A 227,585-nucleotide genomic window follows, 5' to 3' on the forward strand; every position below is an offset into this window, starting at 1 on the left:
CAGCCCCGGCGCGTCGTCATCGCTGAACTGGCGGTAGTAGTAACCGCCCAGGCCCAGGGTCCACGGCCCTACATGCTGGCCCACGGCAAATTCGTGGCGGTACTCGACGCCGTTTTTGTAGTCGGTTGCAGGGTTGCGGGTGTTGACGTCGACTTCAAAGCTGGAGGACACCTCGAAGCCACTGTCGGTGATGTAAGTGGCGTTGACGATCGGCGAGAATGTCCAGTGATTGAGCCCCGGCGACACCAGGCGATTTTTGTCGTAGTCGCCGGTGGGTGCCTGGATTTGCAACTGGGTGTTGATGAACAGGTTCGGCGACAGATTCCATTGCAGGATCAGCGGCAAAAATTGCACGTCGGCCAGTCGAAATGGATCGGCTTCCAAGTGCAAGGGCCCGACCGGGGTCTGGACCTTGATGGAAGCGTCCATCTTGAAAAACGGCACCACCACCCCGTAGCCGTAGTTGGCACCCAGTACGGTGTGATCCGTCATGTGCATATAGGCGGCAGCGATGGACAACACATCCAGTGAAAAATGGTTGTCGACCGAGCGCCCGCTGCGGTCCTTCTGCACATTGGCTGAGTAGAACCCGGTTCGCAGCCCCAGAGTGCCGAAAGGCGTGGCCGGTGGCATCATCCCGGCGCCGAAGTCATACACCCCGACCGCCGTGGTCGGCGAGCCATTCTCGGTGGCCTGGGCGCCGGCGCAGCAACCGAGCAGCCCCAGGGTGAACAGCGTCATGCGTGCGGCGTTTGCATTATTGTTGTTGATCATCGAATGCCCTCCCATCAAGTGGTGTGGGCCATCCTAGTAATCAGCGCCGCGAGCGGGTTATCCGTTTTCAGCAGAGTTGCGCACGTCGCAGGGTCTGCGAAGGGCTTTCGCCAAACATGGTGCGGTAATCGCCCGAGAACCGGCTCAGATGCCAGAACCCCCAGCGTGCCGCCACTTCCTGTACGCCCTGGGACTGCGTGCTCGTACGCAGTTCGCGGCGCACCGCATTGAGGCGCAATGCGCGCAAATACGCCACTGGGTTGATGCCCAGGGTTTCCTGGAAACAGTACTGGAGTTTGCGCCGGCTGGCGCCGATGTGGTTGCACAGGTCGAGGATCGACAACGGTTCGTCGAGGTGGCTCAGCGCATATTCGCGCGCGCGGTCGACCATCCTTTTACGCGCGGTGGGGTTGAGGGGCGGCGCTTGATCCGGCGCAATCAGTTCCAGCACGTGCACCATCACCGTGTCGCGTATGCCGCGGCGGATCGAGTCGTGCCCGAGCAGCGCATCACGCCCCTGGTCGCAGCCCGCCAGCGCCTCGAACAATGCCGCGAGTGCATGTTGCACAGGCGAGTCGCCCAAGCGGTAACACTTGGGAAGATCGGTAATTCGAAAAGCGCTGCCCTGGCGCTCCAGCACATGTTCCAGCACGTGCTCGTCGATTGCCACACTGAGCAGATCCAGGTGCTGGGGCGTGTGCAGCTCGGGCAGGTTGTGCCCGTGGGCAACCAACAGGCTGGGCTCGTGAATCGGATGCCCGGCGCAGTACACCGGGCCGTGCGCACTCAACGGCAAACTGAAGGTGATTGCGCCGTCCCAGGCCGTTCCGCTTTTGATCATGGCTTGATTAGAGCGGTCGCGAGCCAGTTGCATCCAGTCCGAACGGAACGCGATCAGCTCGCCTTCAAAGGCGCCCGGCGAGAGCTGATCGTAGCGAACCTGCCAGCCCTGCATGTTCCGGGCGTGCTCATCGATATCGCTCGTGAAAAAATGCTGCAGGGATGACGTCGACCGAACCTGCTTGGAAACCGCAGTCACCCGCTCATTATTGTTGTTCATGGACCCGACCTTTTTGAGTTGCAAGGCTTACGGGTCATCTACAAGGCAAGTTCCATTCCGGACTCAGGACCGGTCATGCAGTTGTGCCGAAAACGGATAGCGCAAGGAGCGCCTGCATGCCGCCAGCGGGCAAATACGTTCACCTGTTAATGAGTTTTACGCATCAAGGCTTTATATTCTTCAGCTCGTTGAGCAGGCTCAGCAGCTGCTCCATTTTTTCCGCGCCAAACTGCTCTTCGATCTTGCGGTAGTTGCTTTCCATGCCTTCACTCATCGACACGAAGCACTGCTGGCCGCGCTCGGTGAGGCCGACGAACACGCGTCGCTGGTCCTGGCTGGACTTCTGCCGACGCACCAGGCCATCGCGCTCCAGACGACTGAGCACACCGGTCATGCTCGGCTTGAGGATGCACGCCTGCTGGGCAAGTTGATGGCTTTCCAGCTCGCCCTGCTGGCGCAGGATGCGAATCACCCGCCATTGCTGTTCGGTCAGTTCATGTTTGTTCAGGGCCGGCCGAAAAAACGCCATCGCGGCTTCACGGGCTTGCAGCAGGATCAGGGTCAGCGAAGGTCTGGGGTTGGCCATATCGGCACCACGTGGATGAACGAGTCGGCAGCTTAGTGTCGCCGCCCGGCGCACGCAAGCCTGTGAAAAGTGCAATCGGTTCCGCGTAAAAGCCATTCTGTCCAAGCGCCGCGCTGGTCATGCTGATCGCTATAAGATCAACAACACCAAGGCGCAACGGCCCATGCCTGGCTCAACGCAAACCCAATTGCCGCTGGCGATACTCCCCCGGAGTGAGCTGTGCGTAGCGCTGGAAAAACCGACTGAAATAGGCCGGATCCTTGAACCCGAGCTGATAGCAGATTTCGTTGGCGGAGCTTCCGGTGAACAGCAGCAGGCGTTTGGCCTCCTGCATCAGGCGTTCCAGGATCAGGCGCTTGGACGGCAGGTCGGCGATGCGTCGGCACACATCGTTGAGTCGCGCCTCGGTCACGCCGATGCCTTGCGCATACCGCGACAACGGCCAGTGCTGCAGGTAGTGCGCTTCGATCAGCTCGTTGAAACGGTGGAAGATCTTCAGGTCTTCGTGCCGCGCCGGGGTGGCTTTCAACGAATGGGAGCACAGTCGCAACAGGCTGACCATGATCAAGCGCGTCAAGCTGTCCAGGGCAGCGCCATGCCCTGGGCGCTGGGCGTCCACCTCTTCGCTCAATTCGTCGAACAGAAAATCCAGCCGGCGTATTTCACCCGCGTTGTGCGGCCCCAAATGCGCCAGCGCGACACACGCCGCCGGCAGCTGCGCCCCGGCCGGTGCCAGGCTGGGGTCGGTCTCGATCAATTGCCAGACCAGTTGCTGGCGTACCGTCAACACGTGCCCGTCACTGTCGGCCTCGGTCACAAAAGCGTGCGGCACGGTGGGCGGCGTGAGGAAAAACATCGGCCCGGACTCGACGTACTGCTGGTCGTCCAGGTACACGCGCACCGTGCCGCTCTTGACGTAGTGCACCTGGAAGAACCGGTCGTGCCGGTGCACCGGCATGTTGCGCCCGAAGAAACCCGCCAGGTTGGCCAGCCGGTCGTAATGCACCTGCGCGTCGCTGTAGCGCTGGTCGTACACCTGGCCGATGTTGATGTTCGGGATCGGTTGACGGTCGGTCATCGCACGCTGCTCGTTTTTATTGTGATTGCCGTGGTGCTCATCCTGCACCGAATCGCGCAGCGCAACCACCGGGAAGAAAGTCTGCCACGCTTGACGATAGTTAACATCTTAATTATAACTGTTAACACATTAACAAAAATCGGAGCCCCATGGCTCTGCCAGGAGAAAGCATGAGCCGTGCCTTGCATGACGTCGCCACCGGCACCCTGTTCGCAGTCGCACTGAACTACCAGGGGCTGCTCAAACAGCGCCTCGCCGAATTCGAACAGCCGCCGTATCAAAAGCCGCCGGTCAAACCGGTGCTGTTTATCAAGACGCCCAACACGCGCAATCAGCACGGCGCCGCAGTGGTGCATCCAGGCCAGGGCGAACGCTTGCAACCCGGCCCGGCGCTGGGTGTGGTGATGGGCAAGAGCGCCAGCCGCGTGAGCGCGGCCGACGCCCTCGATTACGTGGCCGGCTACACCATCGTCAATGAATTCAGCCTGCCGGAAGACAGCTACTACCGCCCTGCCGTCAAAGCCAAATGCCGTGACGGTTTTTGTGCGGTCGGGCCCGAGTTGATCCCCGCCGCGCAGATCAAAGACCCGCACGGCCTGGCGATCACGCTGTACGTCAACGGTGAGATTCGCCAGCAGAACACCACCGCCAACCTGGTGCGCAACATTCCTTTGCTGATCGCCGAAATCAGCGAGTTCATGACCCTGCACGCCGGTGACGTGCTGATCACCGGCACCCCGGAAGGTCGCGTCGACGTGCAGCCGGGCGACACCCTTGAAGTTGAAATCAGCGGTTTGGGCCGCCTCGCCAACCACGTCGTGGCCGAGTAACAGGAGCTTGTATGAAACACGCCCGCATCCAGTTTGAAGGCGAAGTCCACCTCGCCCATGTCGAAGACAACAACGCCGTGCGCCTGGCCGATGGTCGGCTGCTGGCCGAAGACCAGGTGCAGTGGCTGCCACCGGCCACCGGCAGCATGTTCGCCCTGGGCCTGAACTACGCCGACCACGCCGCCGAACTGGCGTTCAAGCCGCCCACCGAGCCGCTGGCCTTCATCAAATCCCCCGGCACCTATACCGGCCACAACCAGGTGACCTGGCGCCCGGATAACGTCGCCTACATGCACTACGAGTGCGAACTGGTGGCCGTCATCGGCAAGCCGGCGCGCAACGTCAAGCGCGAACACGCCCTGGACTATGTGGCCGGCTACACGGTGTGCAACGACTACGCCATTCGTGACTACCTGGAAAACTACTACCGCCCCAACCTGCGCGTGAAAAACCGCGACGCCACCACACCGGTCGGCCCGTGGATCGTCGATGTGGCCGATGTGCCCGACCCGAGCAACCTGAAGCTGCGCACCTGGATCAACGGTGAACTGCGCCAGGAAGGCAGCACAAAGGACATGATTTTCGACATCCCCTACCTGATCGAATACCTGTCCGGCTTCATGACCCTGCAACCCGGCGACATGATCGCCACCGGCACACCCGAAGGTCTCGCGGATGTGGTGCCGGGCGATGAAGTGGTGGTGGAAGTCGAAGGCGTGGGTCGCCTGGTCAATCGAATTGTCAGCGAAGCGGCGTTCTTCAACGCCCGTACAGAGGCTTGAGCAGCATGATCAAACATTGGATCAACGGCCGTGAGGTCGAAAGCAAAGACGTGTTCGTCAACTACAACCCGGCCACCGGCGAAGCCATCGGTGAAGTCGCCAGCGGCGGCGCAGAAGAGGTGGCGCAGGCCGTGGCGGCGGCCAAGGAAGCCTTTCCGAAGTGGGCCGGCACACCCGCCAAGGAACGTGCGCGCCTGATGCGCAAACTCGGCGAGCTGATCGAACAGAACGTGCCGCGCCTGGCCGAACTGGAAACCCTCGACACCGGCCTGCCGATTCACCAGACCAAAAACGTGTTGATCCCACGCGCCTCGCACAACTTCGATTTTTTTGCCGAAGTCTGCACGCGCATGGACGGGCACAGTTACCCGGTCGATGACCAGATGCTCAACTACACCCTGTACCAACCCGTAGGCGTGTGCGCGCTGGTCTCGCCGTGGAACGTGCCGTTCATGACGGCCACCTGGAAGACCGCGCCGTGCCTGGCGCTGGGCAATACCGCCGTGCTGAAGATGTCCGAGCTGTCACCGCTGACCGCCAACGAACTGGGGCGCCTGGCCGTCGAAGCCGGCATCCCCAACGGCGTGTTGAACGTGATCCAGGGTTACGGCGCCACCGCCGGCGATGCGCTGGTGCGCCATCCGGACGTGCGCGCGATTTCCTTCACCGGCGGCACCGCCACCGGCAAGAAGATCATGCAGACCGCGGGCCTGAAAAAGTATTCCATGGAACTGGGCGGCAAGTCGCCGGTGCTGATCTTCGAAGACGCCGACCTGGAACGCGCCCTCGACGCGGCACTGTTCACGATTTTCTCGCTCAACGGCGAACGTTGCACCGCCGGCAGCCGGATCTTTATCCAGGAAAGCGTTTACCCGCAGTTCGTGGCTGAGTTCGCCGCGCGCGCCAAACGCCTGATCGTCGGCGACCCGCAAGACCCGAAGACCCAGGTCGGCTCGATGATCACCCAGGCGCACTACGACAAGGTCACCGGCTACATCAAGATCGGCCTCGAAGAAGGCGCCACCCTCCTCGCCGGTGGCCTGGAGCGCCCGGCCAACCTGGCGGCGCACTTGAGCAAAGGGCAGTTCATCCAGCCGACGGTATTTGCCGATGTGAACAACAACATGCGCATCGCCCAGGAAGAAATCTTCGGCCCGGTGGTGTGCCTGATTCCATTCAAGGACGAAGCCTGCGCCCTGCAATTAGCCAACGATACCGAATACGGTCTGGCGTCCTACATCTGGACCCAGGACATCGGCAAGGCGCATCGTCTGGCCTATGGCATCGAAGCCGGCATGGTGTTCATCAACAGCCAGAACGTGCGCGACCTGCGCCAGCCATTCGGCGGGGTGAAAGGTTCCGGCACCGGCCGTGAAGGCGGCCAATACAGCTTCGAGGTGTTCGCCGAGATCAAGAACGTGTGCATCTCGATGGGCAGCCATCACATTCCACGCTGGGGCGTCTGAGCAACACCAAAATCCCCTAAGACAACAACAATTTCAGGAGAATCATCATGGGCGAAGTCGTCCTGGCCGCGAAAATCTGCCACGTCCCCTCGATGTATTTGTCGGAGCTGCCCGGCAAACACCATGGCTGCCGTGAGGCGGCGATTGCCGGCCACAAGGAAATCGGCCGGCGTGCCCGCGAACTGGGCGCCGATACCGCCGTGGTGTTCGATGTGCACTGGCTGGTCAACAGCGCCTATCACGTCAACAGCGGCGAGCACTTCAAGGGTATCTACACCAGCAACGAACTGCCGCACTTCATCAAGAACATGGAGTACGAGTACCCGGGCTGCCCGGAGCTGGGCGAGCTGATCGCGCTGGAGGCCAACGCGGCCGACGTGCGCACCCTGGCCCACAACATTCCGAGCCTGGAGCTGGAATACGGCACCCTGGTGCCGATGCGCTACATGCACATGGGCGTGCCGGACGATCAAAAATTCAACGTGGTGTCGATTGCCGCCTGGTGCGCCTGGCATCGTCTGCAAGACAGCTTCACCTTCGGCGCCGCCGTGCGCCGCGCCATCGAAAAGAGCGACCGCAAAGTCGTGGTGCTGGCCTCCGGCTCGCTGTCGCACCGCTTCTCCGATGACCGCAATGCCGAAGCCAATATCCATAACTGGACGCGCGAGTTCGACAAACAGGTCGACCTGCACGTGGTGGAGCTGTGGCGCCAGGGTCGCTGGAAAGAGTTCTGCGCCATGCTCCCCGACTACGCCGAGCACTGCTTTGGCGAAGGCAAGATGCACGACACCGCCATGCTGTTGGGGTTGCTCGGCGGGCAGGAGTACGCCAAGCCCGCCGAGATCATCACCGAACCCTTCGGCAGCTCGGGCACCGGGCAGATCAACGCCATTTTCCCGGTATGAACAAGAACAGCTACACGCTTCAAGCCGCAAGCTACAAGCCGATCACGCTCACTTGCCGCTTGAACCTGCCGCTAAAAGCTACCGACGCAGGAGGCTCCATGCCCCACTTCATCGCTGAGTACACCGACAACCTTGAACAGCAGGCGGACCTGCCGGGCCTGTTCGAAAAAGTCCACGCCACCCTGGGCGAGAGCGGCGTGTTCCCGCTGGGCGGCATCCGCAGCCGCGGCGTGCGCCTGGACACCTGGCGCATGGCCGACGGCAAGCATGACTATGCCTTCGTGCACATGACCCTCAAGGTCGGTCATGGCCGTGACCTGGCAACCCGGCAGAAGGTCGCCGAAAAACTCTTCGAGGTGATCACCGCGCACTTCGCCGAGCTGCAAGCCCAACGCCTGCTGGCCTTGTCGTTTGAAATGGTCGAACTGCACGAGCAGCTCAATTTCAAGCAGAACAATGTGCACGCCTTCCTTAAGGCGCAGGTGAGTTAACCCGCCCTGCCCGTTCGTTCCATCGGCCTCTCAGACAAAAAGTATAAAACCATGAGCACAGCCAATACCGCCGACACCCTTGCGAGCGTCGTCCGCGACCGCACCCACAGCGCCATCACCTGGCGGCTGATGCCGCTGTTGCTGATCTGCTACCTGTTCGCCCACCTCGACCGCATCAACATCGGCTTCGCCAAGATGCAGATGAGCGCCGACCTCAATTTCAGCGACACCGTCTATGGCTTCGGTGCCGGTCTGTTCTTCATCGCCTACGCGCTGTTCGGCGTACCGAGCAACATGGCCCTGGACCATGTTGGCCCGCGACGCTGGATCGCCACGCTGATGGTGGTGTGGGGCGCGCTGTCGACCTGCATGTTCCTGGTCGACAGCGCGACGGGCTTCTATGTGCTGCGCTTTTTGCTCGGGGTGGCCGAAGCGGGTTTCTTTCCGGGCATCCTGGTGTTCCTGAACCGCTGGTACCCGGCCGGTCGGCGTGCACAAATCACTGCCTTGTTTGCGATAGCGGTGCCCATGGCCGGGGTGATCGGCGGACCGCTCTCGGGCGGCATCCTTGAGCACTTTCATGACCTGGGCGGCCTGCGCGGCTGGCAGTGGATGTTTGTGATCGAGGGTGCGCCGGTCATCCTGCTCGGGCTGGTGGTGCTCAAATGCCTGCCGGACAGTTTCGAGCGTGTCACCTGGCTGACACCTGCACAAAAGCAACAATTGCGCGAGCAACTGCACAGCGAAGAACAGCGCAAATCCATCACCTCGTTCTCCGCCATTCTGCACAACCGGCAAGTGTGGCTGTTGGTGGCGATGTATTTCGCGGTGATGCTGGCGGTCAATACCCTGGCGTTCTGGATGCCGACGCTGATCCACGGCGCCGGGGTCGGCAGCGACGGCAAGGTCGGCCTGCTCAGTGCGGTGCCGTACCTGGCCGGGTGCTTTTTCATGATCGGCTGCGGGCGCTCGTCCGATCGCCACCGCGAACGCCGCTGGCACCTGTGCGTGCCGTTATTGATGTCGGCGGGCGGCATTGCCATCGCCGGGCTCGCCCCCACCAACCCGACCCTGGTGCTGGGCGGCCTGATCATCGCCGGCATGGGCGCCAGCGCGGCGCTGCCGATGTTCTGGCAACTGCCCCCGGCGTTCCTGTCCAACCACACCCAGGCCGCCGGCATTGCCTTGATCAGTTCCTTCGGCAGCATCGCTTCGTTCTTCGCGCCCTACCTGATCGGCTGGATGCGCGATACCACCCACAGCGCCAGCCTGGCCCTCTACGCCCTGGCATTGCTCATTGCACTCGGTGGCGCGCTGGTGCTGCGCACCCAGGCGGCCATCGTCAACCCTCACTGAGAGACCCTTGTCATGCTCGATCAACAGCTTATCCAGCAAGCCGCCGCCCGCCTCGACCAGGCGGAACGTTCACGGGAACAGGTGCGCCAGTTCTCCCTGGAACACCCGGCAATCACCCTTGACGACGCCTACGCCATCCAGCGCGCGTGGGTCGCCCAGAAAATCAAGGACGGGCGCAAGCTGGTCGGTCACAAGATCGGCCTGACTTCACGCGCCATGCAGGTGTCTTCCAACATCACCGAGCCGGATTACGGTGCGCTGCTCGATGACATGTTCTTCGACGAAGGCACCGACATCCCCTTCGAGCGTTTTATCGTGCCGCGGGTGGAGGTCGAGTTGGCGTTCATCCTGGGCAAGCCGTTGAAAGGCCCGAATGTGACCGTGTTCGACGTGCTCGATGCCACCGAATGGGTGATCCCGGCGCTGGAAATCATCGATGCGCGCATCCAGCAGGTCGACCCGCATACCCAGGCGACCCGCAAGGTGTTCGACACCATTTCCGATAATGCGGCCAACGCCGGCGTGGTGATGGGCGGGCGCGCCGTGCGCCCCACCGAGATCGACCTGCGCAAGGTGCCCGCCGTGCTCTACCGCAATGGCGTGATCGAAGAATCCGGCGTGTCGGCCGCCGTGCTCAACCACCCGGCCAAGGGCGTGGCCTGGCTCGCCAATAAGCTGGCCGCCTATGACGTGACCCTGCAACCGGGGCAGATCATTCTCGGCGGTTCCTTCACCCGCCCGGTGGCGGCCAACCCCGGCGATACCTTCCATGTCGACTACGACATGCTCGGCTCGATTGCCTGTCGTTTTGTGTAAACGGAGGACGGCTCGATGGATATGCCTGTGAACACCTTCAAACAACGCCTGCGCAGCGGCGAAGCCCAGATCGGCCTGTGGCTGGGACTGGCCGATGCCTACTGCGCGGAACTGGCCGCCAACGCCGGCTTCGATTGGCTACTGATCGACGGCGAACATGCGCCCAACGACCTGCGCGGCATGCTCGGCCAACTCCAGGCCGTGGCGCCCTACCCCAGCCATCCGGTGATTCGCCCGGTCATCGGCGATACGGCCTTGATCAAGCAAGTGCTCGACATCGGCGCACAGACGTTGCTGGTGCCCATGGTCGAGAGCGCCGCGCAGGCGCAGGCACTGGTGAGCGCCATCCACTACCCGCCCAAGGGGGTGCGCGGCGTCGGCAGTGCGCTGGCACGCGCATCGCGCTGGAACAGCATCGCCGGGTACCTCGACAAGGCCGATGAGCAGATGTGCCTGCTGGTGCAGATCGAAAACCGCGAAGGCCTGGCCAATCTGGATGCAATCGCGGCCGTGGAAGGCGTCGACGGCGTGTTCATCGGGCCGGCCGACCTGAGCGCCTCGATGGGCCATCGCGGCAACCCAGGGCATCCCGAGGTGCAGGCGGCGATCGAAGACGCCATCGCACGCATCCGCCAAGCCGGCAAGGCCGCCGGCATTCTGAGCGCCGACCCGGCGTTGGCGCGGCGTTACATTGAGTTGGGCGCGGCGTTCGTCGCCGTGGGCGTGGACACCACGGTGCTGATGCGTGGGCTGCAAAGCCTGGCGGCGGCGTTCAAGGGTTCAGCGGCGCCGGCCAGCGCGGCGGGGGCTATCTACTAGAGAGTGCAAATGAAAAGCGACCCGTGGCGAGGGAGCTCCCTCTCCACAGCAAGTCCCCTCAACAGGTGCAGCGTCGACTCAGCGCCTCAGGGTTTTCAGCTCATTGAGCAAACCCAGAAGCGTCTGCAACTTCTCCTCGCCGAACCCCGCCTGCAAACGCTGATAATTGGCCTCCATGCACTGGCTCATCGAAGCGAAACTGGCCTGCCCCTTCTCCGCCAGCCGCACCAGTACGCGCCGCTGATCCTGGTGCGCCTTGCGCCGCTCCACCATCCCCGCCGCCTCCATGCGCACCAGCACCCCGGTCATGCTCGGCTTGAGGATGCAGGCCAATTCAGCCAGGCGATTGATCTCCAGCTCTTGATGCTGGCTCAGGATCCGAATGACCCGCCATTGCTGTTCGGTCAATCCATGCTGGTTAAGCGAGGGACGAAAAAACCCCATGGCGGCTTCCCGCGCATGGAGCAAGCTGAGGGTCAAGGATTGGCGCAATTGAGGCATATAAAGTCGGCGTCGTATTTAGTTAACAGATTAACAACATTCTAGCATCGGCACCTGTTCTCCGTGTGCAGCTTTACCCCTACGCAGGTTTCAGTGGCAGCCACGGTCAAGCGCGGCGGCACACAGAATCAAGACACCTACCGCTCGGAAGGCACTTAATAGCACCCAACAGGCACAGAGCTTCAACCCGGCTCTGCAGTGAGTTCTCCTTCACTTTTCCAGGCTGCGCCATGATCACTCTCGAAACGCCGACCTACTACTCGGCAACCAAGAAATACAACCTCAGCTTCCCGACCCTCGAACAGGACGTGGACGCCGACGTGGTGGTGATTGGTGGCGGTTTCTCCGGCATCAACACCGCGCTGGAACTGGCGGAAAAAGGCATCACCAACATCGTGGTGCTTGAAGCGCGTTACCTGGGTTTCGGCGGTACGGGCCGCAACGGTGGGCAGATCATGGCGGGCATCGGCCATGACCTGGAGAAGATCAAACAGCAAGTCGGCGACGAAGGCCTGCGCCAGATCTTTGAAATCAGCGAGCTGGGCGCCGGCATCATCAAGGACCGCATCGCCAAATACTCCATCGACGCCGACTTCCGCCACGGCTACGGCTACATGGGCTTCAACGCCCGCCAGGAAAAGACCCTGCGCGCCTGGGAGAAAGACTTCAAGTCGATCAACACCAAGGATGAAATCCGCTTCATGGCGGGCTCCGAGGTCAAGCAGATCATCGGCTCCGATGCCTACAGCAGCGCGTTGCTGCACATGGGCGGCGGGCATGTGCACTCACTCAACCTGCTGCTGGGCGAAGCCAAGGCGCTGGCCGGGCATGGGGTGCGCATCTTCGAGCACAGCCCTGCCCTGGAAGTCAGCTATGGCGAGCGCATCACCGTGCGCACCGGCCGTGGCTCGGTCAAGGCCGCCAAGTTGCTGTGGGCCTGTGACAGTTTCCTCAACAAGCTTGAACCGGAGTTGCACAAGACCACCGTCAACACCTATGCCTTCCAGTTGATGACCGAACCGCTGTCGGACGAGGTGATCAACCGCATCAGCCCGATACGCGGCGCCTACAGCGACATTCGCCCGGTGATCGACTACTACCGCGTCACCAACGAAAACCGCCTGTTGTTCGGCGCCGCCACGCCTTTCGTCGAACACATCCCGCTGGACCTCAAGGCCTGGAACCGCAACCTGATGCTGAAAATCTTCCCGTACCTCAAGGACGTGAAGATCGACCTGGCCTGGGGCGGGCCGATGGCGACCGGAGCCAACCTGTTCCCGCAAATCGGCACGCTCAGCGGTCGCCCCAACGCCTTTTACGTGCAGGGTTACGCCGGCTTCGGCGTCACGCCCAGCCATATCATCTGCAAGGTTCTGGCCGAGGGCATGAGCGAAGGCTCTTCGCGCTATGACCTGATCAGTTCGGTCAAGCACGCGCAAATCCTCGGCAAGGACCATATCCGCCCACTGCTGCTCACCGCCGGCAAAAGCCTTCATCAACTGTCGGGCTACTTCAACGGTCGCCGTTGAGCCCCCGCTGTTTCATTCACAGGAGAACCGCCATGCCCGTTACCCCCCTGAAAAAAGATATTCAATTATCGGACCTCGACGCCTGGGGCACCGTTGCCGACCTTGGCTCCGAGATCCTTGAAGGCGAGGTCAAGGCCTTCGGCAAGATGACCTTCGGCGCCCCGACCGACCCGGTCAGCAGCGCCTATTTCGGCACCACCCAGGGCAAGTTCCGCATGATCTACCCATTCGCCGAACAGGCCACCGTGGTCACCGGCGAAGTGGTGCTGACCGACGAAAGCACCGGCCAGAGCACCCGCTACAAGGCCGGCGACAGCTGGTTCGTGACCAAGGGCACGCCGGTGCTGTGGGACGTGGTCAGCGAAAGCTTCGTGAAGCATTATTTTGCGGTAGTCTGATCGCTCCTGGCTGCCGGCGTGTGCCGGCAGCGTTTTTTCTGGCGCAGGTAACCGACCATGCACGCCATCCCCGCCCAGGAAGTCGCCGGCCATTGCCTGCAGGCTTTCACCCAACTCGTACCCGCCAGCCAGGCGGCGTTCTATTGCGTCGACCGCCACCTGCAAGCCCGCGACTTCAGGCTGCTGGGCATGAGCGGTGAGATGCACCGCGATTACCTGGACAACTACCGCCAATTCGACCCCTTGCAACCGCGCAACTGCCTGTCCACCGGGCTGGCCGTGGTGCCGCTGGGGTTGGCCATGGCCAGGCAGCCGCTGCGTGACAGCCGCCGCTACCGCGACTTCCTCGCGCGCTACGGGGTCGTCGATGTGGTGGAGATCGTCGCCCATCGCGCCGACCAGCCCAAGGCCGCCATCTCGCTGCTGCGCACGGCTGAACAAGGGGTGTTCACCCTCGACCAACTGGCCCAGTTGAATGCCTTGCAGGTGATGCTGCAAATGGCCGTGGCCAACATGCAACCGGCTGACGACGGGTTGGCCGGGCTCACGCCCAAGGAGCGCCAGATCGCCTGGCTGCTTCGCCAGGGCGCGAGCAACAAACAACTGGCCCAGGCGCTGGATGTTGGCCTGCCCACCATCAAGACCCACCTGATTCATCTGTTTCGCAAAACAGGCGTCAGCAGCCGCACCGAGCTGGTGGCCGCGCTGTTTCTTTAAGCGGGGTCAACCATTCGGTTGATAGGCGCACGCCCCTTCCCGCCGCATGCTCCGGGTTGTCAATTCAACCCACTGGAGCCATGCAATGACCACCCCATCCGACTGGATCACCGTAGGCGCCCTTGCCGACGGTTTTGCCCCTGAAGCCTTTATCCTACCCAACCTGGCCGACCTCAACGGCAAGACCTTCACGCTGCACTTCGCCAATGGCTGGCAGATCGAGCACCGCTTTGAAACCGATACGCTGCACTGGAACGCCACCGATGGACACTCCAGCGGTTCGGCCGCCTACCGCGCCACCTCGGTGCGTCCGGGCCTGTACCTGGTCGACTTTATCAAGCACGAGGCCGGGCAAGCCTGGTCGATCAGCCTGGTGCTGGATACCGCCACGTCGTCGTTCACCGCCGTGATCGGCAGCATGCCGAACCGCGAACAAACCGAGCAAGGCCTCTACAGCCGCGCCCTGGCCGGCAAGGCCCTGACCTCGGTGGACGTGGAATTTCTGCATGGCAGCCTGAATCAACCCTGGCAGGCCGGCCAGTGCCCGCACGCGCCGACCCAGGAGCTGACCGGGTTGCGCAACCTGTATCGCTACAGCCCCAGCGAAGTCTACGAGCACATCTACCTCAACGATCAGTTCTATTCCTGGCAGTGCCTCAAGGGTGTCGAACAGGGCCTGTGCGATACCGACCGCTGCCACTACTACAAGATTGCCGACCAGCTGTACCTGTTCGTCTGGCGCGAAAAGATCATCCCCACCCTCGGGCTGGTACTGATCGACCTGCAACAGCACCGCAGCGACGGCAAGATCTTCGGCTATGCCGGTGCGTCCTTCGATGAGCTGTCGAACTTTCCGGTCAGCTCCTACTGCCAGGTCCTCAACCATACGGAGTATCCCGATGCCTGATCCCCGTACCGTGGTCATCACCGGTGCCGGCACGGGCATCGGTGCCGCCTGTGCACGGCTGTACGCCGCCGAGGGCGCCAACCTGGTGCTGATCGGCCGGCGTCGCGAGCCATTGGAGCAGGTCGCCGCGCAAACCGGTGGCCTGGTGCTGGTTGGCGACGCGGCCTGCGCGGACTCCTGGGACCGCTTCGTTGCACAGATTCATGCGCGCTACGGCCGGCTCGATGTGCTGCTGGCCTGTGCCGGCGGGCATGGCGTGGGCAGCGCCAGCCAAACCAGCCCGTCCACCTGGGAAGCGGCGTTGCGCAGCAACCTGGACAGCGCGTTCTACAGCGCCCGCGCCTGCCTGCCGCTGCTGATCGAGAGCGCCGGCTGCATTGTGCTGCTGGGCTCCATCGCCTCGTTGGCCGCCGGGCCCGAAGTGTGTGGCTACACCACAGCCAAACACGCGCTGCTCGGGCTTAACCGCTCCCTGGCGCGGGACTATGGGCCACGCGGTGTGCGAGTGAATGCCGTGTGTCCGGGCTGGGTCACCACGCCGATGGCCGACGCGGAGATGCAGCCGCTGATGAGCTTCCACGGCGATACGCTGCAGCAGGCGTATGCCCGCGTCTGCGCCGACGTACCGTTGCGGCGTCCCGCCAGCGCCGAAGAAATCGCCAAGGTCTGCCGCTTCCTGGCAGGCCCCGACGCCTCGATCATCACCGGCGCCAGCCTGGTCGCCGACGGTGGTTCGAGCATCGTCGACGTGCCGACCCTGGCCTATGCCCATATGGAGCAGTCCCATGTCTGAAGACCTCGATTTCAGCGGCAAAAGCGTGCTGGTCACCGGTGGCGCGCAAGGTATCGGCCGAGCCATCGTCGAAGCGTTTGCGCTGCGTGGCGCGCGCGTGATGATCGTTGACCTGCGTCGGGCGCAAGCCCAGGCGTTGGCCGACGAATTGGGCGGGCGCGGGTGCCGGGTCGAGGCCATCGAACTCGACCTGGCCGATGCGACGGCGGTGTTCGACGGGGTCAAGGGCATCGAGCGCGACTGGGGGCGCCTGGATATCCTGGTGCACAACGCCGGCTATTTTCCGTTGACGGCGTTCGAGCAGATCACCCCGGCCCTGCTGGAGCGTACGCTGGCGGTCAACCTTTGCGCGCTGTTCTGGCTGACCCAGGCCGCCTTGCCGATGTTTCAGCGTCAAGGCGGCGGTTGTGTACTGGCCACCTCGTCGGTCACCGGGCCACGGGTCGCCTATCCGGGGCTCAGCCACTACGCCGCGTCCAAGGCCGGGGTCAACGGTTTTATCCGCAATGCCGCGCTGGAACTGGCCGGCGATCGGGTAAGGGTCAACGGTGTGGAGCCAGGAATGATTGCCACGCCGGCCATGGGCAACCTGGGCGATGATCAGGTCAACGCCGACATCGCCAACCGCGTGCCACTGGGCCGCCTCGGCGCGCCGGAGGACATTGCCGGGGCCATGCTGTTTCTGGCCTCGGACCTGGCGGGCTACATCACCGGGCAGACCATCATTGTGGATGGCGGGTCGACGTTGCCCGAGGTGAAGTAAGGTCTGTCAGGCATGACTGGAATCAACTGTGTGAGGGAGCAAGCCCCCTCCCACCGTTTGATCTCCATCGGTCGGGAGCATCGACAACGAATCCCCCAGCACCCGCGTCAACGCCGCAAGCCGTTTGACGTAGCCCTGCGGCGTCGAATAGATCAGCTCCACATGCAGGCTGTCGACGATGCCCAGGTAGGCGTCGCAATACACTTCCAGCGCCTGCGGTCGCGTCCTCGCATAGCGAGCTTGCGCGGCGCTTTGAAAGTCATGGCGAATGCGCGCCAGGTACCCCTCGAAACCGGTGGTGATCACGCTGCGAATATGCGCTGGTGGAAAGTACGCCGTGCGCAGCAGAAAGCGCAGATGCGGCGACGCTTCGTAGCGTGCGCTCAGCCGCTCGAGGTGCAACTGCCCCGGTACGCCCACATGCCCGGCCTCGTCCTTGAAGCAGCGCTCGATGCAGCGGTGCTCATGCGCCAGGGCAATCTCGAACACCCTCAGAAACAACGCCTCCTTGCTGACAAAGTGCGCGTACAACGACGCCTTGCGCATGCCCGCTCCGACCGCAATGTCGTTGAGCGATGAAGCGCTATAACCGTGATCGGCGAAGTGCTCGACCGCAACGGAACAAATATGGCTGGCCGACAGGCTGAGCGGTTTCATGGAGCGATGGATAACCTAGGCCGCGCCCACCGCCTGTTGCAGATGGGTCGAACGAAAATCCTTGGGCGATAGCTCGAATTGCTTCTTGAACGAGCGGCTGAAGTGCGCCGAATCGGTGAAGCCCCACTTGTAGGCAATCGAGGTGATCGACTCGCTCTTGAGGAACGGGTTGGTCAAGTCATCCGCGCTGCGCTTGAGCCGCGCGCGCTGGATGTAGCGGCAAACGCTGTCGTCCTGCTCTTCGAACAACCGGTACAGGTGCCGCACCGAGATGTTCAAGCGGCTGGCCAGGCCCACGGGGCTCAGGCCAGGCTGGGTCAGCGACTCGTCGATGACTTTCTGCACGTAGCTGCGCAGGTTGCCGCCTTGCAGGCAGGCGATGCCCTCACCGGGTGCGTCATGCACTTCAAAGGCTGAGCCCAGCAAGGACACAAAGGCTGCTTGCAGGGCCTGCGCCTCCTCATTCGAATCCTGGTCGCCCAGCCCTTCCCGGCACAGTTGGTCCATCAGCACGTGGAGCATGCGGCCACAGGCCTTGCTTGAAGAGATCTTGCCGAAGGTTTTCGGGGCGCCGCCCAGTTGCTTGCACACTTCATTGCGCGAGAGCGACAGCGAGGCATGTTCGATCAGGCCAAACGGGCTGATCTCGATCGAGCCTGTGGAGTCCATCAGCAGCATGTCGCCGGGGGCCAGTTGCACAACCTGGCCGTTCTGGGTGATCTGGCAATAGCCGCTGCGTTGGCTGACAAGAAAACAATGCTGGTCCATGTCGTGATCGGCGTTGGGCCGTTCACGCTTGATCATCCCGGCATTGGTGCGCAGGTTGGCCAGTGACAGGCCACCGCGCTCACGCTTGGACACCTCACCGATAAACAGTGAGCGGTTGAACGCCAGTTCCGTGTCGAAATGGCCGCAGGCGGCGCGTAGATCCCGCGTCCAGTTTTCCAGTCCACAGTCCGCAGATTGATAAGTGCTCATGGCAACTCCACAGTGGCTTCTTGTTTTTGTTGGCCAATAGTTAACATGTTATCTATATAGGCGCAACAAGCACGTCATGCCACCTGTAAAAGCACTAATGATGCCAACTCATCACAACCCGCTCAGCACCCGTTGCAAACCTGCCAGGACCATCAGCAAACCTGCGCGCTGGGTCGGGCTCAGGGCGATATAACGCCGAAACGCCGGCATGCGATTGACCACCTCGCTGCCGCCCATGTGCTCCAGCCGGACGCGCCATTGCTGGTCGTCCAACTCGATGCGCAGGTGCTTGAAATCCAGCGTCATCAAGGCCTGATGCAAAGCTTCATCGCCGCTTAACACCGCCTCCAGCCTGGCCCGCAGGGCGGGGTCGCCGGCTCGTTGCCGACACGCCAGCCCGGTGCGCCGAATCGATCCACGGTGGTGCAGCTCAAGGCGCGCACTGCCCTGCTCTGAAGCGGGCAAGCGGATCCTGAATTCAGTCATGACCAAGTGCATCAGCAATTGCGCTTCGGTGCGCTCGACAACCGTCACCTCAAGGCCGCTGGCGTCCAGGCCGAACACCGCACTGGCTGGCCCGGTCGAGGTAAAGCTCGACAGGCCCAGGTTGCGCCGCAAGTACTCCAGCGTGACCCCGGGCCGGTAACCGGCCGGAGCGCGTCTGGCACTGAACAGCTCAGACAGCTTTTGCAGCATGCTCAAAAGGCTCGTTGTGAAGGTTGCCAGGCTCATGGGAAAACTCCTTGGCCAGCACGTCTTCGACCGACGCCGGCTTGAATGGATTGACCTTTTGCACCACCAATGTCCAGAACAGCGCGTAGGCAGCGGTAATCGCCAGCATCACGCCGAACGGCACGTAAATGTCGGCGGGGTTCATGCCCGGCGGGGTGATGAACCACATCCCGAGCAAAATGCCGATGCTGGACAGGATTTGTGGCAACGGGAAGAACGGCGAGCGATAGGCCCGTGGCAGATCAGGACGGCGAATGCGCAGGATCACCACCGACAGCGTCACCAGCAGGTACGAGAAACTCCAGGCACACACCGCCGCCAGCACCAGGTGCATGATGTTGTCAGCGTTGCCGCCCAACCACAGGGCGTGCAGGCACGGAATCAGCATCGCCACCAGGATGCACAGCAACGGCGTCTTGAAGCGTGGGTGCAGGTAGGTGAACACCTTGGGCAGCGCGCCGTCCACGGCCATGCCATAGAGGATGCGCGGCACGCCCGCCATCAGCGTGTTGATGGTCGCGGCGCCGGCAAACAGAAAACCGATGCCCAGCCACAGCGGGCCGACCTGCCCCATGACCTGCTCGGCAAAACGCGGAATCGCCATCGGCGTGTCCAGCAGGTGTACGCCGGTGGCGGCATCCAGCAACACGTTTTCGACCTGGCGCTTCATCGCCGCGCCGTAGAGAAACATGCAAGTGGCCACGCTGAGCAGGCCCAGGAGCATGGCCTTGGGCATGACCTTGGCCGAATTGCGCAAGTCCGGCGCCAACGGCGTGACGAACTCGCACCCGACGAACATGAACATGGCCATGCCCACCAGGGACAGAATGGTGATCAGGTCGGTGCCCACCAGTGACACGCCGAACCACCCCTCCAGTTGCACCGCCGGCGCCGCGATCAGCCCGAGTACGGCGAACACCATCAGCGTGGTCCACATGCCGAAGGTCAGGATGATCTCGGCCCTGCCGAAGGCGCTGACGCCGAACGCATTGAGGATGCCGAACACCACCACGAACCCGACGCCCAGCAACCAGGAGCCCCCGGCGGATTCGGCCAGGGTATTGAGGTGTTCGAAGTTCACCAGCGCCATGACCCCGGACAGAATGGTCTCGGCGGTACCGGCAAACACGTGCACGATCAGGTACGCCGACAAGGTGCCGGTGATCGCAAAAAAACGGCCCATGCCGCAATTGATGTAGTCGTAGACCGAGCCAGTGGTCGGCAGGATCGCGGCGGCCTCGGCGAAGGTGGTCGCCTGCGCCAGCATCATCACCACCGCGATCAGCATGGCCACCGCAAAAGCGCTGCCGCCGATGCCGAAGCCCATGGTCGCGGTGAGAATCACCGGGCTGGCCATGATCAGGCCGATGGTGCTGGCCAGCGCGGTCGGAAAGCCGACGCTGCCTCGTTTCAGGTGCTGCGTGAGCCGGTCATTGATCGACATGGTGCGGATCCTCGAAAGCGGATTTCTGAGTGGATGCATCGAGCCGTACAAGGCGCTGGCGTTTAAGCCCTCCCCGGCCAGTCCCTGATCGAAACGGCCTCGAGCGAAAATCACTGTGCACCGCCAACGCGCCGAGCGTCTTGCCCATGTCTGCCGTCACTTTTGTTGCTGCCTGCCAGGGCGTGGGCCTTGGCGGGCAGGATCAATTAGCTGGCACGCAGGGAAAAGACTTCCCCTGCGCCCAGCCATCTTAATGCGCCCTCGACCTAATCATGCTGGGGACTATCACTATGGAGCACACTCTGAAAACCTGCACGCTGTCCAAGGCTGTCGGCCTGGGCATCGCACTCTTGATCACCCACTCGACGGCCCAGGCCTATGAGCTGTACGCCGACGAAGACACCCACCTCAATGCCGACTTCCTGGCGGTCTACGGGATGTTCAACAGCCGTCATAACTACGATGGCACGCCGGGAGGTTCATCCTGGCGCGAGGGTTTCATCAAATATGGGGTCAGCGGCGATCAGGGCCTGGCCGGTTACGGCACCGGTTATGGCGCGCTCAATTGGGTCAGTTCCGGCACCTGGGGCGACGGCGACGCCGCCGGCAACACCGACGGTTCGGAGCGCACCACGAAAATCGAAGACGCGTACCTGGGCTGGCGCTCGGCCGAACTGTTCCCGGCACTGGGCAAGGACGGGGTGGATTTCTCCGTCGGCCGCCAGGTGGTCAAGCTGGGCCGCGGTTTCCTGATCAACGACGACGGCCCCAACCTGGGCAAGGGCCCGGCTGACGGCGCATTGAATCGCGGGGGTGCCTACTACCTCGCCGCGCGTCACGCCTTCGACCGTACCGCCGTGCTGCGCCTGGGTGGCCAGAACGGCCTGCATGGGTCGGTACTGTGGCTCAAATCCGACAACCGCGCCCAGGCCGAAACCGAGTTGGCGGCGGGCACCCTCGACTACACGGCCGCCGCCGGCACGCTGGGGTTGACCTGGATACACGGCATCGGGGTCACCGACCAATGGGCCAGCGACTTTCAGAAACAGCGCGACGGCATGAACACCTACAGCCTGCGCGGCGAAGGCAGCGCGGGTATCGAGAACGCCAGCTTTGCCTTCGAATACGCCTGGCAGGACAAGGATGCCGGTCCGGAAAAAGCCTGGTACGGCGAAGCCGGCTACACCTTCGCCGATGTCAGCTGGGCGCCGAAACTGACCTATCGCTACACCCGCTACTCGCAAAAATGGGACCCGTTGTTCACCGGGCTCAGCACCGGCTACGGCACCTGGTTCCAGGGAGAAGTGGCCTCCAACTATGCCGGCCCGTTCAACAGCAACACCGGCATCCAGCATGTAGGACTCAAGGCCACTCCCCTGGAAAACCTGACGGTCGGCGCGCTGTACTTCGACTTCAATACCTTGCGCAAACGCGACGCCTTGAACCTGGATGCCCGCGAGCTGGACCTGTACGCCGAATGGGCGGTCAACAGCCACCTGATCATCAGCCCATTGGTGGGCATCTACCAACCGAAAAAGGACGCCGACACCGGTGGCAACCAAGTGGGTGGCAACGGCACCAACCTCTACAGCCAGTTGACCGTGGCCGTACCCTTTTGACCCCTTTCAGGCGCTGCCCGGCGCGGCGCCTGAAGCAGGTTATTGTTTGTGCGGGTGCAACATCGTCTGAATCCGATGAGTCGCCTGGCGGGTGTTTTCCGCCAGTTTGCGCACCTCATCGGCCACCACCGAAAACCCACGGCCGACCTCGCCGGCCCGCGCGGCTTCAATGGCCGCGTTCAAGGCCAGCAGGTTGGTCTGGTCGGCAATGCCTTTGATCACACTGACCACCGTGGCGATCTGGCCATAGGTGGCCTGGTTGTGCTCAAGCAATTGTTGGTGGGTGGCGCGGGCCGACTGCTCATCACTGATATCCCGGACCGCGCCAAGCACCCGCGTCAATCGCCCCTGGGCGTCCCGCACGGCCCGGCCGCGCTCGCGGCACCAGATGTAGCCGCGGGTCTTGTGGCGCATGCGGTATTCAACTACGTACTCACCGCTGCCGTGGGCGGCGAGGATTTCGCGGTCGAAAATCGCCATGATCTTGGGCAAATCCTCGGGATGGGTGACGCCGACCTGCGCGTCCCAGCCGTCGGGCAGCTCATGGGGGGCATACCCCAGCAGCAGGCGAAACTGATTGAAAATACGCATCTGGCTGCCGGGGTCCTGAACGTCACCATTGACCACCGTGATATCCCAGCAGCCCTCCGTCATGGTGCACAGCAGCAGCTCCCAGATCTGCTTCTCCTGTTGATGCTGGTCGCCCAGCAGCCGCTGCCGACGCAGCTCCGCATCCAGTGTCGCCTCACGCTGTCGGGCCAGCTCCAGTTGTTGACGCAGGGCCTCAAGAGCCTGCTCGTCGTGTGCCTGCCGGGCGGCCTGAGCCTTGGCCGATACCTCGGCCTGCTGCCATTGGCGGTCGGCATTCGCCCGCTCTCGCGCCAGCTGTTCCAGGCAGGCCTGCACCGACGGGTAAGCGTGCAACGCCTGGGTATCAGGCGCCTCCCCCGCCAGCACCTGCTTGAGGTGGGCAGCAAGGTCCTGCATCGGCTGGTTTTTCTTGAAGAACATCGGACGGCCCTCTGCGCATCGCGTCGAAACGCTGGATCTGACCGCAAACCATCAGTGATTGCTTGTACGAGCCTGCACGCCCGCTTGCGCCTGGCTGCCAGGGGCTATCGTGCATTTGCAGGGTACGATCAATAAAAAACCGAGGCCTTTACCGGCCTCGGCTTTTTTACGATCAGCAATGGCGGATCAATTGCTTCAATACCGTCTTGAACGTTTCGATCTGCGCGTCCGTGAACGCGGCGAATACCTTGTCCTGCTGTTCGCGCGCAATTGCCCACAGGTCTTCGGTCTGCTCCACACCGGCAGCGGTCAGGCGTACGCCGTTGTCATCGTCGCTCACCAGCCCCTTGCGTTTGAGGTTGGCCACGGCTTCGTCGATTTCGCGCACCGGCATGGCCACCTCGCGCAACAGGTCCTGGGTGCTCAGCCGGGCGTCGTTCTCCAGCACCATCAGCATGCGCGCCTCGTTGGTGCGCAGGCCGGTGGACAGTTGCCGGGGTTGGTAGCTGGATTGGTAGGCGCGCACCGCCTGGGTCATCAGGTAGTACAGGTTGTGGCTCAGGCGTCCCTGGAAATGGCTGCTCGGCGGCTGGCTGTCGTCGCGCTTGGTCATGCGCGTGTGGGGCAGGACCATCGAGTAGGCGCCCTGATGATAAAGCAGCGGCGCACGGCCGAAATCATCGAAGGCCACCACCTTGCCGATCATGATCCAGTGATCGCCGCCATCCACCTGCTGGTAGTTTTCGCAGTGAAACCGCGCCGAACAATCGGCGAACACCGGCGCCCCACCCTCGCCGGGCTGGTATTCGATCTCGGCGAAGCGATCGTCCTTGGGTCGGGCAAAATTGTTCGACAGGTCGATCTGGTCCGCCGCCAGCACGTTGACCGCGAAATGGCTGGCCTGCTCGAACACCTCATGGCTGTTGGAACGTTTGTCCAGGCTCCACAGCACCAGCGGCGGGTCGAGCGACACCGAGTTGAAACTGTTGGCGGTGACGCCCACCTTGCGCCCGGCGGCGTCGGCGGCGGTGACCACGGTCACGCCGGTGGCAAAGTTACCCAGGGCGCGGCGAAAGGCGCGTGGGTCGAAGGTCGATTCAGACATGCAAGACTCCCGGGCCGCGTCAGGCGCGGCCCTGATTGTTGTTATCAAACGCAGGTTCAGATCATGCTTGGATCGGGCTCCAGGCCCATCAGCTCGCGGCCGAGGATCTGCGCGCAGACGTCGTAGTCGGTGTAGGCATGGGCGCCGGTCATGTGCGAGTCACGGAACAGGCGCTGCATTTCGTTATGTTCGAACCAGGCATTGCCGCCGGCGGCTTCGAACAGGCGATCCACCGCCTGGATGCACATCTTGGTGGCATACGCCTGGTTGGTGCGCCAGAACGCCAGGGTTTCGCGGCTGGGGTAGCGCTGCTGCTCACTGTGCTCGGCATGCTCGGCCCAGGTCTTTTCAAGAAACGCGCGCGCGGCGCCGACCTGATGCGTCGACTCGGCCAGGCGCATCAACGCCGGCGTGGCCGCACCGACCGCCGCGCCAGTGTAGGCGCGCACGCGGGTCTTGGTCTTTTCGCGGAACACCTCGAGCATGCGCTCGGCGACGCCCAGGCTCACGGTAGAAAAGCCGCTGGCAAAATACGGACGGTACGGCGAGTAGAACACCTTGCTGTCGGGGTACAAGCCGAAGCCTGCGGACTTGCCCTCCATCATGTCCTTGGCTTTCTGGATGCGATGCTCCGGTACCCAGGCCTTGTCGATGATCAACGTCTTGGTGCCGCTGCCTTTCATGCCGGCGGCAAACCAGTCGTCGCGGATCTGATAGTCACTGCGCGGCAGCACCGCGAAGCAGTAGTCCTGCGTGCCTTCGGCATTCGGCCGGCGAAAGCCGACAATCGCCCACTCGGCATGGTCGCAGCCGCTGCTCCAGCCCATCTCACCGCTGAACAGCACGCCGCCCTCGACCTCTTCGGTACGCCCGAAGGGGGCAATGCTGCTGCTGGCCGTGGCATGCGGGTCGGTGCCCCAGACTTCCTGCTGCAGGGTGGCCGAGAACAGTGCCAGTTGATGACTGTGAGTACACAACAGGCTCATGGCCCAGGCCGTGCTGGCGCAGGCCCCGGCGAGCGCCGCGATGCAGTCGGCAAACTGTGGCAGCGACAACTCCATGCCACCGAACGCCTTGGGCTGAAACGCACGGTGCAGGCCGATGCCTTTGAGCAACGCAATATTTTCGGCGGGCACCTGGCGGTCCTGCTCGGCCTGGAACGCATTGGCCGCGATGGCGGGCAGGAGGGACTTGAGGTCTTCGAGAAGCGGGTTTGGCTTTTTCATGGATGGCCCTGCTTATTATTGGATGTCCGGACGACCACGGGAATCGAGGCGCGGCGCCGGATGCAGGGCCAGTATGGTGTGTGCCTGGCGGGCATAAAATGCACGTTCCAGAGTCAAGATTGCACTTTTCACAGGCCTGGCAGCCACAGACATAGCGCGCGGCAGGCACAGTCAAGCCGGGCATGCAGCGGTGGATTACCCTCGGGCTTTTCTTTGTTCACGATCAGGAAACCCCCATGAGCGATATTCCACTGCTGCCTCACGTCGAAGCCTTTCTGCGTCGACAACACGCGCTGTTTATCGACGGTGGCTACGTGCAGAGTCACTCCGGCCAGACCCTGGAGGTGATCAACCCGGCCACCGGCCAAGTCATCGCCCGGGTCGCCGACGCCGACCCGGCCGATATCGACGCGGCCGTGGCCTCCGCGCGCCGTGGTTTCAAACAATGGTCCCAGGTCGCCCCGGCGATACGCGGCAATGTGCTGTTCAAACTGGCCGACCTGCTGGAGCAGCACCGCGAAGAACTGGCGCAGATCGAGACTTGCCAGTCGGGCAAGATCATCCAGATTTCCCGGGCCTTCGAAGTCGACCAGGCGGCGCATTTTTTGCGTTACTACGCCGGTTGGGCCAGCAAGATCACCGGGCAGACCATCACGCCGTCACTGCCCTCGTTCGCCGGTGAACGCTACACCGCCTTCACCCTGCGCGAACCGGTCGGGGTGGTGGTGGGGATCGTGCCGTGGAATTTCTCCACCATGATCGCACTGTGGAAACTCGCCTCGGCGCTGGTGACCGGTTGCAGCATCATCATCAAACCCAGTGAGTTCACGCCGCTGACCATCCTGCGTATCGCCGAACTGGCGATGGAGGCCGGCCTGCCGCCAGGTGCGCTCAACGTACTGACCGGCGGCGGCCTGGTGGGCAAAGGGCTGATCGAACACCCCGGCACCAATAAGGTGTCGTTTACCGGCTCGGTGCCGACCGGCATTGCCGTGGGCCAGAGCGCCATGGGCGCCGGGCTGACCCGCGCCACCCTGGAACTGGGCGGGAAAAACTCGGCGGGTTTTCTGCCCGATGTGGACCTGGACAACGCGGTCAACGGCATCGTCGAAGCGGGCTTTTTGCACTCCGGGCAAATCTGCGCGGCGGCCGAACGCTTCTTTGTGCATCGCTCGCAGATCGACGCGGTCATGGACAAACTCGCGCAGCGCTTGAGCGCGCTGAACATCGGTTCACCGTTGGATGAGCGCACCGAGTTCGGCCCGGTCGCCAACCGTCAGCATCAACTCAAACTGGGCGCGTTCTTTGACAAGGCGCGGGCGGAAAACAACCGCATCGTGCACGGCGGCAAGCTGATTGACCGGCCGGGTTGCTACGTTGAGCCGACAATCATCCTGGCCAACGGAGTCAACGATACCTTGCTCAACGAAGAGACCTTCGGGCCGATCGCTACGTTTTTGCCGTACGACACCGAAGACGAATTGGTGGCGTTGATGAACAACACGCCCTATGGGTTGAGCGCCAGCCTTTGGACCAATGACCTGGGCAAGGCGCTGCGGATGGTGCCGGCCATTGAGGCGGGTACGGTGTGGGTGAATATGCACACGTTACTGGATCCAGCGGTGCCGTTTGGGGGCAGTAAGTCCTCGGGGGTGGGCCGGGAGTTTGGTGGCGCGTTTATTGAGGATTACACCGAGTTGAAGTCGGTGATGATTCGTTACTGACGACTCTCTGGCTCACAGCCACTTACTCACATCGGCCTAACAATGGATCCATTAATTGGCAGGCCGTTCGATAATCGCCCATTAAAACCTCCAATCCAGCTTGACTACCCATTACCCCTCCAATCTAATGGATCCAACAAACAAAAATAATCCATTGCCTGGAGAGTCGCCATGTACCCCAAGAACACGTGGTATGTCGCCTGCACCCCCGATGAGATCGCGCACAAGCCGCTGGGCCGGCAGATCTGCGGTGAAAAAATGGTGTTTTACCGTGGCCTGGAAGGCGCGGTGGTGGCCGTCGAGGATTTTTGTCCGCATCGTGGCGCACCGTTGTCGCTGGGGTATGTCGAGAATGGCAACCTGGTGTGCGGCTACCATGGCCTGGTCATGGGCTGCGATGGCAAGACGGTCGAGATGCCTGGCCAGCGGGTACGCGGTTTTCCCTGCAACAAGACCTTCGCGGCGGTTGAGCGCTACGGTTTTATCTGGGTGTGGCCGGGTGATCAGGCCCAGGCTGACCCTGCGCTGATTCATCATTTGGAATGGGCGGTGAGTGATGAGTGGGCCTACGGCGGCGGGCTGTTCGATATCCAGTGCGATTACCGCCTGATGATCGACAACCTGATGGACCTGACCCACGAGACCTACGTGCATGCGTCCAGTATCGGCCAGAAGGAGATCGACGAGGCGCCGCCGGTGACCACGGTGGACGGCGATGAAGTGGTCACCGCCCGGCACATGGAGAACATCATGGCGCCGCCGTTCTGGCGCATGGCCCTGCGCGGCAACAACCTGGCCGATGACGTGCCGGTGGATCGCTGGCAGATCTGTCGCTTTACCCCACCCAGCCACGTGTTGATCGAAGTCGGCGTGGCCCATGCCGGCAAGGGCGGCTACCACGCCGCGCCGGAGTACAAGGCGGCGAGCATCGTGGTCGACTTCATCACGCCGCAGACCGACACGTCGATCTGGTACTTCTGGGGCATGGCGCGCAACTTCAACCCACACGATGAGGCGCTGACCGCCAGCATTCGCGAAGGCCAGGGCAAGATTTTCAGCGAAGACCTGGAGATGCTCGAACGCCAGCAGCAGAACCTGCTTGCCCACCCGACGCGCAACCTGCTCAAGCTCAATATCGATGCCGGTGGCGTGCAGTCGCGCAAGGTCCTGGAGCGATTGATCGCTCGGGAACGCGCCGGAGAGCCGACATGATCGAGGTGGTGGTGACGTCGCGGCGCGTCGAGGCGCTGGACATTTGCAGCTATGAACTGGCCCGTGTCGATGGCGCGCCACTGCCGCCGTTCAGCGCTGGGGCGCATATCGATGTGCACCTGCCGGACGGGCTGATCCGACAATATTCGCTGTGCAATCACCCTGAGGAACGTCATCGCTACCTGATTGGCGTACTCAACGACCCCGCCTCGCGAGGCGGCTCGCGCAGCCTGCACGAACAGGTGCACGAAGGCGCCCGCCTGACCATCAGCGAACCGCGCAACCTCTTCCCGCTGGTCCATGAAGCCCGACGCAGCCTGTTGTTTGCCGGTGGCATCGGCATCACGCCGATCCTGTGCATGGCCGAGCGTCTGGCCCAGGGCGGGTCCGACTTCGAACTGCACTACTGCGCCCGTGCCAGCGAGCGCGCGGCGTTTGTGCAGCGTCTCAAGGATTCCCCGTTTGCCGACCGGGTGTTCCTGCATTTCGACGAGCAGCCCGACACCGCGCTCAACGCCGCCCAGGTGCTGGCGGCACCGGCAGACGACGTGCACCTGTATGTGTGCGGCCCCGGCGGCTTCATGCAGCATGTGCTCGACAGCGCCCGCGCCCAGGGCTGGCAGGAAAACTGCCTGCACCGTGAGTACTTCTCGGCGGCGCCGGTGGACAGCAGTCTGGATGGGCGATTTTCGGTGAAGATCGCCAGCAGCGGCCAGGTCTTCGAGATACCGACCGACAAAAGCGTGGTCCAGGTATTGGAAAGCCACGGCATCGAGATTGCCGTGTCATGCGAGCAAGGGATCTGCGGCACCTGCCTGACCCGCGTGCTGGAAGGCATCCCGGAGCACCGCGACCTGTTCCTTACCGAACAGGAGCAAGCCCTGAATGACCAGTTCACGCCGTGCTGCTCACGCGCGAAAACCCCGCTGTTGGTGCTCGATATCTGAACCGCGTCACGATGCGGGCAGGATCACCTTCATGCGTGCGTCGGCGGTGGCGGAGCTGAAGATCTCGGCATAGCGCAAGGTCGCATTGGCGTGTTCGCGCATGATGGCTTCGGCGCGCGCGCCCTGGCGATTGACCAGGGCGTCGAACACCGAATGGTGTTGCATGTGGGCGTAGTTGAAGCGACGGTATTCGCGGGCCATATCCTCGCGATCCACCGCCAGCGCCGTCACCGAAGCGAACGGCAGGTGATCATTGCGCGCCAGGGCATCGGCAATCGCCGGGTTGTGGCTGCCTTCGACGATGACCTGGTGAAAACGCATGTTCAGGTCGTGGTAAATCTCCAGGTCGTCCTCGGTCACATAGCCCTTGTCGAACAGTTGATCGCCCTCGACCAGGCAACGCTCGAGCACCCTGCGCGCCTCCTCGGACAAGCCACGCTCAGCGGTCTGGCGCGCCGCCAGGCCTTCGAGCACGCCACGCACCTCCACTGCGCCGGCGATATCGCTGGGGCTGACCGAACGCACCTGATACCCGCGCCCGCCAAACGGCACCAGCAACCCTTCCTGTTCCAGGGTACGAAACGCCATGCGCACAGGCATGCGCGACACGCCAAAGCGTTGCGCCGTGGGGATCTCCATCAAGCGCTCGCCTGCCGCCAACTCGCCGCTGGCAATCATCTTGCGCAGTGCAACCAGCACCAATTGACCGGGCTTACTCATCCAGGCAACTTCCAGAAAACGTGGCCCGCCATAGTACCGCAAGCCTGTGGTTTCGTCAGACGAACGCCAGAGCCAGAGCAACAACCCATGCTCATCGCGGGCAAGCCCCTCCCACATTTAGATTGCGGGGGTGTCAGTTAGATAGTCGCCAGCTCCCGAGCCGTCACGGCAGCCAGGCCGGGTTCTCGATCAACAACGCCATCCCCTGCCCCCCACCCACACACGCAGCCGCAATCCCATAACGCAAATTGTGCCGACGCAGCTGCCGAGCCAGGCTCATGACCAGACGCAGACCGGTGGCCGCCAGCGGATGCCCCAACGCAAGAGAGCCGCCCTCGACGTTAAGACGGCTACTGTCCAACTCCAGCTCCTGAGCCACCGCCAGCACCTGCGCCGCCTGGGCTTCGTTGATCTCGAAACGACCAATATCGCCCAGGTTCAGCCCACTGCGCTGCAACAGCAGACGAATCGCCGGCGCCGGGCCAATGCCCATGTACTCCGGGGCCACCCCTACCACCGCACTGGCCACCAGCCGAGCCAGCGCCGGGCGCAAGCAGTCAGAGGCACGCCCGACCAGCGCCGCCGCCGCACCGTCGACCACCGCACAACTGTTGCCGGCGGTTTGCACCCCACCGGCATGGATTGCACGCAAACGCGCCAAGGCCTCCAGACTGGTGGCCCGTGGATGGCTGTCCGCACTGACTGCACCCACCTGACGCGCCAGAGTAATACTCCTCGGCTGGTACCCTTCCAGTTCAAACACCTGGTTATCCACCGCCACGATCTCTTCAGCCCAGGCCCCCTCACCCTGCGCCTGCAACGCGCGCTGATGGCTGTCGCAGGCATACCGATCCACCGCCTCGCGGCTCAATCCATAACGGCGCGCCAGGTTGTCGGCGGTGGCGATCATGTCCACCGCAGGGGCCGGGTCGTACAGCGCCTCCCAGAGAAAGTCCTTGAATTGCACCTCGCCCCCCAGACGGAACCCGCCCCGGTGGGTGTAGGCGGCAATCGGGTTGCGCGACATTGATTCAGCCGCCACGCACAACGCCAGTTGCGTCCCGTCGCGCAGTTGCCCGGCGGCCTGGCGCAACAGCTCGAAACCGGTGGCGCAGATGCGCTGCACTCCCAGCGCCGGAACCGATTGCGCCACACCGCTGTACAACCCGATATGCCGTGGCAGCAAGTAGGCATCGAAACTGGCCTGGGCCATGGAGCCGGCCAGCACGCTGTCTACCGTCTGCGGTTCGATGCCGGCGCGGGCCAGCACTTCACGGCCGACCTTGATCCCCAGGTCGATGGGCGACACCAGCGACAGTGCCCCGCCGAGGTCGACCCAGGGCGTGCGCACCGCGTCGAAAATCGCCACATCGGTAAACGCCGCATACTGCCCGGCGCCGCTCACGGCTTGGGCCCGGCGCGCAGGATCGTCGGGTCTTCACCGCGATACAGCGCCTCGACCTTGGCCGCGCGCCATTGCAACACCGCGCGTTGATTGATCGAGCCTTTGTCGGTGATTTCGCCACGGTCGATGGACGCCGGTTCGTCGAGTACGGCAATCCACTCCAGCCGACTGGCATTGCCGGTGGCCTCGCCATTGAGGCGCTGCAACCAGTCGCCGAACCACTGGCGCACCGGTGCGCTGGCGAGGACCTCGGCGTCGCTGGCATCAACGCTCAAGCCCGCCAGCCGGCGGCACTCGTAGAGCCTCGGGAATACCAGGGCGCCCAGGCATTCGCGGTCCGGCGCGGCGATCACCAGATCCTGCACATACGGCGAGCCTTCGAGCACCGCGCGATTACGCATCGGGCCGACGCTGACAAACACCCCGGAAGACAGCTTGAAGTCCTCGGCAATGCGCCCGTCGAACATCAGCCCCAGTTGCGGCTGCTGAGGATCGGCGAGCTTGATCGCATCACCGGAACAGTAAAACCCCTGCTCATCGAACACCTCGGCGGTTTGCTCGGGCGCGCGCCAGTAACCCGGCATGATATGCGGCCCGCGAAAGCGCCCTTCGAACTTGCCGTCCAGCGGCACCAGACGCACCTCGCACCCCGGTGCGGGCAAACCGATGTAACCGGCCATCGACAACGGTCCGGTGGTGAAGGTGCAGGACGGCGCGGCTTCGGTCATGCCCAGCCCGGCCATCATGCGGATGCGCTCGCCGCAGTGCAGCTCGGCCACGCGGTCGAGACGATCCCAGACACTTTGCGAGAGGCCGGCGGCGGCAAAGAAGAACAGTTTCATTCGCGCAAAAAACCGCTCGCGCAGCTCGGCGTCCTGTTCCAGGGCATTGACCAACTCTTCCCAGCCCTTGGGCACGGTCAGGTAGGCCGTGGGCGAAATTTCCTTGAGATTGCGCAGGGTCTCGGCAATGCCCTGGGCGGTGGGTTTGCCATCGTCCAGGTAAAAGGTGCCGCCGTTGTAGAGCACGATGCCGACGTTGTGGCTGCCGCCAAAGGTGTGGTTCCACGGCAGCCAGTCCACCAGCACCGGTGGCTCCTCGCCGAACACCGGGAACGTCTGCAGCAGCATCTGCTGGTTGGCGCAGAGCATGCGTTGGGTGGTAACCACGGCCTTGGGCAATTTGGTCGAGCCGGAGGTGAAGAGAAATTTGGCGATGCTGTCCGGGCCGGTGGCGTTGAACGCTGCCTCGGCCTCGGCACCACCCAGCGTTTGCAACAGGCTCGCAAAGCTGGCTTGAGTGCGTCCAGGCACCTCACCGCGCACGCAGATCAGCGGCGTGTCGGCCGGCAATACGGCCTCGATGGCGCGCTGGTAAGCCGCCGCATCGTTGACGAACACCAGCCCCGGTTGCAGCAGCTCGCACACATGGCGCAGCTTGGCGAAATCCTGGGACAACAACGCGTACGCAGGCGATACCGGGCAGTAGGGAATACCGGCGTACATGGCGCCGAGCGCTACTTGCAGATGCTCGATATCGTTGCCCGACAGCAACGCCAGCGGCTTGTGCGCCGACAGCCCGTAACTCAGCAAACCCTGGGCAATCGCGCGCACGCTGTCGAGCATTTCCCGGTAGCTGACGCGACGCCACTCGCCGCCGGCCTGGCGTGCGGCGATAAACGTCTGTTCGGGACGCACCTGGGCCCAATGCACCAGCCGGTCGAGCAAGCGCGGCGGCAACTCGGCCAGTGGCTCAAGGGAACGCATATGCAGCACGCCCTGTTCTTCAGTGACCTCGACCGGCGCATGGCCGATGGACACCGCGCGGTATCGCGGCGGGTGCTGCTCGGGCTGGGGTTGCGCTCTGAATTCGGAACTCACAAGGATGTCCTCCATCAAGGCGGGTCAACGCCGCCTTGTTATTGTTAGGTCGCAATGCCTGCTCAGATCGGGTAATGCCTGGGCCCGTTCTGCAAGGTCACCCAACGCAATTGCGTGAAGTGCTCGATCGCAGCCTTGCCGCCGAAACTGCCATAGCCGCTGGACTTGACCCCGCCGAAGGGCATCTGCGCTTCGTCATGCACGGTCGGGCCGTTGATATGGCAGATGCCCGATTCCACACGCTGCGCCAATGCCAGCGCACGCCCGGTGTCGCGGCTGAAGATCGCCGCCGACAGGCCGAATTCGGAGTCATTGGCCAAGCGCAGCAGCGCTTCATCACCGTCACCGCGCAGCAGCACCGCCACCGGGCCGAAGGACTCTTCGCGGTACAGGCGCATGTGTTCGGTGACGCCATCGATGAGCGTCGGCTGCAGGATGCTGCCGTCCAATTGCCCGCCCACCACCAGGCGTGCGCCCTTGGCCAGGGCATCGTCGATCAGGGCCTTGATGCGCGTACCGGCGTTGGCGTCCACCAGCGAGCCCAGCACCGAATCCGGCGCGGCGGGATCGCCTGCGCGTAGGGTCGCGACCTTGGCCGCCAGTTTTGCCGTAAACGCATCGGCGACCTTGGCATCGACAATCAGGCGCTCGGTGGACATGCAAATCTGCCCCTGGTTGAAGTAGGCGCCGAACGCCGCCGCCGCGACGGCCGCGTCCAGGTCGGCGTCGTCGAGCACCAGCAACGGCGCCTTGCCGCCCAGCTCCAGCAGGGCCGGCTTGAGATGACGCGCCGAGAGTTCGCCGACAATCCGCCCGACATGGGTCGAACCCGTGAAGTTGACCCGTCGCACCGCCGGGTTGGCGATCAGCCGCTCGACGATGGCGGCGGCATCCGCCGGGGCATTGCTGATCACGTTGACCACGCCATCACCGAGGCCGGCATCCTGCAACACCTGGCCGATCAGACGGTGCACCGCCGGGCTCAATTCCGAAGCCTTGAGCACCACGGTGTTGCCGCAGGCCAGCGGCATGGCGATGGCGCGGGTGGCGAGGATGACCGGGGCATTCCATGGCGCGATGCCCAGCACCACGCCGCATGGCTGACGCAGGGCCATGGCGAAACTGCCGGGCACATCGGAAGGGATGACGTTGCCGGTGATCTGGGTAGTCATCGACGCAGCTTCGCGCAGGATGTTGGCCGCCAGGCGCACGTTAAAGCCATACCAGTTAGCCATGGCGCCGGTCTCGCCGGCAGCGGCAATAAATTCGGCGCTGCGCGCCTGCAATTGCTCGGCCGCCACGAGCAAGCGCGTGCGACGCTCGTTGGGCGCCAGCGCGGCCCAAGTGGGGAACGCGGCCTGGGCCGCGGCCACGGCGGCGTCGGCATCTTCAAGGGTCGCGGCGGCCACGCGCGAGACCACTTCACCGGTCACCGGGTTGCGACGCTCAAAGGTTCGACCGTCGCGGGCGGGGCACGACTGGCCGCCAATCAATAGGGGCACGTCCAGCATGGTGATTCCTCTTTATTATCTTTATCGGGAATACGTTCAGCGTCGTCACAACAGTGCGGCCCGCAGGCCGCGTCTTTCAGCGTTTATACGCCTGCAGGCCGGGCTTGATGCTCTTGTCGTCGAGGAACTGCTTCATACCCTGCTCGCGACCGCCTTCGGTGTCGAGCAAGCGCGACTGATCGAGCTTGGCGTAGAGGTAATCCTCGTTCTGCTCCCAGGTCAGTTCGCGGCAACGCTTGAAGCCATGTTTGGCCGCACGCAGCACCACCGGGTTTTTCTCCAGCAGGTTACGCGCCAGTTCGATGGTCACTTCGCGCAGTTGCGCCAACGGCACGCTCTCATTGACCAGGCCCATTTCGGCGGCCTTGCGCCCGTCAAAGGTCTTGCCGGTCATGATGTAGTACAGCGACTGACGATGGCCCACGGTGTCGGCCATGGCCTTGCTCACCAGGTTGCCCGGCGGGATGCCCCAGTTGATTTCCGAGAGGCCGAAAGTCGCTTCATCGGCGCAGATCGCCAGGTCGCACGCCACCAGCGGGCTGAAACCGCCACCGAAGCACCAGCCATTGACCATCGCGATGGTCGGCTTGGCGTACATGCGCAGCAGCTTCCATTGCCATTGCGAGGCTTCGCGGCGGATTTTTTCCTGGAGGATTTCCGGGCCGGCATCCACTTCGCGGAAGTATTCCTTGAGGTCCATGCCCGCGGTCCAGGCTTCACCGGCGCCGGTCAGCACCAGCACACCGGCGGCCGGATCCTGCTCGAGGGTTTCCAGCACATCGATCATTTCCCGGTTGAGGGTCGGGCTCATGGCGTTGCGTTTTTCCGGGCGATTGAGAATGACCCAGGCAATACCTTCCTCGATCTCGACTTTGACGGTGGTCCAGCGGCCTTCGTAATTGCTCATGGCGGTGCACTCTTGTTCTGGGGTGTGAAGATGATTCGAAATTAAACCGCAAATATAGTTATGTCAATTAACTATTAATCCAGATAACCAATATTTTACCGGGTAAGACCGCTGCTTTTTTCGGGCCGGGTAAAAAACCGGCATAGCCACGGCGCGTCAACCCCGGCAAACTAGATAGCCTTCTTAACCTCCACTTTCTGAGGATTGCACTGTCCATGGCCAAGCCTTCCAAAATCGCCGCCAGCCAGGCCCTGCCCGAACATGACGAGGGTCGGCCGCCGCTGGATTCAGCCCTGGACGATCTGATCGGTTATGCCATGCGCCGCGCCCAGCTCAAGCTGTTCCAGAACCTGATCGGCCGGCTGTCGGACCACGACCTGCGCCCGGCACAGTTCTCGGCCCTGGCAATCATCGAGCAGAACCCCGGGCTGATGCAGGCCGACCTGGCCCGTGCCCTGGCCATCGAACCGCCCCAGGTGGTGCCCTTGCTGAACAAGCTGGAAAGCCGCGCCCTCGCCGTGCGCGTGCGGTGCAAACCGGACAAGCGCTCCTACGGGATTTTCCTGAGCAAGACCGGCGAAGCGCTGCTCAAGGAGCTCAAGGACATCGCCGTGCAAAGCGACCTGAACGCCACCGCAGCCCTGGACGTCGAGGAACGTGCAGAGCTGCTGCGCCTGCTCAAGAAGGTGTATCAGGACTGATGTCTACCAGAGCGCCACGGTGTAGAGCACCAGGAAGCGCGTCTGGTTTTCATCGCGAAACGCCGCGCCGCCCGGGAAGTCGTTGCGGTAGATCGACTTGCGCGCCATCAGCCCGACGTTCTTCAGCGGGCCGCTCTGGATCACGTAGCCCAGCTCCATCTGGAACTCGCGCTCCTTGCGATCCTCGGCATTGAAGGCTGCCAGCTCGATGTTGTCGCCGCGCACATAGCGCAGCCGGGTCTTCAGGCCCGGCACGCCTGAGGCGGCAAAATCATAGTCATAGATGGCCTGCCAGGTGCGCTCCTTGGCGTTGAGAAAATCCGAACTCATGGTCAGTTCGCTCATGCCCATCAACTCGGTGCCGGAGATATACGGCGTGGCGGTTTCCCCACTGGAATGCATGTAGCCCAGGCTGATCCGGTGGCCGCCCAGGCGGTAGCCGAACAGCGCCGAGAGGTTGCGGTTATCCACGTTGCCGGCCTTGGCGCTGCCGTCCTCACGACTGAAGAAACTGCGCAGATCGCTGGTCAGCACGCCATCGCCCACCGGCAGGTTGTGCAGCAGTGCCAGGGTGTCCTGCTGGTAAAGGTCCGCGACCTCGGCGTGGTACACGCGCAGGCTGAGGTCTTTGTTGACCTGGTAATCGCCGCCCACATACGCCAGGTGCGAGGTGGTGGCCGTGGCGTTGAACCGCCGGTTGGGCGAGGCAATCGTCATGGCCTGGTAGTCGGTGGAGTCGCGCTTGTTGATGCGGTCGATGTAACCGGTATTGAGGGTCAGGCCATCGATATCCTTGGAGCTCAGGGTGGTACCGCGAAAGGTCTGCGGCAGCAGGCGCGACGGGCTGGCGAAAGCGAACGGCAGGAAGATCGACACGTCGCCGGCCTTCACCGTGGTTTGGGCAAACCGCAGCTTGGCGGTCGGCGCCAGGCGCGAGTATTCATCGGCGGCACGCTTGTCGCTGGCCGACACCGGCAATAACTCGGTGCCGCTGCGGTCCGGCGACGAGTCGAGCTTGACTCCCATCAATCCACGCACATCCAGGCCAAAGCCGAGGGTGCCGGGGGTGTACCCCGATTCCAGGTTGAGCATGAACGCCTGGGCCCACTCACGCGCGGCGGTCTTGGCGCCGTCGTCCTTGTAGTCACGGTCCAGGTAGTAATTGCGCAGCGTCAGGGTGCCGTGGCTGTCGTCGATAAACCCCGCCGCCCAGGACGCAGTGGGCAGCACACTCAACATCAACAGCGCGCTGATCAGGCAGGGAGTGCTGTTCGACACACGGCAGGTCGCCGCAACGGCGTCCGTGGAGAGTTTTGGCATGTTCGATGTCCATTTTTGTTGTTGTTTTGGGGGTGACACGCGCTTGGCCCAAGCGGCTTCGCGGACAGAGAATGGAAACAGCAGAGCGCAGTCGTCAACTGCCACTGACCGATAATCGAACATTAATAAACGTATCTATTTTTGTTTTTTCCGCTACCGCGAATCTCAAACCGGCGACTTAGAGGGCCTGGGTGCTGATTGTTGGAGCGGCGCCGTCGCCCTTCTTTTTATAGTTATATTTGTTATCTTGATTTCCAGCCGCCTTACGGCTCACCACGACAACAAAAACAACAATGAGGTTTGCCCATGAACAGTCCATCGCGTCGTTCGACGCTGACCATCGCTTTGTGCTTTATCGTTGCGCTGATCGAAGGTTTCGACCTGCAGGCCGCCGGCACCACCGCCGCAGGGTTGCGCCACAGCTTTGCCCTCGACCCGAAAATGCTGGGCTGGGTGTTCAGCGTCGGCATCATCGGCCTGTTGCCTGGGGCGTTCTTCGGCGGCTGGATCGCCGACCGTATCGGGCGCAAAAAAATCCTGGTGCTGGCGGTGCTGCTGTTCGGGTTGTTCTCCCTGAGCACCGCGTTTGTCGACAGCTATGCGAGCCTGTTGCTGGTGCGCTTCCTCACCGGCCTGGGCCTGGGCGCCGCGCTGCCAAACCTGATCGCGCTGTGCGCCGAGGCGGTCAGCGAGCGCAATCGCGGCACCGCCATCAGCGTCATGTACTGCGGCGTGCCGCTGGGGGGCGCATTGGCCGCCGTGGTGGCGATGTTTTCCAGTGAACACTGGCAGACCACCTTTATCATCGGTGGCCTGGCACCCTTGCTGGCCGTGCCGTTGATGATCGTGCTGCTGCCGGAATCCAGCGCCTTTCGCCAACAGTCGCAAACCACGTCCGGCGCCCGTGCCTCTACCCGCCAGGCCTTGTTCGGCGACGGTCGCGCACGCACCACACTGGCGTTGTGGCTCAGTTATTTCTTCACCCTGACCGTGATGTACATGCTGCTCAATTGGCTGCCGTCGCTGTTGCTGGAACAAGGCTTCAGCAAACCCCAGGCGGGCCTGGTGCAGATGCTGTTCAATATCGGCGGGGCCCTGGGTTCGCTGCTCGGTGGCGTACTGCTGGACCGTTGCAACGCGCTCAAAGTGGTGCTGTTCGTGTACGCCGGGTTGCTGGCCGCACTGGCCGGTGTCGGGCTGTCGGAGGGCATCGTGCCCATGGCCATCTTTGGTTTCGCCGCGGGATTGTTCATTTTGGCCGCGCAATTGGTGCTGTATGCCAGCGCCCCACCCGCTTATCCCGTCGCGGTGCGTGCCACCGGCGTGGGTGCGGCCGTCGCCATCGGCCGACTGGGCTCGGTGGCCGGGCCGCTGGCCGCCGGGCAACTGCTGGCAGCAGGCGCCGGCACCACGGGCGTGCTGCTGGCGACCTCACCCGGTCTGGTGATCGCCGCACTCACCATCATCAGCGTGATGGTGCGTACGGCGCCACTGGACCTGCCCGGTACGCCGGCGTCTAGAACTGGTGCAGCCAGTTGAGCACCAGTTTGTCGCCCTGGGTGCGGTTTTGCGCCTGCTGCTCAAAGTAGGCGTTCACCGACAGCACGTTTTCCTTGTTGAACGCGTAGACCAGGCCTGGGCCGATGGCCCAGACCTTTTCGCGACGCCCGCTTACCGCGCTGCCATCGACCTTGGTGTCGGTGATCTGCTTCAGCCAGTAGCCATTCAACCCCACGCTCAGTTGCTGGCTCACGGCATATTGCAGCGTCAGGTTGGCGTGCAAGGCCTGGCCGGCCTGGGTGCTGGAAACATCACCGAAGCCGGCCGCCGGGTCATCGTTCTTGCCATTCCACAGGTACATGAAACGTCCGCTCGCCGACCACGTGGGGTTGAACCAGTAGGTGGCCGCGTAATACGGGTTGAATGACCAGAAGTTGCTGCCGGGGTTGATCGAGCGATTGCGGTCATAGGCACCCACCGGCACCGTTATATCGGCCTCGACGCGCTGGGTCAGCAACGGGCTGCCGTCAGCGCGGCTCAGGGTCGGCAGTTGCAGGAAAGGCCCGACGGTCAGGTCGCCGAACCCCGCGCGGGAACTCAGCGCCGCGTTGCCCAGACCGTCATCGACATCCACATGGGCCAGCGACGTATTGATCAGGGTAATGCCTGGCATCGCGCCGTTGGCCAGGGGTTGGCCGACATAGATGATCTGCGTGGTCGGCGCCACCACCTCCACGTCCTGCCTGGGCAGCGCCAGCTTGTTGCCGTGGGCATCGTTGAAGCGACTGGCGCGGGAGTACGTCAGGTATTCCTCCAGGTACCAACCGGGCCCGGCAGGCGCTGGCGAGCCATCATAGAAACTGGTGCTGCCCAGGTTGAGGCCGGGCAAGTCGTAGGCGTAGGCGGTCGATGACAGTGCGACAAACGTCGTGGCCGCGACCGTGCGCAAGATAGGCTTGAGCATCTTGTGTGTCCTGTATTTTTGTTGTTGTTCAAGACCCCCGGCGCGGTGCATCCGCGCCGGGGCTTAAGGCGGTTGCAGCGCCTACACGTAGGTGGCCGCCAACCCGCCATCCACCGGCAGGTTGACGCCATTGACCCAGCGCGACGCGTCCGAACACAGGAAGGCAATCACCGCCGCCACCTCGTCGGCCATGGCCGGACGGGTCATGCGCTGGCCGTCCTGGGCCACGCGCTCAGGGCCGAGCATGCTGATGAAATCGCCCAGAATCGGCGTGAACACCGGCCCCGGCGCGACGCAGTTGATGCGCACACCATGGTCGCGAAACCAGGCCTGGGATTGCGCAAAGCTCCAGACAATCAGCGCCTCCTTGAAGTACTGGTAGCAGGTAGCCTGTTCGACCGGATGATCCTTGAGCCATTGCTGCCCGGCGCTATAGCTTTCAGTGGTCGCCAACGCCTTGTGCTGCGCCAGCCGTTGCGGCCACTGCGCGCCGAGAATCGAGGCGACATTGACGATGCTGCCGCCCACCGGCATGCGTGGCAGCAGCGCCTGAGTGAAATGGCGCAGCCCCAGGTAGTTGACCTCGGCGACCGTCTGCACCGGTGCGGTACCGGGCACGCCGGCAATGTTGCAGAGCACATCGACCCGCGCCGGCAAGCGAGCCACCAGGGCATCGATGCTGGCAGGGTCGCCCAGGTCGGCGTGGAAAAAACCGTCCAGGGTCAGTTGCGGTTCATGGCGATCGACACCGATCACCCTGGCGCCCTGAAAACGCGCCAACTGCGCAACTTCGGCACCAATGCCCGAAGCGACACCCGTCACCACCAGGGTTTTGTTGTACAGATTCATGTTCAAGCCCTCTTATTGTTGTATAGGCACACGCCGTTCATTGCGATGAGCCGAGGCTCAGAAGGGATAGGTCGGCGGGGTGTCCTTGACCGTGACCCATTGCCATTGGGTGTATTCGTCCCAGTCCGCCGGGCCGCCCACGCTGCCGCCATTGCCCGAGGCGCCGCGCCCGCCGAAGGGGTTGCTGCATTCATCGGCCACGGTCTGGTCGTTGATGTGCAACATGCCGCAGTCAAGCCGCTCACCGATGGCCATGGCGCGGCCGATGGAAGGCGAGATGATCGCGGCCGACAAGCCGTATTCGGTGAGGTTGGCCAGCTCGATGGCCTCCTCGTCGGTGGCAAAACTGACCACCGTCGCCACCGGCCCGAACATTTCCTCATCGAAGGCGCGCATGCCTGGGCGCACCCCGCTGAGGACGGTCGGCCGATAGAACAGGCGGTCGTACTCGCCGCCGACTTCAATGCGCGCGCCGGCCTGCACGCTGTCATGGACGATGGCGTGTACGCGCTCCAGCTGGCGCTTGTTGATCAGCGGGCCGAGCGCCGCCTCACCCCGCGCCGCATTGCCGACGGTCAGCGCGCGGGCCTTGTCGACCAGCTTGCGCGTGAGCGCGGCGGCGATGGTGTGATGGGCAAAGATCAAGCCGGTGGCCATGCAGATTTGCCCCTGGTGCAACCAGGCGCCCCAGGCCGCATTGCTGGCCGCCAGGTCCAGGTCAGCGTCCTCCAGGACAATCAGTGGGTTCTTGCCGCCCAGCTCCAGCGCGACTTTTTTCAGGTTGCGCCCGGCCACTTCGGCGACCTTGCGCCCGGCGGCCGTGGAGCCGGTGAACGCGATCATGCGCACATTGGGATCGCGGCACAGCGCTTCACCCGCCGGCGCCGCCCCCGGCAACACGTGCAGCAGGCCCTTGGGCAAGCCCGCCTCTTCGAACAACCGCGCAATCAGAAAGCCGCCGCTGACCGGGGTTTGCGGGTCGGGCTTGAGCACCACCGCATTGCCCGCGGCCAAGGCCGGCGCCACCGAGCGCATCGACAATACCAGCGGGAAATTGAACGGTGAGATCACGCCGACCACACCGTGGGGCTGGCGCCGCGCATACGACAGGCGCCCGGCCGCACTGGGCAGCACCACGCCGTGGGGCTCGGATAACATGCCGGCCGCCTGGTGCAGCAATACAATCGCCTCGCGTACTTCATGGGCGCCCTTGAACAGCGCCCCGCCGGTTTCCCTGGCGACATACAGCGCCAACTCATCGAACGCCCGCTCGGCACATTCAGCCGCCTTGCGAAACACCTGCGCACGTTCCCGTGGCCCCATTGCGGCCCAGGCCGGCTGGGCCAGCGCCGCGCTGCGACAGGCCATGGCGACATCCGCCGCATCGGCCATGGCACAGCGCATCATCGGCTCGCCGGTGGCCGGTTCGATCACGCCGATGACCTGGCCTGAAGCCGGTACCCAATCGCCGTTGAACACGCATTCGGCCTCAAGGGAGGGTTGGAGCAGGTGGGTTGTTTCAGACACTGACATGGCAACTCCCGGTTCTTGTAATTGTCATCCGCTCGCGCAGTGCGCAAACGCCGCACAACACCTAGAGCAAAGGCTGTGCCGCTTGCCGCGAACACACCGCACGCGTAGCGCCGAGGCGTCTGTTTCGCGGCTTGCGTACAGCCAGGCGCAAACCGCAAGGCAGCACGCCGACGAAAACCCGGGCCGGGCACTTGTTCAATTGAGAAGGTTATGTTTAATAACTATCTGAGCAGTTACTCATATCGTTCATCAGCTCTGCAGGGGCATAACAATGACTAATCCCCACAGCGCGTTGCCCGACGACCGGGCGAGCACCGCGCACTATCATCCGCGTGGCGACAGCCGCCACCTCAACGACAGCAGCTCGCCTACGCCCGCTGAGCTGACTGACTGCCTGTTCTTCTCTCCCGAAGACGGGCGCATCTGGCTCAACGACCAACGCATGCTGCTGCTGCACAGTTCCTCCTTCGGCGCCCTGCGCAGGGAAGTCATCGAGCGCCTGGGGCTTGAGCAGGCACGCGGCCTGTTCACACGCACCGGTTACGCTTCCGGCGCGCGCGACGCCCGGCTGATCCGTGAACGCTGGCCGCAGGCGGACGCCGCCGCTGTGTTTCGCGCCGGCACGCACCTGCACACGCTGGAGGGCATGACCAAGGTCGAACCGCTGCACTTCAAGTTCGATGCCGACTCGGGGTTCTATGAAGGCGAGTTTCTCTGGCACCACTCGTGCGAAGCCGATGAGCATGTGGGCGCCTACGGCATTGGCCAGGACCCGGTGTGCTGGACCGAAACCGGTTATGCCATCGGTTTCGTCAGTGGCCTGTTCGGGCAACTGGTGATTTTCCGTGAGGTGCAATGCCGGGGCATGGGCCACGGCAGTTGCCGGGTGATCGGCAAGACCGTCGAGCAATGGGGCGATGTCGAACAGGACCTGCGTTACCTGAACGTGTCCCAAGCCGTCAGCCATACCGTCGCGGCGCCCACGCCTGACAGCCCGGCCGCCAGCCGTGCCGGCATCAGCGAGCCACACCCGTTGGTGGGCGCCAGTGCGGCGTTCAACGCGGCGATGCAGGCCCTGCAACGCGTTGCACGCACACCCGCCACCGTATTGATCAGTGGTGAGTCCGGCGTGGGCAAGGAAATGTTCGCCCGCCAGTTGCATCAGCTCAGCGCCCGTCGTGACGGCCCGTTTGTAGCGCTCAATTGCGCGGCCATCCCCGACAACCTGATCGAGGCCGAACTGTTCGGTGTCGAGCGTGGCGCCTACACCGGCGCGACGCACTCACGCCCCGGGCGTTTCGAGCGAGCCCAGGGCGGCACGCTGTTTCTGGATGAAATCACCAGCCTCAGCCTGGCGGGGCAAAGCAAACTGCTGCGGGCGTTGCAGGAGCGCGAAATCGAGCGCGTGGGGGGCGTGCGCGGCATCCAGGTGGATGTGCGGGTGGCGGCGGCGACCAATATCGATCTGCGCAAAGCGGTGGCGGATGGCACGTTTCGCGAGGACCTGTTCTACCGGCTGAATGTCTACCCCATCGCCCTGCCCCCCCTGCGCGAGCGCCGGGATGACATTCCGCTGTTGATCAACGCGTTCCTCACGCGCTTCTGCCAGGACTATGCGCGCACGCCCGCCGGGCTGACCATGCGGGCCTTGAAAGTCCTGCTGCGCTACGACTTCGCAGGCAATGTGCGCGAACTGCAGAACCTGATCGAGCGCGGCTTGATCGCCAGTGACGAAGGCCAGGCCATCGACCTGGTGCACCTGTTTCGTAATGAGCCGCTGCCGACGGACGCGTACAGCCTGGACGACCAGGGCAGCTTGTCAAACACCGCAGCGGTGGTGCGCCCTGCCCTGCTGGACACCCTTGGCCAGTTGGACCAGGGGTTTTCCATCGAGGGCCTTGAATCACGCCTGATCAACGAAGCGCTGCAACGCAACGCCGGCAACCTGGCCGCCGCCGCCCGGCTGGTGGGGCTCAGCCGGGCTCAATTTGCCTATCGATTGAAGAAACACCAGCGGCAAACCCCTTAAATGTTCGGGCGCAAATGCCGTGCCTGGAAATCAGCGCTTTAAAAGCTTTATCCAATTAAGTATTTTGCAGGGATAACGGGGCGACGAACGCCCCCCACCTTGTGACAAGGACCTCCCCGTGAGCGGACTGCGTGAACGTCAGAAAGCCGAGCGACGGCAAGCCATCAGCCAGGCAGCCATCGAACTGTTCGAGCGCCAGGGCTTCCAGAACACCACCATCGAACAGATCGCCAGCCAGGCCGGCGTGTCACCGCCCACGGTGTTCAAGTACTTCGGCAACAAGCAGGAAATCATTCTGGAAATTCTGCACCACGCCGATCAGCGCGCCATCACCGACACCCGCAGCCTGATCAAGAACATTGAAGATCCGGTCGAGGCAATGTGCCATTTGGAGCGGCTGTTGACCGGTTACGCTCTGGAGGTCATGCACCCCAACTTATGGCGCGAGCTGCTGCCGTTGATCCTGTTCGGCGGCAGCAACGAACTGCCCGCAGGCTACCGGGCCATGAACGATGCGCTCAGGGCCGAAATCAGCCAACTGCTCAGGGAGCTGCAAGAGGCCGGCAAACTGCGCCCGCAACTGGATGTGGAATTGGCCGCGTTCCTGTTGAACGACTACTCACACTTGCAACTGTTCAGGCTGGTGAATCAGGAGCAGCCGGATATCGAGGCGCACTCGTTGCAGGTTCGGCGTATCACTGAGTTGCTGTTTTATGGGATGCAGGCCTGATAGACCACCGACGCAGCCTCGCCAGGGTGCGGCGCCTGCTATGCGCAACCAACTCTCCCCTGAAGCGCGCGACCTATGTAGCCCAATGGCTATGTACTCGCGCCCATGCCTCAACACTCAGTAAAACCGATAACACCGAATCACCACCTGATCGGCGCTGGGGTACTGCACCAGCCCGATGAAACTGGCACGACTCAGCCAATCCAACCGCCCCTTGGGCACCTGAAACACCGGCGTGCACGTGCAGCGATACTCCGCCTCGGGAATCGGCCATTGCCCCTCGCGCTCCAGCTGGCGACCATACTCCGTCATGTTCAGCAGCCCCCGGTTACGCAGGTTGATCAGTTCGTCCTGATCCGTTCTGAGGCTGTAACGCGCGTCCAACTGACCCACGCCGTCAGGGCGCAAAAGAAACAGATCCTCACCGCCCGCCAGCACCTGGCCGCTGACACCGACCCCTTCGAATGTCCCACCCACAATCGGGTAATTGCAGCGCACTCCGTCGACGCTGTCTCCCAGCATCACGCCCGGCCCTATCGCAACGCGCAAGGTCAGCACGCGCTGCAAGTTGGGCGCCACGGCCATCAAGTCCAAAGGTTCAGTCATGGTGCAACTCCAGGCCCGGCGCGCATGCACCGGGCCATACTGCTCAACGGTTAGTCTTGATCGCCGTCCAGGTGCGGTTGCGGATACGCTCCACGGCGGCTGGCACCGGCTCCAGCGCGAACAGCGTCTTGCGCGCCGCATCCGGCACATACATGTTCGGATTGTTGCGGATACTGGCGTCCACCAACGCGGTGGCGTCCTTGTTCGGGTTGGGGTAGCCGATCTGGTTGCTGATGCGGGCAATCACGTCCGGACGCAGGATGTAATTGATGAACACGTGGGCTTCGGCCAGGTCCGGCGCATTGGCCGGGATCATCATCACATCCGACCACATCGGCGCGCCTTCCCTGGGCAGGGCCATTTCGACCTTGACGCCCTTGCCGGCGGCATCGGCCAGGCGTGTGGCCAGGGCAACACCGCCGGACCAGCCCACGCCGACACAGATATCACCGTTGGCCAGGTCCATGCCGTAGCGCGACGAGTTGAAGTAGGTGATGTAGGGGCGGATCTTCATCATCAAGGCTTGGGCCTGGGGGTAGTCCTCGCGTTTCTGGCTGTTGGGGTCCAGGCCCTTGTAGTGCAGGGCAATCGGCAGGATTTCGTTGCCGGCATCGAGAAAGCCCACGCCGCAGCTGGCGAGCTTGGCGAGGTTTTCTTCCTTGAAAATGATGTCCCAGCTGTCTATCTGCACGTCGGGGCCCAGGGCCTTGCGCACCTTGTCGACGTTGTAGCCGATCAGCGTGGTGCCCCACAGGTAAGGCGCGGCATAACGGTTGCCGGTGTCGCCCACCGCCTCCAGCGATTGCATGAATGGCGGGTCCAGGTGCTGCCAGTTCGGCAATTGCTTGCGGTCCAGCGGCTGCACGGCGCCGGCCGTGATCAGGTGCCCCAGGTTGGCGGTGCCGGGGAACACCACGTCATACCCGGAGTTGCCGGTCAGCAGCTTGGACTCCATGGTCTCGGCACTGTCGAACACATCGTAAATCGGGCGAATGCCGGTTTCTTCCTGGAAGCTCTTGAGCACGTCAGGGGGCAGGTACTCGATCCAGTTGTAGATGCGTACGGTGCGTTCTTCGGCCAGGCAAAAACCGCTGATCAACAATGAAGCAAGCGTGCCCAGCAAGGTGTTGCGCAAAAAACCATTCATGATCAAACACTCCAGCGCGGCCGCGATGGCTCGCAGCACTTAATAGCGATAGGTGAAATACAGCTCCAGCGCACTGAACTTCTGGTCGTTGCCGAACACCTGCCTGGCAGCCGCCAGTGGCTTGACCCAGTTATAGGAAAGCGAGCTATAGAACGACGGCGTTGGCGTCCAGTCGAGGAATATCACGCTCTCATCGGCAAACCGCCGATCATTGACCGCCGCGCCCATGTAGTTCTTCTCATCCAGCCAGAACTGGTAGTGAATCGCGCCGAGAGTCAGGGTTTCGTTGAGGTGGGTCTTGAGTGAGAACTGCTGGACGTTTTCGTTGCTGTTGAACAGCAGGTAATTGCCGACCACATCACCGACCAGCCACGTGCTCCAATCGACGAAGCCTTTGCTCAGTGGGTCCCAGGCTTTCTGACGGTTATCCGCCAGGTTGTCGTCACCGGAAAAACTCGCGTAGCGATAACCGATGACAGGCGTCAGCGGCAATGCGCTGAAGGCATAGTCGGCCTGGCCGTACCAGGCGTTGGCATCATAGTCGACCCCCTCGCCGCTGCCGCGCTCCAGTGCGTACTCGGCATTCAACGTCAGGGCCTGGACACCGGGCACCTTGGCATTGAGCGCCCGCAGGTTGTACACCTGCATGCCGTCGCGACGCCGCGGCAGCGTGCTGCCCTTGGGCCCCAGGGCGTTGACCTTCAGAGCCATGGCGCCCAGCGTTACCTGGTCATCAAGGGTGTAATCGAGGTTGACGCCGGTCATGCGGAAATCGCCCAGGTCATCATCGGTGCGCAAGGTGAAGACCTGCGATTTCAGCGCGCCGTGGTTCCAGGCCAGGATCGCCGAGTCCTCGAAGGCTGTGCGCGGACCCAGCCAGTAAGCGGCGTCTTTGAACTGGTCGAGGTTACCGTCCATGACAATGAAGCCCGTACCGATCATGTAGTTCTGGCGCCCGGCGGTGAACGTCCATTCGCCGGCGCGAAAACCGCCATAGAGTTCCTCGGCCGCGACCTTGCCATCGGAGCTGCGGGTAAAGCCGCCCGCATCGCCGTCGCCGAACGTGGTGGCAGCCACCAGCGACCCGCCGGCCAGCAGACTGAAATCGGGTTGCACCGCATACTCGAGCTTGACGCCCGGTTTTACGTAGAACTCTTGCCAGTCGATCCGGGTTCCGCCATTTTTTCCGTTGCGCGCATCGACCCGGCCGCGACCGAAGTTGACGCCGCGCGTGGATAAGGTTGCACCGCCTGCCGTGAGATTGACTTCACCCTTGAGGTTACCGTCCTCAAAGGTATAGCCCGCCCACGCGACATGGGTGGTCAAGGGTAAGCCGAGCGCTAAGAGCGCTCGAGAGAAACGCTTGGTGAAAACCATAAGAAGCTCCTGTGGAATTATTGTTGTTACAGGGCAGTCAATGGCGACGCAGCGCGCCGCCAACACCTGGCCAGGCCAGGTGAATAGAACGCAAGACGCTTATTGTTTTAGGTGTGTCAGTGGCTCAGGTGGTCGGCGATGGCGCGCAGCATGCGCACGCTGTCGCCATCGAACGGGCTGACCGCGTCGGTCAGCGAGGATTGCTTGACGATCACTACGCCCGACGGCTTGTCGATGAACAGGTACTGGCCATGAATGCCGCCGGCCATCAACGCCTGGCTGTGGTCGTTGAACACGTACCACTGGCTTCGATAGGACGCACCCGGCGTCCAGCTGGAGAACTCGGTATTTTGCGCGTAGACCGCGGGGTCGGCACCGGCGGCGATACGTGCCACGGTCTCGCGAGACAGCAGCTCGACCCCATCGTGACAGCCATCGCTGGCCAGCAGCCGGCCAAAACGCGCCATGTCTCGCAAGGTCGCGCTGAAGCCGGCCCCGGCCACATTGCGCCCCCAGGGATCGGCCATGAAATGGCCGTCGCGCTCGCAGCCCAGGCGCGCCCAGATCTCCTCCAGCATCGCGCTGCAGGCCTTGCCCGAAGCACGCTCCATCACCCACGCCAGGGCTTCGGTGGTGGCCGTCACGTAATGGAAAAAACCACCGTGGTCGCCGCGCTTCTTGAGCGACGGCAAATACGCGTACAACGATTCGAACTGGGCGTATTGCGCCGGTGCCGGTTGAAAGCCGCAGGCGTAACCGTACTGGGAACTCTCCGAGTTGGGGTCGTCATACACCTCGCTGTACTCGATGCCCACCGCCATGTCGAACAGTTGGCGCACCGTGGCATCGCCAAACGCGCTGCCCACCAGTTCGGGCACGTAGTACGCGGCCGGCAACTCGGGCCTGAGCACGCCTTGGGTGACCAGTTGTTCGCCCAGGGTGCCGATCAACGACTTGGTCACCGAGAACATGATGTGGCGGTCACAGGCGCGCTGCCCGTTGAAGTAGCGCTCGAACAGCACCGTGTCACCCCGCATCACCAAAAAAGCGTCGGTCTGGCTGGCCACCAGATGATCGATGACGCTGATGCTCAACCCGCACTCGCTGTCGAAATACAGTGCGTCCAGTGCTGTCGGGACGTGCTTGAGCGCAGCCACAGGCATCGCGCCCGCCTGCACGTCGATGGTGGGACGCAGACGCGCCAGGTTACGAAAGCCCCATTGGCTGAAGGGCGAACGCATCCAGTTGCTCCATGTGACGCGGTGTTGCGGCGCTGCCGGAAAGCCCTGCATGAGTGACGGTGCCAAGCGCGGCGCGGATAACGACTCGGCGGTCTGGACGTACAGACTGGCCAGTGACGGCGTGATTTTCTGACCCATGGCATAACCCTGGAAATGACTCTGCATGCGAGCAGATGCGCAGCAATAATTAACCGGGCAATATTCTTTAGTCAATAAAAGTTTTTATTAAAATTAATAAACCGCCTCTACGCCGCTATCAGGTTGCCAGTATTTACGACACGCAGTGGTGAGCTAGCCTTGATGGGGGATGGCTCGTTACCCAGGAGCCCTGCGTAAGCCGCATGGAGATAACGATCATGAACCTGCGCCTGCTGATATTTTTGATGACCGCCTCTGCCTCTTCGACCGCCTTGGCGGCGGCGTGTGATGTCTACACCCGCACCCAGAGTGACCAGGTGCCGATGGTTGAACAACACACCTGTTATGCCTACGAAGGCATGCCCTCCGAAGCCATCGACTGGTCGTGCAGCAACGAACAAAAAGACATGCTGATCACGCAAAAAAGCCGGGTTGCCCAATGCCCCGGCGACTACGCGGCCAGTTGCAAGGCCACATTGACCCAGGAAGCACTTGCCAACCCGCATGCCACCGCCAAGGCCCCGGGGCACACAGGCGCCGTGCTTCCCGGCAACGCTCGTATGGTGACCTACCACTATGCGGCGCAGGACCTCAAACAGGCCAAAATCGATTGCGAGAAAGACGGTGGGCAGTGGACATGGCAGTCCGCTCAGTAGACAGCGCCGCGGCCATCGGCGCCGCCCCGCTCGTCCAGCGCTAAGCCTGCTCGCCCGCCAGCGCACGCTGGTGAAAATGCGGCAGCCATTTCAAGGCATGCACCGACGCGGCCAGTTGAACGTCCTCACGCGCGCCCATGAAACGCTCCTTTCGACTGAACACACTGAGCCCTCGGTCGGTGCGATAGGCCCAGGCAAAACAGATCGTCCCCGCCGGTATGCCATCGACATCCTCGGGGCCGAGGATGCCGCTGGTGGCCACCGCCACATCGGCGGGGCTGTCGCGTAACGCGCCCCTGGCCATCTCGCACACCACCTCGCAACTGGTGAGGTTGAACGTCTCGATCGTACCGGCGCGCACGCCCAGCAAGCGTTGCTTGGCCTCTGGCGAGTACACGACGTAGCCACTTTCAATCATTGACCCACTGCCCTCGACTTGCGAAAGCAGCGTGACGATCTTACCGGCCGTACAGGACTCGGCAGTCGTCAGCACCAACTGGTTGCGTTTCAGATAGTCGACGGTGGAAGCCGCTACGGACATGGTTTACCTCCTGCATCTTTGACATCCGATTGAACGCCCGTTTGGCCGGGCCTTCTAAGTACTTGCATGCCTGAACCCGGCAAGCGCCGCCCCGAAAACGACCATGGAAGGACCCCAGCAATGAAACAAGCCAACCGGGAAACCACCCTCCAATCGCTCTGCCTGACGGTGGCCGTTACTTTTCTGACAGCCTGCGCCGGCAATAACTCCGTTTCGAATGTCGTGGCGCCCGGCACCCCCACTTCGCCGACCACGCGCGCGCTCGACGCTGGCGCCGGGCTGCTCCAATCGCGTCCGCCCATCGAGGCGTTGAACGCTTATCTGGACGGCTTTCACTTCTACAACGGCCATCCCGATGTGCAAATGGAGGCGCATCACTATTGCGCCATCCTCAACGAAGAGGTGATCCAGTGCGTGATCTACGACGGCAACCGCAAGGACGCCAAGTTGATGGGCGTGGAGTACATCATCAGCGAGCAGCTGTTCAACACTTTGCCCGCCCCTGAAAAGGCGTTGTGGCACAGCCACGTGCATGAGGTGAAATCCGGGCAACTGGTCGCGCCGGACATTCCCGAGGTGGCCGAACATGCCCTGATGGAAAAGCTGGTGCACACCTATGGCAAGACCTGGCACACCTGGCATACCGACCTGCACAAACGCCTGCCGCTGGGTGTGCCCCAGTTGATGATGGGGTTTACCGCCGATGGTCAGGCTGACGCGCGCATGGTCGCCGAACGCGATCAGCGACTGGGCATCGACAGCCGCGAGAAGAAGCGCGCCCGTGTCGATATCCGCGCGCCAGCTATCGCGCCCGGTGCGGATGCATGGCGCCAAGGCAATGTCATCCAGATCGCTGATCCGACCGAAACGCCCCATCAGCACTGATGACGCCACCGGGTCATCGAGCGTAGGAGCCCGTAACAAGCAAACGAACCACACGCTGGGGCAACCGCCCCCTTTTACTGAGAGGTAAACCAGCATGTCTTACGACTATCAAGGTAACGCCACTGTCATCACCGCATCACGCCATCTGGGCACGCCATCGGATGAACGCCTGAATGAATCAGTCGATATCCAACTGACCAGCAGCGGCAAACCCACCATTGCCCGCCTGGATTTCCACGCGCCACTCGACTGGCCCGGCAACCCAAACTTCGTCACGGTCAACCTGCCGGATGGCACGTCCGTCAGCGGCATCATCGCCGAGATTCAACGCCCTCAGGACGGGCCGGGCTGGGTGACATTCACCGTGGACGACTGAGGCGCTCGATACCCGTTATCGCGTTGTCGGACAATTTTTTGAATCTTTTCTGACGCCCTAAATCTTTAGTTCATGAGCACAAGGAGGCCTCATGAAACACAACGGTTTATTTACAATTCGGTACCAACTCCACGGCGAACAAAAGTCGTTCGTCGTGCGTGCGGCGCAGATGAACAATGCCGAGGCATGGCATTGGGCCGGCTGCGATGCCGGCGTAGCGGTCATCCCCAGGTTTGGGCAACACACCTTCAAGCGTGTGTCCAAACCCATGGCGGAAAAATACGGCATTACGGACGTGCGCTGGAGCAGCGCCGCAGAGATCGAGTGGGCGGAGGCCTGACACCATGAACAGCCACATCCTGGGTTACACAACAAGACAGACATGGGATGAAGAGATCGCGCAAAACACCGAAATGTTCTTTGAGGCCGATCGACTGGACGCACAAGCCTACAAGATCATCGAGTCCTACAGCGGCGATCCGGTGACCTGGGCGCGCTTCCTCGAAGCCAAGAAACTCGCGGACGCGCAACGCACTGCCGCTTATCGAGACTGGATGCGCATTCGACGCGCCATGCGCAAGTAACTATCCGCTCACCACAAGGAGGATTTTCAATTCTTAAAAGTTATGTAGATCACATTTAGGTAGCGGGGGTGTCAGGCAGATAGTCGTCTGCCCCCAAGCCGTCGCGGGAGCAAGCTCCCTCGCCACAGGTTCGAAGTTGCATTCGATATGTGTATATCCGTGCGGCTATGACCGCACCACTCGTCCGATTGAATAAACCTTCGCGCTCAACTTCGCCTCAACCGAAAGGTAAAGGTCCACGCGAGGGCCTTCGAGTGGACTGAAGGGATTCTGTCATTCGCAGGTTTTCAGCTATATTTCGCTTTTCGTTCAGCCCTCACCCCTCGCTGGAATTCGTCCCCTCTACACGCTCTCTCGTGCGCAGTTAACCAAGGTTGGTATTTATGAAGTCTGCCCCCCTGCGGTCCCCCAACGTTCCGCAACGCAAGGAACTGCCCCCCAGTCACCTGAGCTTTCCGGTGGTAGGTATTGGCGCGTCGGCAGGCGGGCTGCAAGCGGTGAAAGCCTTTTTTGAGCACATGCCCAAAGACTGTGGCATGGCGTTCGTGGTGATCCTGCACCTGTCCCCCGATCATCAGAGCGTGGCGGACAAGATCATCCAGGAGTCGACCGGCATGCCGGTCGTGCAGGTCAATAGCACCCTGCCGATTGAAAAGAATCAGGTGTATGTCATTTCGCCTGCACAGCTGTTGAAGATGAATGATGGCTATCTGTCTGTATCGCCCTCGGTGCGCGAGGGCGGTTCGCATGTGGCCATCGACCTGTTTTTTCGCGACCTGGCAGACACCCACAAAGAGCGGGCGTTTTGCCTGGTCCTCTCCGGTACCGGCTCCGACGGCGCGGTGGGCCTTTCACGCATCAAGGAGCAAGGCGGCATCACCCTGGTGCAAACACCGGAAGACGCCGAGTACGACGGCATGCCCCTGGCAGCGCTGGAAACCCAGATGGTCGACCTGGTCCTGCCCGTGGTGGAGATGCCACAGAAATTGCTGGAGCTGTGGCGCAACGCCCAGTCGATCATCCTGCCCACGGCCAATGACCCCGAGATCCGTACCACCCCGCCCGCCACCGAACGCGATGCGGCGGTGGCCGAGCAATTGTTGCTCGACATCCTGGTCCAACTGCGCGCCAGCACCGGGCACGACTTCAAGCACTACAAACGCGCCACCGTGCTGCGCCGGATCGAGCGGCGCTTGCAGGTCACCGCCCAACCGGACCTGGCCACCTACTACACCTACCTGCAAGGGCATCCGGAAGAAACCAAGGCATTGCTCGGCGATATGCTGATCGGGGTGACCAATTTCTTCCGCGACCGCGAGGCCTTCGAAGCGCTTGAGCGGGATGTGATTCCCAACCTGGTCAAGTCCCTGGAAGACAGCGTGCCGCACCGCGAGGAAGTGCGCGTGTGGTCGGCCGGCTGTTCCACCGGCGAGGAGGCCTACAGCCTCGCGATGCTGGTCGCCGAGCAGTTGGCGCTGGAGGCCAGCAGCGCGAAGATGCAGATATTTGCCACCGATATCGATGAGCGCGCCATTACCCATGGGCGCAACGGTGTGTATCCCGAAGCGATCATCACGGACGTGCCGCCGTCACGCCTGCGCCAGTACTTCGCCAAGGAGAAAAACCAGCACTACCGGGTGCGCAAGGAGATTCGCGAAAAGGTGCTGTTCGCCAAGCACAGCCTGCTGGCGGACCCGCCGTTCTCGCAGATCGATTTGATCGTGTGCCGCAACCTGTTGATCTACCTGGACCGTGAAGTGCAGCGCGACATCCTGCAACTGTTCCACTTTGCGCTGCGCCCCGGTGGCTACCTGTTCCTGGGTTCGTCGGAGTCGGCCGATGGCTGCCTGGACCTGTTTGTGCCGGTGGACAAGCGCAACCGCATCTTTCGTGTGCGCGCCGGCTCCTCCGCGGTGCGCCGCGCGCCCACCATGCCGCGCGGTGGCTATCTGCGCCCGAACGCCCCGACCACCGCCGCCGTCGCGCCGCCCCCCAACAAGGTCTCGTTCAACGATATCCACCTGCGCGCCCTGGCCAAGGCCGCGCCGCCCAGCGTGATTGTCGACATCCACGCCGATATCCTGCATATGAGCGAAGGCGCGGGACGGTTCCTGCGCTATGTGGCCGGGGAAATCACCCACAATCTCCTGGCGCTGGTGCATCCCGATCTGCGCCTGGATATCCGCACCACACTGTTCCAGGCCCAGCAATCGAATATCGCCGTGACCTCGCGCAAGGTCCGCATCCAACGCGAACAGGGCACTTACCTGGTGGACATCAGCGCCCGCCCCTACCGCGATGACGCCACCGAAAACGACTATGTGCTGGTGATGTTCCAGGAAACCGAAGTCGACCCGCAGCAGTCCGAGGCCGACACCATCAGCCATGCTGAAAACCAGCTCATGAGCACCCTGGAGCGCGAACTGCAACGCACCAAGCTGCACTTGCAGGACACCATCGAGCAGGCCGAAGTCTCCAGCGAGGAACTCAAGGCCTCCAACGAGGAGATGCAGGCGATCAACGAAGAACTGCGCTCGGCCACCGAGGAGCTGGAAACCAGCAAGGAAGAGCTGCAATCGATCAATGAAGAGTTGTTGACGGTCAATTATGAGCTCAAGACCAAGGTCGAAGAGACGGACAAGGTCAACGACTACCTGACCAACCTGATTGCCTCCACCGACATCGCCACGGTGTTCGTCGACCGCAACATGCGCATCCGCTGGTTCACGCCGCGGGCCACTGATCTTTTCAGCATGTTGCCGGTGGACACCGGGCGCTCGCTGATGGACATCACGCACCGCCTCGATTACCCGCAGATGACCGAGGATGCGACGACCGTCTTTGAATCGCTGAGCATCATCGAGCGGGAAATCAGCAGCAAGGACGGGCGCTGGTACATTGCGCGCTTGCTGCCCTACCGCTCCAGCGAAGACCATATCGACGGCACCGTACTGACGTTTATCGATATCACCAAGCGGCGCCAGGCCGAAGAGGAACTGCGCCTGGGTGAAGAGCGCATGCGCCTGGTCGCCGAGAGCACCCATGATTTTGCCATTATCATTTTGAATGACCATGGCGCCATCACCGATTGGAACACCGGTGCCGAACTGATCTTCGGCTACACCAAGGACGAAGTGCTGGGTGCTTATTACGACCTGGTTTTCTCACCGGAAGACCGCTCCGCCGGCATACCCGAGAGCGAACTGCGCGCCGCCCGCGAACATGGGCGCGGCGAAGATGAACGCTGGCACGTGCGCAAGGATGGCAGCCGGTTCTATTGCAGCGGTGAAGTCACCCTGCTCAAGAGCGCCAGCCTGCAGGGCTACGTCAAGATCGCCCGCGACCTCACCGGCCACAAACGCACCCAGGATGAACAGAGTCAGCGGTTGAGGGAAACCCAGACCAACAGTCATCTCAAGGATGAATTTTTCGCGGTGATGTCCCACGAACTCAAACACCCGTTGAACCTGATCCAGTTGAACGCCGAGTTGCTGCGACGCTTGCCCGCCACCAAGACTGCGGCCCCGGCGGTCAGGGCTGTGGAAACCATTTGCGAAGCGGTGTCGAGCCAGGCGCGGATCATCGATGATCTGCTGGATATGGCGCGGGTTCGTACCGGCAAGCTCAAGCTGAAAAAACAACCGGTCGACCTGATTCGCACACTGCAGGACATCCACAGCGTGGTGCTTGCCGACGGGCATCATCGCCAGGTCACCCTGCAGACGCCGTCGGAACCTGGTGCGTTGATCATCGACGCCGATCCGACGCGCATCGAGCAAGTGATCTGGAACCTGGTCAACAATGCGCTGAAGTTCACCCCACAGGATGGCCAGGTGCAACTGGTGCTCAGCCGCTCGAACGGGCACGCGCAACTGGACGTCATCGACAGCGGCGCCGGGCTCGCCGACGACAGCCTGGAAAAAATCTTCGACCTGTTCGGGCAGGCGGAAAACCAGCATCAGACCCATCAACGCGAGGGCCTGGGGATTGGCCTGTCGCTGGTGCGCCAGCTGGTGGAAGCACACGACGGTTTGGTGAGTGTTCACTCCAAAGGCTTGGGCTTTGGCTGCACCTTCTCGATCCGGTTGCCGCTGAGCGCACGCCAGGATCACTTGCCGAACACCGGCGACACCCAGGCCGAGGATGAACGCCTGAACGGCATCAAGGTATTGCTGGTAGACGACTCCGCGGAGGTGCTTGAAGTGCTGAATATGCTGCTGGAAATGGAAGGTGCCCAGGTCAGCGCATTCAGCGATCCGCAAAATGCCCTCGCGACCGCCCGTGACGCCCGCTATGACGTGATTATCTCGGACATCGGCATGCCGAAAATGAACGGCCATGAGCTGATGCAGAAGCTGCGCAAGATCGGCCATCTGCGCGAGGTTCCGGCCATTGCCCTGACCGGCTACGGTGCCGGCAATGACCAGAAAAAGTCCGCTGATTCAGGCTTTGACACCCATGTCAGCAAGCCCGTGGCCCATGATGCGTTGATCAACCTGATCGAACAACTCTGCCGTTCACGCCGTTAGGCAGGGCTCACTCAAAGGGGATCACCGAGATTTTTCCGTTGCGCTCAAGAATGGCGAATTTGATCTGCTCGATCTCGACGATGCCCTGGGCGGAGCGGGCCGCTTCGAGAATATCGCTTTCGTCCAGTCGCGCCTGCTTGAGACGTTCCACGAGCACTCTGCCGTGTTCAACCACGATGGTCGGCCCGCCATCGAGCAAGCGGGCAAACCAGCGTGAGCGCTGCTTGACCAGCGAGAAGCCAATGTCGATGGCGATCAATGTGACGATCACCAGAATAGCGTTGGTCAACGAAAAATCTTCGCCCAGCAGCGCCTGTTGCGTGGCCTCGCCAATCACCATCAGTAGCACCAGGTCAAAGGTGGTCAGTTCCGCCAGGGAGCGCCTGCCGGCGATCTTGAATAGAACCAGCAACAGCAGGTAAATCGCGGCTGCGCGCAAGACCGAGTCCATGGTGCCCCCTACGGGTAAATGAATTGTGAGAAACGCACGGACGCGCCCGTTGCCAGCGTCACCTGGGTGTCGAAGCTACCCACGCCGTCGCTGCGTAAGGTCAGGTACAGCACCGCCTGACCATCATTGTCGCTCAGCACCCACAGCCTGACGCCTTCACCCGCGGTACTGGCCTTGAGGGGTTGCGGCTGCAGCATCTCAATATTGAAACCCTGCAGCAGCTCGCCACTGATCGCGACTTCCAAGGGCTCGCGCGCCTTGCCCCGCAGATGAATCACCAGCACGTCCGAAGCGCCGTTGCGCAGGAAGCGTTGGTGTTCAACGCGCAACTGCCCATCGGCGCTGCGTGTTTGTGTGGTGCTCAGCGGCCCCTTGGAAAACAGGCCGGCCAAGCTCAGGCCGATCAACATGACCATCGCATACCAACCCAAGCGCTCGAAGCGCCAGACCTTGCGCTGCAAGGCCATGTCTTCATTGACCGGGTAACTGCGGCTGCGCAGGTCGTCGTGAACCGGGGGCTTCATACGGCGCACCGGCTTAGCCCTTGCTGTGTTCCGGCGAGGACGGACCTTTGGTCACGCCGCGCGGCCCCGCAATGCTCCAGATCGCCAGCCCGACATACGGCAACAGCACTACCAGGGCCGTCCAACCGGCCTTGTTGCCGGACGAGTTATCGCTTCGCCAAACACTGTTGATGACCCACAGGTCGAGCAACAACAGAATGACGCCCAGGGAAATCCAGAAATAGGTGAATTGCATGATGCACCTCCAGTCAGTCATGTTCGTTAGGTGTTGAGCACGCAGTAAGGGTTCATTATTTTTCGCCACTTAAAGCCTGTAAGCACCCACTCAGCGAAGCGGCTTGCACAGCTATCAATTTAATATCAACGAACACAAAAAAGTTATACGAAGCGGCAGTCAGGGCGCGCACCTGTACAAGTTTTTTTCAGTTCACTACCGTTCATCGCCATTTTTGAAAATCCACAAAGCATTTTCGCGACGGTCCCAATCGGAGTAAGTGCACGTTGCGTAAATGCGCAACTAGCGAAACGATCCCTTATTTTGGAGAGTTATCATGACGACCAGTAATAAAAACCCTGGAAACTTTGCCAACGACCCTCAAAAAGCTTCCGAGGCCGGTAAAAAGGGCGGCCAGGCATCTGGCGGCAACTTCGCCAATGATCGCGAAAAAGCTTCGGAAGCCGGCCGTAAAGGCGGGCAAAACAGCCACGGCGGCGGTCGCAAGTCTTGACTCGGGAGACTGAACGCCTCCTCCTACATCACTAACCAGGTAACTAACCATGCGCGCGCCAATTGATTATCAGCGACGTGACTTATATCGCGGGCCTGTAGTGGAAGTTCGACCGCAAGCCACAACAAGCGCACGCTCTAACACCTCAGGGTGTTACGAGCGCCAGCAAGTTATTGAACACGCCGAAGCTACTGTTGGCGCCGCACAAACGCCACCCTTGTGCGAAAAGCACTTATAGCGACACGCGCAAGTTGGTAGCGACACCCATGCAACATCGAAGTTAACGTTTATTGACCGACATAACGACGAGGTAGCTAAAGATGAGTACTCAAGACAAGCAAGGCAAAATGAGCGTCAGCGAAGCCGGTAAAAAAGGCGGCGAAGCCACTTCTGCCACGCATGACAAGGAGTTCTACCAGGAGATCGGCAGCAAAGGTGGCCAAAACAGCGGTGGGAACTTCAAGAACGATCCCGAGCGTGCGGCGGAAGCTGGCAGCAAAGGCGGCCAGAACAGCGGCGGGAACTTCAAGAACGACCCTGAGCGTGCCGCTGAAGCCGGCAGTAAAGGCGGTCAGAACAGTGGCGGCAATTTCGCCAACGACCGTGAAAAAGCCTCGGAAGCCGGACGTAAAGGCGGTGAGCACAGCCACGGCGGCGGCCGCAACAGTTGAGGCGCTTGACGCAGGGGAGCATGGCTCCCCTGCTTTCTTTGACGAGGGATCCCATGCCTTTACACGTCATTAACTTTACCGGACCGGTTAACGCGTCTACCTGTAGCCAACTCATCGAAAAAGCCTCGTTGGCCGTGCAGCGCGACGCCTCTGGCCTGGTGCTGAACATCGCGACCATGGGCGGTGAATGCAGCTACGGCTTTACGATGTACAACTTTTTGCTGTCCTTGCCGATTCCAGTCCACACCCATAATTTGGGCACCGTGGAATCGATGGGTAACATCATTTTCCTGGCCGGCGAGCGGCGCACCGCGTGCCGGCACAGCAAGTTTTTGTTCCATCCGTTTCATTGGCACCTGCAAGGCGCTGTCGACCATTCGCGTATGTCCGAATATGCAATGAGCCTCGATTATGACTTGCAGCTCTACGCCCGCATCGTGGCCGAACGCACGCCCGATGCCGCCGAAAAACTGGAAACCGAAAAGTACCTGATCGCGGCCCCGCGTATTCTTGACCCTCAACAAGCCCTGGCGGCCGGTCTGATCCATGGAATCGAACTGCCGGTGATCAAGGCGGAGTTTGTGAGCAGCTTTATTCACTCTTGAAGTTGGACACCCAACTAATGTGGGCGCGGGCTTGCTCGCTCCCACATTGATCTTCATACGGATTCAAGTGGGTGAACTTCATGCAACGCAAAGCGGTAAACACCCAGCAGCCAGGCAAATGAAAAAATTCTGAACCTTCGCCTGCAACAACTAACAAAAAGATGCAGACGGAGCCTTTATGAAAAACTCTCTATATATCATCGAATACGAACTTCATCATGAACCCAGATCCTTCATTATTAGGGCCGATGTCATGAACAACGCAGAGGCATGGCACTGGGCCTGTTGCGACGCCGGCATCGGTATCATTCCGCGGTCGCGCAATGAAAAGATCAAACGCATCAGTAAACCGCTTGCCGAGCGCTACGGTCTTGAAAATGTGAAGTGGCGCCCCTCCGGCAGTGTTCCATTCATTGCGAAGCCATATATACCACCCCCTCCCGAATGAATGTAACTTCAAACAGCACCCAACCCATCAAGACTATTGCCATTCGTCGCCATCTGATTAAAAAAACGAAACTGCGTTCGCTGTTTTCGTTTCTCAATACTGAGTGTATTCACTCATCAATTCCCTGGTAATACTCCTGTTTTGCCCGTACGTAGTGCGGGCTTTTTTTATGGCAGTGCTATGGCTACAAAAAATTGCGCTCAGCCCGGTCGCGACCCAGTGGCAGGCAGGTGCAATCACCCGTATATACGCAAGGGCTACTATCTGGGCCTGGATCCGGATGTTTATGTGTGCATGGGTTGTGGCGAACAGCGAAAACCGCAGCAATGGGAAGATTTCGAGCGGCGTCGCAAGCAGCCTGCCGGGTTGCTCAACGGACGGGACTGAAAGCCAATACCGGCGCTGCGCCGACCGCAGGCACAGCCTTGAACACCTTTCATCCCCCCAATCGCGAAATGCACTGAACCTCAAACGGCGCGAGTTTTTCTATCGCAAACACACCCGTTGGAGGACTGGAACATGACTGACCAACCACTGATTGCAACCCACACCCATCAGGACACACCTCGGCGCGGCACGATGACCCAAGCCGAGCGCACGCTTTCGCTCACGACCGGTGCCGTGCTGCTGCTCACTGGCTGGCGCAGGGGCGGTTTGAGCGGCGCATTGCAGATCGCGGCCGGCGCCTATGGGGTCTATCGCGGTACCGCCGGGCATTGCGCGCTGAAGCAGGCACTGACGCCAACGCCCTTCGAACAGCAAGTGAGTGCGGAACGTGACTGGCCGATCAGCGAGGCGATCACGCGCAGTATCACCATCGGGCGTCCCCTGGATGAGGTGGCGGCATTCATCGCCCGGCCACAGAACATCGGCCCGCTGCTGCGCTGGGTCGACAGCGTGGAACAACTGACACCGGACACTACGCGCTGGACGATCCGTGTACCGGCCGGGCGACGCTTGCACTGCACACTGGTGCGCACCGACACGCAGGATCCCCATGTGCTTGGCTGGAAAACCCCAAGCGGCGCACGCTGGGCACACGACATCCGCGTCTCGCTGACACCCGCCCCCGCGGGTCGTGGTACGCAGGTCAAGGCAGTCGTGGCGTGCAAACCGGCCCTGGGCAAGCTGGGTTATGGCCTGGCGCGCGCCATCAGCCTGTTCAGCGATAAAGCCTTGCTCAACGCTTTGCAGGCCGTGAAACAACAACTGGAGACCGGCGAGGTCAGCAACAACCGCCTCCATCCGGAACACGACGACAATTTCTTCTACGTCCACGACGCCGAGCCTGAAACCAGCGATCACTCGGCCGTCAAAACCGGCGTAGCCGTTGAAGGAGGGCCCAACTGATGCGCGCACTCACTTGGCAAGCACCGAACATGCTGCAAGTCGACAACGTTGCCGACCCAGCGATTCTCAATCCGCGTGACGCAATCGTTCGTGTCACGCTCTCCTCCGTCTGCGGTTCCGACCTGCACCTGTTGGGCGGCTACGTCCCGGCCATGAAGCCCGGCGATATCATCGGCCACGAATTCATGGGTGAAGTGGTGGATGTCGGCAAAGGCATCACCGACCTGCGCCAGGGCGACAAAGTGGTCGCTATCTCGATCATCGGCTGCGGCAACTGCGAGCCGTGCCAGCGCAGCGACTTCTCCTGCTGCGACAATTCCAACCCCAACCCGTCGGCAACGGACCTGCTGTACGGCCAGCCGTGCTGCGGCATCATCGGTTACAGCCACGCCTTCGGCGGTTATCCCGGCAGCCACGCAACCTATGTGCGGGTGCCGTTTGCCGACGTCAACCTGTTCAAGGTGCCCGAAGGCGTCACCGACGAGCAGGCACTGTTTGTCTCGGATGCGGCGCCTACCGGCTATTTCGCGGCGGACAATGCCAATATCCAACCCGGCGACACAGTAGCGGTATGGGGGTGCGGCGGCGTCGGTCAGATGGCGATTTGCAGCGCCTACCTGTTAGGCGCAGAACGGGTGATCGCAATCGACCGTTACCCCGACCGGCTGCGCCTGGCCGAGGAGCGCGGCAAGGCAATCGCGCTCAACTACGAAAAAACCAACGTGCACGAAGCCTTGCTGGAACTGACCGGCGGGCGCGGACCGGACCGCTGCATCGACTGCGTAGGCATGGAGGCGCATGGGATCGGGATCGACTACGCCTATAACAAGGCCAAGCAACTGCTCAGGCTGCACACCGAACGCGGCACCGTTCTCAGACAAGCCATTCGCGCCTGTCGCAAAGGCGGTACGGTGTCAGTGGCTGGCGTGTATGGCGGGCTGCTGGACAAGTTCCCCATGGGCGCGATCGTCAACAAGGCGTTGACCCTGAAATCCGGGCAACAGCCGGGGCAGCGTTATGCATCCATCTTGTTCGAACACATTCAGAAAGGTGAACTGGACCCCGCCTACCTGCTGACCCATCCCATGAGCCTGGAAGACGGCGCGCAAGGCTACGCATTGTTCAAGGAAAAATCCGACCAGTGTCTGCGTGCGGTGTTCAAACCCTGAGGCTGCTTGAGCGCGCGGTTTCACGCCGGTGTCGACGTGAAACCGCGGCTTGCGCTCAGGTCAGCTCACCTGTTCAAGCAGGTCGTCGCGAATGAACTGGCGAACCGTGGCCAGGTGCGTTTCTTCCTGCTGCAACGCCGTTTTAAAGCGCTTGGCGATCAGCGGATGCCCGCCTTTCTCGGCCAGTTCGATCAACAGCTCCCAGGCCGCGTTATCTTCCAGTTCGATGGTCAGGATTGCACCCATCGACTGCGACACGGTGGTACGAGGGTCGGTCAACACCTGCAGCACGCCCATGGCCTTGACCCCGGCCACGTCCGCACAAGGCGTCATGGCGGTGGGGTCGGCGCCCAGGGTTTCAATGGCTTCGCGCACGATGTTCATGTGCTCCAGTTCTTCTGCCTGGATGTGCCGCAAGGTGTCCGCCAGCGCGGGATCGGCGCCCGGTGCCGAGGCGGCCTTGGCGATCATCGCTTCATACAGGCGCACACCGGTGCGCTCGAAGGCCAGGCGTTCGCCGAGCTTGTCGAGCAGTACTTCAGGCGCCTTGCCGAGGGTTTTGTCGAGCACGGTCTTGACCACGCCTTTGGCCGTGCCAGGCGCCGGTACCGAGCCGATCAGGTCGGCTTCGCGAATAGCCCGCTCGCGCTCGGCGGTGTAGGCGCTCATGTCGCCGGGGACATCGGCGGGAAACATGCGCGTAGCTTCCAATTGGCGGGTGGTGCCTTCAGGCGACATCTGCGCGCCGGTGCGGTTGGTGCCGATGATCACTTGACGTTCGCTCATTGCTGTTCTCCCGCTGGGTTGAGTTCGGTGCACGGTTTGAAGGTGTAGCCAGCCGACACCACGTTGGCCGGGACGCCCTCACTGTTAAGGCGTGCGCGCTGATCCAGAGACGCCTGCCCTTCCCTTTCCTTCGGCACGTAATCGATGCCGTGTGCACGCAGGTCGACCTCGCGGGACAAGGTCTCGCGCACAAAATCGCGCTGGCTCTTGAATTCGATCATGCGCGGCAGCGGGCCGGCCAATACCTCGGCGGGATCGCGGCGTTCGTATTGCTTGAATAACTCGCAGGCCAGGTTGAGATGGCCCAGTTCATAGTCGACAAAGCGCTCCCAGAGCGCCTTGATGCGCGGGTTGTCTTCCTGCTCGGCGCAACTGGCATAGGTGTAGACCTCCATCGCCTCGTGCACCAGCCACTTTTCCATGAAGGTTTCGCTGGGGTCCTGCAACGAACCGTACTGGGTCACATGCTGCTCCTCGACCGAGGCAATTTCGGCGTACAGCGCGCGGGCGACCGGGTCGGCGAACAACGGACCGATGTTCATGTAGTAATCGTGGGTCTGGTATTCGGCACCGGTGATCAACGCCGCGTGGATCTTGGTGATCAGGGCGGCATTGTCCTTCTCATAGTTGTCACGCAGGTCATCGCTGGGCGCGCGATGATGCTCGCTGGTCGGCCGGCCGGGAACGAGATCGGTGTAGCCCTGCAGGATGTTGTTGGCATCCTTGCCTTCCAACCGATCAAGCATGGCGGCATAACGATAAAGGTGATCGAAGTCTTCCAGCAGACCGAAACGGTACGTTTGCGCCTGATACGCGTCGGGCTCGTTCTGGGCAACGGCGGCGGTCACCTCGATCGCCACCTGCTCATAGGCCACGGTGGTTTCCAGGGGCGAATGGTCGGCCGACAGCAGCCAGTTGATCGCGGTCATCTGGTGTTGCTCGACACGGCGTATCTGCGCCAGCGGCAGCTGCAGCGCCTTGTGAAACCGCGCGCCGAAGTGCTTGAGTCGCAAGGCGTCGGATTCAACGCCGTTCATCAAAATCACCCGCACCCGGGTGAATGCATCGTCGTCCAGCTTGCTGATCGGCTTGCCGGCCAGATCACGCCAGGTAAAGCTCTGCTTGTCCAAGGGGGTGCCCTTGTTGTCCAGCAGATTATCGATTTTCGACATGGATCGATCTCCTTTCATCAGTCATCACGAAGGGCCGCCGCGACAATCGCCACAGGTTTCATGGCCCTTCCTTGATGACCAGAAGATCGAATGAGGGCATCGAAATTTTATGTTCACCCTCCGATGAGCGGTCAGTCGTCTGCGTGATGCTGCGCATCAGCGCAGGGCAATCGGCCGGACTCGCCACCCGCAATCCTTTCGGCCTGGTCAATCCCGCGCTTGAGCGCGTCCCGCACCGTCCATTCCGAGCCCGGCAACTGCCGGGTTCGTTCGACGACACACTCCCCTGTGGCGGTGTAGACGCTGATCAGGATTTCAATGTCAGCGTCCTCGCGTTCCCGTGCCCTGACTTCGATATGGCAACCGTTTTCCACTTCCTGGGTAAAGCACTCTTCGTCCAGCGCCTTGGCGGCCCACGCCTTATAGGTATTGCCACGAATAAACATAGTGTTCTCCACCAACGTTAGTTGAGCGCCCTCAACTTACCTGACAACTTGGATACCTCACGCATCTATTAAAACGCCGTCACCGTTTCGCTTGTTAAACCGTTCGTCAGGCGACGTAACAAATTGTTAAACCAACCCGGAAGACCCCATTCAAACCTTTCGGGAGCTGGCTGCAACACGCCCCGCCGCCCAACCTTGAACCCAACAAAACCGGGGATTTATCCGTGGCGGGCGGCTTATTGCCAGGCGTTAGCCGACTGACGACAACAGGGCCTGTAACAAGCGCAGCGTCAGTGCGTCGACAAACCAACTTGCGAATGCAATTGCGCAGTTTCAACAGGGAAACAGTGAAACTTTCAACACAGGAGCAGGGCATGAATAGAATGCTTGGGTATTGCCTGGTCTCACTCACCGGCATGTTCTTGTTAACCGGTTGCAATCTGGTGGTATTCAACCCCAAGGGGCAGATTGCAACCGATGAACGCGACCTGATTATCCTCGCCACGGGCCTGATGTTGCTGGTGGTGGTGCCGGTGATCGTGCTGACATTCGTCTTTGCCTACCGCTACCGCGCGACCAACAAAACAGCGCGCTACTCCCCCCGCTGGGCCAGTTCACACACAATCGAAGCGGTGGTCTGGGGCGTTCCGTTGCTTATCATCATTGCCCTGGGGTGGGTCACCTGGGTAACCACTCACGCCCTGGACCCCTATCGACCGCTCGACTCGGACACACCGCCGATCAACGTGCAAGTGGTCGCCACCGACTGGAAATGGCTGTTCATCTACCCCGACCTGGGCATCGCCAGCGTCAATGAGCTGGCCCTGCCGGTACACACGCCGGTGAGCTTTACCATCACCTCCGACGCCGCCATGACTTCCTTTTTTATCCCGGCCCTGGGCGGACAGATCTACGCCATGGCCGGCATGCAGACCAAGCTGCACCTGATCGCCGACGAAACCGGCGTGTTCAGGGGGATAGCCGCCAACTACAACGGCCCCGGTTTTTCCGACATGCACTTCGCCACGCTGTCACTGCGCCCTGCCGACTTCCAGGCCTGGGTCAACAAGGTCAAGGGCGCGGCAAGGCCGCTCGACCAAAACAGCTATGCGCAATTGGCCAAGCCCAGTACACGCCACCCGGTGACCTATTACTCGGCGGTACAGGAGCGATTGTTCCTGGACATCGTCGACAAGTACGAAGGCATGAACAAGGCCGATAAAAGGCGCGGCCAGACGCAGTTGAACGACGCCGGCAAGCGTTCCGACCACTACCTGGCCAAGGAGCAATAAGCATGTTCGGAAAACTATCGTGGGACGCGATTCCGACGACTGAACCCATTGTGATGTACACCCTGGCCGTCGTCGGGCTGATCGGTGTGGCGCTGGTGGGGTCGATCACCTGGAAACGCCAATGGGGCTATTTGTGGCGCGAATGGTTCACCTCGGTGGACCACAAGAAAATCGGCTGCATGTACATCATCGTCGCACTGGTGATGCTGCTGCGTGGCTTCTCCGACGCGATCATGATGCGCACCCAGCAAGCCATGGCCGCCGGCGGCGGGCCGGGTTACCTGCCGCCGGAACACTACGACCAGATCTTCACCGCCCACGGGGTGATCATGATCTTCTTCATGGCCATGCCTTTCGTGGTCGGGTTGATGAATATCGTTGTGCCGTTGCAGATCGGCGCGCGCGATGTGGCCTACCCGTTTCTCAATGCGTTGAGTTTCTGGCTGTTCGTGGTCGGCGCGGCACTGGTCAACATTTCACTCGGGGTGGGCGAGTTTGCGCGCACCGGATGGGTTGCCTATCCGCCGTTGTCCGAGCTGGGTTACAGCCCCGGGGTCGGCGTGGACTATTACATCTGGTCACTGCAGATATCGGGCATCGGCACCTTGCTCACGGGGGTGAATTTCTTCGTGACGATCCTGAAGATGCGCACCGAAGGCATGACCCTGTTCAAGATGCCGGTGTTCACCTGGAATGCGCTGTGCACGTCGGTGCTGATCCTGGCGTCGTTCCCGATCCTGACCGCCACCCTGCTGATGCTGAGCCTGGACCGTTACCTGGGCATGCATTTTTTCACCAACGAAGCCGGCGGCAACCCGATGATGTACGTCAACCTGATCTGGGCCTGGGGGCACCCGGAGGTGTACATCCTGATCCTGCCGGCGTTCGGGGTATTTTCCGAAATAGCGGCCACCTTCAGCAGTAAACGGCTGTTCGGCTACGTGTCGCTGGTGTGGGCGACGATCTCGATTACCGTGCTGTCGTTCATCGTGTGGCTGCATCACTTTTTCACCATGGGCTCGGGCGGCAACGTCAACGCGTTCTTCGGCATCATGACGATGATCATCGCCGTGCCGACCGGGGTGAAAATCTTTACCTGGCTGTTCACCATGTACCGGGGTCGAGTGCGCTTCGAAACCCCCATGCTGTGGACCCTGGGCTTTATCGTGACGTTCAGCATCGGCGGCATGACCGGCGTCCTGCTGGCCGTGCCCGGCGCCGACTTCATGCTGCACAACAGCCTGTTCCTGATCGCTCACTTTCACAACGTGATCATCGGCGGCGCGGTGTTCGGCTACATGGCCGGCCTGACCTACTGGTTCCCCAAGGCTTTTGGTTTTCGCTTGTACGACAGGCTGGGGCGCATTGCCTTCTGGTGCTGGCTGACCGGCTTCTATTTCGCCTTCATGCCGTCGTACGTGCTGGGTTTCATGGGCATGACGCGCCGCCTCAACCACTTCAACAACCCGGAGTGGCGGCCCTGGTTGCTGCTCGAACTGGCGGGCGTGGCGATTATCCTCTGCGGTGTCGCCGCCCAGGCCCTGCAACTGTTTGTCAGCATCCGCTACCGTCATCGCTATCGCGACCTCACCGGTGACCCGTGGGACGGCCGCACCCTGGAATGGGCCACCGCCTCTCCGCCACCGCTGTACAACTTTGCCGAGCAACCCAAGGTCAGCGACCTGGACGCTTACTGGGGCATGAAGGAGCGCGGCGTCAGCACCCTCAGCCACACCGATTACCGAAGCATCCACATGCCGCGCAACACCGCCTCGGGCCTGGTGATCAGCCTGTTCGCGCTGGTCTGCAGCTTCGCCCTGGTATGGCATATCTGGTGGATGGCGGCGTTCGGCCTGGTGGCGTCGGTGGTTGCATTCGTGGTGCGCAGCTACGACGAAGACACCGATTACTTCGTGCCCGCGCAGGAAGTCGCGCGCATCGAAACGGCACGTTTGAAAGACCTGGCAGAGGCTTGACCCATGTCCCATATCGTTATCGAAAAAGACATCGCGCGCACCCACGAACAAGGGCACGAAGACGCCGGTTCCCTGAGCCTGTTCGGGTTCTGGATCTACCTGATGACCGACTGCATCCTGTTCGCCACCTTGTTTGCCGGCTATGCCGTGCTGCGCGACAGCGTGGCCGGCGGCCCCTCAAGCGTGGATATTTTCGAACTGCCCTATGTGCTGGGTGAAACCATGCTGTTGCTGCTGAGCAGCATCACCTACGGCTACGCAATGCTCGCCATGAACCGTGGCCAGCAAGGGCACGTCTTGCGCTGGCTGGGGCTCACATTCGTGTTGGGCGCAGGCTTTATCGCCATGGAAATCAACGAATTCCACCACCTGATCGAAGCGGGCCACGGGCCGGACCGCAGTGCGTTCCTGACCGCGTTCTTCACCCTCGTGGGCACCCACGGCGCGCACGTGCTGACGGGGCTGGTGTGGATGGCGGTGCTGATGGCCCAGGTTCATCAACGCGGCCTGACCACTACCAATGCCACGCGTCTCAGTTGCCTGAGCCTGTTCTGGCACTTCTTGGACGTGGTGTGGATCTGCGTGTTTACCGTGGTCTATCTGCTGGGGGTGGTGTGACATGTACAAGCAAAGTTCGATTCACAGCAGCGCCGGTACAAGCCATGGCAGCAGCCGCTCTTACCTGGTGGGCTTTGTGGTGTCGGTGCTGCTGACCCTGATCCCCTTCGGCCTGGCGATGTTCCCGTCACTGCCGCGCACCGTCACCGCGTGGTTGGTGGTGGCACTGGGCGCGATCCAAATCGTGGTCCACCTCAAATTCTTCCTGCACCTGGACACGGCGCAGGAACAACGCTGGAACCTGATTGCGCTGATTTTCTCGGCGGTCATCATTGTGCTGCTGGTGGGCCTGTCGCTATGGATCATGAACAGCATTCATCACAACATGCTCGCGCACTGAGCACTGGCGAGGCTGCGTTCGCGGCGTATCTGACGCACCGCCGACGCTGCCTCGCCAAGGCTCGGCAGCGGCTACGCGAGGCGTTCGCGAGTTACGCATCGAGCACCGCGCGGATTTTCCGAGGCAGGTCAACCGGCCGATAGGGCTTGGGAATCAGCTCGAACTCCTGCACCTGCACATCGGCGCGCTCCAACGAGTCTTTGGCGTAGCCGGTCGTCAGCAGGATCCTGGTGCAGGGGTACAGGCGCGAGACCTCACGTGCGAGCGCTGCGCCATTCATCTCGCCCGGCATGATCAGGTCACTGAACACCAAGTCATACGTCGTGTGCTTGAGCTTGGCCAATGCTTCGGCGGCATTGAGCGCGGTGTCTGTGCGGTAACCGTAATCCGCCAGGACCACCTGCGCCAGTTCGGCCACCTCGGGCCGGTCCTCCACGATCAGGATGCGCTCGCGGCCTTGCAGCGAGGTCGTCTCTGCCGACGTGTGTTCGACCCAAGGCTGGCTGTCGTCCGCCGGAAAATACAGGCGTATCGTCGTACCGATGCCGGGGGATGAATGGACCCGCGCCGCCCCGCCCGATTGCTTGACGAACCCATACACCATCGACAACCCCAGCCCCGAGCCCTTGCCCTCCTCCTTGGTCGTGAAGAACGGCTGCATGACTTTTTCCTGGATGCCGCTGGTCATGCCGTTGCCGTTATCACTGACCGAGATGCTCACATAGTCGCCCGCGGCCAGGCCATCGTCTTGCGCGAGCACATCGCCCGGCACTTGGACATTGCAGGTTTTGACCGTCACCGTCGGCGCGTCACGCCCCTCTAATGCATCCCTGGCGTTCGACAGCAGGTGCTGCACCGCCAGCTCGGCCTGGGCAGGGTCGACGCAACAGTTGCGAAGGTCAGGCGCGAGTTCCAGTTGCAGATCGACACCCGGCAGTGACTGCGCCATGAAGTCCGGGCGGCTGAGCAAGCGGTTCAAATTGATCACGCGGCTGTCGAGCCGTTGCTTGCGCGAAAACGCCAGCAATTGCTGGGTCAGGGTCTGCGCCTTTTCAGCGGCCGCCCTGGCTCGACCGGCGCTGTTGACGATGCGCTGCGGGTCGCTGCCGGGGCGCTTGGCGCTCTGCTGGATCAGTTCGAGATAGCCGACCATCACCTGCAGCAGGTTATTGAAGTCATGGGCGATACCGCCGGTCAGTTGCCCCAGGGCTTCCAGGTCCTGTAGGCGACGCACGCGCCGTTCGGCGTCGTGACGCCGGCTCACGTCCAGCTGGGAAGCAAAAAAATACACCAGTTGCCCGCGCTCGTTGAACAAGGGCGCAAGGAACAATTCATTCCAGAACGTCGAGCCATCCTTTCGATAATTGATGACCTCCACGCACACCTCGTGGTGTCGCTCCAACGCGCGCTGCACGTGGCGCAAGGCGTCCTTGTCGGTGTGTGGCCCTTGCAGAAAGCGGCAATTGCGCCCGATCACTTCATCCTGTTCATACCCCGTGAGGGCCAGGAACGCTTGGTTGGCGAAGATGATCGGATTGTCGGGCTGCGCAGGATCGGTCACGATCATCGCGCTGTGGCTGGTTTGCATGGCGGCGAAGAACAGGTCTTTGCGGTGGGCGGATAACGCCGCCAGATCGCTGTCGTGGACCACAGGCTTTGTCTTTTTTGCCAAGGTTCACCTCCGGGTCAGTGGTGCGTGTTCCATTGACCATAAAAATCTCTCGGAGTGCGACGCTCCGCTGTGGCTGTCGCTCTGGCTGCTGATCTTGATCTCGAGCACCCTTGCCACAGATACCTATGCTTCGTTGGTCCGGCCCTGCTCGACAGGCCGGTCAATCCGCACCTTCATTGTCAGCATCAGGCACAACGTCGATACCGGGCGTGCCATTGGGCGGCTTTACATCGATCTCCTGCTCGGTATCGATGTCATCGGGGTGATCCCAGTCGGTGGTCGCGTTGGGGTCTTCCTCACGCCCGGCCGTGCCGACCAGGCAACCGTCGTCATTCGGTTCACCCAGGTCTTCACGGGAGCCCTGCTGGGGATGGGAGGGGTCATGTTTCATGGGAAATCTCCAGTTCACCGGTGATAACCCCTTGGAATCGCATTTGGCTCTGGAGTGCGCGAAAAAGGACGAATGGCGTACTCAGTGGATGCGGATGCACACCTTGCCTTTGGACCGGCCCTGCTCGACATACGTCAACGCCTCTGCCGTCGACTCAAAAGGGAAGCAACGGTCAATCACCGGTTTGATCGATCCCGCTTCGATCAGCGCGGTGATCGCCTGCAGCTGCGCGCCGTTGGCGCGCATGAACAAAAATGTGTAGCCGACGCCCCGCTTGCGTGCCTTGCGTCGAATCCCGCTGCTGAGCAGGCGCATGACCTGTCGCAGCAGCCAGGACAAGCCTTGCGCCTGGGCGAATTGCGCGGTCGGCGGGCCCGAAATGGAAATGAGCTGCCCGCCAGGCTTGAGCACGTTGAGCGACTGTTCGAGTACATCGCCACCGAGGCTGTTCAACACCACGTCATAACCCTGCAACTCGTCGGCAAAATTTTGCTGTGTGTAGTCGATGACCACGTCCGCGCCCAGCGCTTTGACCCACTCGACGTTCGACGAACTGGTGGTGGTCGCGACAAATGCGCCGAGGTGTTTGGCGAGCTGGATGGCCAGCGTGCCGACACCGCCGGAACCGGCGTGAATCAATACCTTCTGGCCGGGTTTCACCTGGGCGGTCTCCACCAGTGCCTGCCAGGCGGTGAGTGCGATCAAGGGAATGGACGCGGCCTGAAGCATGTCCAGGTTCGTGGGCTTGAGCGCCAAGGCGTGCTCGTTCACGGCAATCCGTTCGGCGAAGGTACCGATGCGCCCGTCGGGAGGACGTGCGTAGACTTCATCGCCGGCCTTGAAGCGCGAAACCGCCGAGCCGATGCCGACCACCACACCGGCCAGGTCATTGCCCAACACCAGGGGCAATGCGTAGGGCAGGATCAGCTTGAACTCCCCCGCCCTGATCTTTGAGTCCAACGGGTTCACGCTGGCGGCGTGAATTCGGACCAGCACATCGTGCTCCCCCACCACCGGCTCGGGTACTTCACCCATCGCGCCGTTGCGCTTGCCGTAACGGTCTATGAAAAATGCCTTCATGCTGCGGATGCTCTTGTCAGTGGGAGGAAAACGGCGTCAAAGCGCTCAAGCGTCAAGGAAGGCCCGCGCCTGGGCGACAAACTCAGCGTAGTACTGGAAAATCCCGCCGTGCCCGGCGTCCTTGTAAAGAATCAATTGGGCACCGGGAATGCGCCTGGCCAGCTCGATCGAATTGGCCGTGGGCACCATGATGTCGTGATCGCCATTGGCGACCAGCGTCGGCATTTGCAGGCCAGAGAGGTCTTGCGGTGCCTGTCTGCCCCATACCGTGATGGCTTTCAACTGCCTTGCAAACGCACGCGGGGTCGGGCCTTTGACGCGGCCTTTGCGGCGCTCCTTCAAGCGCTTCAAAAACGCGGACGCCGCTCGGCGCCCGTTGGCCGTCGAGGTAAAGAACAGGTAGAACTTGGGGTCACGCAGGGTCAGCAGGCCTTTGATCATCAAGGGCCATGACACTTTGCCGACGTTGGCGATGCCTGTACCGCCGGCAGGGCCGGTTCCGGTGAGGATCAGTCGGCGCACGCGTCCGGGCGCCTGCATGGCGATGTCTTGAGCGACAAAACCACCCAGGGAAAAACCCAGCAGATCGACCTGTTCCACCCCCAACGCCCGCATCAGGCCGATGACATCGTCGGCCATTTCAGCGACGGTCAACGGCGCGGTGCCGCCTGAGCCGCCGATACCGCGATAGTCGAGGGCGATGACGCGCCTGGTGTCCGCCAGGCCGTCGATGATCCTGGGGTCGAAGTTGTCCAGTACCGCGCCCCAGTGATTGAGCACCATCAACGGCACCCCGACCCGGGGCCCCAGATCGCGATAGGCGAAGGCAACGCCACCTACCGTGATCGACTGGTTCTCAGCCAGGGCAAACGAGGCCGGCGATCCCGAGCGGCTGTGTGTGTCCAATGCGCGCATGCTGTCTACTCCATGCAATCGGGAAGACCGGTCTGTTTCAAGCGTCACGCCTGGGCTTGATAACGTTGCGCAACCGCCGACTGGCGGATCTGCGACAGCAGGCCCTGGCGCGCGCCCTGCAAGGCATCCCAGCGCTCGGCTTCGTGCAACGGTGGAATGGTCACCGCCTCGCGACGATCGAAGCCGACCAGGGCGGCATCCACCAGATCACCGACTTCCATCACTTCGCTCAAGGTGTTGATGTCGATACCGGCGCGGTCCCAGATCTCGGTGCGGGTGGCGGCAGGCAGTACGGCTTGTACATAGACGCCCTGTGGCGACAGCTCCAGGCTCAGGCCCTGGGACAGGAACAGCACGAACGCCTTGGTCGCGCCGTACACCGTCATGCCGAACTCCGGCGCCAGGCCGACCACCGAACCGATGTTGATGATCGCGCCGTTGCCCGCCTTGGCCAGGCGCGGGGCGATGGCACTGGCCAGGCGCACCAGCGCGGTGGTGTTGAGGGCGACCAGGTGGGCGACGCTGTCGGTGCTTTGCTCGATAAAGGTGCCCGACTGCGCGGCGCCGGCGTTGTTGATGAGGATGCCGATGCTGGCGTCATCACGCAGGCGCGCTTCGACGTGGTTCAAATCGCTGAGTTGGGTCAGGTCCGCTTGCAGCACATCGACGGCAACCGCGTATTCGCTGCGCAACTGGCTGGCGAGGGTCTGCAGACGGGCCTGATCGCGTGCGACCAGCACCAGGTCGTGTCCGCGTTGGGCGAAGCGCTGGGCATAAACGGCACCGATGCCGGTGGAGGCGCCGGTGATGAGAACGGCAGGGCGAGTAGTCATGAGCGTGTCTCTTTTTTAGCTAACGGTGGGGGAAATGGTTGCGCCTAGTTCGACTCGGCCAGCGCCGGGTAGTCGATGTAGCCTTCGGCAGCGCCGCCATAGAGCGTGGCCGGATTGAAGGCAGCCAGAGGCGCGCCGGTCTTCAGGCGTGCCACCAGGTCCGGGTTGGCGATGAACGGGCGACCGAAGGCGATCAGGTCGGCCTTGCCTTCAACCAGGCGTGATGTAGCCAGGTCCAGGTCATAGCCGTTGTTGGCGATATAGGTGTGCTTGAAGCGTCGGCGCAAACCGGCGAAATCGAAAGGCGCCACATCGCGCGGGCCGCCGGTGGCGCCTTCGACCACGTGCAGGTAAACGATACCCAGCGCGTTGAGCCGGTCGACGATGTAGTCGAACTGCGCTTGCGGGTCGCTGCTCGAAACGCCGTTGGCCGGCGACACAGGTGACAGGCGAATGCCGGTGCGCTCGGCACCGATCTCGGCCACCACCGCGGCCGTGACTTCCAGCAACAGGCGTGCGCGGTTTTCAATCGAGCCACCGTAGGCATCGGTGCGCTGGTTAGCGCCATCCTTGATGAACTGGTCCAGCAAGTAGCCATTGGCGCCATGGATCTCCACGCCATCGAAGCCCGCCGCCATCGCATTGGCCGCCGCCTGGCGAAAATCGTTGACGATGCCCGGCAGCTCAGCGGTTTCCAGTGCGCGCGGCTCGGACGCGTCTTCAAAGCGGTTGTCGACGAACACTTTGGTCGCCGCACGCAAGGCAGAAGGCGCGACCGGTGCGACGCCCTGCGCTTGCAGGTCGACGTGGGACACACGGCCCACATGCCACAGTTGCAGGAACATTTTGCCGCCCTTGGCGTGCACGGCCTCGGTCACCGCGCGCCAGCCTTCGATCTGCGCCGAGGTGTAGATGCCAGGCGTGTCCTGATAGCCCTGCCCCTGCCGGGAAATCTGCGAGGCTTCGGAGATCAGCAGGCCGGCGGACGCGCGCTGGCTGTAATACGCAGCGGCGAATTCGCTGGGCACCAGGCCTTTGCCGGCACGGTTGCGGGTCAGAGGGGCAAGCACCGCACGATTTGCCAGCGTCAGGGCACCCATCGTATAGGGGGTAAACAAATTCAGGTCGCTCATGTCATGCGTATTCCATGTCGGTTGATGAGGCAATCGTGCCGCTTGCCATTAGGATGATGATCGAAATCTAAACTGTCAACAGCTTTGATTACGATCAACATCTATGTATCATCGAACCTTGTTTTTGAGCGCACACGAGAGGTGTTGCACGTGAGAGTGAGCAAGGCTCAGGCCCAGGCAAATCGGGAACACATCGTCGAAACAGCCTCGACGGTGTTTCGCGAACGCGGTTTTGACGGGGTGGGCGTGGCTGACCTGATGGCGGCTGCGGGGTTCACCCATGGCGGGTTCTACAAGCATTTCGGCTCCAAGGCCGACTTGATGGCCGAAGCGTCCGCCAGCAGCCTTGCGCGCTCGCTGGTCGGCGTGCAGGCGCTGGATATTCAGCGTTTCATCGACATTTACGTGTCGAGGGAGCACCGCGACGGACGCGGCGACGGCTGCACACTGGCCGCCTTGAGTGCCGATGCGGCGCGTCAGCCCGATGACCTCAAGGTCGCGTTTGCCCAAGGCATAGAAGGCATGCTGCAGACGTTGGGCGGCAAGTGTGCCTCGCCCGCCGATGCGCCGCCTGGAGCGTCGCGCGCGAAAATGATCGGCCTGCTGGCACAGGCGGTCGGGGCGATCCTGTTGTCGCGTGCCTGCCCGGATGACGCTGCGCTGGCCGATGAAATCCTTGAGGTCTGCCATGCGCAGATGACGGCATCCTTGGAGACCGCGCAGAAACCAACAGCCTGAGGCTCGGCAGCCCAGGCTGAACGCGGGTAACGCCTTACGGTGACGAGGGTTCAGGAGGCCCCGGGGCCGATCAATGAACTCTCGATCTGCACACCCGGCATCATCCTCTGCAAGCCTTCGATCAGCTTGTCGCCGGCTTCGGTCAAGGCCTCAAGCGGCATGGCCGGCAGACTTTCGAGGATGAACCACATGTGCCTGGCATCGGCGTCCAGCCGAGTCCTGGCGCCTTGCCGCCAGTTCCAGCGACGGCACGTCACGCCTTTTTCATCACGCCATACCACCTCGCCGGGGTCCGGATACTCGTAGGCGGGGGTACCTTCTTTCATCGTGTCAAAAGGCTCTGTGCCCTCTGCGACCACCAGCCGTGGGGGCCCCATATAGGCTTGCGCGTTTTCCCCGCCAACGGGAATGGCGTACTCAAGGCTGATGGCGTTGTAGAGGTCGACAATCGGGTCCAGGCTCGGCAAGTGGCCGTCCTTGAGCACGCGCTTGCGCAATGCCTGCGCCGAACACGGTGTGCGTTGCGGTTTGGCGCCGAAGGCACGGAAGGTATCCGCCCAGGCGGCCAGATGCGCATCGCCCCAGCTTGGGCCGCCCGCCAGCACTGATCGGCAAGCACGCTCCAAGGCTTCTTGCGCAACGCCTGGATGCGTGAGCGGCGCCGCCTGCACCACAATGCTCAGCGCGCGGAACTGCGGGGCCAGTGTCACCACGGCTTGGTCAATTAACGGCAATACGGACAGCATCTAGAGTCTCCAGCGTTCCACAGGTGATTTCATGCTAGTTAGTGCCGACCAAAAAAGTCAATATATCGACCAATACCCACCAGCCGGCGCACGGATTGACGCCAGCGCCGACAAGCACCCAGAATCCCCCCAACTTCAGCGCATGCCCCCTCCCCCATGACCAAAAAGACCGGTAAAACGACCACCCCCGGCGCCGATGCTCAAGCCGTGAGCCTGGCCGTCGCACGCACCCTCAAGCAGGCCCGACAGGCGCAGAGCATCACCTTGGACGAGCTGTCCCGGCGTGCCGGCGTAAGCAAAGGCATGGTGGTTGAAATTGAAAAATGCACGGCCAACCCAAGCATCGGCATCCTGTGCAAAATCGCCGCGGCGCTGGGGTTGTCCGTTGCCGATATCGTCAACGTGACGGACGTGCCGGCCGCCCATATGATCGCCAGTCAGGACATCCCGACGCTCTGGACCGGCGAGCTGGGTGGGACAGCGCGGCTGCTGGCGGGTACCTCGGGGCCGAACATGATCGAACTGTGGCGCTGGGAAATGTTTCCAGGCGAGTCCTTTTCGTCGCAAGGGCACCCGCAAGGCACCCTTGAGTTGTTCCATGTGGAGAAAGGCACGCTCAAATGCGTGGTCGGGGAAACCGAGCTGATCATCCCCGCAGGCAGTTCGGCGGTGGCGAGAACCGACGTTGCGCACCGCTATGCGAATGCGGGCAGGTCCCGATTGGTTTTCACCATGTCGGTGACCGAAATCCATCAGTGAGGGCGCGCGCAAGCAGGCAGCAAAAATGTGCGGGATAGCTCAACGCCGCCCCTGATGATCGGGCTATCATCAGCCGATACGAACCGGATGGCCGGATGTCCCATGCCCGTAGACCTGCAAGCGCTGTACCCCAAACTGATCCACCTGATGCTGGATACGGTGTTTGTCGTTGACGGTGAAAACCAGATTGCGTTTGTCAGCGATGCCTGTGAGGCACTGCTCGGTTACTCGGCCGATGAGCTGAGAGGCACCCTGATTACCCGTTATATGCACCCTGAAGACCTGGCACGCACCCGGGCCTCCATTGTCCGTGTCATGAATGGCCAGGCCCATGTCGACTTTCGCAACCGCTATATCCGCAAGGATGGCAGTATCGTGCATATCCTGTGGGCCGCCTTCTGGTCCCAGGAGGTGGGCGCGCGGATCGGTGTGGCACGGGACGTGACAGCACTCACCCAGGCCGAGGAAGAGTTACGGTTCCTCGCCCATCATGATCCGCTGACGGCCCTCACCAATCGGTTGCTGTTCAACGATCGACTGGAACACGCCCTGCACAGCGCACAGACGCATAACCAGCCCCTGGCGTTATTGTTTGTGGACATCAACGACTTCAAGGCTATCAACGATGTGCATGGGCATGCCGTGGGCGATCGTGTGCTGTGTGTGATCGCGCGACGGCTGGAGCGCTGCCTGCGCAAGAACGAGCTGGTGGCGCGGATGGGCGGCGATGAATTCACCGTGCTGCTGGCCGATAGCCCGACGCCGGATGCCGTTGCCATCAAGGTGGCGCAGATACTCGCGGTGATGGCCGAACCGTTGGACGCCGAGTTTGGTGCGCTCAAAATGCCGTCCTGCAGTATCGGCGTGGCTGTTTACCCGGTCGACGGAACGGATGCCGATACGCTGCTCAGCCATGCCGATGGCGATATGTACCGTATCAAAAGGCAGCGGTTTGCAACGGAGTGACAAGGAGAATGCCCTGACCGGTTGAAAGCCAGGCCGTGACGCCGCCCGGCACGCGCTTGAGGAACTGGTGCAAAAGCACGGACCTGCTATCTTGGATGAAGGCCTGAGCAGTTGCGACCCCGTACGCATCCAGGTCTGTACAGGGAGTAATAAAGTTGGAAGCAGAGGACCTGCTCACTCTTGAGGATTCGGTTACATCGTCTCGACATGGCGAATGCGATGTGATCATTGTCAATTACAACGCCGGTGACCTGTTGCTGGCGTGCGTAGCGTCGGCGTTTGCCGCCGGTGCTTGCACAGTGATCGTGGTCGACAACGACTCTCACGATGACAGTTTGATGCGACTGGAGCGAGCCCACGCTGGCCGTGATTCCCTTCGAGTCCTGCGCAATACCGCCAATCTGGGCTTCGCCGTGGCGTGCAATCAAGGTGCCCGTCTGTCAACGGCCCCCAATTTGTTTTTCTTGAACCCGGACACCGTAGTGGCCGCAGACGCGATAGACCGTTTGCTGTTGGCATTGCACAGCGCACCGCGGATCGGCATGGTCGGGGGGTTCCTGTCCAATCAGGACGGGAGCGAGCAACCTGGCGGGCGCCGAGTATTCCCGACGCCCAGGCGCGCGTTCATGCGGGCTTTCGGGCTTTCGCGGCTGTCGAAACTTTCCCATTCGGTGTGGTCCGATTTTTTATTGCATAAGGAGCCACTACCCACCGCGCCCATTGTCGTCGAAGCCATTTCCGGGGCCTGTATGCTGGTCAAGCGCGAAGCGATCGAGAGCGTCGGATTTTGGGACGAAGAGTATTTCCTTCATTGCGAAGACCTGGACTGGTGCATGCGCTTCCATCAGGCCGGCTGGCGTGTACTGTTCGTGCCGGATGCCCAGGTGATGCATGTATTCGGTGGCTGCAGTCAGCATCGTCCGTACTTCGTCGAATGGCACAAGCACCGGGGGTTCCTGCGTTTCTATCGCAAGTTTTTCCGCAGCAAATATCCGGCTGTCCTCTGGTTCAGTGTGGTGGTTGGGGTCTGGTTTCGATTCTGCCTGGTGGTCCTTCGCCACGCGACGAGCCGCCTGAAAAATGCATGGTCCCCAAAATGAGAGACCTGGATTGCGCATAGGAATTTTCGGCGCTTCCAGCTTCCTGGGCGAGCGCACCCTGCCATTGCTGGCCTCCATCGGGCACTCGACGAGCGCCTTCAGCCGAGCGCTGCCCAAGGTGCCCTGCCCCGGCGTCAACTGGCGTCAATCCGACGATTGGCACGGACTGGCGCTGGACACTTTTGTGTCATTTGCGCCTATCTGGGTGTTGCCCGCCTATCTGGAGCGCTTGGCCGGCACCTCTGTCAAACGCGTTGTGGTGCTGTCTTCCACAAGCCGTTTCGCCAAGCAAGCATCACCCGACGCGCGAGAACGGGCCCTGGCGCAACGATTGATAGACGCAGAAGAGGCGATCGAACAGTGGGCGGCGCAACGCCAGATCGAATGGGTGATCCTGCGACCAACATTGATCTATGGCTTTGGCCGCGACCAGAACATCTCGCAGATAGCACGCTTCATTCAACGCTTCGGATTTTTCCCGCTGATCGGTGGCGCAACCGGATTGCGCCAACCGGTGCATGGGCATGACGTGATCCAGGCGTGCCTGCGCGCGATGAGCGCACCTGACCTGCCCAGTGGCGGTTACACCCTCTCGGGAGGAGAGGTGTTGCCTTATCACACGATGGTGAAACGAATATTCCAGGCCATGGGGCGTCCACAGAGAATACTGCCGGTGCCCGCCAAGACCTTGAGCGTCGGCGTTTCGATCTTGCGGAGCCTGCCGCGCTACCGGCATCTTTCAAGCGCGCTGGTGGCGCGGATGAATCAGGACCTGGTGTTCGATCATTCGGATGCTGGCGACCGGCTGGGCTTTGCGCCGAGAACGTTTCAGCTGGCGCATGAAGACTTGCCTGGGCGCTGAAACGCCAGCGCCTGCGCGACCTAACCCTCTCCCTTCTTTACCGCGCCCGCCTCATTCCGATGGACATGGGCTTGCCACGCCCCCCATTTGCTTTCGAAGTACGCCTGGTTTTTGTCCCAGAGGGCCTGATATTCGCCGCTGGCGATCAATTTTCTGAACGAGGCCTGCCCGTAGTGATGGATAAACGCGTCTTCGGCGCACACCGTCCGGTAGCCGGCCGTTTGCACGCGACGGCTGTAGTCGTCGTCTTCGAACATGCCGATGCCGAACGTTTCATCCAGGTACCCCACCTCGTCGAGGATGTTTCGGCGAAAGGCGACACAAAACATCGCGAGCATCGGGATATCGAACGAGTGTCCCCGGCGTGCCGCTGTGTAGTGATCGGCAAACGCTTGCATCTGTTGAATGTCGGTGTAGGAAACCTCGACTTTCGCTTCGTTGCCTACCGCATTCGTGACCGGCCCGACCAGACCAATGCTCGGATCGCGCAAATGCCCGACCAGCGGGTCCAGCCAGCCGCCAGGGACGACCGTGTCGTTATTGAGCAACAGCAGGACGTCGCCATCGGCTTCCCGCAGGCCCTGGTTGTTGGCCGCAGCGAAACCTCGGTTGTCCGAGTTGAGGATGACGCGGGTCGTCGGCACTGCCTGACGCAATCGTTCAAGGTACTCAGCCGTACCGTCATCCGAAGCATTGTCGACAACAATGAGCTGGTAATGGGGCCAGGTGGTATTGCGCAGAATGCTGTTGACGCATTGAATGGTCAGATTGAGATTGTTATAGGTCACGAGCACGATGGAGACCTTTTCGTACAGCCCGACGATAGCCTGTTGCAGGCTATTGAACCGATCTTTCCAATCATTGGCCCTGGCAAGCTCCACGCGTCGCTTGTGCAGGGCCAGGTCGCGCTCGGCCAGAGCCCGCTCGATCTGCTCGATGAACTCATCGACCCCGGTTGCAAAGTACAGCAGGTCTTTATAGAGGCTCATCTCTGCCAGCGGCGTGGAGATCACCGGCTTGCCTGCGCTGATGTATTCGTAGAATTTCACCGGGTCGACCGCATGCGTCACGTTGTAGAGCCTGAAGGGAATCAGGCACGCATCGAAATGATCCAGGTAAAGCGGCATCTGCGCGTAAGGCTTGCGGCCCGGCAACTGCACATTGGGCTTGTGCTCAAGGCCCGCGAGGTCATCGACGAAAACGTCCCCCACCAGGATGAAATTCCATTCCGGCCGCCGGTCCGCCAACGCCGCCAGCAGGGGATAATCCAGCCATTGCGCCAGCGCACCGTAATAGCCGATCACCGGGCCGACCAGCCCGCTCAACACATCGTTGGCAAAACAGTGCTGCCGGAAAAAAGCGAAATCCACCGCGTTTCGCACCAGCAGGCAACGCGGGTTATGTGCGCACCACTTCTGGTAAAGCAGTGCGGCGGAAACGGTCACCAGGTCGGCCTGGGCAATCAGGGTCTTCTCCTCACTCAGCAGTTGTTCGCCGATGTTCGGAAAACCATCCCAGTCATCCATGCAATCGTACTGAATGCGCCAGCCATGCGTGGCTCGAAGGCTGAGTGCAACGGGGCTCCAGTAAGCGATATGCACCACCGAGAGGGCGGTTTTTATCTGCATATCGGCGACCAAGGCAGCCATCGCACGCAACAAGGCCTGATGATTCTCGGGCGTCACTATTTTTTCGTAATACGCTTCTTGAACATCGCGCTGCAGCGCCACTTCAAAGACATTGGGTGCCACCGCGGTCATGTGATAGAGCTGCCCCGGTTCCGGCACGCTGGAGGGGACGATATAAAACACCCGATAACCCTGGTTCGCAAACTGACTCATCAACTGTTGCGGGCGCTGGAAACGCGCGGCCCAATCGATGTTGGCGAAGCAGAGAATATCCAGGCGCCCTATCGTGGTGAAATCAGCATCCACCTCAACGTTCGGCAACAGCTGCGGCGCTGCCGGGTAGACCATTGCAACCGCACGCTCGGGAAATTCCGGCGCTGCGGAAAAACCATAGCGCCACCATCGGAACAGCGTGCGCAGTGGCCGAGTGAAACGCCACGAACGGGTGTTTTGCAGGAAGTCGACTTTTGCCTGCGCGCTGTCGCGCTCATGAATGGCCGCATCTCTCTGGGCCAAGGCGGCGTCGCGGTCGATCAAGCTGTTGTCGAGCTTAAGCAAGGGGGTACCCATGCAGCTCAGTGCTGTCACCCGGCGGCCACAGGGAGCTGACGGACCCCGGTCGGTAGAACGTTGCAGTGAGGCTGCGGCGTGAACAATGACAGCCATTCACCACCGGTGTGACGGCGTGCCAGGAATTATCCGAGCGCACCAGGATCGCTGAATTACCCACCAGGGGCTCGATCTCGGCCACCACGGCACTGGGGTCGTTGCGCTGCAGAATGTTCAGGCAGCCGCCGTCGTTGCGGTCCCAGGACTCGTTGAAATACAGGATATGCGTGACCAGCTTGTCGGGCAGGTCCGGATGGGCGCCCAGGCTCGCGCCGGGGCCGTAATGAAACACGTTGACCTCCATCGGCACATCGCGCAGATCGATCCCGCTCAGCTGCGACATGGCCTCTCGATAGTCGGCCGAGCTCAGATCCTGCGCCAGCCTCTGCCACGCCTCGCTGAGCGCTTCGGGGAAAACGATGGTACCGGCGCCCATGCCCACCAGGCCACGCGCCTCGTAGTCATAGTTTTTCTCGCCGCCATAACCGCTCACTGTCTTGAAGTGATCGTGAGGAAAAGACGCCGCCAACGCAGCGCCATCCTCGACCGAATACAGCTTGTCGATTTGAGCCCAGGAGAAGGGATGAGTCTTGAGCGCCGCAGGCGTGAGTCGAGAGAGATCTAGCATGGTCGGTTCTTGTTCGCTGTCAGGTTTCTGATACCACGGGCGATGGAACGCAGTGGTGCGGTCATTCGGAATGAATGGGAGTTCTGCATCGCCAGCATCCTGGCGTCGCTGAGGGCCAGTTGTTGATCGAGCTGGATAATCCGTTGCTGCTGGGCAAGCGCCTCCAATGCCGCCAGGTTCTGCGCGGGCTCCACAACCTCGGGCGGTAGCGCAACGGCGCTTGCCGGACACTCGGTGGTCGCTGAGTCACGGCCCTCGGCGGCGGCTTCGAGCAGAGTGGGCAAATGTTGTAGAAACGCCCCTAACGCCGGCGCAGACGAGGTTTTACCCTGGCGGATGATCGCCGCGACCCGATCCCAATGCTCGACCAACTGATCCGCCGCCGCACAGGCCGCAGGCGATGGACGGGTCTTGCCCACCCGCGAGAGAAACCAGTGAGGATCGACCGTCGCCACGTCCGGCAGCGCGTGCAGCGAGTCGAACCCGGCCAGTGCCGTGTACTTGCCGGTGGTCAGGTCCGCCGAGCAAAACACCGGGACGCCAAAGGCCAGGGCGGTGATCGCCAGGTGGTAGCTATGCCCGATCACTGCCTGTGCCTGGCTGAGTATTTCAGCCATGAGCAAAGGTTCCGGCCAGAACGACAAGGTGATGGCCCCCGGCAGGCGTGCGGCGATGACCGAAGGATCGTCGCCCAGCACCGGGCCGATCGGCACCACCAGGAACCGATAGTCCTGGAACGCCTCAGGATGCTCTTCGAACAGTCTTACAAAGGGTTCGACCACGTGAATGGCGTGAATCACGATATAGGGCCCGGTCAGCCCGGCGTGCTCGCGCAGGCGAATGAATTCTGCGGAGGGCTGCTGTTCATCGATCAGGCGGGGCAAACCGAATGCGGTATCGGGCAGCACCTCGATCTCGGCCTGCCGGGTAAGCGCGCCGAGGGTATCGCGCGACAATGCATCACGTACCCGCACATACGGGCTTTGCTCGAGGGCCATGGTCAATAACGGCCGAGCCCAGTCGGGAATACCGTTGCAATGCATTCCGGGAGCGTTCCACATGACGGGTACCCCGTGTTGCAGCGCAATCAGCGCAGGGGTCAGCCAATAGCCGGTGGGATGATGGATATCCGCGGTTGGCGGACCATAGCCATGGGCAACGACTTTATCGAATCGGACCAGAAAACCACCGCCGATCAAAACCCCATCGAGGCTGGCCGCTACCTGCGGCAATTGCGTCAGCGACGTGACCGCATAGGGCCACTCGGGCCGGGTTTTCCCATGATAGGAAAACCGCTGCAGGTTGACTGAACCCAAGCGTCGGGAAAGCTCCGCCTCGGCGATGATTGGAAACAGCAGATCGCCGTAGTTTTCGACGTCAAACGTGCCAAATATAGCGACCTGCCAAGTGCGCTCGCCCAGCTGCTCAGGCAACGCCTTCTCGCCTTGAGGCCCGCACGTCGCGGCAAGCGACTCAACCCGCTGCAACCCCAGGTCAACCATGCCCAGAAAATTCTGGTTGTTCGGCAACATGTCGAACGCCAGGAGCGCGACCTGTTTCTCGATCAACTGCGAAGTGTCTTCCGTGGCTCCGTGCAACAGTTTGAGCGTGACGTGATAGCGCCCCTGCGCGAGTTTGGCCGGGAAGCGCACGGTGATCGCCGTACGCCGCCAGCCGTCTTCGACGGAGCCTGGTTGCAGCGCAAAGTTACCGCCGCCGATCACCAGCAGTCTGGCCTCCTGAACGGTAAAGCTGATGTTGGGCTGGGTGATCGATTCATGCAGCAACGCCTCGACGCGAATCTCGATGTCGTCGCCATACAGGTAACTGGAGCTCAGTTGCCCGGTGTTGGTGAAGCAGGCGCTGCTGATGTGTCCCTCTTCGGTCCCAAAGGCAATCCCCTCCTGAGCGCCCATGAACGACTTGCGCGTAACCGGTACGGCCCCGCCACTGGCCCAGCGACGTTGCTCGTCACGCATGTCGAGCAAGTGCAGCTCGGCCATTTCATCGGGCGCGCCACTGGCAACGACCCGCCCCGCGCGCAGATAGATGACCCGGTGGCAGAAACGCTTGACCATGCTCATGTCATGGGACACGAACAGCAGGGTCGTGCCTTTGGCGGCCAGCTCTTCCAGCCGGTTCAGGCATTTGAATTGAAAGGAGGCATCGCCGACAGAAAGCGCCTCATCGACGATCAGGATCTCGGGCTCGACACACACCGAAACGGCGAACGCCAACCGTACCAGCATGCCGCTGGAATAGATCTTGGTGGGCTGGTCGATAAAGTCGCCGATGTTGGCGAAGGCGATGATGTCATCGAAACGCGCGTCGATTTCAGCGCGGCTCAAGCCCAGCACCGCCGCATTCACGTAGACGTTTTCCCGTCCGGTGAACTCCGGGTTGAAGCCCGATCCCAACTCAAGCAACGCGGCAATCCGGCCATGCCCCTGGACACTGCCCCGGGTCGGCATCAAGGTGCCGCAGATCAGTTGCAACAAGGTGGATTTACCACAGCCATTACGGCCAATGATACCGACGGTTTCCCCCTTTGCGATGGTCAGGGAAACATCGTCCAGGGCCCAGAACTCACGGTAGAACTGCTTCCTGCCGCATGCCAGCATCTGCAACAGGCGGTCTTTGGGCGCTTCGTAAATCTGATAACACTTGCTCAGGTTTTTGGCGCTGATGGCCACTTCAAACGACATCGGCAAAGCCCTTCCATGAATCTCGACCATTATTGCGACACTGTTGAATCAGTCCTTCGCTGGCTGCTGCGGATGAGTTAAGCACAGATTGGATAAAAAACTTCGAGCGAATCCAAACTTGGCCTAGTCTCCAATGCGATGCGATTCAAGTAGCCTCCGATATCGTCTTAAGGATCAAGACCCATGCAGCCGTTCCGCCTGTCCCCTGCCGCCATGATCAACAGTGTCCTGATCAATCGAGTATTGATCCACGTGTTGATCCACAGGGAAATCATCAGTCGCTACAAAGGTTCGGTGCTCGGCATCCTGTGGTCGTTCTTCACGCCGGTGTTCATGCTGGTGGTCTACACCTTCGTGTTCAGTGTGGTGTTCAAGGCCCGCTGGGCTGGCGGTGGTGAATCCAGAAGCGAGTTTGCCCTGGTGCTGTTCGCCGGCCTGCTGGTATTCAACCTGTTTTCCGAATGCATCAACCGTGCACCGGGCCTGGTGCTGGCCAATGCCAACTACGTCAAAAAAATTGTGTTTCCGCTGGAAACCCTGTCCCTGGTGTCCCTCGGCGCGGCGCTGTTTCACATGGCTGTCAGCGTCCTGGCCTGGCTGGTTTTCTATATCGTGCTGTTCGGAACCCCGCCGTTGACCGCGCTGCTCCTGCCAGTGGTGCTTTTTCCATTGGTGCTGATGACGCTGGGGATCTCCTGGTTTCTCGCCGCGATCAGCGTTTACCTGCGTGATATTGGCCAGTTCGTCGGCATTATCGTCACAGCAATGTTGTTTCTCTCGCCGATTTTCTATCCGCTCTCGACCCTGCCACCCGGCTATCAGGTGGCCTTGCAGGCCAATCCCCTGACGCTGCCGGTGGAAATGGTCCGCGAGGTTCTGTACTGGGGCCGGCCACCGCACTGGGAACACCTGGCGGCTTATTCGGCCGTGTCCGTGCTGATTGCCTGCGCCGGTTTCGCCTGGTTCCAGAAGACACGCAAAGGCTTTGCCGATGTCATATGAGTGCGTTGGTGGCGCGCCGTCCATAAGCGTCTATGCTGGTACCTGGCGCTGCTGAAAGCCGCGCACGGTTTGTAGTTTTAAGCCCACAGCGATCCTGAAAAATCGAGCGTGGGTTGACCGTATTGAATCAAGGACGAAAAAAACCGCATGGACCAGATCAACCGTCTTGTTGATTGCATTGACCGACTGACGCGCTCCACCCACTCCAGATCCATTGAAGCGATGCAACTGGTCAAGGAAATCGAGAAGCGGGACCGGCTTATCGAACAGTTGAACCGTGAGTCCAAGCCGCTTCACACCCGCGTGGCCGTCCAGGAGACGGAGAACGCGCGGCTGCTCGAACAACTGCGCGAGACCCGGCAACGCCTCAAGGACGCAGAAGCCTTGCTCCAGACCAAAGAAAGCGAAGCGGTCGCGCTTTCCGATTGGGCGGTGGACCTGCGCGCTCAACTGGCGACGAAGCAGGCCGAGCTGGTCAAGCTTTCTGATTGGGGCAGCGCCATCGAACGCGCACCGCTGCGTTATTCGATACGCAAGCAGCTGTATAAATGGTCGCGCCGGGTCTACGGCTGGCTGCCCTTCCCCGCACAGCAGAAACGCACGTTGGCGCGTCGCCTTCGAGGCTGGTTCAAACCCGCCAAGGTAACGCCGGGCGAGCCTTCGGCGCCGGCCGCCCTCACTGCGCAGCATTACGTGCCACCCCACGCACACCTTGAAGTGCCGCCTTGCCCAGGGCAGTCCATGATCCTGATGTTCGGTGTGATTGACTGGCATTTCCGCATCCAGCGCCCGCAGAACCTGGCCAAGGAATTGGCCCGGGCGGGGCAGACCACGCTCTATATTTCGAACCATTTTATCGACGATGATGCCCCCGGCTTCGAAGTCGAGGCGCTGGAAGGTTCCAACCGGCTGTTCCAGATCCGTTTCAAGGTGAGCGGCGCACCGGCCATCTATCACGCACCTCCTTCAGCGACCGCGATTCGTCAATTGTGCGAAGGCCTGGCCATGCTGCTGCAATGGGCGAACGTTGGTCCCGTGGACTGCATTGTGCAGCACGCCTACTGGTTTCCGCTGGCCAGGCGTGTCCCCAACTCGACACTGGTCTATGACTGCATGGATCACCACGAAGGCTTCGGCAACGTTGCCCAGGAATTACTCGACCTTGAAATCGCCCTGATGCGCAGGGCCGATCTGCTGGTGGCGACATCCGACTGGATCGAACAACACGGCAAGCGGGAAAATCGCAATGTGGAAGTGATCCGCAACGCCTGTGAGTTCAGCTTCTTCAGTCAGCGCCCCGACAAGCTCTACCGAGATCCCGCCAACAGAAAGATCATCGGTTACTACGGTGTCATTGCCGAATGGTTCGACCTGGACCTGGTCAAGCGAGTCGCCCAAGCCTTCCCGCAGCACCTGATCCTGTTGATCGGCAGCGATATCGTACAGGCCAAAAAACACTTCAAGGCCTGCCCGAATGTGGTCCTGGAGGGTGAGGTCCCGTATGCCTCCCTGCCCTACTACCTGCACGCCATGGACGTTTGCCTGCTGCCGTTCAAGGTCATGCCGCTGACCCTCGCCACCAACCCGGTCAAGGTCTATGAATACCTGAGCGCGGGAAAACCGGTGGTGTCGGTGAAGCTGCCGGAGTTGAGCCAGTTCGGCAAACGGGTCTGGGCGGTTGAACAGCCGACTGAGTTCATCTCGACCCTACGCGATGTCCTGAAAGCACTCCCGGAGGCCCGCTCCACGGTGCAGGCGCGTCAATCGTTTGCCCGGGGCCAGACCTGGCGGCACCGGGCCACTAGCCTGCGCAAGGCCATCGCGACATTGCCCGAACCTAAAGTCAGCGTTGTGGTGTTGACCTATAACAATCTCGAACTGACCAAAGCCTGCCTCGACAGCCTGTTGACTCAGAGCCACTACCCGAACCTGGAAATCATTGTCGTCGACAACCATTCCAGCGACCAGACCCCCGCCTTTCTGACTGCCTGGGCCGATGGGCATCCAGACCGGATCGTCATCCTCAACGCGGACAACAAGGGGTTTGCCGCCGGCAACAACCTGGGCCTCGCAGCGGCCAGTGGCGAGTATCTGGTGGTCCTGAACAACGACACGGTCGTTACTGCCGGCTGGATCAAAGGCCTGCTTCGCCACCTGCGCGATAACAAGGAAATCGGCATCATCGGCCCGATCACCAACAACATCGGCAATGAAGCCAAAGTCAGCACCCGGTATGAGCGGATAGACGACATGCCCGCCGAAGCCGCGCAGATGACCCGCGCCCGCATGGGCGAATGGTTCGAAATCAATACCCTGGCGTTTTTCTGCGTGATGTTTCCGCGCTCGACCTACGAAAAAGTCGGTGGCCTGTGCGAAGACTATGGCCTGGGGTTCTTTGAGGATGACGATTACTGCCGTCGCGTACAACGTCGTGGCATGCGCGCGGCCTGCGCCGAAGACGTCTTCGTTCACCACCACATGTCTGCCTCGTTCAACACCCTGGGAGCCGCGAAAAAACAAGCGCTTTTCGAGAAAAACCGCGCGATCTACGAGAGCAAATGGGGCTCCTGGGTCCCACACACATACCGAGACGTGTAAGCCCGCCTTTGCATCGCACTGAGGTGCTGAACAACAGAGACAATATTTTGCCCAGATACAGCCTGAAATATGCAGTAGTGCTGTCCGTTTTACTGGCGAGTGTGATGGTTGGCACGTACGGGTTTGCGACGCTTGAACTGGCGTCCATGAACAGCAGCACCCGCACGATAGTGCTGGCGTTGGCGGCACTGACCGCCCTGACCGTTTTCACCCGCAAACCACCGTTCGTGCTCTGCCTGGGTTTGCTCGCCTGCGTGTCCATTGCCTGTGCGCAGACATGGCCGGTGATTGTCGTGGCGACCTTCGCACTGTCGGCGACCGTGCTCGGCAAGTGCATGCTCCGGCAAACCGTATCGGCCGATCGGAGCGTCCACCTGCTGGTGGGGGCAGGTACGTTCGGCACCCTGACGGGTCTGGCGGCCTACGTGCCGATCAACTACCCGTGGCTGTATGGCGCGTTGTTGTCATTACCACTTTTGCTGGGGCGCAAACACGTCGTATCGATAGGGCGTGAACTGCTGGGGCACCTGCAGGCCGACCGTGGCACGCAAACACCTTTGCAGACCGGGCTTGACGTACTGATCTGCAGTTTCGCCTGCCTGTATGTGCTGGTCGCCTTCATGCCGGAGGTCGGGCATGACGCGTTGGCCATGCACCTCTTCGTCCCGTCACACTTGGCACAGCGGCATCAATGGTCGTTCGATGCGAACACCTACGTGTGGGCGGTCATGCCCATGCTGGCCGACTGGATCTACAGCAATGTCTATATGCTGGACGGCGAAACAGCCGCGCGCCTGATCAACAGCGCGTTCACCTTGCTGGTGGCGTGGCAGATCCGCAGTCTGACGCTCTGGGCCGCAGGCTCTGCCACCAGTGCTCGCCTGGCCAGCCTGATCTTTCTGTCGACGCCCCTTGCCTTCGCTGAAAGCAGCAGCTTGCACATAGAGTCGGCATGGACCGCGTTCATGATGGCCGGGACACTGGCGATCCTGAAGGTCTCACGCTTCACGCCGGACCCAGGGGAGCGCCTCTCGCAATGGGTTCTGGCCGGCATCCTGCTGGGCTTCGCCATGGCGACCAAGGCTGTGACGCTGAGCGTCCTGCCGGTGCTGCTGGTGGTGCTCTTGCTGCACTACAAAGCCTGGGCCATCCAGGGGCTGGCCAAGACGCTCCTGCTGGGCAGTGCCGGCCTGATACTGGCCGGCGCTACCCCTTACGTCTCGGCCTGGTATTTGACCGGTAATCCCGTGTTCCCGTTTTTCAATGCGATTTTCCATTCGCCGCTCTGGCCAAGCCTGGATTTCAAACCGCCGGCCACGTTCGGTACAGGCATGAGCTGGGACACGCTCTACCGCATGGTCTTCAATTCGCCTCAGTTCATTGAAGGCCGCATCGGTGCGGCAGGCTTTCAATGGCTGTTACTGCCCACGGCGGCCGTCGCCGTGCTGTTGAGCGGCAATAAAAAAGCCCTGTGCATACTGCTGGTCGGCGCCGGCGCATTGTTCCTGACGTTCCACTCCACGGCCTATCTGCGTTATGTGTTCCCTTCCTTCGCGCTCTTCTCAGTGATCCTGGCCCTACCCTTTTCCGACACCCGGATCTTTCCGCGCAGCCTCGCCATCGTGGCCGCCAGCGTGTTGATCCTGGCCAATACCCGCTTCATTCAGGCGGCGACTTACTATGGCGACATCAAACCCTCGGCACTGTTTAGCCAGGTCGGTCGGGATGCCTATCTGGCGCAGCGATTGCCTATCCGAAACATGGTCGACACCGTCAACGCCTTGAATAACGGCGATCAGCCCGTGGCGGTTTTTGCGCCGCCCTTGATGGCCGGTTTGCGCGGCGATGCCCTTTACGCCTCCTGGTACAACCTGAAGTGGAAAGGCGAATTCGACACAGCGACCTCTCCCGCGCAGCTTGCCCAGCGCCTGCGCCAGCGCCGGGTGAGCTGGCTGGTGATCGACCTCAAGGCCCTGCCCCAGGCGCCACTCGAGCGGCTGCTTGCGGTGTCCACTTCGTACGCCAGGCTGGGTGACCTGGACCTGCGAAAACTCGACGTTACGCACCACGAACACCTGCTCAACCCGGATTTATCCAGCCTCGAGGGCTGGAGCCTGACGTCACCGACAACCTATGACGCGTCACGCAACATCCTCACCGTCAACGTCAACACGCCGGCAACACAGCGCGTCGCCGTGACGCCGGGAATGACCTACATCAACAGCGTGTCCGCGCGCTGCGCGACAACCGCCACCACCGGAAGAATCCAGGCCAATTGGATGGACGACCGCGGTGACTTCATTTCCACCCGCATCGAAACGTTTGACTGCACCACGCAATGGGAGACCCATGAGATGAACGTCGTTGCCCCTGCCAATGCCACGTCCGCAATCATTTATGCATCGGGGCATACCGACACGCCGGTGGCGTTCAAGTCACTTTCCTTCAGGCAATAACGGGCGATATCGATGAACTCGAAAACAGCGCTTTTCACGGATGAACAACGCGTCGCCGTGGTCATTCCCAGCTATCGGGTCACCGCGCACATCATGGATGTCATAGAAGCCATAGGGCCGCGGGTCTGGCGCATCTATGTCATTGACGATGCCTGCCCGGACGGCTCAGGCAAACATGTCCTGGCGTCCTGCAACGACCCTCGGGTCCGAGTGCTGCCCCATGACGTCAACAAAGGCGTGGGCGGCGCGGTCATGACCGGCTATCGCGCCGCCCTCGCCGAAGGCGCGAGCATCATCGTCAAAGTCGACGGCGACGGCCAGATGGACCCGACCCTGATCCCGTTGTTCATCGACCCGATCCTGGCGGGCGAAGCCGACTACACCAAGGGCAATCGTTTTTTTGACCTGGAAGAGGTCCAGTCGATGCCGCGGCTGCGTCTGTTCGGCAACGCGGTATTGTCGCTGATGGCCAAACTGTCGACGGGTTACTGGGACCTGTTCGATCCCACCAACGGCTACACGGCGATTCACCGTGACGTCGCCAGGCTCTTGCCCCTGGACAAACTCAGCCAGCGCTACTTCTTCGAAACCGACATCCTGTTCCGCCTGAATACACTGCGCGCGGTGGTGGTGGATATTCCGATGGAGGCCCGCTACGGCGACGAAGTCAGTCATCTCAACGTTTCGAAAATCGTCGGCGAGTTCCTGTTCAAGCATGTGCGCAATTTCACCAAGCGCGTGCTCTACAACTACTACCTGCGCGACATGTCCCTGGCTTCGATCGAATTGCCGCTCGGAATGGTGATGTTCGTGTTCGGCATCCTCTTTGGCAGTTATCACTGGTACGAATCAGCACAGCACGGTATCGCGACGCCGGCCGGAACCGTGATGCTCAGCGCGTTGCCCATGCTCATGGGCTTGCAGTTGATCATGGCGTTCCTCGGCTATGACATCGCCTCGGTGCCCAGCAGGCCACGCCATTACAAGCGGGGCAAAGCCCCCTCATTGCGGGAAGAACACTCATTAAAGCGCTGAGAGATTTTTTATCGGACCCATCGCTCAAGACCTTGGATGTCGATGGTTACGCGCGCCTCGAACTTCACGGCAAGGTGCTTGAGCGCAAACGGATGCTGCGGGACGTGTTCGTCGAATTCCACCATGGGTTTCATCGCTTGGCCGACCGCTATTTCAAGGTCCAGGGTCTTGAAGTGGAGCTCGGGGCGGGCATCGCGCCCATGCGCAATTCGTACCCTGAGGTCTTGGCTACGGACATCGTCGCGACCGAGACCCTGGACATGGCGCTCGACGCCGAGGCGATGCGCCTGGACGATCAGTCGGTGAGGGCTTTTTATGGCCAGAACTGTTTTCACCATTTCCCTCACCCCGAGCGGTTTTTCACGGAACTGGAAAGAACACTGAAGATCGGCGGCGGCGCCATTTTGATCGAGCCTTTTCACGGCCCCTTTGCCGCCTTTCTGTATAAGCGCCTGTTCAGGTCCGAAGGGTTCGACAAGCACTTCCCCTCTTGGGAAACCCCTTCGACCGGCCCCATGAACGGTGCCAACCAGGCGCTGAGCTACATCGTGTTCGTTCGCGACAGGCAGGCGTTCGAGCGCAAGCATCCGGGCCTGGAAATCGTCCACCAGGAAATCTGCGGCAATTACCTGCGCTACTTGATTTCGGGCGGCCTGAACTTTCGCCAGTTGCTGCCTGACGCACTGATCCCGGTGCTCAAAGTCGTTGAAAAACTCCTGTATCCGGTGAGACGGCTAATGGCGCTGCATCACATCGTGGTGATCAGGAGGCGGTCTTGACCTTTGTCCGGTATGGCACCATCCAACTCATGGCCTATGCGTTGGACATGGGGACCTTTTTGCTATTGATGACGCTCTCTCAGGATCACCCCGTCCTGGCCAACATCACGGGCAAAATGGTCGCCGGTGTGTTCGCGTTCTTTTTGCATCGCCACTTCACGTTCCAGTCGACCCACGCCAGCGGCAAGGCGCAAGCCGTGCGCTATTTCTCATTGCTCGCCCTCAATATTCCGGTGGCTTCGGCGCTGTTCAGCCTGGGGCTGTATTTCATCAATAGCCCTGCTCCGGTGAAACTTATCAGCGATGTGATCTGCGTGGCCCTGACCTACTGGATCAGCAAACTGTTCGTGTTTCATTCCGATACGCCCCGGCCTGTTCCCGCTGACCGCGCCAAAGGCACATGACGATGAAGCTATTGATTACCGGCGCGACAGGCTACATCGGACAACGCTTGTCAGCCCTCGCTGCGGCAAACGGCCACGAGGTCATATGCGCCACGCGCCAACCGTGTCCCGCGGCCTATGCCTGGCTGCCTTATGATCTGGGGGGGCCGGCCCCCGAGTGGCCAGCCGACACTCAGGCGTTTATCCATCTGGCGGCCGACACATCAACGGGCGCTCACACCGGCGCGGAAAACGAAATACAGGCGGCCCAGGCGCTGATCCGTGCTGCCCGACAAGGCGGCGCCAGGTTCGTTTTCATCTCCAGTCAAACCGCCCAAGCCACGGCCCCTGGCGTGTATGGCCGGACCAAATGGCGCATCGAACAGCACGTACTGGCCGCCGGGGGCATCGTCATCCGTCCCGGCCAAGTCTACGGTGGCCCCGAACGCGGGCTCTTTGGCCTGTTGTCAGGGCTGGTTCGGCGAAGCCCGTTCATACCAGTCCTCATGCCGGCGCCTGGTGTGCAACCTATCCATGTCGACGACCTCGCGGCCTCGATACTGGCCGTTGTCGAGCACGACGACCTGGGTGGCGAAGTCCTCTGCCTGGGCGCCATCGAGCCGATTGCCGTTGACCGCTTCCTGGGGGCGATTGCCGTGCACCGGGTGCGTGCCATGCGCCTGCCCGTCCCGCTGCCGGTGCCATTGCTGCGGCTATTGCGGGTGTCATTGGGTTCTTCCTTGAGCACGAAATCGGGCCTGGAGCGAATTTTCTCCCTGCTTCAACTGCCGCCTATGGACAGCGAAGGTTCGCTGCAAAAACTCGGTATCCGCTTGCGCCCCCTTGCCCACGGCATGCATCGATCCGGTCGCGGACAACGTCGAGCACTGCTCCAGGAAGCCACGATACTTTTGAGCTACCTGCTCAAACGCCCGCCGCAACGAAGCCTGGTCAGCCGCTACGCCCGCGCACTGGAACAGGCCGGCAGCAGCGGCGCCATCCTTCACTCACGCTGGCTAAAGGACTGGCCGATACTGCTGGCGCTACTGGACAACCCCGGCGTGCTGCATACGCCCGACGGCCAGGCGCTGGCCTGGCGCCTGCAGGTTGCACTCGCGATCGCCGAAGCCAGCCCCCAGGGCGCCAAGGTGTTCTTGGGCAACCCGCCACCGCGCAGCGTGGTCACCGCACTGATCGCGCTGGGGCTCACCTCGCTCAAAGCGCTGGTGTGGACGCTAGCGGCGCTGGCCTGCCGCCCCTTGGCCCGGCGGCTGTTGTCTGGGAGTGAGGCCCGCCATGAAGCCTGAATTCGATGTGATCATTATCGGCAGTGGCCCGGCCGGCACGTCGGCCGCCTATCCGCTGGTCAAGGCGGGCCTCAACGTCCTGATGGTCGATGCCCAGACCGAAACAGCGTGCGCGACGTTACCGCCGGGGCCCTTTCTCAGCGCCAGGGCCAACGACGAACATCAGTGGAAATGGATGATCGGCGAACAGTTCCATGCGCTGAACCGATTGGACGCCGTCTCGCCCAAGCTCAAGACGCCGGCCCACGCGCATGTCTTCGAGGGCTTCAGCGCCGGCAATCGCATCGACACCGACAATTTTATCGGCATCGGTTCACTGGCCACCGGCGGTCTGTCCAATGCCTGGGGCTGCGGTGTGGCAACGCTGGAAGCCAGCGACTTCGCCGGGCTGCCCATCGATTATTCGCATATGCAGAGGTCCTACGAAACGGTCGCTCGCCGGATCGGTATCAGCGGCCGACTCGACGACGATCTCTCAAACTACTTCGGACTAGATGCGTGGTCTCAACCGCCCCTGCCACTGGACTCGCTGCATCAGCACCTGCTTGATCGCTACGCCCGGCGCCGCTCGGCGTTTCCCGACCTGGGGTTTCGCCTGGGTCGCTCCAGGGTAGCCGTGTTGAGCCAGCCCATGAACGAGCGCAAGGCCTGCGACCTGTCTGGAAACTGCTTGTGGGGGTGTCACAATCAGGCCCTGTACAGCGCATCGCAAGAGCTGCAGAAGCTCAAGCAATACCCCGGCTTCCGGCATGTCCAGGATTTTCTGGTGGAGGACCTGCAGCAACAGGACGGCTCATGGACAATCAGCCACCCTCGCTCCGCACAGCGCTTCTGCGGTACCCGCCTGCTGTTGGCGGCGGGCACCCTCGCCTCGACCCGGCTCGCCCTCAAGCAACTGAAGCACTCGGCCCCGGTACCGCTGCTGTCATCGCCGACGGCAGCCTTCCTGCTGTGGCTGCCGAAAATGCTCGGAACGCCCAGGGTACCGGCATTCGGCCTGGGCCAGCTGTCATTCGCCTTGGCATTGACGCCCAGCGCCACCGCCTTCGGTTCAACATTCAGTACCACGGGTTTGCCGATGACCGAATTCGTCAGCCGAATTCCGCTGAGCAAACGCTACAGCATCGAACTGCTGAAGAACCTGCTCAACGCGTGCGTCGTCGGGAACATCTTCCTTCCCGGCCACCTGTCCAACAACACGGCGATCTTGCGCCACGACGGTTCGTTGAAGATCAACGGCCACACGCATCCCGAGTTACCTGAGCTGATGAAAACCGCCGAGACAAAGCTGCGCCGGATCTACTGGAAGATGGGCGCGCTGCTGATGCCCATGAGCTTCACCGTCGGCAGGCCGGGCGCGGATATCCACTATGCGGGCACTTTGCCCATGCATGCTGCGCCCAGGATCGGGCAGACCGACAGCCTTGGCGAAGTCGCAGGCCTTCGCGGCGTGCATATTGTCGACGGCGCCTGCCTGCCCCGCCTCACCGAGAAATCCCACACGCTGACCCTCATGGCCAACGCGGACCGGATAGCCCGCTCACTTGCGACACTGATAGGACATCAAAAGGCATGACCCACACGGTACTTTGCGTCATCAACGTTTTACGCCGGTACTTGCAGCCATGCGCATGATTTACCTGTCCGCGGTGCCTTGGGCCAGCTTCAGCCAGCGCCCCCATCACTTCGTCAATTGGTATCACCACCAGACCGGCGAGCCGGTGCTGTGGATCGATCCGTATCCGACACGCTTACCCACACTGAGCGATTTCACGCGCACGCCGCCCGTCGCCCATGAACAAAGTGCTGCCCCTCCACCCTGGTTGCACGTGCGCAAGCCGCGCAGCTTACCCATCGAGCCCCTTCCAGGCTCGGCACTGCTGCTCACGCAACTGTGGCGCAACCTGTTCAAAGAAGCCGCGGCATTTTGTGCGCAAGGGCCCTGCATGCTGTGTGTCGGAAAACCTTCCGAACTGGCCCTGCAACTGTTGGCGCGGCTCCCTAGAAGCCACGCCGTCTACGATGCGATGGATGATTTTCCGGCGTTCTATCAGGGCCTGTCACGCCGGGCCATGGAGCGCCGGCAGGCTCAACTCATTCGACGGATCTCCAACGTCATGGCCTCCTCCACCCCACTTCGCGACAAACTCCTGAGCATGACCGACCCAGTACAACTGGCCCTCAATGCCTGTGACATGCAAGCACTGGCGCCGATCGAAAGCCTGGACCTGGGCGCCAAACAACAGGTACTCGGCTACGTCGGCACGCTGGGTCGTTGGTTCGACTGGGACCTGGTCATCGCGCTGGCGCGCGCCAATCCCGCCAATCGGATCCGGCTGATCGGCCCTCTCTTCACGCCGACCTCATGCGTATTGCCTGACAACATCGAGCTGCTTCCCGATTGCTCCCATGCCGACGCAATCGCGGCCATGGCGACGTTTTCGGTAGGCTTGATCCCTTTCAAGCTCAACCGCCTGACCGCCTCGGTGGATCCGATCAAATTCTATGAGTATCGCGCCCTCGGCTTGCCCGTCATCTCCACCCGTTTCGGTGAAATGGCCCTGCGCGACCGTGAACCGGGTGTCTGGATCGTGGATAAAGGCAGCGACTTGCGTAAAACCGCCGTTGAAGCACTCGCCAGTCGAAGCGATTATTCGACGGTCCATCAATTTCGTGAAGCGCATCGTTGGGCCCAGCGCTTTTGTGCGATGCCTCTCAACAACGGCGAATGACGAACGAGACAACAGAGACCAGCAAGGCGGTGGATGCCTTTTTAAGCTTGCTGAAACGTTTCATCAGGTTTATAAAAATGGCACAACTCCAAGAAAGGCTGCTGCCATGACCCCGCTCAAACTCTTTGTTGCCCTCAGCGCACTGTCCGCTGCCTCCCACGCCATGGCCTGGGATTACGTTCTGCTCGACACCGACAAAGCCGCGCAGAACTGGCAGATCACCAGCCAGCAACTCGGCATAAAAACCGACAAACCCTTCAGCGTCAGCCTGCGCACCTTGCACGGCGGTCGGCAGGAGGGCGTCAGCATCGTCGACATCGATAACGGTACGATGAAACTCTCGGTAGTGCCGACTCGCGGAATGAACGTCTTGCAGGCCTCGGTTGGCGACGTGCGCATGGGCTGGGATTCGCCGGTCAAGGAAGTGGTCAACCCGTCCTTCATCGAACTCAATGGCCGCGGTGGTCTGGGCTGGTTGGAAGGTTTCAACGAGCTGGTCACTCGCTGCGGATACGAATGGGTCGGCCATCCCGGCATCGACAACGGCGAACTGCTGACCCTGCACGGTCGGGCCGCCAACATTCCCGCGAACAAAGTCACCCTGCATATCGATGAAAAACCACCGTACGCCATCACCCTGCGCGGTGAACTGAAAGAGCAGGCGTTCAAGAAGGTCGACTTCTCCGTCGCTACCGAACTGGTTACCGAACCTGGCAGCGTCGTGTTCGCCCTCAACGACACCCTGACCAACAACGGCGACTATCCGAAGGAATATCAGGCGCTGTATCACAGTAACTTCAGCACCCCGTTCCTGGAGCAGGGCGCTCGTTTCGTCGCGCCGGTGAAACAGGTGTCGCCGTTCAACGAGAAGGCCAAGGAAGATCTGCCCGACTGGCAAACCTATCGCGCTCCGACCAAGGACTACGACGAAACGGTGTACAACGTGGTGCCCTATGCCGATACCCAGGGCGATACGTTGACCGTGTTGCATAACAAGGCCGGCAGCCTGGGCGTTTCAGTCGGCTTCAATACTCAGACACTGCCCGTGTTTTCCCTGTGGAAAAACACCGATACCCAAGGCCAGGGCTATGTGACGGGGCTGGAGCCGGGGACAAGTTTTTCCTACAACCGCCGTTATCAGCGGCCACTGAACCTGGTACCAACAATCGGACCGAAGGAACACAAGCAGTTCCGCATCAGCTACAGCTTGCTGGCGGATAAGGCGGCTGTGGACAAGGCCTTGAAGCAGGTGAGCGAGATTCAGGCTGGGCGGGAGACTGAGGTGCGGCAGACGCCGTTGGTTGATCTGACCAAGGGATGACACCGGCTAGAGCATTGTCAGCCGACGCGCTATTAGCATCTGCTAAGTTTCAGGGCCGTCGGCTGTTTGCGTGTTGGCAGTTTGTCGTCGGCCGAAATCAGACCGACGTGGTTTCATATCACACTGGGCACCAAATTCTCCCCACCCGATACTTCAATCACGGCGCCGGTCATATAAGGATTGGTCATTAAGAACAACGCCGCATGCGCAATATCGGCCGCCGTACCTGCGTGTCTCGCTGGAAAATTCTGGCGAACTTTCGCACGCAAGCTTTCACGTTGATCCGCGGGCAACACGCTCCACATATCTGTGTCCACAAAACCCGGACGAATCGTATTCACCCGAATTGGCGCGAGCTCCAGCGCAAGTGAACCTGCCAGTGCTTCCACTGCGATAAAAGCAGACGTCGGTGCGGTGAAGCCGAGTTTTGGCCGAACCGCCGAGCCCCCGGTAAGGAAGGTGATCGTGCCGCCAGCCCTTAGGTGTGGCACGGCATACCGAGCGCAGGCCCAACTGCCGAGGAACTTGCCTTCGAAGTAACTGCGTACCCCTTGCATATCGGAATCCATAAAAGCTCCCCAGGTCCCGAAATCAGGAGCGGCCGTGATCGCAAGATGGTCGAAGGCGCCAATCCGATTGAAAGCCTCGCGCACATCGGCTTCGTTTCGTATGTCCAGGCTAATCTGTTCGAAATTGGCGAGATCCGGACGTTCCTGCCGGGATGTAATACGGCGACTGGCGACCGTTACCGATGCGCCGGCCGCATAGGCCGCCTGAGCAATGCCGAGGCCCATCCCGGTTTTGCCCCCTACGACTACGACCTTTTTGCCTCGAAGGCTCAAGGAGGGTGCGGAGTTTGGGTTCTGATCGATCACTTCGTTGCTCATGATTCTGTTCCTCAGTAGTGAAAGGCACCCGGTATAACAGGCAGTCATGGTTGCTCAAGTCGCTGGCGTCCACCGGCGTACCCTGGGCCTGGAAATAGGCCGGGGCGCCCACCAGCAGGAAACGAAAAGCACCCAATCGCCGCGCCACCAGGCGAGAGTCATTCAATTCACCGGTCCTGACCACCGCATCGAAGCCCTCCTCCACGACATCTACCAAGCGATCGCTAAAATCCAATTCCAGATGAATGTCCGGGTATCGCTTGGCAAAGCTGGACAACAATGTGAACAGGAACTGCCCGGCCAAGGGCAGGCTCACGCGCAGCTTACCGCGCGGTTCGCTGCTGGTGCTCGACAGCTCCAGCTCTGCCGCTTCCAGTTCATTGAGCACGCGCTGGCAGCGGTTCAGGAAAAGCATGCCCTCCGCCGTCAGGTTGATGCTGCGGGTGCTGCGATGAAACAGCCTGACGCCCAGGCGCTGCTCCAGGCGCGCGACGCTTTTGCCGATCGCCGATGACGACACGCCCAATAGCCGTCCGGCCGCGACAAAACTGCGCGTTTCGGCGACCTGGACGAAAACCGAGATTCAGCTGAGGTTGTCCACGCTCTCTCCTTGAGTTCCTTACGCCTTGGATTGCGGAACGAAACGTCCGATGTGTCCGGAATTCTAGCCTCTGTTTCCCTTGCCGTCTGCGACCTAGGGTTTGTCTGAAAAGTCAGCCCGCAAGCATTTCTCGATACAGGCCAGTGTAACCATGGCTTTGAAGCTGCTCGCCAGTTTTTCGTATCGCGTACAGAGCCGACGTTTTTCTTTGAACCAACTGAACAGCCGTTCGATCACGTTGCGCTTTTTATATTGTGGCCTGTCGAACAGTCGAGGCAGGCCTGGTCGAGGCTTGCGATGCATCTTGCGCAAGGGAATGATCGGCTGCATGCCGTAGCGGTCACAGTACTGACGCAGTATCTGGCTGTCATAGCCCTTGTCCGCCAGTACACATCGGCAACGCTTACGCGGACGACCCTTGCTGCCTGGCAGGCTGATCTGTTCCAGTAGCGGCATGAAATAGCGCGAGTCGGCTTCTTGACCGGGCGACAACATGACAGCCAGGGGGAAGCCATGGCTGTCGCAGGCGAGATGTATTTTGGTGGTCAATCCGCCTCGGCTACGGCCTAGGCAGTGGTGTTGCGGTTCTTGCGGGCCCCTTTTTTTCCAGCACCGCTGGCCGCTCGGGTAGCTCGAATCGATGTCGAATCGACCATCCAGGTATTCAGATCGATAAAGCCATCTTCGCACAAACGAAGGTGTAAATGGCGCAGAACCTGCTCAAAAGTGCCGTTGTCACGCCATTGTCGGAAACGCTGGTAAACGGTCTTCCAAGGCCCAAAGCGCTCTGGAAGATCTCGCCATTTGGCACCAGAGCACAAAATCCAGAAGATTCCGTTAAGCATCTGGCGGTCATCGCGCCTTGGCCGCCCCATGTGTTGAGGAGGAGAAACGATGGCTTCGATCATCGCCCAACGCTCAGATGAAATTTCATAGCGGCCTGTCATGACGGCCCTCTTGGCAATCAGAGGGCATCATTTTAGTCAAAGAGACTTTTCAGACAAATCCTAATAGATTTCCTAATATATTTTTTCTTCAGACGTTCTTCATTCACTTTTGATAACGTAACTATTGTGAAAATTCTCCTAATCGAAGACGACCTGGATCTCGGCAATGGCGTTCGTATCGCACTTGCAGATCAAGGGTTAGATGTCATATGGGTTCGCCGAAAAGTAGATGCGTTGCATCAGCTCGATGTCTGCGTACCAGAACTTGTGCTACTCGACCTCGGACTGCCCGACGGTGACGGCATGAGCCTGGTAGCATGCTTACGTCAGCAGTTCAGGGGGATCCCCGTCATCATCCTGACTGCAAGAGGCACTCTGCAAGATCGCCTGTGTGGGCTCGATGCGGGTGCAGACGACTATCTGGTAAAACCATTTGTTCTCGCCGAGTTGTTGGCTAGGGTGAGAGCACTGGCCCGACGCAGTTACGGTTTTCAAAATGAGGTGATAGAAATTCGAGGATTATTTCTTCATATGCCGACTCGTCGCGTGACAGTTAGTGGACGTAATGTTGATTTAACGGCAAGTGAATACGCCCTGCTTGAAATTTTAATGATGCGCGCTGACCGCGTGCTTACACGACGTTTTCTGGAGGAAAGGCTATTCGGCGCGAAAGAAAATATGAGTAATCCGCTGGATGTGCATATGGGAAATTTGCGTCGCAAAATCGGCGAAGGCTATGTGCGAACGGTGCGGGGTGTGGGGTATGTCATTGATACCGCTACAATTCAGAAAGGGATTGGTTGATGCGAAATTTTTGGCTCAACTTGAAAACTCCAACGCTTGTAAGACGAATTATACTCGCCCAGATGCTACTACTTACACTGCTTTGGTGTCTTTTTCTGACCTACATTTTGTGGGAGAACTTGCGAAGCCCCTCTATGCTCACGGGTAGCAATACTTACGAAACCATTCTTACATTAGTTAAGCGCATGGATGATCGCCCGCAGGACCTCACTACTGTGCTGGAAAAGTTCAGCGAAGCATTGCAGGAAGGTTATGGCGGAGGTGAAGATCCCAAACTGTCAATCAGCCTCATTGTTCGTAAGAATAGAAAGATAATTTATTCATCTGATGGTGCTCCGACAGGAGTAACAAATAGCAGGTATGGAGAAATTCAGAGCATTCAGAGTGAGGGGCGCAGCTGGAATAGCCGTACTCTCAAATCAGGGAACTCCGACGCGGAGGTAACACTTATTACCCCTGCCGGAGGCTGGAACTTCTTCATATACCTGAACTCTCGTGGATACTACATATTGCCGCTGCTGGTGTGCATTCCTTTTCTTTTTTTTCCCGCATGGCTATCAGTCCGTATTGCAATGCGCCCTTGGAGCAAGGTGATAAATGGTATTTCTTTGCGAACTTTAGAAGATCTCTCCCCCTTAAAAGAAGGACCAAAGCAGATAGAGCTTCGCCAAATGGTGGACGCGACTAATCTATTTCTTGCCAGAGTGCGAGCAAGTTCTGAGAGGGAACGGGTTTTCATTGCAGATGCCGCTCATGAGCTGCGTACTCCCCTGGCTGCAATGCGAATCAATGTTGAGGCTTTGCAGTCCTATGTAAGCAGCACTAATCAACAGGAGCTGCTTGCAGGGATTATTCGCAGCAATAGCCGTGCTGCGCGTCTCGTCAATCAGTTATTGCTGCTGATGCATAGCGAAGCAAGCATCGACACTGTTATGGAGGCTGTGCCGCTGACGACCCTCATACAAGAGCAAATGGCTGCGCTGGCCCCCCTAGCGGCTGAGCGTAGGATTGAACTTGAATTCTACTCTGATGGTGAAAGCTGGATCAATGGCATCAGGGAACGCCTTATGTCGCTGATTGATAACTTAATTGAAAATGCCGTGAAGTACAGCCCTGAGGGCGGACGCGTTGAGGTAGATGTGCGATCACTTGATAAATCTACTCAGCTACGTGTCTCAGATGCAGGCCCTGGCATTCCATTTGAATTAAGGGCGCGAGTCTTCGATAGGTTTTTTCGCGAACCCAATCAAATGCAAAGCGGCAGCGGACTGGGGCTCGCAATAGTCAAAGCGGTTGCACTGCAACACAACAGCAACGTATGGCTAAGTACATCTGCAGAGGGTGGACTCCTGGCGACTGTTGATTTTCCAAAACACAATTCCGACTGAAAAAGCATGATTTGATGCCTGCCCGGCGGAGGGCCCATACCAGAACAATGGAGTTGAAATTGAAATATTTATCCTTGCCTATACTATTCTTTTCTATCTCAATCAGCGGGTGCGCTATAACCGTCAGCGAATTAAAAAGTAGTCATTCATCTTATGACGGCAGCTTCACTAGCGAGAAGACGCCCTCCGATACTTATCGAAACTTAAGACTAATGGCAAGACAATGCCTGGAACATGAGACATATACAGGAAAGCCGGTCATCGTATTAAGCGAGTTTAGTGATGAGCGCAGTGAAGGTGAGATCAATCAAAAGCTCCTTTCGGAAGGACTGTTGATTAACAACGCCCTAATTGAAATAGAAAGACATGATGCGAACAAAGCACAGGTCAGGTTGTACACAACAAAGAGCATCTTGAGTGTCGGTGCTAGATCGCCGAAGATAAGTGATATCAAGCGCTGGGCTGACGGCGATATAAATTGCGCTAACGAACTCTAGTTCATGCCGTGAGTACTCCAAGTACTATTGGAAAAATCCCGCATAATCGTTCAATCTGCTTTTATAGGTCAACGGCGACATATGCAATGAGCCGTTTGCCAGTCGCCTGCATAGAGTCGATGCAGCGAGGAGCCGACTTGTCGCTTAGGAGTAGTGAGCCTAAATGTAGGTAGCATTCTATGGTTGGGTGTTTGAATGCTTCAGGGTATCGGACGGAGCCGTAAAGCTTGATCGCAATATGCTCTGAATAATGGTGACCGATTGGCCTAGTGTCGGTAGGCGTGGCCATGCTGAAAGACCATTGTTGGCGCTGGAGCGAGATTGATCCAGTTGCTGATATTTAGCTGACCCGGGCTGTTGTGACGTAAACGATCATTGGCTCTGGGTAATTCGCGAGCTGACCGGGTAAGCGTCCCGTCCGCAACAGCGGCAATCCGTCATCAGCGGTCACAAACAGTCTTCCAAGGCCCAAAGCGCTCTGGAAGATCCCGCCATTTGGCGCCCGAGCACAATATCCAGAAGATACCGTTAAGCATCTGACGGTCATCGCGCCTTGGGCGTCCCATGCGTTGAGGAGGGGAACGATGGATTCGATCATCGCCCAACGTGCAGATGAGATTTCATATCGGCCTGCCATAACGGCCCTCCCAGCAACCAGAGCACGTCATCTTAGCCAAAGCGACTTTTCAGACAAACCCTAGCGTCTGTTTTTAAAGCTGAGTCAGAACAACGGCGGAACGAGGTTGAACTCACCCTCGGATGGGCGAATCAGCAGCCGCGCCCTCACCTCGCTGGGGATTTCAGGGGAATCAATCGGGAAGCAGCTGCAACTGGAGAGTGCGTTACGCAGATCAATCGACTCGCCCAGATGTTCAAACACAATCTGAGCACCAAAAGGACGGCGAAAATTGTCGCCCGATACGCCGAGCACCAAGCCATTGAGAAAGCGGAAACGACTGCGATAGGAGGGGTAAAGCGCCGACCAGATATAGCCTCGAGACGATAGGTACTCACGCTCGACGATGTAAATCAGATCGGATGAAGCAAAGCAGAACCCCCGATATTTATTGATGCCAAAACTCTTCAGTTGGTCATCACCTAACCTCATTCGTTCGTAGGTTTTGCTGAGGATCTTGTTGCCGGAACGGGACAAGCGGGTAATCGACTTAATGACTTCGCCAGACCCGGAGGGCGACATCAAATAGACAAAGTAGTAACCCTGATACTTCGACAGCGCCTGTGCGGAGCTTGGAAAAAAATCGGCCGGTACCGCGCTGTCCGGCTCGCGCGCCGCGCGCTGCCTGCTGAGCAAAGCCCGGAAGGACTCATGTTCGGAGAAGATCTCGTCCTCATCTACCCCAAAAAAGGCGCATATCTTACGAAGGGTGAAGAGCGAGGGAGCCGCCTGCGCGCCCAAGTATTTGTTGAACTGCTGGCGGTTGATATCGAGGGAGCGGCACACCATCGCCACCGACTTATAGTACCCGCAGAGAAGGCGCAGGTTTTGACTGAAATCCTGCATCGACCGGGGTGAATTGGAACTCACCATTAAAATATTCCTAACGCCACCATTGACAACACACTGGACTGATCGTCGCTTGGATCAGGGCCTCAGAGCTTGGCCTTGCCAACCCGTGATTCGTCCGAGCATCAGCCCGACCATAGCGCCTGGCCGGAGGAGTATCCAACAAATACACGCCACGGTGTTTGTTTGATCACGTTGAGAATGCTCCAACTGACAACAAAGCAGTAAACCGTCGTCAGTAACACGCCTTTGCTTTACGTCACGCCCCCTGGTCTGCATCGTCCCGCCTTTGACCATGTTTTTGCGCGATACCTACCAGCACGAATACCGATTGGTTTGCGGGATATCCACGGCCTTATATTTGGGTGTTGAAAAACAATCAGATGAATAACGACGCACTAAAGTGCATTTAAGTCAAAGATCCGTTAACCCTGCCAATAGCGAGAACGCCTCATGATCAAAATCCTAGCCGCTGTACGCAGAAAACCTGGAATGACGCATGCCGAGTTTTTAAACTATGTAGAGCACACCCACGGAGAAATCGCTAAAGCCAAACCGTTAGGCGTCAAACGGTACGTGCAGAACCATGTCATCGACGCGGCTTTCGGGGTTGACGCCGACAGTGCCTACGCACAGTCCTTCCACAAAGACTCCATTACGGAGCTGTTTTTTGAAGACGTGCCAGGTTTGATTCGCACCTTCAGCGATCCCTATACCCAGCAAACCGTGGGCCCTGATGCAAAGAACTTCGCTGACCTTTCCGAGCAGCTCGCTCAATTGATGGATGAAGCGGAGACGGCTAGCACCGCTACAGCGCCTCCCCCATGGAAAGTGATGATCCTGCTGAAGAAAAATCCATCCATGGCGCTCGATCGTTTTTTCGACGCTTGGGACGCAGCTCACGAGAGCATTACCCGCGAACAGCCCGACTTCCAGAACGCCCTACGCCGGTATGTTCGCTCCCGGTATCTGCCCGAGGGTGACAAGGTGACGGCCTATTTCGGGCCAAACATCGCCGTATACGAAGGCGCCTCTAGCCTGTGGTTTGAAAATGAAGCGGATTTTTCGACCTTTCGGCAGTATCAGCGAGCGCTGTTTCAAAAACTTGCCGAGGACGGCGTGGCGCTGACGTCGGCGTCTTTTTTCGCTTACGTCAAAGAGGTCGTTATTTTCGATCACTGCTCCTAACGACCAGAAGCGCGACCCTTCTCATCCAGCAGGGTCGCAATCAATCAGATAGGCTCAGCCAGCGTCGCAGTGGACTCACGCATGATCTGCGCATGCTCTTCCTTGTCCCCGCCACTTTTCTCTATCTCGCACAGACGCGCGGAGTTCTCGACCACGAGTTGGCAACGCTCCCAGCGCCGCGTTTCGAACCGGCTCAGGGCCGTCTGTAGATTGCTATTGCCGAGCAACTCTTCGGCAAGCACGATGGCGCTCTCAATACCGATGCCAGCCCCGGAAGCCAGGTGCGGTGTGGTGGCATGCACCGTGTCTCCGATCAGCACGATTCGGCCCTTGTGCCAGGGCAACGGCACCAACAGATTGGACAGCGGACGATAGTCGATATTGGCGTCCGCCTCGTACAGTTGCGGCACCAGCGTTTGCAGGATCGGAGCTGGGAACTCACTCAACAGGCGCGCCATTTCACCCGGCCAACTGGCCGGGTCGATCCACTCGGAAAACTCGCGGCTTTCCATGAGGAACATGTACATGTGCGTTTCGGAGATTGGATTGACGCCAACCTTGGTGCTACCCAGCCAATGAGTGGGGCGCACGATTTCCGGCGGACGCTTCAGCACCGCGCGCCAGACGCTCTGATGAATGGGTTTTGGCGAGGGTGCTTGCGGGAAAAAGTCCTTTCGCGTGCGCGAATGCACACCATCAGCGGCAACGACCAGGTCATAGCGTCCAGTGGTCCCGTCGGTGAAAGACACGTCAATGCCATCGTCATGCTCGATGATGCTGTCGTAGGTGATGCCCAGGCGCACACGGGTACCCACTTCCCGCGTCCTGTCGGCAAATATTCGAGCCAGTACCGGGCGCAGGATGCCGCCGCCACAGGGTATCGGTTTATCGCTGACCGGCGGTCGAAGCGCCAATTGCACGATCAGGTCGCCCACCGGTGAAAACACATCGAAATTGGTCGACAAGTACCCTTCCCCAGCGACCCTTTCCAAAATCCCAACCGTATCAAGTGCTCGCAGCGTGGGCCCACTGAGCGTAATTCCCGCTCCCAAAGGACACCACAAAGGATCGATTTCGACGAGGTCCACTTCGATGCCCTGGCGGGCGAGCTGGATAGCTGCGGTCATACCGGAGAACCCTCCTCCGATCACCAGGACCTTGTTGACTGCTGCAATCATCACGCTCTCCTAATTATTCTTATTAACTCGGGCAGACATTGCACGGCGCACCGACGAGCTCTGCGGCGCTATTGCGTCAATGCCGCAGGAACATGGAATGCCGACGTAAAATGCCGGATCAGCCACGAGACTATCGAATCGGCTATCAGCGCTGAAATCGCTTTGCACAATCCGAGGTATCGCTGGCGGCGATGGGTCTCGCAGGTAAGCCGGGGGCATTGCTCGGAGTGCCTGCCTTTGCGGCAGAACAAATACAAAAGCCGATGAACGACGGCTCACACGAACCGCCGTCCACCGGCCTTTAACGACGGTTGTTTACACGCTTTCCAAGCCATCCCAGCAGAGGTATTTAACCTCTAGGAACTCGTCTATTCCCAGGTGAGATCCCTCTCGCCCAAGACCGCTCTGCTTCACGCCACCGAAAGGTGCGACCTCATTTGAAATCAAGCCACAGTTGATGCCCACCATGCCCGACTCGATGCGCGCGGCGTTGCGCCAGATACGCGCCGCGTCACGGCTGAACAGATACGCGGCCAGGCCAAACTCGCTGTCGTTGGCCATGGCAATGGCTTGGTCATCCGTGTCGAAACGCACCAGCGGCATGACCGGGCCGAAGATCTCCTCACGAGCAACCCGCATCCCATGGGTCACATCAGCCAACAAGGTGGGCTCGAAAAAACACCCGCCCAGCGCATGGGGCTTACCGCCAGACAGCAGTCGAGCGCCTTGGGCCAGCGCATCATCAACCAGCGCCTGGGATTTTCGTACCGCCGCGTCATCGATCAACGGCCCGACTTGTACACCCGGCTCCAGGCCATTGCCCAGCTTCAGGCGTGCCATGCGCTCGACGATGCGTTCGGCCAGTGCGTCATAAACCCCGGACTGCACCAGCACCCGATTCGCGCCGATACAAGACTGCCCACCATTGCGAAACTTGGCCAGCATCACACCGTCAGCCGCCGCATCAAGATCAGCATCGTCGAAGACAATGAACGGGGCGTTGCCGCCCAACTCCATGGAGCATTTCTTGACCGTCTGCGCCGCTTGCGCCAGCAGCAGCCGGCCCACTTCCGTGGACCCCGTGAAGGTGAGCTTGCGCACCAGTGGGTTGGCCATAAGCTCACCGGCAATGTCGCGGGTGTCGTTGCCAGTGATCACACTGAAAACGCCGGCGGGCACGCCAGCGCGCTGCGCCAGTTCGGCGAGTGCCAGCGCGGTCAGCGGTGTCTGGCTTGCCGGTTTCACCACCATCGTGCAACCGGCCGCGAGGGCCGGAGCGGCCTTGCGTGTAATCATCGCAGCGGGGAAATTCCAGGGCGTGATCGCCGCGCAGACGCCGATGGGTTCGCGCAGGACCACGATGCGCTGAGTGTCCTTTACGCCCGGAATCAGATCACCGCGCACCCGTGTGGCTTCCTCGCCAAACCAGCGCACAAAAGACGCCGCGTAATCGACTTCACCCCGCGCCTCCTCCAGTGGCTTGCCCTCCTCCAGGGTAATCAGCGTGGCAAGGTCCTCCCGATGTTCAACCATCAACTCATACCAGCGGCGCAACACCTCGCCACGGCGTTTGGCCGTCAGGCGACGCCATGGGCCAAAGGCCTCATTCGCCGCGTCGATGGCGTGCCGAACTTCAGTTTCACGACAACGCGGCAACTCGGCCAGCACCGTTTGGTCCACCGGATTACGCAGCGTGTAGTGACCGTGCGGCGTCTCGGTCAGCCACTCACCGGCGATATAGGCACCGTCACGCCACAGCGTGGGATCTTTAAGTAAATGCGTCACTGTGCAACCCTCCTGATCAGCACGGATGACGCCCGATCATGAAGGCGCTGTCAGGATCCGAAGTCACCGGCAACCCCGACGCAACCAACCCTTGACGCAGCGACTTCATGAAGCGATCCGGCACGCGCATCGCCGGGGCACGCAGTGGGCCGCCGTTGAAGCCGGCGAGCCAGTCCTGGTATTTCCACATCGTGCGATTGAGCACACCAGTGCCGCCGGCATAGCTTTGCGCGGCGGCGCCGTTGGCGCTGCGTGCCGGATTGACCTTCCAGTACAGTTCCATCGCCTCTTCAAAGCGGCCCGTGCGTGCCAGTTCGAACGCTTTCGGGTAGTAGTCGCTCATCCAGGCGGTGTTGCTGGTGCCGGAAAACTGCAACTTCATCAGGCTCATCAAGGGGATTGCGTCGCCTTCGATCGGGCAACTGATCACCACCTGATCACGGAAGTGGTAGTACATCTCGCAAATGCCCGCCGGCAGCGGGAACCCTTGCTCGGACTTGATGGCCGCGATATTCGGACAATCGGCCAACAGCCGACGGACCAACTCCAGCGACATCCCCGCCGGATGCACGCGCTCAAAGCCCCAGAGCGGAATCGGGAAGAGCATGACGGCAAGGTCCGTCGCGTCGCAGAACGACTTGGTGTAGTCGTAGATTTCCTGCTCGCTGGTCGGCCAGAACTGCGGCGGGTAGGAGAGCAGGACGATGTCGGCACCGGCATTCTCCGCGAGCTTCACCGCCTCGATATTCTCGGCAAGCGTGCCGAAGGCTGCGTGGAAGAACAGGATCAGATCTTTGCCCGATTCACGGGCCCACGCGGTGAACTGGGCGTTCTCCTGGGCAGAGATTGCCAGCTCGCTGCACAGCAACGTGGCGCTGTAGCCCAGCCCCACCGTATGTTCGATGTCGTGGCGAATGCCACGTTCGTTGAGTCGCTTCAGATCGGCGCTGAAACTTGGGATGGTGACCGCCGAGCAGCCCACCAGGTTTTCCCGCGCCCAGGCACGGGCATCCGCTTTCTTGTATGTGGCCATGATGATTTTCCTTCGAACAGTGGAGGGGTTATTTCGAGACAGGGACGATGCTGGCGGGCAGCTCGATGCCGAGGCCTTGTTGCCTGGCGCGCTCGTATAGCGCTTGCGCGATGACGACGTCCTGCAGCGCCGAGCCCACCGATTTGTAGAGGACGATGTCGCTTGCGTTCTGGCGCGGGTTGACACGACCCGCGACGAGATCTGACAGCGCGACCAATTTGTCGGCGACATAAACGCCGGCACTGATCGCCGCAATGGCGTCACCCGTATCGTGGAGAACCTCTTGCGGCATATCGGCGACGATGCAGACGGCTCGTTCCATCGTGACCGGGTCAACTTCCCTTTGCTCAGGCAAGGTGGAACCCAACGACACGACCGTAGCGCCCGGGCAAAGCCAGGCGCCTTGCAGCACCGGAGATTCGTCACGGCTGCGTGCGGCACAAATCACCACATCACAGTCCTGCACAGCTTCTTGCGCGCTGTTCACCGCTTGGATATCCAGCCCAGGCCTGAAGCTCTCGGCAAAGCTCTCGCGGCTCGCGGGCGTTGGGCTGAACACCCGGACACGGGCGACATCGCGCACGGCCTTGAGGCAGTCAAGTGCACCACGCGCCTCAAATCCGGCACCAATCACGCCCACCCGCAGCGCTCGTTGAGGCGCCAGTAGATCGACCGCCAGCGCAGCGGTTGCAGCGGTGCGCAACCCCGTCACCCGATTGCCATCGATCAGGGCACTGAGCGCCATGGTTTGCTGATCGAACAATGCGATTAGGTAGCTGGCGCAGCGCGCCCGCATGGAGGCCGCGATCAACTTGCAGCCCATATGGCCGCCGGAGGGGGAAACAGCGGTCAGACTCCGCAGCCAGATACCATCACCCCGGGCCATGGAACGAGGCGGCACCATGGCATCCGATGCAGGGCGTGCATACGCCTCTGCGAGCGCGGCGACGGCGGTGCTCCAGTCGGCGAGCGAAGCCACATCTGCGTCGCTGAGAAAAAGCGTCGGGGCAATGACTTGGGATTCTTGGGCGTGATGCATAGCGCTAACCTCGCAATCGGGGATCAGTCGTTGGTTGACTGACACCCTACGAGGCGCGCCCCCCACCGAATACTGCTGGGGATGGAAAGCAGCTATCGCTTAAATCGATGGCATGGCCAGGCTGCAGATCAACCGTCGCACTTCACGGGTGGCACGGGTCAAGGGCCGACGAGGCGACTCGGCCAGCACAACGAAGCGTTCAAGCACCGGCTCGACGATGCGCGCTGACATCAGCCGTTGATCCAGTGAGCCCGGCAGCACAGAAGCAATCACATAGCCGCCGCCGGCCGCCACGACTTCGTACTGAAGTTGCACGGAGTCGGCTTCCACGGCAACGCACAGCTCCACGCCTTGCTCGGCGGCCAAGTGATCGAGCCTGGCCCTCAATAGATGCGGCCGCCCAGGCACGACCAATGGCAGCCCCGATAGATTTTCCAGCGCAATGTCTCGATTTCCGAACAGAGGATCCGCGGCGGGTCCTACCAGATGCAGCGGTAGCCTGGCCAACAGATGGGCTTGGCCGATGCTTGCCTCGCTCTCGCGCAGCACTAGCGCCATATCCAGACGACCATCGTGCAACTGCTCTTCAAGTTGAGCGCTCGCGCCCTCGATCAGGTGCAATCTCACCCCGGGCATCTGCGCACGTACCGCAGAATAAAGCGTCCCCGCAAACCGACGCACCGCGGAAGGCAACATCCCCACGACCACCTCCCCCACCGGCTTTCCTCGCAGGTTGCGAATGTCGTCGGCAAGGCTTTCAGCGTTCGCCAGAAGATCCGATATACAAGGCAGCAACTGCTCGCCAAATTCGGTCAGGACCACCCCGCGCCCGGTGCGATGAAACAGGCGTTCGCCACATTGCGACTCGAGCAGGGCAATATTGCGACTCACCATGGACTGCGGCATGTCCAGCAGTACGGCCGCTTTGCTGAGACTCCCAGCCGCCACGACACGGACGAACAAAGTCCAGCGAGGATCGATGATGGTGAGCGCCGTGGCAGTAGGCTGCGTGGCCGTGTCCGGCACGGGGTAGCTCTGGTTATCCGTCATGTCAGCAGCTCTTGGCGGGCCTGATGCAAGTATTCGCGACTGTCCTGGAGATGCAGGCGCATCGCAGCACGCGCACACTCAGCGTCCTGATGGAAGATCGCCTGGTAAATCTGTTCGTGCTCGCTTTGCATGCGCTGTTCGTAATGCAAAGGCTCATCGTGAAACAGACGCGCGGAATCCAGTCGGCTGCGCGGGATGATGACCTCGCCCAGGTTGAGCAGTGTGCTGGCGATGTAGGGGTTGCCGGTCGCCTGGGCAATGCCCAAATGGAATTGAAAATCCAACGCCGCCCGATCATTGACGCTGACATCCGGCTGCCCGAGCTGATCGAGAAGTGTCCGCAACCCCGTCAACTGATCCGGGTTGCGTCGCTGGGCCGCGAGCCCGGCGGCTTCTACCTCAAGACCGATCCGAAACTCCATGATCGCCAGCGAATCGGTGATGAGACCGATCGTCTCCGGGTCGATGAAGGCCCCCAACGACAGGGCGCTACCGCATACAAAGGTCCCTATGCCGTGGCGTGTCTCGACCATTCCCCCGGCCTGTAGACGCGACATGGCCTCGCGCACCACGGTCCTGCTGACGCCATGCTCCAGCATCAGGGCCGACTCGGTGGGCAACTGTTCACCGCCACGCAGCCGTCCCTCGATAATGTGCTCCGACAGCAGCGCCTCAAGCCCCTGGGACAGGCTGGCGCGCTTTTTTTCACCGGCCGCCGGCGCGTTCATTCCTCGAAAATCGCGACGGCGCGGACGAAGCCGGCCGAGGCGTGCCTGATCTTGTAGGGGAAACACGACACCTGGAAGCCGTGGGCCGGCAGGGATTCCAGGTTGGCCAATTTTTCCATCTGGCCGTAACCGATGTCGCGTCCGGCCTTGTGCCCTTCCCAGATGATCGAGGCGTCGCCCGTGGCGGCGAAGCGTTCGCGGGTGTACTTGAACGGCGCGTCCCAGCTCCAGGCATCGGTGCCGACCACGCGCACGCCGCGTTCCAGCAAGTACAACGTGGCCTCGCGGCCGATGCCTACCCCGGCGTCCAGATACCCTGGCTGACCGAACAGCGCGCCGGCACGGGTGTTGACCAGGACAATGTCCAACGGCTGTAGAACATGGCCAATACGCTCCAGCTCGGCTTGCACTTGGGCGGCGTTGACCACATGACCATCCGGTAAATGACGAAAGTCCAGTTTCACGCCCGGCTGCAGGCACCAGTCCAACGGCAACTCGTCGATGCCAAACGCCGGCTTGCCGCCGTCCGTGGTCGAGGCGTAGTGCCAGGGGGCGTCCATATGCGTCCCGCTGTGGGTGGTGATCTGCAGGCGCTCTGCCGCCCAGGATTCGTCGCCGGGCAGTTGCGCCTTGGACAGGCCGGGGAACATCGCAGCCATCTCGGGCCAGCCTTGCTGATGGTCCATGTAGTCGATTTTCGGCAGCAACGGCGGTGGATCGGTGTAGGGGTTGTTGTCCAGGGTGACGGACAGGTCCACCAGGCGGCGTTTAGTTGATTGCATGATCAGTCACTCCAAGCGCCACCCGCCCACGCACACGACGCGCCGGGGCAGCAGCTTTCAAACTGTTACGTATCAAGGCGGCAGCCGAGCCGTCATGGCGAAAGCCAAGGGCACGGGCCAGAGGGGTTTTCATTGCGGGAAAGCTGCCGAATAACGCTTGCAGCCCCGCGTCCGGTGCGAAGCTGACCAGCGCGCGACGCTCCTGGCCGTAGGCCGCGGCCAGGGCATCGATGACCTGGGCAATGGACAGGCGCAACAGCGGCAGTTGCCAGACGCGTGACGCGCCGAGCTGGGCAGACGGCAGTTCGGCGGCCCGTAGCAGGTTATCCACGCAACACCGCACCGACATCCACCATGCCTGCGCCTGCGGCGACACCGGGCAGCAATAGGGCTGGCCTTCGGCGAAGGCGTGCAGCACGTCGCTCATAAACGCCGAGCGCAGCCCATTGGGTTCACGTGGACGGGCAACGATGCCGGGCAGACGCACGGCGCGACCGTCCACCTCGCCTCGTCGGGCAAGGTCATTGATCGCCATTTCCACCATCGCCTTGTGCGCACCGTAACTCAACTGCGGGCTCGGCACCGCACGCTCGTCGATGCGGGCCGGCAGGTCGCCGCCGTACACCGCCACGCTGCTGGCATACACCAGCACCGGCTGTCCCGGCTGCTCGCGCAGCTGGTCGAGCAACTCAAGGCTTGCCAGCAGGTTGACCTGATAGCCCAGTGAATAATGCTGCTCGGCCGCGCCCCCCGGAATACTGACCAAGTGAAAGACCACATCGATGCCATCGGCCAACGCGCGGCGCAATAACGCGGCGTCGGTGACACTGCCGCAATGCCGGCGCAGGCGCTTGTCCTCGGCAAACCCCACCAACTCTTTATCCAGCAGGATCAACGCGCTGATCGAGCGGCCTTGTAACGCATTGGTTTCGAGCAACCGTTTCACCAGCGTCCGGCCAACAAAACCATTGGCCCCGGTAATCATCACGCGCATGGGAGGCCTCCGCGCACGATGCACTGGTCTATCGCCCCGAACACCGACTGACCTTGCAGATCGAGGACCTCCATGCGCACGCGGTCGCCAAAGCGCATGAAGGACGTCCGTGGCGCGCCGTGCTCAATCATCTCAACGGCACGACGTTCGGCGATGCAGGCCGCGCCCACCGTGGGATCGGCATTGGAAACGGTGCCGGAGCCGATCACGCAGCCGGCCCTGAGTCGTCGGGTCAGCGCCGCATGGGCGATCAACTGATGAAAGCCGAAATGCATGGCGCCACCGTGGGCATGACCGAACCACTGGCCGTTCCATTCGACCCTCAGCGGCAAGTGCACACGTCCGTCGCGCCAGGCCTCGCCCAACTCGTCGGGGGTGATCGCCACCGGGGCGAAACTTGACGAGGATTTGGCCTGGATAAAACCGAAGCCAGTCTTCATTTCACGGGGGGCGAGCGCCCGCAAGCTGACATCGTTGATTTGCACGATGAGCCGAATATGGTTAACGGCGTCCAGCGCCGAGCAGCCCATGGGGACCTCATCGACCAACACCGCGAATTCACCTTCAAAATCGATACCGTGGCTTTCACTGGGCAGCACGATGTCGTCGTGAGCGCCCAGAAAGTCATCGCCACAGCCCTGGTACATCAGCGGCGTGTGTTCAACACCTTCGATCGGATCCAGCGCGAACGCCTTCTGCATGCGCTCGCCATGACTGAGGAAAGACGAAGCGTCCAGCCACTGCCAGGCACGTGGCAAGGGCGCGGCGGCTCGCTGCGGATCAAAGGCGAAGGCCCCGGTCAGCGTGCCTTCGTTCAAGGCGTCATACCGCATGCGCAAAGCCGTTTCGACGCTCGGCCAATGCTCGATAGCCTCCTGCAGCGTCGCGGCGATATCGCTGGCCTCCACCGCCCAGGCCAGGTCGCGCGACACCACCAGCAGACGACCGTCGCGGCTGTGATCTTTCAGGGTGCTGAGCTTCATGCCGGTTCTCCTTGCAGCTCGGGGGCGAAGCGGCCATCGAGCAGGACGAAGAGCATGCGTGCCATCTGCTCGGTGCGATTGCTCCAGGCGTGGTTGGTGCCTCGCTGCACGACGATGTCACCGCGTTTGAGATGCACCTCCTCGCCATCGAGCACCAGCCAGACCTCGCCCTCCGTGACCACGCCGTAATCGAGGGTTTCGGTGCGGTGCATCAGCTTGTGCTTTGAATCCGCCTGCCCCGTGCCGGCATGGGCCTGGCCAATTTCGGCAAAGGCCGCCGCGGCCTCCTCGGCGCTGACCTGGTTCTGCACACTGTCCGGGGGAATATCCACCACGCGGATGACACTGCCCAATGGCGCGGGGCTCAGTTGAAGCGGCTGGTGGGTGGGGTCGTCGCCGTTATCCAGCACGGCCGGGCTGGCGCCGCTGTTCCAGATCTCATGGAAGACCGTGCCGGGCACGGCCTTGAGCGGGAAACTGTTCGGCGTTGGCCCGCTGAGCGCGACCACCGCCTGGCCCTGGGCATCGTGCCCGGTTACCACGCGTTTGAAACCAGGAAGCTGTTGCATATTCGAGTCCTCAATCTGTTGGCGAAACGCGCCAGCGGGTAACGATGAATTCATGAAAAAACCTTAAAGATCGAGCACCAGCCGCGCGCTCTTCGCACGGGAGCAGCAAGGCGTGAACTGGTCGTTGCGAGCTCGCTCGGCATCGGTCAGGAACATGTCACGATGCTCCGGCTCGCCGTCCAGCACGCGCGTGATGCAGGTGCCACAGATGCCCTGTTCGCAAGACAGCGGGATGTCGATGCCAGCCTCCAGCAATACCTGGGCAACGCTGAGCGTGGCCGGCACTTGGAAGCACTGCCCGGTGCTAGCCAGTTGCACCTCGAACCCGCCCGCTTCACCCACCGGGGCAGCGGCGGCGGTAAAGTACTCATGGTGCAGTTGCGCCTCGGCCCAGCCTTGCGCGCGCGCCGTGCCAAGCACGTGGTCCATGAAACCGTTGGGGCCACAGACGTACAGATGGCGGTCACTGGCCGGCGTGGACAGGACCCGAGCACTGTCCAGGCGCTGGGCATCCTCGCCATCGTCCATATGAACGTGCACGCAATCGGCGAACGCCGAATGACGCAGGTACTCAATAAAGGCCATGCGCCCGGCCGAGCGGCCGCAATAGTGCAGCTCGAAAGGCGCGCCGATCCGCGCCAGGCGCTCGGCCATGCAAAGGATCGGCGTGATGCCGATACCGCCGGCGAACAGCACGCTGTACCCGGCCCCATGCTCAAGCGGGAACAGGTTGCGAGGTTCGCTGATGCGAAGTGGGCTGCCTTCGTGCACCTGCTCGTGCATGGCCTGCGAACCGCCGCGAGACGCCGGGTCGAGTAACACCCCCAGCAGGTAGCGGTGGCGTTCTTGCGGGTGATTGCACAGCGAGTACTGGCGCACCAGGCCATTGGGCAGATGCACGTCGATATGCGAGCCGGCACTGAAAGCCGGCAACATGGAGCCCTCGGCGGGGGCCAGTTCGAAGCTGTAGATGCCTTCGGCTTCGAGGCGCTTGCGAGTGACGATGACTTCAATCATCACTTGGCACCCGCAGGCTGCTCGGCAGCAATCATGCGGTCGAGTACACGCCGCGCCCGGACCGCTCCTGCATCACCGATCAGCAGCACCGGTTTCAAGTCCCAGAACGATGCAGCGCCCATCATGAGCTGCTGCGCCTCGAGCATTGGCAAGTCTTCATCGGCAAAGGGCCGGCTGATCGCGGCCGCCTGCTCATCAGCGAATCGCTCGGCAAATTTGCCCATTGCCTTGGGGAAACAGACTGAGAACCAGTAGTGAGTCGTGGTCTCGGTCTCTGGAGTGAACAGATGCGGAATCGGTGTGGAAACGCCCTTATCTCTTGGGAGACCGGTCGCCACTGCACCGGAAAACAGCAACATGTTCGCAGGCGCATCCCAACGTACATCGATCCAACGATCCACCGGCGTACCTTGGGGGATGTTCCAGGCGGTGTAGAGGAACTCTGGCATGATTTCCGCAACCGTCTGGCGGTTGGACCAAACGGTGTTGCCCTCCTCTTGCACGCTAGTCAATGCACCCTTGACGCCATCGCCACCCAACGTAGACGGATGCAAAAATTCGATATGACTCAGGTCCATGATGTTGTCGGTTTCCAGCACGTAGTTGGCTTTTGCGTGCAGGTAGCGTTTGCCGACATACCAATGGTCTTCATCCATGCAATTGAAATCCGGAATCAGCGCCGCATCGGCCAAGTGAGGATCCCCCATCCAGATCCACAGCAAGCTGTAGCGTTCAACCAGCGGGTAGGCCTTGACCTTAGCCGCCTTGGGAATGGCACCATCGCCGTGGGGGTTATGCACACAGGCGCCACTGCCATCGAATTCCAGGCCGTGGTACGGACAACGCACCGCATCGCCTTTGAGGATGCCCATGCCCAGGGGCGCGAAACGGTGGGGACATCGATCGGCAATGGCTTGGGCATTACCTTGGGTGTCGCGAAAAAACACCACGGGTTCATTGAGCAAGGTTCGTTGGAACAACTCGCCAGCCTTGATCTCGTTTCCCCAGGCGGCCGCGTACCAGACGTTGCGTAGAAAGCTCATCGCAGTTCCTCTTTTTCATAGTTTGATGACCGACTGGCTTGCGTCTCCGCTCGCTCGGCTTCCATCAATCGACGCAGAACACGTCGACAGCGCACGGCCCCTGCATCGACTGGCAGCAACACAGGGTTGAGGCCAAGCAGTTCAACCTCACCAATCTGGCGCTGTTGAGCCTCGACCATGGGTTTGTCTTCACCGGCGAAAATACCGATCAACATCTCCTGGACGAAGGCATTCAACTGCGCATTGTCCTGCTCGAAACTGCGCGTGTTGGCAAAGAAATAATGGGTGTTGGCCGCGTCCTGCGGCGTCATCAGATGCAGGTTCCATGTCACTGGTCCCTCCGCCCTGGGGCGCCCTGGCGCCGTGGCGCCACTGCCGAGCAGCATCAGTCCGGGGGCGTGCCAGATGACTTCGGCCCAGACGTCTGCCCGGCTCGGATCTTCAAGGTGAGCGCCGAAAGCCGGCGGGGGCACATCGTCCGGCGCCCACCAACTGATGCGTACGCGATCGTTGGGCAATTCCTCGATGGTGGCTCGGGTGTGTGACAACGCCCCGCCACCGAGCGTATCCGGGTGCAGGAAATCAACATGGCTCAGGTCCATGATGTTGTCGGACAGCAACTCGTAGTGCGCACGGGTCGGCAAATACCCATGCCCTTTGGCATGGGTGGGCGCCTGCTCGAAAAAGGAAAAATCAGGAATCAAGGCATCGCTGGCCAGGTGACGATCGCCCGGCCAGACCCAGATCGCCCCGTGGCGCTCAACGGCCGCGAAACCGCGAACACAGGCGGCCTTGGGGATGTTTCCTTCGCCATGGGGATTGTGCGTGCATTGGCCACTGCCATCGAAACGCAGGCCGTGGTACGGGCACTGGACGCTGTCGCCGACAACCTTGCCCATGTGCAGCGGGGCAAAACGGTGCGGGCAACGATCGGCGAGCGCCTGGATCACACCGTGGCTATCGCGAAAGAACACAAGGGGTTGCTCGACGATGGTTCTGCCCAGCATGCCACCTTGCGCCAGCTCGTCTGCCCATCCAGCGATGTACCAGGTATTGAGCAAATAACTCATGCGGTTCTCCTCGTTGTTCTTATTGTGTTGAAGCGTCGAATGGGCTGGTCAGTGCTCAGGGTCTGCGGCCACCGCCGTGGCAAAAACAGACCCGCTGCCACGCAACCGGAGACAGGCCAGGGCTACCATCAGTTGAGCGCCCGCGACGATGCCCAAGGCCGCTGGCAAGGCGCCGATTACGCCGCCGGTGATCGCCAGCACCACCAGCGGGCTGGCGAACTCCCCGGCGAAGAACATCGCCGTGAAGCAGCCGGCGGCGCGGCCGCGCTGTTGGAAGTCGACCTGGCTCATGATCCAGGTGAGCAGGGTCGGCATCATCAGGCCGATGCCCAGACCGTTGATCAGGACGGCGATCACCACCAGCCCGTGACTGTCGGCTACCGCCAGCAGCCCGCCACCGATCCCGGCCGCGACGAAGGCCAGGAGCATCTGCCGCTGCGCCGGCACACCGCTCAACAGACGAAAACTCAGGGCGCCGACCAGTACGCCGAACTGACTGGCGCCCATGGTCAGGCCGATCTGCTGCGAACCTTCGACATGCAGCAGGTTAAGCAGGTAACCGACTTGTACCGGCACGATGAACAGGCTCAGGCCCGCCAGGAATGCCAGGGCATACAACGGTGCCAGCGGGCGCCAGGGGAATGCCCTGCCCGCCGTTGTGAGGGTGGCCGCCTGCGCACGCGGCTCCCACAGCAACCATGCCATCAGCGGCAGGAACACCAGCCCCAGCCCATACAGGGCAAACGGGGTACGCCAGCCGTGCTCGCCGAGCACTCCACCGATGGCAATGAAGATCGCCGCCGACAATGAGGTCGCGACCATTTGCAGGGCGAACATGCGTTCACGTCGCGCGCCGCTGTAGTAGTCGCCCATCATCGTGGTGCAGCAGGTCATGATCGCCGCTTCGGCCACACCGATGCCGGCGCGGCTGATCACGATGACCTGCAGCGACTCCAGCCATAGCGGCAGCACGCCGCAGACGGTGTAGAGCACCATCGCACCGATCAACAACGGTTTGCGCCCCAGTCGGTCAGCGATGATTCCGGCCACGGGAGCCAACAACGCAATCATCAACGCCGGCAGCGTCAGGGCAATGGGCACCAGCACGGCCACACCCGGTGTGTCGGCGAAGTGTTGCTGCATAAGCGGCAGGACGGGGGCCAGCAGCACCGCACCGAGCACTGGCAGGCAACTGCCGAGCAACAGCAACAATGATTGTGGCAAACCTGCCTGGCGCTCAACGCTCATCGTGCACCTCCGCAGGGTGCGCCGCGCAAAACGCCATGCCAAAGGCGCTCAGACCGGCGAAGAGGTCAAGCCATAGGGACCGCTGGAACAAATGCACACGAGGCATGGGAACGTCCTTTCTTGTTGTTATGACGCGACGGGATTGGCGTCTTTTATCGTTTGATCGTGCTCTGAAGTCAGGCGTAGCGAGTGCTTCACGCAAGCCCCCTCCTCGGCTACGGCAGGCATCAGCGGCAAGCTCGTCGAATGGCTGGGGTTGGCCTCGGCCGGCCCTGTACTCATCCGCTTGCTCGGCAACAGAAAGTGAGCCAGGGCCGGCAACAGGACCAGCGCGCCCACCATGTTCCAGACGAACATAAAGGCCAGCAGCACGCCCATATCAGCTTGGAACTTGATCGGCGAAAACATCCAGGTCGCTACGCCGATCGCCAGGGTCACACCGGTCAGCATCACCACCTTGCCGGTGGACAGCAGTGCCCGGTAATACGCCTGCGACAGGCTTGTGCCCTGGCGCATATGACCGAGCAGGATGCTCATCACATACAGCGCGTAGTCGACGCCGATGCCCACGCCGAGGGCGATTACCGGCAAGGTCGCGACCTTGACGCCGATGTTCAGCCAGACCATCAACGCCTCACAGAGGATCGACGTAAGCATCAGCGGAATCACCGCGCAAATCGTGGCGCGCCAGGATCGGAAAGTGATCAGGCAGAGCAGGATCACCGCGCCGTAGACCCAGAACAGCATTTCGCGATTGGCCTGCTTGACGACGATGTTGGTCGCGGCCTCGATCCCGGCATTGCCCGCGGCCAGCAGGAACTGGACCTCGTCGGTATTGTTCGCCGCGGCGAATTGTTCGACGTGATCCACCAGACGGTTCAGGGTTTGCGCCTTGTGGTCGGAGAGGTAGACGTACAGCGTCAGCAGGCTGCAATCTTCGTTGTACAGCCCGCGCGGCGCCCCGGCGGTGACCATGTTGAGCATTGCCTGGTTGTTCTGCAGCTCATACCACTTCGGGCTGCCTTCGCTCAGGCCAACCAGCATGCGGCGGTTGAGCAGTGCCAGGGAATTGGTCGAATCCACCCCTGGCAAGGTGCGCAACTGCCAATCGAGGGCATCGACCTTGTTCAGGATGTCATAGCGCGAACAGGCGCTGGCGGGGGTCTTGATCATGACCGCGAACAGATCGCTGCTGGCGCCGTAATGCCGGGTCAGGAATGCATCATCCTGGTTGTAGCGCGAGTCGGCCCGCAGCTCGGGCGCGCCGGCGTCCAGATCACCCACTTTCAGTTGCAGGCTGACGATGAAGCCGAGCGTCGCCAGCGCCAGGCTCAGCGCGATGCACAGCGCCGCCCACCGGCGCTGGGTGAACAGGTCGAGGAAGCGCCAGAACCCGTGGCGATTGTGGCCAGCCAGCTCGGCGTGCTCGCTTTTCAGGCTCAGTTGCGCCGCGCGGCCGCTGACCCCGACATAAGAAAGCAATATCGGCAGCAGGATCAAATTGGTGAAGATCAACACCGCCACGCCGATACTCGCGATCATCGCCAGGTCCTGGATCACCTGGATCTTGATGATCATCAGCACCGCGAAACCGACCGCATCACACAGCAGCGCGGTGAGCCCGGCAAGGAACAGGCGGCGGAAAGTAAAGCGTGCGGCGACCACCCGGTGCATGCCGCGCCCGATGTCCTGCATGATGCCGTTCATCTTCTGTGCGCCGTGGCTCATGCCAATGGCAAACACCAGGAACGGCACCAGCACCGAATAGGGGTCCAGTTGATAATTGAGCAGCGGCAGCAAGCCGAGCTGCCAAACCACCGCCACCAATGAGCAGAACACCACCAACAGAGTGCTGCGAATGCAGCGGGTGTACCAATAAAGCACCACCGTGGTGATCAGGATCGCCACGGCGAAGAACATCAGGATTTGCCGCAGGCCGGCAATCAGGTCACCGACTTTCTTGGCGAAACCGGTGATGCGGATGTCGATGCTGTCGCTCTGGTATTGGCTGCGCAGCGATTCCAACTGTTGCGACAGTTGGCTGTAGTCCAAGGGTTTGCCGTCGGGGGTGCGCTGCAACAGCGGTACCTGGATGATGCTCGAGGCCTGGTCGAACGCCACCAACTGGCCGATTTCGTTGGACAGCTGCACGTTGCGCCGCAATGCCGCAAGGCTCGCTGCGCCGCCATCGTAGTTATCCGGAATGACCGGCCCACCCTCCAGGCCCGCCTCGGTCACCGCCACCCAGCGGGTGGCCGGCGTCCATAGCGACTTCATGTACGCCCGGTCGACACCGGGCAGCAGGTAGATCTTGTCGCTCAACGCCTGCAGGGTCTTGAGGTAGGCGCTGTCGTAGATGTCGCCCTGCTTGTTGACCACCGCGATACGCACCGCATTCCCCAGCCCGCTCAGCTCCTTCTGGTGCTCCAGGTAGTTGGCGATATAGGGCTGATGGGTGGGGATCATTTTTTCGAAACTGGCATTGAGCTCGACACGGCCGGATTGCCAACCCAGCACCAACGTGGTCGCCAGGCACAGCAGCAACACCCACAGGCGATGGTTGAACAATGCGCGTTCGAGCAGCGAGCCGGAGCGCGGATCAAAGTCATCGACCGCATTTGCAGGGGACTGGGGAAAACTTCCAGGGGACTTCATAACCTCACTCCGAAGCGGCAGTGGCTGGCTGCGCAAGACGCTGCAGCCCGGTGAAACCGGCAACGATCAGGCTGCCATCGGCGGCCTCGATCACACTTGAAACAGGTTTGCCCAAGGGCGCTCCCAACGGCAGCAGCGCCGCGCCGGTCTGCTCGCTGTTGCGAAACAGCATGCCGCCCTGATTGACCAGCAACAGCTGGCCGTCGGCCAAACGGGTGGCATCGTTGAAGGAGATCGGTACGGGCACCGACAGACGCTGGAAACTGACGCCGGCGTCGCGGGAGACAAAGGCATTGCCCTTCAGACCGGCGACCACCAGCACGCCATCCGCGCGGTTCTGCAGGGTGAAGAAACTACCTTCGTAGGGGCTGTCCAGCTGACTGAACGACAGCGCATCGTCGTCCGAGCGTGCCAGGTAGCCCTGCTCGCCAGCCAGGAACCAACGTGTGCCCTGGCGACTGATGGCGTACAGGTGCAAGCCGTTGGGGTTGGCAATTTGCCCCATCAGCGATTGCCAGGTGGCGCCGCCATCGTTGGTCAGCAGCGCCAAACCGTAGGCACCGACGATCAGCCCGCGATGTGCGTCCACGAACTCCAGTGCCAGAAAGGGTTTGTCTGGACCATCGGCGACAAGACGCTCGGCATTTTGTACCCGTATCAAGGCGGCATCCGGGTCGGTAGCCGTGGCCTGGCCCGCCTTGGCGGCGTTCAGTTCCAGTTGTGCCGCCCGCAGGCCATCGAGCTGCAGTGTCCAGTGCTCACCGCCATCCACAGTCGCCAACACCACGCCCGCGTGACCGACCGCCCAGCCCTTTTGCGCATCCACGAAGCGCACAGCTGTCAGGCTGACCGAGACCGGTACAGTTGCCTGGCGCCAGCTTTGTCCATTGTCGTCGGAGAGCAGCACCAGGCCGCGCTCGCCCACCGCTACCAGACGTTTGCCGGCCCGCGCCAGATCGATCAATACGCCTTGCTGCGCACCCGCTACCCGCATGGCTGGTGTATCGAGCGGCACGCCCACTGCCGCCGGCCCGGCCAGGCACTCGCGCGTGGCGAAGGGCAAACACAGGGCCAAGAGCAACGCGCGCGCCTGATTGATTCTGTTCATAACCTACCTCGGACAAACACTCGTATTCCAAGGGCAGACCGACAGGCCTGCCCTTCACTCGGCTCAGGTCTACCGCACGCCGCGCCCCGCCATCGCTGCTGGCGAGAACTCCGAGGGTTTGTAGCGATCGACCGCGTGATACTGCTCCGGCAACCCGGCATAGAGGTTCTGGATAAACCACGCACCGGAGGTCAGGTCATAAAAACCTGAAGAGAGTTGCACCAGCCCTGGCAGATCGGGCAATACGGAAGGCAGCGACCACAGGGTCTTGGCCAGTTGGCCGCTGGCATCCCAACGATCTCCGAGCAAGGCTTGCCAAGTGTCCTCGTCGAGGTAGTAACGCCCCTTGGGCAACTGATGGCGCTTGCCGGCGGCTACCGTCGACTCGAGCACCCAGACGCGGTGCAGTTCCCAGCGCACGTAATCCGGATTCAGATGGTGTTTGCCCAACAGGTCCTGCGGCTGGGCAGCGTTTTGCACCTTGTTGGTGTTGTAAGGGACATACATCTCCTGCTTGCCGACCAGTTTCCAGTCGAACCTGTCCGTACGCCCGCCCCATACACTCAATTCATCGAAGGACATGACCCCGGCGGTGGACGGCGTCGGTGTGTCGCAGCAAGCGTTGGGCAACGTGCGTACCCGGCGCTGACCGCTCAGATAGACATGCGCCTGAGATTTGTCGCCGTTGATGTTTTCACGTCCGAGGATCTGCTCGCCGGCACGAATCGCCGGGCCGAGATTGACGAAGTGCACCAGCCAGTAGTCGCCCGAGTAGTTTTCAGGGCCGCCCTCCTGGAAGTAGTAGGGCATCTCCTGGGTCAACAGGCCGTCGCTGGTCATCACCTGGTTGCCGTCAGCGGTCATCAGATAATGGCGAAAATGCCCCGCCACCGAGGTGCCGCGCCAGTTCAGCACATGGTTCCAAATGGCTTCGGTCCCATTTTGTGGAATCGGAAAAGGAATTCCGCCATAGGAACCTTCAGGGATCAGGCCGGCGCTGCTGTCGACAAGTTTGGCGCGGGTCGCATTCTTGAACGTGTTGTCATAGACCCACTGCGGCGCGGCCGCCGTGCGCCGGGTCGGGTAGACATCGATGCGATAGGTGTCCGGGAAACGCTTGAACAGCTCCTTGGTGCCGTCGCTGAGCTTGTCGGCGTACTTGGCCAGGTTCTGGGCGGTGATGCTGTACAACGGCTTGTCGGCGGCAAACGGATCGCCACGCTTGCCGCCCGGAACATAGGCCGGATCGACCTTGGTGTAGCCGCCATCCCAGGCCGGAATACTGCCGTCGGCATTGCCGGCTTTCTCGGCGCCGAAGGGTGTCAGGGTCTTGCCCAGCGCAGCCGCTTGTTCGGCGCTGGCGGCCAGGACCATCGGTGCGGCAGCGGCCAGCAGGGTCAAGCACAAGGCCTTTAGAGTGAACTGAATGGTCATGCGCAAATCCTCTTAGAACGTGGTCTTGACGGAGAAAGCCAGGTAATCCCGGTCTTTCAGCGACTGCTTGTAGTTGAACTGGTTAGCGGCGTTGAGGCTGGTGTCCTCGGGACCATAGAAGTGGGTGTAGGTCAGCCCCACGGTCACTTGGTCCAGGTAGGTGGCGGAGACGCCGATGTTCATATCCCCGCCTCTGTCTGGGCCGAACCCACTGATTACCGCCGACTTGCCCATGGGGAAATAGCTGATGCCCAGCGGTACGCTGATATCAATGCCTGGGAAGAACTGGCGATAGGTCGGCGTGTACACCAGCTTCAAACCCAGGCCGTCATCGGTGGCGTTGGGGTCGAGGGCTGCGCGGTTCCTGGTCACGGCCAACAGGCGGTTCCAGGCCACCTCCGCTGTCAGGCTGGCTTCATTGGCGACGAAGGAAGGGCCCAGCGATGCCAGGACGTTAAGGTTGACGTGAGCCGTCCGGCCAACGGCGTAAAGGGCGTTATCGTTGTTGTCCGCATCGACACCCGGCAGGACAGTCTGGGCGTTGGACACCAACGGCATGTTCCAGCGCATCGACGCCTCGCCAGCAAAGCTGTACTCGTTCACGGAGGTGGCGAAACTGGCGCCCAGGACCCGGATATCTTCCGGGTAGACCCAGGAATACTCGCCGACTTGCCCGGTGCTGAAGTTCGGCCCAGTGGCATTGGGCTTCAAGTACAGCGTTGGGGTTTTCTCGTGGTACTGCAGCGCATACAAACCGTAATCTGTCGTCCCGGTGTTGTACTTGAGCTGCAGGCCGCCCTGGCCGGAGTTCCTGGCCTTTTTGTCCTTGCCATGGAAGAACGCCGCCGGGCTGTTGGCGTTGCCGCCGAGAAAGTCAGGGAACGGCGCGCCGGTGATCAGCCTTTCATTACCTTCTCCGATGGTATCGCTGGTGGAGAAATAGCTGCCGGCGCCCGGCAAACGGGTGGCTTCCCACTCCAACTGGTAGAAGGCGCCCAATGACACATCGTCAGTCAGTTGGTAGGCGGTCGACAGCTGGTTGACCGGTCGAGTGATTTCCTTGAATTGGGTATTGGGCACCGATTGCGCCTTGACCACATCCACTGGCGCCATGGCACCGGCAATGCCGTTGCCGCCGAAGAACAGGCTCTCGCCCCAGATCAGGCCGTGGCGCCCCGCACGTACTGACAAGGAACGGTCCGCCAGCTCACCGTTCCAGTAGACAAAGGCATCCAGCAGTTCGCCGTCACCACCGTGCAATTGACGGGTATCGCTGGTGAATTCATCGAAGCCTACCGAACGCTGGTTGGCACTAGCCGCGTCGTGATTGTCGTTGCGTTCCTGATAGACGGTGTCATACCAGGCGGCACCGCTCACACGGGCGCCGAAGTTGTGAAAGCCGATGTCCAGTTCGGAAAGTACATCCAGGCGATTGGAGATCAGCCCCTTGCCGAAGTTGTGATCGCCGTCATTCTGGTTCAGGGCCGTCGACCCTTCGCTGAGTTTGCTGCTGGGTTCCTTGAGGCGCCAGGCCGCGCTGTACTTCAGCGTGTTGTCCCAGCGCAGGCTCAGATCAGGATTGCCGGTGTCAATCTGAAACGCCTGGGCCGCCGAAGCGCCAAGCCCCAGGCTGGCCGCAAGGCTCAGGGTGAAGGGGACGCGCCGCGACGCGGCGAACTTGCCAATAGCCATCGAAGTAACCCTCTTTATTGTTGTTGTATGTCAGCTCTTCTGGTGAAACCGCGCCCGCAGTCGAACCGGGCCAAGCCTGCACAGGCATGAAGCATTCATGGGAGAGTGAGTTTCAGTTTTGCCGGCGCCTCAGATGGGAGCAGCCGTGACGTCGAGAATCCGTCTGCGTTCATGCTCGTCTCATTCTTATTCTTGTTATTCACGCCAGCGTTCTGCGGGAGCGATCCCAGGCTTCACCACTGGCAGTGTTTGCACGCATTCAGTACCGCGCTGTGTTTACTTTCTCGGCAAAGCAGACCTTTGACTAATCGCATGTAGGGATACGATGTATCAGCAACCGCGATACGTTAATCAGGATGCATACGCCTCCAGCTGGCCCGCTTCGAGCACCAGCCAATCGGCCTCGGCATGCCATTTCAGTGCACTCAGGCGCTCCCCCAGGCATGGCCCGTAGACGCACAGGCCCGTGTCAGGGAGAAACCGCGCACCGTGGGCGTAACAGACGATCTGGCGACCATCGACGCTGAGGAAACGATCCTTGCGGTACTCCAGGCGCACCGCCAGGTGCGGGCAGCTGTTGCGATAGACACACACCTCGCCTTCATGGCGCAGGGCAAACACGCTGTCCTTACCGGTATCCAGGGGATCGAACCCGCGGGACTGCCCTTCGAGCACTTCATCCAGGCGACAGAGAACAATCGCGTCGTGGCTCATAGACGAAATCCGCATTCAGGCCTGCTTGGGCGGCGGGCCGCTCGGGAACCATTTTTCCCGGGACGTGAACAGGAACAATTGTGAGTTATCCGCCGACAACGGCGCCTGGCGCGCTTGCCAGGCGTCATCGTGCTTGTCCATGTCGGCGTCGTATTCGATGTGGCAGCCCAACGGACTGTTGAAGTACCAGAACCAGTTGGAACCGAAGAGGTGACGACCCGGCCCCCAGAAACTGGTCCAGCCTTGCTGCTCGAAGCGGCGCCCGGCCAACAGCACTTCCGTGCCGCTGCCCATGTGAAAGGTGAAGTGCTCGCAGCCTTTCATGTGCGGCGGCGTCTGGATCATGAACAGGCAGTGATGGTCATCGGAACCGGCCGGACGCATGAACGGCCCGGCACCGACAAAAGTGTCGGTGGTCACGAAGCCCAAGCGCTTGTAAAAAGCCTCGGCCCTGACTGCATCCGGCACGAAATACACCACATGGGACAGGGTCCGTGGCAAGGCCTGCATGTCAGGATTGATGCCGGGTTGGTTGACCGGGCGTTGGGGGGCGTGGCCCGGTGCATTGGTCAGATCGGCTGGCGCGCTGTAGGCGCGCCGCACGCTGATCTGGAAACCCATGGCAAAGCCCATATCGTCCACGCTGTGCACGGAGCCATCGGCGCCGCGGGTCACCGGGCGGTCGCGCCCCAGTTCATCGGCGATGGCCTCAAGATCAGCCGCGCTGGCCACGCCATAAATGGTTTCACGAATCGAAGGCGCCGGCCCGATGGCGGCAGGCAAACTGGCATCGTCTGCCCGGCGGATAATCACGGCGGTGCCGTCAAGGGCTTCAAAACGACCACCCTCGCTGTCGACATCGACAGGCAGCAGGCCGTAGTCACGCAGGCAATGGGTACAGGCTTGAATGTCGTCGACGCCAAAAATAAGGGCGTCAAGGCCAATGATGTTCATTGAGTTACCACTCCATTGTCATTATTCAGCGCAGGCCTGGCGTCCCGCTATGGGAGCAGTGCCCGGCGGTACGCTGCCGAGGCGGGTCTTGGAGTCGATACAGCGTGACGGCCAACCGACTGTGGGTTGATAGTGAAGGGGTAAAAACTCACTGACTAATCGCTTGTCCGGATGCGACCTATCGGCAGATGCGATACCTGGTCGCGAAGCGCAAATGGCTTGAAAATCGAACGCAGGCCGCTTGATTAGCCCACTCACGGCACTTGACGCCGCGATAGGAAGGTCGGAAGGTATTTACAAAATAAATACAAAAATCGAGACCGCCATGCGTTTTAACCACTTGGATCTCAACCTCCTGGTGGCGCTGGATGTGTTACTGGAAGAGCAGAACATCACCCGCGCCGCCGAACGCCTGCACATGACCCAATCCGCTACCAGCGGTGTACTGGGCAGGCTGCGCCTCTACTTCGAAGATGAACTGCTGGCGCAGGTCGGACGCAAAATGCAGCCCACGCCTTATGCCCGCGAACTGGCGGCGCCGGTGCGCCAGGTGCTGCTGACGATCCAGTCCTCGATCACCGCCAAACCGGTGTTCGACCCCGCCACCAGCAAGCGCCATTTTCGCCTGATCACGTCGGACTATCTGATCAGCGTCCTGTTTGCCCGGGTGATCCAGAAAATCTCCCTGGAAGCGCCGCACATCACCTTCGAACTGCTGGGCCCCGGCGACACGTCCACCGAGATGCTGATGCGCGGTGAGGCCGACATGATGATCGTGCCTGAGCACTACCTCATTGAAGGTCACCCCTCGCAACTACTGTTTGAGGAAGAGCACGTTTGCGTGGTGTGGGATGGCAACACGTTGGTGGGCGATAGCATCAGCCTCGATCAATACATCGAGATGGGCCATGTCTCGGTGATTTTTGGGCGCAACCGGCAACTGAGCGTCGAAGAATGGCTGATGGGCCAGTATGGTTTTACGCGCCGCATGGAAGTGGTGACCCACGACTTTAACACCCTGCCGCAGTTGATCGTCGGCACCCAACGCGTCGCCACCATGCTCCAGCGCATGGCCAGGCTATACGCCAATTACCTGCCGCTGCGCATCGTGCAACCCCCGGTGAAAATCCCGGTGATGCGTGAGTTCATGCTCTGGCACCGGACCATGGAGGGGGATCCGATGCACCGTTGGCTGCGGGCGAAAATCAGTCAGATCATCAACGAGCTGGAGCAGTAGTCGCTCCCGCTGCTCGGCGGCGAGCCAGGATTCATGCGCGCGCCGAGACTCAAGCCAATGGCGCATATGCGCCCTATCGCCGTTCGCAATACCTCCCATCCTGACTCGCGATTGGCCAAACAATGGGCCTCCCCTTAGCCTGCTTCGAACCGTCAGGTCTGGCGTTCCCCGCTCCTGATTTGGCCGCCTGCCTTTGCTTGCACAAGGACACTAACAATCATGTTTCGCTACTTCCCGACCAACTACGTGTGGAATCTTTCCGTCGACCTGGCCATTGAAATGGGCGCCCGCATCGGCGAAATCGAAGAAATGTGCGCGCCGCTGCAAGAAGCCGCCAAACAGCCGGATGCCGCCGGCAGCAAAGCCTTCCGTGAAACCTGGGCGAACATGGCCGACAAGCTGTGCGGCCTGGCGGAAGAAGACGAAGGCAAGGGTCGACTGTTGTCTGCCGGTGAAAAATACAACCGCGCCGCGACCTATTACCTGAGCTGCGAACGCCTGCAGGCCCACGGTGCACCGGGCCGCACGGAGCTGTACCAGCGCTTTCTGCACACCTTCCAACGGAGTATCGAACTGGCACGGGAAAATTGCGAGCGCGTTGAAATCCCTTACGAAGGCAAACACCTTTTCGGTCTGCTGGTCCGTGCCGAAGGCGTCAGCGGCCCAGCGCCGATCCTGGTGCAGGTCAATGGACTGGATTCCACCAAAGAAATGAAATACCGCGTCGGCCTGCCCGCCTGGCTGGCCAAACGTGGCGTGTCGTCGCTGATCATCGACCAGCCCGGGACAGGCGAAGCGCTCCGGCTACATAACCTGACTGCGCGTTTTGACAGCGAACATTGGGCCAGTCGCGTGGTGGATTGGTTGGAAACCCGCGACGACGTCGACGTCAAACGCATTGGTCTGGAAGGTGTGTCGCTTGGGGGCTACTACTGCCCGCGCGCGGTAGCCTTCGAGCCGCGTTTCGCGTGCGGTGTCGTGTGGGGAGCCAACCATGACTGGCGCGACGTGCAGAAACGCCGCTTGGAAAAGGAAGGCAGCTTCCCGGTGCCGCACTACTGGTCGCATGTGGCTTGGGTCTGGGGGGCCAAGGACACGGACGAGTTCATGACCATCGCCGAGAACGTTCATCTGGACGGCATCCTGGACCGCATCAAGGTGCCCTTCCTGGTCACCCACGGAGAAAAGGATTCGCAGATTCCATTGAAGTGGGCCCACCGCACTTACGAACAGTTGGTCAACAGCCCCAAACGCGAACTGAAAATCTTCACCGAACGTGAGGGCGGCGTGCAGCATTCGAGCTTCGACAACAGTATCAATGCCGGCCAGTACATCGCCGACTGGGTGGCTGAGGTACTCGGTGGTCGTACTGCATGACTATTCGTTTCAAACTTGAGCAAACGCTCGTTGCGGAAAAGAAACGTATGGAGCTGCTCATCGTTGCGGAAATGCTTCTGTGCCGGGCAGCGCCTATCGCTCTGGAATCGATGACCCGCCACTACCGTTAAAAAAGCTTCCCCGTCTGGCCTGCCGCAAAATTTTCGCAACGGCCAGCTGGGGAGGCACACAGCATGATGGGACAGCTATCGAGTGGATAGATACGACTATCTCGGTTGCTCAGTCACAAAGATCACATCCAAGCACTCCCTTCAGCGCAGCCTGATCAGTGTTTTGATCTGAGCGATCTCCCGCTCAAAGATCATGCTTTTGTTGGCTTGATCACCACGAGACCGCGCCGGCTCATTAATCCGTAGTAAGCGCATGCTGGAAACAGCAGACCAACAATCCACGCCAAATCGATCCCTTGCAGGGCGGAGGCGATGGGGCCGACGTAAAGGGAAGTATTCATGAATGGAATTTCTAGCACGATGGTCGCGAGGAACACCCCGATAGCGATCCAGTTCACCCACCTTCGCAGTGACCTTGAGCGCAGCGAAGGGCTCGATAACGGTAACCGTCGACATAAAGGCTCCATAGAGGTTGAACACGTTGATAGCGATCTGACCATAGAGCACGAATGCCACGGCCAGCAAACTCCCACCCCCTAGAACGCTAAGCAAATGAAGGCCAACATTATCTGAAAAACCTGTGACGCCCTTGGTCAATATCGCCCCCAGCAGCATCATCCAACTTCCACCAATGACCGTCCCCGTATAGCTGTACCAGAAGACCTGGCGCGCGGAAGTATGGGTAGGCAAATAGCGAGAGTAGTCGGCCACATAAGGTGCATAGGACAATTGCCAGGTCACCGCAATGCTCACTGAGGCGAGGAAGCTCGCCAAGTTGAAGCCCTGCGTCGTCCATTGTTGCGCATCTATTGGCAGCGCAAGGGCGAACAGAGTCGCGATCCCGAAAAAAACAACCGAAACCAACGACAGCATTTTTTGCAGGCGGTGGATGAGCTTGTAGCCAAACAGGGCTACCAGAAAGCAGAGCAAACCAAGCAGCACAATGTTTGCCTCACTGCTGAGGGGGCTTGAGGCGGCGACTGCTTGGGTGGCCAACAACGTATTACTGACAAAAAACCCTAAGTAAATGAGCATTACGAACAGCAGCGGAACAATGGCTCCAAATACCCCAAACTGCGCACGGCTCTGGATCATCTGCGGGATGCCCAACCTCGGCCCCTGTGCAGAATGCGAAGCCATGAATACCGCGCCGATCAGGGAGCCGAGCAGGATCGACAAAGCGCTCCAGAACAGGTTCAGCCCCAGGCTGACCGGCAGCACCCCGGCCGCAACCGTGGTGATGTTGGCGTTGGCCCCAAACCACACGAAGAACAGAGAACGGGGTTCGCCGTGACGTTCGGTTTCTGGAATGAAATCGATGCTTCTTTTTTCTACGTTCATCATGCTCTCCGCTCTGTCTTGGCAACGAGGCAATTTTCCAGGCGCGCGATAGCTTGCATAAACTCTTCTGGCTGGAAGGCAAGGTGGTCTGGCTCCATCGTGCGAAGTGAAGGTGCTGGCTCGCCCGCCCAGCGCCGCAACAGCTGTTCGGTAGAGAGCATGTCCAGTCCGTAAAGCCAGTTAGAGAGAATAAACAAGGCCGAGTAATGGGCTGCGGAAGTCGTAGCCGTACAAGCGTCGGCCACGAGGCTCAGGTGAAAGTCGTGCTGATAGGCATCGAACAGGCTAGTCATGACACAGACGTCAGTCAGTCCCCCAATCACCACGAGATGTTTGATACCGCGCGCTCTCAGCATCGAAGTCAGCCGAGTGCCGTGGAAGGCACTGTAGCGTTGCTTATCAATGACAACGTCACAGGTTTGTGGAGCTAACGCGTCGATGATTTCTATGGCAGATGTGCCTGCGCGATAGCTGGTCGGTTTGCCCTCGGCATCTACGGGCTCACCCAGCGCCAAGCCGAGACCTTGGGCATCGTTGACATGACGGGTGTAGAACAGCGGGATGTTGTTTTTTCGAGCGCAATCAACCAGCGCTGTTGCGTTTTCAATGACGTGACCGAACCGCTCCAGAGGGAAGCCGTCTTCTTTCTGAAGGTCGATCACGAGCAAAGCCGTGTCTTGGGTCATCAGGTTTCTTCCAGTTGCAAAGCACCAGGCGATAGCTGTGAGGCTCGCTGGCAACTAACGAATTCTCAGGCGCAGGCACCGCAATCGCGGGCTACGGAAAGTGCGAGAAAGATTCTCGAGGAAGGGCTACCCGACTATTTGCCAAAAACCGTTTTGCTTGGCGGCCACGCAGGAAGGAAGACGCTGCAGGGTCACGTGCGAAGGCGCAACCGATCGGCGTAGAAAGTTCTTCATGGCTCCGCACGGGAATAACGTTGTCCAGCCAAGCAGGCTGATGCGCGGGCCGCGGTCTTGGTGAGACCGTTGGACATGCCAATAGAAAAGCGAGCTGCCAAGCATCGGATTGACGTACTGGAAAGTCTGCCCATTGGGGCTGGACCTGAGTGTTTTCACGGGACGGCGCGGCAAAAGTCAAAGAAAGACTTTTCTTTGGACGAAAAAAAATGGACCTCTTTTCAGAGATCCATTTTTTAATACTTGCAGCGGGAAACGAGACTCAACTCGCCGACGGCCGCAGCATAGTGCGCGCTGAGGATCATCGCCCCTATCATGGCACGCTCAGTCAACTCTGGCCGTTGCGCTCAAGCATCGCCCACCACCGGGACTTAAAGTCGAAGTGCCAGGGGACATTCCCCCGCTCACAATTCCAAGAATAGAGCCACTTCGATGAGTCTGACCAAATCCCTGCCAGCGTGCCTGGCACTCAGCTTCGCTTCATTTGCCGCCCATGCAGCCGATGGCCCTCCTCCACCTTCCGTAAGCCAACCCAGCGGTATCAACCTGGGCGGCACCAGCTTCTACGACGGGTTTGCCGGGCCACCCGGGCTGACTCACCAGACCTATCTGAAATTCAGCACCGCCAGCAGCATCAGGAGCAACGGTGGCAAGAACAACGCCGCCTTCGATGATCCGAAGATCAACGTCATCACGATGATCAATCAGTTGAGCTACTACTCACCCGACACGTTCGCGGGAGGCGCACACCTGGGTTGGAGCCTGTTGGTGCCCGTGGTTTCCCTGGACGGTGACTTCGGTGACAACGGCGCCAAGCTCAAGGACAACGCCACCGGCCTTGGCGATGTCACAGTGGGGCCCCAGGTCCAGTTCGATCCGATCATCGACGCCAGCGGCCGGCCGGTTTTCGTGCAGCGCATGGCCTTCGACACCATCCTGCCAACGGGGAAGTACGACAAAGACAAAGACATGAACCCTGGCTCCAACCACTTCTCCCTGAACCCCTACTGGGCCGCGACCTGGATGCCTGCGCCCCGCTGGGAAGTGAGCTGGCGGCTGAACTACCTGTACAACTTCAAGAATGACGACCCGGCGAGCAGTTCGCAGCAGTTCTTTGAAGGGCAAGCGGTGCGCGATACCCAGTCAGGACAATCGGCATGGGCCAACTTCACCGCCTCGTACGAAGTGTTCCCGAAGGTCTCGGTCGGCATCAACGGCTACTACTTCCGGCAGATTTCGGATGACAAGGTCAACGGCAACACCCTGACCGACTCCCGGGAAAAGGTGCTGGGCTTTGGCCCGGGCCTGTTCTGGAAAATTACCGAAGACAAAGCCTTCTGGCTCAATACCTATAAAGAAACCGGCGTCGAGAATCGCTCCCGAGCGGATTACCAGATGCAGGTTCGCTACGTTCACAAGTTCTGATTGACGTGTAGGCCGGCTCACGCATGAGCGGGCTCTTTACCTGAGGTGATGCTTCATGAACGCACTCGACTCCATCGACAGCAAAAAATCACTGGGCGCCATCTGCCTGATGATGGTCATTTCCCTGGGGACGCTACAGATCCAGCCGATCCTGGGCGGTGCCTTGATCGACCAGCTCGGCCTGCCACTCAATGCAATCGGCGCTATCTTCGCCGCGGAACTCATGGCGATGGCCATCGCTTGCGGGGTCTGCGCCCTGTTCATGGCGAGCGTCGACCGGCGCCGCTTCGCCCTGGTGGCCTTGTTGATCCTGGCATTGGGTAACCTGGTCAGCACACAACTGCACAGCCAGGCCGGACTGGTCATTTCCAGGATGATCTGCGGCGCCAGCGGCGGCGCGGTCATGGCGGTGGTCTATGCCACCGCAGCGCTGCGCACGTCCAAGGATGCGACCTTCGCCGTCATCAACATCGGCAACCTGTTGTGGGGCATGCTGCTGGTGACCTCCATGCCGCTGGTCCTTCAAACATTTGGCGTGAATGGGGCGTTTTCCCTGTTGGCGATCACCAGCGTGCTCGCGGCGCTGGGTTGCTGGAGAGTGCCCAAGCGCTACCCGGACGCCCATCGCGCGGCCAATGGCTCGATCCAGCCATTCGGTCTGACCGCCATGCTGTTGATCCTGCTGTTTGCCCTGCTGTTCTTCGGTCACTCGGCCCTGTGGGTCTACCAGGAACGCATCGGCAAGAGCATCGGCCTGGAGCCCCAGCAGATTGGCGGCATCCTCGGCGGCAGCATCCTTGCCGGTGCCCTTGGCGCCGGGCTAGCCGGGCTGATCGGACGACGCCTGGGCCTGCTGTTTCCGCAACTGTTGAGCTTCGGCACGGCATTGCTGGCGACCTTGATCATGGTCTATGGCACCAGCCCCGTTGCCTTTATCACTACGGCCTGCTTGATTCATATGGTCTGGTTTTTCAGCCTGCCCTACCTGCTTTCCATGGCGGCGGAATTGGACCCTTCCGGTCGATTGGCGGGCCTGGGTAACGCCGCCATTTTCGTCGGCCAGGGGCTGGGGCCATTCGGGGCCGCGCTGGTCGTCGGCGAGGGACACTTCCGGGCGGTGGGGTGGCTGGCCGCCTCAGCCTATCTGCTAGCCTTGGTGATCTCGTGTCTGGTAGTTGCACGCTTTCGCCGCGGCGTGAAGCCTTCCGGGCCGGCGATGTCCCCGCAATCGGTCTGAACATGAACGAACCCGCACATTGACGAGATTGCCTGATGAGTATTCTATTCCCTCAAACCCCTGAATTTTCCGGTGTTCTCTACACGCCCAGCCGCGTGGAAGCAGAGGTGTTCGATCTTGAGATCGAAGGCACCCTGCCCGCTTCGATCTGTGGGAATTTTTATCAGGTGGCGCCAGACCCGCAGTACCCCCCCATGCTGGGTAACGACATTTTTTTCAACGGCGACGGCGTGGTCAGCCGCTTCAACTTTGCCAATGGCAAAGTCTCGATGCGACGCCGCTACGTGAAGACCGATCGCCTGCTGGCCCAGCGCCGTGAAGGGCGTTCGCTCAACGGAGTCTATCGAAACGTCTACACTAATGACCCCCTCGCGGCGAAAAACAACACCACCGCCAACACCACCGTTATCCCTCACAACGGCGTCCTGTTGGCGCTCAAGGAAGATGCCCTGCCTTGGGCGCTGGATCTCGAAACCCTGGAGACCCTCGGCGAATGGACCTTTGATGGGCAGATCAAAGCCGCGACGTTCACCGCCCACCCCAAGCTCGATCCGGTGACAGGCAACCTGCTGGCCTGCAGTTATGAAGCCAAAGGCGACGGCACGCCAGACCTGGCCTACTTCGAACTCTCTCCGGACGGAAAGCTGCTGCACGAGATCTGGTTCCAGGCGCCTTATGCGGCGATGGTGCACGATTTCGCGGTGACCGAACGGTACGTGGTGTTCCCGTTGATTCCATTGACGGTAGACGTCGAGCGCATGAAAAACGGCGGTCCGCATTTCCAGTGGCAACCCGATCTGCCTCAACTGTTCGCCATCGTGCCGCGCTACGGTAGCGCGCAAGACGTGCGTTGGTTCAAGGGGCCCAAGGACGGCTTCCAGGGGCACACGCTCAATGCGTTCGACGAGGACGGCAAGGTGTATGTCGACATGCCGGTCACCGGCGGCAACATCTTCTACTTTTTTCCCCAGGCCGACGGCTACGTCCCACCGCCTGAAACCCTGGCCGCCAGCCTGATGCGCTGGACCTTCGACCTGAATGGCGCGCAGGAGGACGTCCAACCGCAGCCACTGACGAAATATCCCTGCGAGTTTCCACGGTGCGATGATCGCTACATCGGTCGAAAGTACCAGCATGGTTTCCTGCTCGCCTTTGATCCTGAGCGTCCTTACAACCCGGCGAATGGGCCGATACCCTTCCAGTTTTTCAACCTGCTGGCGCACCTGGACCTGCAGACAGGCCTCACCGACGCCTGGTTTCCCGGGGACAGCGGATGCTTCCAGGAACCGATCTTCATTCCGCGTTCGGCGGATGCAGAGGAAGCCGATGGCTACGTGGTTGCCCTGCTCAACCTAATTGCCGAAGGGCGCAATGAACTGGTCGTGCTGGACACCCGTGACATGGCCAGCGGTCCCATTGCCCGGATCAGAATCCCCTTCCGGATGCGCATGTCGCTGCATGGCTGCTGGGCACCGAGCGATTGATTGGCATCGGGCCCTGATGCCCGTCAATTAAGCACAATCCCTGTGGGAGCGAGCTTGCTCGCGATGGCGGCGGCTCAGTTACATGAGTATTTAACTGGCTGACCTCATCGCGAGCAAGCTCGCTCCCACAGGTTTAGAGCCTTTTGCGCACCTCTCGCGGCCCCTGCCATCTGCGGTGGCTGCCTGCCTCCCCTCCCTTTGCTCCCAAGTCCGCCAAAGGGACAGTCGCGCCAAAAAAATACGTAAATTCCATATTTTAGGATTTTTGTATAAATCCTACTTTACAGGATTTTATAGCAAGACTAGATTAACCCTCATTGCACCCTCCCTCTTCCTAGGAGCCTCCATGAAACTCACAAGCTTTATTGTCCAGGGCCGTAGCAGCTACGGCGTGGTCGAAGGTGATCAAATCATCGACCTGGAATCGCTCAAGCCAACCCTTGGCAGCGATCTCAAACAGGCTATCGGCCAGAACCGTCTGAACGAACTGAGCGCTGCGCGCCTGGCAAGCCTGCCGCGTATCCCCCTGGGTGAAGTGACGTTCCTGCCGGTGATCCCGAACCCGGGCAAGGTCCTGTGCATTGGCATCAACTACGCCACTCACGTGCGCGAAACCGGTCGGGAAATGCCGACCTATCCGATGATCTTTACCCGCTTCGCCGACAGCCAGACCGCCCACCTGCAACCCATCGTTCGCCCGACCGCGTCCCACAAGCTTGATTTCGAGGGCGAACTGGCGGTGGTGATCGGTAAAGCGGCCCGCCACGTCAAACACGCCGACGCGCTGGACTACGTCGCCGGTTATGCCTGCTACAACGACGGAAGTGTCCGCGACTGGCAGAAGCACACCATTCAGTTCGTCCCCGGCAAGAACTTCCCGAACACCGGCGGTTTCGGCCCCTGGTTGGTGACCGGCGACGAGATCGGCGATCCACAGGACCTGGAATTGACCACCCGCCTCAATGGCGAGGTGATGCAGCACACCCGCACCAGCGACATGATTTTCGATGTGCGCCAACTGATCGAGTATTGCTCCACCTTCACTGAACTGGCCCCGGGTGACGTGATTGTCACCGGCACCACCGGCGGCGTCGGTGCGTTCCGCGAGCCGCCGGTATGGATGAAGCCGGGCGATCAGGTCGAGGTCGAAATCGCTCGAATCGGCACCCTGCGCAACAGCATCGTGGACGAGCAATAAGCATGGAAAACCTGCACACCCCTGAACACCTGCCCGAGCAGGATGGCGACAACAAAGGCTCGAGCCTGGAGCGCATGCTGCGGGTACTCGACCTGTTCACCGAACAGAGCCCGATCTGGGCGGTGGACGACATGGGCGGCGCCTTGGGTTTTACCCGTTCGACGATCTACCGCTACGTGCGCGAATTGGCCGAGGCCAACCTGTTGTTCCAGGTCGAAGCCGGGCGTTACGCCCTGGGCGCACGGATCATTACCTGGGACCGCCAGTTGCGCCTGAGCGACCCCCTCGTGCGCGCCGCACAAGCGCTTGAGCCCAACTTCCCACAGTGGAGCGAACAACAGGTCTGGCTGATCTGCCGGTTGTTCAAGGACCAGGTCGTATGCATTCACCAGCACGGGGACTTGTTCAGCGAGGTCAGCTACTCCCGTGGTTCGCCCAGGCCGTTGTTCCTGGGTGCGACGTCCAAGGCGATCCTCGCCAACATGACCCCGCGTCAACACAGCCAGCTGTTTCTCGACCACCCCGAAGAGGCACGGGCCAGTCAACTGGGCCAGACCTGGGAACAGTTCCGTCGTTCGCTGCAGCAACTGCGTCGCCAAGGCTATGTGGCCAGCGCAGGTGAAGTCGACGAGGGCGTCTATGGCCTGGCCGCGCCGATCTTCGACGGCGATGGCAAGGTCGTTGGCAGCATCAGTTGCGTGCGCCCGGTGCGAGAGCGCGACGGTGCCCAGGAAGCAGCACAAGGACAGCAGATCCTTGCCCTGGCCCAGGATCTGTCGCAACGCATGGCTGCGCTCGCCAACCGCCCCAAATCACTGGGCTGAGCCATCCGGAAGGGAATAACAATGACAACCCTCAAACGCATCAACACCCAGGTCCTGATCATCGGCGCCGGTCCCACCGGGCTGACCCTGGCCAACCTGCTCGGCCAAGCCGATGTGGACACCCTGATCATCGATCGCAAGCCGGGCACCGTGACCGAGCCACGGGCGGTTTCAATCGATGACGAATCCTTGCGCACCATGCAGGCCATCGGGCTCGATGCCGCCGTGCTGCGTGATGTCGTGCCCGGCTACGGCGTGCATTACTTCACCCGGCCCGGCGGTCGCTGCTTCGGCAAGGTCGAGCCGACCGGCAAGCAGTATGGCTTCCCCAAGCGCAACGCCTTTCGCCAACCGCTGTTTGAAAACACCCTCAGGCTAGGCCTCGAACGTTTTGCCAGCCTGACGGCTCGGTTCAGCCACGAGTTGGTGGAATTCATCCAGGACCCACACGGCGTGTGCGCGCTGGTGCGTGACGCCGAAGGACAACTGATGGAAGTCCACGCGGCTTACCTGGTGGCCTGCGACGGCGGCCGTAGCCCGGTGCGCAAGCAACTCGGGATCGAGATGATCGGCTCGAGCTTCTCCTCGCGCTGGCTGGTGGTCGATACCGACCAGGACGACGACCCCTTCTGGCAGACCCGCGTGTATTGCGACGCCAGGCGCCCGGTGGTGGAAGTGCCCGGCCCTCACCGTACGCGCCGATTCGAGTTCCTGCTCAAGCCCGATGAAACGGACGAACAGGTGCTCGACGAAACCTGCCTGCAAGCATTGCTGCGCCCGTTCAAGGGAGACACGCCGGTTTCCATCGTCCGCAAGACGGTCTACACCTTCCACGCCCGGGTCGCCGAGCGGTGGCAGGTGCAGCGAGTGTTTCTCGCCGGCGACGCCGCACACCTGACCCCGCCCTATGCCGGGCAAGGCATGAACAGCGGCGTTCGCGATGCCCACAACCTGGGCTGGAAGCTGGTCGGCGTACTGAAGGGAAAAATGGCGGAAAGCGCACTGCTGTCCTACGAAAGCGAGCGTCGTGATCATGCGTGGGCATTGATCAAGTTGGCCTTGAACCTCGGCGTGGTCATGGCACCGGCCACCGTCCTGCGCGCTCGCCTGATCAGTGGGGCATTCGCCTTGATCGGCCTGTTGCCGCCGTTGCGCGATTATTTCCTGCAAATGCGCTTCAAGCCCAAACCCCGCTTCACTCGGGGCCTGGTGCTGACCGAGGGGCAAGCAGGCACCTTGTCCTGCGGACAGATGTTCCCGCAACCGAAGCTCACCGATGCGCACGGCCAGGAACGCCTGCTCGATGACGCCATCGGCGCCGGCTTCGCCTTGATTCAATACGGCGACCCGACCCGCCAGCGTATCGATGAACTCAAGCATGGCCTCTGGAGCCACCTTGAAGCCAGACGCATCCTGATCCTGCCCGCGTCCGTCCATGCCATACCGTCGATCCCGGGCTGCACGGTGCTTCAAGACCGTGAAGGCCAGCTCAAAACCCTGCTGGGCGATTCCCACCCGTTTCTGCTGCTGCGCCCGGATCGCTACATCGCGGCGATTTTCGACAAGGCGACCGAGACCCAGGCCGCAGAATCGCTGCAGTCGCTGTTCGGCATCGCCATGGCCCACAACAGCGAAATCGAACCGAGCAGCGCGCCCGTCTTTCACTAAAACCTTCAAGCACAGAGGTGGTTATGCAAACACTCCAGACTTCCACACCTGCACGCCTGTGCTACCTGCACCTGGCGAGCAAGGACGCGCAACGGCAAATCGATTTCTATCAGCGGATGCTGGACATGGACAGCCAGGCGCAAGCCGATGGCAGCTGGATGCTCAGCGGCCCGCAACGCGCCATGCTCGTGTCTCCCGCCGACCACAGCGGCCTGCTCGCGGCAGCGTTCGACCTGGGCAGTCAGCCTCGACTGCAAGCACTGCGGGTTCGCCTGCTCGGCAACGGCTGCGTCATCGAAGAGGTCGACTCGCCGCTGCTCGAAACGGGGGCGTTCCTGATTCGTGATCCCCAGGGTCGGCAAACGATATTTGGCGTCGCTCACCCCGCTCTCCAAGCCTCAGGCCAAGGCATGCCCGGCCGCTTGCAGCACGTGGTTTTCCAGACCACGGAGCTGGAAGCCATGATCGATTTCTACGTCAACACGGTGGGCTTCACTGTTTCGGACAACGTCGTGGATGAGCAGACCGGCCAACTGATGACGTGTTTCCTGCGCTCGGACGACGAGCACCACACCTTGGCGTTTTTCCGCGGTTCGAAAAACGAGTGGGACCACCACTGTTACGAAACCAACGAATGGAATGACATCCGTGACTGGGGGGATCGCTTCGCCAAGGAGCGCATCACCATTTTCTTCGGGCCCGGCCGACATGGGCCGGGCAACAACCTGTTCTTCATGGTGGTCGATGCCGATCGCAACCGCCTGGAGTTCTCGGCTGAGCTGGAAGTCACCGACGCCAGCCGCCAGCCCGGCGTCTGGGCACAGGAGGAGTACACACTCAATTCGTGGGGCCGCGCGTGGATCAGGAGCTGAGCAGTTTTCCCCATCGGCGTTTGCACCCTTGATTTCTAAACGAGGCGACCACCTGCCTCCAAAGGTAAAAGACCATGACGACTCAACCGCTCGTGCCCTACGCCATCAACGGCGACCAATACATCAACGGCACTTGGCGTGCAGGGCGCTCCGCACGCCGCCTGGACGACCGCAATCCCTTCAATGGCGAACAATTGCTGGAGATGCCCCTGGCCTCGATTGCCGATCTCGACGACGCCTACCAAGCGGCGCAGCAGGCGCAGGCCGCATGGGCACAACTGCACCCCACCCAGCGCAGCGCTCAACTTGAAAAGCTCGCCCAAGTCATCCAGAACCGCCGTGAAGAGATCATCGACTGGCTAATCGACGAGTCCGGCAGCACCCGGATCAAGGCGAGCATGGAATGGCAATTCACGCTGAACCTGGTGCGTGAATGCACGACGATGCCGATGCAGGTTGAAGGTCGAATCCTGACCAGCTACAAGCCCGGCGAACAGAGCTTTGTCTTCCGCGAGCCCTTGGGTGTGGTGGGCGTGATCAGCCCATGGAATTTCCCGCTGTACCTGAGCATGCGCTCGGTGGTGCCGGCACTCGCCCTGGGCAACACGATCGTGCTCAAGCCTGCCAGCGACACAGCGGTGACCGGCGGCCTGCTCATTGCCCACCTGTTCGAAGAAGCCGGCTTCCCCGATGGCTCGATCAACGTCGTGGTCGGCGCCGGCTCGGAAATCGGCGATGCCTTTGTCGAGCACCCGGTGCCGAGCCTGATTTCCTTCACCGGTTCGACGGATGTGGGACGCAATGTCGGCCGTATTGCCACCGGTGGCAAACACATCAAGCGCGTGGCCCTGGAACTGGGCGGCAACGCGCCGCTGGTGGTGCTGGATGACGCCGACATTGAAGTTGCGGCGCACGCTGCGGTGGTCGGGCGTTTCCTGCACCAGGGCCAGATCTGCATGAGCGTCAACCGGGTGATCGTCGACCGCTCGCTGTATGCCGATTTCGCGTCGCTGGTGGTGGAGCGCGTGCGCAACCTCAAGACGGGTGATCCGACCAAGGCCGACACGGTGATCGGGCCAGTGGTCAATCAGAGCCAGCTCGATGGCCTGCTGCGTAAGCTCGACGGTGCCCGGAGTGCCGGCCTCAAGCAGCTTTGCGGCGGCCCGGCATCCGGGCTGGTGCTGCCTGCCCATGTGTTCGGCGAAGTAGCAGCCGATCAGGAACTGGCCCGCGATGAAACGTTCGGCCCCCTGCTGCCGCTGCTGGTCGCAGAAAACGAAACCCATGCATTGGCGTTGGCGAACGCCAGCGAGTATGGCCTGTCCAGCGCCGTGTTCACCCGGGACATGGCCCGTGGTTTGAACTTCGCCCGTGGCATTGTGGCGGGCATGACCCATATCAACGACATCACCGTCGATGACCAACCCAATGCCCCGTTCGGTGGTGAAAAGAATTCCGGCCTCGGTCGCTTCAACGGTCACTATGCCCTGGATGAGTTTACCCGTGCCCATTGGGTGACCTGGCAGCCCGGAGGCCATCACTACCCGTTCTGAGTCTTTGGCACCCTTGATCACACCCGGATCGGGCAAATCGACCCCTTTGCCCGATCCGTCAGAAAACAATAAAAACAGAGGCGAAAAATGAACCATTTAGCCTGCGTTTCCACCGATCAGGTTGTTCGCTCCGACCGCCTGATGAAATGGAAAGAGTTCATGAGCGATCACCTGGGGCGTACGCCAGACTATATAAAACGGCTGGAATCGACGTTCATCGACCCGTTGCATGACAGCAACTTCCAGGGTCGGCTGGAGTACGGGGACCTGGGCCAGTTGCGTTTCTGTCGAATGACCGCCAGCGCCCATCGATATTCGCGCCACCTGAGCAAAGCGATCGATGCCCTCGACACGCCGCGTATGTTGATCATGCAGGTGGCTGGTGTCAGTCACTTCGAGCAGGGCCAGCAAAGCAGCGTGCTGGCCCCTGACGAAATGCTCTTGGTCGACTGCGGCAAACCTTTCAACGTGACCAGCATGCAAGGTTGCGAACACTTCATCCTGCTGTTCCAGGGGGCATCCGTGCAGCTCGCGCAAACCGCCGACATGCACCTTAACGGTCGCAATGGACTGGGGCGAATGCTCATGCACCTGATCAGCGATGCCTACAACCAATACCCCTTGCTGAACAACCATTCGGCCGGGCTGATCGGTGACAGCATCACCGGGCTGCTGGATAACGCGCTGAAGAACAAACAGGAAGAAAAGCAACTCGAACACGACTTCCGCTTCTTCAAGCAGAACCGCCTCAAGGCATATATCGAGCGCCACCTGGCCGACCGCGACCTGACCATCGAACGCATCGCCAACGCCGAACAGTGCTCGGTGCGCAGCCTGCACCGCGCCTTCCAGGATGAACTGGGGTGCAGCGTCAGCGAATACATCTGGCAGCGGCGCCTGTCACGTTGTGCCGAAGACCTGCGCAACCGGGAACATGCCCACCGCTCGCTCACCGAGATCGCCTACGCCTGGGGCTATGGCAGCAGTTCCCACTTCAGCCGGCATTTCAAATCGACGTTCGGCATGTCGCCTCGGCTGTTCCGTGACACCGCGAGTGACAGCCGGGAGAAATCGACGGCGGCTTGAGCCAGTTTCCAATTCCTATGGGTTCACAATATCCCCTTTGGGAGCGAGCCTGCTCGCGATGGCGGTAGATCAGCTGGCAGGGATGTTGAATGTGCTGACGCTATCGCGAGCAAGCGCGCTCCCACAGAGGGACTCCTTAATTCCACCCGCCGGCCATTACCTTGTACAACGTCACCCGGTTGCTCTGCTCGCTCAGGCGCAGGGTGATCAGGTCCTGTTGCGCGCTGTACAGGGAGCGCTGGGCGTCGAGGGCTTCGAAATAGCTCTGGGAACCGCCACGGTATAAAGCGTCGGAGAGTTCGAAGCTCTTGCGGCTGGCGTCGGTCAACGCCTGTTGGGCCTCGATACGGCGATCCAGCGTGCTGCGCTCCGCCAGGTCATCGGCCACTTCCTTGAAGTGGTGGGTAATACCGTCTTCACTACGCAAGAATTGGCCGATCAATTGACCCTCAAGACCAGCAACTGGCTGTCGTTCTTCAAGAACGATGACAAGTACGCCCGTGAGAAGCTCTCCGGTGACCTGGAACGCCTGCGTTCCTACTACCTGGATCGGGGCGATATCCATATGGATATCACATCGACCCAAGTGTCCATTTCCCCGGACGAGAAACCTGTTCCCAATGCCCTTCATCAAAGACAATAACGCCAATACGCAGGTGTTTCAGTTTTCCTTGGGGCAGACGTTCTGAGCTGAGCAATGCAAGCGCGAGACGCCAGGCGACAAGGCAAGAAAGAAGCAGACCCGAAGAGGCACTGGCCGTTGCACTCAAGCATCAACCACTACCTGGAATGGAACATCGTGCCTTGAGCAGGCTACGAAGCCGGACTGCCGCTCAGTCTTGAAGATCGAAATGGGATCTAGCGTTTTTACACACTCTGGGCCGAAAGCAGCCTGTCGACACAAGTGCAGGCATTTCTCAGGCACAGAAAAAAGCCACTCATCTGAGTGGCTTTTTTCTGAATCTTGGAGCGGGAAACGAGACTCGAACTCGCGACCCCGACCTTGGCAAGGTCGTGCTCTACCAACTGAGCTATTCCCGCTTGGTGATGCGCATTCTATAGAATCCTGAGCACCCGTCAACCCCTTGATTCAAAAAAGTTTTATTTCTTTTCGACGGTGGTGCGCAGATGGGGCCAGGCGGCGCGCAGGTACTGGAGCATGGACCAAAGGGTCAGGCCGGCGGCGACGAGCAGCAAAGCGTAGCCCAGCACTACCCAGAAAGTGAAGGCCGGCGGGTTGGCCAACAGGATGACCAGCGCGAGCATTTGTGCGGCGGTTTTCCATTTGCCCATGTTGGAGACGGCAACATGGGCACGGGCGCCGATTTCGGCCATCCATTCGCGCAGGGCCGAGACGACGATTTCGCGGCCGATGATCACCGCAGCCGGCAGGGTCAGCCACAGGTTGCCGTGTGCCTGCACCAGCAGGACCAGGGCCACGGCCACCATGAGTTTGTCGGCCACGGGGTCGAGGAACGCGCCGAAGGGCGTGCTCTGTTCCAGGCGTCGCGCCAGGTAGCCGTCGAGCCAGTCGGTGGCGGCCGCGAAGGCAAACACCGAACTTGAGGCCAGGTAGCTCCATTCGTAAGGCAAATAGAACAGCAAAATAAAAATCGGGATGAGCAGGACGCGTAGAACGGTGATCAGATTAGGGATATTCATCGGCACAACTGGCTACGAGGTGGAAAGGCATTCTATTCGCTGTGCAGATTCGCATAAATCAATTCAGCGAGCTTTTTACTGATACCGGGTGCTTTGGCTATCTCGTCAATGCTGGCACGGGACAGCTCCTGCAAGCCACCAAAATGTTTGAGCAAGTCGCGACGTCGTGTTGGCCCGACCCCCGCCACCCCTTCCAGGGTGGAGGTTCGCCGGGTTTTGCCACGGCGGGCACGGTGGCCGGTAATCGCGAAACGGTGGGCTTCGTCGCGAATCTGTTGGATCAAATGCAGTGCGGGTGAGTCGCCCTTCAACGTGAACTCATGGGCGGCGTCATTCAAGTACAACGTCTCGAAACCGGCCTTGCGCGTAGCGCCCTTGGCCACACCGAGCAGGATCAGGTCGGGCACGGCCAGCTCATTGAGCACATCACGGGCCATGGACAACTGGCCCTTGCCGCCGTCCACCAGCAGGATATCGGGCAGCTTGCCCTCGCCGTCCTTCAACTTGCTGAAGCGTCGCGTGAGGGCCTGGTGCATGGCGGCGTAGTCATCGCCGGCGGTGACGCCTTCGATATTGTAGCGCCGGTAGTCGGATTTGATCGGTCCTTCCGGCCCGAACACCACGCAGGAAGCAACCGTGGCTTCGCCGCTGGAGTGACTGATGTCGTAGCACTCCAGGCGCTGGGGCGGCTCATCCAGCTTAAGCACCTCGGCCAGGGCATCGAAGCGCGCCGCGACGTGCTGTCGATTCGCCAGACGTGCGCTCAAGGCCTGTTCGGCGTTGGTGACGGCCAGTTGCTGCCAACGGGCGCGGGTGCCGCGTACGCGATGGCTGATGTCCAGCTCGCGGCCACGCAGTTCGTGGATAGCCTCGATCAAGGTGGGAAAGTCTTCATGCACCACGTTGACGATCAGCTCCGACGGCAGGTCGCGCTCGGGACTGCTCACGTAGTACTGGCCGAGGAACGCGGCCATGACTTCGGCCACATCCTCGTCGATACCGGTCTGCGGGAAGAAATTCTTGCTGCCCAGCACCCGCCCGCCCCGTACGCTGATCAAGTGCACGCAGGCACCACCGGGGTTGACGAAGGCGGCGATCACATCGACATCCCCCGTGCCGCCTTCCATGCTCTGCTGATCCTGAACCCGACGCAGCAGGGAAATCTGGTCGCGTAGCTCCGCGGCGCGCTCGAAATCCAGGGTACCGGCGGCTTGTTCCATGGCAGAGGAGAGCTCGTCGGTGAGCGCATTGCTGCGTCCTTCGAGGAACATCACCGAATGGCGTACATCCTCTGCATACTCCACCGAATCCACCAGACCCACGCAAGGCGCTTTGCAGCGTTTGATCTGGTATTGCAGGCACGGCCGCGTGCGGTTCTTGTAGAAGCTGTCTTCGCATTGGCGCACAAAAAAGGTTTTTTGCAGCAGGCTCAAGCTTTCACGGATAGCGCCGGCGCTGGGATAGGGCCCGAAGTATTTGCCCTTGGCCTTCTTCGCGCCACGGTGAATGCTCAACCGCGGGAAGTCGCCGTCGGATAAAAACACGTAGGGGTAGGATTTATCGTCACGCAGCAGGATGTTATAGGGCGGCCGCCACTCCTTGATCAGCGTCTGCTCAAGCAGCAGCGCTTCGGTTTCGTTGGCGGTGATGGTGGTTTCGACCTGGGCGATACGCGCCACCAGAGCGGCGGTTTTCGGCGCGAGTCCCGACTTGCGGAAATAGCTCGCCAGGCGGTTCTTCAGGTTCTTGGCTTTGCCGACATAAAGCAGGCGCGCCTCACTGTCGAACATGCGGTACACGCCAGGGCGGCCACTGCAGGTTGAGAGAAAGGCACTTGGATCAAACGGTGTGGTCATGTCAGGCGCTGGCGTCCACCATGCCGTGGCGCACCGCGAGCAGGGTCAATTCCACATCACTGCTGATGGCGAGCTTCTCGAAAATGCGATAGCGGTAGGTGTTGACGGTCTTGGGCGACAGGCACAGCTTGTCGGAGATGGATTGGACCTTTTGGCAACCGACGATCATCAGGGCAATCTGGATTTCCCGTTCCGACAGCGCATCGAACGGCGAGTCGCTGGTGGGCTGGAAGGACTTGATCGCCAGCTGCTGCGCGATCTGCGGGCTGATATAGCGCTGGCCGGCAAACACCAGGCGAATGGCTTGCACCATTTCGGCCAAGCCTGCGCCCTTGGTCAGGTAACCCGCGGCACCTGCCTGTAAAAGCCGAGTCGGGAACGGGTCTTCTTCGCACACCGTCACTACCACGACCTTGATGTCCGGATGACTGCGCAGCAATTTGGTCGTGGCGCCAAGACCGCCAATCCCAGGCATCTTGACGTCCATTAACACCACATCGGGTTTCAACTCCCGGGCCTTGATCAGGGATTCCTCGCCCGACTCGGCCTGGCCGACTACTTGCAGGCCATCGATGTCAGCCAGCATTCGTGTAATGCCTGTACGAACGAGATCATGGTCATCGACTACTAGCACCCTAATCAAGCAGACACCTCGCGAAATGGTCTTATAGGTTGCTGAACACCTTAGCAAAAAACCGAGGCTCAGACCTAGGTGCAAGTGTCATATATATAGAGTTTGGCCAGGCAGCCGCCATCCGCCGGGAAGCGGACGGTTCAATTTCCCGGACGAAGTGTCAGGACTCCTGGGCCACCGGCTTGGCTTTTCCATTCAGTGCAATGGAATGTTTGGCCAAGGTCGACGCCAAGCGACGGATCGCGTCCTGATCTTCCTTGATCATCACACGGTAGTCCCCCAGCACTTCCTCTTCGATCTGACTGAGGGTTTCGAGTTGGATCGGCGTGGCCGTGCCGGTCAACACATACAGCACGTCCACCCCTTTTTCGGCGACACGAGACAAATAATCGGCTTTGGGCGTACGCCCCCCACTTTCATATTTACCTTGCGCATTGGCTTCAACGCCGCCTATCTCGCCAAACACTTTTTGCGACAGGCCGAGTCGCTCTCTTTCTTGCCTCAAACGCGAACCGATTCCACTCATTTGGATGTATGATCCTATTTGGCACACCCCAAGAGGTGATCCACTCATCTCTTAGTTAAACAAACTTGAACGGTTTTGAACTATGCCCGGAATCCGTACTGCCGCACAAGCCAAGGCCTGGCTGGAACATCAAGGAAAGTCTGTTCAAGCGTTCGCGCGCGAACATGGCGTGGATCCGGCAACCACCTATCAAGTGCTCGCCGGGCGCAAAAAGGGACGGCGTGGAGAGGCCCACAAGGTAGCGGTCCTTCTGGGTATGAAAGAAGGGGTCATCCTGTCCGAGGCGGATGGCCAGGCCCACGATCAGGAAGCCGATGTTTGACGTCAGTATGCGCTTATTGCGCGCGAGTACATGGTTAGCTTGAACGGCAGACACGCTCCATGCGCCAGAAGCAGTCCTCTTCACCGACGATGCTGAGTCCGTTGCGCTGATAGAGCTCGCGGGCCGGATTGGACTTGAACACCGTCAAACGCAGCAGGCCCTGCGCCTGCGCCTTGACTGCCATCTGCTCCAACACCCAACTGCCCGCGCCGAGTCCGCGATACGCTTGGAGCATATGCAGTTCGCGAATATAGAGCGCCCGGCTGTCGCGACTCAGGCTGATAAAACCCAGCACGGTGGCGTCCTGACAAATCAGCCAGTTTTCCCGGCCAGCCCAGGCGGTGTCAAAGCCGTCGCCGGACCACCACAATCCGTATTGCACGTAATAGCGGCTCATGGCTTCGTGGGTCAGCTTGCGTGCAAATGGCAAGTCCTGGTCTGTTGCCGCGCGCAGATAAAAGCTCATTCAGAGCGTAACCACTTGGCCAGCCCACACGCCGCTATCGCGACGGGCGATCACCAGCACATCCCCCGTGCCAGGCGCAGCGGCAAGCAAGCTGCCATCAGCGGCCCAGATCGCACTGCGACCGGCGCAGGCCCACCCCCCTGACGGGCCACCGTGATTGGCCATCAACACCAGCATGCGATGCTCAGCGGCATAGCCCTCAAGCAACGCACTGTCGGCTGCATAGCCACCTTCGCTGATCAATACACCGGCGGCGTACACATTTGCGTCTGCCTGCGCCGCGGCACGCGGGTGGCTGGCATGGGCAAAATCTGCGCACACCGCCAAGGCAATCCGGTCATTGCCCCACTCAAGGGCTGCACCGCCCTGCCCTGCGACAAACGCAAGCTCTTCGCCATCATGCAAATGCTGCTTGGTGTAGAGCGCCAGAGCTCCGTGCGCCCCCAGCACCAGTGCACCTATCAACACTGCCGAATCAGGCGCCAGTCGAATCGGCATACCCACCACTGCCGTCAATCGCAGTTCCCGTGCCATCTCGCGTAACGGCGCCAACAGTGCATCTTCCGGGGCAATCGCCAATTCGGCCGCCAGGGACGGCTCATACCCCGTCAACGACAACTCCGGAAATACCAGTAATTGCACGCCGTGCTCCGCTGCCACACGCATGAAGGCCAGGTGTCGCTGGATATTGGCCGGCACATCGCCCGCGATGGAAATGGATTGAGCAGCAGCAAGGGTCAAGGCAGTCATGGTCGCGTCCAGGCAATCATCGTCAAAGTGTTATCAGCATATCGGCACGTACCCCATAGCCGTAAGTCCCCTGCCGCAATAGAAATTACTGATTGAAACTGCCAGTGCGCCTCTAGTAAGCTCCCCCCATCATTTGGAGAACGACCATGTTGCCTCTCGCCCACTCTCAGGTTTGCCCTGCTGCCAGCGCCCCGCGCTCGGTGCCGGCTACCCGTGTGAACGGTTCGAGCGCAGCTGTAAGCTTTTATTTTGGGTATTGGTTTAGCCACTGGCGCGCCTGATACCTGAAATCGGCGCCCACTGTTCAAGGGGTCGCCTACCAGAGAAATCTAACCCCCGGTCGGCTCCCCGACCGGGGGTTTTGTTTTTTCAGCCTCTAATAAATTTTGTTTGATCACGAACACTTAAAGGACTCACGACATGAACTACGCCACCTATTACCGCTACGACACCTCTACCGCATGGCGATTTAGCCAGCTCCGTTCGGGACAGCCTGCCGCCTCCGACCGGTCACCTATCGGTGGCAAGCCAACACACGTAGCCAGTACGGCCAATTGTCGAACACCCCAGTAGGCCAAGCGCGCGGGAACAACCCGCCGCTTGCCCAGGAAGCCTTGAATATGAACTCCTCCGTCGCCGCTCTGCCCGTTTCGAACCTGATCAGCGCCAATGAAGCCCTGACCCAGCGCCTGCCCAGCGCCCTTGAGCTCAAGCACCAGTTAGCCCTCAGCCCGTTCCTCAATGAACAGGTCCACGCTCATCGCCAAGCCGTGCGCGCCATCCTTGATGGCGAAGATTCACGCTTGCTGGTGATTGTCGGCCCATGCTCGATCCACGACCCGGAATCGGCCATGGAATACGCCCGCAATCTGAAGAAGCTGGCACTCGAAGTCAGCGACCAGATGCTGCTGGTGATCCGCGCCTACGTCGAAAAACCGCGCACCACCATCGGTTGGAAAGGCCTGGCCTACGACCCGCGCCTGGATGGCAGCGATGATATGGCCGCCGGCCTGCGCCTGTCCCGCGAGCTGATGCGCGAAATGCTGCGCCTGGGCCTGCCGGTTGCCACCGAGCTGTTGCAACCCATGGCCGCTGGCTACTTCGATGACCTGCTCAGTTGGGTGGCGATTGGCGCGCGCACTACCGAATCGCAGATCCATCGCGAAATGGCCAGCGGCCTGGGCATGCCCGTAGGCTTCAAAAACGGCACCGACGGCGGCGTGACGATTGCCTGTGATGCGATGCGCTCGGCCTCCCACCCGCACCGCCACTTCGGCGTCGACAGCCAGGGCCACCCGGCGATCATCCAGACTTCGGGCAACCCCGACACCCATCTGGTACTGCGCGGCGGTCACCGTGGGCCGAACTACGATGCGCACAGCGTCGCCCAGATCAAACATGACCTGGCCACGTCCAAGGTCACGCCGCGCATCATGGTCGATTGCAGCCATGCCAACAGTGGCAAAGACCCATTGCGTCAACCGGCAGTGTTCAACGACGTGCTGGAGCAGCGCTTGCAGGGCGACACTTCGCTGATCGGCATGATGCTGGAAAGCCACTTGTTCGAAGGTTGCCAGCCGTTGAGCGCGTCGATGAAATACGGCGTATCGGTAACCGATGGCTGCCTCGGCTGGAACGGCACCGAGCAGTTGTTGCGCAGTGCCGCCGAACAGTTACGCGCCCGAGGCTGACCGAACAAGGCGCTGCTGCAACGGCTACAGCGCCTTCACGTCACGAGGGTCATTCGTGATGTGTCGTCAATAGTCCTTTTCGGATTCGATGGTGTTTCCAAAGGAACGACAAGCGGATACTCGACTCCACTGCCTACAGCCTTATTGGAGTCACTGATGTCTATCCCTACGCAAAAAGTCCCCGCCTTCGGTCTCGGCACCTTTCGCCTTAAAGGCCAGGTGGTGATCGACTCGGTCAGTACCGCCCTGGAACTGGGTTACCGCGTCATCGATACCGCGCAGATCTACGAGAACGAAGCCGAGGTTGGCCAAGCCATCGCCGACAGCGGTATTGCGCGTGACGAACTGTTTATCACCAGCAAGATCTGGATCGACAACTTTGCCGAAGGCCGCTTGATCCCAAGCCTTGAGGAAAGCCTGCGCAAACTGAAGACCGATTATCTGGACCTGACCCTGATCCACTGGCCATCGCCGGAAGACCAGGTGCCCGTCGCCGAATTCATGGGCCAGTTGCTGCAAGCCAAGCGTCTGGGGTTGACCCGCCAGATCGGCATTTCCAACTTCACCGTCGACCTCATGAAGCAGGCTATCGCGGCGGTCGGCGTCGAGCACATCGCCACCAACCAGATCGAACTGCACCCCTACCTGCAGAACCGGAAGGTGGTGGATTTCGCCACCGCCCACGGTATCCAGATCACCTCGTACATGACCCTGGCCTACGGTGAAGTGCTCAAGGACCCGGTCATCCAGCAGATCGCCCAACGCCACCAGGCCACCTCGGCGCAGGTCGCCCTCGCCTGGGCCATGCAACTGGGTTATGCCGTGATCCCATCATCGACCAAGCGGAGCAACCTCGAAAGCAACCTCAAGGCCCTGCACCTGGCCTTGAGCGCCGACGACATGGCCCGCATTGCCAGCCTGGAACGCGGCCAGCGCTTGACCAGCCCCAAGGGCATTGCGCCGAAGTGGGACTAAACCCCAGTCACCGGCAAACGGGATAACTCCCGCAGCCAGGGCAACACCCGCAGGCCACGCGTGGCCTCGGGTGGATCTATGATGTCCATGAAGTGTTCGAGGCTGACGTTGTCCGGCACCCCGGGCAAGCGCACCAGTACAGTCGGCGTTGCGCCGACAGACGTGCCCAGGTCCAGGTGGTCGTAGACCAGCACATGCCGCGCCTGAGGTTGCGGTTCGCAGGCATTGACCGCAAGCCCGGCATTGATGATGAGTACATCGAACGGTTCGGCCGGGATGGCCGTCAGTATCTGGACCTCTTCGAAGGTGTCTACCGGCACGATCCGGTGGTACCCCAGTTGGTTGAGCATTTTCTCGATATACAGCCGTTGCAGGTGCTGTTCATCGGCAATCAGGATAGACAGTGCTTTGTTCGGCATGGCAAACCCCTGGGCTGGCAGCGCGCGTCAGTAAGAGCGGCCCATTCTCCAGACATATCCCGAAGACAAAATCAGGCATGTTCCCCTTTATCGTAGGAGTTATCCCAAATACACCGAATGACCGTTCACTGCGGTAAAGCCTGATTGCAATATCGGGCCAGGCTGTGATGCAGCCCATCAATCGCAACACCTACCGCCTCAACCGCAGTGCCCACCGCATCGCTGTCCTGCCGTTCACAGACCCCTTCCAACGCCTCGCAACAGCCGATCAACCTCTGGGCCTTGATCATCCGCGCGCCGCCTTTGACGCGATGAGCGAGGTCATGCAGCGTGAAGAAATTCACGGGGCCCGACGGTTCAGGCAACAAGGCCCGATCCTCCTCAAGGCTGGTAAGCAATGGGGTCAGCAACTCGCCCAGAGCGCCCTTGTCGCCTGCGGTCAGCGTGATCAGCGGGCTTAAATCGAACACCGGCTCGGTCTCGACCGACAGGGCACCCGCCGTGCGCGAGACCAGGGCCGTGCGCAAGTCCTCAAGCCCCGTGGGTTTGAACAGGCAACCGTCCATGCCCGCTTGCCGACAGCGCTCGGCCTCCTCCGGCCGGGCATTGGCGGTGAACCCCAGCAACAGGCACGGCGGCGCCCCGCGCTGACGTTCCAGCGCCCGGATTTCACGGGCCAGCGCGTAGCCATCCTTGAGGGGCATATTGCAATCGGTGATCACGCCGTCGAAGTGCCCGGCCTGCCACAGCACTAGCCCTTGGCCGCCGTCCTCGGCCGTGGTGATGCGATGCCCCAGGAAGCTCAGTTGTCGCGCCAGCAAAAGACGGTTGGCCGGGTAGTCGTCCACCACCAGGATATTCAATGCGCGAGCCGTCGGAACAGGCGGCACGGGCAAGCCAGCCGGTGCGGCAGCGGTCAATGTCAGCGCCAACGTCACGTCCACCCGCGTGCCCTTGCCCAGCATACTGCTCAGGTGCAGTTGGCCGCCCATCATTTCGCACAGGCTGCGGCTGATCACCAACCCGAGGCCCGAGCCGCTGCGCGCGGACTGTTCATGGTTGCTGCCCTGGATAAACGGGTTGAACAAGCGCTGTTGATCCTCGGCACTGATACCGATGCCCGAATCCTCTACCCATAAACGCAGATGCAACTGGCCGTCCGCCAATGCCCCGCTAGCGCCCAGGCGAACCTGGCCGGCGTGGGTGAACTTGATGGCATTGCCCAATACATTGGAGACCACTTGCTTGAAACGCAGCGGATCGATCAACACGGCACAGTCGATCGCAGGGCTCAGCTCCACATGCAGCACCAGTCCCTTGTCCCGTGCCAACCCCTCGAATACACGTGCCACCGACGCCAGCAATTCGTGCGGATTGGCCGGTGCCAGGGTCAGCGACAAATGGCCGGACTCGATCCGTGCGATATCCAGAATATCGCCGATCAACTCCAGCATGCTGCGGGACGCCACCGACGCCACCTCCAGCGCATCAAGGTCCGCCCGGCCTTGCTCGGCATTTTTCAGGGCCAGTTCGATCATGCCGATCACCGCGTTCATGGGGGTGCGGATTTCATGGCTCATGGTCGCCAGAAACGTCGTCTTGGCGCGGTTGGCGGCGTCGGCCTCCTCTTTGGCCTCTTGCACCTGGCGCAGCAGACGCTGGCGTTCACTCACGTCGACCCAGCCGGCAATCATGCCGACCACTTTTTCGTCGCCATCACGGTAAGGCAGCATCCACTGGTAGATGGTCAGCACATCGCCGTTGGGCACCTTGAGCACGCGGTCATGGATCTGCGGTTCGCCCTGCTCCATCAAGCGCAAGTAGTCGGCATGGAACGACTGCGCCTGGGGCAGATTGCCGGTGTCGGTTTCCACCACGGTCTTGCCAATCACGTCTTCCAGCTTGAAGCCGAATACGTCCAGGTAAGCGTTATTGCAGGCCATCAGGCGGCCCTGGCGATCACGCACGTAAATCGGGTGAGGCGTACCGTCGATCAACACCCCCATGAAACGCATCTGGTCGCTCAAGGCGCGCTCGGCCTGGGCGCGCTTGCGTATCAGATTACGCAAATAGAACACCCACCCCAGGGTCACCAGCAGCAACAGCGCGGCCAGGCCAAATCCCTGGATGATCACATTGCGATGGCGCAGCCAGTAACTGTCTTCGATGATGATTTCGCCGCGCCAATGGTTGGTCAATTCGTCCATCTCTTCGGGGCTGATGCTCAACAACGCCTTGTCGAGAATCGAATACAACTCCAGTTGGCTGCGGTTGACGCCAAAGGTGATGCGCGCAGGCTCCGCGCCGACCGTGCTGGTGATGCGCAGGCGATCACGGTAATGCCGCGCGATCATGTAGCGCGCGCTGATCAATGAAACGATGGTCGCGTCCACCGTGCCCTTGGCCACCATCTCCAGGGCTGTTTCCGGGTTTTCGACATCGACAAACTCGATACCGGGGTAATCCCGGGCAATCTGCGCGGCGAGGCTGTTGCCGCCAATAAAAGCCAGGCGCTTGCCAGGCATGTTATCCAGTGTCACCAGGCGGTCATTGCCCACAGGCACCACTATCACATAGGGGTTGGACAGGTACGGCCGCGTAAATCGAATTTTCTCGGAGCGCTCCACGCTCGGTGTGATGACGGCCAGCATGTCCACGCGCCCGGTGCTGGTTTCGTCGACTTGCCGCGGCAGCGAACTGCCCTGTTCCACGTCGAATTTGAGGCCGGTGCGCAGACTGATGCGTGACAGCACCTCGGCGCTCAAACCCTCGAATTGGCCCTGCTCGTTGAAAAAGGACAGCGGTACGAATTTGTCGAGCACCGCGACTCTCACCCGTGGGTGCTTTTGCAACCAGCGCTGTTCACTGTCACTCAAACGCAGCCGATCAGCCTCAAGAAACCCACTGCCGCCGGCACTCCAGCGGCGCAGGATCTCCATCTGCTGGCTGGCCGGAACGGCGACCAACGCGGCGTTGATGATGTTCAGCAGGCGCGTATTGTCTTTGACGAAGGCAAACCCGAACGGGTTGACCTCCAACGCGGAAAAGTCGGCCATGCGTACATTGTTGAGGTGGTTTTTGTTGATCAGGTAGCGAGTGCTGATGGCATCGCCCAGATACACGTCCGCCTGGCCGAACGCCACGGCCCCGATGGCTTCGAAGGTCGAGGCAAACAACACCAGGTGCGCATCCGGGTAGAAGGCCTGGACGGTCTCGGGCTGCATATAGTGATAAAGCATCGCCACGCGCTTGCCGGCGAGATCGGCACTCAGCGTGTGGCTCTCGCCGGCGCGCGTCACCAGCGCGGGTTGGTCGTTGGCGTAAGAACGTGACAACACCAATTGCGGGTCGGCCGCTTCGTAACCATTGGCCGAGCCCAAAAAGTCCACCGCACCGGTCTTGAGTGCCTCGATTACTTCATCACGGGTGTCGTAACGCCGTACCTCAATCGCAACATTCAGCGCCTGGGCAACCAGCGCCGCATAATCGGCGGTGATGCCTTCCAGTTCGTCCTTATTGTTGCTCAGGTCGAACGGTGCGTAATCGGGCGCCGACACCCCCATCACCAGCGTGCGTCGCTCACGCAACCACTGCCAGTCGGTTTCGCCCAGCGCCACCTGGGGGTATTCAAGGCTTGAGTGTCCCTGCAGGCTCAGCGTGCGGGGTTCATCCAGGGCCATCACTGGCCAGGACAACAGCCCCAGCAGCAGGATGGCCGCGAGTTTCAGCCGCCGGGAGGTGATCATTTCAGATCAGATGATTGCGCTGGGCGAATTTGGACAGATGCACCACCGACGACATGCGCAGCTTTTCCTTGAGGCGCGTCTTGTAGGTGCTGATGGTTTTGTGGCTCAGCAGCATTTGCGCGGCGATCTCGTTATTGCCCAAGCCCAGAGCCAGCATCTGCAGGACCGTCAACTCACGGTCCGACAAGCCTTCGATCATCTGCAGTTCGGTTTCTTGCAAGTCGTCGCGTCGCACCGAACTGGTGGGCAGGCTGGGGAAGCAACTGTAGCCGGACCGGATGGCCCGGATGGCCTTTTGCAGCTCATCGAGTTCACCGGTCTTGGCAACAAATCCCATGGCGCCGGCACGCATGCAGCGGGTAGAGAAGAACACCGCCAGGTAGGAGGTCAGCACCAGGATCCTGCACGGCAGGTCCAGCGCCTTGATCCGGTTGATCACCTCCAGGCCGCCGAGCTTGGGCATTGCCAGGTCAAGGATGACCAGGTCCGGGCGCTCCTCGCGGGCAATCTGCATGGCATCGGCACCGTTGCCCGCCTCAAAGATGGTCTCGAAACCTTCCTGCTTCAACAGGTACTTCACGGTGGCGCGTATAAAAGGGTGATCATCCACAATTAAAGCTTTGTTGTTGCTCATAAAATTCCCCTGCGAGGGTCAGTACGCTTACACATCACGCGGGACTCATCTACCTGTGAGAAATGACAGTTCCGACAAACGGCGCTGACGACTTCGCACACTACTTCAGGCAGAACAGGCCCCTCCTCTTGAAACCACACGGTAAACATGTAAAGCCGCGCCTGGATTCCTGAACGGGCACAAGCGCGCAACCTTAACAACGGCAAGTGGATTCAAATGAAGGGATAATCTCGAATTAATGTAGGACTATTCCTCGCTACAGCATGACCAGCCTTGCGCAAGGTGTTGCCTCGCGCCAGCCGCCTATTCGGTGGTGCTGGGGCTCCAGAACGCCTGAACCACCAGGGTCGACAGGGAAATCCGCGCCACCAGGGCGTCCAGTTCGTCACCGTCCACCGACGTCACCGCCAGGGTGGCTTCGATTTCCACTTCCTCAGTGCCGAACGGGCGCACATCGACGTCGCTGGCCGGGTAGTTGCAGCGCGCAAGTTCAGCCTCCAGTAGCGCCAGCACGGCCTTTTGCTGGGTGCGTCGGGCGATCACATACAAGATGTTGGTGACCTCCGCCGACACCACATCCAGCGGCTGGCGGTTGATGTTATTGACGATCGGCCGCAGCAGGGTGTTGGCCGCCAGCACAAACAACGTGCCCAGCAACGCTTCAAGGATCAGGTCGGCACCGGCGCATGCCCCCACCGCCGCCGACGCCCACAGCGTGGCGGCTGTGTTGAGCCCGCGCACATTGCCTTCTTCACGCATGATCACGCCGGCACCGAGAAAACCGATGCCCGACACCACATACGCCACCACCCGCACCGCACCGTCCGCCCCACCCAGGCGGTTGGCCATGTCGACAAAAATTGCCGCGCCCACCGCCACCAGCACGTTGGTCCGCAGACCCGCCGTACGCTGCCGGTACTGGCGCTCGAAGCCGATCAGGCCGCCGAGGATGAAGGCGGCGGTGAGACTGACCAGAGTGTCGATCAGGGAGTTGAGGTTGATGTTGTTGATTGCTTGCATAAAAAGTCTCTCTGTATGCAACTGCCGAACCGTATGGGAGCTGGCTGGCCTACGATGGCCATAGGTATCTACACAACCTCCGTTGAACGAAAAATCCACGGCCAACCGGCTGTTGTGGTGAGCGGGTTTGCCCCGCTCACCACAAGAAGGTTTTTCAATTTTTAAAAATTGTGCAGGTACCTATGCCCTGCTCCCACAAGGTCCAGGGCATTTGAATTAACGGGTTACTGCCAGCCGAACTTACGGATGTAGTAGCCCTTCACTGCCTGGGTCAGTGCCATGTATGCCAGCAGAATCACCGGCAGGAACACAAAGTACAGCGACGGCAACGCCTGCAGCTTGAAGTAGTGCGCCAACGGCCCCATCGGCAGGAAAACCCCCACGGCCATGATCACCCCGGTCATCACCATCAACGGCATCGCCGCACGGCTTTGCAGGAACGGGATTTTCGGGGTGCGGATCATGTGCACGATCAGGGTCTGGGTCAGCAGCCCCACCACGAACCAGCCGGACTGGAACAGCGTCTGATGGTCCGGCGTATTGGCATCGAACACATACCACATGAGCGCGAACGTGGTGATGTCAAAGATCGAACTGATCGGCCCGAAAAACAGCATGAAACGGCCCACATCCCCCGGCTGCCAGCGTTGTGGTTTAGCCAGCATTTCGTCGTCGACGTTGTCGAACGGAATCGCGATCTGCGAAATGTCGTACAACAGGTTCTGCACCAGCAGGTGCATCGGCAACATTGGCAAAAACGGAATGAACGCACTGGCCACCAGCACCGAGAACACGTTGCCGAAGTTGGAGCTGGCGGTCATTTTGATGTACTTGAGCATGTTGGCGAAGGTACGCCGGCCCTCCAGCACACCCTCCTCCAGGATCATCAGGCTCTTTTCCAGCAAGATGATGTCGGCCGCTTCCTTGGCGATATCCACCGCGCTGTCCACCGAAATGCCGATATCCGCCGTGCGCAGCGCCGGCGCATCGTTGATGCCATCGCCCATGAAGCCCACCACATGCCCATTGGCCTTGAGCAGGCGCACGATGCGTTCCTTGTGGCTGGGCGTCAATTTGGCGAACACATTGGTGACTTCAACGGCCTCTGCCAGTTCGGCGTCGGTCATGTCTTCGATGTCGTTGCCCATCAGCAGGCCCTGTTGCTCCAGGCCCACTTCGCGGCAGATCTTGGCGGTGACCAGCTCGTTGTCGCCGGTCAAGACCTTGACCGACACACCGTGGGCCTTGAGCGCCTTGAGTGCCGGCGCAGTGCTCTCCTTGGGTGGGTCGAGAAACGCCACGTAGCCAATCAATGTCAGGTTGTTTTCATCTGCCAGGCTGTAGGTGTCACGCCCCGGTGCCATCGGTTGCGCGGCCACGGCCACCACGCGCAGGCCTTCTTCGTTGAACGCCGCAGTCACTTGGCGAATGCGCGCCAGCAGTTCATCGGTGAGCGCCTCGCTGGTGTCGCCATGGCGCACGGTGTTGCACACCGACAGGATCTCTTCCACTGCGCCCTTGCAGATCAACAGGTGCGGCAAGCCTTGCTCGGCCACCACCACCGACATGCGCCGACGGTTGAAATCAAACGGGATCTCATCGACCTTGTGGAACGCCGTGCCCACCTTCAGCTCGCGATGCACCTCCACATGCTCCAGCACCGCCACGTCCAGCAGGTTCTTCAGGCCGGTCTGGTAGTAGCTGTTGAGGTAGGCCATTTCCAATACGTCGTCGGACTCTTCGCCCCACACATCCACATGGCGCGCCAGGAAAATTTTGTCCTGGGTCAGGGTGCCGGTCTTGTCGGTGCACAGTACATCCATCGCACCGAAGTTCTGGATCGCGTCCAGGCGCTTGACGATGACCTTCTTGCGCGACAGAAACACCGCGCCCTTGGCCAGCGTCGACGTGACGATCATCGGCAGCATTTCCGGAGTCAGGCCCACCGCAATCGACAGCGCGAACAGCAGCGCTTCGGTCCAGTCACCCTTGGTGAACCCATTGATGAACAACACCAGCGGCGCCATCACGAACATAAAGCGGATCAGCAACCAGCTGACCTTGTTCACGCCATGCTGGAACGACGTGGTCGCACGGTCGGTGGCCGTCACGCGTTGGGCCAGCGCGCCGAAATAAGTGCTGTTGCCAGTGGTGAGGATCACCGCCGTGGCCGCGCCGGACACCACGTTGGTTCCCATGAACAGAATGTTCTCCAGGTCCAGCGGATTACGCGTGTGGGCGTCCTGTTGCTGGGCGAACTTCTCCACCGGCATCGATTCGCCGGTCATCGCCGCCTGGCTCACAAACAGATCCTTGGCACTGAGCACGCGGCAGTCGGCGGGAATCATGTCGCCGGCCGACAGCACGATGAGGTCGCCTGGCACCAATTGTTTGATCGGCAATTCGATGCGCTTGGCTTCATCGCGGCGCAGCACCGTAGCCGTGTTGCTGACCATGGCTTTGAGCGCATCGGCGGCCTTGTTCGACTTGGCCTCCTGCCAGAAACGCAACAGCGTCGACAGCACCACCATGGAGAAAATCACCGTAGCGGCCTTCATATCTTCGGTCAGCCAGGAAATCACCGCCAGCAACGTCAGCAGCAGGTTGAACGGGTTTTTGTAGCAGTGCCACAGGTGCACCCACCATGGCAGCGGCTGCTCGTGCTCGACCTCATTGAGGCCATGTTGCGCGCGCAGGGTCTCGGCTTCCTGAGTGTTCAGGCCCTCGATATGGCTGCCCAAGGTACCGAGCAATTGCACGGTGCTGCTGTTGGCCGCGACCACCAGGGTTTGCGCCAGGGTCGGCGGCACTTCGCGGCTGACGCTGGCATCGGTGACGGTCTCGAGCATGGCCAGGCGACGGAAATGCCGGGCGATGTGCCGGGTCCGCAGGAAACCGGCAAAGAACTCTTTCAACAGGGTGAGGTTCATGGTGTAACTCCTGCGCGAGGAAAAACCGTCGTGCAGGTACCGCCCCTCCGCACCGCGCCTGTTACACAGGCACAGCCGGCTTGGCCCGCCCACCCTGAAGGCAGGCGCGTCCGTCGCATCCCGAGGTTACCCAGGTGCTGGTCAGCGTCGATGAGAGGGAATCAAACAGCTGCCAGGACAGGCCGCTGCCGAGATGCCGCTTCTCGCTTTTTTGGCGAGACAACGGCATCGGATGAATGCGCGTTACCTTGCCAAGCCTGTGCCGGTTACCGAAACCGGCCGACTACTGTCACTCGAACAAGTACCCACTGAGGGTCTCCGCTATTGATGAAAACGCGCGAAGCTTACGCCCCGGCCTCAGGAGAGTAAACCGTAGGAAAGTGTCCGAGTGGTGAATAAGAGGATTCTTCAGGATGGGTTCAGGAACCCCAATATTGAAGATGCCGATGCTTGAATGCGGGAGGGGACTGCGCACATCCGCGGCTACGGTGCCACGGGGCGATCGCGTGCCACCCGTATCAGGTAATCGTCCACATGGCCCTCCACCAACGCCTTGACCTGAATCGACACCCTGTTCACCTGACGACCCATCGCAATCCCATCCCGTGTACGCACCTGCACATACCCAAGTTTGGGCCAGAAGCGCTCGGCCCTGGTGTTACCCACCACCACCGTCAAGCGCAGCCACCGGGCGCCATTTTCTAATGCCCAACGCTCAAGGTCCGCATGCAGCCGTTGCGCAAAGCCAGTGCCATGCCTGCGCGAGTCCACCAGCAACAACCCGATATGCCATACGCCCTGCGCGAGCAAATCCGCCGCAATATTCACCACGGCGACCAAGCGATCGTCAGCGTCTCGATAGCCCAGCCAGTACATCCGGCTGCACGTCCACCCGGCCGGCAACGCCCCCTGCAACTCGTCGCGCGCTTCGGTCGGCGTGGCAGGCTCACCGTTGACCGCGATGAAGTAATCCGGCGCCTGCTCGAAAAACCGCTGCAGCTCGGCTGCGTCGCCGGCATTCAGCTCATCCACCCGAAGCCCCTCAAGAGAGCAAGTGATATCCATATCTCGCGCCTCTCTCAATCATCCCGCGTCAGCACTTCCAACAGCTCAATCTCAAAATGCAGGTTACTGTGGGGCGTAATATGCGCGCCCATCGACCGCTCGCCATAGGCCAGACGCGCCGGCACGAACAACCTGCGCACCCCGCCCACCCGCATGCCCATCAAACCCTGGTCCCAGCCTTTAATGACGCGCCCGGTGCCGATCACACACTGGAACGGCTTACCCCTTTTCCAGGACGAATCGAACACCGTGCCATCTTCCAGCGTGCCGGTGTATTGAGTGGTGATCAGCGCGCCCTTGACCACGGCTTTGCCGGTGCCCATGCGGGTGTCAGTGATCTGCAGTTCGTCGTGGCTCATGGGGTTCTCGTTGAAGGCGTAAAGGCTGGGGTTTTCCCAGAATCGGTGGGGTTTGGCAAGTGTAGGAACAATCTCAGTAGCGACATTTCCCTTTAACTTGCAGGACGTTTCCGAGAGAATCCCAACCGCTTGCGCCGCTTGCATCCGCTGGCTAGTCTTCGTCGGTCACTGCCAATTCAGTGACCGGGTTTAGCAGCCCGCCGATATGACTAGGCGCAAAGCGCCACCTTTTGCAGGGCGCTTTTTTTCGGCCCACGCTTCATGGTGGCCGTGCGCAGGGCACCTTCGGGTGCACCGGGTTCCTAGTCACCGGTCTGCTAACCTGCGCGTGGCCGCCACCCTTCAATCGTTTAGCAGCGATGTGGCGGCTCCTTACCGACTAGAGGAGCTTCAAAATGGACGAACTTGTCCCCGCACCACCCGCTTCAGAACTGCAATTTTTCACCACCACCCCAGACCTCAGCTTCGAAGACGCCCTGGCCCACGCCAGCAGCGTACTGCGTTGCGCAGCCGTGGCCGCGCAAACGGCAGGGGATCAACTGGACGGTACTTCACGCACGCTGGTGCTGTCGGTCATGCACCTGGTGGACATGGCAAGCGTGATGGTGGATCGCTCGCTGGAATGCGTGCAGCCGCGCTAGCCTTCCATCCCCCTGTGACGAGCAAGCTTGTTGTGGCGAGCGAGCTTGCTCGCGCTGGGCTGCGAAGCAGCCCCGAAACCTGCCGCCGAGATTTAACTGAAAACACACCTTAACTTACATCTGGATCGCTTCGCGCCCAGCGGGAGCAAGCTCCCTCGCCACAAGCCAATGGCGCCCGCCGCGTGGCATAGGTACGGCCCGAACGCCCCCTGCGCCCTAGTGCATTCGCACTGTGCGCCAAGCAATTGCTCTGCACTATCGGCCACCCCGGGTGTCGTAGTTTGCATGCGCTTTTTCCAGGGAGACACCATGAGCCAGGACGTCCTTGCCAAAGAAACCAACCGTCGCCAACTGCAGCAGATCATCTCCGGGCTGTCCGATGGGGTGATTCTGGCCGAGGTCGACCAGACCATTCTCTGGGCCAACGAAGCTGCGCTGGCCATGCATGGGGTGGGCGACGTGATGGGGCTGGGCGCCAGCGGGCAGCAGTATGTCGAACGCTTCACCCTGCGCTACCGCAATAACCATCCCGTGCAACCGGACAATTACCCGTTGGCCCGCGCAGCGGCGGGTGACGAATTCAGCGACGTGGTGGTGGAAGTCACCCCCACCGCCGACCCGGACAAAACCTGGGTACACCGTCTGCGCAGCCTGGTGATCAATGATTCTCGCGGTGAGCCGGAGTTGCTGGTGCTGATTCTCAGCGATGCCACCGAATGGGCCAGTGCCGAGCAGCGCTTCGAAAAAACCTTCAACGCCAACCCGGCGCCCGCGGTGATCTGCCGTTTGAGCGACCTGCGCTACATCAAGGTGAACCAGGGCTTTTTGGAGATGACCGGCTACAACCGCGACCAGGTCATCGGTAAATCGGTGTATGAACTGGATGTACTCGAACAGGCCGAGCGCAAGGACCTGGCCATCCAGCGCCTGGGCGAAGGCTCGACCATCCCGCAGATGCAGGCCGAACTGCGCCTGCCCGAAGGTGGCAGCAAACTGGTGGTGGTCGCGGGCCAGCCGCTGGACATGAACGAAGAGGACTGCATGCTGTTTTCGTTCATGGACCTGGAGCCGCGACGCAAGGCGGAGATTGCCCTGCGCCAGAGCGAGGAGCGTTTCGCCAAGTCGTTCCGCCTCACGCCGGTGCCGACCCTGGTATGCAATGCCGCCAACCGCCAGGTGGTGGACGTCAACGAAGCGTTCATGAGCATTACCGGCTATATCAGCGAAGAACTGATCGGCAAATCCATCGAGGACATCGACTTTATCGACAACGCCGATTGCGCGGCGCAGTTGTTCACCACCCTCGAAAAAGCCGGCAACCTCGACGGCCAGGACCTCAAGGTGCGCAAGAAAGGCAACGAGGTGATCGATTGCGTGGTGTCCGCCGACACCGTGATCATCCAGGACGCACCGTGCTACCTGCTGGTGCTGATGAATATTACCGAGCGCAAGCGTTCGGAACTGGAGCTGGTCGCGGCCATCGAGGAAGTGATGCAGGACGCCTCGTGGTTCAGCCAGACCCTGATCGAAAAACTGGCCAATGCCAAGAGCGTGAACAGCCCCAACCTGCCCAATATCAGCTACACCGACCTTACCGCCCGCGAGCGTGACGTATTGGGCCTGATCTGCGAAGGACTGGCCGACAAGGAGATCGCCTCACGCCTGAAGCTGGCCCCCAACACGGTGCGTAACCATGTGGCCACGGTGTACTCCAAGCTGGGGGTGCACAGCCGCAGCGCGGCAATCGTCTGGGCCCGTGAACGCGGGCTGTTTGCCGGGGAGTTACGGGTAAAAAAACAGCGCTGACAGTGCAAATGCACTAGTAGACCTAGTGCTAATTGGCCTTATGGTGCACGCGGCCAATCAATAACCTTTAACGCATAAACCTATGCCTTGAAGGAAGCCGCATGTTTACCCTCGCTCAACTGCGAAATAGCATCGAAGAAGGCTTGTCGCCCCTGACCTGCGAATTCACCCTGTGCCGGGATGCGTCCTTGACCCTCAAGGTCTACGACGCCGAAACCGGCCGGGTGGACCTGGTGGTCACCGGGATCAGCACCAACCGGCTGCAGACCCCGCAGGAAGTGGAAAAGATGGTCGAAGAGCTGCGCTACGAACTGGACAGCAACAACGTGGGCAAACTCACGCTTGAGGATTGGCCTTCAACGACGCCCCGATGAAATAGAACACCCCACCGCCGATGATGAATGCGCCCAGCATATAGAACATGGTGTGCGCCGGCAGGCTGGCCAGCACCAGCCCACACAACACCGGCCCCAGCGCGGCGCCAAGATTGGACAGGTTCTGCGCCCCGTAGTACATGCCCCGCAGGTGATCCGGGGCGATCCGGTCGATAAACATGTATTCGGCCGGGAAGACGATAATTTCCCCCACGGTAAACACCGCCATTGCCACCACCCACCACAGCACGCTGGTGGACAGCGCAAACCCGATCAACCCCAACATGAACATACTCAAACCGGCGATCAGCCACTGGCTCAGGTAGCGATGCGAGATGCGCCGACCAATCAGGTATTGCAACGCGATCACCAGCACGGCGTTGGTGGTGAGCACGGCGCTGATCACGGTGTAGGTGTATTCGGCGGTGGTGGTCGTCACCAGGTACTGCGACAGGTAAGCGGTGAACTGACCGAATACCACTGCGCTGAGCAGGCCGCCGAGGGTGAAGCACACCAGACGATGGTCCTTGAGCAGCACGCGACCCACCGCCAGGAATGACACAGGTTTTTGTGCAACATCCACGCGGGTCAATGTGCGGTCGCCCCAACGCCAGTACAGCAGGAAAAACCCCGCGCCCAACAGGGCCGACAGCATAAATGGCAGGCTGATATCCAGCTTGGCCACCATCGCCCCGAAAAACGGCCCGACCGCATAGCCGATATTGGTCAGGGTGTACTTGATAGAGAAGACTTCGCTGCGTGCTTCTTCAGGCAACAGACTGGCAAAACCGGCCTTTATCGCGATATCGATGAACGCATAGGCCAGGTTGATCAGGATCAGGCAGCTGTAGAACGCCCAGATATTCTGCGCCAGCAACGTGCCGATAAACCCCAGCACGAACAGCACGCTCATCCCCAGGAGAAGGCGGTAACTGTTGATACGGTCGACGAGAAAACCGCCATAGACACTCAGCAACGAGCCGACGATCAACGAGCTGCCGATCACCAGGCCGACCTGGCTGATGTCGAGGGCAAAGTGACGGGTGAGGTAGATCACCAGGTACGGAAACGTGATCGCCTTGGCCAACGTCAGCAGCAACGTGGCGCTCAGCAACAGGTTTACGGTGCGAGGGTAATTTCTGAGGGTGGCAAGCATCCTGCTCTCATTCTTCCAAAGGTAACGCGACCATTACGGCCGGTTACCTTAACGCAGGAACAGGAAAAAAGGAGATCACTTTTTGACAGGCGTGATCTGCAAAATGGTGCCGTTGGTGGTTTTGAGCAGCACGTATTTATCGCCCACGCGCGCCCATTGGCTTTCGTCTTCTGGCTGCTTAAGGCCGCGTTTTTTCCAGTCGCCGATGGCCGACTCCTTGCGCATCAGGATATCCGGGGCGCGGTCGCCTTCTTTAAGATCACGGGCATTGATGTTCGAAGGCTGCACGGTTTCCTGGGGGCTATCACCGGCCTGAACGACAAAGCTGGCGGTGCTCAGGCTGGCAGCGACTAAAACGCAGGCAAGCAGGGATTTGGACGTCATTGGGTACTCCTTCAATGAATGGCGCATACCCAGGTTCCGACCGCAACCGCGCGCAATCATTCACTGCGTGAGATCCGCCTGGTATCGCGCACGCCGCTTGTAAAACAAACTGCGTACAACCAGACCGCCCGCCACCGTTCACCTGCTAACCTTGCGCCAGCCCTATTCTCGAGTCTGACAATAATGAAAACCGCCCTGACCCGAACCAAACTCCTTGCCAGCGCCCTGGTGGTTATCGCCATACTCGGCGGCGCAACCTATTACCTGGTTGACCGTCACGTCGTCACAGGCTTGGTCAGCGGCACCGAATACAGCGAAGACCAGCTCAATGAAGGCGCGGTGGACGACCTCCACAGCCTGACACTGGCGCAAGCAAAAAAGCGCCTGAACTACCTGGAAATGGACGCGCGCGACAGCATCAACCAGATCGCAATGATCGAAAGCATGCGTCTGGAAATTTCACCGGTAGCCAACCCCGACCAGCCGACCGGCGAGACAAAACAGCTGCGCTATGACGAACCCTTTGTGCCGTTCCCCGCCGCCGAGCTGAAAACGGCGCTGGAAGAGCTCGCGCGGAAAACCCCGGCATTCGAGCAGTTTTTTTTCGACAACCAGTCGGGACTGAAACTGGACGTGGAACCGATCCGCGAGGTCCTCAAGCGTGGCGCCCTGCACGACCAGCGCGAGGAGGAACGTTACGCCGTACAAACCGTGTATTTTCGCGACGGGACGCAACAGGCGTTTGCCGACGTTGGGCTCGAAAATGTCGGAGAACAGGACACCTCCAAGGCCGAGCTCAAGGTCAACAAGCCGGTGGAGCGCGTCAGCGTCACCCTCACCTACCCGAGCTACCCCGACTTCAAGAAGATCGTGCTGGACCCCAAGCATCCGAAGGTCACCGGCGACAACGGTGAGGTCTACCAATTGACCGCCCTGGCGGACGATCGCGCCTCGCTGCTGTTGGTCACGCCAAAGGACAAAACCTACGTGGTCGAGGGCCTGAACGCCGACGGCAAGACACTCTACAGCGGCGGCAACAGCAGCAATTCCCCGCCGACCGCCGAGCAAAAGGCCAACCTGCGCGCGTACTACGACGAACTGCTGCGCATGCAGGACAATTTCTCCCGCTACACCACCAGCGCCGCGCTGCAGGAACACCTGGAGCAGTTCATCAACGGCCTGCCGGACAGCGCCAGCGCCAGCGCCCTGACCAACGTGCAAGCCACCTACCAGTTCGAAGACACCCCGGCGAGCATCGTCATCTATCAGCTGGACCCCACCCAACCGCAAACCCTGACGCTGGAGATGCACAACAGCGTGCCGCCCCAGGCGCGCTATATCGCTTACGACAACGCCACGAAAAAAAGCGGCTTTATCGACAGCAACGGCCAATGGGTGGTCAAACCGCGTTTTGAACGCATCGAGTACAGCCCGATGCCCGGCGTATTCAACATGCAGGTGGGCAAGACACCGCAGAAAGATGGCTGGAGCCAGTTGCTGTTCAAGTACTTTGCGTTCGTGCCTGGGGGGCATACGTTGAAGGAGTTGCCGTTCGAGATCATCGAAAAGCCGATCAACGATGACCTGATGATCGTCGAACGCGAAACCAACGGACCGTACGGCGTATACGACGTGAAGAAGCAGCAAGTGGTGGTGCCGATGAAGTACGTCAATGTCCAGGTGGTCGGCGACCTGTTCATTGCCCGGCCTGGGCTGAAGACCTACGGCGGCGACTCGTCCTACGGTGTGTGGAACCTGGCCGGCAAGGAACTGCTGGCACCGCGTTTCTCCAACATCGACGTCGCCAGTGACTACCTCTACACCACCTCGGCTGACGGGGGACAAACAGACGTCTATACGCTGAAACTGCAAAAGCTCAACCCACCCGGCAGCACGGCCATCGGCGCTTTTATCCAGGGCCAGCCGCAACTGGTGCAAGACCGCAAAAGCCGGAAATACAGCTTTATCAACCCCGAAGGCAAACCCCTGCCCATCAGCTTGCCCTATGACGAAGTCGAGCCGTTCTCCAACGGCATGGCCGTGGTCAAAAAAGGGGAACGCTACGGCGCGCTCGACCTGACCGGCAAACTGCGCGTGCCCCTGAAGTACACCCGTCTCAACCCCTTCCAGAAAAACCTCGCCTCGGCGGAAATGGACGGTTTCAGAGGCCTGGTGCTGATCGACAAAAACAACACCCTGGTGAAAAAACTCGGCTCGTACACCACCTACAGCCTGCCCACCAACAGCAACGACGCGACGTACAGCATCTGGGACGCGAAAGACGAAAACCGGGTGAATGTGTTCAATGCCGACGGAGTTCAGGTGGACAGCTACCAACGCGAGTAAACGCCGTCGTGGCGAGGGAGCTTGCTCCCGCTGGGCTGCGCAGCAGCCCCAAAAAGCCCCACCGTAATCCACCTGAACGAACGCGGTGATCGGGTTGGGGCCGCTTCGCTGCCCAGCGGGAGCAAGCTCCCTCGCCACAAAGGGAATGACCTTAAAGCCAGGCGGCATCCCAAAGCGGGTAATCGCCGATATGCTCGACCAAGCCAGCACGCAACGGGTTGGCGATAATGTAGCGTGCGATCCGGATCAAGTCTTCTTCGGCACGTGCCGCATGGTCGTGATAACCGCTCTGCCAAAAGGCGCCCTGTGTACGGCGGGCTCGATTGATGGTCAACGTACTGCGCGATTTCACTTGCCTCATCACCTGAGGCAACGTCGCGTTTTGCAATTCAAACAGCCAATGGAAATGGTCCGGCATGATGACCCAAGCCAGTGAAGTCACCAGACCCAGATCGTGAGCTTGCTTGAGTTCTGCGACCAATAACCGTCCCAGCTGAAAATGGGTGAATACAGGCCGACGTTGGTAGACCACGGCGGTTACCAGATAAGCACGACCAGATTCCGAGTAACGACCACGACGTAGCAAATGAGAGTTGGGCTTTTGAAGCAATCCTTGGCTCCCTTGAATTGATAAGTGATCAATTCAAGCTAGCAGGCGCCCAGGATGAACCTATCAAACTCAATTTCTCAATGTGTCGTCCGTCCCCTTGTGGCGAGGGAGCTTGCTCCCGCTGGGCTGCGCAGCAGCCCCAAAAAGCCACACCGTAATCAACCTGAACGAATGCGGTGATCGGGTTGGGGCCGCTTCGCTGCCCAGCGGGAGCAAGCTCCCACGGGGCATTCACGTATCAATGCTGCCCTCATTGCCTTCATGAAATTAATCCTGTAATTTTTCATGAAATTTCAAGATATAAATTTCATGACGCAACAAGAAGAACTCGCCACCCTCGCCGCCCTGATCCACGACCTGCGTAAGCACAAGAAGCTCACCCTGGCCCAACTCGCGCAAAAGATCGAGCGCTCGGTGGGCTTTGTGTCCCAGGTCGAACGCGGGCTGTCGCGACCCACCGTGGCGGATCTCACCGCCATCAGCCACGCGCTGGACGTGCCCACCACGTATTTCTACAGCCAACCCAAACCCAAGGCCGTGGACTGGATCACCCGCCCCAACGAGCGGCGCACGGTGTATTACGCCAACGGCATCACCGACATCCTGGTGTCCCCCAGCATGAACGGTGCGTTTTCCATGCTCGACAGCCTGCTGGCCCCCGGCGCCAACAGCGGCGAACAAACCATGAGCGACCGCGCCGAGCAAGCCGGTTTCGTGCTGGAAGGCGAGCTGACCTTGTGGGTAGACGGCGAGCCCGATTCGGTCACCCTCGGCCCTGGCGACAGTTTCCACCTGGCCAGTTTCGCCCATTGCCGCTACGCCAACCTGACCGACCTGCCCGCCCGCGTGCTGTGGGTTTACAACTAGGAGCAACCCCGTGAAAAGTCACTCCCCCGCGCTGCTGGCCGAAGTACGGACCTTTCGTCAGCACCATCCCGAGGTGCGTTACGTCGACCTGATCGCCCTGGACATTCCCGGGCATTTCTACGGCAAGCGCTACCCCATCGAGATACTGGAAAAGGTCGCTGCCGGCAGCCCGCTGAAGCTGCCGCAGAATGCCATCCTGCTGGGCGCGCAAGGCGGGTTGTTCAAGATCGGCGATTACTGCTTCAACGATGGCGACCCGGACGCCAACCGCCGCCTGGTGCCGGGAACGCTCAAGCCGGTGAGTTGGGAATCGCAACCCCTGGGCCAGATGCTGATCACCTCCGACGGCACCGAAGCGCCCATCGAATTCGAACCTCGGGAAGTGCTGGCCAAGGTGATCGAACGCCTGCACCGCAAAGGCATTCATCCGGTGGTGGCGTTTGAACTGGAGTTCTACCTGTTCGACAAAAAACTCGACAACGGCCTGGCGCAATTCGCCCGCGACCCGCTGAGCGATGATGCCGATGACCAGCCCAACCTGCATATCGAGCGGCTGTCGCGTTTCAGCGAGGTGCTGGACGATATGGCGCAAACGGCCAAGGACCAGGGCATCGACATCACGGTGATCACCGCCGAACTCGGCCCCGGCCAGTTCGAGATCAACTTCGGCCACCTCGATGACGGCCTGCGCGCCGCCGACTGGGCCGCCCTGTTCTGCCGCAGCACCCGTGGCGTGGCGCTCAAGCAGGGTTATCGCGCCAGCTTCATGGCCAAGCCGTACCTGCAATTTCCGGGCAGTGGCATGCACGTGCACGTGAGTCTCTATGACGGCGCGGGCAACAACCTGCTGGCGGCGCACCAGCAACAACCGCTGCGCCACGCCGTGGCCGGGTGCCTGGAACTGCTGCCGCACTGCATGCCGATTTTCTCGCCCAACCACAACGCCTTCCGCCGCCTGGGCGGCACCGTAAATGCCGCGACCCGCGCCTGCTGGGGGTTTGAGGACCGTGACGCGTGCGTGCGCATCCCCGAGTCCGACCCGCGCAACCTGCGCATCGAACACCGCCTGGCCAGCGCCGACGCCAACCCGTACCTGGTGCTGGCGGCCATACTCGCCGGCCTGGAGCATGGCCTTGAAATCCGACAGGAACCCATCGCGCCCCTGAACGAGGACCGCTCAAGCGGCACCGACTTCCCCGTGGAAATGCTCGACGCCGTGCGTGCCATGCAACATCACGCGGTCGTGCGCGATAAGCTGGGCGCCGAATTTGTCGATGTGTACTGCGAGAACAAGCGCCAGGATCACCTGGCCTTTCAGCAAGAGATCAATGCGCGGGAATACCGCTGGTTTCTCTAACGAAGGCACACCCCATGACCGAGCAAAGCGCCCCAGCCCTCAAGGAAATCTTCAACGTCGAACGCCTGCAACACATCGCCAGCGAGATGAAAGCGGTGTACCCGGCGTTCGATGACAAGGGTTTCCTCAAACACGCCACCGCCGGGCTGGCCGAGTTATCGGTAATGCAACGCATGGCGCGGGTCAGCGAAAGCCTGCACGCGGTGATCCCGCTGGATTATCCGCAAACCCTCAAACGGCTGCACGCCCTGGCGCCGCGGCTGAACAGTTCATTTGTCAGCCTGTTCCTGCCGCACTACGTGGCGAGTTACGGCCTGGCGGATTTCAAACGCTCCATGGCCGCGCTCAAATACTTCACTACCTTCGGTTCCGCCGAGTTCGCCATCCGTGCCTTCTTGCTGCAAGACTTGCCGCGCACCTTGGCGGTGATGCAGCAATGGTCGCTGGATGCCAACGAACACGTGCGCCGCCTGGCCAGCGAAGGCTCGCGGCCGCGCCTGCCATGGTCGTTTCGCCTGGCCGAGGTGCAGGCCAACCCCACGCTGTGCGCCTCGATCCTCGACAACCTCAAGGCCGACCCGAGCCTCTATGTGCGCAAGTCAGTGGCCAACCACCTCAACGACATCACCAAGGACCACCCCGAGTGGGTGCTCAGCCTGATCGAAGGCTGGAACCTGGATAACCCAAACACCGCCTGGATCGCCCGCCATGCGCTGCGTAGCCTGATCAAGCAGGGCAACCCCCGCGCGTTGACGATCATGGGCGCAGGGGCCAGGGCCGAGGTGAAGCTCCACCACCTGACAGTGACGCCAGCGGTGATCAAGCTCGGTGAGCGGATCAATCTCTCGTTCAGCCTGGAATCCACCGCCGCCATTCCACAGAAACTGGTGGTGGATTACGCCATCGATTATGTAAAAAGCGCCGGGCACAGTGCGGCCAAAGTGTTCAAGCTCAAGGCGTTTACCCTGGGCACGGGTGAGCAACAGCCCATCAGCCGTGAGCAACATATCCGCGAACTGACCACACGCAAGCACTATCCCGGTCGGCATGTGGTGCATGTGATGGTGAATGGGGAGCGGTTGGGCAGTACTGAATTTGAATTGCGCGATTGACGACAATTGCCGCGACGACACAGATCAATGTGGGAGCAAGCCCGCTCCCACAGTTTTGATTCGGTTTCTTCAGTTGGATTCGCCCAACAGCAGCCCCTGCTCGCGCGCGCACAACTCCACCACGTAATCCCACAGCACCCGCAGCCGCACCGATTTGTGCAGCTCCCGGCGCGAGCTGATCCAGTAGCTGCGCTGGATACCCTCCTGCGGCAGCAATGCCACCAGGTCCGGGTCGCTGGCGGCCATGAAACACGGCAACACCGCAATCCCCAAACCCGAGCGCGCCGCCTGGTGCTGGGCGATGACGCTGGTGCTGTGGAACACCACTTTGGGGTTGCGACAAAAACTGCTGAGGAACTTCAGCTCCTGGCTGAACAGCAGATCGTCGACATAATCGATCCAGGAATGGGCCGCCAGATCCTCGCGTTTTTCAATCGGCGGATTGCGATCCAGGTAGGCGCGGCTGGCGTAAAGGGAGAGACGATAATCCGTGAGTTTGCGCGTCACCAGTTGATCGACGCTGGGACGTTCGAGGTGGATGCTGATTTCCGCTTCACGGTTGAGGATGCTGACAAAGCGCGGCACGGCGACCAGCTCCACCTCCAGCCCGGGGTAGCGTTCGAACAGTCCGCCCATGCGCCCGGCGAGGAACATCACGCCCAGGCCTTCGGCCACGCCGAGGCGTATCTTGCCCAGGGGCGCGGCGCAGTGCGTGAGTTCGTCTTCGGCCAGCAGCGCGACGTTTTCCATGGCTTCGGCGTGTTTGAGCAGCGCCTCGCCGGAGGGTGTCAGTTCGTAGCCCTGGGCATGCTGCACAAACAACGCGGTGCCGAGGCTTTTCTCGATCGCTTCGATATGCCGCGCCACGGTGGCGTGGGTGGTTTTCAGGCGCTGCGCGGCAGTGAGCAGGCGGCCGCTGCGCTGCAACTCAAGAAAAAACCGCAGGTCATTCCAGTCGAACATGTCGCCTCCATTCCATCAGCCTGGGCAGCACTGTTTAAAAACGCACAGCAGCTGGGTAAAAACTAACATTTTTAAGACGAAAACTAACAACTAGGATGGGCCCAATAAGAAAAACAAGCGAGACCTCAGATGTCCATTGCAGCTGCGCAATACGATTACGTGGTAGTAGGCGCCGGCCCCGCAGGCTGCCTGCTGGCCAATCGACTGTCCGCCAACCCTGCACACCGCGTGCTGCTGCTCGAAGCCGGCGGCCGCGACAATTACCCCTGGATCCATATCCCCGTCGGTTACCTGTTCTGCATCGGCAACCCGCGCACCGACTGGTGCTTCAAGACCGAAGCCCAGGAAGGCCTGCAAGGCCGTGCGCTGAGTTATCCGCGAGGCAAAGTGCTGGGGGGCTGTTCGTCCATCAACGGCATGATCTACATGCGCGGCCAGGCCCAGGATTACGATGGCTGGGCGGCTGAAGGCAACCCCGGCTGGGCCTGGAAAGACGTGTTGCCGCTGTTCAAGCAAAGCGAAAACCACTTTGCCGGCAGCTCGGAGTTTCACAGCGATGGCGGTGAATGGCGCGTCGAACAACAGCGCCTGCACTGGCCGATCCTGGACGCCTTTCGCGACGCGGCGGCGCAAAGCGGCATCGCCACGATCAGCGACTTCAATCAGGGCGATAACGAAGGCTGTGGCTACTTCCAGGTCAATCAAAAAGCCGGGGTACGCTGGAACGCGGCCAAGGCGTTTCTCAAGCCGATCCGCCAGCGGCCCAATCTCACGGTGCTGACCGGTGTGGAAGTGGACCGCGTGCTGCTGGAAAACGGCCGTGCCTCAGCCGTGATCGGGCGTCAGGACGACCAGCCAATGCGCTGGAAGGCAAACAAGGAAATCATACTCTGCGCCGGTGCCGTGGGTTCTCCAGGTATTCTGCAACGCTCGGGGATCGGCCCTTCCAGCGTGCTCAAACCGCTGGGCATCGAGGTGCTGCATGAACTGCCCGGCGTCGGCGGCAACCTGCAGGACCACCTGCAACTGCGGCTGATCTACAAGCTGGAAAACGCCCGCACCCTGAACCAGATCGCCGGCACCTTGTGGGGCAAGATGGGCATGGGCTTGCGCTACCTGTATGACCGCAGCGGCCCGCTGTCGATGGCGCCCAGCCAGCTCGGCGCGTTTGCGCGCTCCGGCCCGGAACAGACCTCGGCCAACCTTGAATACCATGTGCAACCACTGTCCCTGGAGCGGTTCGGCGAGCCATTGCACGGGTTCCCGGCGTTCACCGCCTCGGTGTGCGACCTGCGTCCGCAAAGCCGTGGCCGTATCGATATCCGCTCGGCCAACCCATCGGATGCGCCGCTGATCCAGCCCAATTACCTCAGCCACCCGCAAGACCTGCGCGTGGCCGCCGACGCGATTCGCCTGACCCGTCGCATCGTCGCCGCACCGGCCCTGAGCCAGTTCAACCCGGTCGAATATTTACCGGGCGACTCGCTGCAAACCGAAGCACAACTGCACGAAGCCGCCGCGCGCATCGGCACGACGATCTTCCATCCAGTAGGCACCTGCCGCATGGGCAGCGATAAAGACGCGGTGGTCGATGCGCAACTGCGGGTGCATGGCGTACCCGGCCTGCGCATTGCCGATGCCTCGATCATGCCGCGCATCACCTCCGGCAACACCTGTTCACCGACGCTGATGATCGCGGAGAAAGCCGCGCAGATGATCCTTTCGCCGCCTACAAGGAGCCTCGCCCAGGAGAAAGAACTGATTCATGCAATCTGAATAGCGGCGCCGTACCCGGCGCCGACAGTGGAACAACAATAAATAATCACTGTGAGGGCTACCCGATGTCAGAACACGCTCAACCCCTGGGCTCGACGCGCGACGCGAGCACCAGCAACGACTCCAAGAAAGTCATCTTCGCCTCGTCCCTGGGGACGGTGTTCGAGTGGTATGACTTTTTCCTCTACGGCGCGTTGGCCGCCGTCATCAGCAAGCAGTTCTTTGCCGGAGTCAACGACACCACTGCGTTCATCTTTGCCTTGATGGCCTTTGCGGCCGGCTTTGTGGTGCGGCCGTTCGGCGCGCTGGTTTTCGGCCGCCTGGGCGACATGATCGGGCGCAAATACACCTTCCTCGTCACCATCATCCTGATGGGCGTGGCGACCTTCTGCGTCGGACTGCTGCCGACCTATGCCAGCATCGGCATTGCGGCGCCGATCATCCTGATCGTGCTGCGCATGCTGCAAGGCCTGGCGCTGGGCGGTGAATACGGCGGCGCGGCCACCTATGTGGCGGAACACGCGCCGGCCGGCAAGCGCGGCTTTCATACCAGCTGGATTCAATCCACCGCGACCATCGGCCTGCTGCTGTCGCTGCTGGTGGTGCTGGCCTGCCGGTACTTCACCGGCGACCAGTTCGAAGTGTGGGGCTGGCGTATTCCGTTCCTGTTCTCCATCGTGCTGCTGGGCATTTCCACTTGGATCCGCATGAGCCTGCACGAGTCGCCAGCCTTCCTGAAGATGAAAGAGGAAGGCAAGGCCAGCAAGGCGCCGATCCGTGAGTCGTTCGGCAAATGGGAAAACCTCAAGGTGGTGCTGATCGCCCTGTTCAGCATCAACGGCGGCCAGGCGGTGACCTTCTACGCCGCGCAGTTCTATGTGCTGTTCTTCCTCACCCAGTTCCTGAAGATGGACCCGGCGTTGGCCAATATGCTGCTGATCATCAGCGTGGTCATAGGCGCGCCGTTCTTTATCTTCTTTGGCTGGCTGTCGGACAAAATCGGGCGCAAGCCGGTACTGATGCTCGGCCTGCTGCTGGCGACCGTGCTGTACTTCCCGATCTTCAAGAGCCTGGCGCACTACACCAACCCGGCCATGGACCAGGCCAGCCGCCAGGCGCCGATCACTGTGCTGGCCGACCCAGCCACCTGCACCTTCCAGTTCGACCCGGTGGGCAAGGCACGTTTTGACAGCCCGTGCGACAAGGTCAAAACCTTCCTGGTCAAGCAAGGCCTGCCGTACAGCAGCGCCGCCGCACCCGCCGGCAGCCCGGTGCAGGTGAGCGTCGGTGACGTGCGCATCGATGGATTTGACGAACAAGCCCTGCGCGGCGCGGTGACCCTGGCCGGCTACCCGTCCTCGGCGGATATGGCGCAGGTCAACAAAGTGATGGTGGTGGTACTGATCGTCGCGCTGATCCTGATCGCAGCCATGTGCTACGGCCCACTCGCAGCGCTGATGGTGGAATTGTTCCCGACGCGCATCCGCTACACCTCGATGTCGCTGCCCTACCACATCGGTAACGGCTGGTTTGGCGGGTTCCTGCCGACCGTGTCGTTTGCACTGGTGGTGTACACCGGGGATATTTTCTACGGCCTGTGGTACCCGGTGGTGATTACCGGCGTGAGCCTGATTGTGGGGTTGTTCTGCCTCAAAGAAACGCGGCATGTGGATATCGATAACAACTGATCTTCCAGACACCGACAACCCCCTGTGGGAGGGGGCTTGCTCCCGATAGCGATAGCTCAGTCACAGTTGCATTGGCTGAACCACCGCTATCGGGAGCAAGCCCCGTCCCACATTGGAATTCAGCCACTCACACAAATTGCTGTACATCCATACAGATAATGGTTGCCGAATCGGCGCTGACTAAGCATCCTGCACAGCATCAACCCGATCTGATGTGGCGACCATGCGGCTGTACCTCTGTGAAAAACCCTCCCAGGCCAAGGACATCGCGGCCGTGCTCGGCGCCAGTCGCCGTGGCGACGGGTGCTGGCTGGGCAATGGGGTCACGGTCACCTGGTGTATCGGCCACCTGCTGGAAACCGCCCCGCCCGACGCCTACGACGCCAAGTACAAACGCTGGGTGCTGGCCGACCTGCCCATCGTCCCGGAAAAATGGAAGATGCTCGTCAAGCCCAAGACCGCCAGCCAGTTCAAGGCGGTCAAGCGCTTGTTGGGGGAAGCCCAGGAACTGGTAATCGCCACCGACGCCGACCGCGAGGGCGAGATGATCGCCCGTGAGCTGGTGGAGCATTGCCGCTATCGCGGGCCGATTCAGCGCCTGTGGCTGTCGGCGCTGGACGATGCCTCCATTCGCAAGGCCCTGGCGGCGCTCAAGCCCGGCGCAGAGACATTCAGCCTGTATCACTCGGCCCTGGGCCGCTCTCGCGCCGACTGGCTGATCGGCATGAACATGAGCCGCCTGTTTACCCTGCTTGGACGTCAATCCGGCTATCAAGGTGTGTTGCCGGTGGGCCGCGTGCAAACGCCAACCTTGCGCCTGGTGGTGGACCGCGATCGCAGCATCGCCGATTTCGTACCGGTGGCTTACTGGGCCATCGATGTGGAGTTGCGTCACGAGCGCATGACCTTTACCGCTCAATGGCGTGCTGGCGAAGATGTCTGCGACGACCAGGGCCGTTGCCTAAACCCGCAATTTGCCAACGAAGCCGCCGAGGCGATGCGCAGCGCCGCCAGCGCCCACCTGGTAAAGCTGCGCACCGAACGCATGCGTGAAGTGGCACCCCTGCCCTTCGATCTCGGCACGCTGCAGGAAATCTGCTCCAAAAAACTCGGCCTCGGTGCCCAGGAAACCCTGGACATCGCCCAGTCCCTCTACGAAACCCACAAGGTCATCACCTACCCGCGCAGTGACTGCGGCTACCTGCCCGTGAGCCAGCACAGCGAAGCGCCGAAGATCCTCGCCGCGCTGGGCCGCGCCGATACGGCGGTGGCCGATCTGATGCCGCATATCGATCCCCAGCGTCGCTCGCGGGCCTGGAACGACGCCAAGGTCAGCGCCCACCACGGCATCATCCCCACCGGGGCGGGCAAAGACGTGGGGCAACTCACCGGCAAGCACCGTGCGGTGTACACGCTGATACGCGCGCGCTACCTGGCGCAGTTCCTGCCCAACCATGAATACGACCGTACCCAGGCGGATTTCGACTGCGCGGGCCAGGCACTGCGCGCGGTGGGCAAAGTGGTGATTGAACCGGGCTGGAAGCGCGCCTTGCCCGAAGCCCTCGCGCCGGCCAAGGGCCGTGAAGCGCCGGCACCTCAGCCCCTGCCGACACTGGTGCAGGGCCAGGATTATGCAGTGGCCAAGGTCAACCTCAAGGACCTATGGACTCAACCCCCCAAACCCTTTACCGAAGGTGACCTGATCAAGGCGATGAAAAGCGTCGCCAAGCTGGTGGAAGACCCACTGCTCAAACAGAAGCTCAAGGACACCACCGGCATCGGCACCGAAGCGACCCGCGCGGGGATCATCCAGGGCCTGCTCGACCGCGGTTACCTTGTGAAAAACGGCAAGGCACTGTCGGCCACCGCGGCGGCGTTCAGCCTGATCGACGCGGTGCCCCGCGCCATCGCAGACCCTGGCACCACCGCCATTTGGGAACAGGCGTTGGACATGGTGCAAAGCGGTGAGATGAGCCTGGAGGAGTTCGTCGCCAAGCAGGCGGCCTGGATGAGCAAGCAGGTGGCGCGCTGCAATGGCATGCGCATGACCATCACCGGCCCGGCCAGCCCTGCGGGCCGAGGAGCCACGCCGTGGAAAAACAAGCGCAAGGCTGCCCCACGCAAGGCCGCCGCCAACCCCAAGCGCGGCAAAAAACCGGGAAATGTGGGATAAACAGCGAAAAAACCGGCAAATGACGTTTTTCGACAGGTTTAACGCCGCATTGGACCTTGCTACGGCGGGTTCGGTCTAGGATTCTGTAGGGGATCTGGACTACCTACAACAACACCGGAGTGGCCGCCATGAAGACCGTCGCACAATTGCTCAAAGCCAAGGACCATAAAAACCAGGACGTCCACACCATCAAATGGGACCACACCGTGTTTGAGGCGCTGGTGCGGATGTCGGAAAAAAACGTCGGGGCCTTGCCGGTGGTCAAGGGTGACGTGGTGGTGGGCATCATCAGCGAACGTGATTACGCGCGCAAAATCATGCTCAAGGGCCTGTCGTCAGTCACCACCAAGGTGCATGAAGTGATGAGTTCGCCGGTGATCACCGTCGATACCCATAAAAGCGTCGAAGAATGCATGAACATCATGACCGACAGTCACCTGCGCCACCTGCCCGTGGTCGAAGACGGCAAACTGCTGGGGCTGCTGTCCATTGGTGACCTGGTCAAGGAAGCCATCGCCGAACAGGCCGCGTTGATCAAGCAGTTGGAGCAATACATTCGCGGCGAATAGGAGAACCCATGCTCGATACCCTGGCCTATCAGGAAGACGATCTCGACACCCTGCACAGGACCATGGCCGAACGGCGCTTTCTGGTGTTGACCGGTGCGGGGATCAGCACGCCATCGGGAATCCCCGATTACCGTGACAGCGAAGGCGTGCGCCGTGGCAAGGCGCCGATGATGTACCAGGAATTCCTGGCCACCCCGCAAGCACGGCGCCGTTACTGGGCGCGAGCGATGCTGGGGTGGCCGCGAGTACGTATCGCCCAGCCGAACGACGCCCACCGGGCACTGGCAACCCTGCAACAGCGCCAAAGCATCACCGGCCTGATTACCCAGAACGTCGACACCCTGCATGATCAGGCCGGCAGCCATGATGTGATTGAGTTGCACGGCAGCCTGCACCGTGTGCTGTGCCTGGATTGCGGGCAGCGCAGCGAGCGCGATGTGATCCAGCGGATGATGGAGATGGATAACCCCTACCTGGCCGGCGTCGATGCCGTGCAAGCGCCCGATGGCGATACCTTGCTCGACCCCGCGTTCGAAGAGCGCTTCCAGGTGCCGCGTTGCCCCCATTGCGAGGGTCAACGTCTGAAACCGGATGTGGTGTTTTTCGGCGAGAACGTTGCACAGCCGACGGCGGCCAAGGCCATGGCGGCGGTGGAACATGCCGAAGGGCTGCTGGTGGTGGGCTCGTCGCTGATGGCCTATTCGGCGTTTCGGCTGTGCAAGGCAATGGTCGAACAAGGCAAACCGGTCATTGCCATCAACCTGGGCAAGACCCGTGGGGATGAGCTGTTACAGGTGAAGATCGAGGCGTCGTGCGAGGCGCTGTTGCCGCTGCTTGCCAAGCGACTCGGATAGTCCGCCTCGACATGGGTTTGTGCTGAATCCAGCCCCTCACTCAAGCGACCCACCACGCCAGAAAATGACGCTCAAGTCACATTTCCATGCATGCCCCCGCCCCGCCTGAAATTTATGTAGTGAACAAAAATAATCACTACATAACCGTTGACGTAACCTTTTTGTCCTTGCATGATCTAGACGTCTCCCGCATCGGGAGCGTTGGTAACAGGTGTTTTGAAAGCGCTCGTCTGACCGCCGAGCTGTTTTTTCCGGATGTGCACTGCCCACAAGGCAGATTGATGAAGCTGACCTGCTCCGAAAGGGATGGGTACAAGGAGCTCAAAGGCTGCTTGTCTTCGTTATGAATGCATTGCGTAGCAGTTCATCAGCAAAACTACATGCATCAGGTTCAAGACCCTGCCCGTATTCGGCAGACCGTCACTGACGCCCGGCGTTTAACGCCGGAGACAACTAAGCAGTTTTAACGGAATCAACTGATAGATCGCCAACTGGTCAAGGGGCTTACACATGAATCTGAACAATCAACCTACTATCGATGAATTGGCTGAGATGTTCGCAGCGCAGAAAGACACACTCGACGATCATATTCTGTGGGTAGGAAAATCGGGCGAAGTGCAAATTGACTGCCTGGCGCCCCATACCGAAGAAGCCGAGTTTGACCGCAATCACCGTGAGCTGGCGGCGCGCCTGAAGATGTACCGCCGTGGCCAGGGTTATGTCGGCAAGAAGGCCGCAGCCGATCGAAACTTTATCGAGCAAGTATTCGACACACTTAACAATGCCTGGGAATCTTTCAAGGATAACTCGCAAGTTAAGGTGATCGACCGCTATTACTAAGTAACAACTCGACTGACAACAACGAGGGGAGCTGATAGCTCCCCTCGTTGTTTTAAGCCTCAAAAAGTTGGAAACCGGCCTTTCCTCGCTTCATCCCGAAAAATATCAAACAACACCTGCGCCGCCGCCGACAGTTCGTGCCCTGGTTTGGTCAATACACCAATCGGTCGTTCGATCACCGGGCTGTTCAAGGTGATGCAATGGGCCCCTGCCTCCTCCATTTGCTGCGCACACAACGCCGGTACGGCACTGACGCCAAGGCCGCTGGCAACCATCTTGCCCACCGTCGCCAGTTGGTGGCTTTCCAAGGCCACGGGCAGCTTCATCTGCAAGGCACCCAAGTGCTCTTCCAGCATGACCCGCACGGTGGACGGCCGCTGCAAGGTGATGAACGGTTGTTCCAGCAAGGTTTTCCAGGTGATCTCGTCACACTGCGCCAATGGCGAATCACTGGGCACCACCGCGATGAAGCGGTCCAGATACAGCGGTGTGAAGGCCAATGAGGAGCCCTGCGCAGGCTCGAACGCCACGCCCAACTCCACCTGGCGGTCGCGGACCATCTCCAGCACCTGCTCATTGATCAAGTCATGCACCGTCACATTCACCTGGGGGTAACGTGCGCGGAATATCTTCAGGATCGGCGGCAGCAAATTGCCCGCAAACGAGGGCATCGCCGCCACCGTGACCCGCCCACGCTGCAGGGTGAAACGTTGGCGCAGTTCATCTTCGGCATTGTCCCAATCGGCAATCAAGCGGCGGGCCAACGGCAACAGGGATTCACCTTCCGGGGTCAGGGCCACGTTGCGGGTGTTACGGCTGAACAGGCGCCCGCCCAGGCCTTCTTCCAGCCCCTTGATGGTCAGGCTCAGCGCCGACTGGGACAGGTGCAGGCGCTCGCACGCGGCGGCAAAACTCAGGCTCTGGGCCACGGCCAGAAAGGCACGCATTTGTTTGACCGTCATGGCGCTGCTCCGGAAAGGGATGAACTATGCTGTTTTCTAAATCAATCAACCTAAAAAAACAACTTAACAAATCAATCTGTCGGCGCAACACTCGGTTCATTGGCTGGCCCACATACAATAAATAGAGGTGCATGCACATGGCAGGTTTCGATAAACGCGTGGCGTCCTACGAGGAAGCGCTGGCAGGCCTGGAGGACGGCATGACTGTGCTTGCCGGCGGTTTTGGCCTATGCGGCATTCCGGAAAACCTCATCAATGAGATCAAGCGCAAAGGCACCCGCGACCTGACAGTGGTTTCCAACAACTGCGGCGTCGACGGTTTCGGCCTGGGCGTGCTGCTGGAGCAAAAGCAGATCAGCAAAGTGATTGCCTCCTACGTGGGTGAAAACGCCCTGTTCGAGAAGCAATTGCTCAGCGGCGAAATCGAAGTAGTCCTCACCCCCCAAGGTACCCTGGCGGAAAAAATGCGCGCAGGCGGTGCCGGCATCCCGGCCTTCTTCACCGCCACCGGTGTCGGCACCCCCGTCGCCGAAGGTAAGGAAACCCGCGAATTCAACGGCCGCCCGTATCTGATGGAAGAGTCCATCACCGGTGACTTTGCCATCGTCAAAGGCTGGAAAGCCGACCACTTCGGTAACGTCATCTACCGCCACACCGCCCAAAACTTCAACCCACTGGCCGCCACCGCCGGCAAGATCACCGTGGTCGAAGTCGAGGAAATCGTCGAACCGGGCGAGCTGGACCCGGCGCAGATCCACACCCCTGGCATCTACGTCGACCGGATCATCTGCGGCACGTTCGAGAAGCGCATCGAACAGCGCACCGTGCGCAAATAATCTGCCCCCAGCCCGAACAATAAGGACGCATAACATGGCTCTTACCCGCGAACAAATGGCTCAACGCGTCGCCCGCGAAATGCAGGACGGCTTCTACGTCAACCTCGGCATCGGCATTCCGACCCTGGTGGCCAACTACATCCCCGAAGGCATGGAAGTGATGCTGCAATCGGAAAATGGCCTGCTCGGCATGGGTCCGTTTCCGACCGAAGAAACCATTGATGCCGACATGATCAACGCCGGCAAACAAACCGTGACGGCGCGTATCGGCGCATCGATCTTTTCCTCCGCCGAGTCCTTCGCGATGATTCGCGGCGGCCACGTCGACCTCACCGTGCTCGGCGCGTTTGAAGTGGACGTGCACGGCAACATCGCCTCGTGGATGATCCCCGGCAAGCTGGTGAAGGGCATGGGCGGCGCCATGGACCTGGTGGCCGGCGCGGAAAACATCATCGTGATCATGACCCACGCCTCCAAGGACGGTGAGTCCAAGTTGCTCAGCCAATGCAGCCTGCCGCTGACCGGTGCCAACTGCATCAAGCGTGTACTGACGGACCTTGCGTACCTGGAGATCGAGAATGGCGCTTTTGTCCTCAAGGAACGCGCACCTGGCGTCAGCATTGAAGAGATTGTGAGCAAGACCGCCGGTAAACTGATCGTCCCGGACCACGTTCCGGAAATGCACTTCCAGTGAGGACAGACTCCATGCAAGACGTCGTGATTGTTGCTGCCACCCGCACCGCCGTGGGCAGCTTCCAGGGTTCGCTGGCGAATATTCCGGCACCGGAACTGGGCGCCGCCGTGATCCGTCGCCTGCTGGAGCAGACGGGCCTGGACCCGGCCCAGGTCGATGAAGTGATCCTCGGACAGGTACTCACCGCAGGTTCAGGGCAGAACCCGGCGCGCCAGGCCTCGATCCTCGCCGGCCTGCCCCACGCCGTACCGAGCCTGACCCTGAACAAGGTCTGCGGCTCGGGCCTCAAGGCCCTGCACCTCGGTGCCCAGGCAATCCGTTGCGGCGACGCTGACGTGATCATCGCCGGCGGCATGGAAAACATGAGCCTGGCCCCGTACGTATTGCCCGCTGCGCGCACCGGTTTGCGCATGGGTCACGCCAAGATGATCGACAGCATGATCACCGATGGCCTGTGGGATGCGTTCAACGACTATCACATGGGCATCACCGCCGAGAACCTGGTGGACAAGTACGGCATCAGCCGCGAAGCCCAGGATGCCTTTGCCGCCGCGTCCCAGCAAAAAGCCAGCGCGGCGATTGAAGCCGGGCGTTTTGCCGACGAAATCACGCCGATCCTGATCCCCCAGCGCAAAGGCGACCCGGTAACCTTCGCCGTGGACGAGCAACCGCGTGCCGGCACCACCGCCGAATCCCTGGCCAAACTCAAGCCGGCGTTCAAGAAAGACGGCAGCGTCACCGCCGGCAACGCCTCCAGCCTCAATGACGGCGCCGCAGCCGTGCTGCTGATGAGCGCCGACAAGGCCAAAGCCCTGGGGCTGCCGGTTTTGGCGCGCATCGCCAGCTACGCCAACGCGGGTGTCGACCCCGCCATCATGGGCATCGGCCCGGTTTCGGCTACCCGTCGATGCCTGGACAAGGCCGGCTGGAAGCTCAGCGAGCTGGACCTGATCGAAGCCAACGAAGCCTTCGCCGCGCAATCCCTGGCGGTGGGCAAAGAGTTGGAGTGGGATGCCGACAAGGTCAACGTCAACGGCGGCGCCATCGCCATCGGCCACCCGATCGGCGCCTCAGGTTGCCGCGTGCTGGTGACTCTGTTGCACGAGATGATCAAGCGCGACGCCAAGAAAGGCCTGGCAACGCTGTGCATCGGTGGCGGCCAAGGCGTAGCCCTGGCCCTTGAGCGCGGCTGATAAAAGAGCAACACAGTAAAGGCCCGTTGTGGCGAGGGAGCTTGCTCCCATTGGGCTGCGCAGCGGCCCCCTTCGACAAGAGCAACACTGGAAAGGCCCGGTTCCACGAAAACCGGGCCTTTTCTTTATCCGGTAGACCTGAAAAAACCCCCTCCCGCACCAGATCCTCGTTACCTGTCAGATTGAGGCACCGCAAACACCGCACTCGCCCGCGCCACCACCTTCTCCCCCACCTGCAGGCTCACCGTGGCAAACGCCATCTGCCGCCCCCGCTTGTGATGCTCCAAGCGCACCACGATCCACTCCCCGACCTGTACCGCCCCCAGGTAATCCACGGTCATGCTCGCGGTAATCAACGGCAACGGCGGCTCGCTGGAAAACGCCATGGCGTAGCCCATGCCGATATCCGCCAACGTCGCCAGCACCCCGCCATGCACGGTGCCGCGCCCGTTGGCATGGCGATTGTCGGCGCGCAGGCCGATCTCCAGGTGCAGGCCGTCACCCCGGCAGTACACCGGGCCCAGCAGATCCAGCAACGGACTGCTGCGGGGCAACGAGACAAAACCTTCGGGCACAGTGTGAGTAATCATAATGAGCTGTTCCTTGGCGTCAGGCTTGAGGTGTACGCCCGCTCCCGAATCCCGGCCACCACCATCAGCCGTGCAAATCTTGCGCGATACTTTGCGTTAATCCGCCAGACCCGCTTTAATCGCCGCCAATTGCTCTCGCACACCTCAAGGAACCGCAATGCGCCACCTGGACGGCACCCCTCGCCCGTTTCGCATACCTCTGTTGTTCTTACTGACCGGCCTGATGCTGGCCGGCTGTTCGCCCAAGGACCACTCCCGCGCCGCCGCCGTCAACGGCGAGCAAGGCCGGGCCGGCGCGCAACTGGCCTACGAACATGAACTGACCCTGGCCCTGCCTGGCGCCCTGCTCGCACCGCGCATGCAGGCCACGCGCGAGGCCTGCGAAACGGCGCGGTTCGGCGCCTGCAATATCCTCGGCATCAGCGAAGACAGCAGCGGCGGCGAGATCATCCTGCGCATCGCGCCCACCGGTGTGGAACCGATGGTTGCCCTGGCCGCTGAAGGCGGCACGCTCGGCCAGCGCATCACTACCGCCGAAGACCTGGCCGACGTTGTCGCCGACGTGCGCCGCCGTCAGGAGCGCCTGCAAGCCCAGCAGCAACGCCTCGACGAACTGGCCAAGCGCAAGGACATCACCGTCAGCGACCTGATCGCCTTGAGCAAGGAACAGGCCGCCATCGAAAACGACCTGCAAGCGCTGGCCCAGGTCGCGGCCGGCCAGCAACGTCGCCTCGACACTAACCGTGTCACCCTGAATTTCCGCTCCTCGGACGGGGCGAACCAACCGTCACGCTTGAGCCGGATGTTCAGTAACCTTGGCACGAATATGCTGGAAGGCACCGCTGACGCCCTGGAACGTGCCAGTTACGTGCTGCCCTTTGTGATCCTGGCGTTCCCGGTGGTCTGGTTGTGGGTGTGGCTGTGGCGCAAGTTTGTGCGCCGCCGCCCCTGATCAGCGCTTCATACAGCGCTGATAGCGCTCATCCACGCGCTTGGCGAACCAGGCGGTGGTGAGATTGCGGGTGATCTTCGGGCTCTTGAGCACAATGCCCGGCAGGATCGCCCGTGGCATCGGCGTGCCGTTGGCCTTGTCGGCCAGGGCAAACACGCGTTTGTAGAGGGTGGTGTCTTCAAAATCCAACCGCTCGCCCTGCTTCAGTTGGCTGCGGATGCTGGGGTTACGCATGTCCAGCCTGGCGCCCAGAGAACGTACCGCCAGTTCGGTGGTGCCGGGCAGCAACGAGCCATAACGGATCAAGTCCCCATCCAGCGCCAGCTCAGTGCCCGAAGCCCGGCTGACCGCCGCCTGGAACGCGGCATTGCGACTCGCGTACCAGCCGGCATTGAAGTCGGCGAAGCGGTACAGCGGCTGGTCGTAGTTCACCGGATAACCCAGCAAGTGGGCGATGCCGAAGTACATGCCGCCACGCCGGGTGAAAACCTCCCGACGAATCGTGCCGTCCACCGTGTAGGGATAATCCCGCGCCTGTTGCTGCGCAAAGTCGATGCTGACCTGCATCGGGCCGGCGGTATGCACCGGATTGAAGCCGCCAAACAGGGTGTTGCCCAAGGGCACCATGCTGATGAAGTCATCGAAGATGCCGCTGAGGTCTTTCTCGGTGCGCGCCGTGCTCAACCGCTCGGCGTAAGACTTGCCGGTGGGCGATTTCAATTGCAGCGCGCTGTTCACCACGAACGCAGGCACATGCACCTTGCCGGCCCGGCGCAGGATTTCGTCCTGGGCGATCTTGCCCATGTTCGGCACGGGTGGGTCGACCTGAAACGTCGACTCCTGCTCGGTTACCGCCAGCACGGCGCAGATGTTCTCGGTACTGGGGTAGATCTTCTGGGTATCGAAGGCGGTGTAGATGTCCTGGGCCCAGCCGTTACGGTCCGCTACCTTGGCCGGCAGCAAGCGCACGATCTGCGCCTTCACCTCGGCCTCGCTGCGCTCCGGCTGCTGCGGGCCGCGTGAAGTGGAGCAACCGGCCAGCACCAGCCAGGGGGTGAGGCACAGAATCAGGCGGCGTAGGGACATTGGGCTTCCTTGAAGGCGATGGGCCGGGCGTTGCCGATATGGACCGGTAAGTCTAACGCGGGTTCGCCAACTTGCCCTCTCGCCAGCACCGACTGAACGTGACAGGATCTTTCATCACCCATTCGTACAAGGAGTTTGAATGCCATGCTTAGCCTGAACTTCCTCGTCACCTGCCTGATCGTCGTGCTCATTCCCGGCACCGGCGTGATCTACACCATTTCTATTGGCCTCACCGCCGGCAAGCGCGCAAGCGTGTGCGCCGCGCTGGGCTGCACCGCCGGGATCATCCCGCACCTGCTGGCCTCGACCCTCGGCCTTTCGGCCCTGCTGCACACCAGCGCCCTGGCGTTCGAAGCGCTGAAATTTGCTGGGGCCGCGTACCTGCTGTTCCTGGCGTATGCCACCTGGCGCGACCGTTCGGCCTTCGCCATGAATGACACGCCGGTGGTTTCCACAGCACGCAGCCTGATAGTCCGTGGCATCTTGTTGAATATTCTCAACCCCAAACTGACGCTTTTCTTCCTGGCCTTCCTGCCGCAGTTCGTGACGCAAGGTAGCACCGCCCCTGCCGCACAAATGCTGGTGCTGAGCAGTGTATTTATGGCGATGACGTTTGCGGTATTTGTGCTGTACGGCTTGCTGGCCAACGTGTTTCGCCGTGCGGTGATCGAGTCACCGCGCGTGCAGAACTGGCTGCGCCGCAGTTTTGCGGCGGCGTTTGCGGGGCTGGGGTTGAATTTGGCGTTTGCACAGCGCTAAAGGCTTTTTGTAGCTGACGATAACCGCTGAAACATCCCACGTAAGCGCCGGATAAGCTCTACTCCCCCGCCCTGAGAACCGCTGCAAAGTCCCTCGCCTGAATACACAGTGCGAGGGAGTGCAGATGGTTTTTGTCGTAATGGCCCTGGTTGATGGGGCGGTGTCTTGAACCCGGCCATTGGCCGGCTGGCCCTGACCCCAATGGACGTCAAGACAGTCGATATCGACGGCGTCTTGCGTGATTTTCGTGACTGCCTGAATACGTTTGACGACTGGGCCGAGCGCTTTTGGAGCTTCTCGGCACTGGATATCGAGCAGGTATTCAAGGTGGGCGATGAGGTGGCCTTGGCCGCCCCCATCAACCGCTCGCTCTTTCCCAGCACCACCGTCGCCACATGCCCGGCCAACGGCACCTTGACCCTGGTGCACCTGTTTCAAAGCACGCAGTTTGTGCCCATCGGTAATACACCGGTGGTACTGCAACGCATCGACCCAAACGGTGGCCCGCTGGGCGAGCCGATCCACAAGACCATTGGCCCGAGCGGCGTTCTCGAAGTCAGCGAGTGTGACCGCAACCAGCAGTACCGAATCAACTTCTATCCCAACGTTTCCAGGGATCACGTCAAGGCGCTGTATGCGTCTTATCGGTCGGTGATCGCGGGGCTGGACACCCGCCTGCGTGAAGCGTGGACCACGACCTTCCAGGACCAGTGGAAAGACTATGCCGACGCCAAGCCACTTGATCGGCGCCGAATGCTGGAAGCGGCGTTTATCAGCGGTCTTGGAAAAGCCCTCTTCAACCTGTGGGACAACGTCACGCAGGTGTATGAGCTGCTATTGGACCTAAAGGTCAACAGCGAAAAGTTGCTGCAGTACATCTCCCAGCCCGAACTCGATGAGCTGCTGGCGCTCGGCAGCGACACGATTGCCAACGGTTTGCTGGTGCTCAGCGATGAACCGCTGCTGTTTATCTACCTGTCGGCGATGGTCAGTTGGATGCGCATGTTGCCGCCGCCGCAGATGAATGAACTGTGGGGAGAGATCACCGGCGAGGTGCTGATCAATCTGCTGTTGATGCGTGCATTGGGTGCGATGGGGATCGCAGTACGGTTGGGGGCTCAGGTGCTGGGCTCGATCAAGTCCGCCCGGGCGCGTGAGTTATTGGAACTGCTGGCCAAGCAGATTGTGGGGCCGGGCCTTGAACCGCATATCGCAGCGGCCAGGCCATTGCTGCTGGGCAGTGTGGCGACGCCGGTCAAGACGGTTCCGGTTGCGCCGTTGAAAGTTGGGGAGCAGGTGGTTTCGAACCCTGTTCCGTTGGTTCGTAGCAAGTCTCAGCGGACGGTGTTGGTCAGGCAGGAGCATGTCGACGATGTGCCTGTTTCGGGGAAAAACCCGAACGGGGATGCGGCGGCTGCTTCGGATAAGACCGTGACCAATGGGTGCCCGGTGTCGATGGTGACCGGGGAGGAACTGCTCACGCTCACTGACGGCACGTTGGACGGGATTTTGCCGTTTGAGTGGACGCGGCTGTATCGCACCAGTGCGGTGGAAGTGGATGTTGGGTTGGGGTTTGGTTGGAGTCATTCGCTGGCGCAGCGGTTGGTGGTTTCAGGCGATTCGGTGGTGTGGACGGACCATGAAAACCGTTCGACTGAGTTTCCGCTGCCTACTGAGGCGCGACCGGCGATCACCAATAGCCTGGCTGAAGCGGCGATTTATTTGGGGTCTTCGCCGGATGAGTTAGTGCTGGCCCAAGCGTTGCGGTTTTATCACTTTCGCGACGGTGTGCTGTTCTCGATCAGCGATGCGTATGACAACCGGCTGCGGATTGCCCGGGATTTTATGGGCCGTATTGAGCGGTTGGATAACGGCGTCGGCCGCTCGTTGTGTTTGCGCTATGAGCTGGGCCGCATTGTGGCGGTGGATTATCAGGTTCAGCGGGCCAAGGGATATGAGCCTTACGAATGGGTGACGGAGCAGAGCGTTGTTTCCTACGCCTATGACGACTTGGGACGACTGGTTTCGGCGACCAATGCGGTAGGTGAAAGCGAGGTTTATCGGTACGACGATCAGCACGTCATTCTTGAGAGGGGCTTGGCCGGTGGGGCGAGTTTCTTTTGGGAGTGGGAAAAAACTGGCAAGGCGGCGCGGTGTGTACGGCACTGGGCCAGTTTTTCGCAGATGGACACGCGGTATGTGTGGGGTGACGACGGGCGCGTCACGGTGCATAACGTCGACGGCAGCCAGGAAGTGTATGTCCACGATGACCGTGCACGGTTGGTGCAGCGTGTTGATCCGGATGGCGCCGAGCACTTCAAATCCTACGACAACAAGGGCCGGCTGACGGTCGAGCAGGATCCGCTGGGGGCGGTGACGGCGTATCAGTACGACGACGCTGGACGTTTGGTGGCGGTGTTTCCGGGGGAAGACGAGCCAACATCCTACGAGCATGACAATGGCTTCGTATGGGTTGTAAGGCGTGGTGAGGCGCTTTGGAAATATGAGCGCAATGACCAAGGCGATGTCATTCGCAAGACCGACCCTGACGGTACTTCCACGGACTACAGCTACAACAAATATGGGCAACTGACGGAGGTTTGGTATCCGGATCACAGCTGTCATCGCTTGCTCTGGAACGAACGCGGCCAGTTGCTTGAAGAGCAACTGCCGAACGGCGGCATCAAGCGCTATCGCTACGACGATCTGGGCCGCCAGATCGCCCGCGAGGATGAACAGGGCGCGCTGACCCAATACCAATGGGACAGCGTCGGCCGGCTGATTCGCATCGTGTTGCCAGGCGGTGCCACGCGCGAATACAGCTACAACCCCTACGGCAAAATCACCGCCGAACGCGACGAACTCGGCCACGTCACCCGTTACGAATACGCCGATGGCCTGCACCTGATCAGCCGTCGCATCAACGCCGATGGCACTCAGGTCAAATACCGCTACGACAACGCTCGATTGCTGCTCACCGAAATCGAAAACGAAATCGGCGAAACCTATCGATTCAACTATCACGCCAACGGCCTGATCCAGCAGGAAATCGGCTTCGACGGTCAACGTACCGCCTACGTCTACGACCTCAACGGCAACCTCCAGGAAAAAACCGAACACGGCGACGACGGTCGTCAGCTAGTTACCGTTTACCAGCGCGATCACGCCGGCCGCCTCGTACGAAAAACCCTGCCCGATGGCAGCAAGGTTGATTACGCCTACGATCGCCAGGGCAACCTCCTCAGCGTCGACGACGGCCACTGGGCGCTGGCCTACGAATACGATCCACAAAACCGCCTGACCGCCGAACATCAGGGCTGGGGCACCTTGCGCTATGGCTACGACGCCTGCGGCCAACTGCAACACCTGCGCCTGCCAGACAACAATCGCCTGGTGTTCAACCACGCCAAAGGCGGCCACCTCGCCACCGTCGAGTTAAACGGCACACTGCTCACCTCGCACCTCTTCAAAGCCGGCCAGGAACACCAACGCCAACAAGGCCAACTCCTCAGCCACTACCACTACGACGACCAGCACCGCCTGCACGCCCACACCATCACTCAACAAGAAAACTACGTTTACCAACGCCACTACGACTACGACCCATCCGGCAACCTCACCCGCCTCAACGACACCCGCAAAGGCGAACACCACTACCGCTACGACCCGCTCAACCGCCTCACCCACGCGGACCACTCGCAAGACCAGCAAGAACACTTCGCCCACACCCCGGCCGGCAACCTGCTGATGCAAGACCGCCCCGGCCCCGACATCGTCGCCGGCAACCGCCTGATGATCCAGGGCGACCGGCACTACGACTACGACGCTTTCGGCAACCTGATCCGCGAACGGCGTGGCAAAGGGCATCAACTCGTTACCGAGTACCGCTACGACTGCCAACACCGCCTGATCGGTATTACGCAACCCAACGGCCAAACGGCGAGTTACCGCTATGACCCGTTTGGGCGGCGCATCAGCAAAACCGTCGAAGGCATCACCACGGAGTTTTTCTGGCAAGGCGACAAGCTGATCGCCGAACACCATGCGGATCGACATCGCAGCTATCTCTACGAACCGGACAGTTTCCGGCCTCTGGCTCTACTGGAAGGCTTCGGACCAAGCGAAACAAAATCCTACCACTACCAACTGGACCACCTCGGTACGCCGCAGGAACTCACCGCTCCAGACGGCGAAATCGTCTGGTCCGCCCACTACCGCGCCTACGGTGAAATCAGCCGCCTCGCCGTCGGAAAAGTCGACAACCCGCTGCGCTTCCAGGGCCAGTACTTCGATCCGGAAAGCGGGCTGCACTACAACCGCCATCGCTACTACAATCCAGATATTGGTCGCTACCTGACGCCTGATCCAGTGAAGCTGGCGGGCGGGATCAACGCCTATCAGTACGTGCCCAATCCTACGGGGTGGGTTGATCCGCTAGGGTTGAGCAGGTGTCCGGGAGAGGATGGATGTAAACCCAAAAAACGCCCAGAAAATCCGGCGGAAAACGTTAAAGTCAATGAGGGTGACGTTGAGATACCCAAAGGCTTTGATACCAAGCTTTCTAGAAATGGAGCTCTTAAAAGGGCAAAAAAAATTGGAGGTGTACCTAAGACTCAACATCCCGAACGTGTTTACCGAGAGACCATCACTGACCAAGATCGCTACATTCAAGGAAGGGTTTACGAGTTCAAATTACTTTATAGAGATGTAGAAATTCGTGAACATTCGTTAGGTCATGAAAAAGGCAATCATGCTCCACACTTCAATACCGAGGTAACCGTAGAGGGTGTAAAAGTTCCGTTAGACATCGGCACTGACTCCCATACGTATTTTAAAAGGTGATCAATGGACACAGTCTTCATACACAAAACCGGTATACACCCCTGGGCCTACCCACATCCAACAGAAGACCAAGGGTATGTCACGATCACACTCCTTAATCAAGACTTTGAAAGCGTATGGAAAACTTGGCTCGCCCTCGCATTAGTGTTGAAACATGAGTGGCCAGTGATACTCACTTGGTACACCACGAGGGCTCCCAAATACAGCAAGACACAGGAGTACCTAGCGTTAAAGCGCTTTGCGAAAAGCGCAGCGCCCAAAGACATATTCAGAAAAAATGAAGAAACCTCAATTTATTCAGGAGTAGAGCATCTAAACACCAATCCAGAACATATAGATCCAAACAAGTTAAAGACATATCGTAGCCATGTAACTTTAATGACAAAACAAGACTACCAAGCAGAGCTATTGTGGCAGCGGCTAAGTCATTTAAAATACATTTCCACAACTGACGACTTGAAATTAATATTGGCAGATGAAGAAATTTTGGCATTCAGATTTTATGACAGTGAAACACATGGCGTCGCTCAAATCATATGTCACTCTATACATGCACCCAGACTAGAACATGCGATCAGCACCTTAAACATCAAGGAAATCCCCCACACAGGGGTGTACGAATACATTCACAGCTAACCTCGCCCAAACATCCAGCGTCAACATCGGATAAAGATATCCTTGCAGATTCAAGGTGATTTTGACTCTTGGAGGTTGTATATGTACGCATGCGAAGTACCGCACAAGTACCAAAAGCACACTAATAAAGAGCATCTAGAACTTGAGTTCAGCGAGTACCTGAAAAAGGGTAAAGCCAAAAAATCCAATGGATTCATGTCCAACTTATACTTCATGCAACCTTGACTGCTCGGTCTGTTCCAGGGACAGGCCGTCAATCACTTATCCTCATGTCCCTCCAACGGCAAATATAACCACGGCGCAAGTCAGGGCAAAGTAGCTTTTTAGATAGATCGGCGATGTTGGGTTTGGGGCTGCTGCGCAGCCCAACGGGAGCAAGCTCCCTCACCACAGGGGATAGACGTCGGTTTTAGATCCCAGCCAACGCCAAATCCATCGCAAAGTACGTAAAAATCAAATCCGCCCCCGCGCGCTTGATAGAGCCCAGGGTCTCGCGCACCACACGAGCCTCATCAATCGCCCCCGCCTGGGCACCGAACTTGATCATCGCGTATTCACCGCTTACCTGATACGCCGCCACCGGCAGGCGTGAGGCCTCGCGGATGTCGCGGATGATGTCGAGGTAGGCACCGGCTGGTTTGACCATCAGGGCGTCCGCGCCTTCCTGTTCGTCGAGCAGCGATTCGCGTACGGCTTCGCGGCGGTTCATCGGGTTCATCTGGTAGCTTTTGCGGTCGCCCTTGAGCGCGCTACCGCCGGCTTCGCGGAAGGGGCCGTAGAGGGCCGAGGCGAATTTGGTCGAGTAGGCCATGATCGGAATATGGATGAAACCGGCGTCATCCAGGGCGCGGCGGATCGCCTGGACCTGGCCGTCCATGGCGGCCGAGGGGGCGATCACGTCGGCACCGGCGCGGGCGGCGGCCACGGCTTGTTTGCCGAGGTTGACCAGGGTCGCGTCGTTGTCGACATGGGCGCCGTGCATCACGCCGCAGTGGCCGTGGTCGGTGTATTCGCAGAAGCAGGTGTCGGACATCACGACCATTTCCGGCACCGCGTCCTTGATGATCGAGGACATGCGCGAGACCAGGCCGCGTTCTTTCCAGGTGTCGCTGCCGCTGGCGTCCAGGTGGTGGGACACGCCAAAGGTCATTACCGATTTGATGCCGGCGCGGGCATACCGCTCGATCTCGCCGGCCAGTTTTTTCTCGGGGATGCGCTGCACACCCGGCATGCTGGTGATCGGGACGAAGTCGTCGATTTCTTCTTCAACAAAAATCGGCAGTACCAGGTCGTTGAGGGTGAACTCGGATTCCTGGAACAGACCACGCAGCTCCGGGGAGCGGCGCAGGCGGCGTGGGCGGGCTTGAGGGAACTGGCTGGTCATGGTTTTCCTGACTTAAAGACAAAAACTTTGGGGCGAAAGCTTATGCCCCCAAACCCTGGCAACACAAATGCCCAAGGACCAACAGTGTATTGCGCGGTCGGTAATAATTCATTGATCTAGAGCCGTAGACGGCCTTCGATGCACACCGCGACGGCGCCGCCGACCCAGATTTCCTCGCCCTGGCGTTCAATGTGGATACGCCCGGCACGCCCCATGGCCGTGCCCTGGCTGACGATATAACACGCCGGCGCCAGGCCCTCACCGAGCAACCATTGGGCAACCCCGGCATTCAGGCTGCCGGTGGCCGGGTCTTCCGGGGCACCGTCGCCGGCGATAAAACCGCGCACTTCAAAGTGTGCGTCCACGTCGTCGTGCGCCGGGTCGCACGGGGCGACTACGCCTACCGCGAGGCCAAGCAGTTGCGCATAGTCCGGCTGCAGATCAAGCACCGCCTGGCGATCAGCCAACATCACCGCCAGCCAACCGGCGCCGTTGTCCACCCACTGGCTGCGCACGATTGCCCCCGGCGCAAGGTTCAATGCCTGGCGCACGCGTTCGAGCACATCATCTTCCACCGGTCCCGCGCGCAACAACGGCGGTGCGATAAATGCCAGCCCGTCGCCTTGACGACGGATACGCACCAGGCCAATTTCGCACTCCTGGATGATCTCCTCGCCTTGGGGCACCCCGCCCGCTTGCAGCCAGGCGTGGCAACTGCCCAGTGTCGGGTGCCCGGCGAACGGCAGCTCCTGGACGGTGGTAAAAATTCTTACCCGGTAGTCAGCCCTTGGATCGCGTGGCGTCAGCAAAAACGTGGTTTCGCTGAGGTTGGTCCAATTGGCGAAGTCGGCCATCTGCCGGTCGCTGAGGCTGTCGGCCCCCAATACCACCGCCAATGGGTTGCCTTTGAGCGGCACACGGCTGAAGACATCCAGTTGTTTGAAATCAAAAGTCGGCATGCTCAGCTCGGAATATTCAGGCCACGGATCACCGCAGGCCGGGCGATAAACCCATCCAGCGCGCGCAGTACGTTGGGGAAGTCGGCGATGCCCACCAGGTCACCCGACTCGTAGAAGCCGATCAGGTTCCGGATCCACGGGAAGGTCGCAATATCGGCGATGCTGTAGTCATCGCCCATGATCCAGGTGCGGCCGAGCAGACGTTTTTCCAGCACTTGCAGCAAGCGGCGGGACTCGGCGGCGTAACGGTCGCGGGGGCGTTTGTCTTCGTAGTCCTTGCCGGCGAATTTATTGAAAAAACCCAACTGGCCGAACATCGGGCCGATGCCGCCCATCTGGAACATCAGCCATTGAATCGTTTCATAACGTGTCGCGGGATCTTCGGAGAGCAACCGGCTGGTTTTTTCCGCCAGGTAGATCAGGATCGCGCCGGACTCAAACAGCGCCAGCGGCTGGCCGGCCGGGCCATCGGGGTCGATGATCGCGGGAATTTTGTTGTTGGGGTTCAGGGACAGGAACTCGGGGGACAATTGGTCCTGGGTCTCGAAACTGACCTTGTGCGCCTCATAAGGCAGGCCCAGCTCTTCAAGCATGATCGAGACTTTTACCCCGTTGGGCGTGGGCAGCGAGTACAGTTGCAGGCGCTCAGGGTGCTGGGCAGGCCATTTGCTGTTGATCGGGAAAGCGGCAAGTGCGTTCATCGGGACGACCCCAGGGGCAGAAAGCCTCCATGATAGTCACCTGGACGCTGTCCTGCATGGGTCATCAATGCGCAACATCAGCCGGCTATTATCCCGCACGGGCGAACCAATACGTCCTCGTGCACTCTTATGTGCGCTTATCGGGTGAACGGAGGCACCTCAGCTGTATCGACAGGGAATACCACAAGACGCCCAGGCGTCATTGGGGCCAGGCTTGTCAGCCTTAACGTGACGCATGAAGACTCGAACCTACAATGACGATCAAGCCTCTGCGCCTTGTGCAACGCCTGAGACACTATGCCTACATCATGCTGCCGCTGTTGCTGGTCAGCGGCGCCATGGTCGCTGCCCTCGACGCCCGTGAAAGCCGCGCCCAACCCGTAGACGGCGTACAAACCCTGGTGTTCCTGCGCCACGGCGAAAAACCCGCCGGCGGCCTGGGCCAACTCAATTGCCAGGGCCTGAACCGTGCGATGAACCTGGCCACGGTATTGCCAGAGAAATTCGGCAAGGCCGACTTCGTGTTCGCCGCCAACCCGACGCGCAATGTAGAGGAAGGCGAGCGGGATAACTCCTACAGCTACATCCGCCCACTGATGACCATCAGTCCCAGCGCCATCAAGCTGGGCCTGCCGGTGAATATCAAATTCTCGGCGAATGACACCAGTGACCTGGCCGATGAGCTGGTCGAAGACAAATATCACAACGCCACAATCTATACCGCCTGGTCCCACGGCTACCTGCCGGAATTGATCAACAAAGTGGCGAGTGAAGCCTCGGGTGAAAAACACACAATCACCGAAGATTGGTCCGGCAATGACTACGACACGCTGTACGTCCTGACGCTGACCTGGCACAACGGCAAGGCCTCGCTGTTGAGCCGCAACTACAAGCAAGGCTTGAATGACGGCGACCAAACCTGTCCGGAACCCACACAGGTGAGCGCCGAGGGCTGAGAGCGTATGATGCGTCGCTATTGACTCATCTGCGGATCATCACCCATGTCCAACCTCACCTCCATCCAGCCCAACCGGGGTTGGTCATTCTGGTGGAAACCAGCGCTGTTCCTGCTGGTCGCCTGCGTCGGCCTCTACTACGTGAAGTGGTCGCCCTACTACTTCAAGGCGTTTGCCGCGGCGGATAACCACAGCATCGGCGCCTCGATTCTCAATGATCAACAAAGCTCACCCCTGGCGGCAGCGCTGGCCTATGCCCAGGTGTATTTCCTGGCGATCTGGAAAGCCGCCGTACTGGCGGTGATCCTTGGCTCCCTTTTGCAGGTATTGATCCCTCGTGACTGGCTGCTGCGCCTGTTCGGCCGCGCCGGGCTGGGTTCGACCGTGCGCGGCGGGCTGTTCGCCTTGCCAGGCATGATGTGCAGTTGCTGCGCAGCACCGGTGGCGGCGGGCATGCGTCGCCAGCAGGTATCGGTGGGCGCGGCGCTGGCCTTCTGGATCGCCAACCCGGTGCTCAACCCGGCCACCCTGGTGTTCATGGGTTTTGTGCTGGGCTGGGGCTTTACCGCGTTGCGGCTGGTGGCGGGGATTGTGCTGGTGGTGGGTGTGTCGCTGGTGGCGCAGCGCATTGCCCGACCGGAGCAAGTGCCGGAGGCGGCGCTGGACGCGGTAGCCGAAGTCAGCACCCTGGAATCGCAACCGTTCCTCAGCCGCTGGTTGCGCACCCTCTGGCAGCTGTTCTGGAGCACCATCCCGGTCTATATCCTGGCGGTGCTGGTGCTGGGCGCGGCGCGTGTGTGGCTGTTCCCCCACGTGGACGGCGCGATGGCCAACAGCCTGATATGGCTGGTGCCGTTGGCGATTGTCGGCACGCTGTTTGTGATTCCTACAGCGGCGGAGATCCCTATCGTACAAACCATGATGACCCTGGGCATGGGCACCGGCCCGGCCGTGGCCTTGCTGATGACCCTGCCGAGCGTGAGCCTGCCGTCACTGCTGATGCTGCGCAAGGACTTCGATGCGCGGGTGCTGGTGACGGTGGCGGGGTTGACCATGCTGGTGGGTGTGGTCTGCGGGTTGATCGGGGCGGTGATTCTGTAGGCATTGCATGAATGCCCGCATAGCACCAACACATAAATATGCTTATGCAGAGCGCCCGTTTCTATGGTGCAGATACTCCAACACAGCGCCCTGCTCCCCGACAAATTCGATACGCGCGCCTTTGCTTTCACGCTGGAAGGCGTACATCGGGTCGTAGTACTCGCGCAATAGGCCTTCGATCCAGCCACGATGCAGGTCCACCGCGCCGCTGCGTGCCTGTTCGGCCAAGGCATCCTGCATGATCGCGTGCAACCGCTGGAAGCGTTCACCGCCAAGGCGCTTGTGGATATTGGCCAGGCTCTGGGTCAGGCGTTCGGCAAACAGCGCGTGGCCGTTTTCGCCAAACACCCCGATAAACTCCGCACACAGCTCCACCACATAGTCGCGCAGGATGCGTTCCACGCGGCCTTCGACGCTGTCCTCCAGCCACACCATCGAATACGTCTGCATGCCCTTGTGCAGCGGCAATGGCAATGCACAGCTGCCGATCATGCGGCTCTCGTCCTCGACCACAAATTGCTCGATACCCGCCGCGCGCTTTTTAAGCAGGTCCACCGCCAGGCGGTTTTCGAAGTCGATGTTGGACGGCTGCGTCGTGGCGCGCTTGCCGAAACTGGAGCCGCGATGGTTGGCGTGGCCTTCCAGGTCCAGGGCGTTATGCAGTTGACCGAGCACTTCGGTCTTGCCGGTGCCGGTCATGCCGCCCAACAACACGAAGTCACACTGGGCCGTGGCCTGCTCAATGGTTTCCACCAGGAAGGTACGCATAGCCTTGTAGCCACCGCCCACCCGCGGGTAGTCGATGCCGGCTTCGGTTTTCAGCCATTGCTGCACGATCTGCGAACGCAAGCCGCCACGAAAGCAGTACAAGTAACCGTTGGGGTTGGCCTGGGCGAACTGCGCCCACTGTTCGACACGTTTGGCCTTGATCGCCCCGGACACCAGCTCATGCCCCAGCACGATTGCCGCTTGCTGGCCCTGCTGCTTGTAGCAGGTGCCGACCCGCTGGCGCTCGTCATCGGTCATCAGCGGCAGGTTCATCACGCCGGGGAACGCGCCCTTGGTGAATTCGACCGGCGCGCGGGTATCCATCATCGGCCGGTCGTTGAGGAAGATATCGCGGTAATCGGTGATGTCCGTCGCCATCAAATCACCTCTACCGCGTTGCTCTGTCGCTCAACCAACGCGCCGATCGGCTCAAGGTTCAGGCCCAGTTCGGCGGCCACCGCGTGGAATTCGGCATCGCCTTGCGGGGTGACGGCGATCAGCAGGCCGCCGCTGGTCTGCGGGTCGCACAGCACACGCTTGTGCAACTCCTGCAAACGTCCCAGCTTGCTGGCATAGCTGTCGAAGTTGCGCAAAGTGCCGCCGGGCACGCAGCCCTGCTCCAGGTAGTACTCGACCCCTGGCAGGCGTGGGACTTTTTCATATTCGATACGGGCAGTCAGGCCGCTGCCGTCAGCCATTTCCACCAAGTGGCCCAACAGGCCGAAACCGGTGACATCGGTCATGGCGGTCACGCCGGCCAGTTTGCCGAAGCGGCTGCCTGGTTTGTTGAGGGTGCACATCCAATCACGGGCCAGGCCGATATCGGACTCGCGCAGCTTGCCCTTCTTTTCGGCGGTGGTGAGGATGCCGATGCCCAGGGGCTTGGTCAGGTAAAGCTTGCAGCCGGCGGTGGCGGTGTCGTTGCGCTTCATATGGCGCTTTTGCACGATGCCGGTCACGGCCAGGCCGAAGATCGGCTCCGGCGCGTCGATGGAATGCCCACCCGCCAAGGGGATACCGGCCGCGTCGCACACGGAACGGCCGCCACGGATCACTTCCCGGGCAATTTCCGGCGCCAGTACGTTCACCGGCCAGCCAAGAATGGCGATAGCCATCAACGGGTCGCCGCCCATGGCGTAGATGTCGCTGATCGCATTGGTGGCGGCGATGCGGCCGAAATCGAAGGGATCATCGACAATCGGCATGAAAAAGTCGGTGGTGGAGACCACGCCGCGTTCGTCATCGATGGCGTACACCGCCGCATCGTCACGGGAGGCGTTGCCCACCCACAGGTTGGGGTCGAGGTTCTGTGCGCCGCTGCCGGCGAGGATCACTTCCAGTACTTGCGGCGAAATCTTGCAGCCGCAACCCGCGCCGTGGCTGTACTGGGTAAGACGAATCGGCTCGTTCATGGTGGACCTCAAGCTATCAAGTGCGCCGATTCTACCAGACAGCAAAAGGCCGGCTGGGCTCTTGTGAGCACCGCCAGCCGTGAGACGAGTCCGAGCCGTTTTTTTTGAGACAGGTCTTAGCGTTTAGCCGTGTTGAAACGGGCACAAATGTACCTGTGACTCGGGGGGGTCATAACTATTTATTCTCTCTATATTATTGGCGATAAGACCTTATGGACTCAAAGAAGAAGCATGCAGATGGCCGTGACAACGCTGAACGCGTTATCGATCACACCCAGGTGAGCCAAACGCTTCACGGCACAGCCAGTGCCCACTCGTTAGTCGAAATCCATGACACCTCCAACAATTGGCTGGGATCCACTCTGACCGATGCCAGTGGACAATGGGCTTATACATCGGACCAGCCGGTCAACGAACACGGGCAAACCTTCAAGGTTTTCATAGACGGCCAGGCCACCCAGGATTATTTGATCGACGTTGTGACCTCGGCTTCCGACCTGACACCGTTCGCTATTGCTGCGCCAGACATCATGTCGGATGAGGTCAGCCCGCAATTGCAGGTTGCACTCAATCCTCCATCTGCCGCCGAAAGCGTCTCGGTACACACCGATGTTACGAGCCTGAGCATAACGGCAGCACCGACCATCGAAAGCGCGCTCGATGAGGCAGGACTTGAGACCGGGCGAGTCGAAAGCGGTGCCACGATTGACGATACACGCCCTACCTTTTCAGGGAAAAGTGAGGCCATCGGCACATTCGTTGAGATCCATCACAATGGCCAATACCTGACCTCCGCGCGTGTTCTCCAGTCAGGCCAATGGTTCGCTCGCATCCCGGCCGATAGCGCGCTCGAACCCGGTGAGCATACGTTCGTCGTCATCGATAGCACGGGCCAACCGTCGGAACCTTTTACGCTGACCATCAGCGTTCCTGAATCTTCAAGGCCCGTGATTGATTCGGTGTTCGACAACGTCGGTGTGGTCGGGGATATCGCAAACGGCGCAACAACAGACGATGCCTCGCCCACCGTCCATGGCCGTGGCGAGCCGGGCACACAAATGTTTCTGTATAACGGTACCGTCGTTATCGGCTCGGATATCGTCCGTGCTGATGGTACTTATACGATACACGCTGACCGCCCTCTGACACCGGGTGAGCATACCTTGACGGTCGTCGCCAACCGTATTGCATCGCAACCGTTCACGCTGACCGTGGCAGATACGGAGCCGTTCACCAAACCGCTGATCGAGTCAGCGTTTGACAATTTCGGCCAGGTCGGTGAAATCGCCAACGGCGGTGTAACCGATGACGCCACGCCAACCTTGTCGGGTAAAACCGCCCCCTTTGTACAAGTGGCCATTTACGATGGCAGCACCCGTGTAGGTTATGCCTTGAGCGGTCCGGATGGCAGCTGGTCGTTCCCGGTGCCTACCTTGAGCCAAGGCGAGCACTCGTTCACTGCGGTCATCAAAACAAATATCGGCACCCCACTCAGTTCCGAACCGTTCACACTGATCATCGGCGCACCGGACTTAGCCAAGCCGCTGATCGAACTGGCATATGACAACTTCGGCAAAGAAAGCGAAGTCGCCAATGGCGGTGTCACCGATGACGCGACACCGACGCTGAAGGGCAAGGCTGAACCCTATACAAACGTGGCCATCTACGAGGGCAGCACCCGTGTGGGTTACGCCTTCAGCGGCTCGGACGGCAGTTGGTCGTTCCAAGTGCCAACCCTGAGCCAGGGTGAACACGTATTCACCGTGGTGACTGCTGGGGTCACTTCCGATCCGTTCACGCTGACTATTGGCGCACCGGACGCTATCAAACCGGAGATTACCTCCGTGGTCGACAATATCGGGGGAGTGACTGAGCTTGCCAGCAACGACACCACGGATGATACCCGGCCAACATTCCATGGCAGAGGCGAGCCGGGTACCATCCTTACTGTTCATGACTACGATAAGAAAGTCGGTCAAGTATTAGTGGATCAGGATGGTAACTGGACGTATACGGGTGAATTCAACAAGCTGAGCCAAGGCCTGCACAGCTTCACCTTCGTCGGCGATGGCGTAACTTCCGAGCCCTTTGTTTTGAATGTGGAGGGGGCACCTGATACTCGCACGCCGCAAATCGATAGCGCATTCGATAAGGTAGGTATTGAGACTGGACCCGTCGCCAGCGATTCGACCATTGACGATAATCGCCCGGTATTCAGTGGGCAGGCAGAACCGGACTCAGTCGTGTTTGTGTATGGCCCCGGTGGGTTTATGGATACCGTCCCAGCCGACACTAATGGCAGGTGGACGTTCCAACCCCACGATTTTCAAGCGTTGGAACCTGGAACACACACTTTTACCGTCATTTCCGATGGCCTGACCTCCGAGCCCTTTGTGTTGCATGTTGAAGCCGCCGCACACGCAGCGCCACTGTTGGCCAACCCGGCAGAGCCCGGATTACCAGCCTTGTCGGATCTGCTGCAGATCACTTCCGAGTTGTTCACCGCCGAAGCTGACCTTCCGGTACTAAGCGAAAACGTCGAACTGTCTCTCGTTGGGTTTGATGGCAGTCTGAATGACGGTTTACCCGTGACCGACACAGCAAAGGGTAACCTTGTGCTTTCACCTCAGTTCATTACACAAACATGGCAGCAAGACACTACCTATCAGGTAGTTTAAGGCGATAAGCCGGCCGTTCCGCAACGGGACGGCTGGCGCGGCTTAAGCAAGCAAAGGTTTCAATCGCACAACAAAAAGCCGGCTGAGCTCCAAGGAGCAAAGCCGGCTTTTTAATTTCAGCCCCTACTGCCGAGCAGCAAGCAAACGCTTATGGCGATTGCGCCGTGCAATGTTCAAGCACTCGATGGCCGCCGAGAAGGCCATGGCTGCGTACACGTAGCCTTTAGGCACATGGGCACCGAAGCCTTCGGCGATCAGCGTCATGCCGATCATGATCAGGAAGCCCAGGGCCAGCATCACCACGGTCGGATTGTCGTTGATGAACTTGGCCAGCGGTTCAGCCGCTACCAGCATCACGATCACCGAAGTCACCACGGCAATGATCATGATCGGCAAGTGCTCGGTCATGCCCACGGCGGTAATGATGCTGTCGATGGAGAACACCAGGTCAAGCAACAGGATCTGCCCGATCGCCGCCGCAAAACCGATGGTCACGACGTTGCTGGTGCTGGTCTTCTCTTCCGGCTCCGGGTCCATGCTGTGGTGGATCTCGGTGGTGGCCTTCCATACCAGGAACAGGCCGCCGGCGATCAGGATCATGTCCTTCCAGGAAAACGCCTGGCCGAACACTTCGAACACCGGCGTCGTCAGTTGCACGATAAACGCGATGGTGCTCAACAAGCCCAGGCGCAGGACCAACGCCATGCTGATACCGATGCGCCGCGCCTTGGCCCGGTGCTGCTCGGGCAATTTGTTGGTGAGGATCGAGATGAAGATCAGGTTATCGATGCCCAGCACGATTTCCATGACGATCAGGGTGGCCAGCGCGATCCACGCGGTGGGGCTGGCGGCCAGTTGTAAAAGGTAATCCATAGGTCAGTCCTGACGTTGTACTGGGAGATTAGGTTTCTTTAGTGTTCGATTCGGATTCGTTTGTTTCCTGCTCATCCTTTTTTTGCGGATTGATCAGGTCTTGCGTCGCTTCGCTCAACGCCTGCTCCGCGGCCTTCTGGGTATCGTCGATCGCTTGCTTGGCCGATTCGGAGGCTTTACCCAGCACTTGCTGTGCGCTTTTTTCGACCTGATCGCAACCGCCGATCATCATCAATGAAAGCGCAAGCAACGACGCCGCGCCCAGGGAATTGAGTTTCATGATGTATTCCTCGTTATAACCCTTGGGTCCAAATAGTGGCCCCGCGATAGCGAGGCATTCTATGCAGATGAACAGTTCAGTAAAATTCGTATTTTTCTCGCTTATACTTCGGTTTTTACGAAGTGAGGCAACCATGCTCAATTACCGACAACTGCACTACTTCTGGGTCGTGGCCAAGACTGGCAGCATCGTGCGCGCCTGCGAGCAGCTGAACCTCACCCCCCAAACCATCAGCGGGCAGATCAGCCTGCTGGAGCAGACCTTCGGTATCGCCCTGTTTCAACGGGTCGGCCGCCAGCTTGAGCTGACCGAAGCCGGGCGCCAGGCCCTGCCCTATGCCGAGCAGATGTTCCAGACCGGCAATGAATTGGAGGCGATGCTGCGCGCGCAGCCCAACGAACAGCAGATTGTGTTCCGGGTCGGGGTGGCGGACGTGGTGCCCAAATCCATCGTCTACCGCTTGATCGCGCCAACCATGGAGCTCAGCGAGCCGCTGCGCATTACCTGCCGCGAAGACAAGCTCGAACGGTTATTGGCCGACTTGGCGATTCAGCGCCTGGACCTGGTGATTTCCGACAGTCCCATGCCCTCGCACCTGGACATCAAGGGCTATAGCCAGAAACTGGGGGAATGCGGCATCAGCTTTTTTGCCACCCAGGCATTGGCTGACCAACACAGCGGCGACTTCCCACACTGCCTGCATCGCGCACCGCTGCTGATTCCGGGTGCGGAGACGGTAGTCCGCAGCCGTCTGCAACGCTGGTTCGCCGAGCAGCAGATCCAGCCGCGGATCATCGGCGAATTCGACGACAGCGCTCTGATGCAGGCCTTTGGCCAATCCGGCAGCGGGATTTTTATCGCCCCCAGCGTGATTGCCGATGAAGTGGTGCGCCAGTATGGCGTGGCACTGATCGGCCAGACCGATGCGGTTACCGAGTCGTTCTATGCGATCTCCGTGGAGCGTAAGGTCAAGCATCCTGGCATCGTGGCGATTACCGAAGGTGCAAGACGGGAACTGTTTACTGCCCTGCCGTGACGGCAATGTAGGGCACGGCAAGCAAGTCCGACGGCCGTGGGTGACGGAATGTCACAGCGAATAGGACGCTTCGTACAGCGTGCTAGACTTCGCGCCTGCTTCCTACAGCGCTTTCCTCCTGCAATGCTGCGCCCTACTAAAAAAACTAGAGACATCCCTTTATGACTGCTGCCCCTTCCCTCTTGCAACGACTCATGCGCGTCAGCCTGGTCACACAAATCGTTATCGGCCTGATTGCCGGCATCCTGTTGGCCCTGTTGGTGCCCGAGGCGGCCAGAGCCACTGGTTTTATTGGCAAAGTGTTTGTCACCGCGCTGAAAGCCGTGGCGCCGATCCTGGTGTTCGTGTTGGTCATGGCCTCGATCGCCAACCATAAACACGGCCAGGAAACCCACATCAAGCCGATCCTGTTCCTGTATTTGCTCGGCACTTTTGCCGCGGCCGTGGTCGCGGTAGTCGCCAGCATGTGGTTCCCCTCGTCGCTGGTGCTGGCCACCCACGACGCTACCGTCAGCGCCCCCGGCGGCATCGGCGAGGTGCTGCAAAGCCTGCTGCTCAGCGTGGTGGACAACCCGGTGAGCGCACTGATGAACGCGAACTTCATCGGCATCCTGGCGTGGGCCATCGGTATGGGCATTGCCATTCGCCATGCGGGCGTTACCACCCGCACCGTGCTGGATGACCTGTCCAACGGCGTCACGCTGATCGTACGCGTGGTGATCCGCTTTGCGCCGCTGGGGATCTTCGGCCTGGTGGCCTCGACCCTGGCCACTTCCGGCTTCGGCGCCCTGCTCGGCTACGCGCACTTGCTGGTGGTGCTGATCGGCTGCATGCTGTTTGTTGCCTTGGTGATCAACCCGGCCATCGTGTTCTGGAAACTGCGCCGCAACCCTTACCCGCTGGTGTTGATGTGCCTGCGCGAAAGCGGCATCACCGCGTTCTTTACCCGCAGTTCGGCGGCGAATATCCCGGTCAACCTGGCGTTGAGCAAACGCCTGGGCTTGCATGAAGACACCTACTCGGTATCGATCCCGCTGGGCGCGACCATCAACATGGCCGGTGCCGCCATCACCATCACCGTGCTGACCCTGGCGGCCGTGCACACCCTGGGCATCAACGTCGACCTGCCGACCGCCGTGCTGCTCAGTGTGGTCGCGGCCGTGTGCGCCTGCGGGGCTTCCGGTGTGGCCGGTGGCTCGCTGCTGTTGATTCCACTGGCGTGCAGCCTGTTCGGCATTCCGAGTGAAATCGCCATGCAGGTGGTGGCCGTTGGCTTCATCATCGGCGTGTTGCAGGACTCGGCGGAAACCGCGCTCAACTCCTCCACCGATGTGCTGTTCACCGCTGCCGCATGCCTGGGCAAGGAAGAACAAGCGGCTTAACCGCCGGCTATAAAAAAGCCCGGTGCGGTTCTTGAATGAACCGCACCGGGCTTTTTTTGACTGGATGCTTAGAAAGCGCCCATGTAATCGCGCTTGCCCACTTCCACACCGTTGTGACGCAGCAAGGCGTAGGTAGTGGTGACGTGGAAGAAGAACTGCGGCAGGCCGTAGGACAGCAGGTAGGACTGGCCGCTGAAGCGCTTCTCTTTCGGCGTGCCTGGGCGGGTGATGATCTCGATGCCTTCCTTGCCGTCGACTTGCTCGGGCTTGATGGTGTCGACGAAGGCCAGGACCTTGGCGATCAGCGCTTGCAGGTCGGCGAAGGTCACTTCGCTGTCATCGTATTTAGGCACTTCGATCTCGGCCAGGCGCGCGGACACGCCCTTGGCGAAGTCGACGGCGATCTGCACCTGGCGCACCAGCGGGAACATGTCCGGGAACAGGCGCGCCTGCAGCAGGGCGTTGGGCTCGATGTTCTTGGCTGTGGCATGGGCTTCGGCTTTGCTCAGCACATCGCTCAGGGCGTTGAGCATTTGCTTGAAGACTGGGATGGAAGCGGCATAGAGGGAAATAGTCATGACAGTCTCATCGGTAATGGCAGGGTTGGAACCAGCGGCGATTATAGCCATGCCGAGCGCTTGTCTTTTATTTTTTCAAGGATAGGCTAAAGGCCTTCACTGCATAGGGAACGCGCGCGATGACCGCCGAGCACGACACCGACACCCCTGAGCCGCGCCTGAACAGCACGGAAATCCGCCTCCTGGGCTGCCTGATCGAAAAACAGGCGACCAACCCCGAAACCTACCCCCTGACGCTCAACGCCCTGGTGCTGGCCTGCAACCAGAAAACCAGCCGCGAGCCGGTGATGAACCTTAGCCAGGGCCAGGTCGGCCAGAGCCTGCGCGTATTGGAAGGCCAAGGCTTTACCCGCCTGGTGATGGGCAGCCGCGCCGACCGCTGGGAACATCGCGTGGACAAGGCGCTGGAGTTGGTGCCGGCTCAGGTGATCCTGATTGGGCTGTTGTTCTTGCGCGGCCCGCAGACCGTCAACGAACTGCTGACCCGCAGCGGGCGCATGCATGATTTCGAAGATGCCGAGCAAGTGGTGCATCAGCTCGAACGCCTGATCTCACGCGGGCTGGCGGTACTGGTGCCGCGCCAGGCCGGACAGCGGGAGGACCGCTATACCCATGCGCTGGGCGACCCGGCGGATATTGAGGTGATCATGGCCGCGCGCGGGAATCCGGTGGAGCGCGGGGCTGGAGTGTCCGTGGACCGTATTGAAGAACTGGAAGCGCGAATTGCGGCGCTGGAAGAACGCTTGGCGCAGTTGGAACAGGCGTAATACAGGCAAAAATGTGGGAGGGGCGGTGCGACGATTCGACTTGCCCCCTCCCACTTTTGGCTATCAGTGCCCTTCAGCTTCGGGCAAACGCCACGGCTTTTTCGAACTGCTCCTGGGTCGGCCGCACACCGGTATAAAGCACAAACTGCTCCAGCGCCTGGATCGCAATCACTTCCAGCCCGGTAATCACCCGCTTGCCCTTGGCCCGGCCCCGCACAATCAACGGCGTTTCGGCGGGGATCGCCACCACATCGAATACTGTTTCGGCTTTATCGATAGCGTCGGCCTCAAATGCCAACGCATCCGCCTCCGCCCCGCCGGTCATGCCGATCGGCGTGACGTTGATCAGCATCCGTGGGCGCAACCCGCCAAGGTCGGTTTGCCACTCGTACCCCAGGTTCTGCGCCAATCTGCGCCCCGCCGCCTCGTTGCGCGCCACGATCACACCGTTGGCATAACCACCGTCACGCAAGGCACTGGCCACGGCCTTGGCCATGCCGCCGCTGCCGCGCAGGGCAAAGGTCGAGTCCTTGGGCACCGCATGCTTGCCGAGCAATTGCTCAACGGCGATGTAATCCGTGTTGTAGGCCTTGAGATGGCCGTTGGTATTGACGATGGTATTCAGCGAGTCAATCGCTTGAACCGAAGCGTCGAGTTCGTCCACCAAGGCAATGGCGGCCTCCTTGAACGGCATGGACACCCCGCAACCCCGAACGCCCAACGCCCGGATACCACTGATCGCGCCGGGCAAATCGTGGCTGCTGAAGGCCTTATAGTAAAAATTCAGACCCAACTGTTCATACAGGTGGTTATGAAATCGCAGGCCGAAATTCCCAGGGCGGGCCGACAGCGACATGCACAGCTGGGTGTCCTTGTTGGGGTGCATCTGCATGGAAAACTCCTTTGAGTAAGCAAATCGGTACAGACCTTACACAACCTTTACCTAGCGGCTGTGCTGTTTTTCAGAAATACGTTGTCTTAAAAGTATCCCCGCGACATTACTTGAGTCTATTGATTGCAGACCACAAGCGCAGGGGCTAACCGAGGAATGACCATGAATCGTAAAATCCCCAGGATCGCCTTGCTTATCGGTGCACTCGCCATGGCAGGCCAAGCCTCCGCCCACGGCGGTGGATGGGCTGGCCCGGCCGCCTTGGGTGCGTTGGTCGGCGCCGCCGTTGTGGGCTCCGTGGTTGCCAGCCAACCCCGCGAGGTGTATGTGCAACAGCCCGTGTATGTGCAACCGCAGCCGGTGTATGCCGCGCCCCCGCCGGTGTACTACGCACCGCCGCCGCCAGTGTATGTGCAGCAAGAGGTGTATTACCGCCCGGCGCCGGTCTATTACGGTCCACCTCGTGGCTACTACGGCCCTCCGCACGGCTACTACCGCCGCGGCTGGTAAATGCCAGGCATGACGTACGAAACAGGCCTCGCCCGCACGCGGGGCCTTTTTTTGCCTGTGAAGTCCGGATTTATCGTGCGAAGGTCGCTATGAGGACAATGGCCTGGCGCCAATCCCACATGATCAAGGTCCAAAGTCTACTTGCCCGATAGGGGCTCGCGCTGTCATGTTTGTGTCACGACTCACTCTCACTATTCGACCCTGTCCACCCAATAACAACAAGGACGACTGAACCATGCCCACACAAAACCCGCACCGCACCGCTGGCCTCTGTACGTCCAGCAAGGTTTACAGCGCACTCACCGAACTCAAGCACCTGGAAGGTCACCGCAGCGCGAAATTCCTGGCGTTGCTGGCGGAAAACCTGGTGCGCAAGGGCCTGCTCAACGAGCAGGAAGTCGTGAGCATGCTCGATCAGGTAGTCGACTGACGCCTGGCATTGATGTCGACTATCGAGCCAGGTGATTTTTCCTCAGCCGCCTGGTCTCGTAAGGTGGCCTCCATAGCGATTGGAGGTATGTATGCCCACTGTTCAAATCATGTCCGTCATCGGCAGCGCCGTCCCCGCCCCGCTTCGAGCGTCGGGCTTGCTCGCCTGCTGGTACCTGGTACGCGACGGCGAGGCCATCAGCGGCCCGCTCACGTCGCTGTCGGCCGCTGAAAAACAGCTGCAGCAAGCCTCGAACTTCCGGCTCCACGCCTGAGGTTCAAGGTAACGGCAGTTTGACCCGCGGCTTGCTCTCGACAAACAGCGCCCAACTGGACATGAACAGCGCCGCCACCAGCGGCCCGATCACAAACCCGTTGAGGCCGAACACCGACAGGCCGCCCAGGGTCGAGATCAGGATCAGGTAGTCCGGCATCTTGGTGTCCTTGCCAACCAGGATCGGGCGCAGCACGTTATCCACCAACCCGATCACAAACACGCCGAACAGGCCCAGCACCACGCCCTGCCAGATCGAGCCGCTCAACAGGAAGTAAGCCGCCACCGGCGCCCAGACAATCCCCGCCCCCACCGCCGGCAGCAGCGACAGAAACGCCATCAACACCGCCCAGAGCAACGCACTGGGGATATCCAGGAACCAGAAGATCAAGCCACCCAGGGCGCCTTGGGTCACGGCCACCAACACATTGCCCTTGACCGTTGCGCGCACCACGCGGTTGAACTTGAGTTGCAACCGACGCTTTTGCGGTTCGGCCAGCGGCACCGCCGTGCGCACCTTGCGCACCAGTTCCGGGCCGTCGCGCAGCAGGAAGAACAGCAGATACAACATGATGAAAAAGCTCACCAGGAAATCAAACGTGCCCTGGCCGAAGCTGAATGCCTGGGTGGCGAAGAATTGACTGCCCTGCATCGCGCTCTTGACGATCTTTTCGCGCAGCCCTTCCAGGTTGCCCAAGCCGAAACGGTCCAGCAGGTGCTGGAAATAGGGCGGCAGAAAGTGCTTGAACTGCTCGATATACCCGGCCACGTCCAGCTTGCCGCTCTCGACGTTCTTGTACAGCGTCGCGCCCTCCTGCACCAGCAAGGCGCTGGTGATGATGACCGGCAGAATCGCGATCACCAGGCACACCATCAAGGTAGTCAGTGAGGTGAGGTTGCGGTTCCAGCCGAATCGCTGCTGCAGGCGGCGCTGCAGCGGCGCAAAGATGATACCCAGGATGACCGCCCAGAACACTGCGCCGTAGAACGGCAGCAATATCCAGATAAAGGCGACGGTCACCAGGACCAGTAGCAACAACAGGGTCTTGAATTGCAGGTTGGTTTGGTTCATGTCCGGTCCATGTCAGAAAGCTCGGCGCGCACGCGCCCTGCTGCTTAGTCCGTGGCAAATCCTGCGAGTGCCATCTTTGTTGCGGTAAGCGTAGACCCAGATCAATAAACCCTTCGGCGCCGCCCGGTACCCTCGCGACCTTTTACGACTCGAATTTCCATGCCTCTGCTCCTTCCTCCCGAACTGCTCGCCCCCGCCGGCACCCTGAAAAACATGCGCTACGCCTTCGCCTACGGCGCCGATGCGGTGTACGCCGGCCAACCGCGCTACAGCCTGCGCGTGCGCAACAACGAATTTGACCACGCCAACCTGGCCCTGGGTATCGACGAAGCCCACGCACAAGACAAGCGCTTCTACGTGGTGGTGAACATCGCGCCGCACAACGCCAAGCTCAAGACCTTCCTCAAGGACCTGGCCCCGGTGATCGCCATGGGCCCGGATGCGCTGATCATGTCCGACCCGGGGCTGATCATGCTGGTGCGCCGGCACTTCCCCCAGATGCCGATTCACTTGTCGGTGCAGGCCAATACGGTGAACTGGGCCAGCGTCGAGTTCTGGCAGCAACAAGGGATTTGCCGGGTGATCCTGTCGCGGGAGCTGTCCCTTGAAGAGATCAGCGAAATCCGCCAGCAGGTGCCGGCCATGGAGCTGGAGGTATTTGTGCACGGCGCCTTGTGCATGGCCTATTCCGGGCGTTGCCTATTGTCGGGCTATATGAACAAGCGCGATGCCAACCAGGGCAGTTGCACCAACGCGTGCCGCTGGAAATACCAGGCCACGCCGGCGGTGGAAAACACCACGGGGGACATCGTCCAGGCGTATGAGCCCACACTCGGGATTGGCACGCCGACCGACCAAGTGTTCCTGCTGCAGGAAGCCAACCGTCCCGATGAGCATATGCCCGCGTTCGAAGACGAGCACGGCACCTACATCATGAACGCCAAGGACCTGCGCGCGGTGCAGCACGTGGAGCGCCTGACCCATATGGGCGTGCACTCGCTGAAGATCGAAGGCCGCACCAAATCGCACTTCTACTGCGCGCGCACCACCCAGGTGTATCGCCGGGCGATTGATGATGCCGTGGCCGGACGCGCGTTTGATCGCGCCTTGATGACAGACCTTGAGTCCCTGGCCCAGCGCGGTTACACCGAAGGCTTCCTGCGCCGCCATGTGCACGATGAATACCAGAACTACCAGAACGGCAGCTCAGTGTCGGAGCGCCAGCAGTTTGTCGGCGAGTTGACCGGCGAACGCCGCGGCGAGCTGGCCGAGGTCAAAGTGAAGAACCGCTTTGCCCTGGGCAACCACCTGGAGTTGATGACGCCCACCGGCAACCTTCACTTTGATCTGGACACCCTGCACAACAGCCAGGGGCAAGCCATCGAGGTGGCGCCGGGGGACGGGCACACGGTGTATGTGCGCGTTCCGGCGCAGATGGACCTGCGTTTTGCGCTGCTGATGCGCGATGTCTGAGGACGTCAGATCCTGAACTGACCGACCAGTTGTCCCAGGCGCTGGCCGAGGTCCGCCAGGCTGCGCGAGGTCTGTGCGCCCAACTGCGTCTCATCGGCCACGCTGTCCACGGCCACTGCGATCTGGTGCACGCTGCGGTTGATCTCTTCGGCCACCGCGGTCTGTTCTTCGGCAGCGCTGGCGATCTGCGCGTTCATCGAGTTGATGGTGCCGATCAGCTGCGCCATGGCGTCCAGCGACGCGCCTGCCTGGTTGGCCTGGGCCGAGGTGCCTTCACCGGCGTCGCTGGAGCGGCGCATTGCGTCCACGGCAGCCTCGGTGCCTTTTTGCAGGCGGTCGATCATGCCCTGGATTTCCTGGGTGCTGGTCTGGGTACGGCTGGCCAGCGCACGCACTTCGTCGGCCACCACCGCGAAACCACGACCGGCCTCCCCTGCCCGCGCGGCCTCGATCGCCGCGTTAAGCGCCAACAGGTTGGTCTGTTCGGCAATCGAACGGATCACGCTCAACACGCTGACAATCGAGGACACGTCCTGCTGCAGGCTGTCCAGAGACACGCCGCTGCTGCGAATATCATTCACCAGCGCGTGGATCTGCGCGATGCTGCCGTCCACCACACGCTTGGCGACCTGGCCTTCGGCGTCGGTCTGTTGCGCAGCTACTGAAGCGCCCTGGGCGCTGCGCGCGACTTCTTGCGCAGCGGAGGACATCTGGTTGATCGCGGTGGCCACCTGGTCGGTTTCGTGGCGCTGGCGCTCCATGGCCTGCTCGGAACGCTGGGCCTGGTCGGACACCTGGCTCACCAGGCCGGTAAGTTGCGCGGTCATGTCGGTGATCTGGCGCACCAGGCCATGAATCTTGTCGACAAACCGGTTGAAGGCTCCCGCGAGGTCGCCCAGCTCATCCTGGCTGGTAATGGCCAGGCGGCGGGTCAAATCGCCTTCACCGGCGGCGATGTCGTCGAGGTTGGCTTTCATCAAATGCAGCGGACGCAAGATGGTATTGGCCAGCAACATACCCACGGCAGCGATCACCAGCAGCACCACTACGGCCACGCCGAAGATGCTCAACAACACGCCCTCCATGCGTTTTTCCACTTTGGCTTCGACCACCGCCACCTGGGCTTCGATGCCATCGAGGTTCACCGAGGTACCGATGACCATGTCCCACTTGGGCAAATACTCGGTGTAGCCCATCTTGGGCACCAGCTCCGTCTGGCCGGGTTGGGTCGAGCTGTATTGCAAGTAGTGGGTGCCGTCCTTGCCGACCTTGACCAGGTCACGGTTGACGTACACACCATTAGGGTCGCGGTTGTCCTTGAAACTCTTGCCCACGCCGTCGGGGCTGTTGCCTTTGAACAGGCGGATGGTTTCGGAGTCGTAGCCGAAGAAGTAGCCGTCCTTGCCGTAGCTTGTGTTGGAGAGCAGCTTGACCACCTCGGCCCGCGCCGCCGTATCGCCCGGGGCGGCCGCGTCGTAGAGCGGCTTGATCGTGCTCATGGCCACTTCCACATAACTTTGCAGGGTGGCCTTGGCGTTGTTGAGCAGGCGCTCGCGGGTTTCAGCCACCTCGTTGCGCGCCTGGCCCTGGAGAATCCACACGGTGGTCAGGCTGATCACCAGGGCAAACAGCAGCACCGGCACGACGGCGAGGGACAGGACTTTGGCCTTCAGACTCAGACGCATGATTTTTCTCTCTTATTTAAGCGACTTGAGAGGTTATCGGCCAACTGCGCAGGTTCTATAGGCGTGGACCGTCAGAGGGTCATGGCGGCCAGCCAGCCAAACGCCAGCAGCGGAAGGTTGTAGTGCAGGAAAGTCGGCACCACGGTGTCCCAGATATGGTGATGCTGGCCGTCGATGTTCAGGCCCGAGGTGGGCCCGAGGGTAGAGTCCGACGCCGGTGAGCCGGCATCGCCCAGCGCACCTGCCGTCCCGACGATGCACACGATAGCCACCGGGCTGAAGCCCAGTTGCACGCACAGCGGCACGAAAATCGCCGCAAGGATCGGCACCGTGGAAAACGACGAGCCGATGCCCATGGTCACCAGCAGCCCCACCAGCAACATCAGCAAAGCACCCACACCACGGCTGTGGCCGATGAACGCTGCCGAGGTTTCCACCAGCGAACGCACGTCACCCGTGGCCTTGAGCACTTCGGCAAAGCCTGAGGCGGCGATCATGATGAAGCCGATCATGGCCATCATCTTCATGCCTTCGGTGAACAGGTCGTCGGTATCGCGCCAGCGCACGATGCCCGACACCGAGAAGATCAGGAACCCGGCCAGGGCGCCGATGATCATCGAGTCCAACCACAGCTGAATGATGAACGCCGAGGCAATCGCCACGCCCGCCACCAGCAGGGTCAGCGGGTTGTACTGCACCGCCACCTGCTCGACCCGCTCGATTTTCTCCAGGTCGTATACACGTTTTTTGCGGTAGCTGATAAACACCGCCACCAGCAGGCCGACCACCATGCCCAGGGCCGGCAGGCTCATGGCGTGGGTCACATTGACCTGGCTGATGTCCACGCCGCTGCTGGCCACGTTGGCCAGCAGGATCTGGTTGAGGAAGATATTGCCGAAGCCTACCGGCAGGAACATATACGGTGTGATCAGGCCGAAGGTCATCACGCACGCGATCAGGCGGCGGTCCAGTTGCAGCTTGGTCAGCACGTACAGCAGCGGCGGCACCAGCAGCGGGATAAACGCGATATGGATCGGCAGGATGTTCTGCGAGGCTATCGCGACCACCCACAACAGGCCGATCAACAGCCATTTGACGTGGTTGCCGCCGGTGGCATCCTGGCGGTCCACCAGCAGCAGTGCCTTGTCCGCCAGGGCGTGAGCCAGGCCGGACTTGGCAATCGCCACCGCGAAAGCGCCGAGCAATGCGTAGGACAAAGCCACAGTCGCCCCGCCACCCAGGCCGCCGTTGAAGGCCTTGAGCGTGGCCTCGATTCCCAGGCCGCCGGTCAAGCCGCCTACCAGCGCGCCAACAATGATGGCGATGACCACATGCACACGGGACAGGCTGAGCACCAGCATGGTGCCGACCGCGGCGATGACTGCGTTAATCATGGTTACCTCAAGCAGAAACATAAAAAACAGGCATGCCCGCGCCCAGGTGGCCATTAAATGGCAACCCAAGTGCAGGCTTTAAGGAGGTCTTATTAGAGGGCGCGCACTTTGCAGCAGGTGGGTCTGCATGTCAAAAAACCTGTTGCGAGGAGGCTCGCCCCAGATGGCCATGAGTATCTGCACACCCCTCGACAGCTGCTACGCAAGGGACTCGCTCAAGATGTGAAGATACCCATGCTGCGATGGCAGTGCGTCAGGAATGGCGCTTGGGCAGTTCAATCAGCACCTTGAGCCCACCCAATTCACTCTCTTTCAACCGCAACACCCCGCCCCACACGTCGACGATATCGCGCACGATACCCAAGCCCAGGCCATGGCCATCAGTCTGCTCATCCAATCGCGCACCACGGCTGAACACTTGATCACGCTGGGCTTCAGGGATGCCGGGGCCGTCGTCCTCCACCGTCAGCAGGTAAGCGTCCTCGGTTTCGCGGACGTTCAGGCGAATTTCGGCATCAGCCCACTTACACGCGTTGTCCATCAGGTTGCCAAGCAGTTCCAGCAAATCCTCACGATCCCACGGCAGTTGCAGCCCGGGGCCCGCGTGATAACTCAGGTCCAGGTGCTCGCCATGGATCATGTTCAAGGTGGCCAGCAGGCCAGGCAGTTCCTTCTCACAGTCAAACAACGCGCCCGGCAGGGTTTCGCCGGCCAGGCGCGCGCGGTTGAGTTCACGGTTGAGACGGTGCTGCACTTGCTCCAACTGCTCACGCAACAATTTGCTCAGTTCGGGTTGGTCCTTGAGCGCTTCGCTCGACGCTGCGCTGAGCAGCACCGCCAGCGGGGTTTTCAGCGCATGCCCGAGGTTGCCCAAGGCATTGCGCGAGCGTTTAAGGCTGTCTTCGGTGTGGGCCAGCAGGTGGTTGATCTGCGCGACCAAGGGCTCCAGCTCCACGGGCACCTGGGTGTCGAGTTGCGAACGTTGTCCCTGCTGCAACTGGGCAATCTGGTTACGCGTGGTTTCCAGTGGGCGCAACGCACGGCGTACGGTCAGGCGTTGCAGGATCAGCACCAGCAACAATGCCGCCAGCCCGAGCACCAGACCGATCTGACGCATCAGGCGGAAACTTTCACGCACCGGGGTGTAGTCCTGGGCCACGCTGATGGAAATCGACTGGCCAAAGCGCTTGTAGTCCGCACGCAGCACCAGCAGCTGCTGGCCTTCCGGGCCCAATTGCAGATTGCCTTTGATCCCGCTCTCAGGCAGCCGAGGCAGTTCCTGATCCCACAGCGAACGAGAGCGCCAGTGGGTGTCGGCAAAATCGATGCGGAAGTAATGCCCGGAAAACGGCCGCTGGTAGGCCGGAGATAAACGCTGCTCATCCAGTTGCACGCCGTTGGGCCCGCGTACCAGCGCCGCCAGCAGGTTTTCGGCGTCGTTGCGCAACCCGGCTTCCAGGTAGCGCTGCAAACCGGCTTCGAACAACCACAGGCTGGTTTGCGCCAGTACCACGCCGACGATCACCATCACACTGATCAAGCCCAGGCTGAGGCGCCGCTGAATCGACCTCATGCAGGGCTGGCGCCGAACCGGTAGCCCTGGCCGCGCCGGGTTTCGATCACGCTGCGCCCCAGCTTGCGGCGCAGGTGGTTGACGTGGACTTCCAGCACATTGGAGTCGCGCTCGGTTTCACCGTCATACAAATGCTCGGCCAGGTGGCTTTTCGACAGGATCTGTTCGGGGTGCAGCATGAAGTAACGCAACAGGCGGAATTCGGCGGCGGTCAGTTGGATTTCTTCGCCATCACGCAGTACGCACTGACGGCCTTCGTCCAGATGCAGCCCGGCGGCTTGCAAGGTGGGCTGGTTGGCCTGGCCGTGGGAACGACGCAACAGTGCCTGGATGCGCAGGTGCAGTTCCTCGGGGTGAAAGGGTTTGCTCAGGTAATCGTCGGCACCGGCCTTGAGCCCTTCGATACGCTCGGCCCAAGAGTCGCGCGCGGTGAGGATCAGCACCGGCGTGACCAGCGCGGCGGCACGCCATTGCGCCAGCACCTCAAGCCCCGGCAGACCGGGCAGGCCAAGGTCGAGAATGATCAAGTCGTAGGGTTCACTGCGGCCCTGGTAAGCGGCGTCGCGCCCATCGGCCAGCCAGTCGACGGCGTAGCCCTGGCGCTGCAGGCCGGCCAACAGCTCATCGGCCAGGGGTACGTTGTCTTCCACCAGAAGCAGGCGCATCAGTCTTCCTCATCTTTGATCAGCACACCGGTGGTCGCGTCGAGCTTGATCTCGCGCACCACTCCATCGGTGGTCAGCAGTTCCACTTCATAGGCATATTGGCCATGTTTTTTTTCAAGCTCGGCCTCCAGCAGGCGCGAACCGGGATACCGCGCCATGGCCTGCTGCAGCAGCTGCTCAAGCGGCAGGATCACGCCCTGCTGGCGCAGCGCCAGCGCTTCGTCCTGGTTGAGGTCGCGGGCCTGCAAACCTGAGCAGAACACCACGAGCACCAGTGCCACTCGACTGCCGGTGCGTAAATTTACCGTCATTACGTATCCTGATGATTCTTGAGAACCTGCCCGGAGAGCGCGTCCAATTCGATGTCCCACTCAATGCCGTTGCTGTCGCGCACTTCGACTTCATAGACGTACTTGCCGTAGTCCTCATCCAGATCGGTGTCCAGCAGTGTCGAGCCGGGGTGCAGAGCCAGAGCCGCGGCTTCCAGTTGGTCGAAGGCAACAATTGTAACAGTGGCGGGCACGATCAGTGGTTTGTCGGGGTCCACAGCGGCAACCTGGGTCGCCGTGACGCCGATCATAACGGTGGCGACCAGGGCTGTGAGGCGCTTCATGATGAGTCTCCGTTACACAATGTTTTTCCTACGCCTGCCACGGTAACGACTGCAACTTAACTGAAACTGAATTGCCACCATGGCAATTGCGGCGGCACGCCATTTTCCTGCAGCGTGCGAGATTTCCTATACTGCCCCGCTCGCTTCAACAGAGACCGGTATGACAGCCATCCACATCAAGTTCCCCGCCATGACCCTCAAGGCCGGTAAACGCGCCCTCACGCGCATTCGCGAACAGGGCTTGAAGCCGGCGGACGTCGGCATTCTCCCCGGCGCGGCCGGCGGCCCCAAGGCGCTGGGCATCCAAGGCCTGGACCTGGCGCTGTTCGGTGACTGGCTGCCGCGTGCGCCACGCGAACGGGCGCTGATCGGTGCTTCGATCGGCTCCTGGCGGTTTGCCAGTGCCTGCCTGCCCGACCCGGTGCAAGGCCTGCTTGACCTGGGCCGCCTGTATAACGAACAGAGCTTTGCCAAAGGCGTGACCATGGCCGAGGTCAGCCGCAGTTGCCAGCGCATGCTCGACGATTTGCTCGCCGGCCGCGATGCGCGGGTGCTGGACAATCCCGACTACCGCCTGAACATCATGGTAGTCAAAAGCCATGGCCTGCTCGCCGATGACCATCGTGGACGCCTGGGCCTGGGCCTGTCCTCGGTGATCGCCGATAACCTGCGCGGCCGCGCACGGCTGTCGCGGCATTTCGAACGGCTGATCATTCACGACCCACGCCAGGCGCCACCGGTGCATCCGCTCACGGATTTTCCCTCGCGCTTCCTTGAGTTGGACACCGGCAACCTGCGCCAGGCGCTGCTCGCCTCCGGCTCGATCCCCATGGTGATGCAAGGCGTGCGCGACCTGCCTGGCGCAGGCACCGGCACCTACCGCGACGGCGGCCTGCTGGACTACCACCTTGACCTGCCCTACCACGGCGACGACATTGTGCTGTACCCGCACTTTACCGACCGGATCATCCCCGGCTGGTTCGACAAGGGCCTGCCATGGCGGCGCAGCAACCGGCAGGGTTTGCAGGACGTGCTGCTACTGGCGCCGTCCATGGACTACCTGGCCCGACTGCCCCACGGCAAACTGCCGGACCGCAGCGACTTCAAGCGCTACATGGGCAATGACAAAGGCCGTAACAAATACTGGCAAACCGCGATGAGCGAGAGCCGGCGGCTGGGGGATGAGTTTCTGGAGCTGGCCGATAACGGTGGGCTGGGTGAGCGCTTGCAGGCGCTTTGACCGAGCGGTATGCGCGGTGACGGACCAAGCTGTTAAACTCGCCGCCTGCCAGATACTGACCGAGCTGAAAATACTGTGGAAATCTTCAAGGAATTTACATTCGAATCCGCCCATCGCCTGCCGCACGTACCGGACGGCCACAAATGCGGGCGCCTGCATGGGCATTCGTTCAAGGTGGCGATCCACCTCAGCGGCGACCTGGACCCTCATACCGGCTGGATTCGCGACTTCTCGGAGATCAAGGCGATTTTCAAGCCGCTCTATGAACGCCTCGATCACAACTACCTCAACGACATCCCAGGCCTGGAAAACCCCACCAGCGAAGTGCTGGCCAAGTGGATCTGGAATGAACTCAAACCCCTGCTACCGGAACTCAGCGCGATTCGTATCCATGAGACCTGCACCAGCGGCTGCATCTATCGCGGTGAGTAAACCGGCGTCGACTGTGGCGAGGGCTCCCTTGCCACAGGTCAAACACACACTGTTCGACTGATCCATTTTGTATCACCACTGCACTGCTTTCGTGCCCGGCCGGGCATCGCGAGCACTCCCGCCTGCGTTTTCCCCTGTCTGGCAATAAATACCCACGGCTGCTGCGTTGGCACGCGCGGTGCAACGGGCTTGCGTCACTCATTCAGGGAGCAAGACCATGACGCAGCCAGAACCGGGCAACGATTACCCCTTAAGCGAAGTTCCCCTGCACGCGCGCAAAGGCCTGGCGTCTACCTCCATGGTGCTGCTGGGCTTCACGTTCTTTACCGCGACCATGTTTGCCGGCGGCAAGCTGGGGGTAGCGTTCAGTTTTACCGAGATGCTCGGCGTGGTGGCCTTGGGGAACCTGCTGTTGGGCATTTATGCCGCGGGCCTGGGTTACATCGCCTTCAAGAGCGGCTTGAATTCTGTCTTGATGGGACGCTTCTGCTTTGGCGAAGTGGGCAGCAAGCTCAGTGACTTGATCCTCGGTTTCACCCAGATCGGCTGGTATGCCTGGGGCACCGCCACTGCCGCCGTGGTGCTGGGTAAATATTTCGAATTAAGCTCTGGCAGCGTGCTGGCATTGATGGTGGTGTTCGGCCTGGTGTTTTGCGCCACGGCCTACGTGGGCTATCGCGGGCTGGAGATTCTGTCCTACATCGCAGTGCCGGCCATGGGTTTGTTACTGATACTGTCGATGTGGGTCGCCACGCTAAAAGTTGGCGGTTGGGACGGCCTGCTGGCGGTCGTGCCAACCCGTGAGCTGGACTTGTCCACAGCCATCACTCTGGTGTTCGGCACCTTTGTCAGCGGCGCGACCCAGGCCACCAACTGGACGCGGTTTTCGCGTTCGGCCAGGGTGGCGGTGCTGGCCAGCCTGATCGGTTTTTTTATCGGCAATGGCCTGATGGTGCTGATCGGGGCCTACGGTGCCATCGTCTATCAACAACCGGATGTGGTCGAAGTGTTGCTGCTGCAAGGCTTTGCCATGGCGGCGATGGCCATGTTGCTGCTCAATATCTGGAGCACCCAGGACAACACCATCTATAACTTTGCCGTGGCCGGCTGCAACCTGTTGCGCACCCGGCGCCGCAAGACGGTGACGCTTGCCGGCGCAGTGATCGGCACCTTGCTCGCGCTGCTGGGCATGTACGACATGCTGGTGCCCTATCTGATCCTGCTGGGCACGGTGATCCCACCGATTGGCGGAGTGATCATGGCAGACTTCTTCTACCGTTATCGCGGCCAGTACCCACGCCTGGCCGAAGCGCGCCTGCCGGCGTTCAACTGGCCAGGGCTGGCGGCGTACGCCGTGGGCACCGTGCTGGCGTTCAATTCTCCGTGGGTTGCGCCGTTGGTGGGGATCGCAGCCGCATCGCTGACCTACATGGCGCTCACCGCCGTATTGCGCGTGCGTGCGCCGGCTACCCAATCTACAAGCGTGGTTTCACGAGAATGGTAATCTGGCCGCCGTCTGCCTGATTGTTTTAGCCAAGAGGAACTTGCCCATGCACATCATCAACGCCCGCCTGCGCAACCGTGAAGGCCTGCATGATCTGCACCTGGAACATGGCCGGATCGCCAGCATCACCGCACAAACGGGGGTGCCGGTTTTAGCCACCGGTGATTTGGATGCTGCCGGCAATCTGGTGATCCCGCCCTTCGTCGAACCGCATATCCACCTCGACGCCACCCTCACCGCCGGCGAGCCCCGCTGGAA

209 protein-coding genes, 1 tRNA gene and 7 pseudogenes (2 of these 217 cut by a window edge) are annotated in these 227,585 nt (G+C 60.7%); 108 read left to right on the top strand and 109 right to left on the bottom strand.

Annotation, left to right across the window (positions count from 1 at the left end; all coding sequences use genetic code 11):
- The 4 genes from V6M90_RS02290 to hpaA form a co-directional block, all read right to left on the bottom strand.
- Nucleotides 1-774, bottom strand: partial view of a SphA family protein gene (locus V6M90_RS02290; protein WP_003173228.1) — the 5' portion only. The gene continues 159 nt to the left of window position 1, outside the view; the window shows 774 of its 933 coding nt (coding positions 1-774); it begins with the start codon at nt 772-774; its stop codon lies beyond the left edge, outside the window.
- 67 nt (nt 775-841) lie between these two features.
- Nucleotides 842-1,834 carry a helix-turn-helix domain-containing protein gene (locus tag V6M90_RS02295; protein ID WP_042945679.1) on the bottom strand — a complete coding sequence of 331 codons (993 nt, stop codon included), beginning with the start codon at nt 1,832-1,834 and terminating at the stop codon, nt 842-844.
- Nucleotides 1,835-1,997: 163 nt separating this feature from the next.
- Complete coding sequence (gene hpaR, locus V6M90_RS02300; RefSeq protein ID WP_003173226.1) at nt 1,998-2,420, bottom strand: homoprotocatechuate degradation operon regulator HpaR; 423 nt, start codon at nt 2,418-2,420, stop codon at nt 1,998-2,000.
- 172 nt (nt 2,421-2,592) lie between these two features.
- On the bottom strand, nt 2,593-3,498 hold the full coding sequence (gene hpaA, locus V6M90_RS02305) for a 4-hydroxyphenylacetate catabolism regulatory protein HpaA (protein WP_003173224.1): 906 nt from the start codon (nt 3,496-3,498) through the stop codon (nt 2,593-2,595).
- Nucleotides 3,499-3,668: 170 nt separating this feature from the next.
- Between hpaA and V6M90_RS02310 the strand changes: the two genes are divergently transcribed.
- The 8 genes from V6M90_RS02310 (at nt 3,669) to hpaI (ending at nt 10,963) form a co-directional block, all read left to right on the top strand.
- The gene (locus V6M90_RS02310) at nt 3,669-4,328 is read left to right on the top strand and encodes a fumarylacetoacetate hydrolase family protein (RefSeq protein WP_003173223.1); all 660 of its coding nucleotides are present in this window, start codon (nt 3,669-3,671) and stop codon (nt 4,326-4,328) included.
- Nucleotides 4,329-4,339: 11 nt separating this feature from the next.
- Nucleotides 4,340-5,110: a fumarylacetoacetate hydrolase family protein gene (locus V6M90_RS02315; RefSeq protein ID WP_003173222.1), complete on the top strand. Its 771-nt coding sequence runs from the start codon at nt 4,340-4,342 to the stop codon at nt 5,108-5,110.
- Between the two features lie 5 nt (nt 5,111-5,115).
- Entirely contained in the window at nt 5,116-6,576 is a 1,461-nt protein-coding gene (hpaE, locus tag V6M90_RS02320; RefSeq protein WP_003173221.1) for a 5-carboxymethyl-2-hydroxymuconate semialdehyde dehydrogenase, read from the top strand.
- Nucleotides 6,577-6,623: 47 nt separating this feature from the next.
- Nucleotides 6,624-7,481 carry a 3,4-dihydroxyphenylacetate 2,3-dioxygenase gene (gene hpaD, locus V6M90_RS02325; protein ID WP_003173220.1) on the top strand — a complete coding sequence of 286 codons (858 nt, stop codon included), beginning with the start codon at nt 6,624-6,626 and terminating at the stop codon, nt 7,479-7,481.
- A 98-nt stretch (nt 7,482-7,579) separates the two neighbouring features.
- Nucleotides 7,580-7,972, top strand: coding sequence for a 5-carboxymethyl-2-hydroxymuconate Delta-isomerase (locus V6M90_RS02330; RefSeq protein ID WP_003173219.1), 393 nt, complete (start codon nt 7,580-7,582; stop codon nt 7,970-7,972).
- A gap of 51 nt (nt 7,973-8,023) precedes the next feature.
- The gene (locus V6M90_RS02335) at nt 8,024-9,328 is read left to right on the top strand and encodes an MFS transporter (protein WP_332846014.1); all 1,305 of its coding nucleotides are present in this window, start codon (nt 8,024-8,026) and stop codon (nt 9,326-9,328) included.
- A gap of 12 nt (nt 9,329-9,340) precedes the next feature.
- Entirely contained in the window at nt 9,341-10,144 is an 804-nt protein-coding gene (gene hpaH / locus V6M90_RS02340) for a 2-oxo-hept-4-ene-1,7-dioate hydratase (RefSeq protein ID WP_003173217.1), read from the top strand.
- Nucleotides 10,145-10,159: 15 nt separating this feature from the next.
- Complete coding sequence (gene hpaI / locus V6M90_RS02345) at nt 10,160-10,963, top strand: 4-hydroxy-2-oxoheptanedioate aldolase (protein ID WP_141064161.1); 804 nt, start codon at nt 10,160-10,162, stop codon at nt 10,961-10,963.
- Nucleotides 10,964-11,041: 78 nt separating this feature from the next.
- Here the strand turns inward: hpaI and hpaR (V6M90_RS02350) are convergent, their stop codons facing one another.
- On the bottom strand, nt 11,042-11,464 hold the full coding sequence (gene hpaR, locus V6M90_RS02350) for a homoprotocatechuate degradation operon regulator HpaR (protein ID WP_332846015.1): 423 nt from the start codon (nt 11,462-11,464) through the stop codon (nt 11,042-11,044).
- Between the two features lie 230 nt (nt 11,465-11,694).
- Here hpaR (V6M90_RS02350) and V6M90_RS02355 point away from each other — a divergent pair, with 230 nt between their 5' ends.
- The 6 genes from V6M90_RS02355 to V6M90_RS02380 all read left to right on the top strand — a co-directional run bounded on the left by V6M90_RS02355 (nt 11,695) and on the right by V6M90_RS02380 (nt 16,571).
- A complete protein-coding gene (locus tag V6M90_RS02355; protein WP_332846016.1) occupies nt 11,695-12,993 on the top strand; it encodes an NAD(P)/FAD-dependent oxidoreductase in 1,299 nt (432 codons plus the stop codon).
- Nucleotides 12,994-13,025: 32 nt separating this feature from the next.
- The gene (locus V6M90_RS02360; protein WP_003173212.1) at nt 13,026-13,391 is read left to right on the top strand and encodes a cupin domain-containing protein; all 366 of its coding nucleotides are present in this window, start codon (nt 13,026-13,028) and stop codon (nt 13,389-13,391) included.
- Nucleotides 13,392-13,448: 57 nt separating this feature from the next.
- Nucleotides 13,449-14,108 (top strand): response regulator transcription factor, encoded by a 660-nt coding sequence (locus V6M90_RS02365; protein ID WP_332846017.1) that lies wholly within the window; start codon nt 13,449-13,451, stop codon nt 14,106-14,108.
- An 85-nt stretch (nt 14,109-14,193) separates the two neighbouring features.
- A complete protein-coding gene (locus V6M90_RS02370) occupies nt 14,194-15,015 on the top strand; it encodes a molybdenum cofactor biosynthesis F family protein (RefSeq protein ID WP_042944494.1) in 822 nt (273 codons plus the stop codon).
- Nucleotides 15,008-15,808, top strand: a complete 801-nt coding sequence (locus V6M90_RS02375) for an SDR family NAD(P)-dependent oxidoreductase (protein WP_332846018.1) — start codon at nt 15,008-15,010, stop codon at nt 15,806-15,808. The genes V6M90_RS02370 and V6M90_RS02375 overlap by 8 nt, the downstream gene beginning before the upstream one ends.
- The gene (locus V6M90_RS02380; RefSeq protein WP_003173208.1) at nt 15,801-16,571 is read left to right on the top strand and encodes an SDR family oxidoreductase; all 771 of its coding nucleotides are present in this window, start codon (nt 15,801-15,803) and stop codon (nt 16,569-16,571) included. Before V6M90_RS02375 ends, V6M90_RS02380 begins: the two co-directional genes overlap by 8 nt.
- Before the next feature lie 6 nt (nt 16,572-16,577).
- On the opposite strand, the gene V6M90_RS02385 is transcribed toward V6M90_RS02380, so the two are convergent.
- The 4 genes from V6M90_RS02385 to V6M90_RS02400 all read right to left on the bottom strand — a co-directional run bounded on the left by V6M90_RS02385 (nt 16,578) and on the right by V6M90_RS02400 (nt 20,382).
- Complete coding sequence (locus V6M90_RS02385; protein WP_141064155.1) at nt 16,578-17,228, bottom strand: TetR/AcrR family transcriptional regulator; 651 nt, start codon at nt 17,226-17,228, stop codon at nt 16,578-16,580.
- Nucleotides 17,229-17,243: 15 nt separating this feature from the next.
- Nucleotides 17,244-18,206 (bottom strand): transcriptional regulator FeaR, encoded by a 963-nt coding sequence (gene feaR / locus V6M90_RS02390; RefSeq protein ID WP_003173206.1) that lies wholly within the window; start codon nt 18,204-18,206, stop codon nt 17,244-17,246.
- A gap of 111 nt (nt 18,207-18,317) precedes the next feature.
- Complete coding sequence (locus V6M90_RS02395) at nt 18,318-18,902, bottom strand: DUF3156 family protein (RefSeq protein WP_141064222.1); 585 nt, start codon at nt 18,900-18,902, stop codon at nt 18,318-18,320.
- On the bottom strand, nt 18,883-20,382 hold the full coding sequence (locus V6M90_RS02400; RefSeq protein ID WP_003173203.1) for an APC family permease: 1,500 nt from the start codon (nt 20,380-20,382) through the stop codon (nt 18,883-18,885). Before V6M90_RS02400 ends, V6M90_RS02395 begins: the two co-directional genes overlap by 20 nt.
- A 290-nt stretch (nt 20,383-20,672) precedes the next feature.
- Here V6M90_RS02400 and V6M90_RS02405 point away from each other — a divergent pair, with 290 nt between their 5' ends.
- Complete coding sequence (locus V6M90_RS02405) at nt 20,673-22,001, top strand: alginate export family protein (protein ID WP_141064154.1); 1,329 nt, start codon at nt 20,673-20,675, stop codon at nt 21,999-22,001.
- A gap of 39 nt (nt 22,002-22,040) precedes the next feature.
- Here the strand turns inward: V6M90_RS02405 and V6M90_RS02410 are convergent, their stop codons facing one another.
- From V6M90_RS02410 to V6M90_RS02420, 3 genes are all read right to left on the bottom strand, one after another.
- Nucleotides 22,041-23,012 carry a methyl-accepting chemotaxis protein gene (locus V6M90_RS02410; protein WP_332846019.1) on the bottom strand — a complete coding sequence of 324 codons (972 nt, stop codon included), beginning with the start codon at nt 23,010-23,012 and terminating at the stop codon, nt 22,041-22,043.
- A gap of 172 nt (nt 23,013-23,184) precedes the next feature.
- Nucleotides 23,185-24,117, bottom strand: coding sequence for a p-hydroxyphenylacetate 3-hydroxylase reductase component (locus V6M90_RS02415; protein ID WP_003173198.1), 933 nt, complete (start codon nt 24,115-24,117; stop codon nt 23,185-23,187).
- A 56-nt stretch (nt 24,118-24,173) separates the two neighbouring features.
- Nucleotides 24,174-25,343, bottom strand: coding sequence for a p-hydroxyphenylacetate 3-hydroxylase oxygenase component (locus V6M90_RS02420; protein ID WP_003173197.1), 1,170 nt, complete (start codon nt 25,341-25,343; stop codon nt 24,174-24,176).
- A gap of 236 nt (nt 25,344-25,579) precedes the next feature.
- Here V6M90_RS02420 and V6M90_RS02425 point away from each other — a divergent pair, with 236 nt between their 5' ends.
- The 3 genes from V6M90_RS02425 to V6M90_RS02435 all read left to right on the top strand — a co-directional run bounded on the left by V6M90_RS02425 (nt 25,580) and on the right by V6M90_RS02435 (nt 29,226).
- The gene (locus V6M90_RS02425; RefSeq protein WP_332846020.1) at nt 25,580-27,067 is read left to right on the top strand and encodes an aldehyde dehydrogenase family protein; all 1,488 of its coding nucleotides are present in this window, start codon (nt 25,580-25,582) and stop codon (nt 27,065-27,067) included.
- 171 nt (nt 27,068-27,238) lie between these two features.
- Nucleotides 27,239-28,279 carry an aromatic ring-hydroxylating oxygenase subunit alpha gene (locus V6M90_RS02430; protein ID WP_305429178.1) on the top strand — a complete coding sequence of 347 codons (1,041 nt, stop codon included), beginning with the start codon at nt 27,239-27,241 and terminating at the stop codon, nt 28,277-28,279.
- Nucleotides 28,276-29,226, top strand: a complete 951-nt coding sequence (locus V6M90_RS02435; RefSeq protein ID WP_305429177.1) for a PDR/VanB family oxidoreductase — start codon at nt 28,276-28,278, stop codon at nt 29,224-29,226. The genes V6M90_RS02430 and V6M90_RS02435 overlap by 4 nt, the downstream gene beginning before the upstream one ends.
- Nucleotides 29,227-29,232: 6 nt before the next feature.
- Here the strand turns inward: V6M90_RS02435 and V6M90_RS02440 are convergent, their stop codons facing one another.
- The 5 genes from V6M90_RS02440 to V6M90_RS02460 all read right to left on the bottom strand — a co-directional run bounded on the left by V6M90_RS02440 (nt 29,233) and on the right by V6M90_RS02460 (nt 35,649).
- A complete protein-coding gene (locus tag V6M90_RS02440; RefSeq protein ID WP_042945674.1) occupies nt 29,233-29,946 on the bottom strand; it encodes a GntR family transcriptional regulator in 714 nt (237 codons plus the stop codon).
- A gap of 163 nt (nt 29,947-30,109) precedes the next feature.
- Nucleotides 30,110-31,351 carry a thiolase family protein gene (locus V6M90_RS02445; protein ID WP_305429175.1) on the bottom strand — a complete coding sequence of 414 codons (1,242 nt, stop codon included), beginning with the start codon at nt 31,349-31,351 and terminating at the stop codon, nt 30,110-30,112.
- Nucleotides 31,348-33,231 (bottom strand): feruloyl-CoA synthase, encoded by a 1,884-nt coding sequence (locus V6M90_RS02450; RefSeq protein ID WP_042945672.1) that lies wholly within the window; start codon nt 33,229-33,231, stop codon nt 31,348-31,350. Before V6M90_RS02450 ends, V6M90_RS02445 begins: the two co-directional genes overlap by 4 nt.
- 62 nt (nt 33,232-33,293) lie before the next feature.
- On the bottom strand, nt 33,294-34,742 hold the full coding sequence (locus tag V6M90_RS02455; RefSeq protein WP_332846021.1) for an aldehyde dehydrogenase: 1,449 nt from the start codon (nt 34,740-34,742) through the stop codon (nt 33,294-33,296).
- 76 nt (nt 34,743-34,818) lie between these two features.
- Nucleotides 34,819-35,649 carry a p-hydroxycinnamoyl CoA hydratase/lyase gene (locus V6M90_RS02460; protein WP_017528275.1) on the bottom strand — a complete coding sequence of 277 codons (831 nt, stop codon included), beginning with the start codon at nt 35,647-35,649 and terminating at the stop codon, nt 34,819-34,821.
- Between the two features lie 215 nt (nt 35,650-35,864).
- On the opposite strand from V6M90_RS02460, the gene V6M90_RS02465 reads away from it, so the two are divergent.
- The gene (locus tag V6M90_RS02465) at nt 35,865-36,350 is read left to right on the top strand and encodes a MarR family winged helix-turn-helix transcriptional regulator (RefSeq protein ID WP_332846022.1); all 486 of its coding nucleotides are present in this window, start codon (nt 35,865-35,867) and stop codon (nt 36,348-36,350) included.
- A 3-nt stretch (nt 36,351-36,353) separates the two neighbouring features.
- Here the strand turns inward: V6M90_RS02465 and V6M90_RS02470 are convergent, their stop codons facing one another.
- Nucleotides 36,354-37,670, bottom strand: a complete 1,317-nt coding sequence (locus V6M90_RS02470) for an OprD family porin (protein ID WP_141064149.1) — start codon at nt 37,668-37,670, stop codon at nt 36,354-36,356.
- 306 nt (nt 37,671-37,976) lie between these two features.
- On the opposite strand from V6M90_RS02470, the gene mhpT reads away from it, so the two are divergent.
- A complete protein-coding gene (gene mhpT, locus V6M90_RS02475; RefSeq protein WP_332846023.1) occupies nt 37,977-39,209 on the top strand; it encodes a 3-(3-hydroxy-phenyl)propionate transporter MhpT in 1,233 nt (410 codons plus the stop codon).
- On the opposite strand, the gene V6M90_RS02480 is transcribed toward mhpT, so the two are convergent.
- From V6M90_RS02480 to V6M90_RS02490, 3 genes are all read right to left on the bottom strand, one after another.
- The gene (locus tag V6M90_RS02480; protein ID WP_141064147.1) at nt 39,187-40,134 is read right to left on the bottom strand and encodes a SphA family protein; all 948 of its coding nucleotides are present in this window, start codon (nt 40,132-40,134) and stop codon (nt 39,187-39,189) included. The two genes, mhpT and V6M90_RS02480, sit on opposite strands and share 23 nt — an antisense overlap.
- An 81-nt stretch (nt 40,135-40,215) precedes the next feature.
- Nucleotides 40,216-40,983 (bottom strand): coniferyl-alcohol dehydrogenase, encoded by a 768-nt coding sequence (locus V6M90_RS02485; protein WP_003173178.1) that lies wholly within the window; start codon nt 40,981-40,983, stop codon nt 40,216-40,218.
- A 57-nt stretch (nt 40,984-41,040) separates the two neighbouring features.
- Nucleotides 41,041-42,516, bottom strand: a complete 1,476-nt coding sequence (locus V6M90_RS02490) for a benzaldehyde dehydrogenase (protein ID WP_332846024.1) — start codon at nt 42,514-42,516, stop codon at nt 41,041-41,043.
- A 271-nt stretch (nt 42,517-42,787) separates the two neighbouring features.
- On the opposite strand from V6M90_RS02490, the gene V6M90_RS02495 reads away from it, so the two are divergent.
- Nucleotides 42,788-44,545 carry a sigma 54-interacting transcriptional regulator gene (locus tag V6M90_RS02495; RefSeq protein WP_332846025.1) on the top strand — a complete coding sequence of 586 codons (1,758 nt, stop codon included), beginning with the start codon at nt 42,788-42,790 and terminating at the stop codon, nt 44,543-44,545.
- Between the two features lie 118 nt (nt 44,546-44,663).
- Nucleotides 44,664-45,275: a TetR/AcrR family transcriptional regulator gene (locus V6M90_RS02500; RefSeq protein WP_003173174.1), complete on the top strand. Its 612-nt coding sequence runs from the start codon at nt 44,664-44,666 to the stop codon at nt 45,273-45,275.
- A gap of 117 nt (nt 45,276-45,392) precedes the next feature.
- Here the strand turns inward: V6M90_RS02500 and V6M90_RS02505 are convergent, their stop codons facing one another.
- The 4 genes from V6M90_RS02505 to V6M90_RS02520 all read right to left on the bottom strand — a co-directional run bounded on the left by V6M90_RS02505 (nt 45,393) and on the right by V6M90_RS02520 (nt 49,784).
- Complete coding sequence (locus V6M90_RS02505; RefSeq protein ID WP_141064144.1) at nt 45,393-45,881, bottom strand: DUF3237 domain-containing protein; 489 nt, start codon at nt 45,879-45,881, stop codon at nt 45,393-45,395.
- A 43-nt stretch (nt 45,882-45,924) separates the two neighbouring features.
- Nucleotides 45,925-47,028 (bottom strand): polyamine ABC transporter substrate-binding protein, encoded by a 1,104-nt coding sequence (locus V6M90_RS02510; protein WP_305429166.1) that lies wholly within the window; start codon nt 47,026-47,028, stop codon nt 45,925-45,927.
- Between the two features lie 39 nt (nt 47,029-47,067).
- On the bottom strand, nt 47,068-48,405 hold the full coding sequence (locus V6M90_RS02515) for an alginate export family protein (protein WP_042944488.1): 1,338 nt from the start codon (nt 48,403-48,405) through the stop codon (nt 47,068-47,070).
- Between the two features lie 116 nt (nt 48,406-48,521).
- The gene (locus V6M90_RS02520) at nt 48,522-49,784 is read right to left on the bottom strand and encodes a serine hydrolase domain-containing protein (RefSeq protein ID WP_305429164.1); all 1,263 of its coding nucleotides are present in this window, start codon (nt 49,782-49,784) and stop codon (nt 48,522-48,524) included.
- A gap of 218 nt (nt 49,785-50,002) precedes the next feature.
- On the opposite strand from V6M90_RS02520, the gene V6M90_RS02525 reads away from it, so the two are divergent.
- Nucleotides 50,003-50,440, top strand: a complete 438-nt coding sequence (locus V6M90_RS02525; protein ID WP_003173169.1) for a hypothetical protein — start codon at nt 50,003-50,005, stop codon at nt 50,438-50,440.
- A 40-nt stretch (nt 50,441-50,480) separates the two neighbouring features.
- On the opposite strand, the gene V6M90_RS02530 is transcribed toward V6M90_RS02525, so the two are convergent.
- Nucleotides 50,481-50,981, bottom strand: coding sequence for a CinA family protein (locus V6M90_RS02530; protein WP_141064140.1), 501 nt, complete (start codon nt 50,979-50,981; stop codon nt 50,481-50,483).
- Nucleotides 50,982-51,101: 120 nt separating this feature from the next.
- Between V6M90_RS02530 and V6M90_RS02535 the strand changes: the two genes are divergently transcribed.
- The 5 genes from V6M90_RS02535 to V6M90_RS02555 all read left to right on the top strand — a co-directional run bounded on the left by V6M90_RS02535 (nt 51,102) and on the right by V6M90_RS02555 (nt 57,355).
- Complete coding sequence (locus V6M90_RS02535; RefSeq protein ID WP_332846026.1) at nt 51,102-51,866, top strand: OBAP family protein; 765 nt, start codon at nt 51,102-51,104, stop codon at nt 51,864-51,866.
- Nucleotides 51,867-51,960: 94 nt separating this feature from the next.
- The gene (locus V6M90_RS02540; RefSeq protein WP_003174488.1) at nt 51,961-52,242 is read left to right on the top strand and encodes a hypothetical protein; all 282 of its coding nucleotides are present in this window, start codon (nt 51,961-51,963) and stop codon (nt 52,240-52,242) included.
- Between the two features lie 91 nt (nt 52,243-52,333).
- Complete coding sequence (locus V6M90_RS02545) at nt 52,334-52,582, top strand: DUF6555 family protein (protein ID WP_141064138.1); 249 nt, start codon at nt 52,334-52,336, stop codon at nt 52,580-52,582.
- 4 nt (nt 52,583-52,586) lie between these two features.
- Complete coding sequence (locus V6M90_RS02550; RefSeq protein ID WP_003174486.1) at nt 52,587-52,826, top strand: hypothetical protein; 240 nt, start codon at nt 52,587-52,589, stop codon at nt 52,824-52,826.
- A gap of 383 nt (nt 52,827-53,209) precedes the next feature.
- Nucleotides 53,210-57,355 (top strand): CheR family methyltransferase, encoded by a 4,146-nt coding sequence (locus tag V6M90_RS02555; RefSeq protein WP_332846027.1) that lies wholly within the window; start codon nt 53,210-53,212, stop codon nt 57,353-57,355.
- Nucleotides 57,356-57,362: 7 nt separating this feature from the next.
- On the opposite strand, the gene V6M90_RS02560 is transcribed toward V6M90_RS02555, so the two are convergent.
- The 3 genes from V6M90_RS02560 to V6M90_RS02570 are packed head-to-tail and all read right to left on the bottom strand — an operon-like array spanning nt 57,363 to nt 58,565.
- Nucleotides 57,363-57,806: a DUF421 domain-containing protein gene (locus tag V6M90_RS02560; RefSeq protein WP_078824067.1), complete on the bottom strand. Its 444-nt coding sequence runs from the start codon at nt 57,804-57,806 to the stop codon at nt 57,363-57,365.
- Nucleotides 57,807-57,814: 8 nt separating this feature from the next.
- Nucleotides 57,815-58,330, bottom strand: coding sequence for a hypothetical protein (locus V6M90_RS02565; RefSeq protein ID WP_332846028.1), 516 nt, complete (start codon nt 58,328-58,330; stop codon nt 57,815-57,817).
- Between the two features lie 13 nt (nt 58,331-58,343).
- Nucleotides 58,344-58,565 carry a PLDc N-terminal domain-containing protein gene (locus tag V6M90_RS02570; RefSeq protein ID WP_003174482.1) on the bottom strand — a complete coding sequence of 74 codons (222 nt, stop codon included), beginning with the start codon at nt 58,563-58,565 and terminating at the stop codon, nt 58,344-58,346.
- A gap of 316 nt (nt 58,566-58,881) precedes the next feature.
- On the opposite strand from V6M90_RS02570, the gene V6M90_RS02575 reads away from it, so the two are divergent.
- The 6 genes from V6M90_RS02575 (at nt 58,882) to V6M90_RS02600 (ending at nt 63,301) form a co-directional block, all read left to right on the top strand.
- Nucleotides 58,882-59,058, top strand: a complete 177-nt coding sequence (locus V6M90_RS02575; protein ID WP_003174481.1) for a con-10 family general stress protein — start codon at nt 58,882-58,884, stop codon at nt 59,056-59,058.
- 320 nt (nt 59,059-59,378) lie between these two features.
- A complete protein-coding gene (locus tag V6M90_RS02580) occupies nt 59,379-59,729 on the top strand; it encodes a con-10 family general stress protein (RefSeq protein WP_003174480.1) in 351 nt (116 codons plus the stop codon).
- Between the two features lie 53 nt (nt 59,730-59,782).
- The gene (locus V6M90_RS02585) at nt 59,783-60,334 is read left to right on the top strand and encodes an ATP-dependent Clp protease proteolytic subunit (RefSeq protein WP_078732623.1); all 552 of its coding nucleotides are present in this window, start codon (nt 59,783-59,785) and stop codon (nt 60,332-60,334) included.
- Between the two features lie 178 nt (nt 60,335-60,512).
- On the top strand, nt 60,513-60,782 hold the full coding sequence (locus tag V6M90_RS02590; RefSeq protein ID WP_042944868.1) for a DUF6555 family protein: 270 nt from the start codon (nt 60,513-60,515) through the stop codon (nt 60,780-60,782).
- 519 nt (nt 60,783-61,301) lie between these two features.
- Entirely contained in the window at nt 61,302-62,132 is an 831-nt protein-coding gene (locus V6M90_RS02595; protein WP_003174476.1) for an SRPBCC family protein, read from the top strand.
- Nucleotides 62,132-63,301, top strand: coding sequence for a zinc-dependent alcohol dehydrogenase (locus V6M90_RS02600; protein WP_332846029.1), 1,170 nt, complete (start codon nt 62,132-62,134; stop codon nt 63,299-63,301). Before V6M90_RS02595 ends, V6M90_RS02600 begins: the two co-directional genes overlap by 1 nt.
- Nucleotides 63,302-63,361: 60 nt before the next feature.
- Here the strand turns inward: V6M90_RS02600 and V6M90_RS02605 are convergent, their stop codons facing one another.
- The 3 genes from V6M90_RS02605 to V6M90_RS02615 all read right to left on the bottom strand — a co-directional run bounded on the left by V6M90_RS02605 (nt 63,362) and on the right by V6M90_RS02615 (nt 65,705).
- Nucleotides 63,362-64,087, bottom strand: a complete 726-nt coding sequence (locus V6M90_RS02605; protein WP_003174474.1) for a demethoxyubiquinone hydroxylase family protein — start codon at nt 64,085-64,087, stop codon at nt 63,362-63,364.
- Nucleotides 64,084-65,259, bottom strand: coding sequence for a hypothetical protein (locus V6M90_RS02610; RefSeq protein ID WP_332846030.1), 1,176 nt, complete (start codon nt 65,257-65,259; stop codon nt 64,084-64,086). Before V6M90_RS02610 ends, V6M90_RS02605 begins: the two co-directional genes overlap by 4 nt.
- A gap of 131 nt (nt 65,260-65,390) precedes the next feature.
- Nucleotides 65,391-65,705: a hypothetical protein gene (locus V6M90_RS02615; RefSeq protein ID WP_003174472.1), complete on the bottom strand. Its 315-nt coding sequence runs from the start codon at nt 65,703-65,705 to the stop codon at nt 65,391-65,393.
- A gap of 374 nt (nt 65,706-66,079) precedes the next feature.
- Between V6M90_RS02615 and cyoA the strand changes: the two genes are divergently transcribed.
- From cyoA to cyoD, 4 genes are read left to right on the top strand one after another with little or no spacing between them, the layout of a single operon-like run.
- Nucleotides 66,080-66,997, top strand: coding sequence for a ubiquinol oxidase subunit II (gene cyoA, locus V6M90_RS02620; RefSeq protein WP_141064132.1), 918 nt, complete (start codon nt 66,080-66,082; stop codon nt 66,995-66,997).
- Nucleotides 66,998-66,999: 2 nt separating this feature from the next.
- Complete coding sequence (cyoB, locus tag V6M90_RS02625) at nt 67,000-68,973, top strand: cytochrome o ubiquinol oxidase subunit I (protein WP_003174470.1); 1,974 nt, start codon at nt 67,000-67,002, stop codon at nt 68,971-68,973.
- A 3-nt stretch (nt 68,974-68,976) separates the two neighbouring features.
- A complete protein-coding gene (cyoC, locus tag V6M90_RS02630) occupies nt 68,977-69,591 on the top strand; it encodes a cytochrome o ubiquinol oxidase subunit III (RefSeq protein WP_332846031.1) in 615 nt (204 codons plus the stop codon).
- Between the two features lies 1 nt (nt 69,592).
- A complete protein-coding gene (gene cyoD, locus V6M90_RS02635) occupies nt 69,593-69,931 on the top strand; it encodes a cytochrome o ubiquinol oxidase subunit IV (RefSeq protein WP_003174468.1) in 339 nt (112 codons plus the stop codon).
- Between the two features lie 91 nt (nt 69,932-70,022).
- Here cyoD and V6M90_RS02640 read toward each other — a convergent pair whose 3' ends face one another.
- From V6M90_RS02640 to V6M90_RS02665, 6 genes are all read right to left on the bottom strand, one after another.
- Entirely contained in the window at nt 70,023-71,603 is a 1,581-nt protein-coding gene (locus V6M90_RS02640; protein ID WP_332846032.1) for a histidine kinase famiy protein, read from the bottom strand.
- A 160-nt stretch (nt 71,604-71,763) separates the two neighbouring features.
- Nucleotides 71,764-71,994, bottom strand: a complete 231-nt coding sequence (locus V6M90_RS02645) for a hypothetical protein (protein WP_003174466.1) — start codon at nt 71,992-71,994, stop codon at nt 71,764-71,766.
- Between the two features lie 81 nt (nt 71,995-72,075).
- On the bottom strand, nt 72,076-73,074 hold the full coding sequence (locus tag V6M90_RS02650) for an NADP-dependent oxidoreductase (RefSeq protein ID WP_305429152.1): 999 nt from the start codon (nt 73,072-73,074) through the stop codon (nt 72,076-72,078).
- A gap of 45 nt (nt 73,075-73,119) precedes the next feature.
- Nucleotides 73,120-73,989: an alpha/beta fold hydrolase gene (locus V6M90_RS02655; protein WP_141064129.1), complete on the bottom strand. Its 870-nt coding sequence runs from the start codon at nt 73,987-73,989 to the stop codon at nt 73,120-73,122.
- 44 nt (nt 73,990-74,033) lie between these two features.
- Nucleotides 74,034-74,822, bottom strand: a complete 789-nt coding sequence (locus tag V6M90_RS02660; RefSeq protein ID WP_141064128.1) for an SDR family NAD(P)-dependent oxidoreductase — start codon at nt 74,820-74,822, stop codon at nt 74,034-74,036.
- A gap of 44 nt (nt 74,823-74,866) precedes the next feature.
- A complete protein-coding gene (locus tag V6M90_RS02665) occupies nt 74,867-75,955 on the bottom strand; it encodes an alkene reductase (protein WP_332846033.1) in 1,089 nt (362 codons plus the stop codon).
- Between the two features lie 150 nt (nt 75,956-76,105).
- On the opposite strand from V6M90_RS02665, the gene V6M90_RS02670 reads away from it, so the two are divergent.
- Nucleotides 76,106-76,693: a TetR/AcrR family transcriptional regulator gene (locus V6M90_RS02670; RefSeq protein ID WP_003174461.1), complete on the top strand. Its 588-nt coding sequence runs from the start codon at nt 76,106-76,108 to the stop codon at nt 76,691-76,693.
- A 50-nt stretch (nt 76,694-76,743) separates the two neighbouring features.
- Here V6M90_RS02670 and V6M90_RS02675 read toward each other — a convergent pair whose 3' ends face one another.
- A complete protein-coding gene (locus V6M90_RS02675) occupies nt 76,744-77,439 on the bottom strand; it encodes a B3/B4 domain-containing protein (protein ID WP_141064125.1) in 696 nt (231 codons plus the stop codon).
- Between the two features lie 156 nt (nt 77,440-77,595).
- On the opposite strand from V6M90_RS02675, the gene V6M90_RS02680 reads away from it, so the two are divergent.
- The 4 genes from V6M90_RS02680 (at nt 77,596) to V6M90_RS02695 (ending at nt 81,126) form a co-directional block, all read left to right on the top strand.
- Nucleotides 77,596-78,198: a helix-turn-helix domain-containing protein gene (locus V6M90_RS02680; protein WP_003174459.1), complete on the top strand. Its 603-nt coding sequence runs from the start codon at nt 77,596-77,598 to the stop codon at nt 78,196-78,198.
- Between the two features lie 102 nt (nt 78,199-78,300).
- Nucleotides 78,301-79,164, top strand: coding sequence for a diguanylate cyclase domain-containing protein (locus V6M90_RS02685; protein ID WP_042944867.1), 864 nt, complete (start codon nt 78,301-78,303; stop codon nt 79,162-79,164).
- A 155-nt stretch (nt 79,165-79,319) separates the two neighbouring features.
- Nucleotides 79,320-80,264, top strand: coding sequence for a glycosyltransferase family 2 protein (locus V6M90_RS02690; protein ID WP_050784873.1), 945 nt, complete (start codon nt 79,320-79,322; stop codon nt 80,262-80,264).
- On the top strand, nt 80,245-81,126 hold the full coding sequence (locus V6M90_RS02695; protein ID WP_332846034.1) for an NAD-dependent epimerase/dehydratase family protein: 882 nt from the start codon (nt 80,245-80,247) through the stop codon (nt 81,124-81,126). The genes V6M90_RS02690 and V6M90_RS02695 overlap by 20 nt, the downstream gene beginning before the upstream one ends.
- A 20-nt stretch (nt 81,127-81,146) precedes the next feature.
- Here the strand turns inward: V6M90_RS02695 and V6M90_RS02700 are convergent, their stop codons facing one another.
- The 4 genes and pseudogenes from V6M90_RS02700 to V6M90_RS02715 all read right to left on the bottom strand — a co-directional run.
- The gene (locus V6M90_RS02700) at nt 81,147-83,312 is read right to left on the bottom strand and encodes a glycosyltransferase (RefSeq protein ID WP_408637274.1); all 2,166 of its coding nucleotides are present in this window, start codon (nt 83,310-83,312) and stop codon (nt 81,147-81,149) included.
- On the bottom strand, nt 83,305-83,991 hold the full coding sequence (locus tag V6M90_RS02705; protein WP_141064123.1) for a 2OG-Fe(II) oxygenase: 687 nt from the start codon (nt 83,989-83,991) through the stop codon (nt 83,305-83,307). The genes V6M90_RS02700 and V6M90_RS02705 overlap by 8 nt, the downstream gene beginning before the upstream one ends.
- Complete coding sequence (locus V6M90_RS02710) at nt 83,985-85,493, bottom strand: polysaccharide pyruvyl transferase family protein (protein WP_332846083.1); 1,509 nt, start codon at nt 85,491-85,493, stop codon at nt 83,985-83,987. The genes V6M90_RS02705 and V6M90_RS02710 overlap by 7 nt, the downstream gene beginning before the upstream one ends.
- Nucleotides 85,467-86,696, bottom strand: a pseudogene (locus tag V6M90_RS02715) (ABC transporter ATP-binding protein); the annotation flags it as partial. The gene V6M90_RS02710 and the pseudogene V6M90_RS02715, both read right to left, overlap by 27 nt.
- A 183-nt stretch (nt 86,697-86,879) precedes the next feature.
- Between V6M90_RS02715 and V6M90_RS02720 the strand changes: the two are divergent.
- The 10 genes from V6M90_RS02720 to V6M90_RS02765 all read left to right on the top strand — a co-directional run bounded on the left by V6M90_RS02720 (nt 86,880) and on the right by V6M90_RS02765 (nt 100,309).
- Nucleotides 86,880-87,698: an ABC transporter permease gene (locus tag V6M90_RS02720; protein WP_003174451.1), complete on the top strand. Its 819-nt coding sequence runs from the start codon at nt 86,880-86,882 to the stop codon at nt 87,696-87,698.
- Between the two features lie 147 nt (nt 87,699-87,845).
- On the top strand, nt 87,846-90,296 hold the full coding sequence (locus V6M90_RS02725) for a glycosyltransferase (protein WP_141064120.1): 2,451 nt from the start codon (nt 87,846-87,848) through the stop codon (nt 90,294-90,296).
- 104 nt (nt 90,297-90,400) lie between these two features.
- Nucleotides 90,401-92,752, top strand: coding sequence for a phospholipid carrier-dependent glycosyltransferase (locus tag V6M90_RS02730; RefSeq protein ID WP_332846036.1), 2,352 nt, complete (start codon nt 90,401-90,403; stop codon nt 92,750-92,752).
- 12 nt (nt 92,753-92,764) lie between these two features.
- A complete protein-coding gene (locus V6M90_RS02735; protein ID WP_332846037.1) occupies nt 92,765-93,787 on the top strand; it encodes a glycosyltransferase family 2 protein in 1,023 nt (340 codons plus the stop codon).
- A 32-nt stretch (nt 93,788-93,819) separates the two neighbouring features.
- Nucleotides 93,820-94,566 (top strand): class I SAM-dependent methyltransferase, encoded by a 747-nt coding sequence (locus V6M90_RS02740; RefSeq protein WP_141064119.1) that lies wholly within the window; start codon nt 93,820-93,822, stop codon nt 94,564-94,566.
- Nucleotides 94,563-94,970, top strand: a complete 408-nt coding sequence (locus V6M90_RS02745) for a GtrA family protein (protein ID WP_003174446.1) — start codon at nt 94,563-94,565, stop codon at nt 94,968-94,970. The genes V6M90_RS02740 and V6M90_RS02745 overlap by 4 nt, the downstream gene beginning before the upstream one ends.
- Nucleotides 94,971-94,972: 2 nt before the next feature.
- On the top strand, nt 94,973-96,256 hold the full coding sequence (locus tag V6M90_RS02750) for an NAD-dependent epimerase/dehydratase family protein (protein WP_332846038.1): 1,284 nt from the start codon (nt 94,973-94,975) through the stop codon (nt 96,254-96,256).
- Nucleotides 96,246-97,832, top strand: a complete 1,587-nt coding sequence (locus V6M90_RS02755; protein WP_332846039.1) for an FAD-dependent oxidoreductase — start codon at nt 96,246-96,248, stop codon at nt 97,830-97,832. The genes V6M90_RS02750 and V6M90_RS02755 overlap by 11 nt, the downstream gene beginning before the upstream one ends.
- Nucleotides 97,833-97,881: 49 nt before the next feature.
- A complete protein-coding gene (locus V6M90_RS02760) occupies nt 97,882-98,988 on the top strand; it encodes a glycosyltransferase family protein (protein ID WP_042944856.1) in 1,107 nt (368 codons plus the stop codon).
- A gap of 106 nt (nt 98,989-99,094) precedes the next feature.
- Nucleotides 99,095-100,309 (top strand): aldose 1-epimerase family protein, encoded by a 1,215-nt coding sequence (locus V6M90_RS02765; RefSeq protein ID WP_332846040.1) that lies wholly within the window; start codon nt 99,095-99,097, stop codon nt 100,307-100,309.
- 113 nt (nt 100,310-100,422) lie between these two features.
- Here V6M90_RS02765 and V6M90_RS02770 read toward each other — a convergent pair whose 3' ends face one another.
- The 3 genes and pseudogenes from V6M90_RS02770 to V6M90_RS02780 all read right to left on the bottom strand — a co-directional run bounded on the left by V6M90_RS02770 (nt 100,423) and on the right by V6M90_RS02780 (nt 102,744).
- Nucleotides 100,423-101,196 (bottom strand): SDR family oxidoreductase, encoded by a 774-nt coding sequence (locus V6M90_RS02770; protein WP_003174441.1) that lies wholly within the window; start codon nt 101,194-101,196, stop codon nt 100,423-100,425.
- Nucleotides 101,197-101,212: 16 nt separating this feature from the next.
- A pseudogene (locus V6M90_RS02775) lies at nt 101,213-101,779 on the bottom strand (LysR family transcriptional regulator); the annotation flags it as partial.
- Nucleotides 101,780-101,890: 111 nt separating this feature from the next.
- Nucleotides 101,891-102,744 (bottom strand): IS5 family transposase gene (locus V6M90_RS02780; RefSeq protein ID WP_332846041.1). Its coding sequence is split into 2 segments (ribosomal slippage): nt 101,891-102,396 and nt 102,396-102,744, totalling 855 coding nucleotides; the frame shifts between segments, so codons are not numbered across the junction.
- Between the two features lie 126 nt (nt 102,745-102,870).
- Between V6M90_RS02780 and V6M90_RS02785 the strand changes: the two genes are divergently transcribed.
- The 3 genes from V6M90_RS02785 to V6M90_RS02795 are packed head-to-tail and all read left to right on the top strand — an operon-like array spanning nt 102,871 to nt 105,433.
- Complete coding sequence (locus V6M90_RS02785) at nt 102,871-103,548, top strand: response regulator (protein ID WP_017530590.1); 678 nt, start codon at nt 102,871-102,873, stop codon at nt 103,546-103,548.
- A complete protein-coding gene (locus V6M90_RS02790; RefSeq protein ID WP_003174437.1) occupies nt 103,548-104,936 on the top strand; it encodes a sensor histidine kinase in 1,389 nt (462 codons plus the stop codon). Before V6M90_RS02785 ends, V6M90_RS02790 begins: the two co-directional genes overlap by 1 nt.
- Before the next feature lie 59 nt (nt 104,937-104,995).
- Complete coding sequence (locus tag V6M90_RS02795) at nt 104,996-105,433, top strand: hypothetical protein (RefSeq protein ID WP_198140456.1); 438 nt, start codon at nt 104,996-104,998, stop codon at nt 105,431-105,433.
- 443 nt (nt 105,434-105,876) lie between these two features.
- Here V6M90_RS02795 and V6M90_RS02800 read toward each other — a convergent pair.
- Together V6M90_RS02800 and V6M90_RS02805 are read right to left on the bottom strand one after the other, a co-directional pair.
- Nucleotides 105,877-106,070: pseudogene (locus V6M90_RS02800) on the bottom strand (transposase); the annotation flags it as partial.
- Between the two features lie 84 nt (nt 106,071-106,154).
- Nucleotides 106,155-106,982: a helix-turn-helix domain-containing protein gene (locus tag V6M90_RS02805; RefSeq protein ID WP_042727882.1), complete on the bottom strand. Its 828-nt coding sequence runs from the start codon at nt 106,980-106,982 to the stop codon at nt 106,155-106,157.
- A 429-nt stretch (nt 106,983-107,411) separates the two neighbouring features.
- Here V6M90_RS02805 and V6M90_RS02810 point away from each other — a divergent pair, with 429 nt between their 5' ends.
- A complete protein-coding gene (locus tag V6M90_RS02810; RefSeq protein WP_332846042.1) occupies nt 107,412-108,146 on the top strand; it encodes an EthD domain-containing protein in 735 nt (244 codons plus the stop codon).
- Nucleotides 108,147-108,190: 44 nt separating this feature from the next.
- Here V6M90_RS02810 and V6M90_RS02815 read toward each other — a convergent pair whose 3' ends face one another.
- The 20 genes from V6M90_RS02815 to V6M90_RS02910 all read right to left on the bottom strand — a co-directional run bounded on the left by V6M90_RS02815 (nt 108,191) and on the right by V6M90_RS02910 (nt 131,222).
- The gene (locus V6M90_RS02815; protein ID WP_078732536.1) at nt 108,191-109,324 is read right to left on the bottom strand and encodes an FAD-dependent oxidoreductase; all 1,134 of its coding nucleotides are present in this window, start codon (nt 109,322-109,324) and stop codon (nt 108,191-108,193) included.
- Between the two features lie 315 nt (nt 109,325-109,639).
- Nucleotides 109,640-111,109 (bottom strand): NAD-dependent succinate-semialdehyde dehydrogenase, encoded by a 1,470-nt coding sequence (locus V6M90_RS02820; RefSeq protein WP_332846043.1) that lies wholly within the window; start codon nt 111,107-111,109, stop codon nt 109,640-109,642.
- A gap of 16 nt (nt 111,110-111,125) precedes the next feature.
- Nucleotides 111,126-112,142 carry a dihydrodipicolinate synthase family protein gene (locus V6M90_RS02825; RefSeq protein ID WP_003173147.1) on the bottom strand — a complete coding sequence of 339 codons (1,017 nt, stop codon included), beginning with the start codon at nt 112,140-112,142 and terminating at the stop codon, nt 111,126-111,128.
- Nucleotides 112,143-112,170: 28 nt separating this feature from the next.
- Complete coding sequence (locus V6M90_RS02830; protein WP_332846044.1) at nt 112,171-113,181, bottom strand: ornithine cyclodeaminase family protein; 1,011 nt, start codon at nt 113,179-113,181, stop codon at nt 112,171-112,173.
- 99 nt (nt 113,182-113,280) lie between these two features.
- The gene (locus V6M90_RS02835; protein ID WP_080547079.1) at nt 113,281-114,231 is read right to left on the bottom strand and encodes a LysR family transcriptional regulator; all 951 of its coding nucleotides are present in this window, start codon (nt 114,229-114,231) and stop codon (nt 113,281-113,283) included.
- On the bottom strand, nt 114,228-114,959 hold the full coding sequence (locus V6M90_RS02840; RefSeq protein ID WP_332846045.1) for a FadR/GntR family transcriptional regulator: 732 nt from the start codon (nt 114,957-114,959) through the stop codon (nt 114,228-114,230). Before V6M90_RS02840 ends, V6M90_RS02835 begins: the two co-directional genes overlap by 4 nt.
- Complete coding sequence (locus V6M90_RS02845) at nt 114,956-115,741, bottom strand: cyclase family protein (protein WP_003173143.1); 786 nt, start codon at nt 115,739-115,741, stop codon at nt 114,956-114,958. Before V6M90_RS02845 ends, V6M90_RS02840 begins: the two co-directional genes overlap by 4 nt.
- Nucleotides 115,728-116,735, bottom strand: a complete 1,008-nt coding sequence (locus tag V6M90_RS02850; protein ID WP_332846046.1) for an NAD-dependent epimerase/dehydratase family protein — start codon at nt 116,733-116,735, stop codon at nt 115,728-115,730. The genes V6M90_RS02845 and V6M90_RS02850 overlap by 14 nt, the downstream gene beginning before the upstream one ends.
- Nucleotides 116,726-117,718: a fumarylacetoacetate hydrolase family protein gene (locus V6M90_RS02855; RefSeq protein WP_332846047.1), complete on the bottom strand. Its 993-nt coding sequence runs from the start codon at nt 117,716-117,718 to the stop codon at nt 116,726-116,728. The genes V6M90_RS02850 and V6M90_RS02855 overlap by 10 nt, the downstream gene beginning before the upstream one ends.
- The gene (locus V6M90_RS02860) at nt 117,715-118,287 is read right to left on the bottom strand and encodes a cupin domain-containing protein (protein ID WP_332846048.1); all 573 of its coding nucleotides are present in this window, start codon (nt 118,285-118,287) and stop codon (nt 117,715-117,717) included. The genes V6M90_RS02855 and V6M90_RS02860 overlap by 4 nt, the downstream gene beginning before the upstream one ends.
- Nucleotides 118,288-118,350: 63 nt before the next feature.
- The gene (locus tag V6M90_RS02865; protein WP_042727892.1) at nt 118,351-119,304 is read right to left on the bottom strand and encodes a PDR/VanB family oxidoreductase; all 954 of its coding nucleotides are present in this window, start codon (nt 119,302-119,304) and stop codon (nt 118,351-118,353) included.
- Complete coding sequence (locus V6M90_RS02870) at nt 119,304-120,347, bottom strand: aromatic ring-hydroxylating dioxygenase subunit alpha (RefSeq protein WP_078732529.1); 1,044 nt, start codon at nt 120,345-120,347, stop codon at nt 119,304-119,306. The genes V6M90_RS02865 and V6M90_RS02870 overlap by 1 nt, the downstream gene beginning before the upstream one ends.
- Nucleotides 120,344-121,417: an aromatic ring-hydroxylating dioxygenase subunit alpha gene (locus tag V6M90_RS02875; RefSeq protein WP_332846049.1), complete on the bottom strand. Its 1,074-nt coding sequence runs from the start codon at nt 121,415-121,417 to the stop codon at nt 120,344-120,346. Before V6M90_RS02875 ends, V6M90_RS02870 begins: the two co-directional genes overlap by 4 nt.
- Nucleotides 121,418-121,465: 48 nt before the next feature.
- Complete coding sequence (locus tag V6M90_RS02880) at nt 121,466-122,665, bottom strand: MFS transporter (protein ID WP_332846050.1); 1,200 nt, start codon at nt 122,663-122,665, stop codon at nt 121,466-121,468.
- 126 nt (nt 122,666-122,791) lie between these two features.
- Nucleotides 122,792-125,320, bottom strand: coding sequence for an efflux RND transporter permease subunit (locus tag V6M90_RS02885; protein ID WP_332846051.1), 2,529 nt, complete (start codon nt 125,318-125,320; stop codon nt 122,792-122,794).
- 4 nt (nt 125,321-125,324) lie between these two features.
- Nucleotides 125,325-126,428 (bottom strand): YCF48-related protein, encoded by a 1,104-nt coding sequence (locus tag V6M90_RS02890; protein ID WP_332846052.1) that lies wholly within the window; start codon nt 126,426-126,428, stop codon nt 125,325-125,327.
- Nucleotides 126,429-126,497: 69 nt separating this feature from the next.
- On the bottom strand, nt 126,498-127,862 hold the full coding sequence (locus V6M90_RS02895; protein ID WP_150762308.1) for a DUF1329 domain-containing protein: 1,365 nt from the start codon (nt 127,860-127,862) through the stop codon (nt 126,498-126,500).
- Between the two features lie 12 nt (nt 127,863-127,874).
- Nucleotides 127,875-129,554, bottom strand: coding sequence for a DUF1302 domain-containing protein (locus tag V6M90_RS02900; RefSeq protein WP_003173131.1), 1,680 nt, complete (start codon nt 129,552-129,554; stop codon nt 127,875-127,877).
- Between the two features lie 351 nt (nt 129,555-129,905).
- On the bottom strand, nt 129,906-130,268 hold the full coding sequence (locus tag V6M90_RS02905) for a Rieske (2Fe-2S) protein (protein WP_003173130.1): 363 nt from the start codon (nt 130,266-130,268) through the stop codon (nt 129,906-129,908).
- 15 nt (nt 130,269-130,283) lie between these two features.
- Nucleotides 130,284-131,222 carry a VOC family protein gene (locus V6M90_RS02910; RefSeq protein ID WP_003173129.1) on the bottom strand — a complete coding sequence of 313 codons (939 nt, stop codon included), beginning with the start codon at nt 131,220-131,222 and terminating at the stop codon, nt 130,284-130,286.
- 325 nt (nt 131,223-131,547) lie between these two features.
- Here V6M90_RS02910 and V6M90_RS02915 point away from each other — a divergent pair, with 325 nt between their 5' ends.
- The 3 genes from V6M90_RS02915 to V6M90_RS02925 all read left to right on the top strand — a co-directional run bounded on the left by V6M90_RS02915 (nt 131,548) and on the right by V6M90_RS02925 (nt 133,967).
- Nucleotides 131,548-132,459, top strand: coding sequence for a LysR family transcriptional regulator (locus tag V6M90_RS02915; RefSeq protein ID WP_003173128.1), 912 nt, complete (start codon nt 131,548-131,550; stop codon nt 132,457-132,459).
- A gap of 219 nt (nt 132,460-132,678) precedes the next feature.
- Nucleotides 132,679-133,836, top strand: a complete 1,158-nt coding sequence (locus V6M90_RS02920; protein ID WP_332846053.1) for an alpha/beta hydrolase family protein — start codon at nt 132,679-132,681, stop codon at nt 133,834-133,836.
- Entirely contained in the window at nt 133,833-133,967 is a 135-nt protein-coding gene (locus V6M90_RS02925; protein ID WP_003173126.1) for a hypothetical protein, read from the top strand. The genes V6M90_RS02920 and V6M90_RS02925 overlap by 4 nt, the downstream gene beginning before the upstream one ends.
- A 191-nt stretch (nt 133,968-134,158) precedes the next feature.
- On the opposite strand, the pseudogene V6M90_RS02930 reads toward V6M90_RS02925, so the two are convergent.
- A pseudogene (locus tag V6M90_RS02930) lies at nt 134,159-135,308 on the bottom strand (purine-cytosine permease family protein).
- Nucleotides 135,308-135,994, bottom strand: a complete 687-nt coding sequence (locus V6M90_RS02935) for a cysteine hydrolase family protein (protein WP_332846054.1) — start codon at nt 135,992-135,994, stop codon at nt 135,308-135,310. The pseudogene V6M90_RS02930 and the gene V6M90_RS02935 overlap by 1 nt, the downstream one beginning before the upstream one ends.
- 666 nt (nt 135,995-136,660) lie before the next feature.
- On the opposite strand from V6M90_RS02935, the gene V6M90_RS02940 reads away from it, so the two are divergent.
- The 9 genes from V6M90_RS02940 to V6M90_RS02980 all read left to right on the top strand — a co-directional run bounded on the left by V6M90_RS02940 (nt 136,661) and on the right by V6M90_RS02980 (nt 147,575).
- Nucleotides 136,661-137,653: a SphA family protein gene (locus V6M90_RS02940; protein WP_003173123.1), complete on the top strand. Its 993-nt coding sequence runs from the start codon at nt 136,661-136,663 to the stop codon at nt 137,651-137,653.
- Nucleotides 137,654-137,708: 55 nt separating this feature from the next.
- A complete protein-coding gene (locus tag V6M90_RS02945) occupies nt 137,709-138,890 on the top strand; it encodes an MFS transporter (RefSeq protein ID WP_003173121.1) in 1,182 nt (393 codons plus the stop codon).
- 35 nt (nt 138,891-138,925) lie between these two features.
- Nucleotides 138,926-140,374, top strand: coding sequence for a carotenoid oxygenase family protein (locus tag V6M90_RS02950; RefSeq protein WP_332846055.1), 1,449 nt, complete (start codon nt 138,926-138,928; stop codon nt 140,372-140,374).
- 346 nt (nt 140,375-140,720) lie between these two features.
- Nucleotides 140,721-141,572: a fumarylacetoacetate hydrolase family protein gene (locus tag V6M90_RS02955; protein ID WP_332846056.1), complete on the top strand. Its 852-nt coding sequence runs from the start codon at nt 140,721-140,723 to the stop codon at nt 141,570-141,572.
- A gap of 2 nt (nt 141,573-141,574) precedes the next feature.
- Nucleotides 141,575-142,396 carry an IclR family transcriptional regulator gene (locus V6M90_RS02960; RefSeq protein ID WP_003173117.1) on the top strand — a complete coding sequence of 274 codons (822 nt, stop codon included), beginning with the start codon at nt 141,575-141,577 and terminating at the stop codon, nt 142,394-142,396.
- Nucleotides 142,397-142,417: 21 nt separating this feature from the next.
- The gene (locus V6M90_RS02965) at nt 142,418-144,064 is read left to right on the top strand and encodes a bifunctional 3-(3-hydroxy-phenyl)propionate/3-hydroxycinnamic acid hydroxylase (protein ID WP_003173116.1); all 1,647 of its coding nucleotides are present in this window, start codon (nt 142,418-142,420) and stop codon (nt 144,062-144,064) included.
- 23 nt (nt 144,065-144,087) lie between these two features.
- Nucleotides 144,088-144,936, top strand: a complete 849-nt coding sequence (locus tag V6M90_RS02970) for a VOC family protein (RefSeq protein ID WP_003173115.1) — start codon at nt 144,088-144,090, stop codon at nt 144,934-144,936.
- A gap of 74 nt (nt 144,937-145,010) precedes the next feature.
- On the top strand, nt 145,011-146,489 hold the full coding sequence (locus tag V6M90_RS02975; protein WP_042944474.1) for an aldehyde dehydrogenase family protein: 1,479 nt from the start codon (nt 145,011-145,013) through the stop codon (nt 146,487-146,489).
- A gap of 87 nt (nt 146,490-146,576) precedes the next feature.
- On the top strand, nt 146,577-147,575 hold the full coding sequence (locus V6M90_RS02980) for a helix-turn-helix domain-containing protein (RefSeq protein WP_003173113.1): 999 nt from the start codon (nt 146,577-146,579) through the stop codon (nt 147,573-147,575).
- Between the two features lie 136 nt (nt 147,576-147,711).
- On the opposite strand, the pseudogene V6M90_RS02985 reads toward V6M90_RS02980, so the two are convergent.
- Nucleotides 147,712-147,972: pseudogene (locus V6M90_RS02985) on the bottom strand (TolC family protein); the annotation flags it as partial.
- Between V6M90_RS02985 and V6M90_RS02990 the strand changes: the two are divergent.
- Nucleotides 147,967-148,191 (top strand): annotated as a pseudogene (locus V6M90_RS02990) (POTRA domain-containing protein); the annotation flags it as partial. The pseudogenes V6M90_RS02985 and V6M90_RS02990 overlap by 6 nt on opposite strands.
- Nucleotides 148,192-148,540: 349 nt before the next feature.
- On the opposite strand, the gene V6M90_RS02995 reads toward V6M90_RS02990, so the two are convergent.
- The 5 genes from V6M90_RS02995 to V6M90_RS03015 all read right to left on the bottom strand — a co-directional run bounded on the left by V6M90_RS02995 (nt 148,541) and on the right by V6M90_RS03015 (nt 152,253).
- A tRNA-Gly gene (locus tag V6M90_RS02995) sits at nt 148,541-148,616 on the bottom strand.
- Between the two features lie 60 nt (nt 148,617-148,676).
- A complete protein-coding gene (pgsA, locus tag V6M90_RS03000) occupies nt 148,677-149,237 on the bottom strand; it encodes a CDP-diacylglycerol--glycerol-3-phosphate 3-phosphatidyltransferase (RefSeq protein ID WP_042944469.1) in 561 nt (186 codons plus the stop codon).
- A gap of 32 nt (nt 149,238-149,269) precedes the next feature.
- Nucleotides 149,270-151,093: an excinuclease ABC subunit UvrC gene (gene uvrC, locus V6M90_RS03005; RefSeq protein WP_332846057.1), complete on the bottom strand. Its 1,824-nt coding sequence runs from the start codon at nt 151,091-151,093 to the stop codon at nt 149,270-149,272.
- A 1-nt stretch (nt 151,094) separates the two neighbouring features.
- Nucleotides 151,095-151,736, bottom strand: coding sequence for a response regulator transcription factor GacA (gacA, locus tag V6M90_RS03010; RefSeq protein ID WP_017530522.1), 642 nt, complete (start codon nt 151,734-151,736; stop codon nt 151,095-151,097).
- Between the two features lie 151 nt (nt 151,737-151,887).
- Entirely contained in the window at nt 151,888-152,253 is a 366-nt protein-coding gene (locus V6M90_RS03015) for a helix-turn-helix domain-containing protein (protein ID WP_042944466.1), read from the bottom strand.
- Nucleotides 152,254-152,335: 82 nt separating this feature from the next.
- Between V6M90_RS03015 and V6M90_RS03020 the strand changes: the two genes are divergently transcribed.
- A complete protein-coding gene (locus V6M90_RS03020; RefSeq protein WP_003173104.1) occupies nt 152,336-152,575 on the top strand; it encodes a DNA-binding protein in 240 nt (79 codons plus the stop codon).
- Nucleotides 152,576-152,609: 34 nt separating this feature from the next.
- Here the strand turns inward: V6M90_RS03020 and V6M90_RS03025 are convergent, their stop codons facing one another.
- Both V6M90_RS03025 and V6M90_RS03030 read right to left on the bottom strand, forming a co-directional pair.
- The gene (locus V6M90_RS03025) at nt 152,610-153,041 is read right to left on the bottom strand and encodes a GNAT family N-acetyltransferase (protein WP_003173103.1); all 432 of its coding nucleotides are present in this window, start codon (nt 153,039-153,041) and stop codon (nt 152,610-152,612) included.
- Nucleotides 153,042-153,791, bottom strand: a complete 750-nt coding sequence (locus tag V6M90_RS03030; RefSeq protein ID WP_003173102.1) for a carbon-nitrogen hydrolase family protein — start codon at nt 153,789-153,791, stop codon at nt 153,042-153,044. It abuts the gene before it with no gap.
- A gap of 620 nt (nt 153,792-154,411) precedes the next feature.
- On the opposite strand from V6M90_RS03030, the gene V6M90_RS03035 reads away from it, so the two are divergent.
- Nucleotides 154,412-155,482: a 3-deoxy-7-phosphoheptulonate synthase gene (locus tag V6M90_RS03035; protein ID WP_003173101.1), complete on the top strand. Its 1,071-nt coding sequence runs from the start codon at nt 154,412-154,414 to the stop codon at nt 155,480-155,482.
- 156 nt (nt 155,483-155,638) lie between these two features.
- Nucleotides 155,639-156,457: a 2,5-didehydrogluconate reductase DkgB gene (gene dkgB, locus V6M90_RS03040; protein ID WP_003173100.1), complete on the top strand. Its 819-nt coding sequence runs from the start codon at nt 155,639-155,641 to the stop codon at nt 156,455-156,457.
- On the opposite strand, the gene V6M90_RS03045 is transcribed toward dkgB, so the two are convergent.
- The 7 genes from V6M90_RS03045 to V6M90_RS03075 form a co-directional block, all read right to left on the bottom strand.
- Nucleotides 156,454-156,876, bottom strand: a complete 423-nt coding sequence (locus V6M90_RS03045; protein WP_078824232.1) for an ANTAR domain-containing protein — start codon at nt 156,874-156,876, stop codon at nt 156,454-156,456. The two genes, dkgB and V6M90_RS03045, sit on opposite strands and share 4 nt — an antisense overlap.
- Before the next feature lie 125 nt (nt 156,877-157,001).
- Nucleotides 157,002-160,622, bottom strand: a complete 3,621-nt coding sequence (locus V6M90_RS03050; protein ID WP_332846058.1) for a transporter substrate-binding domain-containing protein — start codon at nt 160,620-160,622, stop codon at nt 157,002-157,004.
- Between the two features lies 1 nt (nt 160,623).
- Entirely contained in the window at nt 160,624-161,256 is a 633-nt protein-coding gene (locus tag V6M90_RS03055; RefSeq protein ID WP_003173097.1) for a response regulator transcription factor, read from the bottom strand.
- Between the two features lie 303 nt (nt 161,257-161,559).
- On the bottom strand, nt 161,560-162,276 hold the full coding sequence (locus V6M90_RS03060) for an MgtC/SapB family protein (RefSeq protein WP_141064842.1): 717 nt from the start codon (nt 162,274-162,276) through the stop codon (nt 161,560-161,562).
- Between the two features lie 224 nt (nt 162,277-162,500).
- The gene (mgtA, locus tag V6M90_RS03065) at nt 162,501-165,206 is read right to left on the bottom strand and encodes a magnesium-translocating P-type ATPase (RefSeq protein ID WP_003173095.1); all 2,706 of its coding nucleotides are present in this window, start codon (nt 165,204-165,206) and stop codon (nt 162,501-162,503) included.
- A gap of 483 nt (nt 165,207-165,689) precedes the next feature.
- A complete protein-coding gene (locus V6M90_RS03070) occupies nt 165,690-166,271 on the bottom strand; it encodes a GNAT family N-acetyltransferase (protein ID WP_003173091.1) in 582 nt (193 codons plus the stop codon).
- 14 nt (nt 166,272-166,285) lie between these two features.
- On the bottom strand, nt 166,286-166,630 hold the full coding sequence (locus V6M90_RS03075; RefSeq protein ID WP_003173090.1) for an FKBP-type peptidyl-prolyl cis-trans isomerase: 345 nt from the start codon (nt 166,628-166,630) through the stop codon (nt 166,286-166,288).
- Between the two features lie 395 nt (nt 166,631-167,025).
- Between V6M90_RS03075 and V6M90_RS03080 the strand changes: the two genes are divergently transcribed.
- The 3 genes from V6M90_RS03080 to V6M90_RS03090 all read left to right on the top strand — a co-directional run bounded on the left by V6M90_RS03080 (nt 167,026) and on the right by V6M90_RS03090 (nt 169,451).
- Nucleotides 167,026-167,271 carry a DUF6124 family protein gene (locus V6M90_RS03080; RefSeq protein WP_003173089.1) on the top strand — a complete coding sequence of 82 codons (246 nt, stop codon included), beginning with the start codon at nt 167,026-167,028 and terminating at the stop codon, nt 167,269-167,271.
- A gap of 309 nt (nt 167,272-167,580) precedes the next feature.
- A complete protein-coding gene (locus tag V6M90_RS03085) occupies nt 167,581-169,077 on the top strand; it encodes a helix-turn-helix transcriptional regulator (RefSeq protein WP_332846059.1) in 1,497 nt (498 codons plus the stop codon).
- A 101-nt stretch (nt 169,078-169,178) separates the two neighbouring features.
- Nucleotides 169,179-169,451: a DUF1652 domain-containing protein gene (locus V6M90_RS03090; RefSeq protein WP_042944462.1), complete on the top strand. Its 273-nt coding sequence runs from the start codon at nt 169,179-169,181 to the stop codon at nt 169,449-169,451.
- Here the strand turns inward: V6M90_RS03090 and V6M90_RS03095 are convergent.
- Together V6M90_RS03095 and V6M90_RS03100 are read right to left on the bottom strand one after the other, a co-directional pair.
- Nucleotides 169,414-170,607 carry an MFS transporter gene (locus tag V6M90_RS03095; RefSeq protein WP_332846060.1) on the bottom strand — a complete coding sequence of 398 codons (1,194 nt, stop codon included), beginning with the start codon at nt 170,605-170,607 and terminating at the stop codon, nt 169,414-169,416. The two genes, V6M90_RS03090 and V6M90_RS03095, sit on opposite strands and share 38 nt — an antisense overlap.
- Before the next feature lie 75 nt (nt 170,608-170,682).
- Nucleotides 170,683-170,991 (bottom strand): RcnB family protein, encoded by a 309-nt coding sequence (locus tag V6M90_RS03100; RefSeq protein WP_003173086.1) that lies wholly within the window; start codon nt 170,989-170,991, stop codon nt 170,683-170,685.
- Between the two features lie 183 nt (nt 170,992-171,174).
- Here V6M90_RS03100 and V6M90_RS03105 point away from each other — a divergent pair, with 183 nt between their 5' ends.
- A complete protein-coding gene (locus tag V6M90_RS03105) occupies nt 171,175-173,337 on the top strand; it encodes a WG repeat-containing protein (RefSeq protein WP_332846061.1) in 2,163 nt (720 codons plus the stop codon).
- A 151-nt stretch (nt 173,338-173,488) separates the two neighbouring features.
- On the opposite strand, the gene V6M90_RS03110 is transcribed toward V6M90_RS03105, so the two are convergent.
- Nucleotides 173,489-173,947 (bottom strand): REP-associated tyrosine transposase, encoded by a 459-nt coding sequence (locus tag V6M90_RS03110; RefSeq protein WP_141064845.1) that lies wholly within the window; start codon nt 173,945-173,947, stop codon nt 173,489-173,491.
- 309 nt (nt 173,948-174,256) lie between these two features.
- Here V6M90_RS03110 and V6M90_RS03115 point away from each other — a divergent pair, with 309 nt between their 5' ends.
- The 3 genes from V6M90_RS03115 to V6M90_RS03125 are packed head-to-tail and all read left to right on the top strand — an operon-like array spanning nt 174,257 to nt 177,283.
- Nucleotides 174,257-174,814 carry a helix-turn-helix domain-containing protein gene (locus V6M90_RS03115; protein ID WP_042945660.1) on the top strand — a complete coding sequence of 186 codons (558 nt, stop codon included), beginning with the start codon at nt 174,257-174,259 and terminating at the stop codon, nt 174,812-174,814.
- A gap of 10 nt (nt 174,815-174,824) precedes the next feature.
- A complete protein-coding gene (locus V6M90_RS03120) occupies nt 174,825-176,171 on the top strand; it encodes a glutamine synthetase family protein (protein ID WP_332846062.1) in 1,347 nt (448 codons plus the stop codon).
- Nucleotides 176,172-176,185: 14 nt separating this feature from the next.
- The gene (locus tag V6M90_RS03125) at nt 176,186-177,283 is read left to right on the top strand and encodes a DNA alkylation repair protein (protein ID WP_141064848.1); all 1,098 of its coding nucleotides are present in this window, start codon (nt 176,186-176,188) and stop codon (nt 177,281-177,283) included.
- Nucleotides 177,284-177,352: 69 nt separating this feature from the next.
- Here the strand turns inward: V6M90_RS03125 and V6M90_RS03130 are convergent, their stop codons facing one another.
- Nucleotides 177,353-178,246: a LysR family transcriptional regulator gene (locus V6M90_RS03130; protein WP_003173081.1), complete on the bottom strand. Its 894-nt coding sequence runs from the start codon at nt 178,244-178,246 to the stop codon at nt 177,353-177,355.
- Nucleotides 178,247-178,375: 129 nt separating this feature from the next.
- On the opposite strand from V6M90_RS03130, the gene V6M90_RS03135 reads away from it, so the two are divergent.
- From V6M90_RS03135 to V6M90_RS03160, 6 genes are all read left to right on the top strand, one after another.
- On the top strand, nt 178,376-180,022 hold the full coding sequence (locus V6M90_RS03135) for a GMC family oxidoreductase (protein ID WP_003173080.1): 1,647 nt from the start codon (nt 178,376-178,378) through the stop codon (nt 180,020-180,022).
- A 65-nt stretch (nt 180,023-180,087) separates the two neighbouring features.
- Nucleotides 180,088-181,710, top strand: coding sequence for an MFS transporter (locus V6M90_RS03140; protein WP_003173079.1), 1,623 nt, complete (start codon nt 180,088-180,090; stop codon nt 181,708-181,710).
- Nucleotides 181,711-181,933: 223 nt separating this feature from the next.
- A complete protein-coding gene (locus V6M90_RS03145) occupies nt 181,934-183,883 on the top strand; it encodes a DNA topoisomerase III (protein ID WP_332846063.1) in 1,950 nt (649 codons plus the stop codon).
- Between the two features lie 128 nt (nt 183,884-184,011).
- Nucleotides 184,012-184,452 carry a CBS domain-containing protein gene (locus tag V6M90_RS03150; protein ID WP_003173077.1) on the top strand — a complete coding sequence of 147 codons (441 nt, stop codon included), beginning with the start codon at nt 184,012-184,014 and terminating at the stop codon, nt 184,450-184,452.
- A gap of 8 nt (nt 184,453-184,460) precedes the next feature.
- Nucleotides 184,461-185,306, top strand: a complete 846-nt coding sequence (locus V6M90_RS03155; protein ID WP_003173076.1) for an NAD-dependent protein deacetylase — start codon at nt 184,461-184,463, stop codon at nt 185,304-185,306.
- A 510-nt stretch (nt 185,307-185,816) separates the two neighbouring features.
- Complete coding sequence (locus V6M90_RS03160; RefSeq protein ID WP_003173075.1) at nt 185,817-186,146, top strand: hypothetical protein; 330 nt, start codon at nt 185,817-185,819, stop codon at nt 186,144-186,146.
- Nucleotides 186,147-186,205: 59 nt separating this feature from the next.
- On the opposite strand, the gene V6M90_RS03165 is transcribed toward V6M90_RS03160, so the two are convergent.
- A complete protein-coding gene (locus V6M90_RS03165) occupies nt 186,206-187,108 on the bottom strand; it encodes a LysR family transcriptional regulator (RefSeq protein ID WP_003173074.1) in 903 nt (300 codons plus the stop codon).
- Between the two features lie 137 nt (nt 187,109-187,245).
- Here V6M90_RS03165 and V6M90_RS03170 point away from each other — a divergent pair, with 137 nt between their 5' ends.
- From V6M90_RS03170 to V6M90_RS03180, 3 genes are read left to right on the top strand one after another with little or no spacing between them, the layout of a single operon-like run.
- Nucleotides 187,246-187,944: a CoA transferase subunit A gene (locus V6M90_RS03170; protein WP_003173073.1), complete on the top strand. Its 699-nt coding sequence runs from the start codon at nt 187,246-187,248 to the stop codon at nt 187,942-187,944.
- A gap of 34 nt (nt 187,945-187,978) precedes the next feature.
- Nucleotides 187,979-188,638: a CoA transferase subunit B gene (locus tag V6M90_RS03175; RefSeq protein WP_003173071.1), complete on the top strand. Its 660-nt coding sequence runs from the start codon at nt 187,979-187,981 to the stop codon at nt 188,636-188,638.
- Between the two features lie 11 nt (nt 188,639-188,649).
- The gene (locus V6M90_RS03180; protein WP_003173069.1) at nt 188,650-189,831 is read left to right on the top strand and encodes an acetyl-CoA C-acetyltransferase; all 1,182 of its coding nucleotides are present in this window, start codon (nt 188,650-188,652) and stop codon (nt 189,829-189,831) included.
- Nucleotides 189,832-190,001: 170 nt separating this feature from the next.
- Here V6M90_RS03180 and V6M90_RS03185 read toward each other — a convergent pair whose 3' ends face one another.
- Nucleotides 190,002-190,421: a PaaI family thioesterase gene (locus V6M90_RS03185; protein WP_003173068.1), complete on the bottom strand. Its 420-nt coding sequence runs from the start codon at nt 190,419-190,421 to the stop codon at nt 190,002-190,004.
- Nucleotides 190,422-190,578: 157 nt separating this feature from the next.
- Here V6M90_RS03185 and V6M90_RS03190 point away from each other — a divergent pair, with 157 nt between their 5' ends.
- Entirely contained in the window at nt 190,579-191,373 is a 795-nt protein-coding gene (locus tag V6M90_RS03190; RefSeq protein WP_141064852.1) for a DUF4349 domain-containing protein, read from the top strand.
- Here V6M90_RS03190 and V6M90_RS03195 read toward each other — a convergent pair whose 3' ends face one another.
- The gene (locus V6M90_RS03195; RefSeq protein ID WP_332846064.1) at nt 191,374-192,459 is read right to left on the bottom strand and encodes a DUF1615 domain-containing protein; all 1,086 of its coding nucleotides are present in this window, start codon (nt 192,457-192,459) and stop codon (nt 191,374-191,376) included.
- A gap of 144 nt (nt 192,460-192,603) precedes the next feature.
- On the opposite strand from V6M90_RS03195, the gene V6M90_RS03200 reads away from it, so the two are divergent.
- From V6M90_RS03200 to V6M90_RS30065, 4 genes are all read left to right on the top strand, one after another.
- Nucleotides 192,604-193,218: a LysE family translocator gene (locus tag V6M90_RS03200; RefSeq protein ID WP_332846065.1), complete on the top strand. Its 615-nt coding sequence runs from the start codon at nt 192,604-192,606 to the stop codon at nt 193,216-193,218.
- A 201-nt stretch (nt 193,219-193,419) separates the two neighbouring features.
- Nucleotides 193,420-198,060 carry an RHS repeat-associated core domain-containing protein gene (locus V6M90_RS03205; RefSeq protein ID WP_332846084.1) on the top strand — a complete coding sequence of 1,547 codons (4,641 nt, stop codon included), beginning with the start codon at nt 193,420-193,422 and terminating at the stop codon, nt 198,058-198,060.
- A gap of 3 nt (nt 198,061-198,063) precedes the next feature.
- On the top strand, nt 198,064-198,696 hold the full coding sequence (locus tag V6M90_RS03210) for a hypothetical protein (protein WP_042944458.1): 633 nt from the start codon (nt 198,064-198,066) through the stop codon (nt 198,694-198,696).
- Between the two features lie 42 nt (nt 198,697-198,738).
- Nucleotides 198,739-198,921: a DUF6896 domain-containing protein gene (locus V6M90_RS30065; protein ID WP_042944456.1), complete on the top strand. Its 183-nt coding sequence runs from the start codon at nt 198,739-198,741 to the stop codon at nt 198,919-198,921.
- Nucleotides 198,922-199,105: 184 nt separating this feature from the next.
- Here the strand turns inward: V6M90_RS30065 and hemB are convergent, their stop codons facing one another.
- From hemB to V6M90_RS03225, 3 genes are all read right to left on the bottom strand, one after another.
- Nucleotides 199,106-200,080, bottom strand: coding sequence for a porphobilinogen synthase (gene hemB / locus V6M90_RS03215; protein WP_003173062.1), 975 nt, complete (start codon nt 200,078-200,080; stop codon nt 199,106-199,108).
- 116 nt (nt 200,081-200,196) lie between these two features.
- The gene (locus tag V6M90_RS03220) at nt 200,197-201,039 is read right to left on the bottom strand and encodes a PhzF family phenazine biosynthesis protein (protein ID WP_332846066.1); all 843 of its coding nucleotides are present in this window, start codon (nt 201,037-201,039) and stop codon (nt 200,197-200,199) included.
- A 2-nt stretch (nt 201,040-201,041) separates the two neighbouring features.
- Nucleotides 201,042-201,740: a glutathione S-transferase N-terminal domain-containing protein gene (locus V6M90_RS03225; RefSeq protein ID WP_003173060.1), complete on the bottom strand. Its 699-nt coding sequence runs from the start codon at nt 201,738-201,740 to the stop codon at nt 201,042-201,044.
- Between the two features lie 254 nt (nt 201,741-201,994).
- Between V6M90_RS03225 and V6M90_RS03230 the strand changes: the two genes are divergently transcribed.
- Together V6M90_RS03230 and V6M90_RS03235 are read left to right on the top strand one after the other, a co-directional pair.
- Nucleotides 201,995-202,696 (top strand): hypothetical protein, encoded by a 702-nt coding sequence (locus V6M90_RS03230; RefSeq protein WP_003173059.1) that lies wholly within the window; start codon nt 201,995-201,997, stop codon nt 202,694-202,696.
- A gap of 45 nt (nt 202,697-202,741) precedes the next feature.
- The gene (locus V6M90_RS03235) at nt 202,742-203,797 is read left to right on the top strand and encodes a permease (protein WP_003173058.1); all 1,056 of its coding nucleotides are present in this window, start codon (nt 202,742-202,744) and stop codon (nt 203,795-203,797) included.
- 42 nt (nt 203,798-203,839) lie between these two features.
- Here V6M90_RS03235 and mnmH read toward each other — a convergent pair whose 3' ends face one another.
- Together mnmH and selD are read right to left on the bottom strand one after the other, a co-directional pair.
- A complete protein-coding gene (gene mnmH / locus V6M90_RS03240) occupies nt 203,840-204,943 on the bottom strand; it encodes a tRNA 2-selenouridine(34) synthase MnmH (protein ID WP_332846067.1) in 1,104 nt (367 codons plus the stop codon).
- On the bottom strand, nt 204,943-205,977 hold the full coding sequence (gene selD / locus V6M90_RS03245) for a selenide, water dikinase SelD (protein WP_003173056.1): 1,035 nt from the start codon (nt 205,975-205,977) through the stop codon (nt 204,943-204,945). Before selD ends, mnmH begins: the two co-directional genes overlap by 1 nt.
- Before the next feature lie 212 nt (nt 205,978-206,189).
- Between selD and V6M90_RS03250 the strand changes: the two genes are divergently transcribed.
- On the top strand, nt 206,190-208,655 hold the full coding sequence (locus tag V6M90_RS03250; RefSeq protein WP_141064987.1) for an Ig-like domain-containing protein: 2,466 nt from the start codon (nt 206,190-206,192) through the stop codon (nt 208,653-208,655).
- Between the two features lie 123 nt (nt 208,656-208,778).
- On the opposite strand, the gene V6M90_RS03255 is transcribed toward V6M90_RS03250, so the two are convergent.
- Together V6M90_RS03255 and V6M90_RS03260 are read right to left on the bottom strand one after the other, a co-directional pair.
- Nucleotides 208,779-209,528: a TerC family protein gene (locus V6M90_RS03255; protein ID WP_003173053.1), complete on the bottom strand. Its 750-nt coding sequence runs from the start codon at nt 209,526-209,528 to the stop codon at nt 208,779-208,781.
- Between the two features lie 28 nt (nt 209,529-209,556).
- Nucleotides 209,557-209,808, bottom strand: a complete 252-nt coding sequence (locus tag V6M90_RS03260; protein ID WP_003173052.1) for a hypothetical protein — start codon at nt 209,806-209,808, stop codon at nt 209,557-209,559.
- Between the two features lie 133 nt (nt 209,809-209,941).
- Here V6M90_RS03260 and nhaR point away from each other — a divergent pair, with 133 nt between their 5' ends.
- Complete coding sequence (nhaR, locus tag V6M90_RS03265; RefSeq protein ID WP_332846068.1) at nt 209,942-210,844, top strand: transcriptional activator NhaR; 903 nt, start codon at nt 209,942-209,944, stop codon at nt 210,842-210,844.
- 161 nt (nt 210,845-211,005) lie between these two features.
- On the top strand, nt 211,006-212,226 hold the full coding sequence (gene sstT / locus V6M90_RS03270) for a serine/threonine transporter SstT (protein WP_003173050.1): 1,221 nt from the start codon (nt 211,006-211,008) through the stop codon (nt 212,224-212,226).
- Between the two features lie 68 nt (nt 212,227-212,294).
- Here sstT and V6M90_RS03275 read toward each other — a convergent pair whose 3' ends face one another.
- Entirely contained in the window at nt 212,295-212,804 is a 510-nt protein-coding gene (locus V6M90_RS03275) for a DUF1993 domain-containing protein (RefSeq protein WP_003173049.1), read from the bottom strand.
- A gap of 119 nt (nt 212,805-212,923) precedes the next feature.
- On the opposite strand from V6M90_RS03275, the gene V6M90_RS03280 reads away from it, so the two are divergent.
- A complete protein-coding gene (locus tag V6M90_RS03280) occupies nt 212,924-213,571 on the top strand; it encodes a YceH family protein (RefSeq protein WP_003173048.1) in 648 nt (215 codons plus the stop codon).
- A 73-nt stretch (nt 213,572-213,644) separates the two neighbouring features.
- Here the strand turns inward: V6M90_RS03280 and V6M90_RS03285 are convergent, their stop codons facing one another.
- Nucleotides 213,645-214,463 (bottom strand): shikimate 5-dehydrogenase, encoded by an 819-nt coding sequence (locus tag V6M90_RS03285; protein WP_003173046.1) that lies wholly within the window; start codon nt 214,461-214,463, stop codon nt 213,645-213,647.
- 156 nt (nt 214,464-214,619) lie between these two features.
- Here V6M90_RS03285 and V6M90_RS03290 point away from each other — a divergent pair, with 156 nt between their 5' ends.
- The 3 genes from V6M90_RS03290 to V6M90_RS03300 all read left to right on the top strand — a co-directional run bounded on the left by V6M90_RS03290 (nt 214,620) and on the right by V6M90_RS03300 (nt 215,677).
- Nucleotides 214,620-214,973, top strand: coding sequence for a hypothetical protein (locus tag V6M90_RS03290; protein ID WP_003173045.1), 354 nt, complete (start codon nt 214,620-214,622; stop codon nt 214,971-214,973).
- A 235-nt stretch (nt 214,974-215,208) separates the two neighbouring features.
- Nucleotides 215,209-215,403: a hypothetical protein gene (locus V6M90_RS03295; RefSeq protein WP_003173044.1), complete on the top strand. Its 195-nt coding sequence runs from the start codon at nt 215,209-215,211 to the stop codon at nt 215,401-215,403.
- Nucleotides 215,404-215,494: 91 nt separating this feature from the next.
- The gene (locus V6M90_RS03300; protein WP_003173043.1) at nt 215,495-215,677 is read left to right on the top strand and encodes a hypothetical protein; all 183 of its coding nucleotides are present in this window, start codon (nt 215,495-215,497) and stop codon (nt 215,675-215,677) included.
- 3 nt (nt 215,678-215,680) lie between these two features.
- On the opposite strand, the gene V6M90_RS03305 is transcribed toward V6M90_RS03300, so the two are convergent.
- Nucleotides 215,681-216,748 (bottom strand): AI-2E family transporter, encoded by a 1,068-nt coding sequence (locus tag V6M90_RS03305; RefSeq protein ID WP_141064984.1) that lies wholly within the window; start codon nt 216,746-216,748, stop codon nt 215,681-215,683.
- A 159-nt stretch (nt 216,749-216,907) separates the two neighbouring features.
- Here V6M90_RS03305 and trhP point away from each other — a divergent pair, with 159 nt between their 5' ends.
- A complete protein-coding gene (trhP, locus tag V6M90_RS03310; RefSeq protein ID WP_003173041.1) occupies nt 216,908-218,221 on the top strand; it encodes a prephenate-dependent tRNA uridine(34) hydroxylase TrhP in 1,314 nt (437 codons plus the stop codon).
- A 5-nt stretch (nt 218,222-218,226) separates the two neighbouring features.
- On the opposite strand, the gene V6M90_RS30070 is transcribed toward trhP, so the two are convergent.
- The 7 genes and pseudogenes from V6M90_RS30070 to V6M90_RS03340 all read right to left on the bottom strand — a co-directional run bounded on the left by V6M90_RS30070 (nt 218,227) and on the right by V6M90_RS03340 (nt 224,151).
- Nucleotides 218,227-219,048: a methyl-accepting chemotaxis protein gene (locus V6M90_RS30070; RefSeq protein ID WP_408637275.1), complete on the bottom strand. Its 822-nt coding sequence runs from the start codon at nt 219,046-219,048 to the stop codon at nt 218,227-218,229.
- A gap of 36 nt (nt 219,049-219,084) precedes the next feature.
- Nucleotides 219,085-219,906 (bottom strand): annotated as a pseudogene (locus V6M90_RS30075) (cache domain-containing protein); the annotation flags it as partial.
- Nucleotides 219,907-219,977: 71 nt separating this feature from the next.
- Nucleotides 219,978-221,297 (bottom strand): Na+/H+ antiporter family protein, encoded by a 1,320-nt coding sequence (locus V6M90_RS03320; RefSeq protein ID WP_176156620.1) that lies wholly within the window; start codon nt 221,295-221,297, stop codon nt 219,978-219,980.
- A gap of 256 nt (nt 221,298-221,553) precedes the next feature.
- Complete coding sequence (locus tag V6M90_RS03325; protein ID WP_141064982.1) at nt 221,554-222,873, bottom strand: ATP-binding protein; 1,320 nt, start codon at nt 222,871-222,873, stop codon at nt 221,554-221,556.
- Nucleotides 222,870-223,538, bottom strand: coding sequence for a response regulator transcription factor (locus tag V6M90_RS03330; protein WP_003173037.1), 669 nt, complete (start codon nt 223,536-223,538; stop codon nt 222,870-222,872). The genes V6M90_RS03325 and V6M90_RS03330 overlap by 4 nt, the downstream gene beginning before the upstream one ends.
- Nucleotides 223,538-223,849: a PepSY domain-containing protein gene (locus tag V6M90_RS03335; protein ID WP_078823961.1), complete on the bottom strand. Its 312-nt coding sequence runs from the start codon at nt 223,847-223,849 to the stop codon at nt 223,538-223,540. The genes V6M90_RS03330 and V6M90_RS03335 overlap by 1 nt, the downstream gene beginning before the upstream one ends.
- On the bottom strand, nt 223,849-224,151 hold the full coding sequence (locus tag V6M90_RS03340) for a PepSY domain-containing protein (RefSeq protein ID WP_003173035.1): 303 nt from the start codon (nt 224,149-224,151) through the stop codon (nt 223,849-223,851). The genes V6M90_RS03335 and V6M90_RS03340 overlap by 1 nt, the downstream gene beginning before the upstream one ends.
- 160 nt (nt 224,152-224,311) lie before the next feature.
- Between V6M90_RS03340 and V6M90_RS03345 the strand changes: the two genes are divergently transcribed.
- The 4 genes from V6M90_RS03345 to codA form a co-directional block, all read left to right on the top strand.
- Nucleotides 224,312-225,391, top strand: coding sequence for a patatin-like phospholipase domain-containing protein (locus tag V6M90_RS03345; RefSeq protein ID WP_003173034.1), 1,080 nt, complete (start codon nt 224,312-224,314; stop codon nt 225,389-225,391).
- 75 nt (nt 225,392-225,466) lie between these two features.
- Complete coding sequence (gene queD, locus V6M90_RS03350) at nt 225,467-225,823, top strand: 6-carboxytetrahydropterin synthase QueD (RefSeq protein WP_003173033.1); 357 nt, start codon at nt 225,467-225,469, stop codon at nt 225,821-225,823.
- Nucleotides 225,824-226,040: 217 nt separating this feature from the next.
- The gene (codB, locus tag V6M90_RS03355; RefSeq protein ID WP_332846069.1) at nt 226,041-227,327 is read left to right on the top strand and encodes a cytosine permease; all 1,287 of its coding nucleotides are present in this window, start codon (nt 226,041-226,043) and stop codon (nt 227,325-227,327) included.
- A gap of 46 nt (nt 227,328-227,373) precedes the next feature.
- Nucleotides 227,374-227,585, top strand: partial view of a cytosine deaminase gene (gene codA / locus V6M90_RS03360; RefSeq protein ID WP_003173030.1) — the start only. It continues 1,033 nt past the right edge of the window; the window shows 212 of its 1,245 coding nt (coding positions 1-212); the start codon lies at nt 227,374-227,376; the stop codon falls past the right edge of the window.

Origin of the sequence: Pseudomonas lactucae, assembly GCF_036688725.1 — a bacterium.
In the GTDB taxonomy this organism is placed as follows: domain Bacteria; phylum Pseudomonadota; class Gammaproteobacteria; order Pseudomonadales; family Pseudomonadaceae; genus Aquipseudomonas; species Aquipseudomonas lactucae.

What these genes read in the sequence shown, in the direction of transcription:
- V6M90_RS02295 (WP_042945679.1), bottom strand. Translation starts at nt 1,834, where the DNA reads ATGAACAACAATAATGAGCGGGTGACTGCGGTTTCCAAGCAGGTTCGG.
- hpaR (WP_003173226.1), bottom strand. Translation starts at nt 2,420, where the DNA reads ATGGCCAACCCCAGACCTTCGCTGACCCTGATCCTGCTGCAAGCCCGT.
- hpaA (WP_003173224.1), bottom strand. Translation starts at nt 3,498, where the DNA reads ATGACCGACCGTCAACCGATCCCGAACATCAACATCGGCCAGGTGTAC.
- V6M90_RS02310 (WP_003173223.1), top strand. Translation starts at nt 3,669, where the DNA reads ATGAGCCGTGCCTTGCATGACGTCGCCACCGGCACCCTGTTCGCAGTC.
- V6M90_RS02315 (WP_003173222.1), top strand. Translation starts at nt 4,340, where the DNA reads ATGAAACACGCCCGCATCCAGTTTGAAGGCGAAGTCCACCTCGCCCAT.
- hpaE (WP_003173221.1), top strand. Translation starts at nt 5,116, where the DNA reads ATGATCAAACATTGGATCAACGGCCGTGAGGTCGAAAGCAAAGACGTG.
- hpaD (WP_003173220.1), top strand. Translation starts at nt 6,624, where the DNA reads ATGGGCGAAGTCGTCCTGGCCGCGAAAATCTGCCACGTCCCCTCGATG.
- V6M90_RS02330 (WP_003173219.1), top strand. Translation starts at nt 7,580, where the DNA reads ATGCCCCACTTCATCGCTGAGTACACCGACAACCTTGAACAGCAGGCG.
- V6M90_RS02335 (WP_332846014.1), top strand. Translation starts at nt 8,024, where the DNA reads ATGAGCACAGCCAATACCGCCGACACCCTTGCGAGCGTCGTCCGCGAC.
- hpaH (WP_003173217.1), top strand. Translation starts at nt 9,341, where the DNA reads ATGCTCGATCAACAGCTTATCCAGCAAGCCGCCGCCCGCCTCGACCAG.
- hpaI (WP_141064161.1), top strand. Translation starts at nt 10,160, where the DNA reads ATGGATATGCCTGTGAACACCTTCAAACAACGCCTGCGCAGCGGCGAA.
- hpaR (WP_332846015.1), bottom strand. Translation starts at nt 11,464, where the DNA reads ATGCCTCAATTGCGCCAATCCTTGACCCTCAGCTTGCTCCATGCGCGG.
- V6M90_RS02355 (WP_332846016.1), top strand. Translation starts at nt 11,695, where the DNA reads ATGATCACTCTCGAAACGCCGACCTACTACTCGGCAACCAAGAAATAC.
- V6M90_RS02360 (WP_003173212.1), top strand. Translation starts at nt 13,026, where the DNA reads ATGCCCGTTACCCCCCTGAAAAAAGATATTCAATTATCGGACCTCGAC.
- V6M90_RS02365 (WP_332846017.1), top strand. Translation starts at nt 13,449, where the DNA reads ATGCACGCCATCCCCGCCCAGGAAGTCGCCGGCCATTGCCTGCAGGCT.
- V6M90_RS02370 (WP_042944494.1), top strand. Translation starts at nt 14,194, where the DNA reads ATGACCACCCCATCCGACTGGATCACCGTAGGCGCCCTTGCCGACGGT.
- V6M90_RS02375 (WP_332846018.1), top strand. Translation starts at nt 15,008, where the DNA reads ATGCCTGATCCCCGTACCGTGGTCATCACCGGTGCCGGCACGGGCATC.
- V6M90_RS02380 (WP_003173208.1), top strand. Translation starts at nt 15,801, where the DNA reads ATGTCTGAAGACCTCGATTTCAGCGGCAAAAGCGTGCTGGTCACCGGT.
- V6M90_RS02385 (WP_141064155.1), bottom strand. Translation starts at nt 17,228, where the DNA reads ATGAAACCGCTCAGCCTGTCGGCCAGCCATATTTGTTCCGTTGCGGTC.
- feaR (WP_003173206.1), bottom strand. Translation starts at nt 18,206, where the DNA reads ATGAGCACTTATCAATCTGCGGACTGTGGACTGGAAAACTGGACGCGG.
- V6M90_RS02395 (WP_141064222.1), bottom strand. Translation starts at nt 18,902, where the DNA reads ATGCTGCAAAAGCTGTCTGAGCTGTTCAGTGCCAGACGCGCTCCGGCC.
- V6M90_RS02400 (WP_003173203.1), bottom strand. Translation starts at nt 20,382, where the DNA reads ATGTCGATCAATGACCGGCTCACGCAGCACCTGAAACGAGGCAGCGTC.
- V6M90_RS02405 (WP_141064154.1), top strand. Translation starts at nt 20,673, where the DNA reads ATGGAGCACACTCTGAAAACCTGCACGCTGTCCAAGGCTGTCGGCCTG.
- V6M90_RS02410 (WP_332846019.1), bottom strand. Translation starts at nt 23,012, where the DNA reads ATGTTCTTCAAGAAAAACCAGCCGATGCAGGACCTTGCTGCCCACCTC.
- V6M90_RS02415 (WP_003173198.1), bottom strand. Translation starts at nt 24,117, where the DNA reads ATGTCTGAATCGACCTTCGACCCACGCGCCTTTCGCCGCGCCCTGGGT.
- V6M90_RS02420 (WP_003173197.1), bottom strand. Translation starts at nt 25,343, where the DNA reads ATGAAAAAGCCAAACCCGCTTCTCGAAGACCTCAAGTCCCTCCTGCCC.
- V6M90_RS02425 (WP_332846020.1), top strand. Translation starts at nt 25,580, where the DNA reads ATGAGCGATATTCCACTGCTGCCTCACGTCGAAGCCTTTCTGCGTCGA.
- V6M90_RS02430 (WP_305429178.1), top strand. Translation starts at nt 27,239, where the DNA reads ATGTACCCCAAGAACACGTGGTATGTCGCCTGCACCCCCGATGAGATC.
- V6M90_RS02435 (WP_305429177.1), top strand. Translation starts at nt 28,276, where the DNA reads ATGATCGAGGTGGTGGTGACGTCGCGGCGCGTCGAGGCGCTGGACATT.
- V6M90_RS02440 (WP_042945674.1), bottom strand. Translation starts at nt 29,946, where the DNA reads ATGAGTAAGCCCGGTCAATTGGTGCTGGTTGCACTGCGCAAGATGATT.
- V6M90_RS02455 (WP_332846021.1), bottom strand. Translation starts at nt 34,742, where the DNA reads ATGCTGGACGTGCCCCTATTGATTGGCGGCCAGTCGTGCCCCGCCCGC.
- V6M90_RS02460 (WP_017528275.1), bottom strand. Translation starts at nt 35,649, where the DNA reads ATGAGCAATTACGAAGGCCGCTGGACCACCGTCAAAGTCGAGATCGAG.
- V6M90_RS02465 (WP_332846022.1), top strand. Translation starts at nt 35,865, where the DNA reads ATGGCCAAGCCTTCCAAAATCGCCGCCAGCCAGGCCCTGCCCGAACAT.
- V6M90_RS02470 (WP_141064149.1), bottom strand. Translation starts at nt 37,670, where the DNA reads ATGCCAAAACTCTCCACGGACGCCGTTGCGGCGACCTGCCGTGTGTCG.
- mhpT (WP_332846023.1), top strand. Translation starts at nt 37,977, where the DNA reads ATGAACAGTCCATCGCGTCGTTCGACGCTGACCATCGCTTTGTGCTTT.
- V6M90_RS02480 (WP_141064147.1), bottom strand. Translation starts at nt 40,134, where the DNA reads ATGCTCAAGCCTATCTTGCGCACGGTCGCGGCCACGACGTTTGTCGCA.
- V6M90_RS02485 (WP_003173178.1), bottom strand. Translation starts at nt 40,983, where the DNA reads ATGAATCTGTACAACAAAACCCTGGTGGTGACGGGTGTCGCTTCGGGC.
- V6M90_RS02490 (WP_332846024.1), bottom strand. Translation starts at nt 42,516, where the DNA reads ATGTCAGTGTCTGAAACAACCCACCTGCTCCAACCCTCCCTTGAGGCC.
- V6M90_RS02495 (WP_332846025.1), top strand. Translation starts at nt 42,788, where the DNA reads ATGACTAATCCCCACAGCGCGTTGCCCGACGACCGGGCGAGCACCGCG.
- V6M90_RS02505 (WP_141064144.1), bottom strand. Translation starts at nt 45,881, where the DNA reads ATGACTGAACCTTTGGACTTGATGGCCGTGGCGCCCAACTTGCAGCGC.
- V6M90_RS02510 (WP_305429166.1), bottom strand. Translation starts at nt 47,028, where the DNA reads ATGAATGGTTTTTTGCGCAACACCTTGCTGGGCACGCTTGCTTCATTG.
- V6M90_RS02515 (WP_042944488.1), bottom strand. Translation starts at nt 48,405, where the DNA reads ATGGTTTTCACCAAGCGTTTCTCTCGAGCGCTCTTAGCGCTCGGCTTA.
- V6M90_RS02520 (WP_305429164.1), bottom strand. Translation starts at nt 49,784, where the DNA reads ATGGGTCAGAAAATCACGCCGTCACTGGCCAGTCTGTACGTCCAGACC.
- V6M90_RS02525 (WP_003173169.1), top strand. Translation starts at nt 50,003, where the DNA reads ATGAACCTGCGCCTGCTGATATTTTTGATGACCGCCTCTGCCTCTTCG.
- V6M90_RS02530 (WP_141064140.1), bottom strand. Translation starts at nt 50,981, where the DNA reads ATGTCCGTAGCGGCTTCCACCGTCGACTATCTGAAACGCAACCAGTTG.
- V6M90_RS02535 (WP_332846026.1), top strand. Translation starts at nt 51,102, where the DNA reads ATGAAACAAGCCAACCGGGAAACCACCCTCCAATCGCTCTGCCTGACG.
- V6M90_RS02540 (WP_003174488.1), top strand. Translation starts at nt 51,961, where the DNA reads ATGTCTTACGACTATCAAGGTAACGCCACTGTCATCACCGCATCACGC.
- V6M90_RS02545 (WP_141064138.1), top strand. Translation starts at nt 52,334, where the DNA reads ATGAAACACAACGGTTTATTTACAATTCGGTACCAACTCCACGGCGAA.
- V6M90_RS02550 (WP_003174486.1), top strand. Translation starts at nt 52,587, where the DNA reads ATGAACAGCCACATCCTGGGTTACACAACAAGACAGACATGGGATGAA.
- V6M90_RS02555 (WP_332846027.1), top strand. Translation starts at nt 53,210, where the DNA reads ATGAAGTCTGCCCCCCTGCGGTCCCCCAACGTTCCGCAACGCAAGGAA.
- V6M90_RS02560 (WP_078824067.1), bottom strand. Translation starts at nt 57,806, where the DNA reads ATGGACTCGGTCTTGCGCGCAGCCGCGATTTACCTGCTGTTGCTGGTT.
- V6M90_RS02565 (WP_332846028.1), bottom strand. Translation starts at nt 58,330, where the DNA reads ATGAAGCCCCCGGTTCACGACGACCTGCGCAGCCGCAGTTACCCGGTC.
- V6M90_RS02570 (WP_003174482.1), bottom strand. Translation starts at nt 58,565, where the DNA reads ATGCAATTCACCTATTTCTGGATTTCCCTGGGCGTCATTCTGTTGTTG.
- V6M90_RS02575 (WP_003174481.1), top strand. Translation starts at nt 58,882, where the DNA reads ATGACGACCAGTAATAAAAACCCTGGAAACTTTGCCAACGACCCTCAA.
- V6M90_RS02580 (WP_003174480.1), top strand. Translation starts at nt 59,379, where the DNA reads ATGAGTACTCAAGACAAGCAAGGCAAAATGAGCGTCAGCGAAGCCGGT.
- V6M90_RS02585 (WP_078732623.1), top strand. Translation starts at nt 59,783, where the DNA reads ATGCCTTTACACGTCATTAACTTTACCGGACCGGTTAACGCGTCTACC.
- V6M90_RS02590 (WP_042944868.1), top strand. Translation starts at nt 60,513, where the DNA reads ATGAAAAACTCTCTATATATCATCGAATACGAACTTCATCATGAACCC.
- V6M90_RS02595 (WP_003174476.1), top strand. Translation starts at nt 61,302, where the DNA reads ATGACTGACCAACCACTGATTGCAACCCACACCCATCAGGACACACCT.
- V6M90_RS02600 (WP_332846029.1), top strand. Translation starts at nt 62,132, where the DNA reads ATGCGCGCACTCACTTGGCAAGCACCGAACATGCTGCAAGTCGACAAC.
- V6M90_RS02605 (WP_003174474.1), bottom strand. Translation starts at nt 64,087, where the DNA reads ATGAGCGAACGTCAAGTGATCATCGGCACCAACCGCACCGGCGCGCAG.
- V6M90_RS02610 (WP_332846030.1), bottom strand. Translation starts at nt 65,259, where the DNA reads ATGTCGAAAATCGATAATCTGCTGGACAACAAGGGCACCCCCTTGGAC.
- V6M90_RS02615 (WP_003174472.1), bottom strand. Translation starts at nt 65,705, where the DNA reads ATGTTTATTCGTGGCAATACCTATAAGGCGTGGGCCGCCAAGGCGCTG.
- cyoA (WP_141064132.1), top strand. Translation starts at nt 66,080, where the DNA reads ATGAATAGAATGCTTGGGTATTGCCTGGTCTCACTCACCGGCATGTTC.
- cyoB (WP_003174470.1), top strand. Translation starts at nt 67,000, where the DNA reads ATGTTCGGAAAACTATCGTGGGACGCGATTCCGACGACTGAACCCATT.
- cyoC (WP_332846031.1), top strand. Translation starts at nt 68,977, where the DNA reads ATGTCCCATATCGTTATCGAAAAAGACATCGCGCGCACCCACGAACAA.
- cyoD (WP_003174468.1), top strand. Translation starts at nt 69,593, where the DNA reads ATGTACAAGCAAAGTTCGATTCACAGCAGCGCCGGTACAAGCCATGGC.
- V6M90_RS02645 (WP_003174466.1), bottom strand. Translation starts at nt 71,994, where the DNA reads ATGAAACATGACCCCTCCCATCCCCAGCAGGGCTCCCGTGAAGACCTG.
- V6M90_RS02650 (WP_305429152.1), bottom strand. Translation starts at nt 73,074, where the DNA reads ATGAAGGCATTTTTCATAGACCGTTACGGCAAGCGCAACGGCGCGATG.
- V6M90_RS02655 (WP_141064129.1), bottom strand. Translation starts at nt 73,989, where the DNA reads ATGCGCGCATTGGACACACACAGCCGCTCGGGATCGCCGGCCTCGTTT.
- V6M90_RS02660 (WP_141064128.1), bottom strand. Translation starts at nt 74,822, where the DNA reads ATGACTACTCGCCCTGCCGTTCTCATCACCGGCGCCTCCACCGGCATC.
- V6M90_RS02665 (WP_332846033.1), bottom strand. Translation starts at nt 75,955, where the DNA reads ATGAGCGACCTGAATTTGTTTACCCCCTATACGATGGGTGCCCTGACG.
- V6M90_RS02675 (WP_141064125.1), bottom strand. Translation starts at nt 77,439, where the DNA reads ATGCTGTCCGTATTGCCGTTAATTGACCAAGCCGTGGTGACACTGGCC.
- V6M90_RS02680 (WP_003174459.1), top strand. Translation starts at nt 77,596, where the DNA reads ATGACCAAAAAGACCGGTAAAACGACCACCCCCGGCGCCGATGCTCAA.
- V6M90_RS02685 (WP_042944867.1), top strand. Translation starts at nt 78,301, where the DNA reads ATGCCCGTAGACCTGCAAGCGCTGTACCCCAAACTGATCCACCTGATG.
- V6M90_RS02695 (WP_332846034.1), top strand. Translation starts at nt 80,245, where the DNA reads ATGCATGGTCCCCAAAATGAGAGACCTGGATTGCGCATAGGAATTTTC.
- V6M90_RS02705 (WP_141064123.1), bottom strand. Translation starts at nt 83,991, where the DNA reads ATGCTAGATCTCTCTCGACTCACGCCTGCGGCGCTCAAGACTCATCCC.
- V6M90_RS02710 (WP_332846083.1), bottom strand. Translation starts at nt 85,493, where the DNA reads ATGGTTGACCTGGGGTTGCAGCGGGTTGAGTCGCTTGCCGCGACGTGC.
- V6M90_RS02720 (WP_003174451.1), top strand. Translation starts at nt 86,880, where the DNA reads ATGCAGCCGTTCCGCCTGTCCCCTGCCGCCATGATCAACAGTGTCCTG.
- V6M90_RS02725 (WP_141064120.1), top strand. Translation starts at nt 87,846, where the DNA reads ATGGACCAGATCAACCGTCTTGTTGATTGCATTGACCGACTGACGCGC.
- V6M90_RS02730 (WP_332846036.1), top strand. Translation starts at nt 90,401, where the DNA reads ATGGTTGGCACGTACGGGTTTGCGACGCTTGAACTGGCGTCCATGAAC.
- V6M90_RS02735 (WP_332846037.1), top strand. Translation starts at nt 92,765, where the DNA reads ATGAACTCGAAAACAGCGCTTTTCACGGATGAACAACGCGTCGCCGTG.
- V6M90_RS02750 (WP_332846038.1), top strand. Translation starts at nt 94,973, where the DNA reads ATGAAGCTATTGATTACCGGCGCGACAGGCTACATCGGACAACGCTTG.
- V6M90_RS02755 (WP_332846039.1), top strand. Translation starts at nt 96,246, where the DNA reads ATGAAGCCTGAATTCGATGTGATCATTATCGGCAGTGGCCCGGCCGGC.
- V6M90_RS02760 (WP_042944856.1), top strand. Translation starts at nt 97,882, where the DNA reads ATGCGCATGATTTACCTGTCCGCGGTGCCTTGGGCCAGCTTCAGCCAG.
- V6M90_RS02765 (WP_332846040.1), top strand. Translation starts at nt 99,095, where the DNA reads ATGACCCCGCTCAAACTCTTTGTTGCCCTCAGCGCACTGTCCGCTGCC.
- V6M90_RS02770 (WP_003174441.1), bottom strand. Translation starts at nt 101,196, where the DNA reads ATGAGCAACGAAGTGATCGATCAGAACCCAAACTCCGCACCCTCCTTG.
- V6M90_RS02790 (WP_003174437.1), top strand. Translation starts at nt 103,548, where the DNA reads ATGCGAAATTTTTGGCTCAACTTGAAAACTCCAACGCTTGTAAGACGA.
- V6M90_RS02805 (WP_042727882.1), bottom strand. Translation starts at nt 106,982, where the DNA reads ATGGTGAGTTCCAATTCACCCCGGTCGATGCAGGATTTCAGTCAAAAC.
- V6M90_RS02810 (WP_332846042.1), top strand. Translation starts at nt 107,412, where the DNA reads ATGATCAAAATCCTAGCCGCTGTACGCAGAAAACCTGGAATGACGCAT.
- V6M90_RS02815 (WP_078732536.1), bottom strand. Translation starts at nt 109,324, where the DNA reads ATGATTGCAGCAGTCAACAAGGTCCTGGTGATCGGAGGAGGGTTCTCC.
- V6M90_RS02825 (WP_003173147.1), bottom strand. Translation starts at nt 112,142, where the DNA reads ATGGCCACATACAAGAAAGCGGATGCCCGTGCCTGGGCGCGGGAAAAC.
- V6M90_RS02830 (WP_332846044.1), bottom strand. Translation starts at nt 113,181, where the DNA reads ATGCATCACGCCCAAGAATCCCAAGTCATTGCCCCGACGCTTTTTCTC.
- V6M90_RS02835 (WP_080547079.1), bottom strand. Translation starts at nt 114,231, where the DNA reads ATGACGGATAACCAGAGCTACCCCGTGCCGGACACGGCCACGCAGCCT.
- V6M90_RS02840 (WP_332846045.1), bottom strand. Translation starts at nt 114,959, where the DNA reads ATGAACGCGCCGGCGGCCGGTGAAAAAAAGCGCGCCAGCCTGTCCCAG.
- V6M90_RS02845 (WP_003173143.1), bottom strand. Translation starts at nt 115,741, where the DNA reads ATGCAATCAACTAAACGCCGCCTGGTGGACCTGTCCGTCACCCTGGAC.
- V6M90_RS02850 (WP_332846046.1), bottom strand. Translation starts at nt 116,735, where the DNA reads ATGCGCGTGATGATTACCGGGGCCAATGGTTTTGTTGGCCGGACGCTG.
- V6M90_RS02855 (WP_332846047.1), bottom strand. Translation starts at nt 117,718, where the DNA reads ATGAAGCTCAGCACCCTGAAAGATCACAGCCGCGACGGTCGTCTGCTG.
- V6M90_RS02860 (WP_332846048.1), bottom strand. Translation starts at nt 118,287, where the DNA reads ATGCAACAGCTTCCTGGTTTCAAACGCGTGGTAACCGGGCACGATGCC.
- V6M90_RS02865 (WP_042727892.1), bottom strand. Translation starts at nt 119,304, where the DNA reads ATGATTGAAGTCATCGTCACTCGCAAGCGCCTCGAAGCCGAAGGCATC.
- V6M90_RS02870 (WP_078732529.1), bottom strand. Translation starts at nt 120,347, where the DNA reads ATGAGCTTTCTACGCAACGTCTGGTACGCGGCCGCCTGGGGAAACGAG.
- V6M90_RS02875 (WP_332846049.1), bottom strand. Translation starts at nt 121,417, where the DNA reads ATGAGTTATTTGCTCAATACCTGGTACATCGCTGGATGGGCAGACGAG.
- V6M90_RS02880 (WP_332846050.1), bottom strand. Translation starts at nt 122,665, where the DNA reads ATGAGCGTTGAGCGCCAGGCAGGTTTGCCACAATCATTGTTGCTGTTG.
- V6M90_RS02885 (WP_332846051.1), bottom strand. Translation starts at nt 125,320, where the DNA reads ATGAAGTCCCCTGGAAGTTTTCCCCAGTCCCCTGCAAATGCGGTCGAT.
- V6M90_RS02890 (WP_332846052.1), bottom strand. Translation starts at nt 126,428, where the DNA reads ATGAACAGAATCAATCAGGCGCGCGCGTTGCTCTTGGCCCTGTGTTTG.
- V6M90_RS02895 (WP_150762308.1), bottom strand. Translation starts at nt 127,862, where the DNA reads ATGACCATTCAGTTCACTCTAAAGGCCTTGTGCTTGACCCTGCTGGCC.
- V6M90_RS02900 (WP_003173131.1), bottom strand. Translation starts at nt 129,554, where the DNA reads ATGGCTATTGGCAAGTTCGCCGCGTCGCGGCGCGTCCCCTTCACCCTG.
- V6M90_RS02905 (WP_003173130.1), bottom strand. Translation starts at nt 130,268, where the DNA reads ATGAGCCACGACGCGATTGTTCTCTGTCGCCTGGATGAAGTGCTCGAA.
- V6M90_RS02910 (WP_003173129.1), bottom strand. Translation starts at nt 131,222, where the DNA reads ATGAACATCATTGGCCTTGACGCCCTTATTTTTGGCGTCGACGACATT.
- V6M90_RS02915 (WP_003173128.1), top strand. Translation starts at nt 131,548, where the DNA reads ATGCGTTTTAACCACTTGGATCTCAACCTCCTGGTGGCGCTGGATGTG.
- V6M90_RS02920 (WP_332846053.1), top strand. Translation starts at nt 132,679, where the DNA reads ATGTTTCGCTACTTCCCGACCAACTACGTGTGGAATCTTTCCGTCGAC.
- V6M90_RS02925 (WP_003173126.1), top strand. Translation starts at nt 133,833, where the DNA reads ATGACTATTCGTTTCAAACTTGAGCAAACGCTCGTTGCGGAAAAGAAA.
- V6M90_RS02935 (WP_332846054.1), bottom strand. Translation starts at nt 135,994, where the DNA reads ATGACCCAAGACACGGCTTTGCTCGTGATCGACCTTCAGAAAGAAGAC.
- V6M90_RS02940 (WP_003173123.1), top strand. Translation starts at nt 136,661, where the DNA reads ATGAGTCTGACCAAATCCCTGCCAGCGTGCCTGGCACTCAGCTTCGCT.
- V6M90_RS02945 (WP_003173121.1), top strand. Translation starts at nt 137,709, where the DNA reads ATGAACGCACTCGACTCCATCGACAGCAAAAAATCACTGGGCGCCATC.
- V6M90_RS02950 (WP_332846055.1), top strand. Translation starts at nt 138,926, where the DNA reads ATGAGTATTCTATTCCCTCAAACCCCTGAATTTTCCGGTGTTCTCTAC.
- V6M90_RS02955 (WP_332846056.1), top strand. Translation starts at nt 140,721, where the DNA reads ATGAAACTCACAAGCTTTATTGTCCAGGGCCGTAGCAGCTACGGCGTG.
- V6M90_RS02960 (WP_003173117.1), top strand. Translation starts at nt 141,575, where the DNA reads ATGGAAAACCTGCACACCCCTGAACACCTGCCCGAGCAGGATGGCGAC.
- V6M90_RS02965 (WP_003173116.1), top strand. Translation starts at nt 142,418, where the DNA reads ATGACAACCCTCAAACGCATCAACACCCAGGTCCTGATCATCGGCGCC.
- V6M90_RS02970 (WP_003173115.1), top strand. Translation starts at nt 144,088, where the DNA reads ATGCAAACACTCCAGACTTCCACACCTGCACGCCTGTGCTACCTGCAC.
- V6M90_RS02975 (WP_042944474.1), top strand. Translation starts at nt 145,011, where the DNA reads ATGACGACTCAACCGCTCGTGCCCTACGCCATCAACGGCGACCAATAC.
- V6M90_RS02980 (WP_003173113.1), top strand. Translation starts at nt 146,577, where the DNA reads ATGAACCATTTAGCCTGCGTTTCCACCGATCAGGTTGTTCGCTCCGAC.
- pgsA (WP_042944469.1), bottom strand. Translation starts at nt 149,237, where the DNA reads ATGAATATCCCTAATCTGATCACCGTTCTACGCGTCCTGCTCATCCCG.
- uvrC (WP_332846057.1), bottom strand. Translation starts at nt 151,093, where the DNA reads ATGACCACACCGTTTGATCCAAGTGCCTTTCTCTCAACCTGCAGTGGC.
- V6M90_RS03015 (WP_042944466.1), bottom strand. Translation starts at nt 152,253, where the DNA reads ATGAGTGGAATCGGTTCGCGTTTGAGGCAAGAAAGAGAGCGACTCGGC.
- V6M90_RS03020 (WP_003173104.1), top strand. Translation starts at nt 152,336, where the DNA reads ATGCCCGGAATCCGTACTGCCGCACAAGCCAAGGCCTGGCTGGAACAT.
- V6M90_RS03025 (WP_003173103.1), bottom strand. Translation starts at nt 153,041, where the DNA reads ATGAGCTTTTATCTGCGCGCGGCAACAGACCAGGACTTGCCATTTGCA.
- V6M90_RS03030 (WP_003173102.1), bottom strand. Translation starts at nt 153,791, where the DNA reads ATGACTGCCTTGACCCTTGCTGCTGCTCAATCCATTTCCATCGCGGGC.
- V6M90_RS03035 (WP_003173101.1), top strand. Translation starts at nt 154,412, where the DNA reads ATGAACTCCTCCGTCGCCGCTCTGCCCGTTTCGAACCTGATCAGCGCC.
- dkgB (WP_003173100.1), top strand. Translation starts at nt 155,639, where the DNA reads ATGTCTATCCCTACGCAAAAAGTCCCCGCCTTCGGTCTCGGCACCTTT.
- V6M90_RS03045 (WP_078824232.1), bottom strand. Translation starts at nt 156,876, where the DNA reads ATGCCGAACAAAGCACTGTCTATCCTGATTGCCGATGAACAGCACCTG.
- V6M90_RS03050 (WP_332846058.1), bottom strand. Translation starts at nt 160,622, where the DNA reads ATGATCACCTCCCGGCGGCTGAAACTCGCGGCCATCCTGCTGCTGGGG.
- V6M90_RS03055 (WP_003173097.1), bottom strand. Translation starts at nt 161,256, where the DNA reads ATGAGCAACAACAAAGCTTTAATTGTGGATGATCACCCTTTTATACGC.
- V6M90_RS03060 (WP_141064842.1), bottom strand. Translation starts at nt 162,276, where the DNA reads ATGCAAGCAATCAACAACATCAACCTCAACTCCCTGATCGACACTCTG.
- mgtA (WP_003173095.1), bottom strand. Translation starts at nt 165,206, where the DNA reads ATGAACCTCACCCTGTTGAAAGAGTTCTTTGCCGGTTTCCTGCGGACC.
- V6M90_RS03070 (WP_003173091.1), bottom strand. Translation starts at nt 166,271, where the DNA reads ATGGATATCACTTGCTCTCTTGAGGGGCTTCGGGTGGATGAGCTGAAT.
- V6M90_RS03075 (WP_003173090.1), bottom strand. Translation starts at nt 166,630, where the DNA reads ATGAGCCACGACGAACTGCAGATCACTGACACCCGCATGGGCACCGGC.
- V6M90_RS03080 (WP_003173089.1), top strand. Translation starts at nt 167,026, where the DNA reads ATGGACGAACTTGTCCCCGCACCACCCGCTTCAGAACTGCAATTTTTC.
- V6M90_RS03085 (WP_332846059.1), top strand. Translation starts at nt 167,581, where the DNA reads ATGAGCCAGGACGTCCTTGCCAAAGAAACCAACCGTCGCCAACTGCAG.
- V6M90_RS03090 (WP_042944462.1), top strand. Translation starts at nt 169,179, where the DNA reads ATGTTTACCCTCGCTCAACTGCGAAATAGCATCGAAGAAGGCTTGTCG.
- V6M90_RS03095 (WP_332846060.1), bottom strand. Translation starts at nt 170,607, where the DNA reads ATGCTTGCCACCCTCAGAAATTACCCTCGCACCGTAAACCTGTTGCTG.
- V6M90_RS03100 (WP_003173086.1), bottom strand. Translation starts at nt 170,991, where the DNA reads ATGACGTCCAAATCCCTGCTTGCCTGCGTTTTAGTCGCTGCCAGCCTG.
- V6M90_RS03105 (WP_332846061.1), top strand. Translation starts at nt 171,175, where the DNA reads ATGAAAACCGCCCTGACCCGAACCAAACTCCTTGCCAGCGCCCTGGTG.
- V6M90_RS03115 (WP_042945660.1), top strand. Translation starts at nt 174,257, where the DNA reads ATGACGCAACAAGAAGAACTCGCCACCCTCGCCGCCCTGATCCACGAC.
- V6M90_RS03125 (WP_141064848.1), top strand. Translation starts at nt 176,186, where the DNA reads ATGACCGAGCAAAGCGCCCCAGCCCTCAAGGAAATCTTCAACGTCGAA.
- V6M90_RS03130 (WP_003173081.1), bottom strand. Translation starts at nt 178,246, where the DNA reads ATGTTCGACTGGAATGACCTGCGGTTTTTTCTTGAGTTGCAGCGCAGC.
- V6M90_RS03135 (WP_003173080.1), top strand. Translation starts at nt 178,376, where the DNA reads ATGTCCATTGCAGCTGCGCAATACGATTACGTGGTAGTAGGCGCCGGC.
- V6M90_RS03140 (WP_003173079.1), top strand. Translation starts at nt 180,088, where the DNA reads ATGTCAGAACACGCTCAACCCCTGGGCTCGACGCGCGACGCGAGCACC.
- V6M90_RS03145 (WP_332846063.1), top strand. Translation starts at nt 181,934, where the DNA reads ATGCGGCTGTACCTCTGTGAAAAACCCTCCCAGGCCAAGGACATCGCG.
- V6M90_RS03150 (WP_003173077.1), top strand. Translation starts at nt 184,012, where the DNA reads ATGAAGACCGTCGCACAATTGCTCAAAGCCAAGGACCATAAAAACCAG.
- V6M90_RS03155 (WP_003173076.1), top strand. Translation starts at nt 184,461, where the DNA reads ATGCTCGATACCCTGGCCTATCAGGAAGACGATCTCGACACCCTGCAC.
- V6M90_RS03160 (WP_003173075.1), top strand. Translation starts at nt 185,817, where the DNA reads ATGAATCTGAACAATCAACCTACTATCGATGAATTGGCTGAGATGTTC.
- V6M90_RS03165 (WP_003173074.1), bottom strand. Translation starts at nt 187,108, where the DNA reads ATGACGGTCAAACAAATGCGTGCCTTTCTGGCCGTGGCCCAGAGCCTG.
- V6M90_RS03170 (WP_003173073.1), top strand. Translation starts at nt 187,246, where the DNA reads ATGGCAGGTTTCGATAAACGCGTGGCGTCCTACGAGGAAGCGCTGGCA.
- V6M90_RS03175 (WP_003173071.1), top strand. Translation starts at nt 187,979, where the DNA reads ATGGCTCTTACCCGCGAACAAATGGCTCAACGCGTCGCCCGCGAAATG.
- V6M90_RS03180 (WP_003173069.1), top strand. Translation starts at nt 188,650, where the DNA reads ATGCAAGACGTCGTGATTGTTGCTGCCACCCGCACCGCCGTGGGCAGC.
- V6M90_RS03185 (WP_003173068.1), bottom strand. Translation starts at nt 190,421, where the DNA reads ATGATTACTCACACTGTGCCCGAAGGTTTTGTCTCGTTGCCCCGCAGC.
- V6M90_RS03190 (WP_141064852.1), top strand. Translation starts at nt 190,579, where the DNA reads ATGCGCCACCTGGACGGCACCCCTCGCCCGTTTCGCATACCTCTGTTG.
- V6M90_RS03195 (WP_332846064.1), bottom strand. Translation starts at nt 192,459, where the DNA reads ATGTCCCTACGCCGCCTGATTCTGTGCCTCACCCCCTGGCTGGTGCTG.
- V6M90_RS03200 (WP_332846065.1), top strand. Translation starts at nt 192,604, where the DNA reads ATGCTTAGCCTGAACTTCCTCGTCACCTGCCTGATCGTCGTGCTCATT.
- V6M90_RS03205 (WP_332846084.1), top strand. Translation starts at nt 193,420, where the DNA reads ATGGACGTCAAGACAGTCGATATCGACGGCGTCTTGCGTGATTTTCGT.
- V6M90_RS03210 (WP_042944458.1), top strand. Translation starts at nt 198,064, where the DNA reads ATGGACACAGTCTTCATACACAAAACCGGTATACACCCCTGGGCCTAC.
- hemB (WP_003173062.1), bottom strand. Translation starts at nt 200,080, where the DNA reads ATGACCAGCCAGTTCCCTCAAGCCCGCCCACGCCGCCTGCGCCGCTCC.
- V6M90_RS03220 (WP_332846066.1), bottom strand. Translation starts at nt 201,039, where the DNA reads ATGCCGACTTTTGATTTCAAACAACTGGATGTCTTCAGCCGTGTGCCG.
- V6M90_RS03225 (WP_003173060.1), bottom strand. Translation starts at nt 201,740, where the DNA reads ATGAACGCACTTGCCGCTTTCCCGATCAACAGCAAATGGCCTGCCCAG.
- V6M90_RS03230 (WP_003173059.1), top strand. Translation starts at nt 201,995, where the DNA reads ATGACGATCAAGCCTCTGCGCCTTGTGCAACGCCTGAGACACTATGCC.
- V6M90_RS03235 (WP_003173058.1), top strand. Translation starts at nt 202,742, where the DNA reads ATGTCCAACCTCACCTCCATCCAGCCCAACCGGGGTTGGTCATTCTGG.
- mnmH (WP_332846067.1), bottom strand. Translation starts at nt 204,943, where the DNA reads ATGGCGACGGACATCACCGATTACCGCGATATCTTCCTCAACGACCGG.
- selD (WP_003173056.1), bottom strand. Translation starts at nt 205,977, where the DNA reads ATGAACGAGCCGATTCGTCTTACCCAGTACAGCCACGGCGCGGGTTGC.
- V6M90_RS03250 (WP_141064987.1), top strand. Translation starts at nt 206,190, where the DNA reads ATGGACTCAAAGAAGAAGCATGCAGATGGCCGTGACAACGCTGAACGC.
- V6M90_RS03255 (WP_003173053.1), bottom strand. Translation starts at nt 209,528, where the DNA reads ATGGATTACCTTTTACAACTGGCCGCCAGCCCCACCGCGTGGATCGCG.
- V6M90_RS03260 (WP_003173052.1), bottom strand. Translation starts at nt 209,808, where the DNA reads ATGAAACTCAATTCCCTGGGCGCGGCGTCGTTGCTTGCGCTTTCATTG.
- nhaR (WP_332846068.1), top strand. Translation starts at nt 209,942, where the DNA reads ATGCTCAATTACCGACAACTGCACTACTTCTGGGTCGTGGCCAAGACT.
- sstT (WP_003173050.1), top strand. Translation starts at nt 211,006, where the DNA reads ATGACTGCTGCCCCTTCCCTCTTGCAACGACTCATGCGCGTCAGCCTG.
- V6M90_RS03275 (WP_003173049.1), bottom strand. Translation starts at nt 212,804, where the DNA reads ATGACTATTTCCCTCTATGCCGCTTCCATCCCAGTCTTCAAGCAAATG.
- V6M90_RS03280 (WP_003173048.1), top strand. Translation starts at nt 212,924, where the DNA reads ATGACCGCCGAGCACGACACCGACACCCCTGAGCCGCGCCTGAACAGC.
- V6M90_RS03285 (WP_003173046.1), bottom strand. Translation starts at nt 214,463, where the DNA reads ATGCAGATGCACCCCAACAAGGACACCCAGCTGTGCATGTCGCTGTCG.
- V6M90_RS03290 (WP_003173045.1), top strand. Translation starts at nt 214,620, where the DNA reads ATGACCATGAATCGTAAAATCCCCAGGATCGCCTTGCTTATCGGTGCA.
- V6M90_RS03295 (WP_003173044.1), top strand. Translation starts at nt 215,209, where the DNA reads ATGCCCACACAAAACCCGCACCGCACCGCTGGCCTCTGTACGTCCAGC.
- V6M90_RS03300 (WP_003173043.1), top strand. Translation starts at nt 215,495, where the DNA reads ATGCCCACTGTTCAAATCATGTCCGTCATCGGCAGCGCCGTCCCCGCC.
- V6M90_RS03305 (WP_141064984.1), bottom strand. Translation starts at nt 216,748, where the DNA reads ATGAACCAAACCAACCTGCAATTCAAGACCCTGTTGTTGCTACTGGTC.
- trhP (WP_003173041.1), top strand. Translation starts at nt 216,908, where the DNA reads ATGCCTCTGCTCCTTCCTCCCGAACTGCTCGCCCCCGCCGGCACCCTG.
- V6M90_RS30070 (WP_408637275.1), bottom strand. Translation starts at nt 219,048, where the DNA reads ATGACCGCGCAACTTACCGGCCTGGTGAGCCAGGTGTCCGACCAGGCC.
- V6M90_RS03325 (WP_141064982.1), bottom strand. Translation starts at nt 222,873, where the DNA reads ATGAGGTCGATTCAGCGGCGCCTCAGCCTGGGCTTGATCAGTGTGATG.
- V6M90_RS03330 (WP_003173037.1), bottom strand. Translation starts at nt 223,538, where the DNA reads ATGCGCCTGCTTCTGGTGGAAGACAACGTACCCCTGGCCGATGAGCTG.
- V6M90_RS03335 (WP_078823961.1), bottom strand. Translation starts at nt 223,849, where the DNA reads ATGACGGTAAATTTACGCACCGGCAGTCGAGTGGCACTGGTGCTCGTG.
- V6M90_RS03340 (WP_003173035.1), bottom strand. Translation starts at nt 224,151, where the DNA reads ATGAAGCGCCTCACAGCCCTGGTCGCCACCGTTATGATCGGCGTCACG.
- V6M90_RS03345 (WP_003173034.1), top strand. Translation starts at nt 224,312, where the DNA reads ATGACAGCCATCCACATCAAGTTCCCCGCCATGACCCTCAAGGCCGGT.
- codB (WP_332846069.1), top strand. Translation starts at nt 226,041, where the DNA reads ATGACGCAGCCAGAACCGGGCAACGATTACCCCTTAAGCGAAGTTCCC.